Annotated in this window: 170 protein-coding genes, 2 tRNA genes and 1 pseudogene; 106 read left to right on the forward strand and 67 right to left on the reverse strand. The window is 68.0% G+C overall.

All coding sequences use genetic code 11. The features are described 5' to 3' along the window. Nucleotides 1–104 precede the first annotated feature (104 nt). The 9 genes from ACJH6I_RS16355 to ACJH6I_RS16395 all read left to right on the forward strand — a co-directional run bounded on the left by ACJH6I_RS16355 (nucleotide 105) and on the right by ACJH6I_RS16395 (nucleotide 7481). On the forward strand, nucleotides 105–653 hold the full coding sequence (locus ACJH6I_RS16355) for a sigma-70 family RNA polymerase sigma factor (protein WP_234791529.1): 549 nt from the start codon (nucleotides 105–107) through the stop codon (nucleotides 651–653). 134 nt (nucleotides 654–787) lie between these two features. After that, on the forward strand, nucleotides 788–1621 hold the full coding sequence (locus ACJH6I_RS16360) for a GNAT family N-acetyltransferase (RefSeq protein WP_406784293.1): 834 nt from the start codon (nucleotides 788–790) through the stop codon (nucleotides 1619–1621). After that, a complete protein-coding gene (locus tag ACJH6I_RS16365; RefSeq protein ID WP_406784294.1) occupies nucleotides 1618–2472 on the forward strand; it encodes a lysophospholipid acyltransferase family protein in 855 nt (284 codons plus the stop codon). Before ACJH6I_RS16360 ends, ACJH6I_RS16365 begins: the two co-directional genes overlap by 4 nt. Before the next feature lie 33 nt (nucleotides 2473–2505). Next, nucleotides 2506–3693 (forward strand): cysteine desulfurase family protein, encoded by a 1188-nt coding sequence (locus tag ACJH6I_RS16370; protein WP_212813862.1) that lies wholly within the window; start codon nucleotides 2506–2508, stop codon nucleotides 3691–3693. A gap of 2 nt (nucleotides 3694–3695) precedes the next feature. Continuing rightward, nucleotides 3696–4763, forward strand: coding sequence for a tRNA 2-thiouridine(34) synthase MnmA (gene mnmA / locus ACJH6I_RS16375; protein ID WP_318986165.1), 1068 nt, complete (start codon nucleotides 3696–3698; stop codon nucleotides 4761–4763). Nucleotides 4764–4839: 76 nt separating this feature from the next. Further along, nucleotides 4840–5328: an SRPBCC family protein gene (locus ACJH6I_RS16380; protein ID WP_318986166.1), complete on the forward strand. Its 489-nt coding sequence runs from the start codon at nucleotides 4840–4842 to the stop codon at nucleotides 5326–5328. Further along, nucleotides 5325–5669, forward strand: a complete 345-nt coding sequence (locus ACJH6I_RS16385; RefSeq protein ID WP_020103162.1) for a helix-turn-helix transcriptional regulator — start codon at nucleotides 5325–5327, stop codon at nucleotides 5667–5669. Before ACJH6I_RS16380 ends, ACJH6I_RS16385 begins: the two co-directional genes overlap by 4 nt. 10 nt (nucleotides 5670–5679) lie before the next feature. Then, on the forward strand, nucleotides 5680–6690 hold the full coding sequence (locus ACJH6I_RS16390; protein WP_318986167.1) for a methionine synthase: 1011 nt from the start codon (nucleotides 5680–5682) through the stop codon (nucleotides 6688–6690). A 113-nt stretch (nucleotides 6691–6803) separates the two neighbouring features. After that, nucleotides 6804–7481, forward strand: a complete 678-nt coding sequence (locus ACJH6I_RS16395; protein ID WP_318986168.1) for a hypothetical protein — start codon at nucleotides 6804–6806, stop codon at nucleotides 7479–7481. Here ACJH6I_RS16395 and ACJH6I_RS16400 read toward each other — a convergent pair. The 5 genes from ACJH6I_RS16400 to ACJH6I_RS16420 form a co-directional block, all read right to left on the reverse strand. After that, the gene (locus ACJH6I_RS16400) at nucleotides 7478–9097 is read right to left on the reverse strand and encodes an AMP-binding protein (protein ID WP_318986169.1); all 1620 of its coding nucleotides are present in this window, start codon (nucleotides 9095–9097) and stop codon (nucleotides 7478–7480) included. The two genes, ACJH6I_RS16395 and ACJH6I_RS16400, sit on opposite strands and share 4 nt — an antisense overlap. A gap of 80 nt (nucleotides 9098–9177) precedes the next feature. Then, nucleotides 9178–9369 (reverse strand): ferredoxin, encoded by a 192-nt coding sequence (locus tag ACJH6I_RS16405; RefSeq protein ID WP_212813875.1) that lies wholly within the window; start codon nucleotides 9367–9369, stop codon nucleotides 9178–9180. After that, on the reverse strand, nucleotides 9366–10577 hold the full coding sequence (locus ACJH6I_RS16410) for a cytochrome P450 (RefSeq protein ID WP_212813877.1): 1212 nt from the start codon (nucleotides 10575–10577) through the stop codon (nucleotides 9366–9368). Before ACJH6I_RS16410 ends, ACJH6I_RS16405 begins: the two co-directional genes overlap by 4 nt. Beyond that, nucleotides 10574–13063 (reverse strand): Ig-like domain-containing protein, encoded by a 2490-nt coding sequence (locus tag ACJH6I_RS16415; protein WP_318986170.1) that lies wholly within the window; start codon nucleotides 13061–13063, stop codon nucleotides 10574–10576. Before ACJH6I_RS16415 ends, ACJH6I_RS16410 begins: the two co-directional genes overlap by 4 nt. A 163-nt stretch (nucleotides 13064–13226) precedes the next feature. Next, nucleotides 13227–14123 carry a helix-turn-helix domain-containing protein gene (locus ACJH6I_RS16420; RefSeq protein ID WP_318986171.1) on the reverse strand — a complete coding sequence of 299 codons (897 nt, stop codon included), beginning with the start codon at nucleotides 14121–14123 and terminating at the stop codon, nucleotides 13227–13229. 283 nt (nucleotides 14124–14406) lie between these two features. On the opposite strand from ACJH6I_RS16420, the gene ACJH6I_RS16425 reads away from it, so the two are divergent. Continuing rightward, nucleotides 14407–15810: a DUF222 domain-containing protein gene (locus tag ACJH6I_RS16425; protein ID WP_318986172.1), complete on the forward strand. Its 1404-nt coding sequence runs from the start codon at nucleotides 14407–14409 to the stop codon at nucleotides 15808–15810. A gap of 171 nt (nucleotides 15811–15981) precedes the next feature. Here the strand turns inward: ACJH6I_RS16425 and ACJH6I_RS16430 are convergent, their stop codons facing one another. Then, the gene (locus tag ACJH6I_RS16430) at nucleotides 15982–16398 is read right to left on the reverse strand and encodes a F420-dependent biliverdin reductase (protein WP_020103170.1); all 417 of its coding nucleotides are present in this window, start codon (nucleotides 16396–16398) and stop codon (nucleotides 15982–15984) included. 32 nt (nucleotides 16399–16430) lie between these two features. On the opposite strand from ACJH6I_RS16430, the gene ACJH6I_RS16435 reads away from it, so the two are divergent. From ACJH6I_RS16435 to ACJH6I_RS16450, 4 genes are all read left to right on the forward strand, one after another. Next, nucleotides 16431–17189, forward strand: coding sequence for an SDR family NAD(P)-dependent oxidoreductase (locus ACJH6I_RS16435; protein WP_318986173.1), 759 nt, complete (start codon nucleotides 16431–16433; stop codon nucleotides 17187–17189). A gap of 28 nt (nucleotides 17190–17217) precedes the next feature. Then, nucleotides 17218–18405 carry a precorrin-6y C5,15-methyltransferase (decarboxylating) subunit CbiE gene (cbiE, locus tag ACJH6I_RS16440; protein WP_318986174.1) on the forward strand — a complete coding sequence of 396 codons (1188 nt, stop codon included), beginning with the start codon at nucleotides 17218–17220 and terminating at the stop codon, nucleotides 18403–18405. Further along, a complete protein-coding gene (gene cobM, locus ACJH6I_RS16445; RefSeq protein WP_212813887.1) occupies nucleotides 18402–19157 on the forward strand; it encodes a precorrin-4 C(11)-methyltransferase in 756 nt (251 codons plus the stop codon). The genes cbiE and cobM overlap by 4 nt, the downstream gene beginning before the upstream one ends. Before the next feature lie 106 nt (nucleotides 19158–19263). Further along, nucleotides 19264–19989 carry a cobalt-precorrin-6A reductase gene (locus ACJH6I_RS16450; RefSeq protein ID WP_318986175.1) on the forward strand — a complete coding sequence of 242 codons (726 nt, stop codon included), beginning with the start codon at nucleotides 19264–19266 and terminating at the stop codon, nucleotides 19987–19989. Here ACJH6I_RS16450 and ACJH6I_RS16455 read toward each other — a convergent pair. The 4 genes from ACJH6I_RS16455 to cobG are packed head-to-tail and all read right to left on the reverse strand — an operon-like array spanning nucleotide 19973 to nucleotide 25134. Continuing rightward, nucleotides 19973–21850 (reverse strand): hypothetical protein, encoded by a 1878-nt coding sequence (locus ACJH6I_RS16455; protein WP_318986176.1) that lies wholly within the window; start codon nucleotides 21848–21850, stop codon nucleotides 19973–19975. The genes ACJH6I_RS16450 and ACJH6I_RS16455 overlap by 17 nt on opposite strands. Nucleotides 21851–21878: 28 nt before the next feature. Then, the gene (locus ACJH6I_RS16460; protein WP_318986177.1) at nucleotides 21879–23348 is read right to left on the reverse strand and encodes a precorrin-2 C(20)-methyltransferase; all 1470 of its coding nucleotides are present in this window, start codon (nucleotides 23346–23348) and stop codon (nucleotides 21879–21881) included. 28 nt (nucleotides 23349–23376) lie between these two features. Next, nucleotides 23377–24003: a precorrin-8X methylmutase gene (locus tag ACJH6I_RS16465; protein ID WP_212813894.1), complete on the reverse strand. Its 627-nt coding sequence runs from the start codon at nucleotides 24001–24003 to the stop codon at nucleotides 23377–23379. A 9-nt stretch (nucleotides 24004–24012) separates the two neighbouring features. Beyond that, entirely contained in the window at nucleotides 24013–25134 is a 1122-nt protein-coding gene (cobG, locus tag ACJH6I_RS16470; RefSeq protein WP_318986178.1) for a precorrin-3B synthase, read from the reverse strand. Between the two features lie 288 nt (nucleotides 25135–25422). On the opposite strand from cobG, the gene ACJH6I_RS16475 reads away from it, so the two are divergent. From ACJH6I_RS16475 to ACJH6I_RS16490, 4 genes are all read left to right on the forward strand, one after another. Further along, nucleotides 25423–27897, forward strand: coding sequence for a diguanylate cyclase (locus ACJH6I_RS16475; protein WP_406784295.1), 2475 nt, complete (start codon nucleotides 25423–25425; stop codon nucleotides 27895–27897). Between the two features lie 3 nt (nucleotides 27898–27900). Further along, a complete protein-coding gene (gene cobN / locus ACJH6I_RS16480; RefSeq protein ID WP_406784296.1) occupies nucleotides 27901–31464 on the forward strand; it encodes a cobaltochelatase subunit CobN in 3564 nt (1187 codons plus the stop codon). A gap of 51 nt (nucleotides 31465–31515) precedes the next feature. Next, complete coding sequence (locus ACJH6I_RS16485; protein WP_406784297.1) at nucleotides 31516–32433, forward strand: serine/threonine-protein kinase; 918 nt, start codon at nucleotides 31516–31518, stop codon at nucleotides 32431–32433. A gap of 177 nt (nucleotides 32434–32610) precedes the next feature. Beyond that, complete coding sequence (locus tag ACJH6I_RS16490; protein WP_406775199.1) at nucleotides 32611–34101, forward strand: amino acid permease; 1491 nt, start codon at nucleotides 32611–32613, stop codon at nucleotides 34099–34101. A 61-nt stretch (nucleotides 34102–34162) separates the two neighbouring features. Here the strand turns inward: ACJH6I_RS16490 and ACJH6I_RS16495 are convergent, their stop codons facing one another. Beyond that, nucleotides 34163–34333, reverse strand: a complete 171-nt coding sequence (locus ACJH6I_RS16495) for a hypothetical protein (RefSeq protein WP_318986288.1) — start codon at nucleotides 34331–34333, stop codon at nucleotides 34163–34165. A 453-nt stretch (nucleotides 34334–34786) separates the two neighbouring features. On the opposite strand from ACJH6I_RS16495, the gene ACJH6I_RS16500 reads away from it, so the two are divergent. From ACJH6I_RS16500 to ACJH6I_RS16530, 7 genes are read left to right on the forward strand one after another with little or no spacing between them, the layout of a single operon-like run. After that, nucleotides 34787–35167 carry a PPOX class F420-dependent oxidoreductase gene (locus ACJH6I_RS16500; RefSeq protein ID WP_318986289.1) on the forward strand — a complete coding sequence of 127 codons (381 nt, stop codon included), beginning with the start codon at nucleotides 34787–34789 and terminating at the stop codon, nucleotides 35165–35167. Next, nucleotides 35167–36057: a formyltetrahydrofolate deformylase gene (gene purU / locus ACJH6I_RS16505; protein ID WP_318986290.1), complete on the forward strand. Its 891-nt coding sequence runs from the start codon at nucleotides 35167–35169 to the stop codon at nucleotides 36055–36057. Before ACJH6I_RS16500 ends, purU begins: the two co-directional genes overlap by 1 nt. Before the next feature lie 4 nt (nucleotides 36058–36061). Continuing rightward, entirely contained in the window at nucleotides 36062–36454 is a 393-nt protein-coding gene (locus ACJH6I_RS16510) for a PPOX class F420-dependent oxidoreductase (RefSeq protein ID WP_064859104.1), read from the forward strand. Between the two features lie 34 nt (nucleotides 36455–36488). Next, entirely contained in the window at nucleotides 36489–36977 is a 489-nt protein-coding gene (locus ACJH6I_RS16515) for an FxsA family protein (RefSeq protein ID WP_318986291.1), read from the forward strand. Nucleotides 36978–36998: 21 nt separating this feature from the next. Then, nucleotides 36999–38615 (forward strand): amidohydrolase, encoded by a 1617-nt coding sequence (locus tag ACJH6I_RS16520; protein ID WP_406784298.1) that lies wholly within the window; start codon nucleotides 36999–37001, stop codon nucleotides 38613–38615. Then, entirely contained in the window at nucleotides 38608–40416 is a 1809-nt protein-coding gene (lnt, locus tag ACJH6I_RS16525; protein WP_406784299.1) for an apolipoprotein N-acyltransferase, read from the forward strand. Before ACJH6I_RS16520 ends, lnt begins: the two co-directional genes overlap by 8 nt. Next, nucleotides 40416–41177, forward strand: coding sequence for a polyprenol monophosphomannose synthase (locus ACJH6I_RS16530; RefSeq protein ID WP_020103190.1), 762 nt, complete (start codon nucleotides 40416–40418; stop codon nucleotides 41175–41177). The genes lnt and ACJH6I_RS16530 overlap by 1 nt, the downstream gene beginning before the upstream one ends. Before the next feature lie 53 nt (nucleotides 41178–41230). Here the strand turns inward: ACJH6I_RS16530 and rbpA are convergent, their stop codons facing one another. After that, entirely contained in the window at nucleotides 41231–41566 is a 336-nt protein-coding gene (rbpA, locus tag ACJH6I_RS16535; RefSeq protein ID WP_155898818.1) for an RNA polymerase-binding protein RbpA, read from the reverse strand. 128 nt (nucleotides 41567–41694) lie between these two features. On the opposite strand from rbpA, the gene ACJH6I_RS16540 reads away from it, so the two are divergent. The 4 genes from ACJH6I_RS16540 (at nucleotide 41695) to ACJH6I_RS16555 (ending at nucleotide 45279) form a co-directional block, all read left to right on the forward strand. Next, nucleotides 41695–42021, forward strand: coding sequence for a hypothetical protein (locus tag ACJH6I_RS16540; RefSeq protein WP_029119937.1), 327 nt, complete (start codon nucleotides 41695–41697; stop codon nucleotides 42019–42021). A gap of 32 nt (nucleotides 42022–42053) precedes the next feature. Continuing rightward, entirely contained in the window at nucleotides 42054–42692 is a 639-nt protein-coding gene (locus ACJH6I_RS16545; protein WP_318986294.1) for a DNA-directed RNA polymerase subunit beta, read from the forward strand. A 275-nt stretch (nucleotides 42693–42967) separates the two neighbouring features. After that, complete coding sequence (locus ACJH6I_RS16550) at nucleotides 42968–44431, forward strand: ATP-binding protein (RefSeq protein WP_318986295.1); 1464 nt, start codon at nucleotides 42968–42970, stop codon at nucleotides 44429–44431. Further along, nucleotides 44428–45279, forward strand: a complete 852-nt coding sequence (locus tag ACJH6I_RS16555) for a patatin-like phospholipase family protein (RefSeq protein WP_318986296.1) — start codon at nucleotides 44428–44430, stop codon at nucleotides 45277–45279. Before ACJH6I_RS16550 ends, ACJH6I_RS16555 begins: the two co-directional genes overlap by 4 nt. 18 nt (nucleotides 45280–45297) lie before the next feature. Here ACJH6I_RS16555 and ACJH6I_RS16560 read toward each other — a convergent pair whose 3' ends face one another. Beyond that, nucleotides 45298–46041, reverse strand: coding sequence for a hypothetical protein (locus tag ACJH6I_RS16560; protein ID WP_244872863.1), 744 nt, complete (start codon nucleotides 46039–46041; stop codon nucleotides 45298–45300). A gap of 36 nt (nucleotides 46042–46077) precedes the next feature. Here ACJH6I_RS16560 and ilvA point away from each other — a divergent pair, with 36 nt between their 5' ends. Beyond that, entirely contained in the window at nucleotides 46078–47361 is a 1284-nt protein-coding gene (ilvA, locus tag ACJH6I_RS16565) for a threonine ammonia-lyase IlvA (RefSeq protein ID WP_212813916.1), read from the forward strand. Here the strand turns inward: ilvA and treZ are convergent. From treZ to ACJH6I_RS16585, 4 genes are read right to left on the reverse strand one after another with little or no spacing between them, the layout of a single operon-like run. Then, on the reverse strand, nucleotides 47358–49076 hold the full coding sequence (treZ, locus tag ACJH6I_RS16570) for a malto-oligosyltrehalose trehalohydrolase (RefSeq protein WP_318986297.1): 1719 nt from the start codon (nucleotides 49074–49076) through the stop codon (nucleotides 47358–47360). The two genes, ilvA and treZ, sit on opposite strands and share 4 nt — an antisense overlap. Further along, complete coding sequence (treY, locus tag ACJH6I_RS16575; RefSeq protein WP_318986298.1) at nucleotides 49069–51342, reverse strand: malto-oligosyltrehalose synthase; 2274 nt, start codon at nucleotides 51340–51342, stop codon at nucleotides 49069–49071. Before treY ends, treZ begins: the two co-directional genes overlap by 8 nt. Beyond that, complete coding sequence (gene glgX / locus ACJH6I_RS16580; protein WP_212813922.1) at nucleotides 51342–53465, reverse strand: glycogen debranching protein GlgX; 2124 nt, start codon at nucleotides 53463–53465, stop codon at nucleotides 51342–51344. Before glgX ends, treY begins: the two co-directional genes overlap by 1 nt. 9 nt (nucleotides 53466–53474) lie before the next feature. Then, entirely contained in the window at nucleotides 53475–55628 is a 2154-nt protein-coding gene (locus ACJH6I_RS16585) for an acyltransferase family protein (protein ID WP_212813924.1), read from the reverse strand. 112 nt (nucleotides 55629–55740) lie between these two features. Between ACJH6I_RS16585 and ACJH6I_RS16590 the strand changes: the two genes are divergently transcribed. From ACJH6I_RS16590 to ACJH6I_RS16605, 4 genes are read left to right on the forward strand one after another with little or no spacing between them, the layout of a single operon-like run. Continuing rightward, nucleotides 55741–57033: an adenosylmethionine--8-amino-7-oxononanoate transaminase gene (locus ACJH6I_RS16590; protein ID WP_212813926.1), complete on the forward strand. Its 1293-nt coding sequence runs from the start codon at nucleotides 55741–55743 to the stop codon at nucleotides 57031–57033. Between the two features lie 38 nt (nucleotides 57034–57071). Beyond that, nucleotides 57072–58214 carry an 8-amino-7-oxononanoate synthase gene (locus ACJH6I_RS16595; protein WP_212813928.1) on the forward strand — a complete coding sequence of 381 codons (1143 nt, stop codon included), beginning with the start codon at nucleotides 57072–57074 and terminating at the stop codon, nucleotides 58212–58214. Beyond that, entirely contained in the window at nucleotides 58211–58903 is a 693-nt protein-coding gene (gene bioD / locus ACJH6I_RS16600; RefSeq protein WP_212813930.1) for a dethiobiotin synthase, read from the forward strand. Before ACJH6I_RS16595 ends, bioD begins: the two co-directional genes overlap by 4 nt. Nucleotide 58904: 1 nt before the next feature. Next, complete coding sequence (locus ACJH6I_RS16605) at nucleotides 58905–59414, forward strand: 2'-5' RNA ligase family protein (RefSeq protein WP_318986299.1); 510 nt, start codon at nucleotides 58905–58907, stop codon at nucleotides 59412–59414. Between the two features lie 201 nt (nucleotides 59415–59615). Here the strand turns inward: ACJH6I_RS16605 and ACJH6I_RS16610 are convergent, their stop codons facing one another. Further along, nucleotides 59616–60203, reverse strand: coding sequence for a TetR family transcriptional regulator (locus ACJH6I_RS16610; RefSeq protein WP_212813934.1), 588 nt, complete (start codon nucleotides 60201–60203; stop codon nucleotides 59616–59618). 61 nt (nucleotides 60204–60264) lie between these two features. Here ACJH6I_RS16610 and bioB point away from each other — a divergent pair, with 61 nt between their 5' ends. From bioB to ACJH6I_RS16625, 3 genes are read left to right on the forward strand one after another with little or no spacing between them, the layout of a single operon-like run. After that, nucleotides 60265–61272 carry a biotin synthase BioB gene (gene bioB / locus ACJH6I_RS16615; RefSeq protein ID WP_020103207.1) on the forward strand — a complete coding sequence of 336 codons (1008 nt, stop codon included), beginning with the start codon at nucleotides 60265–60267 and terminating at the stop codon, nucleotides 61270–61272. Between the two features lie 11 nt (nucleotides 61273–61283). Beyond that, the gene (locus ACJH6I_RS16620) at nucleotides 61284–61523 is read left to right on the forward strand and encodes a hypothetical protein (RefSeq protein ID WP_212813937.1); all 240 of its coding nucleotides are present in this window, start codon (nucleotides 61284–61286) and stop codon (nucleotides 61521–61523) included. Next, on the forward strand, nucleotides 61520–62191 hold the full coding sequence (locus ACJH6I_RS16625) for a DUF2567 domain-containing protein (RefSeq protein WP_212813938.1): 672 nt from the start codon (nucleotides 61520–61522) through the stop codon (nucleotides 62189–62191). The genes ACJH6I_RS16620 and ACJH6I_RS16625 overlap by 4 nt, the downstream gene beginning before the upstream one ends. Here ACJH6I_RS16625 and ACJH6I_RS16630 read toward each other — a convergent pair. Together ACJH6I_RS16630 and ACJH6I_RS16635 are read right to left on the reverse strand one after the other, a co-directional pair. After that, entirely contained in the window at nucleotides 62148–63476 is a 1329-nt protein-coding gene (locus tag ACJH6I_RS16630; RefSeq protein ID WP_212813940.1) for a lipase family protein, read from the reverse strand. The two genes, ACJH6I_RS16625 and ACJH6I_RS16630, sit on opposite strands and share 44 nt — an antisense overlap. Before the next feature lie 91 nt (nucleotides 63477–63567). Next, nucleotides 63568–64260, reverse strand: a complete 693-nt coding sequence (locus tag ACJH6I_RS16635; protein ID WP_305798837.1) for an NrtR DNA-binding winged helix domain-containing protein — start codon at nucleotides 64258–64260, stop codon at nucleotides 63568–63570. Nucleotides 64261–64624: 364 nt separating this feature from the next. On the opposite strand from ACJH6I_RS16635, the gene ACJH6I_RS16640 reads away from it, so the two are divergent. The 5 genes from ACJH6I_RS16640 (at nucleotide 64625) to ACJH6I_RS16660 (ending at nucleotide 69514) form a co-directional block, all read left to right on the forward strand. Continuing rightward, on the forward strand, nucleotides 64625–65308 hold the full coding sequence (locus tag ACJH6I_RS16640; protein ID WP_244872864.1) for a hypothetical protein: 684 nt from the start codon (nucleotides 64625–64627) through the stop codon (nucleotides 65306–65308). Between the two features lie 167 nt (nucleotides 65309–65475). Further along, nucleotides 65476–66489, forward strand: coding sequence for a quinolinate synthase NadA (nadA, locus tag ACJH6I_RS16645; RefSeq protein WP_212813944.1), 1014 nt, complete (start codon nucleotides 65476–65478; stop codon nucleotides 66487–66489). Between the two features lies 1 nt (nucleotide 66490). Further along, the gene (locus ACJH6I_RS16650; RefSeq protein ID WP_212813946.1) at nucleotides 66491–68086 is read left to right on the forward strand and encodes an L-aspartate oxidase; all 1596 of its coding nucleotides are present in this window, start codon (nucleotides 66491–66493) and stop codon (nucleotides 68084–68086) included. Then, nucleotides 68086–68943: a carboxylating nicotinate-nucleotide diphosphorylase gene (nadC, locus tag ACJH6I_RS16655; RefSeq protein ID WP_212813948.1), complete on the forward strand. Its 858-nt coding sequence runs from the start codon at nucleotides 68086–68088 to the stop codon at nucleotides 68941–68943. Before ACJH6I_RS16650 ends, nadC begins: the two co-directional genes overlap by 1 nt. 22 nt (nucleotides 68944–68965) lie before the next feature. Continuing rightward, the gene (locus tag ACJH6I_RS16660; protein ID WP_212813950.1) at nucleotides 68966–69514 is read left to right on the forward strand and encodes a hypothetical protein; all 549 of its coding nucleotides are present in this window, start codon (nucleotides 68966–68968) and stop codon (nucleotides 69512–69514) included. Between the two features lie 50 nt (nucleotides 69515–69564). On the opposite strand, the gene ACJH6I_RS16665 is transcribed toward ACJH6I_RS16660, so the two are convergent. Beyond that, complete coding sequence (locus ACJH6I_RS16665) at nucleotides 69565–69981, reverse strand: nitroreductase family deazaflavin-dependent oxidoreductase (RefSeq protein WP_212813952.1); 417 nt, start codon at nucleotides 69979–69981, stop codon at nucleotides 69565–69567. A gap of 56 nt (nucleotides 69982–70037) precedes the next feature. On the opposite strand from ACJH6I_RS16665, the gene hisD reads away from it, so the two are divergent. The 8 genes from hisD to hisI are packed head-to-tail and all read left to right on the forward strand — an operon-like array spanning nucleotide 70038 to nucleotide 76351. Next, nucleotides 70038–71357 (forward strand): histidinol dehydrogenase, encoded by a 1320-nt coding sequence (gene hisD, locus ACJH6I_RS16670; RefSeq protein ID WP_406775221.1) that lies wholly within the window; start codon nucleotides 70038–70040, stop codon nucleotides 71355–71357. Next, on the forward strand, nucleotides 71357–72478 hold the full coding sequence (locus ACJH6I_RS16675; protein ID WP_212813956.1) for a histidinol-phosphate transaminase: 1122 nt from the start codon (nucleotides 71357–71359) through the stop codon (nucleotides 72476–72478). The genes hisD and ACJH6I_RS16675 overlap by 1 nt, the downstream gene beginning before the upstream one ends. After that, a complete protein-coding gene (gene hisB / locus ACJH6I_RS16680) occupies nucleotides 72475–73083 on the forward strand; it encodes an imidazoleglycerol-phosphate dehydratase HisB (RefSeq protein ID WP_020103224.1) in 609 nt (202 codons plus the stop codon). Before ACJH6I_RS16675 ends, hisB begins: the two co-directional genes overlap by 4 nt. Beyond that, nucleotides 73080–73697, forward strand: coding sequence for an imidazole glycerol phosphate synthase subunit HisH (gene hisH, locus ACJH6I_RS16685; RefSeq protein ID WP_212813958.1), 618 nt, complete (start codon nucleotides 73080–73082; stop codon nucleotides 73695–73697). The genes hisB and hisH overlap by 4 nt, the downstream gene beginning before the upstream one ends. Further along, a complete protein-coding gene (gene priA / locus ACJH6I_RS16690) occupies nucleotides 73694–74425 on the forward strand; it encodes a bifunctional 1-(5-phosphoribosyl)-5-((5-phosphoribosylamino)methylideneamino)imidazole-4-carboxamide isomerase/phosphoribosylanthranilate isomerase PriA (RefSeq protein WP_212813960.1) in 732 nt (243 codons plus the stop codon). The genes hisH and priA overlap by 4 nt, the downstream gene beginning before the upstream one ends. Continuing rightward, on the forward strand, nucleotides 74425–75237 hold the full coding sequence (locus ACJH6I_RS16695; protein ID WP_212814754.1) for an inositol monophosphatase family protein: 813 nt from the start codon (nucleotides 74425–74427) through the stop codon (nucleotides 75235–75237). Before priA ends, ACJH6I_RS16695 begins: the two co-directional genes overlap by 1 nt. Continuing rightward, entirely contained in the window at nucleotides 75207–76007 is an 801-nt protein-coding gene (gene hisF, locus ACJH6I_RS16700; protein ID WP_406775222.1) for an imidazole glycerol phosphate synthase subunit HisF, read from the forward strand. Before ACJH6I_RS16695 ends, hisF begins: the two co-directional genes overlap by 31 nt. Next, nucleotides 76004–76351: a phosphoribosyl-AMP cyclohydrolase gene (hisI, locus tag ACJH6I_RS16705; protein ID WP_064981726.1), complete on the forward strand. Its 348-nt coding sequence runs from the start codon at nucleotides 76004–76006 to the stop codon at nucleotides 76349–76351. The genes hisF and hisI overlap by 4 nt, the downstream gene beginning before the upstream one ends. Here the strand turns inward: hisI and ACJH6I_RS16710 are convergent. Further along, on the reverse strand, nucleotides 76348–76998 hold the full coding sequence (locus ACJH6I_RS16710; protein ID WP_212813964.1) for a TetR/AcrR family transcriptional regulator: 651 nt from the start codon (nucleotides 76996–76998) through the stop codon (nucleotides 76348–76350). The genes hisI and ACJH6I_RS16710 overlap by 4 nt on opposite strands. A gap of 162 nt (nucleotides 76999–77160) precedes the next feature. Between ACJH6I_RS16710 and ACJH6I_RS16715 the strand changes: the two genes are divergently transcribed. From ACJH6I_RS16715 to atzF, 5 genes are read left to right on the forward strand one after another with little or no spacing between them, the layout of a single operon-like run. Then, nucleotides 77161–78669, forward strand: a complete 1509-nt coding sequence (locus tag ACJH6I_RS16715) for an amino acid permease (RefSeq protein WP_212813966.1) — start codon at nucleotides 77161–77163, stop codon at nucleotides 78667–78669. Nucleotides 78670–78703: 34 nt separating this feature from the next. Beyond that, entirely contained in the window at nucleotides 78704–79567 is an 864-nt protein-coding gene (locus ACJH6I_RS16720) for an urea amidolyase associated protein UAAP1 (protein WP_212813968.1), read from the forward strand. Next, nucleotides 79564–80211 (forward strand): urea amidolyase associated protein UAAP2, encoded by a 648-nt coding sequence (locus ACJH6I_RS16725; RefSeq protein ID WP_029119966.1) that lies wholly within the window; start codon nucleotides 79564–79566, stop codon nucleotides 80209–80211. Before ACJH6I_RS16720 ends, ACJH6I_RS16725 begins: the two co-directional genes overlap by 4 nt. A gap of 45 nt (nucleotides 80212–80256) precedes the next feature. After that, complete coding sequence (locus ACJH6I_RS16730) at nucleotides 80257–82278, forward strand: 5-oxoprolinase/urea amidolyase family protein (protein ID WP_212813970.1); 2022 nt, start codon at nucleotides 80257–80259, stop codon at nucleotides 82276–82278. Then, nucleotides 82275–83954 carry an allophanate hydrolase gene (atzF, locus tag ACJH6I_RS16735; RefSeq protein ID WP_318986303.1) on the forward strand — a complete coding sequence of 560 codons (1680 nt, stop codon included), beginning with the start codon at nucleotides 82275–82277 and terminating at the stop codon, nucleotides 83952–83954. Before ACJH6I_RS16730 ends, atzF begins: the two co-directional genes overlap by 4 nt. 55 nt (nucleotides 83955–84009) lie before the next feature. Here the strand turns inward: atzF and ACJH6I_RS16740 are convergent, their stop codons facing one another. Both ACJH6I_RS16740 and ACJH6I_RS16745 read right to left on the reverse strand, forming a co-directional pair. Then, nucleotides 84010–84807 (reverse strand): ATP-binding cassette domain-containing protein, encoded by a 798-nt coding sequence (locus tag ACJH6I_RS16740; RefSeq protein ID WP_318986304.1) that lies wholly within the window; start codon nucleotides 84805–84807, stop codon nucleotides 84010–84012. Further along, nucleotides 84804–85475, reverse strand: a complete 672-nt coding sequence (locus ACJH6I_RS16745; RefSeq protein WP_318986305.1) for an FCD domain-containing protein — start codon at nucleotides 85473–85475, stop codon at nucleotides 84804–84806. The genes ACJH6I_RS16740 and ACJH6I_RS16745 overlap by 4 nt, the downstream gene beginning before the upstream one ends. Before the next feature lie 159 nt (nucleotides 85476–85634). Here ACJH6I_RS16745 and ACJH6I_RS16750 point away from each other — a divergent pair, with 159 nt between their 5' ends. Further along, a complete protein-coding gene (locus ACJH6I_RS16750; RefSeq protein WP_406784300.1) occupies nucleotides 85635–87308 on the forward strand; it encodes a 2-isopropylmalate synthase in 1674 nt (557 codons plus the stop codon). Here the strand turns inward: ACJH6I_RS16750 and ACJH6I_RS16755 are convergent. Beyond that, on the reverse strand, nucleotides 87295–87750 hold the full coding sequence (locus ACJH6I_RS16755; RefSeq protein ID WP_318986306.1) for a peroxiredoxin: 456 nt from the start codon (nucleotides 87748–87750) through the stop codon (nucleotides 87295–87297). The genes ACJH6I_RS16750 and ACJH6I_RS16755 overlap by 14 nt on opposite strands. A 2-nt stretch (nucleotides 87751–87752) precedes the next feature. On the opposite strand from ACJH6I_RS16755, the gene ACJH6I_RS16760 reads away from it, so the two are divergent. The 7 genes from ACJH6I_RS16760 to ACJH6I_RS16790 all read left to right on the forward strand — a co-directional run bounded on the left by ACJH6I_RS16760 (nucleotide 87753) and on the right by ACJH6I_RS16790 (nucleotide 95745). Continuing rightward, nucleotides 87753–89288, forward strand: coding sequence for an anthranilate synthase component I (locus ACJH6I_RS16760; RefSeq protein WP_406784301.1), 1536 nt, complete (start codon nucleotides 87753–87755; stop codon nucleotides 89286–89288). Further along, complete coding sequence (locus tag ACJH6I_RS16765; protein ID WP_082761900.1) at nucleotides 89285–89911, forward strand: TIGR02234 family membrane protein; 627 nt, start codon at nucleotides 89285–89287, stop codon at nucleotides 89909–89911. The genes ACJH6I_RS16760 and ACJH6I_RS16765 overlap by 4 nt, the downstream gene beginning before the upstream one ends. 94 nt (nucleotides 89912–90005) lie before the next feature. Next, nucleotides 90006–90824, forward strand: coding sequence for an indole-3-glycerol phosphate synthase TrpC (trpC, locus tag ACJH6I_RS16770; RefSeq protein ID WP_226518691.1), 819 nt, complete (start codon nucleotides 90006–90008; stop codon nucleotides 90822–90824). Nucleotides 90825–90862: 38 nt separating this feature from the next. Next, nucleotides 90863–92134 carry a tryptophan synthase subunit beta gene (gene trpB, locus ACJH6I_RS16775; protein WP_060999607.1) on the forward strand — a complete coding sequence of 424 codons (1272 nt, stop codon included), beginning with the start codon at nucleotides 90863–90865 and terminating at the stop codon, nucleotides 92132–92134. Then, complete coding sequence (gene trpA, locus ACJH6I_RS16780; RefSeq protein ID WP_060999605.1) at nucleotides 92131–92922, forward strand: tryptophan synthase subunit alpha; 792 nt, start codon at nucleotides 92131–92133, stop codon at nucleotides 92920–92922. Before trpB ends, trpA begins: the two co-directional genes overlap by 4 nt. Next, nucleotides 92919–94802 carry a prolipoprotein diacylglyceryl transferase gene (lgt, locus tag ACJH6I_RS16785; protein ID WP_226518690.1) on the forward strand — a complete coding sequence of 628 codons (1884 nt, stop codon included), beginning with the start codon at nucleotides 92919–92921 and terminating at the stop codon, nucleotides 94800–94802. Before trpA ends, lgt begins: the two co-directional genes overlap by 4 nt. Nucleotides 94803–95124: 322 nt before the next feature. Further along, a complete protein-coding gene (locus tag ACJH6I_RS16790) occupies nucleotides 95125–95745 on the forward strand; it encodes a TetR/AcrR family transcriptional regulator (RefSeq protein WP_064859558.1) in 621 nt (206 codons plus the stop codon). A 97-nt stretch (nucleotides 95746–95842) separates the two neighbouring features. Here the strand turns inward: ACJH6I_RS16790 and ACJH6I_RS16795 are convergent, their stop codons facing one another. Next, complete coding sequence (locus ACJH6I_RS16795; protein ID WP_406784302.1) at nucleotides 95843–96997, reverse strand: LLM class flavin-dependent oxidoreductase; 1155 nt, start codon at nucleotides 96995–96997, stop codon at nucleotides 95843–95845. A 122-nt stretch (nucleotides 96998–97119) separates the two neighbouring features. On the opposite strand from ACJH6I_RS16795, the gene ACJH6I_RS16800 reads away from it, so the two are divergent. The 3 genes from ACJH6I_RS16800 (at nucleotide 97120) to ACJH6I_RS16810 (ending at nucleotide 99923) form a co-directional block, all read left to right on the forward strand. Further along, the gene (locus ACJH6I_RS16800; RefSeq protein ID WP_061007347.1) at nucleotides 97120–97518 is read left to right on the forward strand and encodes a DUF2752 domain-containing protein; all 399 of its coding nucleotides are present in this window, start codon (nucleotides 97120–97122) and stop codon (nucleotides 97516–97518) included. Nucleotides 97519–97629: 111 nt separating this feature from the next. Further along, nucleotides 97630–99048 (forward strand): pyruvate kinase, encoded by a 1419-nt coding sequence (pyk, locus tag ACJH6I_RS16805; RefSeq protein ID WP_061007346.1) that lies wholly within the window; start codon nucleotides 97630–97632, stop codon nucleotides 99046–99048. Between the two features lie 14 nt (nucleotides 99049–99062). Beyond that, entirely contained in the window at nucleotides 99063–99923 is an 861-nt protein-coding gene (locus ACJH6I_RS16810) for an acyl-CoA thioesterase II (protein ID WP_133427729.1), read from the forward strand. A gap of 16 nt (nucleotides 99924–99939) precedes the next feature. Here ACJH6I_RS16810 and ACJH6I_RS16815 read toward each other — a convergent pair whose 3' ends face one another. The 6 genes from ACJH6I_RS16815 to ACJH6I_RS16840 form a co-directional block, all read right to left on the reverse strand. Further along, on the reverse strand, nucleotides 99940–100392 hold the full coding sequence (locus ACJH6I_RS16815; RefSeq protein WP_406784303.1) for a DUF4190 domain-containing protein: 453 nt from the start codon (nucleotides 100390–100392) through the stop codon (nucleotides 99940–99942). After that, on the reverse strand, nucleotides 100389–101945 hold the full coding sequence (locus ACJH6I_RS16820) for an ATP-binding cassette domain-containing protein (RefSeq protein ID WP_135357900.1): 1557 nt from the start codon (nucleotides 101943–101945) through the stop codon (nucleotides 100389–100391). The genes ACJH6I_RS16815 and ACJH6I_RS16820 overlap by 4 nt, the downstream gene beginning before the upstream one ends. After that, nucleotides 101902–103509, reverse strand: coding sequence for a thiol reductant ABC exporter subunit CydD (gene cydD / locus ACJH6I_RS16825; protein WP_226522191.1), 1608 nt, complete (start codon nucleotides 103507–103509; stop codon nucleotides 101902–101904). The genes ACJH6I_RS16820 and cydD overlap by 44 nt, the downstream gene beginning before the upstream one ends. A 35-nt stretch (nucleotides 103510–103544) precedes the next feature. Continuing rightward, nucleotides 103545–104600, reverse strand: coding sequence for a cytochrome d ubiquinol oxidase subunit II (cydB, locus tag ACJH6I_RS16830; RefSeq protein WP_135357898.1), 1056 nt, complete (start codon nucleotides 104598–104600; stop codon nucleotides 103545–103547). A gap of 11 nt (nucleotides 104601–104611) precedes the next feature. Continuing rightward, nucleotides 104612–106060 (reverse strand): cytochrome ubiquinol oxidase subunit I, encoded by a 1449-nt coding sequence (locus ACJH6I_RS16835; RefSeq protein WP_406784304.1) that lies wholly within the window; start codon nucleotides 106058–106060, stop codon nucleotides 104612–104614. Between the two features lie 143 nt (nucleotides 106061–106203). After that, nucleotides 106204–106809 (reverse strand): HdeD family acid-resistance protein, encoded by a 606-nt coding sequence (locus ACJH6I_RS16840; protein WP_406784327.1) that lies wholly within the window; start codon nucleotides 106807–106809, stop codon nucleotides 106204–106206. 203 nt (nucleotides 106810–107012) lie between these two features. Here ACJH6I_RS16840 and ACJH6I_RS16845 point away from each other — a divergent pair, with 203 nt between their 5' ends. From ACJH6I_RS16845 to ACJH6I_RS16865, 5 genes are read left to right on the forward strand one after another with little or no spacing between them, the layout of a single operon-like run. Then, entirely contained in the window at nucleotides 107013–107927 is a 915-nt protein-coding gene (locus tag ACJH6I_RS16845) for an ABC transporter substrate-binding protein (protein ID WP_318986315.1), read from the forward strand. Next, entirely contained in the window at nucleotides 107911–108864 is a 954-nt protein-coding gene (locus tag ACJH6I_RS16850) for an amino acid ABC transporter permease (protein ID WP_318986316.1), read from the forward strand. Before ACJH6I_RS16845 ends, ACJH6I_RS16850 begins: the two co-directional genes overlap by 17 nt. Nucleotides 108865–108869: 5 nt before the next feature. After that, on the forward strand, nucleotides 108870–109622 hold the full coding sequence (locus ACJH6I_RS16855) for an amino acid ABC transporter ATP-binding protein (RefSeq protein ID WP_406784305.1): 753 nt from the start codon (nucleotides 108870–108872) through the stop codon (nucleotides 109620–109622). Next, entirely contained in the window at nucleotides 109622–110779 is a 1158-nt protein-coding gene (gene macS / locus ACJH6I_RS16860; RefSeq protein WP_318986318.1) for a MacS family sensor histidine kinase, read from the forward strand. Before ACJH6I_RS16855 ends, macS begins: the two co-directional genes overlap by 1 nt. Next, nucleotides 110772–111419 carry a response regulator transcription factor gene (locus ACJH6I_RS16865; RefSeq protein ID WP_318986319.1) on the forward strand — a complete coding sequence of 216 codons (648 nt, stop codon included), beginning with the start codon at nucleotides 110772–110774 and terminating at the stop codon, nucleotides 111417–111419. Before macS ends, ACJH6I_RS16865 begins: the two co-directional genes overlap by 8 nt. Here ACJH6I_RS16865 and ACJH6I_RS16870 read toward each other — a convergent pair. Beyond that, nucleotides 111392–112756, reverse strand: a complete 1365-nt coding sequence (locus ACJH6I_RS16870) for an adenylate/guanylate cyclase domain-containing protein (RefSeq protein ID WP_318986320.1) — start codon at nucleotides 112754–112756, stop codon at nucleotides 111392–111394. The two genes, ACJH6I_RS16865 and ACJH6I_RS16870, sit on opposite strands and share 28 nt — an antisense overlap. 579 nt (nucleotides 112757–113335) lie before the next feature. Here ACJH6I_RS16870 and ACJH6I_RS16875 point away from each other — a divergent pair. Next, nucleotides 113336–115315, forward strand: a complete 1980-nt coding sequence (locus tag ACJH6I_RS16875) for a cellulase family glycosylhydrolase (protein WP_318986321.1) — start codon at nucleotides 113336–113338, stop codon at nucleotides 115313–115315. A 63-nt stretch (nucleotides 115316–115378) separates the two neighbouring features. Here ACJH6I_RS16875 and ACJH6I_RS16880 read toward each other — a convergent pair whose 3' ends face one another. Beyond that, nucleotides 115379–115918 carry a hypothetical protein gene (locus tag ACJH6I_RS16880; RefSeq protein WP_318986322.1) on the reverse strand — a complete coding sequence of 180 codons (540 nt, stop codon included), beginning with the start codon at nucleotides 115916–115918 and terminating at the stop codon, nucleotides 115379–115381. A 2-nt stretch (nucleotides 115919–115920) separates the two neighbouring features. Next, the gene (locus ACJH6I_RS16885) at nucleotides 115921–116193 is read right to left on the reverse strand and encodes a hypothetical protein (protein ID WP_318986323.1); all 273 of its coding nucleotides are present in this window, start codon (nucleotides 116191–116193) and stop codon (nucleotides 115921–115923) included. A gap of 216 nt (nucleotides 116194–116409) precedes the next feature. Between ACJH6I_RS16885 and ACJH6I_RS16890 the strand changes: the two genes are divergently transcribed. Continuing rightward, on the forward strand, nucleotides 116410–116871 hold the full coding sequence (locus ACJH6I_RS16890) for a hypothetical protein (protein ID WP_318986324.1): 462 nt from the start codon (nucleotides 116410–116412) through the stop codon (nucleotides 116869–116871). A gap of 33 nt (nucleotides 116872–116904) precedes the next feature. Then, nucleotides 116905–117126, forward strand: coding sequence for a helix-turn-helix domain-containing protein (locus ACJH6I_RS16895; RefSeq protein ID WP_318986325.1), 222 nt, complete (start codon nucleotides 116905–116907; stop codon nucleotides 117124–117126). Here ACJH6I_RS16895 and ACJH6I_RS16900 read toward each other — a convergent pair. The 5 genes from ACJH6I_RS16900 to ACJH6I_RS16920 form a co-directional block, all read right to left on the reverse strand. Continuing rightward, entirely contained in the window at nucleotides 117123–122369 is a 5247-nt protein-coding gene (locus ACJH6I_RS16900; protein ID WP_318986326.1) for a hypothetical protein, read from the reverse strand. The genes ACJH6I_RS16895 and ACJH6I_RS16900 overlap by 4 nt on opposite strands. Continuing rightward, complete coding sequence (locus ACJH6I_RS16905) at nucleotides 122366–122854, reverse strand: hypothetical protein (RefSeq protein ID WP_318986327.1); 489 nt, start codon at nucleotides 122852–122854, stop codon at nucleotides 122366–122368. The genes ACJH6I_RS16900 and ACJH6I_RS16905 overlap by 4 nt, the downstream gene beginning before the upstream one ends. After that, a complete protein-coding gene (locus ACJH6I_RS16910; protein WP_318986328.1) occupies nucleotides 122851–123597 on the reverse strand; it encodes a hypothetical protein in 747 nt (248 codons plus the stop codon). Before ACJH6I_RS16910 ends, ACJH6I_RS16905 begins: the two co-directional genes overlap by 4 nt. Nucleotides 123598–123700: 103 nt before the next feature. Continuing rightward, entirely contained in the window at nucleotides 123701–124471 is a 771-nt protein-coding gene (locus tag ACJH6I_RS16915) for a hypothetical protein (protein WP_318986329.1), read from the reverse strand. 22 nt (nucleotides 124472–124493) lie between these two features. Continuing rightward, a complete protein-coding gene (locus tag ACJH6I_RS16920) occupies nucleotides 124494–125078 on the reverse strand; it encodes a hypothetical protein (protein ID WP_318986330.1) in 585 nt (194 codons plus the stop codon). Nucleotides 125079–125582: 504 nt separating this feature from the next. Between ACJH6I_RS16920 and ACJH6I_RS16925 the strand changes: the two genes are divergently transcribed. Further along, a complete protein-coding gene (locus tag ACJH6I_RS16925; protein ID WP_318986331.1) occupies nucleotides 125583–125918 on the forward strand; it encodes a hypothetical protein in 336 nt (111 codons plus the stop codon). A gap of 13 nt (nucleotides 125919–125931) precedes the next feature. Then, nucleotides 125932–126675: a hypothetical protein gene (locus ACJH6I_RS16930; RefSeq protein WP_318986332.1), complete on the forward strand. Its 744-nt coding sequence runs from the start codon at nucleotides 125932–125934 to the stop codon at nucleotides 126673–126675. Between the two features lie 99 nt (nucleotides 126676–126774). Here the strand turns inward: ACJH6I_RS16930 and ACJH6I_RS16935 are convergent, their stop codons facing one another. The 5 genes from ACJH6I_RS16935 to ACJH6I_RS16955 form a co-directional block, all read right to left on the reverse strand. Beyond that, the gene (locus tag ACJH6I_RS16935) at nucleotides 126775–127089 is read right to left on the reverse strand and encodes a flagellar hook-length control protein (RefSeq protein WP_318986333.1); all 315 of its coding nucleotides are present in this window, start codon (nucleotides 127087–127089) and stop codon (nucleotides 126775–126777) included. Further along, nucleotides 127086–127502, reverse strand: coding sequence for a hypothetical protein (locus ACJH6I_RS16940; RefSeq protein WP_318986334.1), 417 nt, complete (start codon nucleotides 127500–127502; stop codon nucleotides 127086–127088). Before ACJH6I_RS16940 ends, ACJH6I_RS16935 begins: the two co-directional genes overlap by 4 nt. 63 nt (nucleotides 127503–127565) lie before the next feature. Beyond that, nucleotides 127566–127895 (reverse strand): hypothetical protein, encoded by a 330-nt coding sequence (locus ACJH6I_RS16945; protein ID WP_318986335.1) that lies wholly within the window; start codon nucleotides 127893–127895, stop codon nucleotides 127566–127568. Further along, a complete protein-coding gene (locus ACJH6I_RS16950; RefSeq protein ID WP_318986336.1) occupies nucleotides 127892–128092 on the reverse strand; it encodes a hypothetical protein in 201 nt (66 codons plus the stop codon). The genes ACJH6I_RS16945 and ACJH6I_RS16950 overlap by 4 nt, the downstream gene beginning before the upstream one ends. 60 nt (nucleotides 128093–128152) lie before the next feature. Beyond that, nucleotides 128153–129172, reverse strand: a complete 1020-nt coding sequence (locus tag ACJH6I_RS16955; protein WP_406784306.1) for an AAA family ATPase — start codon at nucleotides 129170–129172, stop codon at nucleotides 128153–128155. 165 nt (nucleotides 129173–129337) lie between these two features. Here ACJH6I_RS16955 and ACJH6I_RS16960 point away from each other — a divergent pair, with 165 nt between their 5' ends. Then, complete coding sequence (locus ACJH6I_RS16960; protein ID WP_406784307.1) at nucleotides 129338–129514, forward strand: hypothetical protein; 177 nt, start codon at nucleotides 129338–129340, stop codon at nucleotides 129512–129514. Between the two features lie 299 nt (nucleotides 129515–129813). Here ACJH6I_RS16960 and ACJH6I_RS16965 read toward each other — a convergent pair whose 3' ends face one another. Continuing rightward, nucleotides 129814–130029: a DNA-binding protein gene (locus ACJH6I_RS16965; RefSeq protein WP_318986339.1), complete on the reverse strand. Its 216-nt coding sequence runs from the start codon at nucleotides 130027–130029 to the stop codon at nucleotides 129814–129816. 120 nt (nucleotides 130030–130149) lie between these two features. On the opposite strand from ACJH6I_RS16965, the gene ACJH6I_RS16970 reads away from it, so the two are divergent. Together ACJH6I_RS16970 and ACJH6I_RS16975 are read left to right on the forward strand one after the other, a co-directional pair. Then, nucleotides 130150–130710 (forward strand): helix-turn-helix transcriptional regulator, encoded by a 561-nt coding sequence (locus ACJH6I_RS16970; RefSeq protein WP_318986340.1) that lies wholly within the window; start codon nucleotides 130150–130152, stop codon nucleotides 130708–130710. Between the two features lie 3 nt (nucleotides 130711–130713). Next, nucleotides 130714–131934 carry a site-specific integrase gene (locus tag ACJH6I_RS16975; protein WP_318986341.1) on the forward strand — a complete coding sequence of 407 codons (1221 nt, stop codon included), beginning with the start codon at nucleotides 130714–130716 and terminating at the stop codon, nucleotides 131932–131934. Between the two features lie 25 nt (nucleotides 131935–131959). Here the strand turns inward: ACJH6I_RS16975 and ACJH6I_RS16980 are convergent. Beyond that, a tRNA-Leu gene (locus ACJH6I_RS16980) sits at nucleotides 131960–132036 on the reverse strand. Between the two features lie 107 nt (nucleotides 132037–132143). Between ACJH6I_RS16980 and ACJH6I_RS16985 the strand changes: the two genes are divergently transcribed. The 6 genes from ACJH6I_RS16985 to ACJH6I_RS17010 all read left to right on the forward strand — a co-directional run bounded on the left by ACJH6I_RS16985 (nucleotide 132144) and on the right by ACJH6I_RS17010 (nucleotide 138100). Next, complete coding sequence (locus tag ACJH6I_RS16985) at nucleotides 132144–132773, forward strand: ANTAR domain-containing response regulator (protein WP_212814026.1); 630 nt, start codon at nucleotides 132144–132146, stop codon at nucleotides 132771–132773. Between the two features lie 207 nt (nucleotides 132774–132980). Continuing rightward, nucleotides 132981–134195, forward strand: a complete 1215-nt coding sequence (locus tag ACJH6I_RS16990; RefSeq protein ID WP_212814028.1) for a branched-chain amino acid ABC transporter substrate-binding protein — start codon at nucleotides 132981–132983, stop codon at nucleotides 134193–134195. Between the two features lie 93 nt (nucleotides 134196–134288). Further along, complete coding sequence (locus tag ACJH6I_RS16995; protein ID WP_318986342.1) at nucleotides 134289–135326, forward strand: branched-chain amino acid ABC transporter permease; 1038 nt, start codon at nucleotides 134289–134291, stop codon at nucleotides 135324–135326. Further along, nucleotides 135323–136516 (forward strand): branched-chain amino acid ABC transporter permease, encoded by a 1194-nt coding sequence (locus tag ACJH6I_RS17000; protein ID WP_406784308.1) that lies wholly within the window; start codon nucleotides 135323–135325, stop codon nucleotides 136514–136516. The genes ACJH6I_RS16995 and ACJH6I_RS17000 overlap by 4 nt, the downstream gene beginning before the upstream one ends. Next, a complete protein-coding gene (locus tag ACJH6I_RS17005) occupies nucleotides 136513–137358 on the forward strand; it encodes an ABC transporter ATP-binding protein (RefSeq protein WP_061006305.1) in 846 nt (281 codons plus the stop codon). Before ACJH6I_RS17000 ends, ACJH6I_RS17005 begins: the two co-directional genes overlap by 4 nt. Then, the gene (locus ACJH6I_RS17010; RefSeq protein ID WP_133427719.1) at nucleotides 137345–138100 is read left to right on the forward strand and encodes an ABC transporter ATP-binding protein; all 756 of its coding nucleotides are present in this window, start codon (nucleotides 137345–137347) and stop codon (nucleotides 138098–138100) included. The genes ACJH6I_RS17005 and ACJH6I_RS17010 overlap by 14 nt, the downstream gene beginning before the upstream one ends. Nucleotides 138101–138277: 177 nt before the next feature. On the opposite strand, the gene ACJH6I_RS17015 is transcribed toward ACJH6I_RS17010, so the two are convergent. The 9 genes from ACJH6I_RS17015 to ACJH6I_RS17055 form a co-directional block, all read right to left on the reverse strand. Continuing rightward, nucleotides 138278–138787, reverse strand: coding sequence for an O-acetyl-ADP-ribose deacetylase (locus tag ACJH6I_RS17015; protein WP_406784309.1), 510 nt, complete (start codon nucleotides 138785–138787; stop codon nucleotides 138278–138280). A gap of 58 nt (nucleotides 138788–138845) precedes the next feature. Beyond that, complete coding sequence (locus ACJH6I_RS17020) at nucleotides 138846–140198, reverse strand: hypothetical protein (RefSeq protein ID WP_406784310.1); 1353 nt, start codon at nucleotides 140196–140198, stop codon at nucleotides 138846–138848. A gap of 101 nt (nucleotides 140199–140299) precedes the next feature. Beyond that, nucleotides 140300–141091 carry a hypothetical protein gene (locus ACJH6I_RS17025; protein ID WP_406784311.1) on the reverse strand — a complete coding sequence of 264 codons (792 nt, stop codon included), beginning with the start codon at nucleotides 141089–141091 and terminating at the stop codon, nucleotides 140300–140302. 13 nt (nucleotides 141092–141104) lie between these two features. Then, complete coding sequence (locus tag ACJH6I_RS17030; RefSeq protein ID WP_406784312.1) at nucleotides 141105–141578, reverse strand: hypothetical protein; 474 nt, start codon at nucleotides 141576–141578, stop codon at nucleotides 141105–141107. Continuing rightward, nucleotides 141575–142096, reverse strand: a complete 522-nt coding sequence (locus tag ACJH6I_RS17035; RefSeq protein WP_406784313.1) for a hypothetical protein — start codon at nucleotides 142094–142096, stop codon at nucleotides 141575–141577. Before ACJH6I_RS17035 ends, ACJH6I_RS17030 begins: the two co-directional genes overlap by 4 nt. Continuing rightward, nucleotides 142093–142785 (reverse strand): hypothetical protein, encoded by a 693-nt coding sequence (locus tag ACJH6I_RS17040; RefSeq protein WP_406784314.1) that lies wholly within the window; start codon nucleotides 142783–142785, stop codon nucleotides 142093–142095. Before ACJH6I_RS17040 ends, ACJH6I_RS17035 begins: the two co-directional genes overlap by 4 nt. Before the next feature lie 144 nt (nucleotides 142786–142929). Next, nucleotides 142930–143151 carry a DUF167 domain-containing protein gene (locus tag ACJH6I_RS17045; protein WP_406784328.1) on the reverse strand — a complete coding sequence of 74 codons (222 nt, stop codon included), beginning with the start codon at nucleotides 143149–143151 and terminating at the stop codon, nucleotides 142930–142932. A 78-nt stretch (nucleotides 143152–143229) separates the two neighbouring features. Then, the gene (locus tag ACJH6I_RS17050; protein WP_020103273.1) at nucleotides 143230–144432 is read right to left on the reverse strand and encodes a lipid-transfer protein; all 1203 of its coding nucleotides are present in this window, start codon (nucleotides 144430–144432) and stop codon (nucleotides 143230–143232) included. Next, nucleotides 144429–144869 (reverse strand): Zn-ribbon domain-containing OB-fold protein, encoded by a 441-nt coding sequence (locus ACJH6I_RS17055; protein WP_406784329.1) that lies wholly within the window; start codon nucleotides 144867–144869, stop codon nucleotides 144429–144431. The genes ACJH6I_RS17050 and ACJH6I_RS17055 overlap by 4 nt, the downstream gene beginning before the upstream one ends. A gap of 119 nt (nucleotides 144870–144988) precedes the next feature. Here ACJH6I_RS17055 and ACJH6I_RS17060 point away from each other — a divergent pair, with 119 nt between their 5' ends. Then, complete coding sequence (locus ACJH6I_RS17060) at nucleotides 144989–145555, forward strand: TetR/AcrR family transcriptional regulator (protein ID WP_406784315.1); 567 nt, start codon at nucleotides 144989–144991, stop codon at nucleotides 145553–145555. Next, nucleotides 145552–146770 (forward strand): annotated as a pseudogene (locus tag ACJH6I_RS17065) (FAD-dependent monooxygenase). Before ACJH6I_RS17060 ends, ACJH6I_RS17065 begins: the two are co-directional and overlap by 4 nt. On the opposite strand, the gene ACJH6I_RS17070 reads toward ACJH6I_RS17065, so the two are convergent. Next, entirely contained in the window at nucleotides 146765–147904 is a 1140-nt protein-coding gene (locus ACJH6I_RS17070; protein WP_406784316.1) for an FAD-dependent monooxygenase, read from the reverse strand. The pseudogene ACJH6I_RS17065 and the gene ACJH6I_RS17070 overlap by 6 nt on opposite strands. A 70-nt stretch (nucleotides 147905–147974) precedes the next feature. On the opposite strand from ACJH6I_RS17070, the gene ACJH6I_RS17075 reads away from it, so the two are divergent. Together ACJH6I_RS17075 and polA are read left to right on the forward strand one after the other, a co-directional pair. Next, nucleotides 147975–148862 carry a LysR substrate-binding domain-containing protein gene (locus ACJH6I_RS17075; RefSeq protein ID WP_406784317.1) on the forward strand — a complete coding sequence of 296 codons (888 nt, stop codon included), beginning with the start codon at nucleotides 147975–147977 and terminating at the stop codon, nucleotides 148860–148862. Between the two features lie 58 nt (nucleotides 148863–148920). Further along, nucleotides 148921–151581 (forward strand): DNA polymerase I, encoded by a 2661-nt coding sequence (polA, locus tag ACJH6I_RS17080; protein WP_406784330.1) that lies wholly within the window; start codon nucleotides 148921–148923, stop codon nucleotides 151579–151581. Nucleotides 151582–151583: 2 nt separating this feature from the next. Here polA and ACJH6I_RS17085 read toward each other — a convergent pair whose 3' ends face one another. Together ACJH6I_RS17085 and ACJH6I_RS17090 are read right to left on the reverse strand one after the other, a co-directional pair. After that, nucleotides 151584–152216: a LysE family translocator gene (locus ACJH6I_RS17085; RefSeq protein WP_406784318.1), complete on the reverse strand. Its 633-nt coding sequence runs from the start codon at nucleotides 152214–152216 to the stop codon at nucleotides 151584–151586. 35 nt (nucleotides 152217–152251) lie between these two features. After that, complete coding sequence (locus tag ACJH6I_RS17090) at nucleotides 152252–153349, reverse strand: PrsW family intramembrane metalloprotease (protein WP_064858187.1); 1098 nt, start codon at nucleotides 153347–153349, stop codon at nucleotides 152252–152254. A 261-nt stretch (nucleotides 153350–153610) separates the two neighbouring features. On the opposite strand from ACJH6I_RS17090, the gene rpsA reads away from it, so the two are divergent. The 3 genes from rpsA to coaE all read left to right on the forward strand — a co-directional run bounded on the left by rpsA (nucleotide 153611) and on the right by coaE (nucleotide 157557). Beyond that, nucleotides 153611–155050, forward strand: coding sequence for a 30S ribosomal protein S1 (gene rpsA, locus ACJH6I_RS17095; RefSeq protein ID WP_406784319.1), 1440 nt, complete (start codon nucleotides 153611–153613; stop codon nucleotides 155048–155050). 113 nt (nucleotides 155051–155163) lie between these two features. Beyond that, complete coding sequence (locus ACJH6I_RS17100; RefSeq protein ID WP_406784320.1) at nucleotides 155164–156348, forward strand: hypothetical protein; 1185 nt, start codon at nucleotides 155164–155166, stop codon at nucleotides 156346–156348. Between the two features lie 30 nt (nucleotides 156349–156378). Then, nucleotides 156379–157557 (forward strand): dephospho-CoA kinase, encoded by a 1179-nt coding sequence (gene coaE / locus ACJH6I_RS17105; RefSeq protein ID WP_406784321.1) that lies wholly within the window; start codon nucleotides 156379–156381, stop codon nucleotides 157555–157557. Here coaE and ACJH6I_RS17110 read toward each other — a convergent pair. Continuing rightward, nucleotides 157554–158135 (reverse strand): hypothetical protein, encoded by a 582-nt coding sequence (locus tag ACJH6I_RS17110; RefSeq protein ID WP_406784322.1) that lies wholly within the window; start codon nucleotides 158133–158135, stop codon nucleotides 157554–157556. The genes coaE and ACJH6I_RS17110 overlap by 4 nt on opposite strands. Nucleotides 158136–158146: 11 nt before the next feature. After that, entirely contained in the window at nucleotides 158147–158653 is a 507-nt protein-coding gene (locus ACJH6I_RS17115) for a DUF402 domain-containing protein (RefSeq protein WP_406784331.1), read from the reverse strand. 68 nt (nucleotides 158654–158721) lie between these two features. On the opposite strand from ACJH6I_RS17115, the gene uvrB reads away from it, so the two are divergent. Genes uvrB through ACJH6I_RS17130 form a run of 3 tightly spaced genes read left to right on the forward strand, consistent with a single transcriptional unit; the run spans nucleotide 158722 to nucleotide 163286 of the window. Continuing rightward, nucleotides 158722–160893, forward strand: a complete 2172-nt coding sequence (uvrB, locus tag ACJH6I_RS17120) for an excinuclease ABC subunit UvrB (RefSeq protein WP_064858182.1) — start codon at nucleotides 158722–158724, stop codon at nucleotides 160891–160893. A 54-nt stretch (nucleotides 160894–160947) separates the two neighbouring features. Further along, nucleotides 160948–162339, forward strand: a complete 1392-nt coding sequence (locus ACJH6I_RS17125) for an MFS transporter (protein WP_406784332.1) — start codon at nucleotides 160948–160950, stop codon at nucleotides 162337–162339. A 44-nt stretch (nucleotides 162340–162383) separates the two neighbouring features. Next, complete coding sequence (locus ACJH6I_RS17130) at nucleotides 162384–163286, forward strand: alpha/beta hydrolase (RefSeq protein ID WP_133427709.1); 903 nt, start codon at nucleotides 162384–162386, stop codon at nucleotides 163284–163286. Here the strand turns inward: ACJH6I_RS17130 and ACJH6I_RS17135 are convergent. Continuing rightward, nucleotides 163283–164014, reverse strand: a complete 732-nt coding sequence (locus tag ACJH6I_RS17135; RefSeq protein WP_061006759.1) for an MgtC/SapB family protein — start codon at nucleotides 164012–164014, stop codon at nucleotides 163283–163285. The genes ACJH6I_RS17130 and ACJH6I_RS17135 overlap by 4 nt on opposite strands. A gap of 82 nt (nucleotides 164015–164096) precedes the next feature. Here ACJH6I_RS17135 and ACJH6I_RS17140 point away from each other — a divergent pair, with 82 nt between their 5' ends. Continuing rightward, nucleotides 164097–164867, forward strand: coding sequence for a DUF899 domain-containing protein (locus tag ACJH6I_RS17140; RefSeq protein ID WP_133427708.1), 771 nt, complete (start codon nucleotides 164097–164099; stop codon nucleotides 164865–164867). A gap of 60 nt (nucleotides 164868–164927) precedes the next feature. Then, nucleotides 164928–165001 (forward strand) — tRNA-Cys (locus ACJH6I_RS17145). 39 nt (nucleotides 165002–165040) lie between these two features. Here the strand turns inward: ACJH6I_RS17145 and ACJH6I_RS17150 are convergent. Next, nucleotides 165041–165679 carry an ANTAR domain-containing protein gene (locus tag ACJH6I_RS17150; RefSeq protein WP_135357887.1) on the reverse strand — a complete coding sequence of 213 codons (639 nt, stop codon included), beginning with the start codon at nucleotides 165677–165679 and terminating at the stop codon, nucleotides 165041–165043. 344 nt (nucleotides 165680–166023) lie between these two features. After that, the gene (locus tag ACJH6I_RS17155; protein WP_406784323.1) at nucleotides 166024–167928 is read right to left on the reverse strand and encodes a DUF222 domain-containing protein; all 1905 of its coding nucleotides are present in this window, start codon (nucleotides 167926–167928) and stop codon (nucleotides 166024–166026) included. Nucleotides 167929–168038: 110 nt separating this feature from the next. Here ACJH6I_RS17155 and ACJH6I_RS17160 point away from each other — a divergent pair, with 110 nt between their 5' ends. The 3 genes from ACJH6I_RS17160 to ACJH6I_RS17170 all read left to right on the forward strand — a co-directional run bounded on the left by ACJH6I_RS17160 (nucleotide 168039) and on the right by ACJH6I_RS17170 (nucleotide 170445). Then, on the forward strand, nucleotides 168039–168899 hold the full coding sequence (locus tag ACJH6I_RS17160; protein WP_064857979.1) for an acyl-CoA thioesterase II: 861 nt from the start codon (nucleotides 168039–168041) through the stop codon (nucleotides 168897–168899). Nucleotides 168900–169139: 240 nt separating this feature from the next. Further along, nucleotides 169140–169583, forward strand: a complete 444-nt coding sequence (locus ACJH6I_RS17165; protein WP_020103294.1) for a universal stress protein — start codon at nucleotides 169140–169142, stop codon at nucleotides 169581–169583. A gap of 73 nt (nucleotides 169584–169656) precedes the next feature. Further along, nucleotides 169657–170445, forward strand: a complete 789-nt coding sequence (locus tag ACJH6I_RS17170; RefSeq protein WP_305800857.1) for a MarP family serine protease — start codon at nucleotides 169657–169659, stop codon at nucleotides 170443–170445. 1 nt (nucleotide 170446) lies between these two features. On the opposite strand, the gene ACJH6I_RS17175 is transcribed toward ACJH6I_RS17170, so the two are convergent. Then, nucleotides 170447–171121 (reverse strand): MBL fold metallo-hydrolase, encoded by a 675-nt coding sequence (locus tag ACJH6I_RS17175; protein ID WP_064857978.1) that lies wholly within the window; start codon nucleotides 171119–171121, stop codon nucleotides 170447–170449. An 86-nt stretch (nucleotides 171122–171207) separates the two neighbouring features. On the opposite strand from ACJH6I_RS17175, the gene uvrA reads away from it, so the two are divergent. Continuing rightward, nucleotides 171208–174108, forward strand: a complete 2901-nt coding sequence (gene uvrA / locus ACJH6I_RS17180) for an excinuclease ABC subunit UvrA (protein WP_061004567.1) — start codon at nucleotides 171208–171210, stop codon at nucleotides 174106–174108. Here the strand turns inward: uvrA and ACJH6I_RS17185 are convergent. Continuing rightward, nucleotides 174105–175280, reverse strand: coding sequence for a winged helix DNA-binding domain-containing protein (locus ACJH6I_RS17185; protein WP_061004569.1), 1176 nt, complete (start codon nucleotides 175278–175280; stop codon nucleotides 174105–174107). The two genes, uvrA and ACJH6I_RS17185, sit on opposite strands and share 4 nt — an antisense overlap. A gap of 1 nt (nucleotide 175281) precedes the next feature. Further along, nucleotides 175282–175566, reverse strand: a complete 285-nt coding sequence (locus ACJH6I_RS17190) for a hypothetical protein (protein WP_061004571.1) — start codon at nucleotides 175564–175566, stop codon at nucleotides 175282–175284. 127 nt (nucleotides 175567–175693) lie between these two features. On the opposite strand from ACJH6I_RS17190, the gene ACJH6I_RS17195 reads away from it, so the two are divergent. From ACJH6I_RS17195 to ACJH6I_RS17215, 5 genes are all read left to right on the forward strand, one after another. Beyond that, nucleotides 175694–176179, forward strand: a complete 486-nt coding sequence (locus ACJH6I_RS17195; protein WP_406784333.1) for a lipoprotein LpqH — start codon at nucleotides 175694–175696, stop codon at nucleotides 176177–176179. A gap of 66 nt (nucleotides 176180–176245) precedes the next feature. Then, nucleotides 176246–177970 (forward strand): hypothetical protein, encoded by a 1725-nt coding sequence (locus tag ACJH6I_RS17200; protein ID WP_061004573.1) that lies wholly within the window; start codon nucleotides 176246–176248, stop codon nucleotides 177968–177970. Continuing rightward, nucleotides 177961–179154, forward strand: a complete 1194-nt coding sequence (locus tag ACJH6I_RS17205; RefSeq protein ID WP_061010388.1) for a CHAT domain-containing protein — start codon at nucleotides 177961–177963, stop codon at nucleotides 179152–179154. Before ACJH6I_RS17200 ends, ACJH6I_RS17205 begins: the two co-directional genes overlap by 10 nt. Next, nucleotides 179154–180446 (forward strand): hypothetical protein, encoded by a 1293-nt coding sequence (locus tag ACJH6I_RS17210; RefSeq protein WP_406784324.1) that lies wholly within the window; start codon nucleotides 179154–179156, stop codon nucleotides 180444–180446. The genes ACJH6I_RS17205 and ACJH6I_RS17210 overlap by 1 nt, the downstream gene beginning before the upstream one ends. After that, nucleotides 180443–181483 (forward strand): hypothetical protein, encoded by a 1041-nt coding sequence (locus ACJH6I_RS17215; protein ID WP_406784325.1) that lies wholly within the window; start codon nucleotides 180443–180445, stop codon nucleotides 181481–181483. The genes ACJH6I_RS17210 and ACJH6I_RS17215 overlap by 4 nt, the downstream gene beginning before the upstream one ends. Nucleotides 181484–181556 lie beyond the last annotated feature (73 nt).

The raw sequence follows: 181556 nt of genomic DNA on the forward strand, positions 1-181556 counted from the left end.
CCGGTACCGACCACGAACTTTCAATGGTTCGCCACCGGCGCTTTCCGGCGAGTCTGAGTTCGGCGGCGCACCCTGCGCGGTCACAGGCGAGGGGAGTTTCGATCGTGACGGCAGCGCCGGTGCCGGACGCTGACCTTGCGGCCCGGTTTGTCGCGGATGCCGTGCCGTTGCTCGACGCCCTCGGCCGCGGCGCCCGCCGGCTGACACGCTGCGAAGCCGACGCCGAAGATCTCTTGCAGGACACCTTGTTACACGCGTATCAGGGGTTCGGGTCGTTTCAGCAGGGCACCAATCTCAACGCTTGGCTTTTCCGCATCTTGCACAATCGGTGGGTCAGCAGACATCGCCATCGGGCGTCGCGCCCACCGGAGGTGCCGCTGGAGGTGATCACCGCGGCCGGCCACGAACAGTCGACTGCCCGCCGTTCGGCAGAGGTCGAGCTGCTCGACCTCATGGCCGACGGAGATGTCGAGGCCGCGTTCGGCGAGCTGTCCGAAGGCGCGCGGACCGCGCTGTTCTATGTGGAGGTTCAGGGCTACACCTACGCCGAGACCGCCGGGCTCATGGGAGTGCCCATGGGCACGGTGATGTCGCGGGTCTCCCGCGGCCGGCGGCAGCTGCGCGTTGCGCTGGCACACCGGGACAGTGCCTGAAACCCTTGCCAGAAGCGGCTCCTCATCGCCGCATCACGCGCCGAATGTAACGGACCGTGATGTTTCGCAACCGGTCATCAACGCGTTACGTGGTTGATGCCGCCGCGCCCAACGGCTCCGTCACCGTGCTGAACATGAGCACTAGTTCTGTACTCATCGCCCCTGACGACACCAGTTCATCGACCGACGCCCCGCGCTACACCCTGCTGCTGTCGGCCGACTCCGAACACATCGAAGCCGCGCAACGGCTTCGTCACCACGTGTTCACCTCGGAGCCGGGCTACACCCTCACCGACGACAGCCCCGGCTTCGAAAGCGGCCGGGACGCCGACCGATTCGACGAGTTCTGCGACCACCTGCTGGTCCGTGACGACAACACTGGCGACTACGTGGGCTGCTACCGCATGCTGCCGCCGCCCGGCGCCATAGCCGCAGGCGGCCTCTACACCGCAACGGAATTCGACGTCAGCGCGCTCGACACCTTGCGGCCGTCGCTGGTGGAGATGGGCCGCGCGGTGGTGCGCGCCGATCACCGCAACGGCGCCGTCGTGCTGCTCATGTGGGGCGGCATCCTCGCCTACCTGGATCACAGTGGCTACGACTACGTCACCGGCTGCGTGTCGGTGCCCATCCAGGGCAGTCCCGAGGAGGCCCCGGCCAGCCAGATTCGCGGTGTGCGCGACTTCGTCAACAAGCGGCACGCCTCGGAGTACAAGGTGCGTCCGTACCGTCCGGTGATCATCGACGGCAAGCTGCTCGACGACATCGAGCCGCCGGCTCGCGTGACGGTGCCGCCGCTGATGCGCGGCTACCTGCGCCTGGGCGCCAAGGTGTGCGGCGACCCGGCCTACGACCCCGATTTCGGCGTCGGTGACTTCCCGGCCCTGCTGGACAAGCGCGAAGCCGACGTCCGGTACCTGACGCGGCTGCGTTCGGCAGCTGCCGCGACCGACAAGGCCGCGCAGTGACCACGCCGGTGCCGGTGCAGGAGCACGCCTGGCTGCCCAAGGCGTCGTGCGACGCCAGCTGCATCCGGGTCGACTCCGTGCACATCAGCCGCCCGTTCGTCGTCGTGCTGCGCACGACCGTCCGGCTGATCATGACGATGCTGCTGCTGCCCGCGCTGCCACTGCTCGCGGTGCCACTGCCCGGCAAGTCCCGCATCCAGCGCCTGTACTGCCGCCTGATGTTGCGGTGCCTGGGCGTGCGGATCACGGTTTCCGGTGGCCCCATCCGCAACCTGAGCGGCGTGCTGGTGGTCGCCGGGCACGTGTCCTGGGTCGACATCTTCGCGATCGGCGCCGTGATGCCCGGCTCTTTCGTGGCGCGTGCCGATCTCATCGAGTGGCCCGCACTCGGGTTCGTGGCCCGGCTGCTCAAGGTCATCCCGATCGACCGGCACAGCCTGCGCGGCCTGCCCGACGTCGTCCGCACCGTCGGGGACCGGCTCTCCGCAGGTCAGACCGTCGTGGCGTTCCCGGAGGGCACCACGTGGTGCGGTCTGGGGCACGGCACCTTCGCGCCGGCGATGTTCCAGGCCGCCATCGACACCGGACGTCCCGTCCAGCCGCTGCAGCTGACCTACCGGCACCGCAACGGCGCGCAGTCGACCATCCCGGCGTTCATCGGTGACGATTCGCTGCTGACGTCGATCAAACGCGTCATCACCGCCAAGCTGACGGTGTGCCACATGCAGGTGCAGTCGCTGCAATTACCCGGTACCGACCGGCGCGATCTGGCCGGCCGCTGCCAGGCCGCGGTGCACCAGGTGGGTCCGCTGCCCGTCGCCGCTGTTCACGGGCGCGCGCTGGCAGCCTGACCGGTTTGGCCTGGCCGGTATCCTGGACAGGCCATGAGCCCCGCATATCTGGACCACGCCGCCACGACCCCGATGCAGCCCGCTGCCATCGAGGCGATGACGGCGGTCCTGGCGGCCGGCGGCAATGCGTCGTCGCTGCACACGTCGGGGCGGGCCGCGCGGCGCCGGATGGAGGAGGCCCGCGAGTCCCTGGCCCAGCAGCTGGGCGCCCGGCCCTCCGAGGTGATCTTCACTGCCGGCGGTACCGAGAGTGACAACCTGGCGGTCAAGGGCATCTTCTGGGCCCGCCGCGACAGCTGTCCGGGACGCCGCCGGATCGTGACGTCGCCCATCGAGCACCATGCCGTGCTGGACGCCGTCGAGTGGCTCGTCGAACACGAGGGTGCGGAGGTGACCTGGCTGCCCGTCGACGCCACCGGCGCCACGTCCGCCCAAGCCCTGCGCGAGATTCTCGAATCCCACGACGATGTCGCGCTCGTCAGTGTGATGTGGGCCAACAACGAGGTCGGCACCATCCAGCCGGTCGCCGAATTGGCCGCTGTCGCCGCCGAATTCGGCGTGCCGATCCACAGCGATGCCATCCAGGCGATCGGTGCGGTGGCCGTCGATTTCGCCGCGAGCGGGCTGTCCGCCATGAGCGTGGCGGCACACAAGTTCGGTGGCCCCACCGGCGTCGGCGCGCTGCTGCTGCGCCGCGATGTCGCGTGCGTGCCGCTGCTGCACGGCGGCGGCCAGGAGCGTGACGTGCGTTCGGGCACACCGGATGTCGCGGGCGTGGTGGCCATGGCGGCCGCCGCACGCGTTGCGGTGGAGGGCCTGGACGGGTACCGCACCCGGATCGGCGCCTTGCGCGACCGGCTGGTCGACGGCGTGCTGTCGGGTATCGACGACGTCGTGCTCAACGGCGGCACCGGCGAGAACCGGCTTCCGGGCAATGCGCACTTCACTTTTCGTGGCTGCGAGGGCGATGCCCTGCTGATGCTGCTGGACGCCAAGGGCATCGAATGCTCGACGGGCTCGGCCTGCACGGCGGGCGTCGCACAGCCGTCACACGTCTTGATCGCGATGGGCGCCGATCCGGCGAGTGCCCGTGGATCACTCCGATTTTCGTTGGGGCACACCAGTTCTGACGCCGACATCGATGCCGCGTTGGCCGTGTTGCCGGCCGCGGTCGAGCGGGCGCGTCAGGCCGCACTGGCCAGTGCCGGGTTGGGAAGGTAGTCATGCGGGTTCTGGTAGCGATGAGCGGGGGAGTGGACTCCTCGGTGGCCGCGGCGCGCATGGTCGACGCCGGCCATGACGTGGTGGGCGTGCACCTGGCGCTGTCCACCGCGCCCGGCACCCTGCGCACCGGGTCGCGCGGCTGCTGCTCGAAGGAGGACGCCGGCGACGCCCGCCGGGTCGCCGACATCCTGGAAATCCCGTTCTACGTCTGGGATTTCGCGGACCGCTTCAAGGAAGACGTCATCGACGACTTCGTCGAGTCGTACGCCCGCGGCGAGACGCCGAACCCCTGCGTGCGCTGCAACGAGAAGATCAAGTTCTCGGCGCTGTCGGCCCGCGCGCTGGCGCTGGGGTTCGACGCCGTGGCGACCGGCCACTACGCGCGACTGGAGGACGGCCGGTTGCGCCGTGCCGTCGACGCCGACAAGGACCAGTCCTACGTCCTCGGGGTGCTGACGGCCGAACAACTCAGCCACGCGCTGTTCCCGATCGGTGACACCCCCAAGCCGCAGATCCGGCAGGAGGCCGCCGACCGCGGGCTGGCCGTGGCGGACAAGCCGGACAGCCACGACATCTGCTTCATACCGTCCGGTGACACCCGCGCCTTCCTCGGCGCGCGTATCGGTATCCGGCCGGGCGCGGTCGTCGACGCCGGCGGCACGAAGCTCGCCGAACATGACGGCGTGCACGGCTTCACCATCGGCCAGCGCAAGGGCCTGGGCATCGCCGGCCCGGGGCCGGACGGCCTGCCGCGCTACGTCACGGGCATCGACGCCGAGACCGGGACGGTGCATGTCGGCGGTGTCGAGGATCTCGAGATCCACGCATTGACCGGTGAGCGCCCGGTGTTCACCTCGGGTGTGCCGTTCGATGGTCCGATGGAATGCCTGGTCCAGGTGCGGGCGCACGGCGGGCTGGCCGACGCGGTCGCCGAGTTCGCCGACGGCGTGCTCGACGTGCAGCTGCGCACGCCGCTGCGCGGCGTCGCCCCTGGTCAGACCATGGTGCTGTACCGCCGCGACCCGGACGGCGACGAGGTCATCGCCAGCGCCACGATCACGCGCTGACGCCATCCCAAGGCAACCAAATGGTTGCGTTTCCTGGGGTGTAGTCGTAACGTGACAGGCAACCAGGAGGTTGCTTATGAATTCCGATCGCATCGAAAAAGAAGTCACTCTGCGCGCCCCGCTCGACCGGGTGTGGCGCGCCATCGCCAACTCCGACGAGTTCGGTCGCTGGTTCGGCATCCGGTTCGACGGACCGTTCGTCGCGGGCGAATCGGTGACCGGGGTGATCACCCCGACCGAGGTCGACGACGAGGTCGCTGCCGCGCAGGAGCCGCACGCCGGTAAATCCTCGGTGTGGCAGATCGTCGCGGTCGAACCGCCGCGTCGTCTGGCGTTCCGCTGGCATCCGTACGCCGTCGAACCGGACGCCGACTACGACGACGAGCCGACCACGCTGGTCGAGTTCACACTCACCGAGACTGCCGACGGTGTGTTGTTGCAGATCGTCGAATCCGGGTTCGACATCATCCCGGCCGAGCGCCGGGCCGCGGCGTTCGAAGCCAACAGTGGCGGCTGGGATGCCCAGACGAAACTGGTACGCAAGTACCTGGACGAACTCGTGTGAGTACGGCTGTCGAAGACCGGGCGCCGTTGTTCGACGCGCTCGGCGACCCCAATCGGCTGCGTATCGTCGTGCGGCTATGCGAGGCCGGACCGTGCTCGACTTTACAAGTGACACAGGTGATTCCGGTGACCCGGCAGGCGGCCACCAAACATCTGCTGCTGTTGGAGGCGGTGGGGCTGGTGACCAGCAGCCGGCACGGGCGTGAGCGCATCTGGCGGATACAGCCGGACCCGCTCGCCGAGGCCAGTGAGTACCTGACCGCGCTGTCGAAGCGCTGGGACCGGGCCCTGGACCGGCTGCGGAGCTACGTGGAAGATCCGGCCGCAGACCCCATCGAATAGTGTTGGCGGCGTGACTGTTTTCGCCCAGGCAACCGGTATCGGCTCGTGGCCGGGGACAGTCGCACGGGAAGCGGCGGCAGTCGTGGTCGGTGAACTGCCCGCGCTGCCGCATCTGGTGGAACTGCCCGCACGTGGCGTCGGCGCCGACATCATCGGACGGGCGGGTGCGCTGCTCGTCGACATCGGCATCGACACCGTGCCCCGTGGTTACCGCATCGCACCCGGCCGCAGCGCCGTCGTGCGCCGCGCCACGGGCCTGCTCGACGAAGACGTCGACGCGCTCGAAGAGGCGTGGGAGAAGGCCGGACTGCGGGGGACCGGACGGACCATCAAGGTGCAGGTCCCGGGTCCGCTGACGCTGGCCGCCGAACTCGAACTGCCGGGCGGCCACCGGGCCATCACCGATGCCGGCGCACTGCGGGACCTGGCCGGCTCACTCGCCGAGGGCGTCGAACATCATCGCGCCGAGGTCGCGCGTCGCTGCGAGGCCGACGTCGTCGTGCAGTTCGACGAACCGTCACTGCCCGCCGCACTCGCCGGGCGGCTGGCCGGGGTGACCCGGATGTCGCCGGTGGCGCCGGTCGACGCCCTGTTGGCCGCGAGTCTGCTCGATGAGTGCATCGCGACCGTCGGGGGACAGGCGAGCATTCACGTGTGCGCTGCGGACGTGCCGTGGAAAACCCTGGCGCGCACCGCATTCAGTGCCATCTCCATCGACGTGACCAAGCTGACCGCGGCCGATCTCGACGGTATCGGGGAGTGGGTCGAGGCAGGCCGGACCATCATGCTCGGCGTCCTGCCGGGTGTCGCCCCGGAGCGGCCGGTGCCGGTCGAGACGGTGGCCGCCGCCGCGGCGAGCGTCACCGACCGGCTCGGATTCCCGCGGACGGTGTTGCGCGAGCGCGTCGGCCTGACGCCCGCCTGCGGGCTCGCCGGCGCGACGCAGACGTGGGCGCGCACCGCGTTGACGTTGCTGCGCAAGGCCGCGGACGGCATCGCGCAGGACCCGGACGCCGCCTGAAGCCTGACCCGCGACGACTGCGGAAATCGTCAACCCCGGCCCGGTGGCATGCCATGATGAGGAACCGGAGTGCGCAGGGGGTTGCCACTCAGCGGAACTGATCGGGGGCAGACATGCGCCGTGACGATGCGCTGCTGACGGTTGCCGGTATTTCGGTGTCGGCGTTTCTGGTGATGGCGGGACCCTCGATGGCCGTGGCCGCCGCCGATCCCGGCGGGTCCAACGGCAACGGTGGCAACAGCAGCTCCGGCAAGGCTGGTTCCGGCAAGAGCGGCTCGCCGCGCGCCAACGGCGGCGGCAACTCCGGCAACGGTGGCTCGGGTTCACGCGGCAATTCCGGCGCCAATTCGTCGGTGGCCGGTCAGACCAACACCGGCAAATCCTCGAGGGCGAACGGCAAGGGCAACAACAACGCGCCCGGCGCCCAGTCGGGCAGCGGTTCCGACAACCCCGCTGCGGTGCCGGTGTTCACACCCCCGAACCCGGCGGTGCCCGTCGTCGCCGCCGAACAGCACACCGGCACGACGGCCGGGAGTTCGTGGTGGCCGGCCCCGGCGGCCCCACCGGCCGTCGAAGTACAGGCGCCGGCCGCGCCACCTGTGGAGGGCGAAGCGGATCTGCTGTCGGCCGATCACACCGGTGTCCCGGTGTGGGCCGCCGCCGAGCCGATCGGGGTGCGCGGCGATCTGTTCGGACTGGCCGGCCTGGTGTTGATGCCGCTCATCGGGCTCGTGGTCGGATATCGCCAGGCCCGGGCCGCACGCGACATCGGCCAGCCGATCCCGCGCTAGACCTCGCGGATGTCGCGCAGTTCGCGGCGCAGAATCTTGCCGGCTGCGGACTTCGGGATCGCATCGATGAACGCGACCTGCCGCACCTTCTTGTACGGCGCGACCTGGCCGGCGACGAAATCCATGATCTCGTCGCCCGTCAACGCCGACTCCGGTTGCAGCACCACGAATGCCTTGGGCACTTCCTCGCCCGACTCCGGATCACGGACCCCGACCACTGCCGTATCGGCGATACCGGGGTGCGTCAGCAGCACGGCCTCGAGTTCGGCCGGCGGCACCTGGTAGCCCTTGTACTTGATGAGCTCCTTGAGCCGGTCGACGATGTAGATGCAGCCGCTGGCGTCGACGCGGGCCAGGTCACCGGTGTGTAGGAAGCCGTCGTCGTCGATGGTCTCGCGGGTGGCGGCGTCGTTGTTGAGGTAACCGGCCATGACGTTGGGTCCGCGGAAGCACAGTTCGCCGACCTCGCTGAGACCGTGCTCGGGCCGGCCGATCTCGGCGCCCGTATCGGGGTCGACGATCTTGCTGACGGCGTTCGGCACCGTCCAGCCGCACGAGCTCAACGGTGCCACGGCGCCGACGAGTTCGCGGCCGCCGTCGAACGGCATGCAGTGGCTCACCGGGCTCAGCTCACTCATGCCGTAGCCCTGCACGATGGGGCAGCCGAGCCGGTCGGAGACCGCCATGCCGAGGTCGTCATCGAGCGGCGCGGCGCCCGACATGAGCCCTTTCAGGGAATCGAGCCGGTACGAGTCGACCATCGGGTGCTTCGCCAGCGCCACCGCGACGGGCGGCGCGATGAACGCGAACGTGCACTTGTGGTCCTGGATGGTCTTGAGGAAGAGCGCGAGATCGAAGCTGGGCATGATCACCAGCCGGGCCCGGGCGTGCAGGACGGAGTTGAGCAGCACCGTCATGCCGTAGATGTGGAAGAACGGCAGCACTGCGAGTACCCGGTCCTCGGGAACCAGGCCCTGGATCGGACGAATCTGCGCCACATTCGCCGCGAGATTCGTGTGGGTGAGCATGACGCCCTTGGGGTTTCCCGTGGTGCCCGAGCTGTAGGGCAGGGCCGCCAGATGCGTCGCCGGGTCGAAGCTGACCTCGGGTGCGGGCAGCGCGGCGTCGAGCAGCTCGGCGGCATTGGGATGACCGTCGGCCGCCGTGCCCGGGCCGTCGAGCACGACGACACGATCGGCGGCCAGCCCGACCTCGGCGGCGGCCTGCAGCGCCTGCGGCGCCAGCGCCGTGACGGTGATCAGCATGGCGGCCCCGGAGTCGGTCAGTTGCTTCGCGACGTCCTTCGCCGTGAACAGCGCGTTGATGGTCGTGGCCGTGGCACTGGACCGGAGGATGCCGTGGAAGGCGACGGCGAACGCGGCACTGTTCGGCGCCAGCAGGCCGACCACGTCGCCGACGCCCAGGCCACGGGCGGCCAGCGCGCCGGCGAACGCCTCGATCCGGCCCGCCAGTTCGCGGTAGGTGTACTCGGCACCGGTTGCGACCTCGGTGATGGCGATGCGATCGGCGTCCGACTCGGCCAGATCACCGAAGATGTACTCGGAGACAGCCGTGGTCGGGATCTGGACCTCGGGGAAAGGGCTCGCGATAGTCATGGCGTCTTAGATCGAACCATGCCCGGGTGACGTGCGTCATGCCGGTTGGTTGCCGTCGGCGGGCCGGCTGTGGTGCCGCGTTACACGTCGTCGGCCATGCGCAACGCACCCGTCGGACACGCCGCCACGGCCCGGCGCAACACCACCGGGTCGACATCGGCGGTGTCACCGATGTCGACCGTGCCGCCGTCGCCGACCCGGAACGCTGCGCTGATGCCCTCGCACATGCCCATGCCGATGCAGATCTCGGGGTCGACCTCCACCCGGCTCATGACCCCGCCGTGAACGGAAGGTGCGTGGGGCGGCGCACATAGCTGCCTTCGGCGTACTCGACCGCGTCGGCGTCCACGTCGAAATCCGGGCACCGGGTCAGGAGCTCCTCGAGCGCGACGCGAGCCTGCATGCGGGCCGCCGCTGCGCCGAGACAGTGGTGGTTGCCGTGGCTGAACGTGAGGATTTGAGCGGGGCGGCGCAGCACGTTCAGCTCCTCGGCATCGGGTCCCCATTGCCGGTGGTCGCGGTTGCCCGAGCCGTACAGCAGGAAGGTCTTGCGGCCGGCCGGAATCGTGGTGCCCTCGATCTCGACGTCACGGGTCGTCATCCGTGCCAGGCCCTGCACCGGCGAGGTGAGCCGCAGCAGTTCCTCCACGGCATCCGGGATGAGTGCCGGGTCGTCGATCAGGAGCTGTCGCTGATCGCGGCGGGCGGTGAGCAGTTGCACTGCGCCACCGAGCATTCCGGTCGTGGTGTCGTTGCCGCCGGTGATCATCGTGAACGCGAAGCCCAGGATGGACAGGATTCCGGACATGTCGCCGTCGGCGCCGAAGCCGGCTGCCACCAGGTGCGAGACGGTGTCGTCCTCGGGATGCTCCTGGCGGTAGGCGATCAATTCGTTGAAGTAGGTGAACAATTCGGCGATGGCGGGGGCGGCCGCGGGCTGGTGCCCGGTGGAGTTTGCGGCGACGATGGCATCGGTCCAAGCGTCGAACCGATCCCAATCCTTTTCCGGGACACCGAGATAATGCGCGACCACCATGGTGGGCATGGGTTTGAGAAACTCGGTGATGATGTCGCCGCCGCCCTTGGCGCGCAACTTCTCGATGCGGTCCACCACGAATTCGCGCACCTTGGGTTCGATCGCGGTGACCTGCCGCGGGGTGAATCCCTTGGCCACCAGCCGCCGGAAGGTGGTGTGGACCGGCGGGTCCTGCATCACCATGGGCGGATTGTCTTTGATGCCAACGGCTTCCATGTCGTCGTAGTTGAAGGTGAGACCCTCGGCCGACGAGAAGGTCTCGTGGTCCTTGGCCGCCGCGGAGATGTCGGCGTAACGCGACAGCACCCAGTAGTCCTTGTCGGGGGCGTGCGCGGGGACCACGTGGTGAACCGGATCATGTTCGCGCAGTGCGGCATACATGGCCCAGGGGCTGCGCCAGGTGGCAGCGGAACCGGGGGTGAAGGTGACGGCGGTGGCGGTCATGCGGACTGTGCTCCTGTGGTGATCTGCGGGAAGGGGCCGAAGCGGTCGTTGTAGCCGTCCTGGCGGGCGGCGAGCTGGGCCTGTCGTTCGGCGTCGGTCACGTACTTGGTGCCGGCCGGCAGCACGGTGCCGAGCTGATCGAGGGTGACGACCTGCTGCGAGACGATCATCGGCACGGCCGACGAGGTGGCGTCGAGTGCCTGGAACCGGATGTAGAGGGTGCCCTGGTTGAGGCCGCCGGTGGAGACCCAGTTGGCCACACCGGGGTCGTCGGGGGAGATGACGAGGGTGTAAGTGCCGTCCGGGTTGGCGATGGACTGCGCGTTGTTGAGGCTCGTCTGCGCGGTGCCGTCACCGGGTGACAGTTCCCAGTCGTTGGTCACCGGCACCACGAAGTATCCGGCGTTGCCGGGGTTGATCGTGATGACGAGAGCCTGGTTGTCGGCCAGTTGGAAGTAGCCGAGGCTCTGCTTCTGTGACACCAGCGTGCCGGGGAAGTTGAACGGCTGCGTCAGGGTGTTGGGCGGCTTGAGCTGGCCGGTCTGCAGGTTGAGGGTGACGATGTCGAGCGCCGTATTGTGCGCGCTCGTCTGGAAATTCTGGACGATGCTGACGGTGTGGGCGACCATCTCGTCGAAGCTCTCCGCGGGGGCGCCCGCCGGACCGCCCGTGCGGGTGACCGTGAGGCTCGGTGCTGATTCGGTGGTCCAGTCCGCCATCGTGTACCGGACGAAGATCTGCTGGGCCTCCGGCGGTAGATAGATGTGGTTGGTCTGTCCCGGCTGGGTGGGATTGCCGTCCGCTGTGATGGTGAACGTGCCGTCGGCGTTGACGACGAGGTCCTTCGCCGCCAGGTTGCCGATCGGCAGAGCGTCGCTGATGTCGGCGTAGACGCCGAAGTTGCCGTCGACAGGGACACCGCCGAGGTACTTGCCGCTGATGACGTACGTCGAACCGCTGCGCACCGGGATGGTGCGGTAGATGGTGTCGGGGTTGTCGTAGATGAACCGGCCGCCGGGGGTGTCGGTGCCGTACCAGCTGTGTGCCCGCATATCGACGGCCATCACCAGTGGGTTGTCGGGGTCGTTGTTGACGACCGTCATCGCGGCATTGAGTGCATGTTCCCGGGCGGCTGCGTCCAGCAATGCGAGGTTCTCGGCATCGACGCCGCCGACGAGGCCGAACCGCTGCTGCGCATGCGCCAGCCAGGCCTGCTTGAGTGCCTCGATGGCGGCCTGCACCTGCGGGGTGTTGACGATCTCCTGGGCCTTCTGTTCCAGCGCGATCTGGTCGGCGGTGCCGAGCGGACTGGTCGGCTTCACCGTGACGGTGACGGTCTCGGTGGTGGTGGCGCCGGCGTTCGGCTGGAACAGCTTCAGCAGGTTGATGTGGAACGGATTGCCGGGCCGGTCGTCGACGGTGACCGTGAACGAGTCGGTGCCGCCGCTGAATGCCAGTGCGTCGCTTGGGGTGTACGTGAAGGTGCCGTCCGGACGGACCGTCACGCTGCCCTTCGTCGGGCCCTTGTCGACGGTGTAGGTGAGCTTGTCGCCGTTGGCGTCGGTGGCTTTCAAGTCACCCTTGATGACACCACCGAAAGTCTGGCTGGTCTCGGTCTGCTTGTAGTTGATGAGCGGCGAGGAGTTGAAGAAGGTGTTGCCGATCTCGCGGCGAATCCAGCTGAACAGGGTCCACAACACCGGCGCCTGCGGCGGAGCGGCGGGGCTGGTTCCGGCGTGCGGGACCAACCCGATTGCGCCCAGCAGGCTCGACACCACGTGCGTGACGAAGTTGCCGCCGGTGGCCGCCGTGGAGACGGGATGCGTTGTCGCCGTGAGGGTGTTGATCTCGGTCGCGGCGGCGGACAGGGCCGTCGAGACGGTGTTGGCGGCGGAATCCACTGAAGGTGCCTGCGCGGCAGCTGGTTTCGCGGCGGTGACCGCCGCGGTCGAGGTGGGTGCCGGGTTCGTCTTGGGTTTGGTCTGGCTCGTCGCGGCGGTCGGCTGGGGGACCGACACGGCAGGTTTGGGTATCGCGTTGCGAAGTTGGTTCTGCCGGGATTTCTTGATCGTCGGCTTCGCGGTTTCGGCCGGGTTGCCGGACCCGGGCTTCGTCGTGGCCGGCTTCTGTTCGGCGGTGTCGCTGTCGCCGGGCTTCGGGGTCTCGGTGTCCCCGGGCTGGTCCGGTGTCGTGGCGGAGGCTGCGTCCCGATCGCTCTTGGCCGCCGAATCCTTCTGGCGCTTGGGCTTTTTCGCCTTCTTGGTGGGCTTCTCCGCCTTCGGCTTGGTGGCCGGCGACGGTTTGTCGGTCGACGACGCGGAGGTGCCGGTGCTGGTGCCGGTGTCGGCGAGGCAGATGGCAGGACTGTTCGCGACGGCGATGCCGATGCCGAGGGCAACGGCCAGTGCGCCTACGCGGCCGATGAACCGGGCGTGACCCGATCCGGCCGAGCTACCAATGCGATGCAGCGTCGTCGCTGTGTCCATACATGCTCCCGATATAGTGACGAATAGTTGTCAGTTGAGTGCCAAATAATTGGCGACGGGCAGATGGTAAGCATCCCGGCGACAGCCGCGCAAGCATTGATTTCCGGTGAGTGGGTCGCGAAAGTGCCCGCCGGTTGACCGGCGGGTGGCGCAGTGGTGATGACTAGTGCTGGCTGAGCTTTGCTGCGGCCGAGCGCAATTCGTGGATGTACCGCGCGCGATCGGCGGCGCTCACCGACGGATCCAGCGGCCCGAGCTGTATCTCGTAGGCGGGATGGCCGGCCGCGTTGTCCACGGCGGTGCTCAGATAGCTCACGGCCAATGGCTCGGGGGACTCGAGCTGCGCTGTGCTGTAAGGCTTACCGCCGAGGCTGACCAGTGTCTCGAAAACGCGCTGCCGGAGCGCACTGCGCCGGGGGTGCTCGGAGAGCAGTTCGGCGACATCGCCCAGTACGCCCAGCACCTCGGGGCTGGAATCGCCGAAATTGAATATCGCGACGCCGTCCCTGCGGAGTTGGTCGAGCAGGTTGCCGAACTCGGCGCGCTGCTCCTGTGCTGCCCCGGCCAGCCACTGTTGTTGGCTCGCCGCGTCGCGGCGCGCGATCACCGTCGCACCGGCCGGCGGCGTCAACGGTAGGCGGACGCCGACACTCACACCGCCCGGGATGTGGCCGACGCCGCGCACCACGCTGACGAACGTCATCTCGGCGGTGCCGACCATGGCCAGCGACACGCCACACTTGGTGGCATGTGCCAGGTCCTGCAGGACCTCGGTGTGGTTGTCCGGCAGGGGCAGGGCATTGCGCACGGCCTCGGCGACACCGAGCATGCCCGGTCCGAGCGTGTAACTCCGATCGGCAAGGCGCACAACCCAACCCGCGCGCTCCAGCGCCAGCAGGATCGAGGTGACGGTCGCTCGGTTGAGGTCGAGTCGGGACGCGATGGAGGCCACCGAACTCGGTTCGGACTGCTGCGCCAGGAGTTCGATGATGCTGACGACGCGGTCGGTGGGCGGTGAGCCTGCGCGTGCGCTGTCTTCCAGCGGAGTGCCGCGTGCCATCGATGCTCCTGCCGGTCTGGGGACGCTGAGCATCTTATGACGAATAGTTGTCGCAGTTGTGGACCGTGGCCGTCTGGTGGTCGGTTTTGCTGATGGCTGCAGTCTCGGTGTCGCGTCTGCGGACATCTCGCCGACCGAGTGCTGGCCGAACAATCAGGTTGCTCTTGTCCTGAGTCGTCGTGCGCCAAAAAACTTTGGTCACTTTGTTTGCGCTGGTCACGCTGGGCAACTAGGGTCTCTTTCGTCACACCGAATTGTCGGCGAGTCGAACTATTGTTCGAATATGCCTTCCGGTCGTGCCGCTGTCCTGACCGCCTACGCGGCGCTCGAGGACGCGGTCGTGGCGGTCAACAATCTCGACTACACCGGCCTGGACGTGCGGACGCTGTTGGAGGTGCAGTCGCGCCGCGAAACCCTTAAGTGCGCGGCCGAGGCGGTCGATCACCAGATTCTGGCGGCGGCACAGACCCAGGCCGCGGCCAAGGGGATCGGGGCCAAGGATTGGCCTGAGGTGTTGCATGTGCGGTTGCGGATCAGTCGGGAGGAGGCCCGCCGCCGGGTCCGCGATACGGATAATCTGGGCCCGCGGTCAGCGATCACCGGGGAGCCGTTGGGTCCGGTGTGGGAGCTGGTCGCCGCCGCGCTCGGTGAGGGTGCGATCAACGGTGAGCATGTGCAGGTGATCACCTGGTTTTTCGGGAAGTTGCCGTTGTGGGCGGCCGACCCGGTCACTCTCGCCCAGTGTGAGGCGGATCTGGTGGCCGATGCCCGAATCAAAACCCCCGAGGACCTCCGCAAAGTCGCTGCTGATCTGTTGTATCGGCTGGATCAGGACGGGCCCGAGCCTGACGACTCTGAACCCGACCCGAAACGCGCCATCAACCATGGCAAGCAGCGCTCCGATGGCACCTCCGAGGTCAGCGGCACCATCGACGCCGAGACCCGTGCTTACTGGGATGCGATCTACGACAAATGGGCCGCCCCCGGCATGTGCAACCCCGCCGACGCCGTGCCCTGCATCTCGGGTACACCGACCCAGGAACAGATCGACAACGACACCCGTACCGCCGCCCAGCGCCGCCATGACGCGTACAAGATGGTCGGCCGCATGATCCTGAAGACCGGCATGCTCGGCGAACACAACGGATTTCCTGTCGCGGTGATCGGCACCTGTACCGTCACCGACCTCGAGAAGCGCACCGGCATGGCGCTCACGCACACCGGCACGAAACTCCCGGTCAAAGACCTGGTTCAGATGGCCGCCGCCGGAGCCGACCACTACCTCGTCGTCTTTGACGACCACACCGAACAACCGCTGTACATGGGCCGAGCACGTCGTACCGCCACTGTCGCCCAACGTTTCGCTTTGTTCGCCCGCGACCTGGGCTGCACCAAACCCAACTGCACCGCCCCCGCATCGCGCTCTCAGGCCCATCACGTCAACACCAACTGGCGCGATGACGGACCCACCGACATCACCAACCTCACCCTGGCCTGCGGGCCCCACAATCGCCTGGCCGACACCGGCGGCTGGACCACCACCATGGGCCCCGACGGCCGCATCCACTGGACCCCACCACCACTCTTAGATGTGGGCCAGCCAAGAACCAACCACTACTGGCATCCGACGCTCTACCCGGCGGAGAGCGGAGACGAGGGTGGCGAAAGTGACAGTCCCGCAAGGTGATACAGCGTCACTGACGCTCAACGGCACGACACCACGTCGCGCCGGCGGTGCCGCATCCGCTGCGGCACCTGCACACGTGTCACCCGGAACCGTTGAAATCAGAGCGATTGCGCTGGGCGTCGGACCGTCACCACAATCGGCAGGTCTCCGGAGCCGAGACTGAAAAGCGGACTACGCCTCGCCGCGGTCCAGCAGCTCGCTGGAGCCGAGGACGCGTTCGATGCGGACCTCGATCACCACGCGCCGCGGGTTCACCCGCGGGGTGCGGTAGCGCTGGGCGTAGCGCAGTTCGGCGTCGCGGACGTCGTCGGCGTCGTTGCTGACGGTCGACTTGCCTTCGAGGGACAGCCACCGGGCACCGTCGACCTGGCTCAGCACGGCGACACCGCGCTGGGCGGCGTTGAGGGCCTTCTGGGACCCGCCGGTGGTGATGACGCGCGCGATGTGGGTCTTCGGGTCGAAGGTGAAACCGACCGCCACCACGTGCGGGGAATTGTCCGACCGCAGGGTGGTCAGCATCGCCAGATGACGCTCGGTGAGGAATGCCAGCGCGTCACTGGTGAGCCGTGTCGTTGCCTTCGCCATCATCACCAAAAGTAGCGCAGGTGATAATCGCAGCCGTGAACGACACGGCGGATACCGGCGGCGAGGTGGTCGTCGTCTTCGGCGGCCGCAGTGAGATCGGCCTGGAACTGGCCATCCGGCTGGCGCCGGGCAACACGGTGGTGCTGGCCGCGCGCCGGGCCGATCAACTGGTGGACGAGGTGCAGGCGGTGCGCACGGCCGGCGCTGCGGAGGTCCACACCTGCGAGTTCGACGCCGACGACCTGGCCTCGCATGCCGCGCTGGTCAGCGCGATCGAAGCCGGGCACGGGCCCATCGGTACCGCGGTCCTGGCCTTCGGCGTCCTCGGTGACCAGGCCCGGGCCGAGGACGATGCCGCGCACGCGGTGGCCGTCGTCCACACCGACTACGTGGCCCACGTGAACCTGCTGACGCTGCTGACGCAGCGCATGCGCGCCGCCGGCCGGGGACGGCTGGTGGTGTTCTCGTCGATCGCCGGCGCGCGGGTCCGCCGGGCCAACTACGTCTACGGTTCGGCCAAGGCGGGCCTGGACGGCTTCGCGTGCGGGCTGGCCGACGCGCTGCACGGCACCGGCATCCAGTTGCTCATCGTGCGACCCGGCTTCGTGATCGGCCGGATGACCGAGGGCATGGACCCGGCACCGATGTCGAGCACGCCCGCGCAGGTCGCCGAAGCTGTCGCGACGGCGCTGCGCAAGGGCAAGGCCGCGGTCTGGGTGCCGTGGGGTATCCGCCCGCTGATCTTCGCGACTCGTTTTGTGCCGAACGCCATCTGGCGGAAGATGCCGCGATGAGCGCTTGCGCGAAGAGCAGAGGGCACCGATGACCGGGAACGAAGGCAAGATCACCGTCGTCGGCATCGGCGCCGACGGGATGGCCGGACTGGGCCAGGCCGCCCGGGGCGAACTACACAGCGCGACAGTGATTTTCGGCGGTCCGCGACAGCTGGACCTGCTGGACGCCGACGTCACCGCCGAGCGGCGGGCCTGGCCGTCGCCGATGCTGGCGGCCCTGCCCACGTTGTTCGACGGGCTGGGGGACGTGCACGTCGTGGCGTCCGGCGACCCGATGCTGCACGGCATCGGCGCAACCCTCATCCGGCTGTTCGGCCGGGACCGTGTGACGGTGCTGCCGCACGTGTCCTCGGTGACGCTGGCGTGCGCGCGACTGGGCTGGAGTGTGCAAGACACCGAGGTGATCAGCCTCGTCAACGCCGCACCGCACACCGCCATCCGCCCCGGTGGTCGCGCGGTGGTGTTGTCCAAAGGAGCCGACACGCCGCGAGCGTTGGCCCGGCTGCTCACCGAAACCCGTCGTGGCCAATCGGAGTTCACGGTTTTGGAACAGCTCGGCGGCCCGGCCGAACGTGTCACCACGATGACGGCCGCGGAGTGGGACGCCAGTGACCCGCACGTCGACGCACTCAATGTCATTGCCGTGCGGTACGCACCCGACCTGCGCATCGGGACGGTCGTGGCGGACACGGCCTTCGACCACGACGGGCAGATCACCAAACAGACCATTCGGGCGCTGGCGCTGACCGCGTTGCAGCCGCGCCCCGGCCGCGTGCTGTGGGACATCGGCTCGGGGTCGGGCAGCATCGCGATCGAATGGTGTCGCGCATCGGGCGGCCGGGCCGTCGCGTTCGAGCGCGACGAGGTGCGCCGCGAGCGGATCGCCAACAACGTCACCAAGTTCGGCGTCACCGTGGACGTGCGCGGCGCGGCGCCGGAAGGATTCCAGGATGTGGCCGGCCCGGACACCATCTTCATCGGTGGTGGCCTGACCCAACCGGGGCTGTTCGACGCCTGCTTCGACGCGCTCGAATCCGGCGGCCGGATGGTCGCCAACGCGGTGACGGCAGAGTCGGAAGCCTTTGTGGTGCAGCTCTATTCGAAACTGGGCGGCGAACTGCGCCGCTTCCAGCACTATCACGGCGAACCGCTCGGTGGCTTCACCGGTTGGCGCCCGGCATTGCCGATAACCCAGTGGACGGTGGTCAAGAAATGACGGTGTACTTCATCGGCGCGGGACCCGGCGCCGCCGATCTCATCACCGTGCGCGGGCAGCGGCTGCTGCGGTCGTGTCGGGTCTGTCTGTACGCCGGCTCGATCATGCCCGACGACCTGCTGGCGGAATGCCCGCCCGACGCACGGATCGTCGACACCGGTCCGCTCAACCTGGAGCAGATCATCGGCGAGCTGGTCGCCGCACACGAAGCCGGACTCGACGTGGCGCGCCTGCACTCGGGGGATCCGTCGATCTACAGCGCGGTGGCCGAACAATGCCGCCGGCTGGACGAGCTCGGTATCGACTACGAAATCGTGCCCGGCGTACCGGCTTTCGCCGCTGCCGCCGCGGCACTCGGGCGAGAGCTGACGGTGCCCGGCGTGGCCCAGACCGTCACCCTGTCCCGGGTCGCGACGCTGTCGACCGCGATGCCGCACGGCGAGGATTTGGTGTCGCTGTCCAAGCCCGGCGCCACGTTGGTGCTGCACCTGGCGGCGGCGCAGATCGACAACATCGTCCCCCAGCTGCTCGAGGGTGGGTACTGCCCCGAAACCCCCTGCGCGGTGGTGGCTTTTGTCAGTTGGCCGAGCGAGCAGGTCATCACCTGCACCCTTTCCGAGCTGGCCGAGCGGACCAAAGCGGCGGGCATCACCAAGACCGCGGTGATCTTCGTCGGCGACGCGCTGGGTGCCCAGGGCTTCACCGACAGTTACCTGTATTCGAGCGGCCGGCGCCGCGGGGCGACACATTGATGGCGGAGCCGCCACTGGCAACAACCCGCGAGGTAGACGTTCGGCACGCCGCCGACGGCGTGTCGCGGGCGGAACGTCCGTGTCGCGGGCACTGGGAAGGTGGCCGGTGAAGCTTCTGCTCCTGGGCGGGACGTCGGAGGCGCGGGCATTGGCCAAGCGGCTGCACCCCGGCATCGAGCTGATCAGTTCCCTGGCCGGTCGCGTCCCCGACCCGGCGCTACCCGTGGGTCCGGTGCGGATCGGCGGCTTCGGCGGCGTCGATGGCCTGCGAACCTACCTGCAGGACAACGAGATCACCGCCGTCGTCGACGCCACGCACCCGTTCGCCGCCACCATCACCGCCAATGCCGCCCGGGCCTGCGCCGGCCTGCAACTGCCGCACCTGGTCCTGGCGCGGCCGGCGTGGCCGCACGGTGACGCCATCGTTGTCGCCGACGACCGGCGGGCCGCGCAGACCGTCGAAGACCGCGGCTACCAACGGGTCTTCCTCACCACGGGACGTTCGGGCACGACGGCCTTCCGCGCGTCGGACGCCTGGTTCCTGATCCGTGCCGTCACGCCCCCGGACACCGATACACTGCCGCCGCACCACCGCATCCTGTTGTCCCGCGGCCCGTACGACTACGACAACGAGCTGGCGCTGCTGCGTGACCACCGCATCGATGCCCTGGTCACGAAGAACAGCGGTGGCGGCATGACGCGCGCGAAGCTGGATGCCGCTGCGGCGCTGAATGTTCCGGTGATCATGGTGGACCGGCCGGTGCTGCCCGGCGGCGTGGCGACTGCCGCCACCGTCGACGAAGCCGAAGCGTGGGTCAGGGCGCGTCGATGAGCCGCTGGAGTTCGTCCCAGGCGGCCCGCCGGTGCGCTTCCGCGTCGTCGCGGAGCTGACGGACCTTCTCGCCCTGCGCGGTGCTGCGGTCCCGCAGCGCCTCGAGGTCCACGATGAGCCGGTGCCGTAGCTCGCCTTCGGGGCCGTCGGTGCCGAGGACGTTGAGCTGCTCGGAGATTCGGCTCTGCGCTTCGTAGTCACCCGAGCGCGCGGCCTCGACCTGCTCGGCGCCCGACTCCAGCCGCTCGGCGGTCGCCCACTTGTCCAGGACATCGCCGAGCGCGGTGATGGTGGCGGCGTCGAGGGACCGGTCGGCCAGCCATTCTTCGAGCTGACCAGGCGCGAGGTGCTCGTAGTCGATCTCGCTGGACAGCGGCCAGCTTTCCAGCACCGTGGCTTCGACGGCGCCGTGGCCGGCCGCGGTGACCGTGATCCGGTGGTTGGTCCCGTCGTCGGCGATCGCGGTGACGTTGTCCCGCGCTTCCACGCGGCGTCCCTGAAAACGGACGATCTCGAAGATCACCTCGACCGGTTCGGCATGGTCGTTCTCGACCCGCAGGGTATGGAGTCGCTCGCGCCGCTGCTCGTGGACCAGCGCGGCGCGGGCCAGGCGCACGCGGGCGGTGACGTCGCTGACGGCCGAGGTGTGCCGGCACCGCACCGCAAGGTCTTTCGCGAACGGCAGCCGCACCTTCGCGTCGCGGGCGGTGAAGGGCACCATCGCTTCGCCGGCGTAGGCGTCCTGCTCGTAGATGACGGCGGGGCCTTCCTCGAGCACGATGCCCGCGGTGTTGGTGAAGACGAGGACGATCTCGGGGGAGCGGTCATGGCCGGTCCAGACCAGTTCGCGCCGGACGCCGTCCACGGCCTGTACCGCCAGGGGAATCATCGATGCGCCGCCGCGCTTGAGTGACACCGGGGTACTCAGCCGGTACTCGAAATACTCACCGCGGTCGGCGGTTTCGACATCGTCGACGGCATCGGCATACGCATCGAAAAACCCGGCGCCGGCAGGTGCGGGCATCGCCATCGCCGCCGAGACCTCAGCCGGCGACCGGGTTTTCGCGGCGGCGGCCACGGGCACCGCACCGCGGCGGCTTTCCTCGACGACCTCCCGGTACGCGTGCTTGCTCTCGTACAGGTCGATGTCGAAGGAGACCGGTTCGCCGGTGGTCAGCGTCAACGCGATGTCGGTGAGGTCCTCGTCGACGGGGTTGTGCACGATGCCCATCGCGGTCAACACCAGGCCGTCACCAGCGCGCACCAGACGGTACGACAGCCGCCACAGCGGTGCCGGCACCACGTAGGACACCTGGACGGTCCCGCTGCCCCGAACCTGTACGCCCAGTTGGCAATTCTGGCCCGCGGTCAGCGCGCGGGACCGGTCCAGCAGGTATTCGAGGTTGTCGCGCGATGGTTCCTCCGCCAGCGTGACGGCAGCGACGTCGGCCAGTTCGATCAGGCTGACCGACCCCGCGTCGGTGCGCAGGACCAGCACCTGGCGGTACTTCGCCGATTCGTCGACGCCGATCACCTCGCCCCGATGGCGCGTGGCGCCGCAGTCGACTTCGACGGTGCGGCCGCGCAGGCCGTCGAACAGTCCGCGCAGCGCATTGCCGGACTCGATCTGCACCCCGCGGCCACCCAGTTGGCTGTGCGGGTCGGTGGGGGTGTCGAACGAGACCGCGCCGACCGCCAGGTCGGTACCGGTACCCACCACCGACAGCGACTTGAGCACGTCCTTCATCTGGGCGTGGCGGAACGTCAGGGCGAAATCACCGTCGACCGGGCCACTGCGTTCGACCAGCGCCATGCCGTGCTTGTACATGACCAGGCGCGTGACTCGAGGGCTTTCGCTCATGTCCGGAAACCCTAGTGGCCCAATCGAATCAGTGGGGGTAATACCGCGGGGTGAACACCCGGTCGCCCTCGGGAGTGCTGTGCCACACCGTCTGCGACGAGCCGACGATCAGCAGGCAGCGCATGTCGATCTCGGCCGGCTTGAGGTCGGCCAGGCGCACCACGCGCACGGTTTCGTTCGGCCCGGCCACGTCGCGACCGATGATCACCGGGGTGTTCGGGTCGCGGTACTCCAGCAGCAGATCCTGCATCGCGGCCACCTGCCAGGTGCGGGTCTTCGAGGCCGGGTTGTAGATCGCGAGCACGAAGTCGGCGCGGGCGGCCGCGGTGACGCGCTGGGCGATGATGTCCCAGGGCTTGAGCCGGTCGGACAGCGAGATCACCACGTAGTCATGGCCGAGCGGGGCACCGACGCGGCTGGCCACGGCCTGCGCGGCGGTCATCGCCGGGACCACCCGGACCTGGACGCCAGGCCACTGCTGGGCCTCCTCGAGCACCGCGGTCGCCATCGCGAACACGCCGGGGTCACCGGAGGACACCACGGCGACGGTCCGGCCCTGCTGGGCCAGCCTGCAGGCCAGTTCGGCGCGGGCACGTTCGTCGGTGTTGTCGCTCGGGTGCCGCTGCTGGCCGGGACGATCCGGGACGCGGTCCAGGTACGGCCCGTAGCCGATCAGGTCGGTCGCGGCCGCCAGTTCGCGGCGGGTCTGGGTCGTCGTCCAATCCGGATCGCCCGGGCCCAGGCCGACCACGACAACACTGCCGCCGGTGCGGACCGCACGTTGTCCGCCCGGAAGGATCGCGATGGAGAAGTACGGCACCGTCGTCTCGTCGACGTCGGCGGCCGGCAGCACCCGCTGCGCCTCGGTGCTCGCGCGCTCGACGTAGAACGCCTCGTCCAGCCGTCCGGCCGACGAAAGCGCCTGCCGCACAGCCGGGTACGAGCGGCCCAACTTCATCACGACGGCGGCGTCGGTGTCGGCGAGGCGGCGTTGCAGCTCGCCGGCCGGCAGCGTGCCGGGCAGGATGGTGAGCACCTGCTCGCCCTGCACCAGCGGCGTCGAGATGGCCGCCGACGCGGCGCTGACGGACGTCACGCCCGGCACGATGACGGCGTGGAACCGCTCGGTGAGCCGCGTGTGCATGTGCATGTAGGAGCTGTAGAACAGCGGGTCGCCCTCGGCCAGCAGCGCCACGTTGCGGCCCGCGGCCAGGTGGGTGGCGATCCGCTCGGCGGCCTCGGCGTAGAAGTCCTCGATGGCGCCGTCGTACCCGCCCGGATGCGACGTGGTCTCGGTCGTCACCGGGTAGACGAGGTGCTCCTCGATCTGGCCGGCGCGCAGATACGGCTCGGCGATGCGGCGCGCGATGCTGTGGCCGTGGCGCGCACTGTGGTACGCCACCACGTCGGCCTCGCCGATCACGCGCGCGGCCTTGACCGTCACCAATTCCGGGTCGCCCGGACCGAGGCCGACGCCGAAGAGAGTTCCCGTTGTCATCGTCCACCTTCTGCTCGTTCGGCGAGCCTCACTCGCGTTCACTCGCAATCGCGTTCACCGCGGCGGCCGCCATGGCACTACCGCCACGCCGCCCCGTCACCACCAGATAGTCCATGCCGCGCGGTCGCGCGATCAGTTCGTCCTTCGACTGCGCCGAGCCGACGAAGCCCACGGGGCCGCCCAGCACCGCGGCGGGCACTGGCGCGCCCTCGTCCAGCAGCTCGAGCAACCGGAACAAGGCCGTCGGCGCGTTGCCGATGGCCAGCACGGCGCCCCCGAGCCGGTCGGCCCACAGATCGACGGCCGCCGCGGACCGGGTGCTGCCGAGCTTCGCGGCCATCGCGGGCGCGCCCGGGTCGGCGACCAGCGACACCACGTCGTTGTTCGCGGGCAGGCGTGAGCGCGTGATGCCCGCAGCCACCATCGACGAATCGCACAGGATCGGCGCCCCGGCGGCCAGCGCCGCATGCGTGCGGGTCACCACGTCGTCGGTGTAGGCGACGTGCTCGGTGACGTCGACCTGGCCGCAGGTGTGGATCAGACGGACGACGACGCGCGAGACGTCGTCGGGAAATCGCGCCAGATCCGCCTCGGCGCGGATGGTCGCGAACGACTGTCGGTAGATCTCCGCAGCGTCGCGGACGTAGTCGAGCACGCGATAACCCTACGGGTGGCGCGGTTCGTACCCCGAGTTGGTCGCCACCAGCACCTCGCCGACGGACGGGCTGCCGCACGCGCGCTCGCAGCCGACGAAATGCCGGCGGCCGCCGGGCTCGCCCGACTCCGCCGCGGCGGCCGCGTCACTGCGCACGTCGGTCAGTGACTTGGCGCACCCCGGGCTGCCGGTGCAGGAGCTGATCGACAGCCAGGGCGAGTGCTCGTCGAAGATCAGCCCCATGGGGGCCAGCACCCGCAGGGAGGTGTCGGCGATGCCCTCTTCGAGGTCACAGATGAGTAACGAGCGCCATGGTGTGACCACCACGGGAGCGGTGATGGCTGCCACAAACTCGGCGGTGCGGGCCCGCAGCACACCCAACGGGACGGCAGCGCCCAACGTGATCCGGCCGTCGTCCTGGGTGATCCAGCCGACCGGCGGAACGTCGACGGGCGCCCAGGTCGCGCCCGCCGGCTCGGTCGGGTTCAGCCCGGCCGCGTCCAGGAGGACGTCAGCGTGCTCCAATTCGCTTGTTCGCCAACGATTCCCGCGAATGTTCTGGAAGCTGTGGGCCAGGTTCAACAGGGTCTCCGAGGCCTGCGTGGCGGCGATCCGCACCCCGGTGTCGCGGCCCGCCACCAGCACGGCGGCCGTCTCGGCAGAGACCAGATGGGTGCTCACGTCGGGCGCCAGACCCGAGATGTCACCGCGGCCGTCGTCGACGCCGAACCAGAACCTCCCGGGCAGTTCGGCCAGGTCAGGGCGGTTTTGCAGGCCGGAATCCAGGTCGCGCACGACGGCGCGGACGTCGCCCAGCCCGCCGCTGCGGCCCGACAGCGGAGACGCCACGATATTGCGGACGCGCTCGTGGGTGGCCGAGGGCAGCAGGCCCGCCGCCTGGACCGCCGCGGCCAGCCCCGCGGCATCGTGGATTCCGCGCACCTGGATGTTGCCGCGCGAGGTGAGTTCCATTGCCGGCGAACCGAATTCGGGCGCCGCGAGGGCCAGCGCCTCCAGCTGCGCAGCAGTGATCATGCCGCCGGCCAGGCGGATGCGGGCCAGGTCACCGTCGGCCGCCTGGTGCACCTGCAGGGCGCCCGGGCAGGCGTCGTCGTCACGGCTGCGAATCACCTTGTCCACGTTACGTTGTGCCCGCAAATTGTGAAGTGGGCCACTGCCGTTTCCGGGCTGTTCCGTGCCTTACAAGTCCCTTGTAATCAGGGCATCGGCCCGTACCGTTGAACGCGAACTTCCGCTTGCTACATCGCATCCGGATGACCTAAGGAGGGACGCAATGTCCGATTTCGCTCTGTACGTTGGTGGCGTCTTCGCTCTCATCGTGGCCGCGGGCCTGCCCTACCAGGGCAAGACGTGGTACCAGCGGTGGGAGACCAACCAGCGCTGACCACAGCGAGGTAGATGAGACCGCCGGCGGGCGGGTTGCACAGCAACCCGCCCGCCGTTGCTTTTTCCGCACCCCGGTTCGGTCTGATCAGCGCAGGCCGCGACGTTAGGCTGCTGGCCAAGTGGCCCGTCGCGACAGGGGAGGCGCAGTCCATGTGGTCGGCGATGGTCAACGGGGTTCGATTCAGCGAACCCCTTGAGTCCGAGTTCCAACTGACCTTCGGTCAATCGGGTCGCAAGGCCCGCCACGAGATGTGGGCCGTCCTGCTGATCGTCATCACCGCGGGTATCGCTTTTCACCACACCCTGCTGCGGGTGCCGCCCGAAGTGATGCCACTGGGCCGTTCCCTGTTGGTGGCCGTCGTCGTGCCCATGGTGTTGCGCTGGCTCAGCGGAGACCACAGCCCACTGCAGCGGTGGTCCTCGTTGCTCTACATCGCATCGGTGTACATCGACGTCGCCTGCTTCATGGTGCTGCGCATCGCGTGCATCCGGCACGGGCTGGACGTCGTACCGCTGGCCATGCCCGTGGCGATCCTGATGAGCCTCATCGTCGTGCAGATCCGCTTCGTGCTGCTGGCCCCGGCGATTCTCGCCGGGCTCGCCGGCATCGTCGCGACCGAGCTCTCGGCGTTCGAGCCCACGAGCAACGAACTCTTCGACATCGTCGCCTTGATCGGGATGGTGACCGTGGCGCTCAGCGCTGCCTACGAACTCGAACGGTCGACCCGAACCGGCTGGCTGCGGGCCCGCACGCTGGCCCGCCTCACCCGCACCGACGCGCTGACCGGAGTGCCGAACCGGCGCTACTTCGACGAACAGCTCACGGAGGTGGCGCGGGCCGCACGGCGCACCGGCCAGGGCCTGGCCGTGCTGGTGCTCGACGTCGACGACTTCAAGGGCTTCAACGACCGCAACGGTCACCTGGCCGGCGATGACTGCCTGCGCCGCGTCGGCGCCTATCTGGGCGACTCCTTGACCGGTGTGGACGAGTTCTGCGCCCGCCTCGGTGGTGAGGAGTTCGTCGCGGTGTGGTGTGCGGCCGACCCGGCCACGACGGCCACCCGCGCCGAGGAGATCCGGTCCGGAATCGCCGCACTCGCGATCGCTCACGACGCCGACGGGCGCGTCGTCACCGCGTCGGCCGGCCTGGCGCACGACCCGGAACCCGGCGCGGCCACCATCAACGCCGTCGAACTGCTCCGCCGCGCGGACTCCGCCCTGTACCGGGCCAAGCGCGACGGCCGCGACCGGCTCGCCGTCGCGGACCCGCAGCTGCCCGCCATGGCGAGCCGCGACAGGAACCGCGGCCCCCGTCACTCGACGGCCATTGCCGGCGAACCGCAGCCCGCGCCGACGCGGGATCAGGAAGCAGAGTTCCGGAAGGTGTACGACCGGCAGGGGCGCATCTCGCGAGCCGCGATCATGCTCGGCCTGGACGCCGTCTGCCTCGCGATGCTGTCGTCGTACAAGACCGTGCTCAAGATGCCGCCCGAATCGCAGGCACTCGGCGTGTACACGCTGGTCTACGGGATCATGCCGATGGCGACGCTGGCCGCCCTGACCGCGTTGGTGCCGCGGCTCTACCGGTTCTCCGCTCCCACGTACATCGCGGCCGTCGGCGTCATCACCAGTGCCCAGATGTACGAGCGGGTGGTGCAGCTGCCGCAGGGCTACGACGTCGTCCCGTATCTCATGCCCACGGCGGTGCTGCTGAGCCTGTGCGTCGTGAAGATCCGGTTCCGGCTGCTGGCCCCTTCGGTCCTGGCGATCTTGCTGTGGGTGTCGGCGCTGGAGCTGTGGGTGTTCCCGTGGACCAGCAACAGATTGCTCACCGTGGGCACCGCGATCTTCATGGTCGCCGTGACCATGCGGTTCTCCTACAAGCTCGAGAGATCGGTGCGGCTGGCGTGGCTCGACGAGCGCAAGCTCGACGAGCTCACCAGAACCGACCCGCTGACCGGATTGGCGAACCGACGGTCCTTCGACGAGGCGCTCGACGAACTCGACGCGGCCGTGGAGACCCGGTACGCGGCGGTGATGGTGCTCGACGTCGACGACTTCAAGGGCTTCAACGACCGGTACGGCCACCCGGCGGGCGACGATGCGTTGCGGGCGATCGGCACGTACCTGCGGCTCGCGACCGCGGGTGAGGACGTCGTCGTGGCTCGCGTCGGTGGCGAGGAATTCGCGGCGCTGTGGCGCGGTCCCGACAACAGCGACGGCGCCGGCAGGCGGCGAGCCGAAGAACTGCGCAGCGGCATGGCCGGGCTGGGCCCGGTAGCGGGTACGTCCACGACGCTGACCGCCTCGGCCGGATTCGCCGGGATGTCCCGGTCAGATTGGGCCGCGGCGGGCAGTTTCGCCCGCGAACTGCTGGCCCGCGCGGACCGGGCCGTCTACGACGCCAAAGCCGGGGGCCGAAACCAGCTGGTCGAGGCGCCGTCCGACACCGCGGAGCAGCCGGCATCGCCGGTGGGGTACGAATAGTCGGTGCCGACCGTACTGCTGCTCTCGACGTCCGACACCGATCTGATCACCGCTCGCGCCAGCGGCGCCGAGTACCGGTGGGCCAACCCGTCCCGGTTGATCGACGGGGAACTGGCGGACCTCCTCGCGGGTTCGGATCTGGCGATCGTCCGGGTGCTGGGCGGCTATCGGACCTGGCAGGACGACATCGATGCCGTCGTCGCCACCGGCATCCCGACCGTGGTGCTGTCGGGGGAGCAGACGCCCGACGCCGACCTGATGAGCCACTCGACTGTCCCGGCCGGTGTCGCGCTGCAGGCGCACATCTATTTGGCGCACGGCGGCGTCAGCAACCTGGTGAATCTGCATTCGTTCCTGTCTGACACGGTGCTGATGACCGGATTCGGCTTCGGCGAGCCCGAATCCACACCGAGCTGGGGGCTGCTGGACCGTCAGACGGATGCGGCGGGACCGACCGTCGCGGTGCTCTACTACCGCGCCCAGCAGCTCGCCGGCAACACCGCCTACATCGACGCGCTGTGCGGCGCCATCGAGCAGGCCGGCGGCCGCCCGCTGCCGATCTTCTGCGCCTCGCTGCGCACCGCCGAACCCGAGCTCATCGAGCTGCTGGGCACCGCCGATGCGCTCATCACGACGGTGCTGGCGGCCGGCGGCGCGACGCCGGCCCTCGCGAGCGCCGGCGGCGATGACGACAACTGGAACGTCGCGCACCTGGCGGCGCTCGACATCCCGATCCTGCAGGGTCTGTGCCTCACCAGCTCGCGTGCGCAGTGGGACGAGAACGACGACGGCCTGACGCCGCTCGATGTCGCGTCGCAGGTCGCGGTGCCGGAGTTCGACGGCCGCATCATCACCGTGCCGTTCTCGTTCAAGGAGATCGACAGCGAAGGCCTGATCTCGTATGTCGCCGATCCCGAGCGCTGCGAGCGCGTGGCGCGGCTGGCCGTCCGGCATGCCCGGCTGAAGCACATCGCCCCGGCCGACAAGCGCGTCGCGCTGGTGTTCTCGGCGTACCCGACCAAGCACGCCCGCATCGGCAACGCCGTCGGCCTCGACACCCCGGCCAGCGCCGTCGCGCTGCTGCGCGCCATGCGCGACGCCGGCTACCGCATCGGCGACATCCCCGGCGTCGACGCCGGCGACGGTGACGCCCTGATCCACGCCATGATCGAAAAGGGCGGCCAGGACCCCGACTGGCTCAGCACCGAAGCGCTCGAAGCCAACCCGGTGCGCGTCTCCGCCAAGGACTACCGGGCCTGGTTCGCCACGCTGCCCGCCGAACTCACCGATGCCGTCACCGAACACTGGGGCGAGGCGCCGGGCGACCTGTTCGTCGACCGCTCACAGGACCCCGACGGTGAGATCGTCATCGCCGCAATGGTTTCCGACAACATCGTGCTCATCGTCCAGCCGCCCCGCGGCTTCGGGGAGAACCCCGTCGCGATCTACCACGACCCCGACCTGCCGCCGAGCCACCACTACCTGGCCGCCTATCACTGGATCAACAAGCACTTCGGCGCCGACGTGATGATCCACCTGGGCAAGCACGGCAACCTGGAATGGCTGCCCGGCAAGACCCTCGGCATGTCCGCCGCATGTGGCACCGACGCCGCGCTCGGCGACCTGCCGCTGGTCTATCCCTTCCTGGTCAACGATCCGGGTGAGGGCACGCAGGCCAAGCGCCGGGCGCATGCCGTCCTGGTCGACCACCTGATCCCGCCGATGGCCCGCGCCGAGACGTACGGCGACATCGCCCGCCTGGAACAACTGCTCGACGAGCACTCGACCATCTCGGCGCTCGATCCCGGCAAGCTGCCGGCCATCCGTCAGCAGATCTGGACGTTGATGCGCGCCGCCAAGATGGACCACGACCTGGGACTCGAGGACCGGCCGGACGAGGACGTGTTCGACGACATGCTGCTGCACGTCGACGGCTGGCTGTGCGAGATCAAGGACGTCCAGATCCGCGACGGTCTGCACATCCTGGGCCAGGCGCCCGATGGTGAGGCCGAACTGGACCTGGTGCTGGCCATCCTGCGGGCCCGCCAGTTGTTCGGCGGCGAGCAGTCCGTGCCGGGTCTGCGTGAAGCCCTGGGGCTCGCTGAAGACGGATCTGCCGAGCGCGAGGCCGTCGACGCCGCCGAAGGCCAGGCCCGCGAACTGGTTGCGGCTCTGCAGAAGTCGGGCTGGGACGCTGCCACCGTCGACGGCATCACCGACAACGCCGAGGTCGCCAAGGTGCTGCGGTTCGCCGCCACCGAGGTGGTGCCGCGGCTGCGCGCGACCAGCCGCGAGATCGACCAGATCCTGCACGCCCTCGGTGGCGGCTTCATCGCGGCCGGGCCGTCGGGATCGCCGCTGCGCGGCCTGGTCAACGTGCTGCCCACGGGACGCAACTTCTACTCGGTCGACCCCAAGGCCGTCCCGTCGAAGCTGGCGTGGGAAACCGGTGTGGCGATGGCGGATTCGCTGCTGGAGCGGTACCGCGCCGACTACGGGCGGTGGCCCGAGTCCGTCGGGCTCTCGGTGTGGGGCACCTCGGCCATGCGCACCGCGGGTGACGACATCGCCGAAGTGCTTGCGCTGCTGGGTGTTCGGCCCATCTGGGACGACGCGTCACGGCGCGTGGTCGGACTGGAGCCGATCGCGTTGGCCGAACTGGGCCGCCCGCGCATCGACGTCACGGTCCGCATCTCCGGCTTCTTCCGGGATGCCTTCCCGCACGTGGTGACCATGCTCGACGACGCCGTCCAGCTGGTCGCCGGGCTCGACGAGCCGGCCGAGGACAACTACGTCCGCGCCCACTCGCAGGTCGACATCGCCGACCACGGCGACCAGAGGCGCGCCACCACAAGGATTTTCGGTTCGAAGCCGGGCACCTACGGCGCCGGACTGCTGCAGCTCATCGACAGCCGCAACTGGCGCGACGACGCCGACCTGGCCCAGGTGTACACCGCGTGGGGTGGCTTCGCGTACGGTCGCGGCCTCGACGGCGCCCCGGCCACCGACGACATGAACCGGGCCTACCGGCGAATCTCGGTGGCGGCCAAGAACACCGACACCCGCGAGCACGACATCGCCGACTCCGACGACTACTTCCAGTACCACGGCGGCATGGTCGCGACCGTCCGCGCGCTGACCGGCAAGGACCCCGCCGCCTACATCGGCGACAACACCCGGCCCGACGCCGTCCGCACCCGCACACTCTCGGAAGAGACCACACGCGTGTTCCGGGCCCGCGTCGTCAACCCGCGCTGGATGACGGCCATGCGCCGGCACGGCTACAAGGGCGCCTTCGAGATGGCGGCCACCGTCGACTACCTCTTCGGGTACGACGCCACCGCCGGCGTCATGGCCGACTGGATGTACGAGCAGCTGACGCAGAGCTACGTCCTGGACCCCGAGAACCGCAAGTTCATGAGCGAGTCCAATCCGTGGGCGCTGCACGGCATGGCCGAGCGGCTCCTGGAGGCGGCGGGCCGCGGCATGTGGGCCGAGCCGGAGTCCGAGACCCTCGACGGGCTCAAGCAGGTGCTGCTGGAGACCGAGGGGGAGCTGGAGGGCTAGCTGGGAGCTCCTTGGCCGGAGAAATCCGGCGCTCGCAGTTATCCTGGCCCGGTGTTCGAGATCGGTGCGGTGGTCGCCGGTTACGTCATCGAAAGCCGCGTCGGCACCGGCAGCAGCGCTGACGTGTATCGGGCTCGCCGGCCCGCCGAGCCGGTTCCGGTGGCGCTGAAGATATTTCACAACCAGGATGCCGATGACCGGGTGGCCTGGCGGCTCGAGCGGGAGTTCAGCATCGCCTCCCGGCTGCGGCACCCGCATATCGTGGCGATGTACGAGCACGGAGAGCTGCGGGCCGGCGGCGGTGGGGCAGACGAAGATGGTGCGCAACCCTCCCGGCTGTGGCTGTCCATGCAGTACGTCGATGGCCCCGAGTCGACGGTGTTGATTCCCGGACCGGACGAGGAGCCGGATGTGGATGCGGTCGTTCGGGTATCGACGCAGATCGGCTCGGCCCTGGACTATGCGCATCAAATGGACGTGATACATCGGGATGTCAAGCCCGCCAACATATTACTGAGCTCCGATCGGCGCTCGGCGTTCCTGACCGACTTCGGCATCGCGCAGTTGTTGGACGAGGCAAAACCGCTGGCCCGCAATGGCCGGGTCCGTGGGTCGATTGCCTACGCGGCGCCGGAACTCCTCACCGCTCAACAGTTGTTGCCGCAAACGGATGTATATGCGTTGGCGTGCACCATGTTCGAGTGGTTGACCGGTCTGCCGCCGTATCCACGCCCCACCACGTTCGCCATCACGTACGCCCACCTGCACGACGAGGTGCCGACGCTCACCTCACGCCGCTCCTGGTTGCCCACCGCGTTGAATTCGGTGTTCGCAAAAGCACTCGCGAAAGATCCGTCTGCGCGCTATGGCTCGTGCGCCGAGTTTGTCGCCATCGTCGCGAAGATAATGCGAGACGTTGCGCCGCCGCGGCCCCGCCGCCGACGGTGGCCGGCGCGGTCGCGTCGCTGAAATTCATGGTTCACACAGTGTTTACCGTCTGAGCCGACGCGTGCGGAGCATCCGACTTAGGGTTTTTGTGTGGGGCTGAGCGCAGGAGTCTGAGGGCGGTATCGGGCCGACCTCTCGTGCGGACGACATCGATGTAACCCCGCGCAACTGGGTCCATCCGACGCCGACGGGAACCGAATGACCACTGAATCAACGAGTTACGACAATTCGGCGCTGGCGCACGAAGAAGAGGGATATCACAAGGCCCTCAAGCCGCGTCAGATCCAGATGATCGCCATCGGTGGTGCCATCGGCACTGGTTTGTTCATGGGCGCGGGCAGCCGACTGCACTCGGCCGGCCCGGGCCTGTTCCTGGTGTATGCCTTCTGTGGCGTCTTCGTCTTCTTCATCCTGCGGGCCCTCGGTGAACTTGTGCTGCACCGGCCCTCCTCCGGCTCATTCGTGTCATACGCGCGCGAATTCTTCGGTGAGAAAACAGCTTTCGTCACCGGATGGCTCTACTTCTTCAACTGGGCGGCCACCGCGATCGTCGATGTCACCGCGGTTGCGCTGTACATGCACTACTGGGGCATGTTCAAGGCGATACCGCAATGGTTGATCGCACTCATCGCGCTGGGGATCGTGGTGACCCTCAACATGATCTCGGTGAAGCTGTTCGGTGAAATGGAATTCTGGGCCTCGATCATCAAGGTCGCCGCGCTGGTCACATTCTTGGTGGTCGGTGTCGTATTCCTCGGCGGCCGCTTCGAAATAGCGGGCCAGACAACCGGATTCGGTGTGATCGCCGACAACGGCGGACTCTTCCCGACCGGCCTGTTCTCGTTGGTGATCGTCACCTCCGGCGTCATCTTCGCTTACGCCGCAGTCGAACTCGTCGGCATCGCCGCCGGGGAGACCGCAGAGCCCGCCAAGGTGATGCCGCGGGCGATCAACTCCGTGGTCGCGCGTATCGGAATCTTCTATGTCGGTTCGTTGGTGGTGCTGGCGCTGCTGCTGCCCTACACGGCGTACCACAAGGGCGAAAGTCCCTTCGTGACATTCTTTTCGAAGATCGGCGTTCCCGCGGCCGGTGGCATCATGAACATGGTGGTGCTCACCGCCGCGATGTCCAGCCTCAACGCGGGCTTGTACTCGACCGGCCGCGTGCTGCGCTCGATGGCGATGAACGGCAGCGGCCCCGGGTTCACCGCGAAGATGAACCGCAACGGCGTGCCGTTCGGCGGGATCGCGCTGACCGCCGCGCTCACCCTGTTGGGCGTCATCCTCAACCTGTTCGTACCCGAGGATGCGTTCAACATCGCCCTCGACCTGTCGGCGCTGGGCATCATCTTCACGTGGGGCATGATCGTCGCCTGCCAGATTCAGCTGTACCGCTGGGCAGCCAAGGGCATCCTGCAGCGGCCCAGCTTCCGGTTGCCCGGTACGCCGTACACCAGCTACGCGACGTTGCTGTTCCTCGTCGCCGTCACCGCGCTGATGTGCTACGAGAACTACTGGAATCTGATCGCCATCATCTTGCTGTTCCCGTTGCTGATCGGTGGCTGGTATGCGGTGCGGGGCAAGGTCCTGGCGATCGCGGCGCAGCGTGTCGGATACACCGGTGACTACCCGGTGATTCCACAGCCGCCGATCCCGACCGCGCCGCACCTGCCGCACGACGAGACGTAGCGCTTGCGCGGGTTGTGTGTCAGCGGTCACGTATTCCTCGGTGTGGGGGAAGGCCGGGTGATCACGCGGTCCGCGGCCAGAACTCCTCGAGTCGACGTTCGATGACTGTCCCGGTCGCAAATGCTGCAGCCATGGCGAGGTTCTCGTCGGCGATCTCTTCAGCCCAGTGGGGCGGCCATCCGCCGTCCGTGAGGCTGGTCCGCATTGCGAGGACCAGTTCTTCTCGGGTCATGTCCGCATCCACGACCTGAGCAGTGGTGGTGGCGCGATGTGATGCAAGACCGGCAAAACCCCGGCCGCATCCGCATCCGCCTTCAGGGTCGAGACGGTCACGGTCGCATGGGTCCTGAACCCACACGAGTTCCCCTGGGACGCAGTAGTTGTAGTCGTTTCCGCGAACACCTTGAGTAAGGGCTGTCGCTACGAGGATTTTCATTCGGCCGGCCTCCTGATCGGTTTGTACCGGACGCTACGACTGGCCACCGACAAGAGCGGCGATCGACATTGACGCAGTGATCGAACGCAACTGGGTGGCGGAAAATCGGCCGTGGAATCGCCGTGTGGTTGCATTCGGGACTGGCCTAACCCGTGGCCGCGTGTGACAGCTGTGGCCCGCCACGCGTTTCGCAGCCGGCGAGACCATCTCAGAGCGCTGGGCGCACCACGCCGGACTAACCTGATCGCCATGGCCCTCACCTTCGCCGATGTCGCCACCGCGAATTACATCCTGCTGACCACCTTCACCAAGGACGGCCGGCCCAAGCCCACCGCGGTCTGGGCGGTACCGGACGGTGACCGGATGCTGGTCATCTCCGAGGCCAAGGCCTGGAAGGTGAAGCGCATCCGGAACACCCCGCGCGTGACGGTCGCCAAGTGCGACATGCGCGGCAACCCGAAGAGCGAGGCCGTCGAGGCCACGGCGGCCATCTTGGACAAGTCGCAGCTGGGCGCCGTCTACGACGGCATCGGCAAGCGCTACGGGTTGATCGGCAAGGCGTTCAACTTCTTCTCCAAGCTGCGCGGCGGCATGGAGAACAATGTCGCGCTGGAGCTCCGGGCCGCGTAGTGACTCAATTCCCCGCCGGCGCGCCAAAGCTGCCGCGCCACAAGGACATCGGCCGGCTGCTGCTGAACTGCCCGGACCGTCGCGGCGTCATCGCCGCGGTGTCGACGTTCCTGACCCGCTCGGGCGCCAACATCATCTCGCTGGACCAGCACTCGACGGCTCCGGAAGACGGCGTCTTCCTGCAGCGCACCGTCTTCCATCTGCCCGGGCTGGCCGCCGCCCAGCCCGATCTGGAGCGCGAATTCCAGGCAGTGGCAGACGAATTCGACATGGACTACCGGTTCACCGACGCCTCCAGACCCAAGCGCGTGGCGATCATGGCGTCGACCGCCGACCACTGCCTGCTCGATCTGCTGTGGCGCAACCGCCGCGGCGAACTCGACATGACCGTGGTGATGGTGATCTCCAATCACGCCGACCTCGCCGAGCAGGTCCGGGCGTTCGGGGTGCCGTTCGTGCACATCCCGGCCAGTCGCGATATCCGGGAGCAGGCCGAACAGCGTCAGCTGGAGCTGCTCAAGGGCAACGTCGACCTGGTGGTGCTGGCCCGCTACATGCAGATCATCACCCCCGAGTTCCTCGAGGCCATCGGCTGTCCGCTGATAAACATCCACCATTCGTTCCTGCCGGCGTTCGTCGGCGCCACGCCGTACCGGCGGGCCAAGGAGCGTGGCGTGAAGCTCGTCGGCGCCACCGCGCACTACGTGACCGAGGACCTGGACGAGGGCCCGATCATCGAGCAGGACGTCGTACGCGTCGACCACACGCACAGCGTCGAGGAGTTGGTGCGCCTCGGCGCCGATGTGGAGCGGGCGGTGCTGTCCCGGGCGGTTCTGTGGCACTGCCAGGACCGGATCCTGCGCCACGGCAACGAAACCGTGGTCTTCTAGAAGCATGGCTCCGACGTTCGAAGACGTGTACCGCGAGAAGTACCTGCTGCTGACCACCTTCACGAAGGACGGCCGGCCCAAGCCGACACCGGTCTGGGGCGTGCCCCACGAGGGCAAGCTGCTGATCAGCACCGACGACGGCTCGTGGAAGACCAAGCGGATCAAGAACACGCCGCGCGTGACCATCCAGAAGTGCGGCGCGCTGGGGAAGGTCAAGGGCGAACCGGTCGAGGCCATCGCCCGCAACCTGCCGAAGTCCGAGACCAAGCGCGTCTTCGACATGGTGACCAGGCGCTACTGGTGGCACGCCTGGTGGTGGATTCCGCAGGCCATCATCCGCGGCGGTGTGGAAAAGGTGCACGCGGCCATCGAGGTCGAGCCGCTTCCGGGCGGCTAGGAACCAATTCCGGCGTTCCGGCGTTGTCCAGGGCATGGCGATGCGACTATTTCTGGTTTATGCCTTGGTCGAGGTCGCGGTGCTGGCAGCCCTGGCCTCGACCATCGGTGTGGCTTGGACGTTGCTGGCGCTGTTGGCCACTTTTGCTGCCGGCCTGGCCATCGCCGGTACGCAGATCACCCGGCATTTCAGCAGGCTGTCCGAGGCGCTGAGCGCGCGATCGGCCGACCCGACGCTGGCCACCGACAGCCTGCTGGTCGCTCTCGGCACGGTTCTGGTCGTCGTGCCCGGGCTCGCCAGCTCGGTGCTCGGGGCACTCATGCTGGTGCCGTTCACCCGGCGCGCCGTGCGGCCGGTTGCGAACGCCGTGTTCGGCCGTCGGCTCACGCCGATGGACTTCCCGACCCAGGTGATCTACATCAACCACGATGAGCGCTACCGCGGCCGCGGCGAGTACATCGACGGCGAAGTGATCGAGGTCATCGACAGCTCACCGGTCGCTGTGCACCGGCACGCCGGCTGAACGGACTAACCTGTCACCTTCGTGACCACCTTTGCGACGACGCTGCTGCTGGGCGGTCGTATTCACAGCCCCGCGGCGCCCGACGCCACCGCCATCGCGATCCGTGACGGCGTGGTGGCGTGGCTCGGTTCCGACGACGTCGGCCGGGCGCTGCATCCGGACGCCACCGTCGTCGATCTCGAGGGCGCGTTCGTGGCGCCCGCGTTCGTCGACAGCCACGTGCACCTGACCGCCACGGGACTCACCGTGGTCGGGCTCGACCTGCGGACCGCGACGTCGCTGCCGCATCTGCTGACCTTGCTGGCAGAACACGCCGCGCAGCACCCGGACGGCGTCATCTGGGGCCACGGCTGGGACGAATCCGGGTGGCCCGAGCGCGTCACCCCGACCACCGCGGACCTCGACGGCGTGCTCGGCGCGCGACCCGCCTACCTGGCCCGGGTCGACGTGCACTCGGCCGTCGCGACCACCGGCCTGCGGCAGCTGGTGCCCGGCCTCGCCGACACCGCGGGCTTCTCCGCGCAGGGACCGCTGACGGCCGACGCCCACCACCGCGTCCGGGCCGCGGCCCGCGACCTGCTCAGCGCGGCACAACGCCGCGACGCCCAGCGCGCCGCGCTCGACCTCGCCGCCCGCAACGGCATCGTCGCGGTGCACGAGTGCGCGGGCCCCGAGATCGGCGGTCTCGACGACTGGGCCGACCTGCGTGCCACCGAACACGGCGTCGACATCGTCGGCTACTGGGGCGAGGCCGTCGCCGACGCGGCCGCGGCCCGCGACCTGATGGCCGCCACCGGTGCCCACGGTCTGGCCGGTGACCTCTTCATCGACGGTGCGCTGGGCTCGCGCACCGCCTGGCTGCAGCAGCCCTACACCGATGCACCCGGCTGCTGCGGCAACACCTACCTGGACACCGACGCTGTCACCGCACATCTGCTGGCCTGCACCGAGGCTGGCATCACCGCGGGCTTCCACGTCATCGGTGACGCCGCGGTCGCGACCGTCATCGAGGCCCTGGACCGGACCGTCGCGGCGTTCGGGGCGCCTGCGGTCGCGCGCTGTGGGCATCGGCTGGAGCACCTCGAGATGGTGGACGCCGAACAAGCGCGCAAGCTCGGTTCCTGGGGCGTCGTCGCCAGCATGCAGCCCAATTTCGATGCGTTGTGGGGCGGCGCCGACGGCATGTACGCCCAGCGTCTCGGTGTCGATCGAGCGCAGGGTTTGAACCCGTTTGCGCTGTTAGCATCGCAAGGCGTGCCCCTCGCCTTCGGTTCGGACAGTCCTGTCACCAGCATCAATCCGTGGGAATCGGTGCGCGCGGCCATCAGCCACCGCACGGCGGGCAGTGCCATCTCGGCACGGTCGGCGTTCCTGGCGGCCAGCCGCGGCGCCTGGCGGGCCGCCGGCGTCCGTGACGGGCTGACGGGGACGCTGGTGCCCGGTGCCGTCGCGTCGTACGCCGTGTGGCAGGTGCCCGGTGGTGCCGATGCGCTGGACGTCACCGCACCGGTCGACGCCGTGCAGCGCTGGTCGACCGATCCACGGTCGCGGGTACCGGCGCTACCGCCGCTCGGACCCGACGACGAGCTGCCGACCTGCCTGCAGACCGTCCACCGCGGTGAGCTGATCCATGGCTGAGAGCATGGAAGGCACAGCAGAGAGCGAAGGCACCGAAGACACCGGAGACAGCGAGGCGCCCCGGGAAACCGAGGTGGAGCCGGAGGCCCCCGCAGAACCGGAGCCGGCGCACGGCCCGGGTCGTGGCGCGCGCGTCGTCACCGGCGTGAGGCGGTTCTTCGAACCCCGATTGATCCGGCTCGCCGCGGCCGTCGTGGCCGGTCTGTTGCTGTGCGCGAGCTTCCCGCCGTTCGACCTCTGGTACCTGTCGTTCGTCGCACTGGCATTGCTGGCCTGGGTTCTGATCGACGAACGCACCACGCCCGCAGGCGGTTTCGGCTACGCCATGCTGGCCGGCCTGGTGTTCTACGTACTGCTGCTGCCGTGGATCAGCAACTTCGTCGGCCCGGTGCCATGGCTGATGCTGTCGGCGCTGGAGGCGTTCTTCACCGGGGTGTTCGGCCTGACCGCGGTCATCGTGCGGCGCCTGCCGGCCTGGCCGCTGTGGTTCGCCGCGCTGTGGGTGGCGGCCGAATGGCTCAAGTCGACGGTGCCGTTCGGCGGCTTCCCGTGGGGCGTCGTGGCCTTCGGTCAGACCGACAGCCCGCTGCTGCCGCTCGCGCAGCTGGGCGGTGCGCCGCTGGTGTCGTTCGCGGTGGCGCTCATCGGTTTCAGTGCGACGGCCATCGTGCTCGAGGCGGTCAGGCACTGGCGTCACGATCACTGCACGGGTGCCGCGGCGCCGCCGGAGGTCTTCATCCCGGGCATTTGCATCGCCGTGGTCCTGCTGCTCACCGTGCTGGCCTGGCCGCACGTCCGCAAGGCCGGCGCCGGCGCGGGTGATGATCCGGCGATCAACGTCGCCGCCGTCCAGGGCAACGTGCCGCGTCTCGGCCTGGACTTCAACGCCCAGCGCCGCGCGGTGCTCGACAACCACGTGCGCGAAACCAAGCAGCTGGCCGAGGACGTCCGCGCCGGCCGCGCGCCGCAACCGACGGTGGTGATCTGGCCGGAGAACTCGTCGGACATCGACCCGCTGGTCAACGCCGACGCCGCGGAACTGATCTCGGCGGCGTCCGCGGCCATCCACGCCCCGATCCTGGTGGGCACCGTGCTGGCGGCGCCGGAGTACACCCCGGAGCACCCGGTGACCACCAACTCGGTGATCGTGTGGAACGGGACCGACGGGCCGGGGGAGCGCCACGACAAGGCCATCGTCCAGCCGTTCGGCGAGTATCTGCCGTGGCGCAGCTTCTTCCGGCTGCTGTCGCCGTACGCCGACCGGGCCGGCTACTTCGTACCGGGCCACGGCACCGGCGTCGTCACCGCCGCGGGCGTGCCGATCGGGGTGACGACGTGCTGGGAGGTCATCTTCGACCGTGCCGCCCGGCAGTCGGTCCTGGGCGGCGCGCAGTTGCTGGCAGTGCCCGCCAACAACGCGACGTTCGACGAACCGATGAGCGTGCAGCAGCTGGCGTTCGCCCGGCTGCGCGCCGTCGAACACGACCGGTACGTCGTCGTCGCGGGCACCACCGGCATCAGTGCGGTCGTCGCGCCCAACGGCCAGGTCCTCGAGCGCACCGAGTTCTTCCAGCCCGGTTACCTGGACCGGCAGGTGCGGTTGAAGACCGATCTCACGCTCGCCACGAGATGGGGACCGGTCATCAACGGCGTCCTCATCGGGGTCGGCGTTTCGGCTCTTCTGGCAGCCATGCTGCACAATAGGAACCTCGTGCGCCGCCGCCAGGGGGCCGCGGCAGATCAGGACGGCAGCCCGGCTGCGCCTGACACCGACACCGACACCGAGAGCGAACAGGGGTAATGACCATGGGCGACGACCGTCCGAGTCAGCGCACGCTGGTCATCATTCCGACCTACAACGAGCGCGAGAACCTGCCGTTGATCGTCGGCCGGGTGCATGCCGCCCGCCCGGACGTCCACGTGCTCGTCGTCGACGACGACAGCCCCGACGGCACCGGTCAGCTGGCCGATGAGCTGGCGCTGGCCGATCCCGACCGCGTGCACGTCATGCACCGCGCAGGTAAGGGCGGACTGGGCGCCGCGTATCTCGCCGGATTCGCATGGGGTCTGGGCCGCGGCTACAGCGTGCTGGTCGAGATGGACGCTGACGGCAGCCATGCGCCCGAGGAGCTGTACCGCCTGCTGGACGCCGTCGACGCCGGCGCCGATCTGGCCATCGGCTCGCGCTACGTCCCGGGTGGCGCCATCCGCAACTGGCCGCATCGCCGGCTCGTCCTGTCGCGCACCGCGAACACCTATGCCCGGGTGCTGCTGGGCGTCAAGATTCACGACATCACGGCCGGTTACCGCGCCTACCGGCACGACGTGCTGGAGAAGATCGGCCTCGACGACGTCGATTCGAAGGGCTACTGCTTCCAGATCGACCTGACGTGGCGCGCCATCAACGCGGGCTTCACCGTCGTCGAGGTGCCCATCACGTTCACCGAGCGCGAACTGGGTGTGTCGAAGATGAGCGGGTCGAACATCCGCGAGGCCATGTCGCAGGTGGCGAAGTGGGGCATCCGCGGCCGGCTGGACCGGGCCCGCGGCGTCGTCCGCTAGTCACGCAGACAAAGAAAGCCCCGCCTCACGGCGGGGCTTTTCTGTTGGCGCGATCAGCCGCGGCGGCGGGTCTTGATCAGCTCCAGGCGCTCCTTGAGCAGCTCTTCGAGCTCCTCGATGGAACGACGCTCGAGCAGCATGTCCCAGTGGGTACGCGGCGGCTTGACCTTCTTGGGCTCAGGAACGTCACCCTCGATCAGGGTGCCTTCCATGCCGTTCTTGCACGCCCAGGTGCCGGGGATCTCCGCGTCGTCGGCGAACGGAACTTCGAATTCCTCGCCGTTGTCGGTGCGGTAGCGGGCCACCTGCCGCGGTGCCAGGTCATGGTTGCGGTCGGTCTCGTAGCTCACAGCTCCGAGGCGACTGCCTCGCAGGACACGATCAGCCATCGAAAATCACTCCCTTGGTATAGCGACAGGGAATCAACGCAGGCCAGCGCCGTGAAGTTCCCGACTCGATTGTCCATGATACCGGGGTTCGGCCGCCCGCCGGATACAGTCACGATCGTGAGGCGGACATGAAGCGCTCGAAGGCCCAGCCGTGCCGGTGGTGTGGCCGGGAGGTGGCCGACGCGGGCATGGGCCGTCGTCGCCAGTACTGCCGTCAGTCGTGCCGGCAGCGGGCCTACGAGCAGCGGGCGATGGTCAAGGGCACCAACCTGGCCGAGGACTCGGTGGTGCTCAGTGCAGAGGAAGCGGCGGCGCTCTCCGACCGCGTTTATCAGGTACGGTGTGCGGCCGAGGACGTTGCGACCGCAGTTGCCGAAGGCGCCGGACCCACGGAATTGAAAGAGCTGTGTGAGGTGCTGCTGCAGGCCGCCAAAGACGCCGACGGGTGGCGCTGACGGCGCGCACCGCGGCGGGAAAGAAATAGTGCATGACTGACGACCGTCGGCGGGTACACAAGCCGACCAAGTTCCTGGGCCGCGGCTTCGAGGCGTTCCACGACGTCGAGGATCCCGTCCAGGACAGTCGCGTCGCCCACGAGACCGCGGCGGCGCTGCTGGAACGTGTGCGCAGCTATCCGGACCCTGACGTGGTCTCCCGGCTCGTGGCGTACACCGACGAGCACGGCATCGAGACCATCGCCGAGTTGTGGGCGGGTGCCGGGGCACGCAGCCTGCCCGGTGCGCTGTGGCGCGTCTATCTGCTGCGGCTGTCGATCCGCACCGACCCCTACTCAGCCAGCCTGATGTTCGGCCGCGGCACGGAGGTGCTGCATTCGATCGACCCCGTGGTCGCGGGTGCGGAGACGCCCGTCGGGCCGACCGAGATCCGTGAGCTCGCCGACCGGATCCTGCGCGGCGTCTTCGAGGGTGATTTCGCCGTGGCGCTGGAGCGCGCGGCAGCCTATTGCCGCGTCAGTGCGGCCGGCTGCACGAGCCTGGCAGAGGACGCGACGACGACGGCGCCGGAGCGCGCCGCAGAGCTGACCGACCGTGCGGTGACGTTCACCCGGATCGCCAACGAGCTGCATGCCGCAGCCGGTTTGTGGCGCACCGATTCGCTGGATTGACGCTGTCGCCGACACTGTCGGCCGAAGGCGCTGGAGAAGTTAAAGCCAGACCGCAGAACGCCTCTCGGCGGTAGGCCGCTCGTGGCGGCGAAATTTGGGGCCCGGGGTTACTGCGGCCTGGCGCTGTTCACTCTAGCGGATGTTCCGGTGGGGTGAGCAATTCCGTGACGGGCGCCACGGGGCGTCGACGCCACCGGTGGGGGACCGCGAATGACGCAGATGGGATTGACCCGAATGACCGCGGCACATCGGCCCGGCGGGCTTAGTGTGTCGGCGTGACAGACGTCGGTGATGACCTGCAGGAGTGCCTACCCGAGGAGCTGAAGGCACTGTTCCTTTTCGAGTCGTTGTCGCATGCGCAGCTGGCGCAGCTCTGTCGCGCCGGTCATGTCGAGGTCTTCGGCCCGGGCCCGGTCATCACCGAAGGTGACCCCGTCACGCCGCTGCGGGTCCTGATCGACGGCGAGTTGGTGCTCTCGAAGCGCGCCGGCGGCCGGGAACTCGAGATCGACCGAACGTCGCAGCCCGGCGTCTACTTCGGTGCCCGGTCGGCGTTCAGCCCCGTCGGGCATGACCGGAACCGGTTCTCGGTGCGGGCCACCCGGCGGACGCGGTTCTTCGTCATGCCCGCCGACGAATTCGGCGATTTCGTCAAGACCCAGTTTCCGATGGCTGTTCATCTCATCGATGGACTGGCGGAGACCGCGGAGAAGCAGCACCGCGTCGCCGACGAACGGGACCGGATGCTGGCGCTCGGACAGCTGTCGGCCGGACTGACGCACGAACTCAACAACCCGGTGGCGGCCGTCGTCCGCGCCGCAACCGACCTGCGCAGCCGGCTGGATGCTCTCCTGGTGCCCCTGATGAACGGCGAATTCGACAGCGCGGCAACGGCTTTCCTGGCCGGTGCGCAGGCCGACGTGATCGCGAAGGTCGCCGCTGTGTCGGCCCGGCCGCTGTCGGCGATGCAGGCCAGCGACCTCGAGGACGAGGTCGGGGACTGGTTGTCCAGCCAGGGCATAACGGACGCGTGGGACATGGCGCCGACGTTCGTCGAGGCCGGACTGGATTGCGAATGGCTCGAACAGCTGGTGCCGGCCGGCCAACGACCGGACTGGTTGCCGCGTGCGGTGGCGTGGCTGCGGCACCGGGTCGAAACCGAACTGTTGACGCATCAGATTCATGAGGCGGCCCAACGGATTTCCGGCCTGGTCACCGACGTCAAGCAGTACACCCAGCTGAACAGCGCGCCGTTCCAGTTCGCCGACGTCGACGCGCTTCTGACCAGTACCCTGCGGATGTTCGCCGGGCGGATCGGCGCGGGCACAGCGGTCGAGGTGATCACGGACTTCGGCCCGTCGATACCCGAATTGCTCTGCTATCCAGCCGAACTCAATCAGGTGTGGACGCACCTCATCGAGAACGCCATCGCCGCCATGCGGCCGGCCGGCTCGGGCAGACTCACGGTGCGCAGCCGATTCGAGGACGATGCGGTCCGGATCGAGATCAGTGACACCGGCAGCGGGATTCCGGCCGACATCCGCGGGCGCATTTTCGACCCGTTCTTCACCACGAAACCGCTCGGCGAAGGGACCGGCCTGGGCCTGCACCTGGCCCGGCAGATCGTCGTCGACCGGCACGGCGGGGAGCTGTTCGTGGCCGCAACACAACCGGGCGACACCACGTTCGTCGTGCGGCTTCCGTTACGACCCGCGCCGGAGGACGGAGAGGGACCATGACGACGGCGTTCGTGCTGTCCGGCGGTGGCAGCCTGGGGTCCATCCAGGTCGGCATGCTGCTGGGGCTCGCCGAGGCCGGTATCAAGCCGGATCTGATCGTCGGCACCTCTGTCGGTGCCCTCAACGGCGGCTGGATCGCCGGGCGGTCCGACCACGACGGTGCCCTGGCGCTGGCCGACCTCTGGCGGACGCTGTCGCGCCGCAAAGTGTTCCCGACCAGCCCGAGTATGGGACTGCTGGGGTTCCTCGGGCGCCGGCCGCATCTGGTCTCCGATATCGGGATCCGCACCCTGCTGCGGCAGAATCTGCGGTTCCGCCGGCTGCAGGACGCGCCGACGCCGCTGCACGTGGTGGCCACCGACGTGCTCTCCGGGCAGGACGTCCTCCTGTCGTCGGGCGACGCCGTCGACGCGATCGTCGCCAGCGCCGCCATCCCGGCGGTCCTGCCGCCGGTGCGGATCGGCGGACGCGATCTGGTCGACGGTGGCGTGGTGAACAACACACCGCTGTCCTATGCGGTGGAACTGGGCGCGACCGAGGTGTGGGTGCTGCCGACGGGTTACTCGTGCGCCATGCCACAACCGCCCCGGGCGGCGCTGGCGATGGCGATGCACGCGTTCACGCTGGCGATCAACCGGCGGCTGGCGACGGACGTCGAGCGGTTCGAGGCATTGGTCGAACTGCATGTGGTGCCGCCGTTGTGTCCGGTGCGGGTGTCGCCGATCGACTTCTCCCGCTCGGGTGAACTCATCGAACGGTCGCTCGAGTCGACGCGACGCTGGTTGCCGACCACCCGCCCCGAGGTGGGGCAGGCCGAGCTGCTGGAGCCGCACCGCGACTGCGGCTGAATGCACCGTGCCGGGTCCCTACTTGAGCACGTTGACCGCACGCGCGATGACGAGCGCGGTCGTCGAGATCGACACCAGCGACTGCAGCGTCATCATCATCTTGGCCCACCGGGACAGCGGCATGGTGTCGGTGGGGGAGAACGCCACGACGTTGGTGTAGCTGACGTACAGGTAGTCGACAAATGTTGGGCGCCAACCAGGTTCGGCGTTCTGCGGATCGCTCATCTGGGGAAACTGGAAGTCCGGGTACGGGTCGTCGCCGGACCGCCGGGCGAACGGCCCACCGCGGTCCAGCTCCCAGAACCAGATGCCGAACACGATGACGTTGGTGATGAAGATCGCCGCGCCGCTGCCCAACAACAGCCCGGCATTGTTGGAGACCTGACCGGACAGGATGTGGACGTCGAGGACGATCGCCGACGTCGTGTTGTCGGCGGTGATGGCCGCCGTCAGCAGCCACATCGCCCACTTGCCGACGGTGGTCTCACGCGACATCCGCACCGGGTTGATGATCAGCAGCACGACCACGAGCAGGAGCTCCAGGCCGATCAGCGGCCAGCGGGGCACCACCGTGTACTGCTCGGGGACGGACCATTGCAGCAGGACCGCGCCGAGGATGGCGGCGATCACCGGCAGCCGGTTCTCGGGCGCGCCGGGCCGCAGCCAGGACGGCACGTGGTGTTCCGCGCTGCTCGTCAGGCGGTGGGTGCGCTCGACGAAGGTCCTGACCGCCGGCGGCAAGGGTTCTGGAGTGGGGTCCATGCGCTCAGTTTTGCACCGAGATGACACCATTAGACGGTGTCTGCCGAGCTGAGCCAGGGAACCCACAGGACGTCGCCGCTTGCCGCGGCCGACATCGATGCGGCTGCCCGGCGAATTTCCTCGGTGGTCACTCGCACCCCGCTGCAGTACAGCGATCGGCTGTCGGCGCTGACCGGCGCCCAGGTGTACCTCAAGCGTGAGGACCTGCAGGCGGTGCGCTCGTACAAGCTGCGCGGTGCCTACAACCTGCTGATGCAGCTGTCCGACGAGGAGAAGGCCGCCGGCGTGGTGTGCTCGTCGGCGGGCAACCACGCCCAGGGTTTCGCGCTGGCCTGCCGCTCGATGGGTGTGCACGGCCGCGTCTACGTCCCGGCCAAGACCCCCAAACAGAAGCGGGACCGCATCCGCTACCACGGCGGTGACTTCATCGAGCTGATCGTCGGCGGCGCCACCTACGACCTGGCCGCCGAAGCCGCGCTCGAGGACGTCGCCCGGACGGGGGCCACGCTGGTCCCGCCGTACGACGACCTGCGCACCATGGCCGGGCAGGGCACCATCGCCGTGGAGATCCTCGAGCAGCTGGACGGCGAGCCCGACCTGGTGATCGTGCCGGTCGGGGGTGGCGGCTGCATCAGCGGCATCACCACCTACCTGACCGCGCACACCAAGGCGACCGCCGTGCTCGGCGCCGAGCCCGCCGGTGCGGCGTCGATGATCGCGGCGCTGGCCAAGGGCGAGCCGGTCACGCTGGAGCACGTCGACCAGTTCGTCGACGGTGCGGCGGTGGCCCGGGCCGGGGAGCTGACCTACGCGGCGCTCGCCGCGGCCGGCGACATGGTGTCGGTGACGACCGTCGACGAAGGCGCGGTGTGCACCGCGATGCTCGACCTGTACCAGAACGAGGGCATCATCGCCGAGCCCGCGGGCGCGCTGTCCGTGGCGGCGTTGATGGAGAACGGTGTCGAGGCCGGCTCGACGGTCGTGTGCCTGATCTCCGGTGGCAACAACGACGTCTCGCGCTACGGCGAGGTGCTCGAGCGGTCACTGGTGCACCTGGGTCTCAAGCACTACTTCCTGGTGGACTTCCCGCAGGAGCCCGGCGCGCTGCGGCGGTTCCTGGACGAGGTGCTCGGGCCCAACGACGACATCACCCTGTTCGAATACGTCAAGCGCAACAACCGGGAGACCGGCGCGGCGCTCGTCGGCATCGAACTCGGGTCGGCCGCCAACTTCGACGGACTGCTCGAGCGGATGCACAATTCGGGCATCCACGTGGAGCCGTTGGAGCCGGGGTCACCGGCTTACCGTTACCTGACCTAGGGGCGTCGGCGGAGGACCGCGAAGCTGTGGCCGGGCAGTGTCGTGGCGGTTGTCCCGATCTGAGGCTCGGCCGAGGACAGGACCGACTCACCGGTGACGGGTACGGCGACGGGCTGTTCGCCGAGGTTGCACGCCACGGCGAACGCACCACGGTGCATCACGATCCAGCGGTCGGCCTCGTCGAACTCGACGCGCAGGTGGTCGAGCCAAGGGTCGGCGAAGTCGGGTTCGGTGCGCCGCAACGTGATCAGGTCGCGGTAGAGCTGCAGCAGGCGGGCGTGCTCGCCGGTGCCGACCTCGTCCCAGTCGAGTTTGGAACGCTGAAACGTCGCCGGATCCTGCGGATCGGGGATGTCGTCGGCGGCCCAGCCATGATCGGCGAACTCGGCCTTGCGGCCCTCGGCCGTCGCGCGCGCGAGTTCGGGTTCGGGATGTGAACTGAAGAACTGGAACGGTGTCGACGCGCCCCACTCCTCGCCCATGAAAAGCATTGCCGTATAGGGCGATCCGAGGACCAGCGCGGCCTTGATCGCCAGCTGCCCGAAGTCGAGGTTCTGCGACGGGCGGTCACCGATCGCCCGGTTGCCCACCTGGTCGTGCGTGCAGGTGTAGGCCAGCAGCCGGGTGGCCGGAATGCTCGTGGTGTCCAGGGCCCGGCCGTGGCGCCGGCGCCGGAACGACGAGTAGGTGCCGGCGTGGAAGAAGCCGCGGGCCAGGGTGGTGGCGAGCGTCTGCATGGATCTGAAGTCGGCGTAGTAGCCCTGTCGTTCTCCGGACACCGCGGTGTGGATGGCGTGGTGGATGTCGTCGTCCCACTGAGCGGCGAGTCCGTAGCCGCCCTGGTCCCGCGGGGTGATCAGCCGCGGGTCGTTGAGGTCGCTTTCGGCGATCAGTGCCAGTGGGCGGCCGAGTTCGGTTGCCAGCGCATCGGTTTCGGCGGCCAGCTCTTCCAGCAGGTGAACGGCTGTGGTGTCGACCAGCGCGTGTACCGCATCCAGCCGCAGGCCGTCGATGCCGAAGTCCCGCATCCAGCGCAGGGCGCAGTCGATGATGTACCGGCGCACCGGATCGGAGTCGGCGGCGGCGATGTTGATCGCCTCGCCCCACGGCGTCCGGCCCACGGTCAGGTACGGCCCGAACTTGGGTAGGTAATTCCCCGATGGGCCGAGGTGATTGAACACCGCGTCGAGCAGCACGCCCAGGCCCCGCTGGTGGCAGGCGTCGACGAAGCGCACGAGACCCGAAGGGCCGCCATAGGGTTCGTGCACGGCGTACCACAGCACGCCGTCGTAGCCCCAGCCGTGACTGCCGCTGAAGGCGTTGACCGGCATGAGTTCGACGAAGTCCACGCCGAGGCCGACGAGGTGGTCCAGCCGTTCAATGGCGGCGTCGAACGTGCCGGCCGGGGTGAACGTTCCGACGTGCAGTTCGTAGATCACCGTGCCGTCGATGGTGCGGCCGGGCCAGGGGGCCGGCGGCGCGGACGTCCACAGCTGTGAAAGTCCGTGTACGCCATCGGGTTGCCGCGGCGAGCGGGGGTCGGGCAGCGGTTCGGAGTCGTCGACGACGAAGCCGTACCGGGCATCGGCCGGCACGTCGACGGTGACGCGCCACCACCCGTCCTCGGAGCGGGTCATGGGGTGGCGGGCCCCGTCGGCGTCGAGGGTCACGTTGTCGGGCGTGGGCGCCCAGACCGAGAATTCGTGGTCAGCCACGGGCTTTCTCCAGAAGTACGCCCGGCAGTTCGGCGAACAGTGCGTCGGCGGTGACGGTGCCCGACCAGGTGCGGCCGGTCAGCCGGTCGGTCCAGTCGCCAGCCGGTAGTGCGAGAGTGGTTTCGGCGCAGTCGGATTCGTCGAGCTTCAGTGTCCAGCGGGGGACGACCACCAGGACATCGGTACCCCGGTGGAACGCGATCACGTGGTCGGCGGCGGGACCGTCGGCGGTGACGGGCGTGTACTCGCCCGACAGGTACGTCGCCGGCCGCTCCCGGCGTGACCGCAACGCTGCCGCGACGACCCGAATCTTGGGGTGGTGCAAGGTATCGAGCTCACTCCGTCGGAGAGCGAAATCCACCGGACGGCGATTGTCGGGGTCCACCAGGCTGTCGTCGAAGAGTTCGGTGCCCTGGTAGATGTCGGGGACGCCCGGCACCGTCAGCGCGAGCAGCTTCTGCGCGACGGCGTCGCAACGCGCGGCTTCGTCGAGCTGACCGACGAACGTGGTGACCTCGCCCGCGATCGGCCCGTCGATCAGCGCATCGATCCAGTCGTGGACAGCATCTTCGAATTCCCGGTCCGGCTGTTCCCAATTGGTGTGCAGCTCGGCTTCGCGGATCGCCTTCTCCGCATAGGAGTGCAGCCGCGCGCGGACGGTGTCTCCGACTTCGCCGGCGGCCGGCCACACGCCGATGATGTTCTGCCACAGGAACAATCCGGTGCCCTCGTCGGGCGGCACGCACACCGTGTTCCAGCGGTTCACGCGCTGGGCCCATGGCTCGGCGCATTGGGACAGCACCGTGATGCGGGCCCGCACATCCTCGCCGCGTTTGGTGTCGTGGGTGGACAGCGTCACCATGGTCGTCGGCCAGTCGCGGGCGCGCGCGGCGGCGCGCTGGTGAAACTCGGCCGTGCTCATCCCGAATCGCTCCGGTGTGCCACCGACCTCGTTCAGCGACACCAGCCGAGCGTCACGGTAGAACAGGGTGTCCTCGATCGCCTTGGCCGTCGTCGCACCGCACAACTGCTGCAACCGGGCCGCCGGTTCGGGCTGCTCGAGTGCGGTGACGACCAGTTGCAGAGCCGATGCCAGTTCTGGTGCCGCTTCGATGGTTTCGTTGATGGCCTCGGGCAGGACCGCGGACAGCACCCGGTAGTCGGTGCGGTACACGCCGACGCGGCTGACCAGTTGGGCGATGGCGGTCGGTAGCGCAGGGTCGTCGGCCCCGGCTGCCCGCACGATCGCGCGATGCAGCCGGGCCAGTTCGCTCGCCAGCGTCTCGGTGGCGACCCTGATCTTGAGTTCCTCGGCATCGGAACGGGTTTCGCGGGCCAGCTCGGTGAGCGTGGCGGCCCCGTCCGGGTCGACGAAGAGTCCGCCGATTTCCCGTAGCGCGTCATAGCCGGTGGTGCCCGCGATGGGCAGGCCGGGGTCCAGCGGCTCGTCGGCGGCCAGGATCTTCTCGGCGACGATCCAGGCGTCGTCTCCGGCCAGTTCGCGCAGCCGGGCGAGATAGCCTGCGGGATCGGTCAACCCGTCGATGTGGTCGACCCGCAGCCCGTCCACCAGGTGCTCGCGGAACCAGCGCCCGATCTCGGCGTGGCTGGCGTCGAACACGTCGAGGTCCTCTTGGCGCACCGCCGCCAGCGAGGTGATGGAGAAGAACCGTCGGTAGCCACAGGAGCCGGACTGCCAGCCCGTCAGCCGGTACGCCTGCCTGGCGTAGACCTCGGCGGCTGTGCCCGTGCCGGTGCCGGGACGGATCGGCCAGGTCCGGTCACCCAGTCGCAGCACGTCACCGTCGACGGCGAGATCGTCGACGTCAGAGTCGGAACCCAGCACCGGCAACACGATTCGGCCGTCGGGGTCCAGGTCCCAGTCGATGTCGAAGTACCGGGCGAAGCGCGATGCCTGGCCGTGGGTCAAGACGTCCCACCACCATGGATTCTGCTCGGGCTGTTCGACGCCGACGTGGTTCGGCACGATGTCGATGACGAGCCCCATGCCGCGCGCCCGCGCCGCGGCGGACAGCCGGGAAAAGCCCTCTGGCCCGCCGAGTTCCGCCGACACCGCGGTGGGGTCGGTGACGTCGTAGCCGTGCGTCGAGCCGGTCACGGCGGTCAGGACCGGCGAGAGATACAGGTGCGAGACGCCGAGATCGTCGAGGTAGGGCAGTAGCGCCACCGCCTCGTCGAAAGTCATTCCGTCGCTGCGCATCTGCAGCCGGTACGTGGCGACTACGGGCGAGACCGGCACTGTCATCACGCCGTCTTACGCAACACCAGTAGTGAACGGGCCTGCAGGGAGATCGTCTCACCGGCGGCGGCCACCAGTTCGGTGTGGCCGTGTGGGTCCGCGGTGTCCAGCGCCGCCGCCCAGCTCGCTCCGTAGTCCGCGCCGGGAATCACGAAATCGAGTGCCTCGTCGTGGGCGTTGAAGCACAGCAGGAACGAGTCGTCGGTGACCCGTTCACCGCGGGCGTTGGGTTCGGGTATCGCGTCGCCGTTGAGGAACACCGTGATGCTCTTGCCGAAGCCGGAATCCCAGTCCTCGAGCGTCATCTCGTCGCCGGCGGGGGTCAGCCAGGCGATGTCGCGCACCTGCCCGGTGCTGCGCACCGGCTGCCCGGCCAGGAACCGGCGGCGCCGGAACACCGGGTGCTTGCGCCGGAACGCCACCACGGTGCGGGTGAATTCCAGCAGCGCCGCGTTGGTCTCGCACATGGTCCAGTCCATCCACGACAGTGGGTTGTCCTGGCAGTAGACGTTGTTGTTGCCCTGCTGGGTGCGCCCGATCTCGTCACCGTGACTGATCATCGGGGTGCCCTGCGACAGCATCAGCGTCGCGAAGATGTTGCGGCGCTGCCGCTCCCGCAGCTCGAGGATCTCGGGGTCGTCGGTCGGGCCCTCGACACCGCAGTTCCAGGAGCGGTTGTGGCTCTCGCCGTCCCGGTTGTCCTCGCCGTTGGCCTCGTTGTGCTTCTCGTTGTAGGACACCAGGTCGGTCAGCGTGAAGCCGTCGTGGCAGGTGACGAAGTTGATGCTCGCACTCGGCCGCCGGCCGGTCGCCTCGTACAGGTCCGAGGAACCGGTCAGCCGCGAGGCGAACTCGCCCAGGGTCGCGGGCTCGCCCCGCCAATAGTCGCGCACAGTGTCGCGGTATTTCCCGTTCCACTCGGTCCACAAACCTGGGAAGTTGCCGACCTGGTAGCCGCCCTCGCCGACATCCCACGGCTCGGCGATCAGTTTCACCTGGCTGATCACCGGATCCTGTTGCACCAGATCGAAAAACGCCGAGAGGCGGTCCACGTCGTAGAACTCCCGGGCCAGCGTGGAGGCGAGGTCGAACCGGAAGCCGTCGACGTGCATCTCCAGTACCCAGTACCGCAGCGAATCCATGATCAGCTGCAGGGTGTGGGGGTGGCGGGCGTTGAGGCTGTTGCCGGTGCCGGTGAAGTCCTTGTAGAGCGAGAGGTCGTCGTCATCGAGCCGGTAGTAGGCGGCGTTGTCGATGCCGCGGAAGTTCAGCGTCGGGCCGAGGTGGTTGCCTTCGGCGGTGTGGTTGTAGACCACGTCGAGAATGACTTCGATGCCGGCTTCGTGGAACGACTTCACCATGGTCTTGAACTCGGCGACGGCGCTGCCGGCGTGCTGGTTCCACGAGTACTGGTAGTGCGGCGCGAAGAAGCCGAACGTGTTGTAGCCCCAGTAGTTTCGCAGCCCCAGGTCCAGTAGCCGGTGGTCGTGCAGGAACTGGTGCACCGGCATCAGCTCGATGGCGGTGACGCCGAGCGACCGCAGATGCTCGATGATCGCCGGGTGGGCGAGTCCGGCGTAGGTGCCGCGCAGTTCCTCGGGGATCGCCGGGTGCGTCTGCGTCATGCCCTTGACGTGGGCCTCGTAGATCACCGTCTCGTGGTACGGCGTTCGGGGCAGCCGGTCGTTGTCCCAGTTGAAGAACGGGTTGATCACCACGCTGGTCATGGTGTGCCCCAGCGAATCAACGCCTGCGGGTTCGCCGGTGGCCGACGGCTCGGCCAGATCGTACGAGTACAGCGCCTGGCCGAAGTCGAAGTCGCCGTGGAAGGACTTGCCGTAGGGGTCGAGCAGCAGCTTGCTCGGATCGCAGCGGTGTCCGTTCGCGGGGTCCCACGGCCCGTACACCCGGAATCCGTAGCGCTGCCCGGGCGTCACGGCCGGCAGGTAGCAGTGCCACACGTAGCTGTCGACCTCGTCGAGGTTGACGCGTTCCTCGGTGCCGTCCTTCGCGATCAGGCACAGCTCGACGCGCTCGGCGACTTCCGAGAACACCGAGAAATTGGTGCCGGAACCGTCGTAGGTCGCACCGAGGGGATAGGCGCTACCCGGCCAGACGCCAACAACCATGAAGGCAGCTCACCACCAGCCGGTGGCAGCCCCGACCTGGCGGCCGAGTTCGGCGGTCATGGTGCGCATGTAGGTGGCGGACAGGTGATGAGAGTCGTGGTACAGCAACACATTTCCCTCCACAGCGCGGCAGATGTCAGGGCGGCACACCGCGTCACTCATGTCGAGCGGTTTCAACAGTGGGAACTGCGCGACGAAATCGAGGGTCGGGTTGTGGTCGGACAGTACCTCGGAGCGGGCGATGCCGCAGGACGTCGAATTGCCGCCGCTGGCAAGGCAGTCGGCCGGGAAGAACGGCTTACCGTCCCGGACCAGCCACGGAGTGTCACGCATGGCCAGAATCGGGATGTTCGCATCGGACAGGCGCTGCCAGATACCGATGTACGTGCCGGGCATCACGTCACCGGACTTGATGTTCCAGGGGCGTGTCGAGGTGGTGAAGACGAAGCTCGGGTGGTCGGCCACCAGCTTCGGCATGACGAGTTCGTTCCACTCGTAGCACTTCGGGTATGGCCGGTTGTCGCCCATCACCAGTGGGTTCTGCTCGGTCGACAGTGGGCAGCCCATCTTCAGATAGGTGACGACCTTGAAGTGATACCGCTTGCCGAGCAGGTCCAGCGCCGTGATCCAGTGTTCGGCGTGCGAGCCGCCGGCCAGCGCCACGGTGCGCGTGGCCGCGGTGTCGCCGTACGAGCAGTTGCGGATCGACAGGTCGTCGAAGTCGGCGATACAGCTGTCGGCCGTCGTGGCCGGCACGTCGTCCTTGGCCTCGAGCACCGTCGGGCGGAAGGGCAGTTTGGGCACCTTCAGATGGCGCAGCAGTGAGCGCGCTCCCGGGTAGTCGACGGGGTTGAGCGTGGCGAGTTCCTTGCCGTTGGCCCGCTCGATGTTCATGTGCTCGCGCCAGGTGAAGGCCGTCGCGGTGAGCGTCACGCCCATCACCGCGACAAGCGTCCCCAGCACCGCGGTGGGCCGCCGCAGCCCGGCGAATCCGGGTGAACCCGCCGTCGACGGCCGGCGCAGCGGGTTCTCCACGTAGCGGGTGGTGAGCCACGCCAGCACCCCGGAGACGAGTAGCACGGCGGTGCCGTCGACGAAGTGGGCCCGGCTGTGGCCGCTGTAGGCCAGCCAGAAGATCAGCAGCGGCCAGTGCCAGAGATACAGCGAGTACGCCATGGTGCCCAGCGACAGGAACGGGCCGGTGGCCAGGAGCCGGTTCGGCGCCGGCAGCCGCTCGGTGTGATTTGCGGCACTGAGGATGAAAAGCATGGTCGCGCCGACCGGAACCAGCGCCCACGGGCCGGGGAATTCCCGCACGCCGTCGATCAGGGCGCCGCACGACAGGATCGCCGCCAGCGCGACGGCCGACACCACGTTGCGCAGCCACATCGGCCACCGGACGGACGGCACCAGCGCGCCGACGAGAGCGCCGAGCAGCAGCTCCCAGGCCCGGGCGAAGCTGTCGTAGTAGGCGCTGACCTGGTCGGCCTGGTGCGCGAAGATCGCGTAGACGAACGACGCGACGGTCAGCACGCTGAGCAGCGCGATGAAGGCCGGCCGGAGCCGGTCGCCGAGCCTGCGCCGGAACAGGTAGGCGAAGCCGAAGATCAGCGCCAGGAACGCGACGTAGAACTGGCCCTGCACCGACATCGACCAGAGGTGCTGCAGCGGGCTGACGGATTCGCCGGCGCGCAGGTAGTTCGACGCGGTCTCGGCGAGTTCCCAGTTCTGGTAGTAGCCCAGGCTGGCCAGGCTCTGGTCGGCGAACGTCTCCCAGCGGGTCTGGGGCTGGATCACGATGGTCAGCACGGCGCCGGCGGCGAGCACGACGATGAGCGCCGGCAGCAGGCGACGGACCAGGCGGCGCAGCTGCGGACCGGGGGACAAGGGCGCATCCGGCGTCAGCGCGATCCGCAGGAGTTTGCCGCCGAAGAAGAAGCCGGACAGCGCAAGGAAGACGTCGACACCGCCGGAGACGCGGCCGAACCACACGTGAAAGGCCGCGACCATGGCGATGGCGATGCCGCGCAGGCCGTCCAGGTCGTGGCGGTAGAACGCGCTCGGCGCATTGCCCGCCGTGGCGTCCGCACCGCTGTCGGTGACGCGCGCGGCGTTGCCCGACCCGGGCTGCGACGCCGGCCGCGGTGCTGCAAGAGTCGTCATGGTCGGATGTCAATCTACCCAAGATCCAGGCCACGTTCATGTAACGGCGAGTCGCCCGCGTGCTGAGCACGCCCGTTTCGACGTGCTCGGCGGGCGATTAGGCTCGGTCCTCGTGCCAGCGCTGAACCCTGCCGAAATCTCGGCGATCGACACCGCCCACATCTGGCATCCGTACAGCACCATCGGCGCCGAGGCTTTGCCGGCGGTGGTTGCCACCGAGGCGCACGGCATCATGCTGACCCTCATCCACGAGGGCCGGCCGGTGCAGGTCATCGACGCGATGAGCTCGTGGTGGACGGCGGTGCACGGGCACGGGCATCCGGTGCTCGACGCCGCGATCACCCGGCAGCTGAGCCGCATGAACCACGTCATGTTCGGCGGCCTCACCCATGAGCCCGCGGCGCGCCTGGCGCAGCTGCTCGTCGAGATCACCCCGGCCGGTCTCGACACGGTGTTCTTCTCGGACTCCGGTTCGGTCTCCGTCGAGGTCGCGGCCAAGATGGCGCTGCAGTACCAGCGCAGCCGCGGCCTTCCCGGCCGGCACAAGCTGATGACGTGGCGCGGCGGCTACCACGGCGACACCTTCACCCCGATGAGCGTGTGCGACCCCGATGGCGGCATGCATTCGATCTGGACCGATGTCCTGATGCCCCAGATCTTCGCGCCGCGGGTGCCCACGGAGTTCGACCCGGCCTACGTCGCGGCCTTCGAGACCCAGCTGGCCGCCCATGTGGATGAGCTCGCAGCCGTCATCGTCGAGCCCGTTGTCCAGGGCGCCGGCGGCATGCGGTTCCACGACCCGCGGTACCTGACGGCGTTGCGCGACATCTGCACCCGGCACGACGTGCTGTTGATCTTCGATGAGATCGCGACCGGTTTCGGGCGGACGGGTGAGCTGTTCGCCGCGGACCACGCCGGCGTCAGCCCCGACATCATGTGCGTCGGCAAGGCGCTGACCGGTGGCTATGTGACGCTGGCGGCGACGCTGTGCACCGCCGAGATCGCGCGGGTGATCAGCTCGGGGGAGCCGGGAGCCCTCATGCACGGGCCGACGTTCATGGCCAACGCGTTGGCGTGCGCGGTGTCGGTGGCGGCCGTCGAGCTGCTGTTGAGCGAGGACTGGAAGACGCGCGTGGCGACCATCGCGGACGGGCTGCGGCGCGGCCTGGCACCGGCCGCCGACCTGCCGTCTGTCGCCGACGTGCGCGTGTTGGGCGCCATCGGCGTCGTCGAGATGCGCGAGCCCGTGGACATGCCGCTGGCCACCGTCACCGCGATCGAGCACGGGGTGTGGCTGCGGCCCTTCGGGAAGCTGCTGTACGTGATGCCGCCGTTCATCTGCACGCCCGACGAGATCGACCAGGTCACCTCTGCTGTGGTCGCCGTTGCCCGTGCGTTAACCTGAACACCGTTCAATTGCACTGGAGTCAGGAGAGCGCGCCGATGACCGATCACTCGCCGCTGGCCTGGCTCGCCGATGTCGAACGCCAGCGCCGGGCCGCGGGGCTGCGCCGGTCGCTGCGGGTCCGGCCCGCGGTGGCCACCGAACTGGACCTGGCGTCCAACGACTATCTCGGTCTGACGCAGCATCCCGACGTCATCGCGGGCGGCGTGACGGCGCTGCACACCTGGGGCGCGGGTTCCGGCGGATCGCGCCTGGTCACCGGCAACACCGAACTGCACGAGGAGTTCGAGGCCGAGCTGGCCGGCTTCATGGGCGCCGAGTCGGCGCTGGTGTTCTCGTCCGGCTACACCGCCAACATCGCGGCGGTGGCGGCGCTGTCGGGGCCGGGCTCACTGGTGGTGTCCGACGCCTACAGCCACGCCTCACTCGTGGACGCCTGTCGGCTGTCCCGAGCCCGTGTGGTGGTGTCCCCGCACAACGACGTCGGCGCCGTCGAGACCGCGCTGGTGAGCCGGTCCGAGGAGCGGGCCGTCGTGATCACCGATTCGGTGTTCTCCACCGACGGTGCCCTCGCGCCCTTGCGTGCCCTGCATGAGGTCTGCCGGCGGCACGGCGCGCTGCTGATCGTCGACGAGGCCCACGGTCTCGGCGTGCGCGGCACGGGCGGCCGCGGCCTGGTGCACGAGGTCGGCCTGGCCGGCGAGCCCGACATCGTGGTGACGACGACGCTGTCCAAGTCGCTGGGCAGCCAGGGTGGCGCGGTGCTCGGGCCCGCCGCGGTGCGGGCGCACCTCATCGATGCCGCGCGCACGTTCATCTTCGACACCGGTCTGGCTCCGGCCGCCGTCGGCGCCGCCCAGGCTGCGCTGCACGTCCTCATCGCCGAGCCCTGGCGGGCGCAGGCCGTGCTGACGCACGCCGCGACGCTGGCCCGGTTCGGCGGCGCCGTCCACACGCCCGATTCGGCCGTCGTCTCGGTGATCCTGGGCGACCCCGAGGTCGCGCTGGCCGCGGCGTCGGCATGCCTGGACCGCGGGGTCCGGGTCGGCTGCTTCCGGCCCCCGTCGGTGCCGGTCGGCACCTCGCGCCTGCGTCTGACGGCGCGCGCGTCGCTCGACGACACCGAACTGGATTTGGCCGGGCGGGTGCTCGGCGAGGTGCTCGCGCTGGTGCAGTCGTGACGCTGCTGCTGGTCGCCGGGACCGACACCGGCGTCGGCAAGACCATCGCCACCGCGGCGCTGGCCAGTGCCGCCCGCCAGGCCGGTCTGGACGTCGCGGTGTGCAAGGCGGTACAGACCGGCATCTCGCCGGCCGCCGGCCACGGCGATGACGATCTGGCCGAGGTGGGTCGTCTGGCGGACGTCACGTCGCTCGTGCCGGGCTGGCGCTATCCCGAACCGCTCGCGCCCGTCGCGGCCGCCGAATTGGCCGGCATGGAGCTGCCGACGCGCGACGAGCTGGTCGCTCTGGTCCGCAACGTCGACCGGCCCCGTCAGCTGACCCTCGTCGAGGGCGCCGGGGGACTGCTCGTCCAACTCGGTGCCGACGGCACGACGTTGCGCGACCTGGCCGTCGAACTCGGGGCCGCGGTCCTGGTCGTCGTCGCACCGGGCCTGGGCACCCTCAACCACACCGGTCTGACCGTCGAGTCGCTTGCCGCACACGGCATCGCGTGCGCCGGACTGGTGATCGGCAGTTGGCCGCAGGAGCCGGGGCTCGCGGAGTCGTCCAACCGGGGTGCGCTCGAGGACATCGCGCCGGTGCGCGCCGTGCTGCCCGCCGGCGCAGGCCGGTTGTCGACCCGGGACTTCGCTGCCGTGAGCGCGAAAGCGTTTGATCCGCAATGGGTTTCGAGTCTGGTCGGCTGACATGGTGCACTCGGTCGAGCTACTGTTCGACCTCGACACCGAGGCCGTGATCAGGCGCGCCTGGGACGACCTGCACGCGGCGGGGATCGCCGCTCAGCCGCCCGGCGCCCGCCCGCACGCCACCTTGTGTGTCGCCCAGCGGATCGACGAGGCGGTGGTGCCGGCGTTGGCCGGTGTCGCCGGGAGGTTCCCGTTCCGGGCCCGTCTCGGCGCCACGCTGGTGTTCGGCCGCTCCGCCGGAGTTCTGGCCCGTCTCGTGGTGCCCAGCGCTGACCTGCTCGACCTGCACGCCGAGGTCTGCGCGCTCGCCGCGCCGTATCTACGGCCGGGTCCCATGCCGCACGCCGAGCCGGGTGACTGGACGCCGCACGTCACCCTCGCGCGTCGCATCCCGCCGGACCGGCTTGCCCGGGCGCTCGGTGTCGCCGGCCGGCCGGCGGAGATCAGCGCCACCGCGACCCGACTGCGGCTGTGGAACGGTGACACCCGCACGGAGATTCTGCTCGGCTGACGTGCCCGTGCCGGCCGGAAATGTGCGTGACGTCTAGCACGAGGCGGTTGCCGCCACTTCGGCTGAAGCCAGGGACTCTTTCAGGCGGCCAGGCGTCCCTGGGTGCAGTGACTCCCGGTGGATGGCCCGCCGATTGAAATCACGTACTTTCCAACGGGATTCGTTTGCGGTCGGGAGTGGGAGTGACCCCGACAGCCCGCCTCAGCCGCGGCGGCTGATGGCGTGGGCCGCGAGCCCGTCGACGAGCAGGCCGAGGCCGAAAGTGAAACGGCCACCGGCATTTTCGGACCACACCGTGTCGCTGTCGGCCACCGTCGCGCCCGCCGCGTCCCACTGGATGCGGGACTGCTCGTCGGCGGTGAAGCCCAGCACGTAGTAGACGATGGTGCGCGCGGCGAGGTCGGCGTCGTGCGCCGTGAGCCCCGATTCGATACAGGCGTCGGTGAGGGCCGCCACGATGCGGCTCAGTTCGGCCGATCGCCCGGCGGAGAAACTGGCCGAGACCAGCTCGGCGCCGTCGGTCGCCGACAGGAGCGCGTCGCGCAGCGCCGAACACAGGCCGACGATGCGGTCCGGCCATTCGCCGCCGGCCGGAACGGTCGCCGCGGTGGCCAGCAGGCGGTCGGCGACGGCGCCCAGCAGCTCCTGCTTGTCGGCGAAATGCCAGTACAGAGCGCCAGGGCTGACGCTCAGTTCACGTGCCAGCCTGCGCATGGTCAGGTCGGCGATCCCGTAGTTGTCCAGGATTTCGGCGGCCTTGGCCACCACGTCGCTTCGGTGCAGTTGCACGTCTGTATCCTAAACACCGTTCAAGTTGTAGGCCGCAGTCGGCCTGAAGTAAGGAGTGCCGATGACTCAGGCCGCGACCGATGTTTTGGGTGTAGCCCGCGAGCAGGTGCTCGAGCGTGGCGAAGGCCTGAGCCAGGAGCAGGTGCTCGAGGTTCTGCAGCTGCCCGACGACCGACTGGAGGACCTGCTGGCCCTCGCGCACGAGGTGCGCATGAAGTGGTGTGGCCCCGAGGTCGAGGTCGAGGGCATCATCAGCCTCAAGACCGGCGGTTGCCCTGAGGACTGCCACTTCTGCTCGCAGTCGGGTCTGTTCGCCTCCCCGGTGCGCAGCGCCTGGCTGGATGTCCCGAGCCTCGTCGAAGCCGCGAAGCAGACCGCCAAGACCGGTGCCACCGAGTTCTGCATCGTCGCCGCGGTGCGCGGGCCCGACGAGCGGCTGCTGGCCCAGGTGGCCGCCGGCATCGAGGCGATCCGCAACGAGGTCGACATCCAGATCGCGTGCTCGCTGGGCATGCTCGATCAGGAGCAGGTCGACCGCCTCAAGGCCATGGGTGTGCACCGCTACAACCACAACCTGGAGACCTCGAAGTCGTACTTCCCCAACGTCGTCACGACCCACACCTGGGAAGAGCGCTGGAAGACGCTGGAGATGGTCCGCGAAGCCGGCATGGAGGTCTGCTGCGGCGGCATCCTCGGCATGGGCGAGACGCTGGAGCAGCGTGCCGAGTTCGCCGCGAACCTCGCGGAGCTGAACCCGCACGAGGTCCCGCTGAACTTCCTGAACCCGCGCCCGGGCACCCCGTTCGGTGACCTCGAGGTGCTGCCGGCGGCCGACGCGCTGCGCGCCGTCGCCGCGTTCCGTCTGGCCATGCCGCGCACCATGCTGCGCTTCGCCGGCGGCCGCGAGATCACGCTCGGCGACCTGGGCGCCAAGCAGGGCATCCTGGGCGGCATCAACGCCGTCATCGTCGGCAACTACCTGACGACGCTGGGTCGCCCGGCCGAGTCGGACCTGGAACTGCTGGACGATCTGCAGATGCCGATCAAGGCACTGAACGCCACCCTGTAGAGCTGGACGTGATGACCAGAGAATTGCCCGCACCCGTCAGTGCCGGCAAGTTCAACGTGTACACCGGTGTCGCGGCGGATGCCGTCGACGGCGACGTCATGCCGACCACGGCTCAGCTCGGTCTGGAGGCGCCCCGCTGGTGCGCCGAATGCGGCCGACGCATGGTGGTGCAGGTACGCCCCGACGGTTGGTGGGCCAAGTGCTCGCGGCACGGGGTGGTGGACTCGAAGGACCTGGAAACTCAACGGTGACTCAGCCCGCTGAAACAGCCTCGGCGCCAACGCTTTCGCATCGCGCCGCGGCGCTGCGGGTCGTCATCGGCCTGGCGCTGACCGGTGCGCTCGGCGGCGTGGTGTGGGCCTTTCTCGCGCCGCCGGTCGACGCCGTCGTTGCGCTGACCAAGAAAGGTCAGCGCATTCACGGCTACTTCGGTGACGAATCGGACCGGGTGTTCCTGGGCGGTGCGTTGGCGGTCGGTCTGCTGACGGTGATCGCCGTCGTGGCCGCGACATTGGTGTGGCAGTGGCGCGCGCATCGCGGGCCGCTGCTGGCCGGCGCGCTGGCGCTCGGCAATGTGGCTGCCGCGGGCGCGCTCACGGGCGTGGGCGCTGTCGTCGCGCATTGGCGTTACGGGACACCGGATCTCGCGGGCGCGCCGTTGTCTCCCGAGCATCGGGTGGGTTACCTCGTCGAGGCGCCGCCGGTGTTCTTCGGCCACTCGCCGTGGGTCATCGCCACGACGCTGATCTTCCCGGCCGGCATCGCCGCGCTGGTCTACCTGTTCTGCACGCTGGCGACCAAGCGCGACGATCTGGGCGCCTGGCCGCCGGTGGAGCCGGCGCCGGTCCGGCTACCGGCCGCCGCCGCTCCGGTGGCTACCGACGCCCAATCGGAAGTCCCAGCAGAACCTTCGTGCTGACGACGCCCAGCTTGAGCAGGCCGAGGTAGGTCGCCGGGTTCAGCAGGGCCGGCCACGAGGTACGCACCGTCGGGCCCAGCGGCTTGCCGTCGAACCGTTCGGCGAGCCAGTTCAGCGTCATCGGCGCGGCCAGCGGGTGCAGCGCGATGTGCTCGCTGAGGATGTCGCGGTGGTAGGTCACGTGCGAGCCGCCCATGACGTAGGTGTCGGTCAGCTCGTCGATGTTGCCGACGGAGATGATCTGGTCGTACACGGCCTGCATGATCAGCAGCGGCGGGGTGGGCGCGGTCTTGCCGAGCTTGATGCTCTCGAAGACGTGCTGCACCTCCGGAGTGTCGAGCACCTCCTGCAGCGGCGACTTCAGCAAGGTGTCGAAGTCGAGTCCGGCGTGCCGCAGCACCGCCTCGCCGGTGGTCATGCCCTCGATGTTGCGCAGCATGGCCTTGCCGGCCTCGGTCGCGTGCTCATGGATGACGCGCTGGAGGCCGGGGTAGATGTGCATGAGGGCGGCGATCACCGTGGCGGGCAGGCCGGCTTTGGAAGTGCCGTTGAGCTGGCGGAACACCTCGGCCAGGTCACCGACCGGCGAGCCGAGGGCAGCGCCGACGACGTTGAGCTCGGGCGCGTAGTTGGCGTATTCCTCCGCGGCCCAGGCGCTGGCGAGGCCACCGCCCGAGTAGCCCCACAGGCCGATCGGCGCGTCGGCGTGCAGGCCGAGTGATTCGGTGTTGATGGCGGCGCGCAGGCCGTCGAGGATGTGGTACCCGGGCTCGTGCGGCGCGCCCCAGATGCCGTCGGTGCCTTCGTGGTCCGGGATGGACACCGCCCAGCCCTGCGCCAGGACCGCGGCGACGAGCATGTACTCGAGCTGCGCGACCGAGCCGAGGGCGCGGGCGCGGCGGCGGAGGGCGTAGGACGGGAAGCAGGCGTCGGAGACGGCGTCGATGGCGCACTGGTACGACACGATGGGGCAGCGCATGTCGGCGTTGTGGCCGACGGGCAGCAGGACGGTGGTCACGGCGGCCTGCGCGCTGCCGCTCAGGTCGGTGCTGCGGTACAGCAGCTGTGTGGCGGTGACGCCCTGGGGGATGACGCCCATGAATCCGAGCTCGACGTCGCGGGACCGCAGGACGGTGCCGGGTGCGGTGAGTTCGAAGCCGACGGGCGGCACGTAGAACGCGTCGTCGCTGGGCCGCAGCGGGCGGATGCCGGACTGGAGTTCCTCGTGGTACGGCTGGCCGATCCACTCGGCGTCGAACGCCCTGGCTGCATTGCCCATGGTCATCGGGAAATCATGTCTTAAGGAACCCTTAAAAACCAATTCCGGCTCGCGAAATGTGGCCGGAAAGTGACCTACGTCACGGTGCGTAGAGTGACTAACTAGGTGGGCGTAGCGCGGCGAACTCGTCGGTGACGCGGTATGTCGAGTCGGTGAACCGGTACAGCGCGGCCGGTCGGCCGCCGCTGCGGCCGGAACGTGCCGTCGTGCCGGTCGGGGTGATGACGCCGCGCCGGGCCAGCACGCGCTGCAGATTGGTCGGATCGACTTGGTGGCCCAGCGTGGCGGCGTAGATGTCCCGCAGGGTGGTGAGGGTGAATTCCTTTGGCGCCAAGGCGAATCCGATGTTGGTGTACGACATCTTGGCGACCAGCCGGGCGTGCGCGTGCGTGATCATCGGGCCGTGGTCGAAGGCCATGGGTGGCAGCGCTGACACTGGATGCCAGCGCGTGTCGCCCGGCAGTTCCGGTGTGGCGGGGGAGGGCACCAGGCCCAGGAAGGTCGACGCGATGGTGCGCGGCCCGGGCACGCGCTTGGGCTCGGAGAAGACCGCGAGCTGCTCGAGGTGCGTCAGTTCGCGCAGGTCGACCTTCTCGGCGAGCTGACGCCGGACGGAACTGACCATGTCTTCGTCGTGCCGCAGCTGACCGCCGGGCAGGGACCACGCGCCGCGTTGCGGCTCCATGGCGCGCTCCCAGAGCAGCACGCTGAGCTGCGGCCTCTTGCTGTCCAGGTCGCGCACCTGGAAGACGACGGCGAGCACTTCATGCGCAGTACCCACATCCGTCACGTTTTCGATTTTAAGTCGAAAACGTGGGAGATCAAAAGTGGCGCACGGGGAGAGGCGGCCGGGCGAAACGGCAATCCCGGCGAGCCAAGGCGCGTGATCTTCGAAAAGAAGAATCTCCACCCAGCCAGTAGACTCACGCTCGATTGCAGCAAAGCTTCGTGTTCGTCGTGCGGGGGAAGGCCGGTGGGCCATGCGCAATGTCGGCATTCGGCCAAGAGACCCGCTGGGGTGGATTTGCACCCTCGCCGAGCTGGGCACACTCGGTCCGCGCCTGCTCGCCAGAAACCACAGGTCCGTTGAGCCGGTCGTCGGCACCGGTGCCGCCAATGTGTCATTGACGAGTTATGGCAAGCGGATTGCCACGGTGTGGCAAACGATCGAGACCATCGGCGCCGGCGCCGTCAAGCCGCGTCGGCTGATTCTGTGGCTCGATGACCGCGACGCGTGCGTCGATCCGCCGGCGACATTGAAGCGGTTGCAGGCACGTGGGCTGGAAATTCGTCATTGCCGCGACTATGGGCCGCACAAGAAGTACTTCCCGTATACCAACGAGGTACTGCCGGACGAACCCGGCCGCACCCTTGTCGCGGCGGACGACGACGTTTACTACCCGCCCACCTGGCTCGCGGAGCTGCTCGCAGCGCACCGGCCCGGCGAGGTCACCGCGTTCCGTGCGCGCATGCGCAGCGACGGTCCGTACCGAACCTGGCCGATGTGCACCACGACCGAAGCCTCCGAGACGGTGTTCGCGACAGGTGTGTCCGGTGTGGCCTATCCGCCGGAACTGCTTGGGGCGCTGCGGGATCGGGGTGAAGCGTTCGCTCACGTGTGCCCCCGGGCGGACGACTACTGGCTGCACTACGCCGCCGTGGCCACGGGCATCCCGATCCGCCAGGTGCGCGATGTCGCGGCGTACTTCTGGCCCATCGTGCTGGTTTCCGCCCGGGGACTGTGGGACGGCAGCGGAGCTGCGAACGACGCCATCGCGGCCCAGACTCGGCAGACCTGGCAGGACTATCGGAATCGTCCCGAGATCGACGCCGAGTGAGGATCGGCCCGGTCATCCGGCGCCGTCTTTGCTGGTAGGGCGGGTGACCGTCAGGCCGGCTGCTGTCGCACGCGGTACACGAAGGTGAACATTCCATGTGCAGTGCTAGTATGTGGCATGTTTTCGATCATAAGTCGAAAACCTGGCCAGGTTCAAAGGAGACGGCCATGACGGTTCTGGACCGTGCGGCGGAGTTCGAAGGTTTCGGCGACGTGGTCGCCGACGGGCAGTGGGCAGACGAAGTGCGTCGCCTTGCCAAGGAGCGCAACGCCACAATCCTCGCGCACAACTACCAGCTGCCCGAGATTCAGGACATCGCCGACCACGTGGGCGACTCGCTGGCACTGTCGCGCATCGCCGCGGACGCCGCCGAGGACACCATCGTGTTCTGCGGTGTGCACTTCATGGCCGAGACCGCGAAAATCCTCTCGCCCTCCAAGACCGTGCTGATCCCGGACCAGCGGGCGGGCTGCTCGCTGGCCGACTCGATCACCGCCGACGACCTGCGGGCCTGGAAGGCCGACTACCCGGACGCCGTCGTGGTGTCCTACGTGAACACCACCGCGGCCGTCAAAGCCCTCACCGACATTTGCTGCACCTCGTCCAACGCGGTCGAGGTCGTCGCCTCGATCCCCGCGGACAAGACCGTGCTGTTCTGCCCGGACCAGTTCCTCGGCGCGCACGTGCGCCGCATGACGGGCCGGGACAACCTGCACATCTGGGCCGGCGAATGCCACGTACACGCCGGCATCAACGGTGACGAACTCGCCGACCAGGCCCGCTCGCATCCCGACGCCGAACTCTTCGTGCACCCCGAATGCGGTTGCGCCACTTCGGCTCTCTATCTGGCCGGCGAGGGTGCCGTACCCGACGACCGCGTGAAGATCCTGTCGACCGGCGGCATGCTCGACGCCGCCCGCGAGACCCACGCCAAGCAGGTCCTGGTCGCCACCGAGATCGGCATGCTGCACCAGTTGCGCCGTGCCGCACCGGAAACCGAGTTCCTCGCCGTCAACGATCGGGCCTCCTGCCCGTACATGAAGATGATCACGCCGGCCGCGCTGCTGCGCTGCCTGCGGGACGGTGCTGACGAAGTTCACGTCGACGAAGATGTCGCGGCCGCAGCTCGGTTGAGCGTGCAGCGCATGATCGGGATCGGGCAGCCCGGCGGCGGGGAATAGCGTGAGCGCCCACGCGGGCCGTTCGGTCGCCTGCGGCGGCCGTGGCTACTGGCGCCAGCGCGCCGACGTCATCGTCGTCGGTACGGGGGTCGCGGGCCTGGCGGCGGCGCGTGCCGCCCAACTGGCCGGCAGCCGCGTCGTGGTCGTCGGCAAGTCCGGCGAGACGGCCACCGCTTACGCCCAGGGGGGCATCGCGGTCGTCATCCCCGACACCGATGACTCGGTGCAGGCGCACGTCGCGGACACCGTCGCGGCCGGAGCCGGCTTGTGCGATGTCGACGCGGTCACCTCGATCGTCGCCGACGGCTATGCCGCCGTGCGTGAATTGGTCGGTGCCGGTGCGGCTTTCGACGAAGTCGGGCCGGGGGCCTGGTCCCTGACCCGCGAGGGTGGACACAGCCGCCGCCGCATCATCCACGCCGGTGGCGATGCCACCGGCGCCGAGGTGCAGCGTGCCCTGGCCGCCGCCACCCAGACGCTCGACATCCGGCCCAATCATGTTGCGCTGCAGGTGTTGCACCACGACGGAGCGGTCAGCGGCCTGCTGGTGCTGAGCCCGGACGGACCTGGCGTGCTGACGGCGCCGTCGGTGATCCTGGCGACCGGTGGCCTGGGGCAGCTGTACACCGCGACGACCAACCCGGACGGTTCGACGGGCGACGGCATCGCCCTGGCGCTGCGCGCCGGATTGCCGGTCCGCGACATCGAATTCGTCCAGTTTCACCCGACCATGCTGTACACCGGCGCGGCCGGCGGCCGGTGCCCGCTGATCACCGAGGCCTTGCGCGGCGAAGGGGCCATCCTGCGTGACCTTCGCGGCGACTCGGTGACCGACGGCGTGCACCCGATGGGCGACCTGGCCCCGCGCGACGTCGTGGCCGCCGCCATCGATGCCCGCCTCGCGGCCACCGGCGACGACTACGTCTTCCTCGATGCCCGTGGCGTCCCCGACGTCGCCGCCCGATTCCCGACGGTCACGGCCGCATGCCTGGCGGCCGGCATCGACCCTGCGCGCCAACCGATTCCGGTGGTGCCGGGCGCCCATTACAGCTGCGGGGGTGTGGTCACCGACGTGTACGGCCGCACCGAGATGGCCGGCCTGTACGCCGCCGGTGAGGTCGGACGCACCGGTATGCACGGCGGTAATCGCCTGGCCTCCAACAGCCTGCTGGAAGGACTGGTGGTTGGCGGCCGCGCCGGTCGTGCGGCGGCCGAGCAGGCCCGCGATGCCGGTGGAAACCGCGTGCCGGAGCCGGATCTGGGCAAGCGGCCCGCGTTGGATCGGCATGCCCTGCAACGCGACATGACCAGGTACGCCTCGGTGGTGCGCGACGCCGCTGGACTGGACCGGCTGAGCGAGTTGCTCGCCGGCGCCCGCGGTATGGCCATGTCGGACCGGGCGGCCGTCGAGGATGCGGCCCTGACCGTGACGGCGTCGGCGGTTGCTGCCGCGGCAGCCGTCCGTGCGGAATCCCGTGGCTGCCACCACCGCAGTGACCGACCGGACCGCGATCCGGCGTTCGGGGTATCGATCGATGTGCGGCTGGACGCCGCCGGGCGCGCCGTGGCCGCCCTGCCGATAGGAGCGTGTAACTGATGGCATTGACCGCAGCCGAATTGGCCGACGCGCACGCGATCATCGATCGCGCGCTCGACGAGGATCTGCGCTACGGGCCGGACGTCACCTCGGTGGCGACCGTGCCGGCCGACGCCACCACGGTCGCGTCGATGGTGTCGCGACAGCAGGGCGTCATCGCGGGTCTGGACATCGCGGTTCTGGTGCTGGACAAGGTGATCGGGGAGGGCGCCTACAAGATCCGCGACCGAGCCGAGGACGGCACCGAGGTCAAGCCCGGCGATGCGGTGCTGACCGTCGAAGCGCCGACACGGGCCCTGCTGACGGCCGAACGCACGATGCTGAACATCGTCTGCCACCTTTCGGGCATCGCCACCGAGACGGCGCGCTGGGTGCAGGAGGTGGCCGGGACCGAGGCCGCCATCCGTGACACCCGAAAGACGTTGCCCGGATTGCGGTTGTTGCAGAAGTACGCGGTGCGCGTCGGCGGCGGTGTCAACCATCGGCTGGGTCTGGGCGATGCCGCCCTGATCAAGGACAACCACGTCGCGGCTGCCGGATCGGTGCTCGCGGCCCTGCAGGCGGTCCGTGCGGTGGCGCCGGATCTGCCGTGCGAGGTCGAGGTGGATTCGCTCGAGCAACTCGACGAAATCCTCGGTGAGAACGTCGAATTGGTGTTGCTGGACAACTTCCCGGTCTGGCAGACGCAGATCGCGGTGCAGCGCCGTGACGCCCGCGCACCCGGCACCAAGCTGGAATCGTCGGGCGGGCTCAGCCTGGAGTCGGCCGCGGCCTACGCCTCGACCGGTGTCGACTTCCTCGCCATCGGTGCGCTGACGCATTCGGTGCGGGTGCTCGACGTCGGCCTCGATACGTAACTCGGCCGCTACTATCACGAGCATGGCGGAAGACGAGAAGACCGAAGACAAGACCACCACACTGAGCAAAGCCGCAAAGGACACCGACGAGACGTCGGGTTCGATGTCCGTCACGCAGATCATCGCGATTGCGGCCGTGGTCATCGGCCTGATCGCCGCCGGCATCGGCGGCTACGCGCTGTACGCGGTGAAGAACCAGGACAAGAAGTACACCGAGGCCGAGCAGGACACGGCCAAGATCGCGCTCTGTGACGCCATGAAGACCGTCAGCAAGGGCATCGCGATCAACACCAACCTGGCGGTCCCCGGCGGGCCGGACGACACCACGGGTGCCCTGGCCGTGGCCGCCAACGCGCGTCTGGCGCTGATCACCGGTGGCCAGTACCTGCTGAACCGGATCGACCCGGCCGCCCCGGCCGACCTCGCGACGGCGGCGCGCAAGTACGCCAACACCCTCTTGGACATCGGGGCCGCGGCGACGGCCGGCGCTCAGACCGACGATCCGCAGCAGAAGGTGCGCCTGGATGACGCCGGCGCCGACAGCAAGCAGATCAACGACATCTGCAAGTAGCCGTCGACGGACCGGGGGCCACGCTGACGATCAGCGTGGCCCCCGGTTTGTCAGTGGGCGATGTCGGCGACGAACACGCCGCTGCGCTTGGCCACGATCCGCGCGATCCGCGGCAACGACGGGTCATCGGTGCCCGCGGGCAGGATGCGCGGATTCACCAGGTGCAGATCCTTGCGCGCGACGTGGATGTCGGCCTCGCCGGCGGCGAGCACGTTCTTGACCCAGTTGGTCTTGCCGTGGGCCAGCCCGATCGCCAGCACATCGCCCTTGCGGTACGAGGTGACGATGGTCTCGAATTCCTTACCCGACTTGCGGCCGCGATGCTTGATGACTGAGAACCCGGGCAGCTTCTTCGAAAGCGGGCGCAACGCCGGGTTGATGTACTTGATCTGGAAGTTCTCCAACCACACCGGGAAGATCATCGGCACGCCGGCGGCGTTGTTGGGGTGGTCCTGACGGCTTGACATGACGCCTCCGTATTCGATTTGGCCTGCTCTGGGAGAATAGTGGGGTGAACACTGCAGTGAAGCTCTCGCGTATCGATTTGCGAGGTCAGCAGCTGTCCGCGGCGCAGTTGCGAGCGGTGCTGCCCCGAGGCGGTGTCGACGTGGATTCGGTGCTGCCCAAGGTACGCCCGATCGTCGACGCGGTGGTCGAACGCGGTGCGGTGGCGGCCCTCGAATACGGCGAGTCCTTCGACGGCGTGCGGCCGGCCGCCGTACGCGTCCCCAAGGCGGAGCTGGACGCCGCGCTGACCCGCCTGCCCGCCGACGTGCGGGTGGCGCTCGAGGTCGCGATCGAGCGGACCCGTGCCGTGCACGCCGACCAGCGGCGCACCGACACCACCACGACGCTGGCCCCGGGCGCGACCGTCACCGAACGGTGGGTCCCGGTCGAACGCGTCGGGCTGTACGTCCCCGGCGGCAACGCCGTCTACCCGTCGAGCGTCGTGATGAACGTCGTCCCGGCCCAGACCGCCGGCGTCGACTCCCTGGTGATCGCCAGCCCGCCACAGAAGGACCACGGCGGACTACCGCACCCGACCATCCTCGCCGCGGCAGCTCTGCTCGGGGTCGACGAGGTGTGGGCTGTCGGCGGTGCCCAGGGCATCGCGCTGCTGGCTTACGGCGGCGTGGACACGACCGGCGAAGAGCTCGCGCCGGTCGACATGATCACCGGCCCGGGCAACATCTTCGTCACGGCCGCCAAGCGCATCTGCCGTTCCCAGGTGGGCATCGACGCCGAGGCCGGCCCGACGGAGATCGCGATCCTGGCCGATCACTCGGCCGACGCGGTGCACATCGCCGCCGATCTGATCAGCCAGGCCGAGCACGACGAGATGGCGGCCAGCGTGCTGGTCACCACCAGTGAGAAGCTGGCCGACGCCACCGATGTGGAGGTGGCCGCGCAGGTCGCCACGACGCTGCACCGTGAGCGGGTGACGGTCGCGCTGAACGGCAAACAGTCGGCCATCGTGCTGGTGGACGACCTCGACACCGGGGTCCGTGTCGTGAACGCCTACGCCGCCGAGCACCTGGAGATCCAGACCGTCGACGCCGCTGAGGTCGCCGGCCGAATCCGTTCGGCGGGCGCCATTTTCGTCGGCGCCTGGTCGCCGGTGAGCCTCGGCGACTACTGCGCCGGGTCCAACCACGTGCTGCCGACCGCCGGTTGCGCGCGGCACTCCAGTGGCCTGTCGGTGCAGACGTTCCTGCGTGGCATCCACGTCGTCGACTACACCGAGGCGGCCCTGAAAGACGTTGCGGGTCACGTGATCACGCTGGCCACGGCAGAGAACCTGCCGGCGCACGGTGAGGCTGTGCGCCGGAGGTTCGAACGCTGATGGGTAAGAAGATCTCCCTGGCCGACCTGCCGCTGCGGGAGAACCTGCGCGGCAAATCGCCGTACGGCGCACCGCAACTCGTGGTGCCGGTGCGGCTCAACACCAACGAGAACCCGCACCCGCCGACACCGGCGCTGGTCGACGACGTCGCCGCATCGGTCGCCGCGGCCGCCGCCGAGTTGCACCGCTACCCGGACCGCGACGCCATGGCGCTGCGTACCGATCTGGCCGCGTACATGCAGGCGCAGACGGGTGTCGCGCTGACGGCGGAAAACCTGTGGGCGGCAAACGGTTCCAATGAAATCCTGCAGCAGCTGCTGCAGGCGTTCGGCGGGCCGGGCCGCAGCGCCATCGGTTTCGTGCCGTCGTACTCGATGCACCCCATCATTTCGGACGGCACCCAGACCGAATGGCTGTCGGCAACCCGGGCGACCGATTTCGGCCTCGACGTCGACGTGGCGGTGGCCGCCATCGAGGCGCAGCGACCCGACGTCGTCTTCGTGACCAGCCCCAACAACCCGACCGGGCAGAGCGTTCCGCTCGACGACCTGCGCCGCCTGCTGGACGTCACGCCCGGTGTGCTGATCCTCGACGAGGCGTACGGCGAATTCTCGTCGCAGCCCAGCGGTGTCGCGCTGCTCGCCGAGTACCCGGCCAAGCTGATCATCAGCCGCACCATGAGCAAGGCGTTCGCCTTCGCCGGCGGGCGGCTGGGCTACCTCGTGGCCGACCCTGCCGTGATCGATGCGATGCTGCTGGTGCGGTTGCCGTATCACCTGTCGGTGCTGACGCAGGCGGCCGCGCGTGCCGCGCTGCGGCATGCTGATGAGACGCTGAGCAGCGTCGCCACTTTGGCTTCGGAGCGGGACCGGGTGGCAGCGGCGTTGTCCGGCATGGGTTTCCGGGTGATCCCCAGTGACGCCAACTTCATCCTGTTCGGCGAGTTCGCCGATGCCGCGGCGACCTGGCAGCGCTACCTCGACGCCGGCGTGCTGATCCGCGACGTCGGAATCCCCGGATTCCTGCGCACCACCGTCGGTTTGGCCGCGGAGAACGACGCCCTGCTGGAAGTCAGCGCCAAGCTCGCCGCAACGGAACTAGCCCCACAAGGAGTTTCATGACCCGCCGCGCCCGCGTGGAACGCACCACCAAAGAGTCGAGCATCGTCGTCGAGATCGATCTCGACGGCACCGGCCAGGTCGACATCAGCACCGGGGTGCCGTTCTTCGACCACATGCTGACCTCCCTGGGCACGCACGCCAGCTTCGATCTGACGGTGCACGCCAAGGGTGATGTCGAGATCGAGGGCCACCACACCGTCGAGGACACCGCGATCGTCCTGGGCCAGGCACTCGGCCAGGCCCTGGGCGACAAGAAGGGCATCCGCCGGTTCGGCGACGCGTTCATCCCGATGGACGAGACCCTGGCCCATGCGGCCGTTGACGTTTCGGGCCGTCCGTACTTCGTGCACACCGGTGAACCGGAGTCGATGGTGTCCTTCACCATCGCCGGGTCCTCGGTGCCGTACCACACCGTGATCAACCGGCACGTGTTCGAATCGCTGGCCTTCAACGCCAAGATCGCGCTGCACGTGCGCACGCTGTACGGCCGCGACCCGCACCACATCACCGAGGCGCAGTACAAGGCCGTGGCGCGCGCGCTGCGTCAGGCCGTCGAACCCGACCCTCGGGTGGCCGGCGTGCCGTCGACCAAGGGCACTCTGTGACAAAGAAACTCGTCGTTCTGGACTACGGCTCGGGCAATCTCCGGTCCGCGCAGCGCGCCCTCGAGCGGGTCGGCGCTGACGTCGAGGTCACCGCCGACGCCGCTGCCGCGGCTGCCGCCGACGGTCTGGTTGTGCCCGGTGTCGGCGCCTACGAGGCCTGCATGACCGGTCTGCGGTCGATCGGCGGCGAGAAGATCATCGCCGACCGGCTGGCCGCGGGCCACCCGGTGCTGGGTGTGTGCGTCGGCATGCAGATTCTGTTCTCGAAGGGCGTCGAGTTCGGGGTGCAGACCGAAGGCTGCGGGCAGTGGCCCGGTGAGGTCACCCGGCTGGATGCGCCGGTGATTCCGCACATGGGCTGGAACACCGTCGATGCCGCCGCCGACAGCACCCTGTTCAAGGGGCTCGACGCCGACACCCGGTTCTACTTCGTGCATTCCTACGCCGCCCAGCAGTGGGGCGGCCATGCCGACGCGAAGGTCACCTGGGCCACGCATCACGTGCCGTTCATCGCGGCCGTCGAAGACGGCGCGTTGTCGGCGACACAGTTTCATCCGGAGAAGAGCGGCGACGCAGGTGCGACGCTGTTGGCGAATTGGGTTGAGGGGCTATGAGTTTGATTCTGTTGCCGGCCGTTGACGTGGTCGACGGCAAGGCGGTGCGGCTGGTGCAGGGCAAGGCCGGCAGCGAGACCGATTACGGTTCGGCGCTGGAGGCGGCGCAGACCTGGCAGCGCGACGGTGCCGAGTGGGTGCACCTGGTGGACCTGGACGCCGCGTTCGGCCGGGGCAGCAACCGGGAACTGCTGGCCGAGGTCGTCGGCAAACTCGATGTGGCCGTGGAACTTTCCGGTGGCATCCGTGACGATGAGTCGCTCAAAGCGGCCATGGACACCGGCTGCGCCCGCGTGAACATCGGCACCGCGGCGCTGGAGAGCCCGGAATGGTGCAAGCGGGCCATCGGCGAGTACGGCGACCGCGTGGCGGTCGGCCTGGACGTGCAGTTCGAGAACGGCAGTTGGCGCCTGCGCGGCCGCGGCTGGGAGACCGACGGCGGCGACCTGTGGGACGTGCTGGAACGCCTCGACAGCGAAGGCTGTTCGCGTTACGTCGTCACCGACGTCACCAAGGACGGCACGCTGACCGGTCCGAACCTGGACCTGCTGAGCACCGTCGCCGGCCGCACCAACGCGCCGATCATCGCGTCGGGTGGCGTGTCGAGCCTGGACGACCTGCGCGCCATCGCCACGCTGACCGGGCAGGGCGTCGAGGGCGCCATCGTCGGAAAGGCCTTGTACGCAGAGCGGTTCACGCTGCCTGAGGCGCTGGCTGCGGTTAAGTGATCGAACCGGCGAGGTTGGCAGAGCTGGTCGCGGCCGCGACCAGCATCCTCGACGATGCCGTCGCCCCGTTCATCGCCGGCCACCAGGCCGACGCGGCAGTTCGCAAGAAGGGCAACGACTTCGCCACCGAGATCGACCTCGCCATCGAGCGCCAGGTCGTCGCGGCCCTGACGTCGGCCACCGGAATCGGTGTGCACGGTGAGGAATTCGGTGGCGAGCCCATCGACTCCGAGCTGGTGTGGGTGCTCGATCCGATCGACGGCACATTCAACTACGCGGCCGGTTCGCCCATGGCGGCGATCCTGCTCGGCCTGCTGTGGCGGGGCACCCCGGTCGCCGGGCTGACGTGGCTGCCGTTCATGGGCCAGCGCTACGTCGCAACCGTGGACGGTCCCGTCCGCGACGGGGAGACGGCCTTGCCGCCGCTGGCCCCGACCACGCTGGCCGAATCCATCGTCGGTATCCAGACCTTCAACATCGATTCGAAGGGCCGTTTCCCGGGGCGGTGGCGCAATGCGGTCCTGTCGAGCCTGACGCGGGAATGCTCGCGGGTGCGGATGCACGGCGCGACGGGCCTCGACCTGGCGTACGTCGGCGCCGGCATTCTCGGCGGCGCGATCAGCTTCGGTCACCACATCTGGGACCACGCCGCGGGTGTCGCCTTGGTCCGGGCCGCCGGCGGTATCGTCACCGACCTCGCCGGCGAGCCGTGGACGGCCGATTCGAAATCTGCGTTGGCCGCCGCACCCGGTGTGCACGAGAGGATGCTGGAGATCGTGAAATCCGTTGGTATTCCGGAGGATTACCTGTGAGTCTCGCAACGCGCGTCATCCCGTGCCTGGACGTCGACGGCGGCCGGGTGGTCAAGGGCGTCAACTTCGAGAACCTGCGGGACGCCGGTGATCCCGTCGAGCTGGCCGCCGCGTATGACGCGGAAGGCGCCGACGAGCTGACGTTCCTGGACGTCACCGCGTCGTCGTCGGGCCGCTCGACCATGCTCGAGGTGGTGCGCCGCACCGCCGAGCAGGTGTTCATCCCGCTGACCGTGGGTGGCGGCGTGCGCTCGGTCGAGGACGTCGACACGCTGCTGCGCGCCGGCGCCGACAAGGTTTCGGTCAACACCGCCGCGATCGCCCGGCCCGAGCTGCTGTCGGAGCTGTCGCGGCAGTTCGGTTCGCAGTGCATCGTGCTGTCGGTGGATGCCCGCACCGTGCCCGAAGGATCCGAGCCGACGCCGTCCGGCTGGGAGGTGACGACCCACGGCGGCCGCCGCGGCACCGGCATCGACGCCGTCGAATGGGCCACGCGCGGAGCCGAACTCGGGGTCGGGGAGATCCTGCTGAATTCCATGGACGCCGACGGCACCAAGGCCGGTTTCGACCTCGCGATGCTGCGGGCGGTGCGCGCCGCGGTGAGCGTGCCGGTGATCGCCAGCGGGGGAGCCGGCGCCGTCGGCGACTTCGCGCCCGCGGTGCAGGCCGGTGCGGATGCGGTCCTGGCGGCCACCGTCTTCCACTTCCGGGAGCTGACGATCGGTCAGGTGAAGGAAGCGATGGCGGCCGAAGGGATCACGGTGCGATGAGCCTGGATCCCGGGATCGCCGCCCGCATCAAGCGCAACGAGGCCGGGCTGTTCACCGCCGTGGTGCAGCAGCGGGGTACCGGCGATGTGCTGATGGTCGCCTGGATGGACGACGACGCGCTGGCCCGCACTCTGGAAACCCGTGAGGCGACGTACTTTTCCCGCTCGCGCGGTGAGCAGTGGGTCAAGGGTCTGACATCGGGCCACACGCAGTACGTGCACTCGGTGCGGCTGGACTGTGACGGCGACGCCGTGCTGCTCGAAGTCGACCAGGTCGGTGGGGCCTGCCACACCGGCGACCACAGCTGCTTCGACGCCGACCAGTTGCTCGCCCCCGAGGCCTAATCCGGCTCGGCCAGGTGCTGCTCGACCAGCGCCCGTCCCTCGGCCCGCAGGGCGTCGTCGACCTCGATCTCGAGCACCCGTAGGGCGGCATCGGCGATGGCCTCGGCCACTTCGTCGCCGGTGATCTCGGGATCGTCGACGCGCTGCGCGATGACCGTCTCGGTCAGGCGCACCGGCAGGCCGCAGCGGAACTCGTCGCGGCCGCCGACGGCGTCGACCGCCAGTTCGCGGTAGACGGCGTGCAACTCGCGGCGCCGGCGGTGGAAGCCCTCGATGCCGTCGACCTCCGGCAGCAGATAGAGCCGGCCCAGGTTCCACGGCACGGACAGCAGGTTGGCCGCGTCACCGGCCGTCACCGCCCAGAGGGCCGCCTTCGGGTCGTCCACCGAGCGCGTCACGCGCCGCGCGAAGTCCAGCGACGGCACCACCGTCGCGTCGAGCAGTGCCTCGAGGATGGCTTCCTTGTTGGGGAAGTGGTGATACAGCGAGGCCTGACGGATGCCGACGGCTTCGGCGATCGACCGCGTCGAGGTGACCGTGAAGCCCTGTGTCACAAACAGTTCTCCGGCGGCATCGAGGATCTGTTCGACGGCGGTGCTGCCGGGGCGTAGGGCATCGCGATGACGGGGACGGCCGGGGCGGCTCATGCCACTACTGTGCCACCTGCGGTCATTCGCGCAGCGTCGGCTCGCGTGAAACGCAACTGTTACATCGCGACCCACGTCGGAAACGTCGGTGACCCCTCTGCGTCACGCTTCCCATTAATTCTGTCAGTTGACAGGTATTAGGCCTCGCAGAATCGGAATCGGATGACATTGACCAACACGTCGCCGGCAGATCACGACGATCTCGCCGAGTTCGGCTACGACCAACAGCTGCACCGCTCGCTGGGCAAGTTCGCCTCGTTCGCGGCCGGTTTCTCGTTCGTGTCGATCCTCACCACGATCTTCCAATTGTTCGGCCTCGGATACAGTTTCGGCGGGCCGGCGTTCTTCTGGACCTGGCCGGTGGTGTTCATCGGACAGTTCGCGGTGGCCTTGTGCTTCGCCGAACTCGCGGCCCGCTACCCGATCTCGGGGGCCATCTACCAGTGGGCCCGCCGCCTCGGCGGTGAGGTGGTCGGCTGGTTCGGTGGCTGGTTCATGATCGTCGCCCAGATCATCACCGCATCCGCCGCGGCCATCGCGCTGCAGGTGGTGCTGCCGGCGGTGTGGCCGGGCTTCCAGATCATCGGCACCGATACCGCACTGACTTCGGCCGATGGCGCCGCCAACGCCGTGCTGTTGGGTACCGCGCTGCTGATCATCACCACCACGATCAACTGCATCGGCGTGCGCTGGATGTCGCGCGTCGCGACGATCGGTGTCTGCTGCGAGATCGTCGGCGTCATCGCGGTCGTCGGAGTCTTCTTCACGCACGCACAGCGCGGTCCGCAGGTCGTCTTCGACACCGGTGGCGCGGGTTCGGGCTACGGCTGGGCCTGGATCGCCTCGGGTCTGATGGCCGCCTACGTCATGGTCGGCTTCGGCTCGGCCGGTGAACTCGCCGAGGAGACGCGCGACGCGCGCCGCGTCGCCCCGCGCACCATCCGGTCGGCGCTCACCGTCTCGGCACTCGGTGGCGGTCTCATGATCGTCGGCGCACTGATGGCGGCGCCGAGCCTGACCGACGGCCGTCTGGCGACCGAAGGCCTGCCCTACGTGCTGGGTGCGGTGCTGTCCTCGCCCTGGGGCACGCTGCTCCTCATCGATGTGGCCATCGCGATCTTCATCTGCACCTTGGCAATTCAGACCGCTGCCACCCGCCTGATGTTCTCCATGGCACGCGACCAGCGGCTGCCGTTCTCGGCGCTGCTGTCGCGCGTCAATCCGGCTACCGGGACGCCGATTCCGCCCGCGATCGTGGTCGGTGTCGCGTGCGTCGGTGTGCTCCTGGTGAACGTCGGCAACTCCGCGATCTTCGCGACCCTGGCCAGCGTCTGCATCATCGCGATCTACATCGCGTACCTGCTGGTGACGGCGCCGCTCCTGGCGCACCGGCTGCGCGGAATGCGCTGGGACGCTTCGGTTACCGACGCCGGTGGCCGGCCGCTGTTCTCGCTGGGTCGCTGGGGCCTGCCGGTCAACATCTTCGCCGTGGTGTACGGCGTGGCCATGGTGATCAACCTGGCCTGGCCGCGGCCGGAAATCTACGACCCGACGGGCACCATGCCGCTGCTGGTGTGGGCCGGGCCGTTCACCATCGTCGCCATCGTCGCGCTCGGCGCCCTGTGCTTCCCGTACCGCCGGACCCACCCGCGCCCCGTCGGGTCGCTCTGACCCCGTCCAATCCACAACTGCCGAAAGGATTCTCGTGAGTTCTTCGTCCACCACCTCGACGACCGCCGCCGCCCGCGCACACGCCCGTGCGCAGGCCGGCACCCACACCGCGGCCATGCCCGTCGTTCCGGCATCGCAGTGGCCGACACCGCCGGCCGGTGTCGATGCCCACCGCCTGACCTGGGCCGAGACGGTGCCCGGCGGCCGCTACACCAGCAAGGTGCTGGACCGCGGAACGCGGTTGCGGCTCACCGACATCGAGGGCCGCGCGTGCGCGCACCTGCTGCTGTGGCGCGCCGACGCCCCCTGGGAGCGCCTGAACACCGCCGACACCGTCAAGGTGCCGTGGCAGGCGTATCTCGGCACCGGGCACCCGCTGCTCGATGACCAGGGCCGGGTCCTGGCGACCATCGTCGCCGACACCTCGGGCCACCACGATGCCCTGTGCGGCACCACAACCCGGTCCCAGAACGAAGCCCGCTACGGTGCCGGCAGCGCGCACTCGGACAGCCCGGCCGGCCGCGAGTTGCTGGTGCTCGCCGCACTCAAGCACGGCCTGGGGCCGCGCGACGTAGGCCCCGGCGTGTCGTTCTTCCACGGCGTCCGGGCCGACGATGCGGGGCAACTGGTGTCGACGGGCTCGGCCGGAGCCGGCACCGCGGTCGAACTGCTCGTGCACCTGCCGGTGATCGTGGCGATCGCCAACACCGCACACCCGCTCGACCCGGAGCCGAGCTTCAACACCTCGGACCTGGAGGTGCTGGCCTGGTCGGCTCCCGCCGACCTCGCCGATCTGGCCGCGCGCGCCGAAACCATCGGACCCGAATACGAACGCGCCCACCGCAACACCGAAGACGTCTGGACCGCACTGCATCTCACCGAAGGAGTTCCCGCATGAGCACCGTCATCGACTCGGTCCCCGCGCTGGTGTCCGGCACGACCATCCTCGACGAGATCGTCGAGGCCCGCGGCCCCTGGTCGGCGATCGTCGCGGCAGGCGACGTGCTGACCATCGTCGACCTGCACGGCAATCAGGCCGTGGACACGCTGATCTACGGGGCGCACGACACGTCCCGCCGGTACAGCGCCCAGACCACCATCACGGCGCAGAAGTCGCTGTTCGTCAGCACCGGAACCGTGTTGCGCGACAGCGACGGTGGGGCACTGATGACCGTGGTGGCCGACGAGGTCGGCAATCACGACACCGTCGGCGGCGCCTGCTCGCAGGAGTCCAACACCCTGCGCTACGGCCACCACACCCGCCATCAGCATGCGTGCGTCGAGAACTTTCTCATCGAAGGCGCCCGCTACGGCCTCGGAAAGCGTGACCTGGCACCGAATCTCAACTTCTTCATGAACGTGCCGGTGGAGGCCGACGGCACGCTCGGCATCGTCGACGGGCTGTCGGCGCCGGGACTGCGGGTGGCGCTGCGCGCCGACACCGACGTCCTCGTGCTGGTGTCCAATTGCCCGCAGATCAACAACCCGTGCAACGGCTTCGATCCGACACCGGTGCGGATGATCGTCACCCGCCCGTCCTGATCCACGTTCTCTCGCACCGCGTTCTGCATTCGAAGGAGTACCGGAATGGCGCCATCCGCCCTCACCGTGCTGCGGCCCGGGCCGAGCACCACCGTCCAGGACTGGCCGGGCCGCATCGGCTACTGGCAGGTGGGCGTACCGCCGTCAGGTCCGATGGACGACCTGTCGCTGCGGTTGGCCAACCTCGCGGTCGGTAACGCCGAAGGCGCACCCGGCCTCGAGGCCACGATGGCCGGTCCGACACTGGGATTCGACGAGGCGACGGTCGTCTGCGTCACCGGCGCACCGGTATCGGTCACGCTCGACGGCGTCCCGGCGCGGCAGTGGGCACCCATCGCGGTCCCGGAGGGCGGTGTGCTCGAGATCGGCGCCGTACAGGGCGTCGGCATGCGCATCTACATCGCGGTGGCCGGCGGTATCGAGGCCGAGGCGTACCTCGGCTCGCGCTCGACGTTCACGCTCGGGAAGTTCGGCGCCGGCGGGCGGGCCCTCGCGGCCGGCGACCGTCTCGATCTGGGCACCCCGGGCGGACGACCGCGCCGGCTGACCGATGAGGAAATCCCGTCGATCGGCCACGAATGGCGCCTGGCGGTCACCGAGGGACCGCACGGCGCGCCGGAGTTCTTCACCCGAGCCGACATCGAAAGCCTCTACGAGGCCACGTATCTGGTGGACCACAACCTCGACCGCACCGGTGTGCGCCTCGTCGGGCCGAAGCCGCAGTGGGCCCGGCCCGACGGCGGCGAGGCCGGCCTGCACCCGTCGAACATCCATGACACGCCGTATTCGGTTGGCGCCCTTGACTTCACCGGCGACACCCCGATCCTGCTCGGTCCGGACGGACCCAGCCTCGGCGGTTTCGTCTGCCCCGTGACGGTGACGTCGGCGGACCGCTGGAAGCTCGGGCAGCTCACGCCCGGCGACCGGGTGCGCTTCGTTCCGGTGCGGGCCAGTGCCGCGGCACCGCTGGCGGCCCTGGGCACCTCGCGGCGCGCGGCGTCCCCGGTGGTGCGCAGCCCGCGCGGCGACGGCGACGATGGGGTGCTGCACCGCGGCGTCACCGGTGACGGGACGACGTCGATGACCCTGCGCCGCAGCGGCGATGACAATCTGCTGGTCGAATACGGCACGATGACACTGGATCTGGTGCTGCGGGCGCGGGTGCACGCGCTGCACACCGCGATCGACGCACACCGGCCCCGCGGCATCATCGACCTGACACCCGGAATCCGTTCGCTGCAGGTCAAATTCGACGCCGCGCTCACCGATCACCAGGCGATGACGGCCTTCGTGCTCGACCTCGAGTCCGCGCTCGGGCCCGTCGACCAACTGGTGCTGCCGAGCCGCTCGGTGCGGCTGCCATTGAGTTGGGATGACCCGACCATCCGGCTCGCCATCGACCGGTACCGCAACGGTGTGCGCGACGACGCGCCGTGGTGCCCGAGCAACATCGAGTTCATCCGGCGGATGAACGGCCTCGAGTCGCAGCAGGAGGTGTTCGACATCGTCCATGCGGCAAGTTATCTCGTGCTCGGTCTGGGGGACGTCTACCTCGGTGCGCCCGTCGCCACCCCGGTCGATCCCCGCCACCGGGTGGTCACCACCAAGTACAACCCGGCCCGCACCTGGACGCCGGAGAACGCGGTCGGGATCGGCGGTGCCTACCTCTGCATCTACGGTATGGAAGGCCCGGGCGGCTACCAGTTGATGGGCCGCACCACCCAGGTGTGGAACCACCGGTTCCCGTTGTCCGCACCGGGTTTCGAGCCGGAACAGCCGTGGCTGCTGCGATTCTTCGACCAGGTGTCGTGGTACCCGGTGTCGTCGGAGGAACTGACCGATCTGCGGGCCGACGTCGCCGCCGGACGCGGGACGGTCGACATCACCGACGGCGAGTTCCGCATCGCGGACTACCTGAACTTCCTCTCGAGCGAAGCCGACGACATCGCCGCGGTACGACAGCGTATGACGGCCGCCCGCAACGAGGAGCGGGCCCGCTGGGAGGCCAGCGGTGAGATCGGCGCACGCAAGAAGCCCTGCGCCACAACAGGACAGGAAGTCGCATGACGGACCGGATCAGCGCCGCCTACGCGGCCATCGCACAGCGACCGGAGGCCTTCATCACCGTCCGGGACGAGGACACCGTGCGCCGCGAGGTCGCACAGGCGCAGGGACCGCTGGCCGGTCAGCTGCTGGCGGTCAAGGACAACGTCGACGTCGCGGGTCTGCCGACCACGGCGGCGTGCCCGGGCTACGCCTACACCCCGGATGCCGACGCGCCGGTGGTGGCCGCGCTGCGGGCGGCCGGCGCGGTCGTGATCGGCAAGACCAATCTGGATCAGTTCGCCACCGGGCTCGTCGGCACCCGTAGTCCCTACGGCGCGGTGCGTGACGCGCGGCGCCCGGACCGGATATCGGGCGGCTCGTCGTCGGGCTCGGCCGTCGCGGTGGCCATCGGTGCGGCCGACATCGGAATCGCCACGGACACTGCCGGATCCGGCCGGGTACCGGCGGCGTACCAGGGCCTCGTCGGGATCAAGGGCACCATCGGGCTGGTGTCGACGGCAGGCGTCGTCCCGGCCTGCCCGAGCTATGACTGCGTGACGATCCTGGCGCGTGACCTGGCCACGGCGGAGAGCGCCATGGCCGTGATGGCGACCACGACGCAGCGGCCGTGGCCCGCGTCGACGCGCTTGGCCGCCCCGGCCGAGCCGGTGCTGGCGGTGCCCGCCGAATTGCCCGCGATGGCGCCCGGCTGGGATGCCGCGTTCCAGCGCGCCGTCGATGCCGCCCGGGATGCCGGGATGCGCATCGTCCCCATCGATCTGACGGACTTCCTGGCTGCCGCACGGCTGCTGTACGACGGGGCGCTGGTCGCCGAGCGCACGGAAGCGGTGGGGGACTTCATCAGTGATGCCGGTGCCGACGCCGGTCTGGACCCGACGGTCGCCGCGATCATCACCGCCGGCGGCTCCCACACCGCGACCGGGCTGTTGCGTGACCGTCGTGAGCTGGACCGCCTGCGGGAGCGGGCATTCCGGGCATTGGGGGAGTGCGACGCGCTGCTCGTCCCGACCGCTCCGCTGCAGCCGACGCTCGCGGAGGTGGCGGCCGACCCCGTCGCGGTCAACGCCCGGATCGGCACGTACACCAATTTCTGCAATCTCTTCGACATGTGCGGCGTCGCGGTTCCGGCGGGCGAGGTTGTTGAATCCGACGGCACCACAGCGCAATTCGGTGTCACAGTATTGGGGCGGGCCTTCGATGACGCCGTGGTGGCGGACATCGCGGCCCGGCTGGGCGGTGGTGACCGGGGCACCGTGGCGTCGTGGCCGGAGCGGGCGGGCGCCGGGGTGATGACGCTGGTGGTGGCCGGTGCGCATCTGCGTGATCAGCCGCTGGCCGGTCAGCTCCACGATCTCGGGGCACGGTGGGACGGCCCGGCCCGCACGGCCGAGCGCTATCGCATGACGGCGCTGCCGTCGGGCAAGCCCGCGCTGGTGCGGCTGCCGCATGGCGGGCGGGCCTTCGAAGTGGAGCGCTGGTCGCTCTCGCCGGCGGCACTCGGGACGTTCCTGGCCGCCCTCCCGACGCCGATGGGACTGGCGGCGGTGGAACTCGACGACGGGTCCTGGGAGACCGGGTTCGTGTGCGCCGACGAGGCCGCCATCGCGGCGCCCGACATTTCGGAATTCGGCGGCTGGCGGGCGTATCTCCAGGCCCGCGAGTTCGCCACCCAGTGATTTGTGCACGATTTTCCGCGCCAAGCGCGGAAAATCGTGCATAAATCCCGGTCGGTTACGCGATGACCCGGCCGGCTCTCGCCCGCGCCGACCACCGGCCGTGGTCGTAGCCGACCTCGACCGGATGTGAAAACGCCTCTGTCACATGGTCGGTCGTCACGGTCTCGACCGCCGGGCCCACGGCGACGGTCCGGCCACCGGAGATCAACAGCGCGTGCGACGTCGACGTCGGCAGCTCCTCGAGGTGGTGCGTCACCAGGATCGAGGCCATCTCGGGGTGTGAATGCTCCAGCGCGTCAAGGGTTTCCAGCAGCTGCTCGCGCGCGGCGACATCGAGGCCGGTGGTCGGTTCGTCGAGTAGCAGCAGCCGTGGCTCGGCGATGAGCGCTCGGGCGGTCAAGGTACGGCCGCGTTCGCCCTGTGAGAGCGTCGGCCACACGGCGTCGGCGCGGTGGGTCAGCCCCACGGTGCCGATCAACGCGTCGGCACGCGCGATGTCGTCGGCGGTCGGTGTCCAGCGTGCCGCGATGTCGATGGTGCCGGTGACTCCGGTCAGCACCACCTCGCGCACCGTCAGCGGATACTGCAACCGGTGCCGGGGATTGACGTGGCCGATCGACCGGCGCAGCGGTGCCAGGTCGGTACGGCCCATCTGTGCGCCCAGGACGCGCACCGTGCCCGTCGTCGGGAACGTGACTGCGCCGCAGAAGCCGAGCAGCGTGCTCTTGCCCGCGCCGTTCGGGCCGAGCAGTGCCCAGTGCTCGCCCTCGTGCACCGTCAGTGAGATGCCGTCGATGATCTGCTTGCCCTCCCGCCGGAAGGTGACGTTGTCGAGTTCGAGGACCGGGGTCACGTGAAGGACTCCTTCAAAGCGCTCAGGTGGGTGCGGCTCGCGGCGGCCGCGGCGTCGGAATCGCGCGCGACGATGGCGTCGGCGAGTTGTTGATGCAGGGCGTGGTCGCACGGCTCGGACGTGATCGGCCGGATTTTCAGCATGTCGATCATGGCCAGCCGCAGCCGGGGGAGGAACGCGTCGAACAGCTGGATCAGCACGTCGTTGTGTGCCGCCGCGATCACTGCCCGGTGAAACGCCATGTCGGCGTCCACGTGCTCGGGCACCGACTGGCCGACGACGCCGCGCGCGGCGAGCGTGCGCCGGATGGTGCGCAGGTCGGCCGGCGTGCGGCGGGTTGCGGCCAGGGCCGCGCCCTCGGCCTCGATGGCGATCCGGGCTTCGATCACCGAGGCGATGTTCGCACTACGCAGCACGGTGTCCCAGTCGTCGGCGACATCGAGCGCGGTGACGAAGACCCCGGCGCCCTGGCGGCTGTCGAGGACGCCTTTTCCGGCCAGTTCCCGGATGGCCTCACGCAGGGTGGAACGCCCGACGCCGAGCTGGGCAGCCAGCGTCGTCTCGCCCGGAAGTCGTTGTCCGAGCGCCCATTCACCGTCTTTGATGCGCGTCAGTAGAAGCTGCGCGGCTTGCGCTGCCAGGGGTTGACGCTGTACCTGCGCGACCATGATGCCTCTCTACTTGTCTGAGGAGTTGTGTATAGTCTAGCCATCATGACGCGCGTGCTTCTCCTTGGCTGCCGCGGCGGGGTCTGAAACGACCGGCCCCCTGCCGTGGGGCTCTGTCGCGACCGGTCACTTTCCTCTCTGACCGAAAGCAGACCATTCATGAACACTTCCTGGAACCGTCAACAACCGTCACCCATGCCGTGGCATCGCTACACCGATGTCTTCAACCGGGTGGAAATTCCTGTGGCCCAAAGGGATTGGCCCAGTAACCGGATCACTGCCGCGCCGCTGTGGGTGCCCGTCGACCTGCGCGACGGCAACCAGGCCCTGGCCGAGCCCATGGACCCGGAGCGCAAACGCCGATTCTTCGAGCAGCTCGTCGCCATCGGCTACAAGGAGATCGAGGTCGGCTACCCGTCGGCATCCCAGACCGACTTCGACTTCGTCCGGCTGTTGGCCGAAACCGACATCGCGCCAGAGGATGTCACCATCGCGGTGTTCACCCCGGCGCGCCGTGACCTGATCGAGCGCACTGTCGAATCAGTGCGGGGCATGCGCAACGACGTCGTCATCCACATGTACACCGCGACCGCGCCCACGTGGCGAAACACCGTGCTGGGCAAGGACCGCGACGAGCTGCGCAGTCTGATCCTGCACGGCGCGCTCGACGTGCTCAGCCTGACCGAGGACATGCCGAACGTCCGGTTCCAGTTCTCTCCGGAGGTGTTCAACCTCACCGAACCCGATTATGTGCTGGAGATCTGCGACGCCGTGACGCAGCTGTGGGATGCCACGGCGAGCCGGCCGGTGATCCTGAATCTGCCTGCGACCGTTGAGGTTGCGACGCCCAACGTGTACGCCGACCAGATCGAGTACATGCACAAGAATCTGGCCCGCCGCGACGCGGTGATCCTGTCGGTGCATCCGCACAATGACCGGGGGACCGGCGTGGCCTGCGCCGAACTGGCCGTGCTGGCCGGTGCGCAACGCGTCGAGGGCTGCGTGTTCGGCAATGGTGAGCGCACCGGCAACGTCGATATCGCCACCCTGGCCCTGAATCTGTATGCGCAGGGCGTCGACCCGATGATCGACTTCTCCGATATCGACGCGATCGCCCGCACGGTGTCGCACTGCACCCGGATGCCGATCCACGAACGTCATCCGTACGTCGGCGACCTGGTGCACACCGCGTTCTCGGGAACCCATCAGGACGCGATCAAGAAGGGTATGGCCGAGCACCGGGCCCGAGCCGCGGCAGAGAACCGGGACGAACGCGAAATCGATTGGCGGGTGCCGTATCTGCCGATCGACCCGGCCGACATCGGCCGCAGCTACGACGCGGTGATCCGGGTGAACTCACAATCCGGCAAGGGCGGCATCGCCTACCTGCTGAACACCGGGTACGGACTCGACCTGCCGCGGCGGCTGCAGATCGACTTCGCGCGACATGTGCAGGCCCACACCGACGGCAGTGGCGCCGAGGTGACCGCCGCCGAGCTGTACGACCTGTTCGAGGCGTCCTACCTGGGATGCAGCGGCCCGGTGGAGCTGAAGGACTGGCACGCCAGCAGCGACGACACCACCGAGATCACGCTGACGGTCAACGGGATCGCCCGCGCCAGTACGCACCGCGGCGTCGGACCGGTCGAGGCGCTGACCCAGGCGCTGGCCGACGTGGACCGGCCCGTCGAGATCCTGAGCCTCACCCAGCAGTCGATCGGCGACACCGCGGTCACGTACCTCGAACACCGCGGCGGCTGGTCGTGCGGCCGCAGTGACTCGGTGCTCACCGCGTCACTGGCTGCGGTGATCCGGGCGGCTAACGCGCCCTGAGCACCTCGAGCGCCTTGTCGGCGTGAGAGTCCATCGAGATCTCGCTGGCGATCACCTCGAGGACCCTGCGGTCGGTGTCGATGACGAACGTGGTCCGCTTGACGGGCATCAGCTTGCCGAGCAGGCCACGTTTCACACCGAACGCCTCGGCCACCGCGCCGGAGGTGTCCGACAGCAGCGGGTAGTCGAAGCTGTGCTTCTCGGCGAACTTGTCCTGCTTTTCCACCGCGTCCATGCTGATCCCGACCCGGGACGCGCCGACGGCGGCGAACTCGGCCGCGAGGTCGCGGAAGTGGCAGGCCTCCATGGTGCAGCCCGGCGTCATGGCCGCGGGGTAGAAGAACAGCACGATCGGCCCGTCGGCCAGCAGTTCGGAAAGGCTGCGGTTCGTCCCGGTCTGGTCGGGGAGATTGAACTCTGCGACGACGTCACCACGTTTCATGGTTGCCACGCTACTTCTGGGAGGATGACCGCGTGAAGACGACCTCACGTGAGGAATTCCAGGCGCTGGCCGCCGAGCACCGTGTCGTGCCGGTGACGCGCAAGGTGCTCGCCGACAGCGAGACGCCGTTGTCGGCCTACCGCAAGCTGGCCGCCAACCGCCCCGGCACGTTTCTGCTGGAATCGGCGGAAAACGGGCGCTCGTGGTCGCGATGGTCGTTCATCGGTGCGGGCGCCCCGTCGGCGCTGACGGTCCGGGACGGCGAAGCCGTCTGGCTGGGCAACACCCCGCAGGACGCACCCAGTGGCGGCGACCCGCTGCAGGCGGTGCGCGACACCCTGGCCCTGCTGCAGACCGCGCCGGTGCCGGGCCTGCCGCCGCTGTCGAGCGGGCTGGTGGGATATTTCGCCTACGACATGGTGCGCCGGCTGGAACGCCTGCCCGAGCTGGCGGTCGACGATCTCGAACTGCCGGACATGGTGCTGCTGCTGGCCACCGACATGGCCGCCGTCGACCACCACGAGGGCACCATCACACTCATCGCCAACGCCGTCAACTGGAACGGCACCGACGAGCGCGTCGACTGGGCCTACGACGATGCCGTCGCGCGCCTCGACGTCATGACGAAGGCGCTGGGGGAGCCGTTGCCGTCGAGCATCGCGACCTTCGAACGTCCGCAGCCGCAGCCCCGCCAGCAGCGCACTGTCGAGGAGTACACGGCCATCGTCGAGAAGCTGGTCGGCGACATCGAGGCCGGCGAGGCATTCCAGGTAGTGCCGTCGCAGCGCTTCGAGATGGATACCGCCGCCGACCCGATCGACGTCTACCGGGTGCTGCGGGTGACCAACCCCAGTCCGTACATGTACCTGCTCAACGTGCCCAATGCCGAAGGCGGCCTTGACTTCTCGGTCGTCGGCTCCAGCCCGGAGGCGCTCGTCACGGTGAAGGAAGGGGTGGCGACCACGCACCCCATCGCCGGCACGCGGTGGCGCGGCGCCACCGAGGAGGACGACATCCTTCTCGAGAAGGAGCTGCTCGCCGACGACAAGGAGCGCTCCGAGCACCTGATGCTGGTCGACCTGGGCCGCAATGACCTGGGCCGCGTCTGCCGGCCCGGCACCGTGCGCGTCGAGGACTACAGCCACATCGAGCGCTACAGCCACGTCATGCACCTGGTCTCCACCGTCACCGGCCAACTCGCCGACGACAAGACCGCGCTGGACGCCGTCACCGCCTGCTTCCCGGCCGGGACGCTGTCGGGGGCGCCGAAGGTCCGCGCCATGGAGCTGATCGAAGAGGTCGAGCTGACTCGCCGCGGCCTGTACGGCGGCGTGCTCGGGTACCTCGATTTCGCCGGCAACGCCGACTTCGCCATCGCGATCCGCACCGCGCTGATGCGCGGCGGCACCGCCTACGTGCAGGCCGGTGGCGGCGTTGTCGCCGACTCCAACGGGCCGTACGAATACAACGAGTCGTCCAACAAGGCCAAGGCCGTGCTGGCGGCGATCGCGGCCGCCGAGACCCTGAGCGAGCCGTGAGGACCACCCGCACCGCTCAGGTGCTGCTGCTCGTCGCCGCACTGATGCTGTGGGGCGCCTCCCGGCTGCCCTGGGTCGACGTGTCGTCGTTCGACGGGCTCGGCCAGCCGAAGACGACGACGCTGTCCGGCGCGGCCTGGTCCACGGCCCTCATCCCGCTGGCGCTATTGGCGGGCGCCGCCGCGGTGGCGGCACTGGCCGTGCGCGGCTGGGCGCTGCGGCTGCTGGCGCTGCTGGTGGCCGTCGCGAGCGCCGGGATGGGATATCTGGCCATCAGCCTGTGGGCGGTCACCGACGTCTCGGTGCGCGCCGCCGACATGGCACAGATCGCGGTCATGTTCCTGGTGGGCACCCAGCGGCACTACTGGGGTGCCGGTGTGACGCTGGCGGCCGCGGTGTTGACGCTGGTCGGAGCCGTTTTGCTGATGCGCTCGGCGGGCCGGGGAGCCGCCACGGCGGCCACCGCCAAATACGCCGCGCCGGGCGCGCGGCGCGAGGCGGCACAGGAAGAAGCCGCCGACGGCATGTCCGAACGGATGATCTGGGACGCCTTGGACGAAGGCCATGATCCGACCCGGAACGAGGGACCTGATCCCTCCCAGAACGACGGCGGCGGGAAATGAGCGTGGCCCGGTGGCAGTCTGCGCCGCCCTGGCGACTACCCTTCGAGATGATCATCTGGCTTGCCGAACCGGCACGGAAGGACGACGACGCGTTATGACTTCGGGGACCGTGCTCGACTCCATCATCGAGGGAGTTCGCGCTGATGTTGCCGCCCGCGAAGCCGCGCTGAGTCTGACCGAGGTCAAGGAGCGGGCCAAGAAGGCGCCGACGGCCAAGGATGCTCTCGCCGCGCTGCGGGAGCCGGGCATCGGCGTCATCGCCGAGGTGAAGCGGGCGAGCCCCAGCAAGGGGGCGTTGGCGCAGATCGACGATCCCGCCAAGCTGGCCAAGGCCTACGAGTCCGGCGGCGCGCGGGTGATCAGTGTGCTGACCGAGGAGCGTCGCTTCAACGGTTCGCTGGCGGACCTGGATGCCGTGCGTGCCGGGGTGTCGATTCCGGTGCTGCGCAAGGACTTCATCGTCACGCCGTACCAGATTCACGAGGCCCGGGCCCACGGCGCCGACATGCTGCTGCTGATCGTGGCCGCGTTGGAGCAGTCGGTGCTGACCTCGATGATCGACCGGACCGAGTCGCTCGGGATGACCCCGCTGGTCGAGGTGCACACCGAAGAGGAAGCGGACCGGGCCATCCAGGCCGGTGCCAAGGTCATCGGCGTCAACGCCCGGGACCTCAAGACCCTCGAGGTCGACCGCGACTGCTTCGGCCGCATCGCGCCAGGCCTGCCGAGCAACATCATCCGGATCGCCGAGTCGGGGGTGCGTGGCACCGCCGACCTGCTGGCCTACGCCGGTGCCGGCGCCGACGCCGTCCTGGTCGGCGAGGGCCTGGTGACAAGTGGCGATCCGCGGAGCGCCGTCGCCGACCTGGTAACTGCCGGCACGCACCCGTCCTGCCCGAAACCAGCCCGCTGAATTGCGGGCTCCTGCGCGAAGAAGCAGCCCGAGTTCTTATGTCTGATCGCACTGGTACCGAATTGCCGCGGATGAGCGCGGCGGTCGCCGAAGCCACAAGCCACGACCCCGACGCCAAGGGGCACTTCGGTGCCTACGGCGGCCGGCTGGTGCCCGAGGCTCTGATGGCCGTTATCGACGAAGTCACCGCGGCCTACGACAAGGTCCGCACCGACCAGACGTTCCTCGACGAGCTCGATCGGCTGCAGCAGCACTACACCGGCCGGCCGTCGCCGCTGTACGAAGCGACGCGACTGTCCGAACACGCCGGCGGCGCGCGGCTGTTCCTCAAACGAGAAGACCTGAACCACACCGGTTCTCACAAGATCAACAACGTGCTCGGGCAGGCGCTGCTGGCCAAGCGCATGGGCAAGACCCGCGTCATCGCCGAGACCGGCGCCGGCCAGCACGGCGTCGCCACCGCGACGGCCTGCGCGCTGCTCGGCCTGGAGTGCGTCGTCTACATGGGTGCGGTCGACACCGCCCGGCAGGCGCTGAACGTGGCCCGGATGCGGCTGCTCGGTGGCACCGTGGTGTCGGTCGAGGCCGGTTCGGCGACCCTCAAGGACGCCATCAACGAAGCCTTCCGCGACTGGGTCACCAACGCGGACGACACCTACTACTGCTTCGGCACCGCGGCCGGACCGCACCCGTTCCCCGTCATGGTGCGCGATTTCCAGCGCGTCATCGGTTTGGAAGCGCGGGTCCAGATACAGCAGCAGGCCGGCCGGCTGCCCGACGCGGTCACGGCATGCGTCGGCGGCGGATCGAACGCCATCGGCGTCTTCCACGCCTTCATCGACGATCCGGGTGTGCGCCTGGTCGGTTTTGAAGCGGCCGGCGACGGAGTCGAAACCGGAAGGCACGCAGCCACTTTCACCGGCGGATCGCCAGGCGCGTTCCAGGGCTCGTTCTCGTACCTGCTGCAGGACGAGGACGGCCAGACCATCGAATCGCATTCCATCTCAGCCGGTTTGGACTACCCGGGCGTCGGTCCGGAACATGCGTACCTCAAGGACGTCGGCCGCGCCGAGTACCGGCCGGTGACGGACACCGAGGCCATGGAAGCGTTCGGCCTGCTGTGCCGCACCGAGGGCATCATCCCGGCGATCGAATCGGCGCACGCCGTCGCGGGCGCGCTGAAACTCGGCAGCGAACTGGGGTCGGGTTCGGTGATCGTCGTGAACCTGTCCGGCCGCGGCGACAAGGACGTCGAGACCGCCGCGAAATGGTTCGGTCTACTGGACGGTGAGACTGGGGAAGCGTCATGAGCCGACTGGCTGGATTGTTCGAATCGTGCCGGGCCGAAGGGCGTTCGGCGCTGATCGGGTACCTGCCGACCGGCTACCCGGACGTGCAGACCTCGATCGACGCGATGGTCGCGATGACCGAATCCGGTTGCGACATAATCGAAGTCGGCGTCGCCTACTCCGACCCGGGCATGGACGGGCCGGTTATCGCCGCCGCCACCAACACCGCCCTGCAGGGTGGGGTGCGGGTCCGCGACGCGCTGAAGGCCGTCGAGGCCATCAGCAACGCCGGCGGGCACGCCGTCGTCATGACCTACTGGAATCCGGTGTTGCGTTGGGGCGTCGACGCTTTCGCGCGTGACCTGGCGTCGGCGGGCGGGCTCGGACTGATCACGCCCGACCTCATCCCCGACGAGGCCGACGAATGGTTCGGCGTCTCCGACGCCCACAACCTCGACCGCATCTTCCTTGTGGCACCGTCGTCCACCCCGGAGCGGCTGGCCGCCACGGCGGCGGCCTCGCGCGGGTTCGTCTACGCCGCCTCGACCATGGGCGTCACCGGTGCGCGCGACGCGGTGTCGAACATGGCGCCCGAGTTGGTGTCCCGGGTGCGTGCCGTGTCGGACATCCCGGTGGGTGTCGGCCTCGGTGTGCGGTCGCGGGAACAGGCCGCGGAGATAGCGGCCTACGCCGACGGCGTCATCGTCGGCTCGGCGTTGGTATCTGCGCTCGGCGACGGCGGTATCCCCGCGGTACGAGCATTGTCCGAAGAACTGGCCCACGGAGTACGACAGAAAGTTTCCGCGTGACCACATCGTTGCTGGCATACATCCCGAGTCCGGCCCAGGGCGTCTGGCACTTGGGGCCAGTACCGATCCGGGCCTACGCGCTCTGCATCATCACCGGCATCATCGCCGCGCTGATCATCGGCGATCGCCGCTGGGTCGCGCGCGGTGGTGAGGCGGGCGTCATCTACGACATCGCACTGTGGACGGTGCCGTTCGGCCTCATCGGTGGCCGGCTGTACCACCTGATGACCGACTGGCGGACGTACTTCGCCGAGGGCGGCGCCGGCATCGGTGCGGCCGTGCGGATCTGGGATGGCGGCCTCGGCATCTGGGGCGCGGTCGCGCTCGGTGGCGTCGGCGCCTGGATCGGCTGCCGCCGACACGGAATCCCGTTGCCCGCGTTCGGCGACGCCATCGCGCCCGGCATCATCCTGGCCCAGGCCATCGGCCGGCTGGGCAACTACTTCAACCAGGAGCTGTACGGCCGGCCCACGGATCTGCCGTGGGGCCTGCAGATCTTCCAGCGGAGTGACGGCTCCGGTGTGGTGAACCCGCACCTGCTCAACGGCGTCTCGACCGGGCAGGTCTATGAGGTCGTGCATCCGACGTTCCTCTACGAATTGCTGTGGAACCTCGTGGTTTTCTTCTTCCTGCTGTGGGCGGACCGCCGGTTCCGGCTGGGCCACGGCCGGCTGTTCGCGCTGTACGTCGCCGCCTACTGCGTCGGCCGCTTCGGCGTCGAGTTGATGCGCAGCGACACCGCGACGCTGATCGCCGGTATCCGCGTCAACTCGTTCACGTCGACGTTCGTGTTCATCGGTGCCGTGGTCTACATGATGGTCGCGCCGCGGGGCCGTGAGGATCCGGCGACGCTCGGTGGCCGACAGGTCGACGACGCCGGCGACGTTCTCGATTTCGACACCGGAGTTGCCGTGAAGGTGCCCGCGGTCGTCGCCGCCGGTGCTGCTGCCACTGCCGCATCGGGCGGCGATGCCGACGTCGCCGACGAGGCCGACGCCGTCGAGACCCAATCCGACGAACCCGTGGCGCTCGCCGAACAGGCCGCCGATGCCGAGACGGCTGCCGACGAATCCGGTAGTGAGTCAGTCGATTCCGACGAGGTCGAGGAAGCAGACGAGTCCGACGCCGAAGCCGAAGACCTGGATGCCGATGAGGCCGAAGCCGTCGAGGTGGCCGAGGAGTCCGAGGGCACAACGGAGTCCGACGAAGCCGCTGAGGAGGCTGCCGCCGAGACGGACGTTGCCGACGGCGACGACAGCGCTGACGTCGAGGACGCCGCGGAGGCCGAAGAGTCTGCGGAGGCCGAAGAGTCTGCGGAGGCCGTGGATTCTGCGGAAGCGGCTGAAGAAGCTGCCGTCGAGACGGACGTCGCGGACGCCGACGACAGCGCTGACGTTGAGGACGCCGCGGAGGACGAGGAGTCCGCCGAGGCCGTGGATTCTGCGGAAGCCGCTGACGAGGCAGAAGAGGCCGAAGGGACAACGGAATCCGACGCTGACGAGGCCGCCGTCGAGACGGAGGTTGCGGACGCCGACGACAGCGCTGACGTTGAGGACGCCGTGGAGGACGAGGAGTCCGAGGCCGCCGAGGAACCCGAAGCCGAGGAGGCCGCGGAGGTCGAGGCTGTCGACGAGTCCGAAGAGGCAACGGATTCCGAGTCTGCGGAGGCTGAGTCCGAAGACGCCGAGGCCGAAGAGGCTGAGGCCGAGAACGCTGAGGCCGAAGACGCTGACGCCGAAGCCGCAGAAGACGATGCCGACGCTGAACCGGCTGAAGCACCCGCGCCGAAGGGCGACGCCACCGAAAGGGTTGAGCCCGTTGGGGTTCCCGTTTGGGAGCCGCCCGCCCCGCGTCGTCGTTGGTGGCGCCGACAGGGCTGAGTCTGGCCTACGAGGCCGCGAATGTGCGGGCAGACCACGGATCCCGCAAGGAGCACGCACTGCGCGCACGCTCGGCGGCCCTTGTCGTTGAGCCTGAATCCTGGGCGCAGAAGTGTGAGTGGCGCAGGCCGTGGTTGCAGCGTCGATGCATAGCGGGAAGCCCTCGTCGCTGACCCTGCACTGAGGGCGTGACACCAGGACCGTAGGCGCAGGGCCACCGCGGCCTCAGATTCCGCCCGCGGCAAAAGTGCGCACAAGCTGCACTTTCATGCGAACGGTATGTTCCTCACTCGCCGGTCCTGATCGGTTGTGCGGTGGTTGGATGTCTCCTGTGGATGACATAGCCGACGGAGTGCAGTTGCAGCAGTCTCGGCAGGACCGCATCCTCAATGCGGCGCTGAACGTGTTTGCGCAGCGGGGCACGTCCGATGCGACGTTGCAGATGGTGGCCGATACCGCGGGTGTTTCAGTCGGGTTGGTGCAGCACCATTTCGGCACCAAGGACGGTTTGATCAAGGCCGTCGACGATGTGGCGATGAAACTCATCAGCTCGACCATGTTCGCTGCGCTGGAAAGTCCGGGGCCCGACTCGGTTGCCGCGATCGGCCGGGCGGTGCACGGCCTGCTCACCGACCACCTGGTGGTGATGGACTATCTGGGCCGGGCGGTGGCTTCTGAAACCCCAAGCGGTATCGCAATATTCGACGCTATGGCGCGGATCGGCATCGACCGGTGGCAGCGCATGATCGACACCGGGGACGCCGCCGAGGGGCTCGACGCGGTCTGGGCCGGGCTGAATCCGTTGGTGCTGACTCTGGGCTCGGTCATCTTGCGCCGGCACCTCGACCGGCACCTGCCGGCGTCGTTCACCTCTGACCCCGAGTTGGCCAGGTGGGAAGAGTCCGTCAACGAGCTGATCCGGCACGGTCAGTTGCGCCAATAACTCCCGCTGCGTTTGCCCGAACCGTTACAATACGGCAATATTGTCGCTGATTCGCGGCGAACGTCGGTGTCGAGGGGTCACCGACGTTCGTGCGCCATCAGAGCCTCTTGAGCCGTCGGACGATCTGGTTGAACGGCTGGATCGAGGCCAGGCCTTTCCGCAGGTTGCGCTGCATGACGCTGATGTTCACCACCACCATGTAGCGGACGCCGCAGTCACGCCACAGCGCTGCCTGCTCGACGACCTCGTCTGGCGTGCCATTGAGGACAATTTCCCGCATCAGTGAGGGCGGGACTGCAGCCACGTGGGACAGTGCCGTTTCCTCGTCCATGCCATGCGGCAGGATGTCCTGCGCGCCGGCGAAGCCGGGCCCCAGTGGATGTTCGGCGCCGTGGCGGCCGAACACCTCGTCGCTGGCGTTGAGCGCCACTGACTTCACCATCTCGGATTCGAGCGCCGCATCGACGTCGTCCCTGGTTCGGCCGGTCACGACGAATATCATGAGGGCCGGGAGGATGGCGATCGGATCGCGTCCGGCGTCCGACGCCGCGGTCCGGACGACCTCCAGTCGTTGGGCGAAGTCTTTCGGCCGATGCGCGAACCCCGGAAAATAGGCGTCACCGTAGCGACCCGCGGCCCGCAACATCCGTGGACCATGTGCCGCGACCCAAATCTCAGGCCACCTGCCTTTATATGGCGGTAGCGCGAAAAGCGCGTTGCGCAAAGGGAAATATGGCGAATCGCGGTTGACCAGTTCGCCGCCCGAATCCCAGAGCGCGCGGATGGTGGCCATCGCTTCCTCGAACCGCGCGACGGGTTTGGACCAGTCGACTCCGTAGGGTTCGTTGCCTTCTCGCTCGCCGGGGCCGATGCCGAGGATCGCCCGTCCCCGCGTCAGTAGGTGCAGTGTCGCCGCGGCTTGTGCGGTGACCGCCGGGTTGCGCCGGCCCGTATCGGTCACCCCTACGCCCAGTCGCATCCGACCGACTCGATTGCGAGCTGCGATGTGCCCCAACATGGTCCACGGTTCCATGGTGGCGTCCAGCGTCGGGACAACTCTGGTGGAGCCGCAATACTCCGGTTTCCACAACGAGCGCGGGAACAGTTGGTTGAGGTGGTCCGGCACCCAGAAGGAGTCGGCGCGATTCGCCACCGCACCGAGGTAGCTGGCTCGGGTGAACGTATCGGCTGCTGGGCGAGCCGCGATGATGGGATCGGCGACGCCGACGCGAAATCCGGTCTTGCTTCCCATGCTGCTCCTCGAGTGGCCTCGTTCGGAGTCGGTCCTTTCCACTGTCCGGTGCGAGGTCTCCCTGAGCATCAGCCGAACGGCGTAAATCGGCGATCGGCGTCGTCGCCGGGCATCATGGACTGATGACGTCAGCCGCCAGGGTCGCGCGTGTGGCGGGAGTAGCCGGCACCGGGGCCGTGGCGGTGGCGACTCTGACGTATATCGGCGTCGCCGACCCGCATCGCCCCGGATTCGGGTTTCCGCCGTGTCCGTTCAAGGCCCTCACCGGCTGGAACTGTCCACTGTGCGGCGGGCTGCGGATGACCCACGACGTCTTGCACGGTGACTTGTCAGCAGCCGTCGTCGACAACGTCTTCGCGCTCGTGGGGTTGCCGCTGCTGACCGTCTGGCTCGTGGTGTGCTGGAGACGGCGGCTGTCGGTGGCGCCGCCGTTGGTGACCGCACTGGTGGCGATGGTGTTGTGGACGGTGGTCCGCAATCTGCCGGGATTTCCGTTGGTGCCGACGTTCACGCAGTCCTAGCGCCGCTGAGCTGGGGACACCACGAGGCAACTCGCTGTTCGGCTGATGTTGAGATGCCGACAGCGCTCCCGGCAAGCCGTTATCTGAATCGATCCACTATGCTCATGCACCGTGAATAGGCGCGGAAAAATCGTCTGTACGCTCGGCCCGGCTACGTCTACCGACGCAACCGTGCTGGCGCTGGTCGAAGCTGGAATGGATGTGGCGCGGCTGAACTTCAGCCATGGTGCGCACGCCGATCATGAGACGGCGTACAAGCGCGTGCGAGCGGCGTCCGATGCCGCCGGCCGCGCGGTCGGCATTCTCGCCGACCTGCAGGGCCCCAAGATCCGGCTCGGTCGCTTCGCCGACGGCCCCACCGAGTGGCGCACCGGCGAAACGGTGCGGATCACCGTCGACGACTGCGACGGCAGCCACGACCGCGTGTCGACCACCTACAAGCAGCTGGCCGAAGACGCCCGCGCCGGTGACCGGCTGCTCGTCGACGACGGCAAGGTCGGCCTCGTGGTCGACAAGATCGACGGCAACGATGTCGTCTGCACCGTCACCGAGGGCGGCCCGGTCAGCAACAACAAGGGCCTGTCCCTGCCGGGGATGAACGTGTCCGTTCCGGCGTTGTCCGAGAAGGACATCGACGATCTGAAGTTCGCGCTGAAGCTCGGCGTAGACCTGATCGCGCTGTCGTTCGTCCGGTCACCGGCCGACATCGAACTCGTGCATGAGGTGATGGACGAGGTGGGCCGCCGGGTGCCGGTGATCGCCAAGCTGGAGAAGCCCGAAGCCGTCGACAACCTCGAGGCCATCGTGCTGGCCTTCGACGCGATCATGGTCGCCCGTGGTGACCTGGGCGTCGAGCTGCCGCTCGAGGAAGTGCCGCTGGTGCAGAAGCGCGCCATCCAGATGGCCAGGGAGAACGCCAAACCGGTCATCGTCGCCACCCAGATGCTGGAGTCGATGATCGAGAACTCCCGGCCCACCCGGGCCGAGGCCTCGGACGTCGCCAACGCGATTCTCGACGGCGCCGACGCCGTGATGCTCTCCGGTGAGACCTCGGTCGGCAAGTACGCGCTCGAGGCCGTGCGGACCATGGCTCGGATCGTGAAAGCTGTCGAGGCGAATTCCACCGACGCACCTCCGCTGACCCATGTGCCGCGCACCAAGCGTGGCGTCATCTCCTACGCGGCCCGTGACATCGGTGAGCGCCTGGATGCCAAGGCGCTGGTCGCCTTCACCCAGTCGGGCGACACTGTGCGCCGGCTGTCCCGCCTGCACACACCGCTGCCGCTGCTGGCGTTCACCGACCTGCCGGAGGTGCGCAGCCAGCTGGCGCTGACCTGGGGGACCGAGACGTTCATCGTCCCGCAGATGGACAGCACCGACGGCATGATCCAGGAGGTCGACAAGGCGCTGCTGGAGCTCGACCGCTACAAGCGCGGTGACCTGGTGGTCATCGTCGCGGGCGCGCCGCCGGGCACAGTAGGCTCGACCAACCTGATCCACGTGCACCGGATCGGGGAGGAAGACCACTGAGCCGGGGGTAGCGCGTGACGACTGCGGATTTCGAGGAACTGCTCAAGGTTCTCGACGTCACCCAGGTCGACGACGACACCTTCACCGGTGGTCATCCGAGCCGGAACCCGGTTCGCACCTTCGGTGGTCAGATGATGGCGCAGGCGTTCGTCGCCGCCAGCCGTACCGTGCCGCCCAAGCTGCCGCCGACGACGCTGTCGACGCACTTCATCGCCGGTGGCGACCCGGAGCGCGACCTCGAGTTCAAGGTGGTCCGGCTGCGCGACGAACGTCGCTTCGCGAACCGCCGCGTCGACGTCATGCAGGGCGACACGCTGTTGGCGACGGCGCTGGTGTCCCATCTGGCGGGTGGGCGCAGCCTCGAGCACTCGGTCAAGGCGCCGGTGGTGCCGGATCCGTTGTCGCTGCCCACGATCGACGACCTGCTGAAGGGCTACGAGGAGACCGTTCCGCTGTTCGTCGAGGCACTCAAGCCCATCGAATGGCGCTACACCAATGACCCGGCCTGGGTGATGCGGGACAAGGGTGGCAAGCTCGACCACAACCGCGTGTGGCTCAAGACCATGGGCGCCATGCCCGACGACCCGGTGCTGCACGCCGCGGCGCTGGTCTACTCGTCGGACACGACGCTGCTCGACTCGATCATCACCACCCACGGGCTGTCATGGGGGCACGACCGGATTTTCGCGGTGACCATGAACCACACAGTGTGGTTTCACCAGCCCATCAAATTCGACGAGTGGGTGCTGTATTCGACGACGTCGCCGGTGGCCGCGGACTCCCGGGGCCTGGCATCCGGCCATTTCTTCGATCGCGCCGGTCAGGTGCTGGCGACGGTTACCCAGGAAGGCATCGTCAAACACTTTCCGGGCTAACGGTTTTGGGGTCGGCTCAGTCGACCTTTACGCCGAATTCCTTCTCGATACGGCCGCGGAAGTTCTGGACACAGGTGCTCTGTGCGTTCTGGTCCTGCCCGGCGCGCGTCATGCAGTCGGTGTAGTCGCTGAAACCGACCTGGCGGTAGAAGCCGATCACGACGAACACGAACACCACCGCGAGCACGGTCGCCAGCGCGCCGAGCACGATGCCCGCGCCGGCCACCACGCCGTTGTCGGCGAGTCCCTGCTTGACCCGGCCGCGGCCGAGGATGCCGCACGCGACGGCACCCAGCCCGAACAGCAGCCCACCGATCACCGACCACGAGGTCAGCAGTCCCACGATGCCCAGAACCAGCGCGGCGGTCCCCATACCGTTGCGCGGAGTCGACGTGTACGCCCCGTACCCCTGGTCGGCGTACGGCGGTGGTGGCGGCGGCGGATACCCGCCACCGGGATACATGCTCATGACTGCGCAGGGTACCCGTAGTTGCTGGAATCGAGGTTCAGCACCGTGCAGGGCACGTCCGGCGGCAGCTGGTGCGTGGCCACGACCACCGCGCGGTCGGCGCCGAACATCGCGCCCGGAGTGAGGAGTTCGGCGAGCAAGCGGTGACTGTCCGCCGCGTCGAGGTGCTCGGTCGGTTCGTCGAGGAGCACGACGGGGAAGTCGGTCAGCAGGGCGCGAGCAAGCAGCAGTCGGCGCCGCTGGCCGGCGGAGACGGCGGCGGCCCCACCGGAGAGCAGGGTGGACAACCCGTCCGGCAGCGTCCCCAGCCAGGGGGCCAGGCCGACCCGTGTCAGGGCGGCGGTGAGTTCGCCGTCGGTGGCGTCGCCGCGGGCCACCAGGAGGTTGTCGCGCAGCGTGGTGTCGAACAGGTGCGCATCCTCGGCGAAAAACCCTGCCGGTGAATCGGTTTCGTTGAAGCGGTCGGCGGTGGACAGCAGCAGGGTCGTCTTGCCTCGGCCGCTGGCGCCCAGCACGGCGACCCGGTCTCCGGGTGCGACCTGTAGCGGCGGGACGGCCATGACCACCCGGTCGTCGGGGTGCTCGGCCAGCATTGCGGTGAGCCGCGCGATGGCGATGCGGGCCCGGGTCAACTGCACCGCCGCGCCCGGCAGCGCGCCGGTGGCCTCGAACGCCGACAGCGGCAGCAGCATGAGGATCGCCAATGTCGTGGGAGCGACGGTCGACGTGAGCGAGATGGCGGCGACGATCGCGGCGATGGCGCTGGCGCCGGTGGCCAGGATCGGCACCGCACCGGCCAGGGCAGCGGGCCGCGCGGCACGGTCGGCGGCGTCGCCCCAGCGGCGGTGGTCCGCGGTGGCCTGAGCGATGACACCGCCGAGGCGGCCGGCCACGGCCAGTTCGGCGGCATGGTCGAGCGCCAGCATGACGGCCGCGTCGCGGTCCGAATGGTGTACTGCCGCCAGGTTTTCGGTGGCTTCCGCGGCGCGCGCGGCCTGCCACGGTGCCCAGACTCCGGCGACCACCAGCCCGGCGGCAAGGGCGAGTGCGGCGGCGGGTGAGATGACGGCGATGACGATCACCGTGGCGGTCGACAGCACCGTCGCGACGGCGACGGGCAGCACCGACCGCACCAGGGTGTCGGCCAGGTCGTCGACGGAAGCGCCTGCGCGCGAGACCAATTCACCGCTGCTCAGCCGCAGCACCGTCGCCGGTGGCGCCGCGGACAGCCGCCCGTACAGCTCGGTGCGGGCCCGGCCGGCGGCGCGCAGCGCCACGTCGTGCGATGCCAGGCGCTCGCAATAGCCCAGCACCCCACGGGAAATGCCGAACAGCCGCACCGCCACCACCGCGACCGACAGCTGCAGGATCGGCGGTTGCTGCCAGGCCCGGGTGATCAGCCACGCCGACACCCCGGCCAGGGCGAGGGCGCTGCCGAGTGCCGCGGAACCGAGGAAGACGGCCAGCGCCAGGCGGGGGAGCCGGGGCCGGAGCAGGTCGATCGCGAATCTAACTGTGGACACGGGAAGCACCTCCCGCCCGGACGATCTCATCACCGATGGCCAGCACGGCGTCACGGTGTCCGACGACGATGACGGTCGCGCCGGCCGCGGCGCGGGCCCGGATCGCCTGGAGAACCCGGATCTCCAGCTCGGCATTCATATGTGAGGTCGGTTCGTCGAGCAGCAGCACCGGGCTGGGCCGGCCGAGTACCCGCGCCAGTGCCAGGCGCTGCCGCTGGCCCAGCGACAGCCCCGACCCGCCGCGCCCCAGCACGGTGTCGAGTCCGGCGGGCAAGGTGGCCAGCACCTCGTCGAATCCCGATGCGCGGCAGGCGCTGTCGAGGTCGGGGAGGGCGCCGAGCAATTCCAGGTTTTCCCGCACCGTCCCCGGGACGAGTACGGGCCGTTGCGGCAGCCAGCCGATCTGGTGCCACCAGTGCTGCCGGTCCAGCGTGCCGACGTCGCAGCGCTGTTCGTCGTCGCCGACCCGCACGCGGCCGGCGTCAGGCACCGTCAGCCCCAGAATTGCTTGCAGCGCGGTGCTTTTCCCGCTGCCGTTGGGGCCGGTCAGAACCGTCACCGAGCCGGGCGTGGCCCGCAGCGTCAGATCGTGCGGCGCCGGCCCGTCCCGGCCGTCGATGCTCACGTGCTCCAGTTCGATGGTCGGCCGTACCCCGATCTGTGCGCTGCCCGGTTCCGGTTGCCCGGCCTCCTCGAGCAGCCGGTAGGCGTGTCCGAACGCGACCTTGCCGTCCTGTGCGGCATGGAATTCGACGCCGACGCGGCGCAGTGGCCAGAACACCTCGGGCGCCAGGAGCAGCACCGTCAGCGCGACCGGCAGGGTGACTCCGCCGCTGACCAGTCGCAGCCCGACACCGACGGCGACCAGCGCCACCCCGAGCGTCGCCAGCAGTTCGAGGACGAGCGCCGACAGGAACGCGATGCGCAACGTCGCCAGGGCCGAATGCCGGTGGGCGTCGGACAGTTCGGTGATGCGCGGCGCGGCGCCCTCGGCACGGCCGAGGGCCCGCAGCGTCGGGATACCCGCGATCAGGTCGAGCAGACGCGACTGCAGCGTGGCCATGGCGGCCAGCGCGGCCGCCGACCGCTCGGTCGTCATGACACCGATCAGCACCATGAACAGCGGGATGAGAGGCAGCGCGATCAGCACGATGAGGGCTGATTTCACGTCGTACCAGGCGATCACGATGACGGCCGCCGGGGTCAGCAGCACGGACATCACGACGGCCGGCAGATATCGGGTGAAGTACGGTCGCAGCCCGTCGAGTCCGCGGGTCAGCAGGATCGCGGCCTCATCGTGCACCGCCTGCCGACGATGCGGCGGCAGCGCGGTGACGGCGGACAGCACCTGCGCGTCGAGGTCGGCGATCATGGCGGTGGCGCCGTGCTGGCTGAGCCTGGCCTGCCACCACTGGGCGCCGGCACGCAGCGACCAGAGCCCGGCGAGCATGAACAGCTGGGGTATCCAGTGCGACAGCGGTGCCCGGGTGGTGATGACCCCGGCCACGACCTGTGCGGTCATCACCGCTGCGGCGAGCGCCGCCGCGGTGATGACCACGCCACTGCCGACCGTGGCCGCCAGGTGCCGCCGCAGACCGGCGGTCATGCGGGGGCTGGCCGACGATCGGGTCAGTGCGATCCGCCGTTTCGGGACAACCCGATGGATGCCGGGATGTGCGCGGCCGAAATCCGTTGCCGGAAAACCCAGTACGTCCAACCCTGGTAGCAGATCACCAACGGGGTGAGCAGCAGCGCGGCCCAGGTCATCACCTTGAGCGTGTACGGCGTCGACGACGCGTTGTGGATGGTCAGGCTCCACGCCGGATCGAGGGTCGAGGGAACGAGATTCGGGTACAGGCAGCTGAACAGCAGGGCGACCACGGCGGCGACGACGATGGCCGTCGCGGCGAACGCCCACCCGTCGGCGCGGCGCGTCCACACCAGCCGGACCGCCGAGAACTGGGCCACCACGGCGACGCCCAGTGCTATCCAGGTGACGTCGTTGCCGTACGCCACCTGTGTCCAGATACCGAACACGGCGACGATCACGGTCACCGGAACGGTCAGGCGGCTGGCGAACCGGCGCGCGGTATCGTGCACGGCCCCTTCGGTTTTGAGTGTCACGAACACCGCGCCGTGGAAGGCGAAGAGGCCGGCCGTGGCGATACCGCCGAGCAGGGAGTACGGGTTCAGCACGTCACCGAAGGACAGCTGTATCTGGTGGTGGGCGTCGACGGGGAGGCCGCGCAGGATGGAGGCGAAGGCCACGCCCCACAGCACGGCCGGCAGCCAGGAACCCATGGCGATGCCGATGTCGGCCCACCGGCGCCACTGCGGATCGTCGATCTTGCCGCGCCATTCGATGGCGCAGACCCGCACGATCATGCCGACCAGGATCGCCAGCAGCGGCAGATAGAGGCCCGAGAACAGCGTCGCGTACATGCCGGGGAACGCCGCGAACATCGCCGCACCCGCGGTGATGATCCAGACCTCGTTGCCGTCCCACACCGGTCCGATGGTGTTGAGCGCGGCGCGGCGGTACTGCTCGGCGTCGCCCTCGTCACCGTCGGCGGCGCGGCCGAAGAACTCCATGAGCATGCCGACACCGAAATCGAACCCCTCCAGGACGAAGAAGCCCAGGAACAGCGCGGCCAGGATGATGAACCAGAGGTGCTGAAGTGCCATGGCTGCTCCTCCTAGTACGCGAACGACAGTGGGGCGACGTCGTCGCTACCGGGTGGGGTGGGCGGCGCCGGTTCGGCATCGTGTTCGAGTGGCCCTTCCAGCGTGTAGCGGCGGATCAGCCAGAACCAGATGACGGCGAGCAGCGCATAGAGCACGGTGAAGGTGATCAGTGAGATCCAGACCGTGCCCGCGCTGTGTGCCGACACGCCCTGCCGGATGGTCAGGTGCAGGTTCGGGTCGCCGGTCGGGTTGGTGGCGACCACCCAGGGCTGCCGGCCCATCTCGGTGAAGACCCAGCCCGCGCTGTTGGCGAGGAACGGCATGGGCAGCGTCACCAGTGCGAACAGGCTCAGCCAGCGTTGCGTGGGGATGCGGCCCTTGCGGGTCAACCACAGCGTGGTGAGCGCGAAAAGCCCTGGGAACGCGAGCAATCCGATCATCATGCGGAACGACCAGTAGGTCACGAACAGGTTGGGCCGGTAGTCACCCGGACCGTACTTGGCTTCGTACGCCTTCTGCAGGTCCTGCACGCCCTCGAGCCGAACACCCTCGAACTTGCTCTCGGCGAGGAACGGCAGCACGTACGGCACCTCGATGACGTGCATGACGCTGTCACAGTTGTTGTGGGTGCCGATCGTCAGCACCGAGAAATCCGGGTCGGTTTCGGTGTGACACAACGATTCTGCCGACGCCATCTTCATGGGCTGCTGGACGAACATCAGCTTGCCCTGGGCGTCCCCGGTGAGCGTGAGCGAGGCGGCCGCGACCAAGGCGACGGAACAGCCCAGCAGGGCCGCGGGGCGGAACATGGTGCGCGATTCCTCGGTGTTGCCGCTGCGCACCATCCACCACGCGCTGATCGCCGCGACGAAGGTGGAGGCCGTCAGGATGGCGCCGCCGACCGTGTGCGTGAACGCCGCGATGCCGGTGTTGTTGGTCAGCAGCTCCCAGATGCTCGTCAGCTCAGCCCGGCCGGTCTCCGGGTTGTAGTGCGCGCCAACGGGATGCTGCATGAACGAGTTGGCCGAGATGATGAAGAACGCCGACGCGTTCACGCCGAACGCGACGATCCAGATACACGCCAGGTGCACCAGGCGGGGCAGCTTGGTCCAGCCGAAGATCCACAGCCCGATGAAGGTGGATTCGAAGAAGAACGCCGCGAGGCCCTCCAGGGCCAGCGGTGCGCCGAAGACGTCGCCGACGAATCGTGAGTACTCACTCCAGTTCATCCCGAACTGGAATTCCTGCACGATGCCCGTCGCCACGCCGAGGGCGAAGTTGATCAGGAACAGCTTGCCGAAGAACTTGGTCAGCCGGTACCAGGCGGGATTGCCCGTCACCACCCAGATGGTCTGCATCACGGCCAGCAGCGGTGCCAGGCCGATGGTCAGCGGGACCAGGATGAAGTGGTAGACGGTGGTGATCCCGAACTGCCACCTCGATACGTCCAGTGCGTCCATTGAGCCTTCCCCGGGGCCGGAGGGATTGGTCTACGACTTACTGTAGTAGTTCATCCGGCCGGCGGTCCAGACCTGCCGAACAGCGAATTGTGTGGCCAGGCGCACACGTGCGCCCGGCCACACAAGACTGACGATCGATCGACTCAGGCGTTGGTCGCCGCCTCGTTGATGGCCTTGTCAACGGCCTTGGCGCCCTTGCGGATTCCGAAGGCGGTGATCACTTCGGCGACACCGGTGACCACCAGCCAGATGCCCGTCACCAGCGCCAGCGTGCCGATGGACTCGATCGGTGAGCCCAGCACCACGAATCCGGCGATCAGGCTGATGACGCCGAGGAAGATGTTCCACCCGCGGGCGGGCAGCCCCGGATCGCTGATCGCCGACACCGTGGTGGCCACCCCGCGGAAGATGAATCCGATACCGATCCAGATCGCCAGCAGCAGTACGGCATCGCCGATATGGCGGAAGGCCAGCACCGCGAGCACCAGGGACGCCGCGCCGCTGATGAATGCCAGCACGCGTCCGCCTGCCGTGATGTGCAGGCTGAAGGCGAACACCACCTGGCCGATACCGGTGACGAGCAGATAGGCACCGAAGAAGATGGCCGCCACCGCGACCGAGATGCCGGGCTGAGCCAACACAGCGGCGCCCAGGACCACGGAGATCAGGCCCGCGATGAGCTCGGCTTTCCACAGGTGCTGCAACAGACTTGGCGGAGTTGGGGTCGTCATTGACGCAGTCTCACATATTTGACGGAGGCTGCGCAGAGTTCGGACAACCCGGTTTTTCGATGGTTCCAGATGTGGACAACGGGCGATTGGGCTGCTTGGCGACCAGCGTGCCGATAAGGTGCTCTCCAACGCGGCACGCCGACCGATGCGTGCCGGCGGTGTGTCGTGACAGGTGTGGTCAGGCCAGAGTTGAGCACGAAGGAAGAGGCAACGTGTCAGATGTGAGTCAGAGCCGTCGGGGCACGGCGTGGCGCATCGCGGTGGTGGTGGCGGCGAGTGGCGCGTTGGCGCTGTCGGGTTGCACGAAGAACACCGAATCCACCTCGCCCGCATCGAGTTCGTCGGCGGCTCCCGCCGCCAAGGTCGAGTCCATCGCCAACACGGTGCCGGAAGCCATCAAATCCAGCGGCAAGCTGATCGTCGGTGTGAACATCCCGTACGCGCCCAACGAGTACAAGGACCCGAGCACCGGCAAGGTCGTCGGTTTCGACGTCGACCTGATGAACGCCATCGCCCAGACGCTCGGTCTGACCGTCGATTACCGCGAGGAGTCGGACTTCTCCAAGATCATCCCGGCGATCCAGGCCGGCACCTACAACGTCGGGATGTCGTCCTTCACCGACAGCAAGCAGCGTGAGCAGCAGGTCGATTTCGTCACCTACTTCTCGGCCGGCAGCCTCTGGGCGCAGCGCGCGGGTGACCACGTCGACCCCAACAACTCCTGTGGCAAGAAGATCGCAGTCGAGTCGACCACGGTGCAGGACACCGAGGAACTGCCCGCCAAGACCAAGGCATGCACCGACGCCGGCAAGCCGCCCATCGACGTGGTGAAGTTCGACAACCAGGACCAGGCCGCCAACGCCGTCGTCGTCGGCCAGGCCGACGCCATGTCCGCGGACTCGCCCGTGACGTTGTGGGCGATCAAGCAGGCGGGCGGCAAGCTGGTGCAGGCGGGCGAAGTGTTCGACTCGGCGCCCTACGGATGGCCGGTGAAGAAGGGCTCGCCGTTGGCGCAATCGCTGCTGCAGGCACTGCAGCACCTCATCGACAACGGCACGTACAAGCAGATTGCGACCAATTGGGGCGTGCAGGCCGGAATGATCGACAAGCCGGTCATCAATGGGGCCACCAGCTGACGTGACGGCTGCTGAGTCAGCGGCGGACCCGAGCGGTCCCGCCGCCATCCACGCGGTACCGCTACGGCATCCCTGGCGGTGGGTCGGGGCCGTCGCGATCATCATCGTTGCCGGGCTGTTCCTCTACGGCGCCGCGACCAACCCCGCCTACGGCTGGGACACCTACCTCAAGTACCTGCTCGACGTGCGGGTGGCCGAGGCAGCGTGGAACACCGTGCAGCTCACCATCTATGCGATGGCGATAGGCTTGGTGCTCGGCGTCGTCCTGGCCGTGATGCGGCTGTCGCCGAACCCGGTGTTCCGTGCCGTCGCGTGGGGTTATCTGTGGATTTTCCGCGGTACGCCCGTGTATGTGCAGCTGGTGTTCTGGGGCCTGTTCCCGTCGATCTACCAGAACATCCAGATCGGGGTGCCGTTCGGTCCTTCGCTGTTCCACATCCAGCTGCAGGGCCTGTCGCTGGCGTTCGAGATGGCCTTCATCGGCCTGGGTCTCAACGAAGCCGCCTACATGGCCGAAATCATCCGCGCCGGAATCATTTCCGTCCCGGAGGGGCAGACCGAGGCGTCCGTCGCCCTCGGCATGTCGTGGTGGATGACCATGCGGCGCACCGTTCTTCCGCAGGCGATGCGGGTCATCGTGCCGCCCACCGGCAACGAGCTGATCAGCATGCTGAAAACCACGTCGCTGGTCACGGCCGTGCCGTACACGCTCGAGCTCTACACCCGCACCCGCGACATCTCCGCGGTGATCTTCCAGCCCATCCCGCTGCTGCTGGTCGCCGCCACCTGGTACCTGGTCATCACCAGCGTGCTGATGGTCGGCCAGTTCTACCTGGAGCGGTACTTCTCCCGGGGGGCGTCGCGCAAGCTGACGGCCAAACAGCTCGAGGCCCTTGCCCTGGCACAGATGGGCGACCACGGGGGTGTGCCGGCATGACCCCCATGGTGCGCGCCGAGCAGGTGTGCAAGAGCTTCGGCGCCCTCGACGTACTCAAGGGCGTCTCACTCGATGTCGAGCGCGGACAGGTGCTCGTGCTCGTCGGTCCCTCCGGCTCCGGCAAGTCGACGTTCCTGCGGTGCATCAACCACCTGGAACAGGTGAGCGCCGGGCGGTTGTATGTCGATGAGGAGCTGGTCGGTTACCGCGAACGCGGCGGCAAGCTGCACGAGCTGCCGCCCAAGGAGGCCGCCCGCCAGCGGCGCGATGTCGGCATGGTGTTCCAGCATTTCAATCTGTTCCCGCACCGGACCGCGCTGGAGAACATCATCGAGGCGCCGGTTCACGTCAAGGGCGTCAAGCGTGACGCAGCGGTCACCCGTGCGCGGGATCTGCTCGACCAGGTGGGGCTGTCCAGCAAGGCCGATGCGTATCCGGCCCAGTTGTCCGGTGGCCAGCAGCAGCGTGTCGCGATCGCCCGCGCCTTGGCGATGGAACCCAAGCTGATGCTGTTCGACGAACCGACGTCGGCCCTGGACCCGGAACTGGTCGGAGACGTCCTCGCGGTCATGAAAAAGCTTGCCCAACAGGGGATGACGATGATCGTCGTCACGCATGAGATGGGCTTCGCACGCGAGGTGGCCGACCAGTTGGTGTTCATGGACGGTGGCGTGGTGGTCGAGCGCGGCGCCCCGCGCGAGGTGATGGCCAACCCACAACATGAACGCACGAAGGCTTTTCTGTCCAAAGTGATGTAATGGCTGTGCATTCCGCTTCGAAACCGGAGCCAGAACCGGACCCGGCAGCTCCGCTCTGGCGGGCGGCGCAGGGCTTCCGGTTGCTCAGCTGTCTGTACGCCCTGGGTTTTCAGCTCGCGGTCAATGACGATCTGCGGCACCCGGCGGTCACATGGGTGCTGTTCGGGCTCCTCATCGCCTGGAGCCTGGCGTGTGCGGTGGCCTACCTGAAGGGCTTCGGACGGCGGCGGGCCTGGGTGCTGGCCGAGGTGCTTGTCGTCGTCCTGCTGGTGTTGTCGACCGACCTGGTGGCCTCTCCGGCGTGGATAGCCGGTAATCAGTCGTGGCCGACCACGTTGTGGGCCACCAACGCGACGTTATCGGCGGCGATCCAGCTGGGGCCGCTGGCCGGCATGGGCGTCGGGCTGCTCGTGACGGCGGCCGGCGCGCTGCTCAAGGGCTACTTCGACCCCAATCTCGGCCGGCAGGCGACGCTCGTCATCGAGTTGGCGGTGGGGCTCGCCGTCGGGATGGCCGCGCAGACCGCGCGCCGTGCGCACGCGGAGTTGCAGCGCGCCATCCGATTGGCGGCAGCGACCGCGGAGCGCGAGCGGCTGTCCCGGCAGGTGCACGACGGCGCCATCCAGGTGCTGGCGCTGGTGGCCCGCAAGGGGCGGGAAATCGGAGGTGCGACAACCGAACTCGCGCAGCTGGCCGGCGAGCAGGAACGGGCGCTGCGCCGACTGGTCAGTTCCGGTCTGGACGAGGCGCCGGGCGGTCTGGTCGACGTCGGGGAGATGCTCCGGGCCCGCGCGGGTGATCGCGTCGCGGTGAGCGTGCCGCCGGACCCGGTGCTGCTCGACGCCGCCGTGGCGGGCGAACTCGATGCCGCGGTCGCCAACGTGCTGGGCAACACGGTCGCACACGCGGGCCCCGAGGCGCGGGCTTACGTCCTCGTCGAGGACCTGGACGGGCAGGTCGTGGTGAGCGTCCGCGACGATGGGGTGGGGATCGCCGACGGACGGTTGGCGCAGGCAGCTGCGGAGGGGCATATGGGTGTGACGAAATCGATTGTGGGACGGCTGGAATCGCTCGGAGGTAAAGCCGAGCTGACGACGTCGCCGGGAGCCGGCACCGAGTGGGAGCTGACGGTACCGAGGGCGGCCGGCGATGTCTGAGCCTCAGTTGACGGTGATGGTGGTCGACGACCACCCGATCTGGCGGGACGCCGTCGCCCGTGACCTCGAGGACTCGGGCTTCACCGTGGTGGCCACCGCTGACGGTGTGGCCGCCGCGGGCCGGCGGGCCGCGGTGGTCAAGCCCCAGGTGGTGCTGATGGACATGCGGCTGTCCGACGGCAGCGGCGTCGAGGCGACCACGCAGGTGCTGGCGGTCTCACCGGCGACCCGGGTGCTGGTGCTGTCGGCCTCCGACGAGCGCGACGACGTCCTGGAGGCCGTGAAGGCCGGTGCCACCGGGTATCTGGTGAAGAGTGCCTCCAAGGCCGAGCTGGCCGACGCGGTGCGCGCGACAGGTGAGGGGCGTGCGGTGTTCACCCCGGGTCTGGCCGGCCTGGTGCTGGGGGAGCACCGGCGCATGGCCAAGACGCCGGGTGCGGACCCGGCTGCCGGCCTGACGGAGCGGGAAACCGAGATCCTGCGGTACGTGGCGAAAGGCTTGACCGCCAAGCAGATTGCCGAACGCCTGACGCTCAGCCACCGCACCGTCGAGAACCACGTGCAGGCGACGTTCCGCAAGCTGCAGGTGGCCAACCGGGTCGAAGCGGCGCGCTATGCCATCGAGCACGGGCTGGACTGAGCGCCGTCGGCTCGGGACGAGCCGGCCGCGGACAGCCGTCCGACCAGATACCAGGTGTGCATCAGCCCTTTGCCCTTGACGTCGATCTCGCCGCGCTCCTCGAATTCGTATGCGTGGCGCAGACGTTCATACACGTTGTGCGGCACCTGGATTCGGCCGGCGACGTCGGTGCTCTCCATGCGGGACGCGACGTTCACCGCGTCGCCCCAGACGTCGTAGAAGAACTTGCGTGACCCCACCACACCGGCCACCACGGGGCCGGCGGCGATGCCGATACGGACCGGGACGGGCCGCCCCTTGGGATCGGTCAGCCCGCGGACCGAATCGGCAAAGTCCAGTGCCAGGCAGGCCAGCGCCTCGAGGTGATCGGCCCGACCGTGCGGTATCCCGCTGACCACCATGTAGGAGTCACCGCTCGTCTTGACCTTCTCCAAGCCGTGCCGGTCGACGAGTGCGTCGAGCCCGGTGTAGAGCGTGTCCAGGAACTGGACCAGATCGGCGGGGGTGGTGTCGCTGGCGCGCTGGGTGTAGCCGGCGATATCGGCGAAAAGTATTGAGGCGTCGTCGAATTTGTCGGCGATCACCGAATGCGCCGGATCCTTGAGTCGCTGCGCGATGGACTCGGGGAGGATGTTCGCCAGCAGCGTCTCGGACCTGAGGTATTCGGCCTGGATGGCGCGCTGGGCGATGGCGTTCTCCCGCAGCACCGACCAGACCGTCGCCATCACGATGAGGCAGGCCGACACCGCGGTGATGACGAACGACACCCGGCTTTCCATCTCGCTCTGCGCTCCGGTGTGCGCCGGGACGGTGAATTCCAGGATGCTCGCGGTGACGATGCCGACCGCGGCGACGGCGGCCGCGAAACCCACATGTTCGAGGCCCACGATCAGCAGTGCGATGGCACCCGCCACCGCGAAATACAACAGAATTCCCGAGCCGGTGCCCACATTGATGGTCACGACGGTGACCGTGATGTAGGCGATGAGTATGAACGCCGCGGGCGCCACGAGTTCGCCGAACCGGTACAGCGTCGGCACGAGCAGGAACAGCACCGCGCCGGCCAGATTGACCGCGCCGATCCACATCGTATAAGGCCCAGTGGTCAACGCCTGCAAGGCGAAGAAGACGCTGAGCACCGCGCCGAGGCGGCTGGTGCGCGTCAGGATCCGGCGGCTGCGGGCGACGGTCGGGCTCAGGATGTCGGCGTCGGGGCGAAGGCACTCGCGGACGGTCGCGGTCGGCACGCAGACCGAACGGCGCACGGCAGCGACCAAATCGGCGCTGGCCGGGGTTGCGGCGCCGCCGGTGAGGCGAGCGTCGTCCATGATCGCCATGGAGTAAGGGTAGACGCGCGGGACCGGGTTTGGTGCTCGGCTGCGGATACTCCGCTGATGGCGAAACAGCGGGTCGCCCCGGTGCCGCCGGCGCGCTGTCCCGGATTGGTTGCGGGACCCATAATGGCCAGTCGCTGTGGCCATTTAGAAGGGCTCGCTGAGTGGGATATTCGTGGGTACTCGGTGTCCCTTCGCCGCAGTCGAAAAGTACGTACAACGGCGATCAATATCAAAATTGCCAAATATTCGACAGCTGCGTCGAATGGCATTTCTGGTGGACCGGCTGAAGCAGTTGAACTGCATATATACCAGAAAAATGCTTGCTTATGACAATTTTGCAAACCGATATTGATTAGCTGTATGTGAACATACCAGAGGTATTTAGGACATCTCTATATTTGCCTGATTCGCATGCTCGGACTATTTCGATCAGATTTCGGATTTGAGCTCATTAAATTGTTGTCGGAGCAGTAAATTAACTGCCACGCGTCGTTGTCGAGGGGCGACGACCAGGGCGGAAAGGGGACTGCGGTGAACCGTCTGGTCCGTGCTCTCATGCTGAGAGTCGTTGTCGTATTGATGCCATTGGCTGTCATCTGCACCTACAGCCACGTGACGCCCGCGCCGACTCGAACGGTCGCGATCGACGTCATACCCACCGCCGAGATCGATGACACGCATTCGACCATCGGCATCGCTGACTCCAGCCTCTACGGACTGTCGCCGGCGGAGATCGACAAGACCCTGACCCAGCTGCAGTCCATCGGGGTGCAGAACATCCGGGTCTTCGTCCCATGGGCGTTGATCAAGATGACGGGTCCGAATGATCTTGCGAATGACGCGAACTGGACGCTGATGAACAACGTGATGGACGCCGCGCGCGCCCACAACATGGGTGTGCTGGCGGTCATCAGCCACACCCCGCTGTGGGCGGCGCCGAGTGGGACCACCCCGGGTGCGGGCGCACCCGATCCGGCCGTCTATGCGGACTTCGTGAAGCAGGTGGCCACCCGCTACGGCGACGTCATCTCCGCGTACGAAGTCTGGAACGAGCCCAACAGCTTCACGTTCTTCCAGCCGATGGATGCCGCTAAGTACACCGCCATCCTGAAGGCCGTCTACACCACCCTGAAGGGCGGCGACGGGACCACCGGTGTGGACCCGACGGCCTCGGTCATCGCGGGCGCCCTGGCGCCGATTCAGGACTTCTTCGGACTCACGTCGTCTCCGCAGACCTTCCTGGCCGCAATGTATGCCGCCGGCGCCAAAGGCTTTTTCGACGCGATCTCGTTCCACCCGTACGAGTTCAACCAGGTGCTGAAGTTCTCGCAGGGTGCCCTGAACCCACTCGCGCCGCTGTACCAGCTGCAGCAGATGCGGGCGATCATGGTGCAGAACGGTGACGGCGACAAGCTGATCTGGGCCACCGAGTACGGCTTCCAGACCGTGCTGGACCAACTCGGCGTCGTCGACCCCACGAGCAACCAGAAGCAGGCCGATTTCATCTCGGACTTCATCACTGCCTGGCGGGCGCTGACCTACACCGGCCCGATATTCATCTACACCACCCGTGACGGCACGCCGGGCACGGACACCGGTTACGGCATCTTCCAGGCGGACTGGACGGCGAAGCTGGCGGTGAAGGTGATCTCGGATGCCATCGGTCTTCCGCCGGTCATCGTCTCGCCGATCGTGGCGCTGGCCCAATTGATCCAGAAGGCGCTGGCTCAGGCCCAGAAAGCCTTCGCGTCGTTCACCGCATCGCTGCAGACCGCGGTCAACAACGCCGTCAAGGCGTTCCAGAGCCTGCTGGCGGGCATCTTCAAACCCGCTGCGGCGCAACCGAGTACCACCGCGAGCCTGGCATCCGCCGCCGCCTCGATCAGTGCGGACACCCTCTCGGAGGCCAACCGGGCCGCGACGGAGCTGAAGTCTCAGGTGGGTGGTTCGAAGGACACCGCCGACCACGTCAAGGCCGGCGACAAGTCCGAGTCGGGTGACGTCAAGGTGGTCGACGCCGTCGAGCACGAAACCGCGGGAGCTGTCGACCCGAAGGCCGTGGAGACCAAGGTCGAGGATCCCAAGACTGAGGATCCCAAGGCCGAAACCCCGAAGGAAGACACCCCGAAGGCGGAGAGCCCGAAGACCGAGAGCCCGAAGGAAGAAACCCCGAAGGTCGAAACGCCCAAGACTGAGACCCCGAAGGAAGAAACCCCGAAGGAAGAGGCTCCCAAGGCCGAGACGCCCAAGGCGGAAACGCCGAAGGCGGAAACGCCCAAAGCAGAAACCCCGCAGTCCGATTCGCCTGCGTCGGCGGAGCCGAAGGCCGCGAACGAATCCAAGAAGCCGGCCAAAGACGCTGCGGCCGAGGGCAAGTCGACCGATGGCAAGGACGGCGACAAGCCGGCCGCCAAGGGCAAGGGCAAGAAGCCGGGCAAGACGAAGAAGCCGGCCCCCGCTGCCAGTAAACCGTCAAAGCCGACGGGACGGTCGAACAGCGACACCGGTGGCAAGACTTCGCCGGCGGACAGCAAGTCACATCAGCATCAGGGCGCATAACCCGGGTGCGGACGAGGCCTCCCTGGCGTGTCATGCGCCGGGGAGGCCCTCGGGTTCTACGGCTCAGACCGAATAGATCGGGGCGCCGATCCCGGACATGGTTGCCCGGAGGCGGTGCGCGATATCCCGGTCCAGGGCAACGAGATTCGCGGCGAAGTGCCGGATGTCGGCGGAGTGGTCATCGGCCATCGACTCGCGCGACTCGCGTTCCCGCGCCACGAACCGGTATCTGACCTCGGTCACCGACAGGTCTTCGGAGACGGTGAACTCGTTGGTACGCGCTTCGTCAATTGCGTTGAGCGCCAATCGCTTCACGTCAGACAGCGACGCCGCGCCGGCGTGGGCGATACTCGCGGCGGTCCGTAGTGCGTCGGCCGAGCCACGAACCTTGACCAGGTCGCGCCACGCGATGTCCTGCGCGTTCTCCGCCGCACTGCCTTCCCACGTGGTGCCGCCGGGACGCAGGGTGCCCTGCCAGACGTCGTGGAATGAGTTCTCCCACATATCGGCGGTCTTGTTCCACTGCGCGGCGGCGTCGACCAGGTGTTGCACATCCCAATCGGTGATCTGCGCCAGCGTCGGCAACTCGAGTTCGGCCATCATGGCTACTCCGCCAATGCTGCCGTGGCCGAGCTGTCGGAGTCGGTATACGCGCGTCCGGCGGCGGTCAGCGCGGAGACAACAGACCAGATCCGTTCGGCATGTGCGGCGGACGCGGCATCGATGCGCGATTGGATCTCGGCGACGACATCCGCGGTGGACTGACCTTCGGGAAGCAGCGCGCCACTGGTGACGTGTGCGGACAGAGCTTGGGCATGCTGCTCGAGTTGACCGGCAACGGCGAACAGCCCATCAGCAGTGACTCGCAGTGCCCCCATGCCTGCAGTTTAGCGGCGAGCTTTGGTGCCCTCGGTGAGATTCGAACTCAAATTCTGAGTTCCACGTCACCTCGGCAAATGCGCCAAAGGGTACAACTACCTGCTTCAACGCCAACGGCCAACATCTGTGCTGATCGGTCCTGATCGGCCAGGTTTGTAGCCAAAAAGTAGCCAATCGCTCGCCCGTTCGACCACCACCGAAAGCGATCCACCACCATGATCACCACCGCAATGAACCCCGCACACGCCGGCGACGGATGGCGCGACCTCGTTTCACAACTCACCAAAGGCCAGATCGCCTTCCTTGAGAGCCGTGAATCCCACTGGCACTACCACGACCTCCTGCGTCGGGCACGGAACTACATCAAGGACAACCCACGTGACCCGGCGATGAGGTTTGCCGACGTCGCACCGCCCGGAGACGCGGTCCGAGTCGGCGACTGGTTCCTTGATGATCGGATCGACGGCGAGGACCTATTCGCGCGTCACTTCACGTCGTGGAGTGCTGCCGAGTTTCCTGTGAGCATCGAGGGCACGCAGTGCCCGGGCTGTGTCCCTGTGCGTCACGTGTCTATCGCCGAGACTCCCGAATTGCAGGAAATGACGGCCGAGCAGGCTCGCCGACTCGCCAGCACGCTACTCTGTGCCGCCGACAAGCTCGATTCGCTGAACGTGTGACGCGCGCCGTCGAAAGACGAACGGGAGTTCTCAATGTCAGAGTTCAAGAGCGTCAACGGAGTTCGCGCGTTGTTGACCGTTGACCAAACCGCCGAGGTGTTGCAGGTCAGTCGCGCGTCGCTGTACAGGCTGTTCGCGTCCGGGGCGCTGCGTTACGTGCAGGTCGGCGCGCACCGGCGGGTGTCGGCGGCCGAGATCGAGCGGTTCATCGCCGCGAACACCCAAGGGCAAGTCGCGGAGGTTCCGCCCGACTAGTCGAGCAGGGCCAGGATGCTGTCGCGGACGGCTTCAGGGGATGCCTGGGTGCCATGTAGGTGGATATCCCCGACGGTGACGGTGCGGCTGTATCGGCTGCCGAGGCGGTCGAGCGCGCCGTCCTCCATCGCCGTTGTCAGTCGTTCGTGGTAGAGGCTCTGGCGCGGGGAGAGGACGCGCTCCGGCTCGATAGTTGCCTTGGGGAGGAAGCCCTTCCCGACGGCGACGCCGCCGTCGTCGAACGCCAGGAACGGCAGGAATGTTGTCAGCAGGCCGCCGATACCGCCGGTCAGGATGGGGTTCAGCAGCTTGCCGAAGATGCCCATGAAGCCGTCGGTGAGCAGCCCGACGATCGGGCCCGTCGCGGCGCCGGCGATCATCTGCGCGATCTCGCCGCCGATGTTGATGCCGGCCTGACCGCCGGACGAAATCAGGCTCGTGACAAGGCTGCCCGCGATACCGCCGGCGGGTCCACCCCCTGCGGCCATGATGCCGCCCGAAACGGCGCCGCCCGCCGCGCTCGCCCCGGCCTGCAGCAGAGACGACGCGATCGCCTGCGTAATCGGGATGACGATCTTCTGGATGATGAACTTGATGAGGCCTTCGAGCACCTGCTTGAAGATGCGGACGCGCTCGGCGACCACCGTCTCCTCCGACGATCCGGAGCGGTCCACCAGGCCGCTGGTGTCGTTCATCAGCCGGCCGCTGGCCTCGAACGCCTTGAAGTCCCCGCGGAACTTGCGGAAGTCGTCGGACATCCGATTCATGGTGTCCCGCACCGCGATCTCGACGCCGATGACCTTCAGCAGGATCTTGATGATCAGGTTGATGATGTCGCCGATGATGGGCACCTGGCTGACACCGAACCAGTCAGCGCCCACGGTGTCATTGCCGATGCCGCCGCCGCCGGCGAAGCCCCGCATCCCGCCGTTGCGGTGAAGCGCGGCGCGGAAGGCGTAGACGCCGCGTTGGCCGCCCATCGCCGACACGTCCTTGGTTGTCAGCATGTGCTCGCCGGGCATGCCCATCAGTGGTACCGAGTCGACGCCCGGGGTGCCGCCCCAGATCGCACCACCCTCAGCGAGTCCGGGGATGATGCCCGCCGCGCCGCCGGAGGTGCCCTGCTGGGCAGCCTGGCCCGCGGCGGCCATGGCGGACTGGACCGCCGACTGGATGATCGGCTTCAGCACCGACTCGGACAGTTGGGTCTTGATCTGGTCGAGGACCGCCAGCATCTGCTGCTGGCGGGCGTCAGCGGCGGCCTGTGTGTCGGTGAACGTCCGCATGATGAGCGATGCCGTGTCGGACATCATCTGCCCGCCGGCGGTGAACCCGGGGCCGCTGTTGCCCATCACCTGGCCGTTCCACCCCTGGCGGGTGAAGTCCGGCACCTGATACCCGGCGAGCGCCGCGACGCTGAGCGGGTTGCCCTCCTTCATCAGCGTGCCGGTCCGAGTGGCAGGCCGGTCCTTCGTGCTGTTGCGCTCGAGCTGCGTGCCCTGGTCAATGCCGGAGATGATCGATCCGGCCGCGTCGCCCAGCGGTCCGCCAGCGGCGTTGAGGGCATCCCCGAACAGTTGGCCGCCGAACTGCTTGGCGAACCCGGGTCCAGGTCCGTCGACGATGTACACCGGCACCGGGCCACCGGAGTATCCGAGCGGAGTGGCCGACATGCCCATCCCCGCGGCGCCGCCGAGCGGCATCCCGGTGACGGGGCGGTAGAAGTGCTGGTTGAACGACGGGTCGAACGCGCCGGTGCCGCCGACACCGCCGCGCGCTGCCGCGGCATCGCTGCCCCAGTTGAATGGAGTACCGTCCGGGAGCGTGGCCTGCATGTGGCCGCCGTTGTACCCGACGTTGAACGCGCCGGGCATCGTGCCGGGCAGGAACCCGCGCGAGGTCAGCCACTGGGCGGCGTTGCCGGTCGACATCTCGCGGCCGCCGGTCGGCATCCCGTCCATCAAGTTGACGAGGTCCTCGACGCTGCTCGAGCAGTCGGCGAGCCCCTTGGTCAGATCAGCCTGGCCCTGGGTGTACCGGCCGGCGGGGACCTGTGACAGCAGCGCCGCGTCGAAGCCACCTGCCGCCATGCCGGGTGTCGTGGCGCCGCCGCGGCCGGTGAACTGCTGCTGTTGGAACTTGGTGAGCGACTTGACCAGTGGCGTGTTGGTCGAGTCCAGTACGCCGGTGAATCCGCCGCCCGTGAGCACCTGCTGCACCAGGGCGGCGATGTCGTCGTCGCCGAGGCCCTTGCGCTTGTTGCGGGCCGACGTGATCGCCGTGACGACCGGGCTGTTGACGTTCAGCCCGGAGCCAGCGAGGTCGCTGACGTTGCCGCTGCGTGCGAACGCCGACAGCGCCGCGGCGAGAGCCGGCATGTTGCCGCCCCCGCCGCCGGTCAGCGTCGCCCCGGAGGTCGCGCCCTGCGGGACCAGCAGCTGACCTTCGCCGTTGAAGCCGCCCCAGTCCATCTGGTTCGGGTCACCGCCGAGCGCCCGGATCATGCCGGCCAGCGCGCCCTTGCCCACGTCGCCGCCGAACGGCTTCATCTTCGGTCCGAGCGCGTCGGCCATCGTGGTGGTGTTCTGCGCGGTGGTGGCAAGCGCGCCGCCACCCTTGCCGAGGATGGCGTCACGGATCTGAGTCAGCAGCCCGATGACGCTGTTGTCGGGCGCGCCGAGCGCGCCCTCGGCGCCGACCACACCACCGGTCGCGTAGCCGCGGCGACTGATTCCGGACCGGAAACGCGAGTTGATTCCGTACAGCCACGAGCCTCCCAGCGCCCGCATGGCCTCCGGGATGACGACACCCTCGCCACCGGACATCGGCACCAGCATGTTGTCCACACCGGGCGAATAGCCCGGCAGAACACCGCCGTCGGCGCGTGGCGGGCCCAGCGGAGCCGAGCCCGGTACCGCGCCGCCCGGCATCGAGGTGACGATCGGGACCGTGATGGTCTTGCCCTGGTAGGACGCGAAGAGGCTCTTGATCGCACCTTCGGCCGGAGCGGTGTTCGCGTCGATCGTGAACTTGCCGTCTGGCAGCTGCGTGATCTTCAAACCCAGGTCGGTGACTTTTCTCAGCACCTCGGGGGTTGGGTTGACGATCTCGAAATGGCCATCGGGGAGTGTCTTGAGCTCGTCGCCGAGCTTGTTGATCGCGTCGCCAGTCCGCTTCGCGTCGTCGAGCATCGACTTGAACTGGGCGTCGAAGTTATCGGCAGTGATGCCGGGAATCTGCACCTTGCCGGACGTGATCTGGTCCTTGAGTGCCTGCTTGGCGTACTGAGCCCCGAGATCGTTCGGGTTGGCGAACTGAGCGGTCAGCTTCCTAGGGTCGAAGACGTTCTCGCCGAAGAACTTGTTGTACAACTCGCGCCGCGCGGAGTCGTTAGGTGCCGCATTGAAGGCGTTGGTGAGTTCGCCTGCGCTCTTGGAGAATTGGCGGTCGCGGCGTATGCCGTCGACGACGAGGCCAGCTATGGCGCCGATGGCAGCACCGGGCAAGTTGCCCAGCGCGTAGCCGCCAGCCGCGAGGCCACCGACGGTTTCCAGTGACGTTCCAGTGCTGCCGGCCGGCTTGCTGAGGGCGTCGATCGTCAGGCCGGTGCTGGTGGCAAGCCAGCCCAGCTTGCCGAAGAACCCTCCGCCCTTGCCGCCGCCCTTGCCGCCGCCGAAGAACCCGAAGTTGCCGCCCTTCCCGGGCGCGCCACCTCCACCGGGACCACCGCCGAAGAGGTTGCCGATCCAGCCCAACGTCTTGAATGCCGCGAAGGACGTGACGGCCGCCGACACCAGGCCGGGCATCGACGCCAGTCCGTGTGTCACCGCGCCGATAGCGGGGAGAAGGACATCGCCCCACTGCTGCAGGCCCTTGAACACGTCGCCGATGACGCGGGCGACGTCGCCGAGGATAGGAATCCACTCGGACAACCGGTCGCGCGCGTCCTTGAAGAAATCGCCCAGCTTCTGCTGGCCTTCAGCGGATCCCAGGAATGTGGCGAGTCGGCCAGTGCCGTTCTCGAGCATCTTGAGGAACCCGCCGTCGCCGCCGGCGGCCTGGGTGATGCTGGTGATGATCTTGCCGACGTTCAGGAAGCTCTCGCCGAGGCTGCCGACGGCTTTGAAGCCTTGGTCGATCCATTTGTCGAGGCGCCCGTCTGCGGCTGCCTTCGAGATGAAGGAGTCGAATCGGGTGGCGACGGCGTTGAGCCCATCCGCCAGGCGCGGCAGGAAGTTCGAACCCGTGGTGGCCAACTGGCCGAGACCGTGAATGATCGGCTCGATCGCCTTATTGGCGCGGTTCTGGGCGTCGGCGGTGTTCCCGAAGATGCGGTCCAGGAAGCCTTTCGACGAGTCCGAGCTGGCCGCGCCAAGCAGGCTCTTGAAGGTGCCGTTCCACGCGGTGGCGATGCCGCCGAGGCCGGTCTTGAACGTCGGCAGCATCTTGCTCGAGAAGTCGGTGATCGACTTGCTGAGGCCGTCGAACATGTTCTGCTGCACTACGTCTTTGCGGAGCTTCTCGAGCTCCGGCACCAGTGTGCCGATGGATTTGACTGTGTCTGCCGCGGCGGGTGACAGGTCCTTCAGCGCATCGGCGGCTTTCTTGATGTCCTTCGGGTCGCCGGATTTGGCGGCCTTGTACATCTGGTCGATGGCGTCGCCGACGCCCATGAAACCGAGCTTCGCGGTGCCGACGGACGCGGCGATGCCGGCGAACACGCCCGGCAGGGCGAGACCCGTCTGCGCGAGCTGCTGCACCGCGCCAACGAGATTGGTGACCACCAGGGTGGCGGCGGGTAGCCCGGACGCGGCGAGACCAGCGCCGCCGAGCAGGCCAGGGACGAGGGCACCGCCACCGCCACCTCGACCGCCCGTACCTCCGCGGCCGCCGCCACCTCCAGATCGAGCTACACGCTCAGCCGCGGCCCGCTTGGCGGCCGATATCTCCGCCGCACGCGCTAGCCGCTCATAGTCCCGAATCTGACTATCGGTCGATACCTTCGACTCCGCTGCGGCACGAGACATGGTGCGCGACAAGCTCGACTGCGCCGCCTCCGCGCGGCCAATACCCTTCGCAGCATCTGCTGCAGCGCGAGAAAGCCCTTCGAGTCCACGAGGATCGACCTGCACAAGTTGGCGATTCAGACTCGCCAGTTGGGGCGCGACCTGCCGCCGTAGCTTCTCACCAAGGCCGTTGGCGTCGATATCGACGCCAACGGTGATGGTCCCGGCGGTCGTCATGGGATGGTGATATCGACAGCCGGTGCGGAACCTGTCAGGCCGGTCAGGTCGGCGTCCAGGGTGCCGCCTGGGTGCGTGACTATCCAGGGCCCGCCGTTGGGGCCGGTGACATTGAAATCCAGTGCCGTATAGGAGGTCCGGAGCCCAAGGAACGCAGCCAGCAGCTGCGCCTGCGAAGCGTTCCACGGGACAGTGAGCGGGTCGCCGCGGTAGACGAGGCCGAGGCTTCCTCCCGTCGTGCCCGACACGGTGATGAGCCTCTGCACACGCCGCAACCCGCTGGTGTCCGCGGCGGCCAGCACCTCGGTGAGCACAACCGGCGCGCGTCCAGGTTTCGTCGCGACGATCTCGCCGTCACGTTCCGACAGCACCCAAGAGCCGAGGCGCACCGTGTCCCGGCTCTTGAACTCCTTGATCTGCTGCTGAACATCCCGCGCCCACTCGGCTTCGGTGTGCGGGCGCCGCCCGACGTTGCTGCCGCTCACGATGCACCCGTCTGGCCGAGCTTGACCGCCGGGATTTCACGGAGTCCGGAGCGGATGTTCGCCAACTCAAACCCGTGGCGGGCCTTGTCCTTCGACAGGCCCAGCGCCGCAGTGACATCGCTGTGATGGATCACCCCGGTCTGTTCCAACTGGATCGTCAGAGCAGTGATCGCCGGCCACAGCCGCAGTACCAGAGGAAGTGCAGCCATCGGATCTGATCGCTCGCAACGCGCGATCGACATCCGGTGAAGGTCCTCCGCGTCGGAACCCGACTCCGCCAGGACGGCCTCCACTTGGCCGGTCGTCGGGGCCCGCCCGTGCAGCAGGATCGCTTCCGCCACCGCCCCGGCCGCTGCAATCAGCGGCTGACGCTGCTCCGCCTCGACGCTGAACGGCAGGTAACGGCAATAGCCTTGCGCGCCATTCGACAACTTCATCCCAGGTGAAAACGACTCGGCACGATCGATCTCCGCGCCGCACAGCACACCAACGGCCGCGTGCGCGGCTTCATGCACCGCGGTTCGCAAGTTCGACACCGAAGCCAGATGCGCCGCGCGGCTCACCCGAGGTGCGGGCGTCGCTGCGATGCCCGCTGATGCCGTCAGCGCCTTGGGAGGGGTCTCAGTTGAAGTTCGACCCTTCGGCGCCGCAGGAAGGACAGCTCTGCGCGCCATTGCTCGCCTGATGAACGCCAAACGCTCTGCACGGTCGGTGATTTCAGAAATCATCTTTGCGCTGGTCATGCCATCCCTCCCAGGATCGTGCTAGAGAGTGCTGTCACGATCGGCGCCGGGACAGTGAGGCCCGCAGCCATCCACCGCCCCGACACCAACCGCTCCTTCACCCTCAACTGACCGTCACCGCGCCAATGAGCGCCTCGTAGCCGACGACGAGAGACCGCTCGGTGATCACCTCAAACCGGTTCAGTTCCGGTTTCATCGCCGCCCGTGTGGCGACCTCACCGCGCCAGCCGTACGTCGGCGACGTCGCGACCAGCTTGTCGCCGAGCCCCGTGACATAGCCGCCGCCAAACACCCACCGGTGACCCATCGGAGACTTACCGCCACTCAGTAACAACGCCTGAGCGGCCACCGCCGCCCAGCCAGGGCGCGCATGGATGAACCCCACCGTGTTCGTCTCCGCGAACGAATCCTCGAGTTCCGCAACAGCCGCCACCAGCCCTGACACACTTGGCGCGCCGCCAGCGTCCAGCAACATCCTGGCCGCGAACTCCCGCTCCACCGCGTTCTGCTCGAGCAGCCGCATGTTCTGCTGGGCACGAGTCCTGACCTGGTCCTGCGTCTGAACTGTCATGTCGCAGTGGTCCTCAGCCCACACAGTGATCGGCGCGAACGCGTCGAGGAACGCCGGGGGCCGCTCGCCCTCTTTCACGTCCGACGGCGACAAATCCTCCTCATGAGCGCACCAATCCGCACCCCACACTCCGAACGCCGATTCGCCGCCGTAGTTGTGCGTCCAAATCTGCACGCCCCCAGGCAGCCACCGATACGGCTCACCCTGGTCAGCCCACGTGGTCGCCCCGTACAGGCCGTTGGGCGCCGGATTGACCAGCGGCGCATCGAAAATCACCGGAGCCGGCTCATGCAAAACAGTCATTGGGATGATTCCTTTCCATCACTCATCGAGACAAACCGAACTGGCGCAACACATCCCGCGTCTCATTCGCCTGATCCGCAGCGGCCTGCGCGGCAGCCTCCGCCGCACGCCGCAGATGAACCACCTGTTGCTGACGCAGCCGAGGAATCTGCTCCGCCAGAACACGGACCCTGTAGTCGAAGCCCCACGAATCCGGCCCCCGCAGCGAGTCGCTGATCGCCTGATCCAGCCTCGAAATCACATGTACAGGCCCGGCCGCTACCAGCTCCGCCAGGTCGGCCGCCAGCGGCTCCACACAGGCCACCAGACCATCGACCCAGTAGCCGGTGCGAAGGAGGTCGTTATCGATCACCAAGGCCTGCTTGAATCCCGGCGCCCCCACAAACTCCGCCAACCTCGCCCGCGCATCGCCAGTAAGGAGAGGGGCCATCGCCAGCACCAAGTCGTCCCGTAGCTGCTGGACCGCCTTCGCCAGGGCGTCGACATGAAAGCCTGGGAACCACAGCCTGATTTCCGGCCGCTGCGGATCAAAGAGCTGAGGCCCCGCTGACAGCAGGCCGGCGATCTCCGAGGCCAGCGGACCGGCCTGGTCCCGCACTTCCGCCACGACATCGAAGCTGGCGTAGTGAACCAATCGCCCCAGGCCCTTTGCGCGTTCCCCGCGAGCATCCGCCTGCGAAAACGTGAACGTGGACGGCGGCTCAGGTCGCCGGATCGTCCGATCCACGTAATGGGACGACGGTTTACCAACCTTCGGCCTCCGTCGCGTCAGCACGCCACGGCCTTCAACTCGGCAATCAACCGATCGGCACCAGGTCGCGACAGCTGGCCGGCCTCCGCGCCGATCGACTTATGAACACGCCAGTACGCCAACGCTTCCCGGCACTCGACAACCCAAGGATCGCCCTCGCCATAGCCTCTCGATTTCAGGTACGCGAGGCGTGCACACCACGAAGCCGACGGCCGCGATGCGGGATCGGCAGACACACAACTGACCATGACGCGGACGCTACGTCGACCCCGTGCAATGCAGCCTCAGCAGCAATGCAGCCCTGGCAACCCCGCAAAATCACGAGACAATTGACCAACAAACAGAGGACAGTTAGACACCATGACCAGCCCCGACTCTGAGCGGCCAAAGCTGAGCCCGGAAAAGCAAGCCGAGCTGCGGGCCCTCATCGACCTCGAGACCGCCGCGGCGGAAGCCGCCCACACGGAAAGCCTCCGCGCCCAGATGTACGCAGAGGCCGAAGCCGCAGAAGCCGTCCCTTTCGACGAGGACGACGGGCAGCCGCTACCCCCGCACGTGAAGGTGAGCCGGCCGAACCGAACCGCGGTCGACTATGCAGCGATGAGCCGCGAAATCGAAGCCGGAGAACACATCCCCTTCGGCCCCATCGAGACAGGGCGCCTTCGCACGGAGCCAGTTCCTGATTTGGAGAATTGAGGGTCAGCAACGCATGCACAGCGTCACATTCATCGGAACAGTGTCGCCCGAACAGGGCTGTTGGTGGATCGAAAACACATTCACGTTGGCGCACGGCCTCGATACGGTCCAGATCAGCGTCCAGAACTCTGCATTCAACGTGCATGTCACCACCCCTGACGGGCCGCCGGACGCCATCTGGGCAGACCGCGTTTGGCGCCGCACTGAGGTCATCGTGCGATCAGCTCTCGATTCCTTGGGCTTCCACCGCGGAGCGTCCCTTGACATCAAGTTGGTCAGCGGCATCGTCGACAACGGTGCCGGCCGCGTCTATCTGGCGATCCACAGGCCGGCCTTCGTCACCCCCAGTGAAGATGATCAAACCCCAGCAGATGTGCTGGGACCCTTCGTCGTAACCGCTAGTCGTCATCCTTCGGTACGGCTCGCACTGGCCGACATTCGTGAGGCGATGCGGCTGACCGAGGACTGCGCGTTCTACTGCTTTCGTGCGATCGAAAGCATGCGGCAGCATTTTCTCCCCGACGGTGAAGACGACCGGGCCGCGCGTGAGGAGTCTTGGGGCAAGCTGCGAGACGTTCTCGACGTTGACCGGGCGCCGATCGACGAGATACGACTCGCGGCCAACGCCCGGCGCCACGGTGGGACCGCGGAGAACTTTGATGCGGAGCAGGCCGGTAAGTACGTGCTGACTACGCGGGGGTGGATGGCCCGATTTGTTGAGCACGTTACTGGTGAGGACGCCAAGGTGAATATCTAACTCACCGAGGGCAACCCACCTGCGTCAGTATCGTTGCAGGTCAGCGGGTTTCAAACCAATGGCGCGGGCAGTGCGCCCACGCCTTTGGCTACACATTGGCTACTCATCTTCGTCGTCGGCGCCCTCAGCCAACGCGCGCTCGATCCACGAACGACCCTCGCACCGGCGCATCACCGCGACCCATTCGGCGAGCTCGTTGGCCGGGATACCGCCCATGCCCAGCACCTTGCGCGCCACCTGGCACTGCAAGTCCCACAACGCATCCCCAGGTCCGGCCACCCTCTCGAACAGTGCGCGGCATTGCTCGACAGCTGGGCCCTCGACCTCAGCCGCGGTAATACGGCCGGCAGCGAGGTCCTCAGCCACCTGCATAACGGCAGCGATCGCGCGCTTCGTGTCCTCGGCAGTGCTCATCGGGTAATTCCTTTCGGTTCCTCAACTACTTCGGCATCGATCACAGCCATGAGTCGCTCTCTTGCGGCTGCCACGATTTCGACTGCCGTCTGGTCCAACTTGACGTTGACTTGAACGTTCTCGCTTCCGATTCCAAACAACCGCGCCAGCTCCGCATCCGCCCGGGTGATCGAGTCGACCAGTTGCGCAACCGTCCGATAGTCGCCGGCCTTGAAAGCAGCAGACAGAGACGCATAGGCAATGCTGAGCGAATGCCGTTTGCGGGCAACGATTTCGTCAGCTGCGGCCTGCGCGCTGGGAAGGGGATTGCGGGCGGCGTAGCGCTTGACGGCCGTCTGTGCCGCACCCACCGACCGATACCCGCACCGCTCCGCAACCTTGCTCCACGAGAGACAGGCGACGTTCCGCAGCACGTAGGCCTCCTCGGCTCGGCGCCGCGATTCGGGGAGTGGCATCACTTGGGCCATACCGCAGTCCTACCGCAGTCCGGTGTTTTCGCTGGTGGGCGTTGCGGGTGGGCTGGGCGTTTGCATCCAGGTGATGCCGGCGTTGTCGGTCCAAATGTGTGCGTTGTGTTCCTTTTTGGCGAAGTAGCTGGCGATGCTGAGGACGTTTAGTGCGGCGCCGTGTGCACGGGCTTCCTCAGTTCGTTGGTAGGCCTGTTGGTGCCATTTCTGGGGGAGGTTTTCGGCGTCCACGTTGTCTGGGATGTCGTCTGGGTGCACGCCGAGGAGGAGGGCGACTGCGTAGACGGAGAGTATGTGTTCGCCATTGGTGATGGTGGCGAGTGCGGTGGGGTTCTTCACGGGTGTTGTCTCCGTTGCTTTTTGGTGAGTTCGGCGTTGGCTTTGTCGACTTGTTCGGCGAGCTCCATGGCGGTGAGGGCGCCGCCGTGTCGTAGGGCGTAGGCGGCGGCGGTTTGTACTTCGTGGGCCCGGGTGCCGGGTTTGTGCACTCGGCTGAAGAACTGGCGGCATAGTTCGATGTCGTGGTCGTCTGGCATGGGTCCTCCTATATATGTGTGGTGTCTGTTGTGTTTGTTCTGTCTGTTTGCTTCATACGGTTAAGACGTTTCAGACACCCCCATATAGGTGCCGCGTGAGACCTTGGCGATGCGCTCCGCATCGGCCAGTCGGCGAAGGTAGGTTCCGGCATCGTTTTGGGTTATCCCGATCTTGGCGGAGATGTCGGCGGCGGTGGTGATCAGACCTTCTCGGGTGCGGGCGTTGACGACGTTGAGGATGTCCGCGGACCGATCGCCGAGATTGCCTCGTTCCCTCAGGGTTTGGGCTGCGTCGCTCGCGGCGTTTAGATCACGTCCGTTGAGCAACCATGCCCCGGCCTGGACGGTGAGGGCGTATTCGCCTTCGGGGGCGTCGCGGCCGGTGAGCTGGAGGGTGGCTTCGGTGCTGTTACGGGGCCGCTTCAGCACCAAGACGTAGTCGGCGGAGCCAGCGAGGCCTTGGGTGCCTGACAGCGCGTCGATGAAGTCATCGGAGTGCGCCTTTCGGGTGTGATGGACGCCCAGGAGCGCGGAGCCGGGGAAGGCGTCGACGCATTGCTTGAGTTCGACGCCGGCCGCGTAGTCGGCCAAGTACGGGTCTTCTCCGTTTCTGCGTTGCCGTCTGGCCCGGCCGAGTGTGTCGAGGACGACCAAGCCGTTGGGGTATTGCTGCAACCACGCTGAGATGGTGGGCACCAACAGGTTTGGGCCGACCTGAGTGAGTAGATGCAGCTTGTACGGGGGTATCTCGGTACCCCACAGGGTGGTGATTCGGCTTTGGAGCCGCCGTTGTGAGTCCTCGAGCGCCAGGAGGAGCACAGGCCGCTGAGCGCATTCGATTTGGCCGAGTGCTCGGCCGCCGCCGGCTACGGCGAGGGCGATGCCGAGTGTGAGCCAGGATTTGCCGAGTTTCGGTGGGCCGGCGACGATCCCGAAGCCCTCGAAGATGATGCCGGGGACAAATTCGGTCAGGTCTGGGAAGTGTTCGTGGGAGAGTTCGGCGGCGGTGACGATGCCGGCGAGGAGTGAGTCCGTGGTGTCGGGCTCTGTGGTGGTCATGGTGCTCCAGGGGTCGTCCAAGGCCTGGGGGAATGGGGATGACGCGGGGGTTAGACAGCGGCGGTTCGTAGGACGCACGGGACGCGCCGGAGCCGTCCTCGGATGTCGACACACCATTGGTTGGGGCCGGCGCCGCACATGGGGCAGTCGCGACGGTGGGCGCCGTTGATCTGGTAAGCGGCCCAGATGGGTGCTCGAGTCACTGAGCTGCCCGGTTCACGCGACGACTCCGTCAGTCAGCTGGTGAAGGTGTTGAGCGAGCCGACGATCATGGCCGCCGCGACGCCAGAGCGCTTGGAGTACTTCGATTTCGAGCAGGGGCGTGTGGCCCTGTGCCAGGAGGTGGCGGGCAGCGCTGGCTGAAGCGTCGACCCAGCGATCGGTGAGCGGTGGGTCGGTGCAGTCGCACGCCCAGGGATCGCGGCAGCCGCAGTCCAGTGGCTGCGAGCGGGCCGCGGCGTCGCGCCGGCGACGGATCAGGCTGCGGACGTCTTGGGGCGCTTGTGTACGAGTGCACGGCACCCATACCAGCGATGTGCCCGGCTTGATGTCGGCCCGCGCGCTATTATCGGAGCTATCGACGTGGTGGTCGTGGTGGGTGCCGGTTTCCTGTGCGGGGGCCGGCACTTCGCTTTCCGGCGGCCCTGTCACGTGCTCGCTCATCATGCGCTCTCAGGCGTGACGGTGTTCGCCTTGAGGTACGCCAGCACTGCAGCCTTGCGGTACAACACTTTTCGGCCATGTCGCACGAACGGGATGCCTCGGCCCAGGTAACGGTCATCGGCGAGGCTGGCGGTTGTCGTCCGCAGCACTGGCGCGAGTTCCTTGGGCAGCATCAGCTCCGGCAAGTCTTGCAGTTCGTCCCGGCAGGTAGTCACTAGTCCTCCATCTTTGATCGCATATGCGATAAATCTGATCGGTGTAACTACATCTTTATCATTGCTCGTCGGTGAGATCAAGTATCGACAGGAATCTTCATCTTTGATACATTCGGCTGTGTGGCAGGGAAGAAATCGGAGCTGGGTCCCAGTGGGACCGCGGTGTGGCACAACGTCCAAAGGCTGCGCGAGAAACAACGCTTGAGCTATGCCGAGCTGAGCAGGAACCTCGCCGAGATGGGGCGTGAGATACCGCCGCTCGGCCTTCGCCGGATCGAATCAGGGGAGAGGCGCGTCGACGCTGACGATCTCGTCGCGCTCGCGATCGCCTTGGGCGTAACGCCGGCAACGCTGCTAATGCCTTCTGCTGCAACCGATGACGTCGAAGTTGAGGTCACCGGACCTGCGATGGCGGTATCTGCTGTCAGGCTGTGGAACTGGCTGGTGGCCAGGCAGCCGCTGGACGGCTCCACGGATAGCGACGTCGGCGACTCTGCGGATGACGCGGCCGTGAAGTTCATGCGATGGATGCAGTGGGCGGTGGAAGTGCACCCAGACTGGATGGTCGGTGACCTCGCCGAAGCGGTGAAGCGGGGTCTGCCCGAAGGTCGTGCGCGGACGGTGTTCGAGTCTGGGGTTCCATCTCGCCGCATCGCCAACCGGCGTGGCAGGGAGAGCTGATCCATGGCCAGCATCACGAAGTACTCCACGGCAACCAAGGGCGACCTATGGCTGGTGCAGTACCGCACGCCAGAGGGGCGGGTGACGAAGCGCCGCGGCTTCGCGACGAAAAAGCAGGCGCAGGACTTCGAGGCCACAACGCGCGTCAGCAAGATGCGCGGCGAATACATCGACGCGAATGCGGCCAAGGTCACCATCGGCGAGCTCGGACCTGAGTGGCTGGCGAGCCGCACACACCTCAAACCTTCGTCTGCCCGCGTTGAAGAATCGGCGTGGAGGGTCCACGTCGAACCCCGTTGGGGCAAAACGAAACTCGCGAACCTGAAGCACAGCGCGGTCAAGTCCTGGGTGGCGGAGATGACCAAGGCTGGCAGCGGACCCGTCACTGTCACCAGGTCCTTCAATGTCCTGGCGGGAATCCTCGATGAAGCTGTGAAGGACCGGAGGCTGCTGACAAACCCGGCCCGCGGAGTGAAGCTGCCCCGCAAAGTCAAGGGCGAGCATCACTACTTGACCGACGAGCAGGTGATGGCCCTCGCTGTCGAGGGCGGACCCGACAAGGGTGTCATCGTCCTGGTGCTCGCGTACTGCGGACTGCGGTGGGGTGAGCTGGCCGGTCTGCATGTCGCTGACGTCGACATGCTCAAGCGGCGTATCCACGTGCGGCGCAACGCAGTCGGTGTCGGTACCGAGATCATTGTCGGCACGCCGAAGACCCACGAGCGACGCACAGTGCCGCTTCCGAAGTTTCTCGTCGAGCTGCTCGCGCCGGTATGCCAGGGGAAGGGCCGTGACAGCATCGTTTTCCCGGCTGCCGACGGTGACTATGCGAAGTCGCCGGGTATCAGGAGCTGGTTCGATTACGCGGTCCAGCGCTGCATCACCGCGGCGGACAAGGCGCGCGCTGCGGAACGTCTGGCCCATCCGAAACTCGATCCGGTCACGCCTGTGTTTCCGCGGATCACCCCGCACGACCTCCGACATACTGCCGCGTCGCTCGCGGTGTCGGCCGGGGCGAACGTGAAGGCGGTTCAGAAGATGCTGGGCCACGCTTCGGCCGCGATGACGCTGGACACGTATGCCGACCTCTTTGACCGTGACGCGGAGGCTGTTGCCGATGCGCACGACCAGCGTCTAGCTGGGTTTTCGTTCGCCGCGAATGTAGCCAAAATGCAGCCAAAGGGGGTGAGCGAAACCAGATTCCAGCTGCCAATAAGTTCCTGACCTGCAAGAACATTCGCAAATGTTTTGGTGCCCTCGGTGAGATTCGAACTCACACTGCACGGGTTTTGAATCCGTTTCCTCTGCCAGTTGGGATACGAGGGCGTCGCACCCGTTGACCGGGTGCGGTGTACCACCATAGTTGATGTGATTCTCAGGGCCCGCCGCGCCCCGAGGTCGCTTCATCGGACCGCTCACGCGACAATATGGGGATGACCGGGTCAACATCTGATGTCGCACCGCGCCGAGTCCTCGTGGCCGAGGATGAGGCGCTCATCCGGCTGGACCTGGCGGAGATGCTCCGCGAGGAGGGCTACGAGATCGTCGGCGAGGCCGGCGACGGCCAGGAGGCCGTCGAGCTCGCCGAGCAGCTCAAGCCTGACCTGGTGATCATGGATGTGAAGATGCCGCGCCGCGACGGCATCGACGCCGCCTCCGAGATCGCCGCCAAGCGCATCGCGCCCATCGTGATCCTGACCGCGTTTTCCCAGCGTGAGCTGGTCGAACGGGCCCGCGATGCAGGTGCCATGGCCTACCTGGTCAAGCCGTTCTCCATCACGGATCTGGTGCCGGCCATCGAGGTTGCGGTGAGCCGCTTCGGTGAGCTGACAGCGCTGGAGAAGGAAGTCCTGTCGCTGTCCGACCGGCTCGAGACGCGCAAGCTCGTCGAGCGCGCCAAAGGTATCCTGCAGACCAAGCAGGGCATGACCGAACCCGAGGCGTTCAAGTGGATTCAGCGGGCGGCCATGGACCGTCGCACCACGATGAAACGCGTCGCCGAGGTCGTCGTCGAGACGCTGGATCCGCCGGCCGCGGAAGCGACAGAACCGTCAGCCGGCTGAGTCCCGCAGGCGCGTCCCGTTAACTCTGTGTTTCCGGCCGCAGCATTTACACAGGTCCGATGAAGACAACGTCGGCCAGCATCGCTCAACAGCGCGTATAGCCGCGCCGTGTTGGTTACTGTCTACGCGAAGCAGCGGATGTCGGCCCCACCTGCGAAGAGTGCAGGCCGCGTCCGGTGCCACGTAACCATGACCCGGAGGTGAAGCGTGCGCAGTCGCGTAGCTCGGAATGCTCTTGCAGTCGGCAGTGCCGGTCTGATCGTGTTCGGTCTGGCGGGATGCAGCCAGTCTGATCCGAAGCAGAGCGGCGCGGCCGGCTCGAATCTCAAGATCGTCGAACAGGTGCAGATCGACGAGAACGGTGCCGAGGTCAAGGGCGCCGCCGGCGCGACTCCTGCCGATCCCGCCGGTGACGGCAAGGCCACCTGCCCGCCGGTGAACATCGCCATGGCGGGCGCGCTGAACGGCCCCGACGCCGCACTGGGCATCAACATCAAGGACGGCGTGCAGCTCGCCATCGACAAGCACAACGCGGCCAACCCCGGCTGCCAGGTGACGCTCAAGACCTTCGACACCGAGGGTGACCCGCAGAAGGCGACGGGCATCGCGCCGCAGATCGTCGACGACAAGTTCACCATCGGCCTGGTCGGCCCCGCCTTTTCCGGCGAGACCAAGGCCACCGGCACCGTCTTCGACCAGGCCGGCCTCGTCGCCGCCACCGCCTCGGCCACCAATGTCACGCTGAGCGAGAACGGCTGGAAGACCTTCTTCCGCGGCCTGGCCAACGACGGCGTGCAGGGCCCGTCGGTTGCGAACTACCTGAAGAACACGCTCAATTACAAGAAGGTCTGCGTCGTCGACGACAGCACCGACTACGGCCTGGGCCTGGCCACGGCCGTGCGCACCACGCTGGGACCGGTCGCCGACTCGGCGTGCAACATCTCGGTCAAGAAGGGCGACAAGGACTTCTCGGCGGCCGTCACCCAGATCAAGGGTGCCGCGCCCGACGCGATCTTCTACAGCGGCTACTACGCCGAGGCCGCGACGTTCGCTCAGCAGCTCAAGGACGGCGGCGTCACCGCGACGTTCGCCAGCGCCGACGGCACGAAGGACCCCGAGTTCGTCAAGCAGGGCGGCGAGGCGACGAAGGGCGCCATCCTGTCCTGCCCGTGCGGCCCGGCGAGCAAGCAGTTCGCCGAGGAATACACCAAGAAGTTCGGCCAGGAGCCCGGCACGTACAGCACCGAGGGCTATGACCTGGGCACCATCCTGGTCAAGGGCATCGACTCGGGTGCCGTCACCCGGCCCGCGCTGCTGGACTTCGTGACCAAGTACGAAGGTCAGGGCGTGGCCCGCAAGTACCAGTGGAACAACAAGGGTGAGCTGACCACCAACCTGATCTGGATCTACAAGGTCCAGTAGGAATCTGCAGACGACGACGCGTCCGGACCCCGTGCCGGGCGCGTCGTCGTTCCTGGACTCTCACCACCGCGATAACCGAGGAGCCGCCACCCGATGACACCCGACTGCGTCGGCCACTACGTGTGCACCGCGGCCAACATCAATTTCAACGTCGACAACCTGGTGAACGGGTTCTGGCAGTTGACGATTGACGGGTTGTCGTGGGGTGCGATCTATGCCCTCGTCGCCGTCGGCTACACCCTGGTGTTCGGCGTGCTGCGACTGATCAACTTCGCGCACTCGGAAATCTTCATGCTCGGCATGTTCGGCGCGTACTTCGCGCTGGAGATCATTCTCGGGTTCAAGCCCAGCGGAAACGCCTACAACCTGGGCGTCGGGTTGACCATCTTCTACCTGGGCGTCGCCATGGTGGTCGCGATGCTGGTCTCCGGCGCCGCGGCCGTCGGGCTGGAGGTCGTGGCCTACCGGCCGCTGCGCCGCCGCAATGCGCGCGGGCTGACGTTCCTCATCACCGCCATCGGCATGTCGTTCGTCCTCCAGGAATTCGTGCACTTCGTGCTGCCGAAGATTCTGAAGGGCTTCGGCGGCAGCAATGCCCAGCAGCCGATCATCCTGGTACAACCCAAGACTCAGTTCACGCTCTTCAGCGCGAACATCTCGAACGTCACCATCGTCATCGTCGTGGCCGCCATCGTGCTGGCGCTGCTCACCGACATCGCGCTCAACCGCACCAAGTTCGGCCGCGGCATCCGCGCCGTCGCGCAGGACCCGACGACCGCAACCCTCATGGGCGTGTCCCGGGAACGCATCATCATGACGACGTTCCTCATCGGTGGCCTGCTGGCCGGTGCCGCGGCTCTGCTCTTCACCTTGAAGGTGCCGCAGGGCATCATCTACTCGGGCGGCTTCCTGTTGGGAATCAAGGCATTCTCGGCCGCGGTGCTCGGCGGTATCGGCAACCTGCGGGGCGCCCTGCTCGGTGGGTTGATCCTCGGCATCATGGAGAACTACGGCCAGGCGTTCTTCGGCACCCAATGGCGCGACGTGGTGGCGTTCGTCCTCCTCGTGCTGGTGCTGTTGGTCCGTCCCACCGGAATACTCGGTGAAAGTCTCGGGAAGGCACGCGCATGAGCGGGCAGCATCGAAACGACGGCGTAGCCCGGTACCTGCTGGCACCCGGCGACCAGATCCGCCGATGGTGGGATCAACAGTCGAGACCGGCGAAGTGGTCCTTCGGCGTTCTCGTGTTCGTTCTGGTGGCGTACCTGCCGCTGCACACCCCGTCGTTCCTCAACACACCCGGCATCAGCTTCGGCGGCACCATGGCGCAGTTCGCGATGGTGGCGATCATCGCGATCGGCCTCAATGTCGTTGTGGGTCAAGCCGGATTGCTCGACCTCGGCTATGTCGGGTTCTACGCCGTCGGTGCCTACACCGTCGCGCTGCTGACCAGCCCCGACAGCCCCTGGAACCAGGTCGGGGTCGACGGGTTCCTCGACAAGGACTGGGCCTGGCTGGCCTGCGTCCCCCTGGCCATGGCGGTCACCGCCATGGCCGGCCTGGTGCTGGGCATCCCGACACTGCGGTTGCGCGGCGACTACCTCGCCATCGTCACGCTCGGGTTCGGCGAAATCATCCGGCTGCTGGCCGACAACCTCTCCGACCTGACCAACGGTGCCCGCGGCCTCAACCAGATCGCCTATCCGCGACTGGGGGAGACGGACAAACTCCCGACGGGCGTGTTCTCGAGCGGTAACTCCGCCGGCGCCGCCAACTACGGCACGTGGTGGTTCTGGCTGGGGCTGGTGCTCATGATCGGCATCCTGCTGCTCGTCGGCAACCTGGAACGCAGCCGCGTCGGGCGGGCGTGGGTCGCCATCCGCGAGGACGAGGACGCCGCAGAAGTCATGGGTGTCAACACGTTCAAGTTCAAGCTGTGGGCGTTCGTCATCGGCGCGGGCATCGGCGGCCTGTCGGGCGCGCTGTATGCCGGTCAGGTGCAGTACGTCGCGCCGCCCACCTTCAACATCATCAACTCGATGCTGTTCCTGTGCGCGGTGGTCCTCGGCGGGCAGGGCAACAAACTCGGCGTGATCGTCGGTGCGTTCATCATCGTGTACCTGCCCAACCGGCTGCTCGGGGTGCATGTGCTCGGCATCAATCTCGGCGACCTAAAGTACCTGTTCTTCGGCCTGGCTCTGGTGGTGCTGATGATCTTCCGGCCGCAGGGTCTGTTCCCGGTGCGCCAGCAGCTGCTGTCGTACGGCAAGTCGGCGCGGGCGTTGTTGCGCAATGCCGACGAATCGAAGGCGGCGGCATGAGCGACATCTTCGAGCCCGCGCCAGACGAGGAACTGGCCGCCCTGCACCGTGACGTACAGGTCGCCGAGGGCGAGAAGCTCTTGGCCACAACCGATCTCACGGTCAAGTTCGGCGGGCTCACCGCGCTCGATGCGGTGACGTTCGATATCCGGCGCGGCGAGATTCTCGGTCTCATCGGCCCCAACGGCGCCGGCAAGACCACCTGCTTCAACGCGATCACCGGTGTGTACCGGCCGTCGTCCGGCTCGGTGATGTTCGACGGCGCGCCGCTCGGCAAGATCAAGCGCCACGAGATCACCCGGCGCGGCATCGCGCGCACCTTCCAGAACATCCGGCTGTGGGGCGAGATGACGGCGCTGGAGAACGTCGTCGTCGGCACCGACGCCCGGCACAAGACGTCGGTCCCGGGCGCACTGCTGCGCACCGCCCGGCACCGCCGCGAGGAACGCGACGCCATCGAGCGTGCCGCGGCGCTACTGCAATTCGTCGGGATCGCGCACCGCGGCGAGGAAAAAGCGCGGAACCTGTCGTACGGCGACCAGCGCCGGCTGGAGATCGCCCGGGCGCTGGCCACCGAGCCGAAACTGCTGTGCCTGGACGAGCCCGCCGCCGGCTTCAACCCGAGCGAGAAGTCCGCACTCATCGAACTGATCCACGCGATCCGGGAGGACGGCTACACCGTGCTGCTGATCGAACACGACATGCGACTGGTCATGGGCGTCACCGACCGCATCGTGGTGCTCGAGTTCGGGCGCAAGATCGCCGAAGGCCTGCCTGCCGAGATTCGCGAGGACCCCAAGGTCATCGCCGCTTACCTGGGGGTGCCCGATGACGAGCTCTGAATCCGTCGACCTCGACCCGCGGCCGGTGTTGCTGGAGGTCCGCGACGCCGTCGTCCACTACGGCAGAATTCAAGCGCTGCATGGTGTTTCGCTGGTCGTGCGGGAGGGCGAACTCGTCACCCTGCTCGGCTCCAACGGTGCGGGCAAGACCACCATGATGCGGGCCATCTCCGGCCTGCGGCCACTGACGTCGGGTTCGGTGTGGTTCGACGGTCAGGACGTCTCCAAGGTCAAGGCGCACCAACGGGTCACGAAGGGTCTCATCCAGGCCCCCGAGGGCCGCGGGGTCTTCCCCGGCATGACGGTGGTCGAGAACCTGGAAATGGGCTGTTACGGACGCAAATTCGAGTCCAAGCACGACCACGACGAGCGGCTCGACTGGGTGCTGACGACGTTCCCGCGGCTGGCCGAACGGCGGACGCAGGCCGGCGGCACGCTGTCCGGTGGCGAGCAGCAGATGCTGGCGATCGGCCGCGCGTTGATGGCCCGGCCCAAGGTGCTGCTGCTCGACGAACCGTCGATGGGGCTGGCGCCCATGGTCATCTCGCAGATCTTCCGGATCATCTCCGAGATCAACAGCCAGGGCACCACGGTGCTGTTGGTCGAGCAGAACGCGCAACAGGCGCTGAGCCGGTCCGATCGGGCCTACATCCTGGAGACCGGCGCCGTCACCCGTAGCGGCAATGCCCGCGATCTGCTGAAGGACGACAGCATCCGAGCCGCCTACCTCGGCGTCGCCTGAATGTCCGCCCCGCCTTGATTCTGTATCCAGGGCGCATTTGTTCGAGTGAGGTGCGCCGTCACGTAGGGGTCAACGGTTCTGGGCGCTGAACTTGAGTTGACCCTGCGCTGAGGGTCTTCGCTACTCGGAGTCTTGGTGCGCCAGCGCAATGTCAACGCAACCACCGGGCCCGGACGACTACCTCGAGTCTGACGCCAGCCGTCCGTTGATCCGCGCGAAAATGCTGTCGTTAAATGCCACGAATCTGACGTCGGCCACCTGAGCGGGGCTCGCAGCAACTGTCTCGACCGCAATCGCGATCGCGTCGTCCAGCGGCCAGCCGTAGATACCCGCGCTGATCAACGGGAACGCCACGCTCTGCGTACCCAGCTCGTCGGCGACATCGAGGGAACGCCGGTAGCAGGACCGCAGCAACTCCGGATCGCGTTGGCCCGCGCGGTAATTCGGCCCGACGGTGTGGATCACCCACCGGGCCGGGAGATTGCCCGCGGTGGTCCAGCCGGCGTCGCCGGTCGCCAGGCCGTGCGGGAAGCGCTCGATGCAGTCCTGGAGTACCGCGGGCCCGCCGGCCCGGTGAATGGCGCCGTCCACGCCGCCGCCACCGCGCATCGCGTTGTTGGCGGCGTTGACGATCGCGTCGACATCCTGCTGCGTGATGTCGCCGAGGACGGCGGTGATGCGGGGCATGACCCTACTGTCCTGCCGCGACTACCGGCATTGTTGAGGATTCGCGAATATGGTGCCTTCAGGCGGTTACACCGTTGAGTTGGGTGTCCGAGTACTGCACCAGTGAGGTGTTGACTTTGACGACGCCGCCGTCTCTGGAGTCCATCGACCACAGGGTCTGGCAGCTGGACGGGTCGACAGCGTTTTCGGTGATGTGCCCGGCCTCGCCCATGGTGCCTGACAGGATGGTTTTGCCGTCGGAGGCGACGTAGCCGCGCAGGTTCAGGTCGGCGCAGGTGCGCAGAATGCTGGCGGTGGCCAGATCGATCTGCTTCCACGGGTTTTCTTTGGCGGTGTTCTCGATGCCGGCGGTGTCCGAGACGTACATCTTGTCGCCGATGATCATCGTCCGGGTCTTACTTGGCTCGCCTTGCGAGGGCAGATCGGCGATCTTCTTGCCGGTGGCGTCGAAGACCAGCCACCGCATCTGGTCCGGGGCCTTGGGGTTGCCGTACTGGACGACCAGCAGCGCGCCGCGGCTGATGACCTGCCAAGCGCCGCGACCGGCGCCAACGGTGAAGTGCGACAGTTCTTTTCCAGCGTTGTCGTAGAACGTGATTCGGCCCTCGGGATCGCTGGCGCTGCGGCCCGGTACCGCGTAACCGCCGTCGTATACCCACGGCCGGGCGGTCAGTTTGTCGACGATGACCGCGCCGTCACTGACCGAGTACACCAGGTAGGTTCCATCGGGTCGGTCACCGACCACCAGCCGCTGCGGGGGGATGTCGCGGGACCAGAAGGTGTCGTCGCTGGCCTTGCCGCTGCCGGGCACGAACCAGGTCTTCTCCCCGGAGGAGCCGATGCCGTACCAGCCGGTGCCGGGTACGGCGACCACCGGGTATTGGCCGACCTTGTACACGCTCATCGTGTCGCCGTTGACGATGTCGGTGGGGCCGTTGTAGGTCACGTTGCCGGTGTGGCTGTCGAGCACCCACGCCCACGGATGTGAATCGGCCACGGCGGCGTTCTGTCGGCCGAGGCAGGTGAGCTGGTCTGGGCCGTTGATGTAGCAGCCCGCCACGCTGCCCGATAATTCGACGCCACTGAACAGGATCGCGCCGGTGCGGGGGGTGAACGAGTAGACCCAGGAGGTGCCAGGTCCGGCTGGGTCCGGGTGGGCGGGGTAGGCCAGCGCGAACGCCCGGTCCTCGACGCTGCCGGGCAGGATGCCCTGCTTCAGGTCCGGGGCGTGGACCACTTCGGCGAGTTTGATCGTCCACGACGGTTTCGGCGTCGTGGTGGGGATCGCGACCAGCAGGTCCGCCGGAGTCCCCACCGTCGGCGCGGATGAGCGACCGGAACCGTTTCCCGAAGTGCCGCAACCGGCGAGAACCAACGCCGCCAGAATCCCGACGACCGCACGACCTCTCACACCATCCCCCCTCTGGATGTTTCGTGATTTCGAGTATTGCACCGCGAACGTGAAAATTGCTTGCCACATGGACAATTCGGCCGACACCAGCGTCGGCAGCGCTAGCAGCGCAAACCTTCGACTCCGACAAATACGCCGCCGAACCTGGCTTCGCCCATGTGGCAGGGCCGGCCGTCGACCGAGACCAGGCCATCATGGGTGACTTGTGCGCAGACGCTGCGGTCATCCGCGTGCACCGCCTCAAATCCGCCCGACCAGCGCGTGTTGTAGCCGCTGACGATTCGGCCATCCGTGCAGACGGTCTTGGCGTAGCAGTCGTCGCAAACGCTGGTGTACTGCCGGTACGTTCCGATCGCGGGAAGCTTGCAGAGCGGACATGGATGTGCCGCTTCGTGTTCCGCGGGTATCGCAGTCAGCCAGTCCGCGGCAGCCAGACTTCGCAGCGCCGCAGCCTCGGTGGATTCGCTTGTACACCTTCGCAATCGGATGAGCACCGTATCGGCTCTCGGGATATTGGCGACGCCGAGACGCTCCGACTCGGGTAAGTCGCCGACACTCACGGCGCCGCGCACCAGGGCGGCGATGGCAGCGCGATGCCACTCGCTGACATCTTCCGGCCGAAGTGGTCGATGCTGGTGCTGGGTGTGACGCCAGAATTCCTCGATTTTCGCCCGTCTGCCTGCGGTAGTTCCCGGATCGATCGTCCACGTGCGGCCGCCATGGATGTTGCAGATGAACATCCCGCGGTCGCAGCGAAATGCGTAGCCGCCGTTGAGTTCATCATCGTTGAACTCGTCGTGGGTCACCTCCACGACCGACGATGGATCATCTGCCCAGTCCACCGCGAGCGCGTGAACCTTCGCGCGGTCGACGGGGCCTTCGATCGCCTTCATCATTACCGCCCTGTCAACCCAGCGACGGTGGGTCGGTGATGTCGCACAAGCGAAGTTCCTCGTCTTCGACGGCGAAGTGGAACACCTTGCCGTTGTCGCTGGCGCCCGGACGGAAGAAGAACACCAACATCGACCAGCCGGAGGCGGTGTCCTCGGTGAAGTCGCCGAACCCGAGAATCTCGATCGGCGAGCCGGGCGCTCCGACCTGGGCCAGGCGTTTACCGGCGTCGGTGTCCCGACCGGACGCCGCGCACGTCAGCGCACGCACGTTCGCGCCCTGGCGGTCGCCGACCTGATGCGCCCACAACCGCACGGTGCTCTGAGCGACGGCTTCACCTTGCTCGCGCGGCATCGCCGCCGCCGCGGCGATGGGCCGCACCGTCACCCGCTCGTGGGTCAGTGTGAATCCGACTGCCGCACAAAGCATTACCACCGCGACGATCGCGGTCAGCAGCGGCCAGCGGTACCCGGCCGGTCGGGGTGTCATGAGATCGCCCCACATACCTTGAGCTCATCGTCCTCGTACACCAGCACGTACGTATCGCCGAAGAAGTTGTTGGCGCCGATCGCGGCGTGCTGTCGTCCGGTCGGGGAGAGCCCGATCTGCCGGTACATCACGTCGATCTGGGCGCCGTCGCGGGTCTTGGCATACCGGAAGAACCCGTCGATGTGGTCGCGGGCCTCGACCCGATACCCGGTTGGGTCGAGGATCGTCGGCAGGTCCCGGGCGATGGTGCCGGTGGGGTTGGCGCACGTCAGCTGCCGCACCTTCGCCGCGTCGCCACTGTCGGCGGCCTGAAGCCACGCGGTCACCACCTGCTGGGCGTGCAGCTGGTCGGCCGACGGCGCGGGTGTCGGGGTGAGTCCAGCGCGCGGCGCCGGCCATACCGTCACTGCCACCACCACGATGGCCGCGATCAACGCCACCACGGCCACCGCCCACAGCGCCCAACGGCCGGCCCGGCTCGCGCCGGCCGACCCAGGCAATTCTGCGTCGCTGCTCATCGGTTGCGGAATGCGTCGAGCCCGATGTCCGGGCGGTAGTGCCGAAGCCAGGCGCCGATGGTGCCGTCGATCCAGTCGCGTTCGAACTCAGACGGGAAGATCAGGGCGTTGGGGGTGTGGGCAACCTCGCCGGCGGCCAGCCGGGACCCGTTACGGTCATCGTGCATCTTCAGCACCCGCGGCGACGCGCCCGGTGCGGCCGCCACCGTGCCGTCGCCGAGGATGCCCCACGCGCGCACCGAATGCGCGATGGCCTTGGCCGCATTGGCGACGCCGGCTACCGGCGAGACGATCGGACCCTTCGACTGTGCAGCGAAACTGACCGGTTCCAAATCGATTCGGGTGATGCCGCCCCAAGGGATGTCGACCACCGTGGCTCCGTCGACGCGACGCAGACCGGCAGGGGAGAGCGTCAGGCGCTTGTGTTGCCGGTACTCGGTGTTCAGCTGCCGCCGCTTCTGCCGATACATCAGGGTCGGTACCGCGACGGCCGCCAGCATGCTCAACGGGTAGTAGATGGCCGGCGAGTGTGGCATCAACAGCCCCAGGATCAGCAGAGCCAGAATCAATACCCCGGCCGCCATCATCACAAGCACCGGGAGGAACCGCACCAACGTCCGGTCGGCCTGCTCGATGCTGCCCAACTCGACCGGCTGCTGGAAATCCGCTGATGGCTGGGCGTCACTCATCTGTCGTCCACCCCTGCTCCCACTGCGACCCTCCCCGGTCAGGGCGTGCTGAAGCGCCCCGCACTGTCCGGTGGCCCGACCCACTCAGACTTGCTGTCAGCAGGCTACCGGTAATCGGCGACTCGATGTCCTGGGACTACGCAGTTACTCGTCGATCCGAAACCGCTTGATGCGGGCCGCGCCGCCGGACACCAACTCGACCCGTGACTTCGGCACCTCGAAATGCTCGGCCAGCACGCGGATCACCGCGGTGTTTGCCTTGCCGTCGACCGCCGGTTCGCGGACGTAGACGACCAGCGTGCCGTCGTCGTCGGTCTCGACCAACGGACCCTTGCGGCTGCCCGGCTTGACCCGGACCGAGATCATCACCGGCCCAGCGTGCAGAAAATCCCGGGGAATCGGAAATTCCCCGGGATTTTCTTCACGTTCAGCGGCTCGGAAACGTCAGCGCGCGACGATCACCGACGAACCGTGGCCGAACAGGCCCTGGTTCGCGGTCACGCCCACGCGCGCACCTTCGACCTGGCGGCCGGTGGCCTGACCCTTCAGCTGCCAGGTCAGCTCACACACCTGCGCGATGGCCTGGGCGGGGATGGCCTCACCGAAGCACGCCAGACCACCCGACGGGTTGACCGGCACGCGGCCACCGATGGTGGTGGCACCGGAGCGCAGCAGCTGCTCGCCTTCACCCTTGGCGCACAGCCCCAGGTGCTCGTACCAGTCGAGCTCCAGCGCGGTCGACAGGTCATAGACCTCCGCGAGGTTGACGTCGTCGGGACCGATGCCGGCCTCGGCGTACGCCGCATCGAGGATCTGGTCCTTGAACACCCGTTCTGGTCCGGCGATGGCCGCGGTGGAATCCGTTGCGATGTCCGGCAATTCGGGCAGGTGCTGCGGGTACTGCGGGGTGACGGTGCTGATCGCGCGCACCGACGGCACACCGTCGAGCGAGCCGAGATGCTTACGCGCGAAGTCGGCGCTGGCCACGATCAGCGCGGCGGCGCCGTCCGAGGTGGCGCAGATGTCCAGCTGCCGCAGCGGGTCGGAGACGACCGGGCTGGCCAGCACGTCCTCGACCGAAGCCTCCTTGTGGTAGCGGGCATTCGGGTTGTTCAGGCCGTGCTTGGAGTTCTTCACCTTGATCTGGGCGAAGTCCTCGGAGGTGGCGCCGTACAGGTCCATGCGGCGGCGGGCCAGCAGGGCGAAGTACACCGGGTTCATGGCGCCCAGCAGGTGGAAGCGCTGCCAGTCGGGGTCGTTCTTGCGCTCGCCGCCGACCGGGGCGAAGGCGCCCTTGGGCGTGGTGTCGGCGCCGATGACCAGCGCGACGTCACAGAATCCGGCCAGGATGTGGGCGCGGGCGCTCTGCAGGGCCTGCGAACCGCTGGCGCATGCGGCGTAGGACGATGACACCGGCACGCCGTTCCAGCCCAGCTTCTGGGCGAACGTCGACCCGGCGATGAAACCGGGGTATCCGTTGCGGATGGTGTCGGCGCCGGCGACCAGCTGGATCTGACGCCAGTCCAGGCCGGCTTCGGCCAGCGCGGCCCGGGCAGCGACGACGCCGTACTCGGTGAAGTCGCGGCCCCACTTGCCCCACGGGTGCATGCCGGCACCGAGGATGTACAACGGCTCAGGCGTGCTCACTTCGCAATCTCCCAGGCATAGGTGGTGCGCTCGACACCGTCGGCATCGGTGTACAGCGGCATGGTGGTCAGTTCCATCTCCATGCCGACCTTGAGGTCCGCGGCGAGTGTGCCCTCGACGACCTTGCCCAGCACGATGAGGCCTTCTGCCTCCAGCTGGACGGCGGCGATGGCGAATGGCTCGAACGGGTCGGCGGCCGGATACGGCGCCGGCGGGGGATAGCGGTTCTCGGTGTAGCTCCACACTGTGCCGCGGCGCGACAATGCGACGGGCTCGAGCACGTCGCTGTCACACGCCGGGCTGGGGCAGTTGTTGGCGCGCGGCGGGAAAACGTAGGTCCCACACTGCGGGCACTTGGCCCCGATCAGGTGTGGCGCACCGTTTTCGTCGGTGTCCCACCAACCTTCAATTGCCGGCTGACTCCCGGCTTCCGTCACTCCTGGCACGAGCTCAGCGTAGCTGCCGATAGGCCAGAAACTGAAACGTGTTGCAGTTTTATCCCGGCAGCCGGGAAAAGCGCATTGAAGTGTACGAAACAGTTTCGTACACTTCGTTCATGGTTCGAGGTATGGAGCGGGAACAGGCGGTGCTCGCGGCGACGGCCGAGTTGCTCGTCGAGCGGGGTTACGCGGCATTGACCACCGACGCAGTGGCCGTGCGGGCGGGTGCCAGTAAGGCGACCATCTATCGCCGCTGGCCGAACAAGGCGCAACTGGTCCGGGCCACGCTCGACGCCGCGGACGCCGCCCGGAACGCGTCGATGCCCGATACCGGGGCGCTGCGCAGCGACCTGTTCGCCGTGATGGACGCTGTCGCAGCGAATGTCGCCGACCCGCTGACCCGGGTCACGGCGGAACTCGCGACGCTCATGCGGCACGACGAACAGCTTGCCGAGGCCATGCGCCAACACCTCGACAAAGAGGAGCTGTCGCCGTTCCATGACGCGCTGCAGCGCGCCATCGCGCGGGGCGACATCGCCGCCGACACCGACGTCGAACTGATCCACGATGTCGCAGAGGCGATGATCCTGCGGCAGATGCATCTCGACCGTCCCGTCGACGCCGCCTTCAGCACGCTGCTCGTCGACGACGTACTGCTGCCCCTGTTGGGCGGCGCCCGATGACTGTCGTGATCGCCGGCGCCGGGCCGACCGGACTGACCCTCGCCATCGAGCTGGCGCGCCGCGGCATACCGGTTCGCGTGCTGGACCGGGCGCGGGCGTTGTTTCCCGGCTCGCGCGGCAAAGGACTGCAACCGCGCACCCTCGAGGTGTTTGACGACCTGGGTGTCATCGGTGCGGTACTGGCGGCCGGTGAGACGTTTCCGCCCATGCGGCTGTACCGCGGCGCGGAGGTGGTCTGGACCAAACCGATCTACGAGCTGCTGGGCCTGCCCGAAGTGGCGGCCACGCCGGCCGTGCCGTATCCCTTCACGTGGCTGATCCCGCAATGGCGGACCGACCAGATCCTGGCCGCACGGTTCGTCGAACTCGGTGGGACCATCGAATTCGATACCGAGGTAACAGGTTTCGCGCAGAACGACGAGGGTGTGACCGTACAGACCGGTCGCGGCCCGATCCGTGCCGCCTACCTCGTGGGCGCCGACGGCGGTCGCAGCACGGTGCGCAAGGTGTCCGGCGTCGATTTTCTCGGCGGTGCGCTGACCGAGGAACGCATCATCGTGGGCGACGTCCGGGTGACCGGGGTCGACGGCAGGTGCTGTCACCTGCTGACGCGTGACGGTGACCAGGCCAAGCGGTTCTCGCTGTGGAACCTGCCGGGCAGCGAGCACTTTCAGCTGGTGGTGACGATGGCGCCAGGTGAGCAACCTCCGACGCTGACGCTTGCCGCGATGCAGGAACTGCTCGTACAGCGCTCGGGCCGGACTGATGTGGTGCTGTCGGACCTGCGGTGGATTTCGGAGTACCGCGTGAATCTGTTGATGGTGCAACAGTTCCGGATGGGCCGGGTGCTGCTGGCCGGCGACGCGGCCCACGTGCATTCACCGGCCGGGGGACAGGGCGTCAACACCGGCGTGCAGGACGCCTACAACCTCGCAGGCCGGCGACCGCGCACCCGACGGCCTGTTGCCCGACGGCCGCCGGCTGTTCGACGTCTTCCGCGGACCGCACTGGACGGTGCTCGAATTCGGGACAGCTGCAGCCGATTTCGGCGTCCCGCAAGTCCGCCTGAGCCCCGGGCCGGACTACGACGTGCCGGACGGCTCCTACGTCCTGGTCCGGCCCGACGGCCACATCGCGGCGATCACCGATCAGCCGGAAGCGATCCGCGAACAGCTGCGTCGCTTCGATCCGCTGCGGGCGGGCAGCCCGTCATGACCGGGTGCTCGTCGCGGTCTCGGCCCGGTACCGGGTGGTGACCCGCGCCAGATCCGCCGGCGCCCGAGATGCCCCCGCGACGTGCATCTCGCGGTTGGCGGCGATGACATCGGCGGTCTCGGCGCGCCGGGCCTGCTCGTAACTCCGGAGCCCGTCGAAGCCGTGGGCCGCCAGTTCGTCGGCGAGCACCCGCGCGTCCACGATCGACTGCGACGCACCGTTGGCCCCGACGGGGTACATCGGGTGCGCGGCGTCGCCGAGCAGCGTCACCAGACCCGCGCCCCAGTGTGGCAGCGGGTCCTTGTCGACCATGGGGTAACTGAACAGCGCCGGGCTGTGGCCGATCAGCGCATTCATGCCGAGCCAGTCGAGATCCCAGTCGGCGACGTGCGGCAGGACATCGTCGGCGGTCGCGGGTGCGTTCCACCTGGCGTCGCCGTCCACCGGGCCGGGCAGCCCGGTGGGCACCTGCAGTACCCAGTTCACCTGACCGCCGCCGATGGGATACGTGATGAGGTCAACCCCGTTGTCGGCCTTGACGATTGCCATGGTGTGCCCGTCGAGGAACGGCGTGATGTCACTGGCCCCGCGGTACATGATGATACCGGACGAGAGCAAGGGATCGGGGCCGCGATGCAGCGCCGCGCGCACGACGGAGTTGATGCCGTCGGCGCCGACGAGGGCCGAGCCCGCGACCGGGCCGGCCGCGGTGTCCACGACGACACCGTCGGCGCGCTGCCGGAATCCGGTGACGCCGCTGCCGGTGCGAACCGCGTCGGCGCCGAGACGTGCCCGCACCGCGTCGAGCAGCATCATCTGCAACCGCCCACGGTGCACCGACAGCTGCGGGTGGGCGTCGCCCGCAGCCAGTCCGCGGGGTTCGGTGAACAACAGCTCGCCGCGATGGGTGTAGAAGCGGATCGCTGACGGGGCCACGGCCATGGCGGTCAACGCGTCACCGAGGCCGAGCTCGGTGAGTTCGCGGACCGCGTGCGGCAGCAGGTTGATCCCAACGCCCAACGGCTGCAGGTCATTTGCGCGTTCCAGCACGAGTGCGTCGAAACCGCGCGCATGCAGCGTCAAGGCTGTGGTGAGTCCGCCGATACCGGCGCCGGCGATGAGTACTGGTGTCATGACTCCAGCCTCAGCGCGCCAAAACCATAAGTCCAATATCGATCTGGTCCACAAACTATAATCATTGCTTATGGAACTGCGGCAGTTCGAGTACTTCGTCGCCGTCGCCGAGGAAGCCAACTTCACCCGCGCCGCCGAGCGCATCCACGTCGCGCAACCCGCGGTCAGCGCCCAGATCGCCCGGCTGGAGCGCGAACTGGGCGAGCCGCTGTTCGACCGCGCCCGGCGCGAGGTTCGGTTGACGGCGGCGGGACAGGCAGTGCTGCCGCACGCGCGGGCGGCCCTCGCGGCGGCCGCCGATGCGCGGACCGCGGTGGCCGAATTGAGCGACCTCGTGCGCGGCTCCGTGACCATCGGCACGGTCACCGCGCATGACGTCGACATGCCGAGCCTGCTGGCCCGGTTCCATGAGGCCCATCCACACGTCGACATCACCCTCGGCACCGCCAATTCGGACGCGTTGATCGAGGGGATTCGCACCGGGCAGCTGGACGCCGCCATCGTGTCGGTCGGCGCCGCGCTGCCGTCGGGGCTCGCAGCCGTCGTCGTGACCGACCAGCCGATCGTGGCCGCCGTCGCCCTCGACGATCCGTGGCACACGCGGCGGGCCCTGCGGCTGGCGGAGCTGGCCGGGCGTGCCGTCATCGCGCTGCCCGTCGGCACCGGCATCCGGCACCAGTTCGACGGCGCATGCGCCGCCGTCGGCGTCGACGTGCACGTCGCCTTCGAGGCGAGCACACCGCAGGCGCTGGCCGACCTCGCCGCGCGGGGTCTGGGGGTCGCCGTGTTGCCGCAAGCGATGGTGCGGTCGCGTACCGATCTGCACTTGATCAAGCTGACGCCGGCACTGCGGGGGCGGCTGGTGTTCGCGTGGCGGGCCGGTGGACCGATGAGCCCGGCGGCCCGGGAGTTGGTGAACATGGCGCGGCGGTTACTGGCTGTCGGTGGGCCTGAATAGAGTTAGAGCCGTGAGCCCCACCGCAACGGACGCCCCGCCCACCACCAAGCCCACATTGATGCTGCTGGACGGCAATTCACTGGCGTTCCGAGCGTTCTATGCGCTGCCCGCCGAGAACTTCAAGACGCAGGGCGGGCTGACCACCAACGCGGTGTACGGCTTCACCGCCATGCTCATCAATCTGCTGCGCGACGAGAAGCCGACGCACGTCGCGGCGGCCTTCGACGTGTCCCGCCAGACGTTCCGCAAAGAGAAGTACCCGGAGTACAAGGAGGGGCGGGCCGCCACGCCCGACGAGTTCCGCGGCCAGATCGACATCACCAAAGAGGTGCTGGGGGCGCTCGGCATCACGGTGCTGGCCGAAGACGGGTTCGAGGCCGACGATCTGATCGCCACGCTGGCCACGCAGGCCGAGGCGGAGGATTTCCGGGTGCTGGTCGTCACCGGTGACCGCGACTCGCTGCAGCTCGTCACCGACGACGTGACGGTGCTGTACCCGAAAAAGGGTGTCAGCGACCTGCACCGCTTCACCCCCGACGCCGTGGTGGAGAAGTACGGCCTCACTCCGACGCAGTATCCGGACTTCGCGGCCCTGCGCGGCGACCCGAGCGACAACCTGCCCGGTATCCCCGGTGTGGGGGAGAAGACGGCATCCAAATGGATCAACCAGTACGGCTCGCTGCAGGCGCTGGTCGACCATGTCGATGAGGTCAAAGGCAAGGTCGGCGACTCGTTGCGGGCCAACCTCTCCAGCGTCATCCTCAACCGCGAGCTGACCGACCTGGTCCGGAACGTGCCTTTGGCGCACACCCCGGAGGCCCTGCGGGTGCAGCCGTGGGACCGCGACCGCATCCACCAGCTGTTCGACGACCTGGAGTTCCGGGTCCTGCGGGACCGGCTGTTCGACACGCTGTCGCCCGTGGAGCCGGAGGTCGAGCTCGGTTTCGACGTCCGCGGCGGACTGCTCGAGCCGGGCACCCTGGCGGCCTGGCTCGCCGAGCACAGCAACGGCAGCCGCTTCGGCATGGCCGTCGCGGGCACGCACAAGGCCTTCGACGCCGACGCCACCGCGGTGGCGATCGTGTCGGCCAGCGGCGAAGGCGTCTACATCGACACCGCGCGGCTGGACACCGAGGACGAGGCGGCGCTGGCGTCGTGGCTGGCCGATCCGGGCCCGCCGAAGGCGCTGCACGAGGCGAAGCTGGCGTGGCACGACCTGCTCGGCCGCGGCTGGCCGCTCGCCGGCGTCACGTCGGACACGGCACTGGCGGCCTATCTGGTCCGTCCGGGGCAACGCAGCTTCGCCCTCGACGACCTGTCGGTGCGCTACCTGGGCCGCGAACTACGCGCGGAAACCAAAGAGGAGCAACAGCTTTCGCTGCTCGACGACCCCGATGAGGTTGACGACGCCGCGGTCCAGGCGCTGATCGTGCGTGCCGCGGCGGTCGGCGATCTGGCCGACGCGCTGGATGTGGAACTCGCCCGGATCGACTCGCTGGCGCTGCTCGGCCAGATGGAGCTGCCGGTGCAGCGGGCACTAGCCGAGATGGAAGACGCCGGCATCGCCGTCGACATCGAACTGCTCGGCCGTCTGCAGAGCCAGTTCGCCGACCAGATCCGCGACGCCGCCGAGGCGGCCTACGCGGCAATCGGTGAGCAGATCAACCTGGGCTCGCCCAAGCAGCTCCAGGTGGTGCTGTTCGACAAGCTCGAGATGCCGAAGACCAAGCGCACCAAGACCGGCTACACCACGGATGCCGATGCGCTGCAATCACTTCTGGACAAGACCGGGCATCCGTTCCTGCAGCATCTGCTGGCGCACCGCGACGCCACCCGGCTCAAGGTCACCGTCGACGGGCTGCTGAACGCGGTGGCTTCCGACGGCCGGATTCACACCACCTTCAACCAGACCATCGCGGCCACCGGCCGGTTGTCGTCGACCGAGCCGAACCTGCAGAACATCCCGATCCGCACCGAGGCCGGCCGGCAGATTCGCGAAGCCTTCGTCGTGGGCAAGGGCTTCACCGAGCTCATGACGGCCGACTACAGCCAGATCGAGATGCGCATCATGGCGCACCTGTCGGGCGATGCCGGCCTCATCGAAGCCTTCAACACCGGCGAGGACCTGCACACCTTCGTCGCGTCGCGGGCCTTCGGCGTGCCGAGCGAAGAGGTGACCGCGGAACTGCGCCGCCGGGTCAAGGCCATGTCCTACGGCCTGGCCTACGGGTTGTCGGCCTACGGCCTGGCCTCGCAGCTGAAGATCTCGACCGAAGAAGCCAAGCAGCAGATGGACCAGTACTTCGACCGGTTCGGCGGGGTACGCGACTACCTGCACTCGGTGGTCGAACAGGCCCGCAAGGACGGCTACACCTCGACGGTGCTGGGGCGCCGGCGCTACCTGCCGGAACTCGACAGCAGCAACCGCAACGTCCGCGAGGCGGCCGAGCGGGCCGCGCTCAACGCGCCCATCCAGGGCAGCGCTGCCGACATCATCAAGGTCGCGATGATCAACGTCGACCGCGCCATGAAGGACGCCGGGCTGAAGTCACGCATCCTGCTTCAGGTGCATGACGAATTGCTGTTCGAGGTGGCCGAGGGCGAGCGGGCCGCGCTCGAGACCTTGGTGCGTGAGCAGATGGGCAGCGCCTACCCGCTGGACGTGCCGCTCGAGGTGTCGGTCGGATACGGCCCGAGTTGGGACGCCGCCGCCCACTAGGGCTAGGCGTCGGCCGCCAACCCGATCCCGAGCGCAACGAGGATCGCGCCCATGGCGCGTTCGATGCGCTGACGAATGTGGGTGCGGCTCAAAATGTTTCGCGCCTTGTCGGCGGCCAGGACGACACCGACGCACCACGAGGTGTCGATGACGAGTTGGATGGCGGCGAGCACCAGCAGCGTCGGCAGCACCGGGCCGCCGGCCGGCAGGAACTGGGGGAGCACCACGATCCCGAAGGCCGCGGGCTTGGGGTTGGCGGCGATCGACACGAGTGCGGCGCGGAACGCCGCGCCCGGGGTGCGGCCGCGCAGCGGCATGGTCACGGCCATGTCGGTGGGGTGTTTCGCACTGCGCCAGGCGCTGATGCCCAGCCAGATCAGGATCGCGGCGCCGACGACGTGCAGCGCCAGCGACAGCCAGTGATTGGCCGTCAGCAGGATCGACAGCCCGCCGCCGCCGGCCAGCGTCCACCCGCAGACGCCGATCTCATTGCCGACGACAGCTGCCAGGCCGGCCTTGCGGCCGTCGCGCACCGAGCGGTGCAGGAACAGCGCCGTCGCCGGTCCGGGCAGCGCGGCCAGGATCACCGACGCGACCAGGAACGCCGGCAGGACGTCGAGAAGGTGCGCGAGCATGCAAGAAGTATCGCTGACCCGCGCAAATCGTTAAGTCAGACGGCGCGGTAGTTGGTCAGCCACTGCAGTACCGGTGCCTGCGCCCGCGTGGCGGTCAGCCAGTACGCCTCCTCGGCATGCAGCTGGTAGGTCCGCTGGTCGGCCAGGCCCCGGTCGATGCGGTCCCGGACGAATGCCAACTCGACGACCTGCACGGCGAACTCCTTCACCGATTTCCCGGCCGGCGCGCCGCCGATCCGCGTCGCCGTCGCGATCGCCGCCTTGCGGGTCCGCATCGATCCGAGCCACGTCGCCTCGTTGGGCGTGATCAGGCCGGAGGCGATGAGTCCCGGCAGCTTCTCGGCGACCACCCGCTGCTCGCGACGGCGGCCCAGCACGCCCGTGACGATGGCGAGGGTGAAGATCGGCACCATCCAGAACAGGTAGACCGCGAAATAGGCGCCGGCGCCGACGACGGTCGAGCCGTTCCACAACATGTGCATGACCACCGCGGCGACGTAGCCGAGTCCGATGTAGAGCACCTTGGCGCCGGCGCTGCGATGCTGCAGCGCCAGGTACACGCCGATGCCGGTCATGCTGGTGAACAGCGGATGCGCGAAGGGGCCCATGATCAGCCGCAGCGCGGCGGTGAGCAGGGAGTGCGCGATGGTCTCGCCCATGGCGATGTAGAAGATGTTCTCCAGCCACGCGAAGCCCGCGGCGACGAAACCGGCGTAGACCAGGCAGTCCGTCAGCGAATTGAGCTCGTTGCGGCGCCGGCCGGTCATCATCAGCAGCAGGAACGCGCCCTTGGCGGCCTCTTCGATCACCGGTGCGCCGATGGCCATCGCCGCGAAACCGTCCTTGCCGAGCAGCGGCGTCGACATGGTTTCCAGGACCACCGAGATGACGACGCTGATGGAGGAACCCCAGATGAACGCGAAGATCAGCAGCCGCGGAGGCTCGGGCTCCCAGCGGTCGAACCACAGGTAGGTCAGCAGCACCACCGCAGTCGCGATGCTGGCCAGCACGAATCCGATGGTCATGCCGATCGGGTTGGTCAGCGTGGTCAGGATCAGGACGCAGCCGATCAGCACACCCAGGCCGATGATCACGCCGAGGGGCGCGCCGACCTTGCGGATTCGCCGCGGCATGGGCGCCAGATACGGATATGGCGGCGGCACGGGCGACGGAGCGGGATACACGACACGAAGACTATCGGCGGAACGGCATTCCCCTGCAGTGGAGCAGACCGCGTTTGGCCTGCGTCTACGGGTCTAGTACCCTCGACAAGTACCTGTGTCCACATGGGCTACGGGTGCGCGTGAGACGTCAGGCGGCAACGCCTCGACGCATCACGAGAAACACCAACCATTTTGTCCCTACGATTCAACCTGTCCGGAGCATCCCACCACATGCCAAGTCCCTCCATCACCTCGCCGCAAGTAGCCATCAACGACATTGGCTCGGCCGAGGACTTTCTCGCCGCTATCGACAAGACCATCAAGTACTTCAACGATGGCGACATCGTCGAAGGGACCATCGTCAAGGTGGACCGTGACGAGGTCCTGCTCGACATCGGCTACAAGACCGAAGGTGTCATTCCTTCTCGCGAACTTTCCATCAAGCACGACGTCGACCCCAACGAGGTCGTTTCCGTGGGCGATGAGGTCGAAGCCCTCGTTCTCACCAAGGAGGACAAGGAAGGCCGCCTGATCCTCTCCAAGAAGCGGGCTCAGTACGAGCGCGCCTGGGGCACCATCGAGGAGCTCAAGGAGAAGGACGAGGCCGTCAAGGGCACCGTCATCGAGGTCGTCAAGGGCGGCCTGATCCTCGACATCGGCCTGCGCGGCTTCCTGCCCGCATCGCTCGTCGAGATGCGCCGTGTCCGCGATCTGCAGCCGTACATCGGCAAGGAGATCGAGGCCAAGATCATCGAGCTCGACAAGAACCGCAACAACGTGGTCCTGTCGCGTCGCGCGTGGCTCGAGCAGACCCAGTCCGAGGTCCGCAGCGAGTTCCTCAACCAGCTCACCAAGGGCGCCATCCGCAAGGGTGTCGTGTCCTCGATCGTCAACTTCGGCGCGTTCGTCGACCTGGGCGGCGTGGACGGCCTGGTGCACGTCTCGGAGCTGTCCTGGAAGCACATCGATCACCCGTCCGAGGTGGTTCAGGTGGGCGACGAGGTCACCGTCGAGGTGCTGGACGTCGACATGGACCGCGAGCGGGTTTCGCTGTCGCTCAAGGCGACTCAGGAAGACCCGTGGCGCCACTTCGCCCGCACCCACGCGATCGGTCAGATCGTCCCGGGCAAGGTCACCAAGCTGGTTCCGTTCGGTGCGTTCGTCCGCGTCGAAGAGGGCATCGAGGGCCTGGTGCACATCTCGGAGCTGTCCGAGCGCCACGTCGAGGTCCCGGACCAGGTGGTCCAGGTCGGCGACGACGCGATGGTCAAGGTCATCGACATCGACCTGGAGCGTCGCCGCATCTCGCTGAGCCTCAAGCAGGCCAACGAGGACTACACCGAGGAGTTCGACCCGTCGAAGTACGGCATGGCCGACAGCTACGACGAGCAGGGCAACTACATCTTCCCCGAGGGCTTCGACGCCGACAGCAACGAATGGCTGGAAGGCTTCGAGAAGCAGCGTGACGAGTGGGAGGCCCGGTACGCCGAGGCCGAGCGTCGCCACAAGATGCACACAGCCCAGATGGAGAAGTTCGCCGCGGCCGACGCCGAGGCAGCTGCCCGTCCGGCGAACAGCGGTTCCTCGCGTTCCGAGGAGTCGACTGGTGGCACCCTGGCCAGCGACGCCCAGCTGGCGGCGCTGCGCGAGAAGCTCGCCGGCAACGCCTAAGTAGCAACACAGAAGAACTCCCCGGCTCTCACCGAGCCGGGGAGTTCTTTTTGTCGACACGTGCGTGTGTATCTATTTGACAATAATTTTCATCAACGGCTTGGCTGGGCGGCGTGCTCAAATTCTTCGCCGTTCTGCTTCTGACGGCTGTCGTCGCCGGGTGTTCCGGCCCTGCCGAGAACGCCGCTCCGGTGGAACAGGCCGCGCGCACCCCGCGGCTGGCCCTGAGCTATGACGGCGGGGTGCTGGTGCTCGACGCCAAGACATTCAAACCGGCCGGCGACGTCCCGCTCGACGGCTTCCTGCGACTGAATTCCGCCGCGGACGGCCGGCACGTGCTGGTGTCGCAAGCCGGCGGGTTCGCGGTCCTCGATCTCGGCGCCTGGACCGACGACCATGGCGACCACGGGCACCACTACACGGCCACCCCGCGGTCGACGGGTATGCGATTCAGCGGCGCCGAGCCCGGGCATGCCGTGGCCCACGACGACAAGCTCACCCTCTTCTTCGACGGCACCGGCGCGGTGGACATCGTCGACCCGCACGCACTGCTCGCCGGCAAGGCCGAGGTGGCTTCGCATTTCGCGGTTCCCGCCCATCATGGCGTCGCCGTCGCTCGCGGCGACGGGTCGGTGGTCGTGAGCCGGGGCGACGAGCATGCGCGGACCGGTCTGGAAATCCGCGATGCCGCGGGCAGGCCGATCGCGATCAACGACGACTGTCCCGGTCTGCACGGCGAGGCCGCGGCCGCCGACGGTGTGCTGACGTTCGGCTGTCAGAACGGCATTCTGATCGTCCGCGGCAACACCATTCAGAAAACTGCCAGCGCCGACCCGTACGGGCGGATCGGCAATCAGGCGGGAAGCGCCGAGTCGCCGGTCGTGCTCGGCGACTACAAGACCGAAGCCGGCGCAAAACTCGAACGCCCCCAACGGTTCACCCTCACCGACACGCATACCGGCCGGATCACGGTGGTACCCCTCGATGCCAGCTACAGCTTCCGGTCGCTGGACCGCGGGCCGCGCGGCGAAGCGGTCATTCTGGGCACCGACGGCGCGCTGCACGTATTCGACGCGAAGACCGCCCGACGTATTGCGCACATCGGCGTCATCGCGCCGTGGCATGAGCCGGAGGACTGGCATGAGCCGATGCCGAATCTGCATGTACAAGATGGCGTCGCCTACGTCAGCGACCCGCAGACCCGGCGGCTGGTGGCTGTCGACCTGGCCGGCGGTGCGGCTGTCGCGGAAACCACGTTGGAGCGGGCGGTCATCGAGATGACCGGAGTCCGCGGCTGAGGTGAGCGGGGCACCTGACACACTGAAGCCGTGCTTCGTATCGGACTGAGCGGCGGCATCGGCGCCGGAAAATCCACTGTGTCATCGACCTTCGCAGCCGAAGGCGGCATCGTCGTCGACGGTGACGTGATCGCCCGCGAGGTGGTGGAGCCCGGCACCGAGGGGCTGGCCGCCCTGGTGGCGGCCTTCGGCGAGGACATCCTGCTGCCCGACGGTTCGCTCAACCGGCCGGCGCTGGCCGCGGTGGCGTTCAGCGACGAGGAGAAGCGCAAGACCCTCAACGGCATCGTGCACCCGCTGGTCGGCAAGCGCCGTGCCGAGCTCATCGACGCCGCGCCGGTGGGTTCGGTTGTGGTGGAAGATATTCCGCTGCTCGTCGAGTCGCAGATGGCGCCGCTGTTCCCGTTGGTCGTCATGGTGCACGCCGACGAGGACGTGCGGGTCGCGCGGCTGGTCGAACACCGCGGCTTCTCGGAGGCGGACGCCCGCGCCCGCATCGCGGCGCAGGCGACCGTCGAACAGCGACAGGCCGTCGCGGACGTCTGGCTGGACAACCACGGCAGCGCCGACGAACTGGCGGCCGCGGCCCGCGAGCTGTGGGAGCAGCGCATCGTCCCGTTCGCGCGCAACGTGCAGGCCGGCGTGCCGGCCAGTGTCGTACCGGCCGTGGTGTCGTACGACGAGACGTGGCCCGAACAGGCCCGCCGCATCGTGGCCCGGCTGAACACCGCATGCGGCCACCGGGCGGTGCGGGTCGACCACATCGGGTCGACGGCGGTGCCGGGCCTGGACGCCAAGGACGTCATCGACATCCAGGTGACGGTGAAGTCGCTCGACGTGGCCGACGAGCTCACCGATCTGCTGCTGGCCGCCGGCTACCCCCGGGTCGCGGACATCACCGCAGACGTGGCCCACACCGACGACAAGACGTTGTGGCAGAAGCGCTTTCACGCGTCCGCCGATCCCGGCCGGCCGACCAACGTGCACATCCGGGTCGACGGCTGGCCGGGCCAGCAGTTCGCCCTGCTGTTCCCGGTGTGGCTCGCCGCCAACCCCGACGAGCGGGTCGAGTACCTGGCGCTCAAGCACGATGCGATGGCTGCCGCGCCAGCTACCAGCGGCGAGTACGCCGACGCCAAGGAGCCCTGGCTCGCCGGTGCGTACCGACGGGCCTGGGCCTGGGCCGACCAAACCGGTTGGCGCACTTAGTGTGCGACCGGCGTCGCGGGCGCGGCCGGGGTGGCCGGGGTGCCCGGTAGCTCAGCGCTGTACTGCTGGCTGGGATCGAAGTCGGTCACCGAACCGCAGCTGAGCACGCCGTAGCCGGGGTCCTGGCGCTGCGGCGTCAGGCGCGGGGCGACGAACTGGTCGGCCTGGGCGACGATCTCGTCGTCGACCAGGATCTCGCAGTGCAGGCTGGCCGAGTACGGCCATTGGATCGACACCTGCATGCCGGCGTTCGCCGCGTTGTTCAGCACGGCCGAGGCTTCGAACGATTCGCCGGGGAGCAACGAGGGCGTCGCCGAATTGAGCTGCGTATCGGTGAGCCGATAGGTGATCAGCGTCCCGCGGGACACCCCGTCGATCCGGGCCCGGTAGGTGACGTTGTGCGGTCCCGCGCTGGGCGGTGCGCTGTCGCCGGCCGGAACCGCCGGCGGTGCGGGCGGGGCCGGGGGAGCCGGGTCGGCAGCTGCCGTCGTGGCGAGAAACAGGGAGGCGCTCGTGGCCACTGCGGTGGCGCACGCCAGCGATGCCGCAGCCAGTCGTCCGCGCCCGATCGATGTCATGGTTGTTGACATTACCCGTCGCGCCAGGTCAGTGACATACCGAGACTGGCTAGCCAATTGTTCAGCTGGTAATTGTGCTGAGCCAGCCCTTCGATGGCGGCCGTCGCCGTCGTGATGGCGCGTTCACCGTCGTCGGTGCTCAACAGGTGGTGACGCACCGCGTCGAGAAGTTCGTCGACGTCCTCCAGTTCGACACTCTTGCCCGACCGGACGACCAGGTCGAGGTAGTGGTCCTCGCATGTCCAGGCCTGCTCGCCGGCGGTGAACCGGCCGACATCGAGATAGAAGTCCTGGTCGCGTTCATGTCCCGGATTGAAATGGAAGACGCTGGCCCGCAGGCCGATCGACGGCAGCAGCCACGACTCCAGGTAGTGGAACTGTGGGCGGCCGGGGGTGGGGCGCGCCATGTACAGGCCCCACGGCTCGACCCGGTACACGTCGACAGCCCGCACGATGCCTTTGGGATCGGTGTTCGTGCGGGCGGCCAGGTCGAACGTCTCGTGCTTGGGTGCGTGGATGGCGCCAGCGTACGCGCTCGTCCGGCGACCGGCAGCGCCTGTCGGTGCCCGCCTCTACCCTGGTACTCATGGCCTTCGCGACCGAATACCCAGTCCTCGCGCACTCGGAATACCGGCCGGTCGACGCCATGGTGCGGGCCGGCGGGCGCTTCGAAGTGGTCAGCCAGTACGAACCGGCGGGTGACCAGCCGGCAGCCATCGACGAACTCGAGCGCCGGATCGCCGCCGGCGAGCGCGACGTGGTGCTGCTCGGCGCCACCGGTACCGGTAAGTCCGCGACCACCGCCTGGCTCATCGAGCGGCTGCAGCGCCCCACCCTGGTGATGGCGCCCAACAAGACGCTGGCTGCCCAGCTGGCCAACGAGCTGCGGGAGATGTTGCCGCACAACGCCGTCGAGTACTTCGTCTCGTACTACGACTACTACCAGCCCGAGGCGTACATCGCCCAGACGGACACCTACATCGAGAAGGACAGCTCGATCAACGACGACGTCGAGCGGCTGCGGCACTCGGCGACGTCCAGCCTGCTGTCACGCCGCGACGTCGTGGTGGTGGCCTCGGTGTCGTGCATCTACGGCCTGGGTACCCCGCAGTCGTACATGGACCGCTCCGTCGAGCTCAAGGTCGGCGACGACGTGCCGCGCGACGGGCTGCTGCGCCTGCTGGTCGACATCCAGTACAACCGCAACGACGTGGCGTTCACCCGCGGTTCGTTCCGGGTGCGCGGCGACACCGTCGAGATCATCCCGTCCTACGAGGAACTGGCGGTGCGCATCGAGTTCTTCGGTGACGAGGTCGAGGCGCTGTACTACCTGCACCCGCTGACGGGTGACGTGGTGCGCAAGGTCGACTCGCTGCGCATCTTCCCCGCCACCCACTATGTGGCGGGTCCCGAGCGCATGGCCATGGCGATCTCGACCATCGAGCAGGAGCTGGAGGAGCGGCTCGCGCAGCTGGAGGGCCAGGGCAAGCTGCTGGAGGCACAGCGGCTGCGGATGCGCACCAACTACGACGTCGAGATGATGAAGCAGGTCGGGTTCTGCTCGGGTATCGAGAACTACTCGCGGCACATCGACGGCCGCGCCGCCGGTTCGGCACCGGCGACGCTGCTGGACTACTTCCCCGAGGACTTCCTGCTCGTCATCGACGAGTCCCACGTGACGGTGCCGCAGATCGGCGCCATGTACGAGGGCGACATGTCCCGCAAGCGCAACCTCGTCGACTTCGGCTTCCGGTTGCCGTCGGCAGTCGACAACCGGCCGCTGACCTGGGAGGAGTTCGCCGACCGCATCGGTCAGACGGTCTACCTGTCGGCGACGCCCGGCTCCTACGAGATGGCGCAGTCCGGCGGCGAGTTCGTCGAGCAGGTCATCCGGCCGACGGGCCTGGTCGACCCCCAGATCGTCGTCAAGCCGACCAAGGGCCAGATCGACGACCTCATCGGGGAAATTCGCAAGCGCACCGAGCGCGACGAGCGCGTGCTGGTCACGACGCTGACCAAGAAGATGGCCGAGGATCTCACCGACTATCTGCTGGAGACCGGCATCCGGGTGCGCTACCTGCACTCCGAGGTCGACACGCTGCGCCGCGTGGAACTGCTGCGCCAGTTGCGGCTGGGCGACTACGACGTCCTGGTCGGCATCAACCTGCTCCGTGAGGGCCTGGACCTGCCCGAGGTGTCGCTGGTGGCGATCCTCGACGCCGACAAGGAGGGCTTCCTGCGCTCGACGCGAAGCCTGATCCAGACCATCGGTCGCGCGGCGCGCAACGTGTCAGGCGAGGTGCACATGTACGCCGACAAGATCACCGACTCCATGCAGGCAGCCATCGAGGAGACCGAGCGTCGCCGCGCCAAGCAGATCGCCTACAACGAGGAGAACGGGATCGACCCGCAGCCGCTGCGGAAGAAGATCGCCGACATTCTCGACCAGGTGTACCGCGAGGCCGCTGATACGGAGGATGCCACCGAGTCCGTTCCGGTTGGCGGTTCGGGCCGCAATGCCTCCCGCGGTCGCCGGGCCCAGGGCGAGCCGGGGCGCGCGGTCAGCGCCGGCATCGTCGAGGGCCGCGACACGGCCAACATGCCGCGTGCCGAGTTGGCGGACCTGATCAAGGACCTCACCGCGCAGATGATGAACGCGGCGCGGGACCTGCAATTCGAGCTGGCGGCCCGCATTCGCGACGAGGTGGCCGACCTCAAGAAGGAACTGCGCGGCATGGATGCGGCCGGACTGAAATGAGCGCTCCTTGACCTCAACCACGGTTGAGCCCCTAACGTCGCGGACGTGACCGACATGCGCGCCGACACCGTGACGATCGGCAGCTGGCGGGAACTGCTGGGGCCCAGGTATCTGGGTGCGTCGACGGTGCTGGCCGGTGGCGTCGCGCTGTATGCGACCAACGAGTTCTTGACCATCAGCCTGCTGCCCAGTGCCGTCAACGACATCGGCGGCGGGCGGCTGTACGCGTGGGTCACGACGGTGTACCTGGTGGCGTCGGTGATGGCGGCAACGACCGTCAGCGGCATGGTGGCCCGGTTCGGCCCGCGGCGGGCCTATCTGTTGGGGTTCAGCGTTTTCGCGCTCGGCAGCTTCATGTGTGCCCTGGCGCCGACCATGGAGGTGATGCTCGCGGGCCGCGTGGTGCAGGGCGCCGCGGGTGGCACACTGGCCGGACTGGGGTACGCAGTCATCAACACGGCTCTGCCGCAATCGCTTTGGCCGAAGGCGTCGGCCCTGGTGTCGGCGATGTGGGGTGTCGGCACGCTGCTCGGCCCGTCGGCCGGCGGCTTGTTCGCGCAATTGGGCGTGTGGCGCTGGGCGTTCGGCGCGCTGGCGATCCTCACCGTCGCGGTGATGGTCCTGGTGCCGTTGAGCCTGCCGGGCAGGTCCGCTGATCGTGAACGTGAGCCGTTCCGGATTCCGCTGTGGTCGTTGGTGATTCTCGGCTGCGCGGCCATGGCGATCAGTGTCGCGGGCATCCAGCGCAGCGTGCCGGTGATGGTGGTGCTGCTGGCTGCCGGCGTGGCGCTGGTCGGGATCTTCATCGTCGTGGACCGCCGGATGCCGGTGAGCGTACTGCCGCAGACCGCGTACGGGCCCGGCCCGTTCAAGTGGATATATGTGACCCTGGGCGTATTGATGGCGGCCACCATGGCCGACATGTACGTGCCGCTGTACGGGCAGCGGCTGGCCGGTCTGGTGCCGTTGGCTGCGGGCTTTCTCGCGGTGGCGCTGAGCGTGGGCTGGACGGTGAGTGAGATCGTCAGTGCCTCGGTCACCACACCCGGCCGGACCGTACGCATCGTGGCGGCGGCGCCGTTGGTGATGGCGATCGGGCTGGCCGCCGCGGCGCTGAGCCAGGTCGACGGGGCGTCACCGGCGGTGGTCGCGGTCTGGGCGTTCTCGCTGCTGGTCACCGGCATCGGCGTCGGTATGGCGTGGCCCCACCTGTCGGTGTGGGCGATGGGGCGGGTCGACGATCCCGCGCAGGGCACGGTGGCCGCGGCAGCGATCAACACGGTGCAGCTGATCTGTGGGGCGTTCGGTGCCGGCCTGGCCGGCATCGTCGTCAACACGGTCGATCGGCCCGATGCCGTCGGGGCCAGTTGGTTGTTCGCCGTCTTCGCCGGGCTCGCGGCACTCGGTGGCGTGGCGTCGTTCCGGGCCGGTAAGGGCGTGGGTTAGTCGCGTTCGACGGCTTCGGGTCCGGCGTCGGTACAGTCGGTTTCGTGTCAATCCTTGCCAGGCCCGTCGTCGCTGACGCTGTCGCACGGCTGTTCTCGTCGACCATCAATCCCGCGCCGAAACCGGGCGTTCGATTTCCTGAAATCCCCGGCAACACAACGCCGGTGGTGATTCCGACCCGGCACGGCGACACGGCGGCAACGGTGTACTGGCCAGAGCCGAGTGGCCAGGCGGCAGGCGTCTACGTGAACGTCCATGGTGGTGGCTTCGTCGTCGGCCACCGTGAACAGGACGATCCCTGGTGCCGTTTCCTTGCCGCGCACGCGAATGTGGTTGTGGTGAATACGGATTACGTGCTGGCGCCGGGACACCGGTTTCCGACGCCCGTCGAGCAGGTGTACGACGTTCTGGTCTGGGCATCGGCTGCCGTACGCGAGTGGGACGGCAGCAAGCTCTGCGTAGGAGGTCAGAGCGCGGGCGGCAGTCTGTCGGCGGCCGCGGCTCGGCTCGCGTCTGAGCAGGGCGGACCCGAGCTCAAGATGCAGATGTTGCACTATGCGCCACTGGATCTGGTGACGGCGAGCAAGGACAAGCATTCTCCGTTGGGTGCCAAGGCAATCATGCGGCCGTGGATGAGCGAAGTGTTCGACACCGCGTACATCCCGGACCCCGCGCAGCGCCGCGATCGGCTGGCCTCGCCGGCCTGGGGCAACAACGCCGACGGCATCGGCGGCATCGCTCCCGCGTTGATCGTCACCGCTGAGTACGACCGGCTGCGCGATGAGGCATGGCGGTATGCCCAGAAGCTGGACGCCGTCGGTGCCCTGGCGGAGTACCACGAGGTGCCCGGCGTCGACCACGGCTACAACATCATGAGTAACGCGACGGACGTCACGCGCGGCGTGTACGAGCTGATCGCCGGACACGTCAGCCGGGCGATCGGTTAATCGGGGTCTTCCTGCAGTTGGCGAATACCCGCCACGCCATCGATCAGAGCCAGCACCGACGCGGCCCGTAGGACGCCGGCGCCGCCGAGCGTCAGCTGCACCCCGACATGGCCGGGTGGTGCGCCGAGCGGTTCCCCGGGCGGATCGGTTTCGAGGTCGGTGATCTGCCAGTCGCGCCGGCCACACGCCTGCAACACATCTCGTAGGACGCCGCGGTCGTCGGCGTAGGTGATGTGCAGGCGGACCGACCCGCCCAGTCGCGAAGCCAGTCGTCGTGCCAGCGGCATGAAGCCCACGATGATCAGCAGGTGCATCGCGGTCATCACCGACGCGAGCAGTAACAGTCCGGCGCCGGCCGCCATGCCGATCGCCGCCGACTCCCACACCGACGCGGCGGTGGTCAGGCCGTGCACCGAGCCCCGGCGCACGATGATGATGCCCGCACCGAGGAAGCCGATGCCCGAGACGATCTGGGCCGCCACACGTGATGGGTCGACCACGACGAGGCCGGGGGTCAGCACGTCGCCGAACCCGTACTTGCTCACCAGCATGATCAAGGCGGCCGCAGTGCCGACGATCGTCTGCGTGCGCAGGCCAGCACTCTTGCCCTGAATTTCTCGTTCCAGTCCGATCAGTGCGGTCAGGCCGAACGCGACCACGAGTTCGATGATCTGTCGCGAGCCCTGCCCGGGCCCGCCGAAAAAGGCAGGATCTGCCAGCCACTCCATGAGGGACAAACTAACGCGCGCCGATGACTTTTGGCGGCAGTCGAAGTCTGTATTCGTATAGGCCGATTTGAGGAGTGATGCCATGTCCGCGCAACCAACCGCCTATCCCGATGTCGTCACGCGGGAGGAATGGACCGGGGCTCGCACGAAGCTGCTGGCCCGGGAACGGGAAGCGACGCACCTGCGCGACGCCGTGAACGCCGAACGCCGCCGGCTCCCGATGGTGAAGATCGAGAAGGACTACGTCTTCGACGGACCCGATGGCGCCGTCCGCCTGCTGGACATGTTCGAAGGTCGCAGGCAGCTCTACATCCACCACTTCATGTGGATCGACGCGATCGATGCCGGCTGCCCGAGTTGTACCGCCGCTGCTGACCTCACCTTCACCGAAGGGGATCGAAAGCTGTTGCACGGCAAGGGCGTCACGTTCGCGTGCGTGTCCCGGGCGCCGTACGCGAGCATCGCCCGGTACCGCGATCAGCATGGCTGGACGTTTCGGTGGTATTCATCGCGCGATGGTGACTTCACCTACGACTTCCATGTGACGCTCGACCCGGCGCGGGCGCCGATCGAATACAACTACAAATCGCTCGACGAGCTGTACGCCGACGGCTGGACCGACGACGACCTGCGCGGAGACTGGCCCGGCGCCAGCGTTTTCCTGCGCCACGGCGACGAGGTGTTCCACACATACTCGGCGTACGCGCGGGGACTCGACCATTCGGCGGTCGGCTATCCGTTCCTGGACCTGACGCCGTACGGACGTCAGGAGCCGTGGGAAGACTCGCCGGCCGGCTGGCCGCAGGGCGGTCCCGTGGTGGGCAGGCCTGTCGGTGATTGCTGCGAGGGGTAGCAATCACCGCGATCCCAACCCTGGGCGGCCGGAGCCTTGACTGGCACTGTGGTCATCAGTGCGGGTGTGGCTGAGTGGCTAGGCACCGGCCTGCAAAGCCGTTCACACGGGTTCGAATCCCGTCACTCGCTCCACTGATAGAAGCTCGGCAGGTGTCATCATCTGCCGAGCTTCTATTTCGGTGGGTGCTCCTCGAAGATGAGTTTGCGCGCGACCTCATACAAAGGAATGTTCAGCTCCTGCGACAATTTCGTCAGCATCGTGAAGGCCGCGCCCACCGGGACATTGAACCGTTCCATCAGGATGCCCTTGGCCTGGCCAATGATGTCCCGCGACGCCAACGCACTTTGGAGTTCGTCGCCGCGGCGTGCGTTGGCGAGCCCGATAGCGGCGTGAGCGGCCAGCGTCAGGGCGGTCTCCTCGACGTCATGGGTGAAGACGTCGGCGTCTTCGGAGTACAAGTTGAGCGTGCCGAGCTCGCTTTCATTGGTGTACAGCTGAATGGACAGACTCGAGCGCACCGGCGTCTGGGCGAGCAACGCGGCCACGAAGGCCGGCCAGCGCGTTTCGGCCGCGTAGTCCGCGACCCGAACGGTGTACAGGTTCCAGATCGACTCCAGGCAGGGTCCTTCGCCAAGTTCGTCCTGCAGCCTGTCGACCGCTCTGGGGATCGGACCGGTCGCCGCAACCGACTCAACTGTTCGGCGGCGACGGTTGACAACCAGTGTCACTCCGCCATGAGTGACCTTGGGGAGCAGTTGGGTCGCAGTTTCGGTCACCTCGAGCAACAGGCGGTCGGAATCGAGGTCCATGACCTGTTGACTCTGCAAGGTTCGCGCCAACCGCGACAGTTCGGACGAAATTCCGCCTGCGACTTCAGTTTCGGCTTCCATTACACCGCCTCCAAGTCCTGTGCCGGTTCAGCATCAAAATCAACTGTGCTCAACAAGGTCCTGACGTGCAGTGTAGCTACCAGTAACAGGGGTACGCTCCGGCTAGCGATGGAGAAGGCAAGGTTGTCTGCATTCTTCCGCGCGAGGTGGTCAGCGGTGGCAACTTCGGTGTTGAGAAGCCAGCATGGAGCCGCTGATCCCCGTTTTGACTTACGCGTGAATACCCCCGAAAGTCTTGTTTTTCCAGGGTATTCACGTGCCGCTCAGAGCGGCGGTGGGATGTCGCTGTCTGCAGGCGGGCGCTCGGCCTTCTCCTGCGATTGCTGTTGTTCTTCGGCTTGGCGGGCGGCTTCCCGTTCTTCTCGTTCTTTGCGTTGGCGGGCGAAGGCTTCCCGGGCGGCCTCTTGTGCGTCGATGTCGGCTTGGTTGAGTGCGCGTTCGTAGGCATTGCGCTGCGCCTGGTCTTGCGCGCGGGTGCGGCGGCGGATGGGCATCATGATGCTCCGACCGGGGGCCGTGACAGTGTCCAGATCGACGGTCTCTGGTGGTGGATTGGGCAGTGGCGTGTCGGTGATGGTGCGGGGGAACAGGATTCGGCTTTCGGGCACGCTGATGTAGGTGTGCCCGGTCGGTGCGGTCCATACGATGGTCCCGTCGGGTTGTTGACGGTCCTGCCACCCGTCGGGGCCGCCGTAGAAGGTTTTCAGTAGGTGGTGTTTGCGGCATTTGGGGTTGAGGTTGCCCGGATGGGTGGGCCCGGCCGGCCACGGAATCGTGTGGTCGATATCGGAGGCGGTGGCCGGGTGATCGCAGCCGGGGAACATGCACGTCATCGCCCGCATCCGCACGAACTCATCCATCGCGGCCGACGGCCGGTATCGCGGCACCTCATCCAAATCGGCGGCGGAGGCGACGGTGCGAACCTTCGCACCCCGGGCGACAAGGTCCGCCAGCACTGCCGGCGGCACCACGCCGCCGCCGAGGACATAACCGACCGGTGTGCGCACCGGAGCCGGAGGCTTGACGGCAGTGGCCACCGAAGGTGACGAGACCGGCGCCGGGCATGACTCTGGTGCCGGGCCGGCCGTCTGCGTGGGTGCGGTCTCGCCGCCCGGTTCGAACGCAGCAGGCGCCAGGGTTTCGGCAGGCCGCGAACCGGCCACCGGCGCACTGCCGGACATGGGCGTGGGCGCCGTGTCGTTCGCCGGCGCAGGGATGGGCTCAGATTGGGGCGTTGAGAAGGGCTCGGGCGAGGGCTCGGGCGTGAAGACCGGTTCCGGCGCAGACGGTTCTGGCGTGGGCACCAGCGGCGCGGCCGGGTCCCCACTGAGCAGGGGATCCGCCACCGGCGCGGGCAGCCCATTGGTGAGGACATGAATCATCACCGCCGTCGCCCGGGCATCGGGCCCGGCGGCCGGGCAGTCGGGATTGCCGCACTGGCAGGCCAACCGATCCCCGCGGGCCGCCAGCACTCCCAAGGCGTCGGCGCGGCGCTGCCCGAACGTACGCGGATCGTTCTCGCACACCTGCCGGGCCATCTCGGTCAACACCCGATCCAGCAGTTCGGCATCAGTAGCCAGTAGTGCACCCCAGATCGAGGCCACCCCGGTCTCGTCATCCGGCTTGCCCACCCCGACGCCGCGGCGGCGCGCCGCCGAACGCACCTTCAACACCGCGGCCGGGTCGAACTTCTGCACCCAACCATCGATCTTCTTCTCGATCTTCTTGCGCGACAACCCCGCCCACTCCGACAGCGCTCCCGCGAGCGCGGCGTCGATCACAGCCAGCGTGTTGGCATCCTCCACCAGACGAGTACGCCAGCAGATCGCCCCGACCGTCCGCGCCGAGACTCCACCGTCGGCGAACACCGCCGCCACCCGAGGTAGCCGGAACCGCAACGCCACCGCGATCGACAACTGCCCCGAGGCTTCGCGTTTCCCGATCCCCAGCGCCGCCCCGACTTCGGCGACCGCGGCGTCCCAACCATCGCACGCCCACCACTGTCGGCCATCCTGATCATCGACACGCAGCGCCACGAGGTCCGCGATGGCCCGGAACTTCCCGCACTCGGCGACGTTCGACACCCGCGCGAAGTGGATCATCAAATCGACCACGCCGACATCGTGGACCGGCACACCGTCGGCCCCGATACCAGAATGTTCGAACATGTGTTCGAGTCTATCCACCCTTCTGCGGCACCGCAACAGAATTCGCGGAACCTGTGGATAACGGATAACTCACAGAGGGCGCCGATGGCCGGCCGAACCCCTCGGGCAAGATGCCTCAGGTGACGTACAGTTCGCCGACTCTGTCTGATCTCGTGAGCACGCTGCTGGTGGATCAGACCGATGACCACCACTTCGTGGCCACTCAGCTCGACAATCCCAGCCACCACATCGTCGGCGGTCATCTCGCCGGTCAGGTGCTGGTGGCCGCGAGTCGGACCGCGCCGGGACGCAGCGCGCACAGCCTGCACGTCTACTACCTGCGTGCCGGTGATGCCCGTGAGCCGGTCGAGGTCCAGGTCGACGCCGCACGTGACGGCGGCACGCTCGCGACGCGCCGCATCACCGCCCTCCAGGACGGCGAGATCCTGCTCGAGGCGCTGGCGTCGTTCAGTGCCCCGGTCGACGCGCTCGACTATCAGGCAACCATTCCTGATGTGCCAGAACCGCTTTCGGTACCGACCATGGCCGAGCAGCTTGCCGACTACGCCGACGAATCGGGCGGCTTCTGGGTGCGCGACCAACCGTTCGAGCTTCGGTACATCGATCCGCACCCGCGGCTGGCCAAGGATTCGCCGGATTCGGCGCCGCATCTGCGGATGTGGTGGCGCCCGACCGACACGATCCCCGACGACCCGGCCCTGCACGCCGGCCTGCTGACGTACCTGACCGGCACCACCATGCTGGAGTCGGCGATGATCCCGCGGGGTGCGCTGCCGGCCCACACCTTCTCGGCGCTGATCGACCACGCGCTGTGGTTTCACCGGCCGGTGGATCTGAGCGATTGGGTGTTGTCCGACCAGACCTCGCCGAGCGGCATCGGGGGCCGTGGACTGGCCAGCGGGACGATGTACAACCGCGCCGGGCAATTGGTGTGCGTTGCCACGCAGGAGTTGTATTTCGGTCGTGGCTAACGATCTCGGGTCGGAAGCGTTCCACCTCACGGGACGAAACACCCACTCGTTTGGTCACTATTGGCAAGCCCCCTGCGGCGGCTGCCGCTAACATCGGTGCCGGTAAAGCACATTTTTCACGGTGTCCCCGGCGAACTTGTGTGGTGAAACCGCACCAATGGCCACGATTGAGCGGCTACTGTCTGCGGGGATGCCGGACAGAACGCCGGATACACAAACCTGCATAACGGGAGGCCATTGATGAGCGGCTACCAGACCGTGGTCGTCGGTACGGACGGATCGGATTCGTCACTGCGCGCTGTAGAGCGCGCTGCCCAGATCGCCGCGGGGGCCAATGCGAAGTTGGTCGTGGCAACCGCCTATTTCCCGCACGCCGATGATCAGCGTGCGGCCGATGTCCTGAAGGACGAGGGTTACAAGGTCCACGGCGACGCGCCGATCTACGCGATTCTGCGTGAGGCCCGCGACCGTGCCGAGGCGGCAGGCGCCACCCAGGTGGAAGAGAAGGCCATCGTCGGCGCTCCCGTCGACGCGCTCGTCGACCTGGCCGAGAATTCCAACGCTGACCTGCTGGTCGTCGGCAACGTCGGGCTGAGCACCATCGCCGGCCGCCTGCTGGGCTCGGTGCCCGCCAATGTGGCCCGGCGCGCCAAGGTCGACGTGCTGATCGTCCACACCTCGTAAGGTTCGCATCTTCCTGTGGCCCTCGGCGTACTGCCGGGGGCCACAGTTTTTTCGTGCCCGTAAAGTTCGGGCCATGGCTCGAAGAGGTCTCGTCCGTGCGTCATGGGTGACGTTGTCATTGGCCGCCACACTGATCGCCGGCTGCGCGGGCCAGAACCAGCCCGCCGCACCTGCGACGACATCCGCGATCGCGTCGGAGACCGAATCGACGATCCCGGCCGTCGCCCCTCCTGACCCCAACGTGGCCGGCAACCCCGCGGTGACTGCCGCCCGAGCGAGCGTGGTGCGCGTTCACGGAGTCGCCCACAGCTGCCGAAAGCGGTTGGAGGGCACCGGGTTTGTGGTGGGGCCCAAGCGTGTGATGACGACGGCGCACGGCGTCGCGGGGACCGATGAGGTGTCGGTCGAGGTCGACGGCACGAAGTACAACGGCCAGGTGGTGTCGTTCGACCCGAACATGGACATCTCGATTCTCGCGATCCCGGACCTGCCGACGGCTCCGTTGATGTTCTCCGAAGCGCCTGCCGTCAGCGGTGCCGACGCGGCCGCACTCGGGTTCCCGCATGGGGGAGCGTACGAAGCCAAACCGGTCCGGGTTCGCGAGGTCATCAAGCTCCAGGGGCCGGACATCTTCCGCACCGGCACGGTGACCCGCGAGGTGTATGCCCTCAGAGGTGGTGTGCAGCAAGGGAATTCCGGTGGCCCCATCGTCGACCTGGACGGTCGGGTGCGCGGCGTCGTCTTCGGGGCGGCGCAGGACGACCCCGACACCAGTTTCGCGTTGACCGCGAAGGAAGTCGGACCCCAGCTGGCGCTGGTCGGCAACACCCAACCCGTCCCGACGGGTCAGTGCGTGGGCTGACCTACCAGCCGCGCGCCCGCCACTCATCGAGGTGCGGCCGCTCGGTGCCGAGTGTGGTGTCGTCACCGTGGCCGGGGTAGATGACCGTCGAATCGGGGTAGACGTCGAAGACCTTGCGGGTGACGTCGCCGAGCAGTCGCTCGAAGTCGCCTTCCTGCCAAGTCTTGCCGACGCCGCCGGGAAACAGGCAGTCGCCGGTGAAGAGGTGGGTGACGTCACCGTCGGCGCCGCGCAGCGCCAGCGCCACCGAGCCCTCGGTGTGACCCTGGAGGTGGATGACATCGAAGGTCAGGTTGCCGATCGTGATGGTGTCGCCGTCGGCAAGGATCCGGTCGGGCTTCACCGGCAGCGGCTCGGCGTCCAGCGCGTGCGCGGCGGTGGGCGCACCTGTGGCCTCGGCCACTTCCGCCAGGGCCTGCCAGTGGTCGAAGTGCTGGTGGCTGGTGACGATGAGTTCGACGTCCGGCGCCTGCGATCTGATCAGCTCGACGAGTGCCGGACCGTCGTTCGCGGCGTCGATGAGCAGGGTTTTTCCGGTCGCGGAACACGTGATGAGGTACGCGTTGTTGTCCATGGGTCCGACCGATGCCTTGACGATCGTCGCGGCGGGAAGCGTGCGACGTGCCGCGGTGCCCGCATCGACGTGGCCGGTGTACGTGTCATTGACGACTGTCATGACGCCACCGTATCCGGACTTGTCGGTGGGGACACATAGCATGGCGCTGTGGTGTCTGGATTGCCCAGACCGGTGAAGGGATACGTGTGTCAGACCGTCTGATCGTCAAAGGTGCGCGCGAGCACAACCTGCGGGGAATCGACCTTGACCTGCCCAGAGACTCGCTGATCGTGTTCACGGGCCTGTCGGGTTCGGGTAAGAGCTCGCTGGCGTTCGACACCATCTTCGCCGAGGGGCAGCGCCGCTATGTCGAGTCGCTGTCGGCGTACGCCCGTCAGTTCCTGGGCCAGATGGACAAGCCGGACGTGGACTTCATCGAGGGCCTGTCGCCGGCGGTGTCCATCGACCAGAAGTCGACCAACCGGAACCCGCGGTCGACCGTCGGCACCATCACCGAGGTATACGACTACCTGCGTCTGCTGTACGCGCGCGCCGGCACGCCGCACTGCCCGGTGTGTGGTGAGCGCATCGCGCGGCAGACGCCGCAGCAGATCGTCGACCAGGTGCTCGCCATGGACGAGGGCATCCGGTTCCAGGTGCTCGCGCCCGTGGTCCGCACCCGCAAGGGTGAGTTCGTCGACCTCTTCGACAAGCTCAACGGCCAGGGCTACAGCCGCGTCCGGGTCGACGGCGTCGTGCACTCGCTGACCGATCCGCCGAAGCTCAAGAAGCAGGAGAAGCACGACATCGAGGTGGTCGTCGACCGCCTGACCGTCAAGGCCAGCGCCAAACAGCGGCTGACCGATTCCGTCGAGACCGCTCTCGGCTTGGCCGACGGCATCGTCGTCCTCGAGTTCGTCGACCGTGATGACAACCACCCGCAGCGTGAGCAGCGCTTCTCCGAGAAGCTGGCCTGCCCCAACGCGCACCCGCTGGCCGTCGACGACCTCGAGCCGCGGTCGTTCTCGTTCAACTCGCCGTATGGTGCCTGCCCGGAATGCACCGGTCTGGGCATCAAGAAGGAAGTCGACCCCGAGCTCGTCGTACCGGACCCGGAGCTGACGCTCGCCGAGGGCGCGGTGGCGCCGTGGTCCATGGGCCACAACTCCGACTACTTCACGCGCATGATGGCCGGGCTCGGCGAGGAGCTGGGCTTCGACATCGACACCCCGTGGAAGAAGCTTCCGGCCAAGGCGCGCAAGGCCATTCTGGAAGGTTCCGACCACCAGGTGCACGTCCGGTACAAGAACCGCTACGGCCGCACGCGCTCGTACTATGCCGACTTCGAAGGCGTGCTGGCGTTCCTGCAGCGCCGCATGGAGCAGACCGAATCCGAGCAGATGAAGGAACGCTACGAGGGCTTCATGCGGGACATCCCGTGCCCCGAGTGCGCCGGTACCCGACTCAAGCCGGAGATTCTGGCGGTCACCCTGTCCGCGGATGACGACGCGAAATCCATTGCGCAGGTGTGTGATCTGTCCATCTCGGACTGCTCGACGTTCCTCAATGCGCTGACCCTCGGTACGCGCGAGCAGGCCATCGCCGGCCAGGTGCTCAAAGAGGTGCAGTCGCGGCTGGGCTTCCTGCTCGACGTCGGCCTCGACTACCTGACGCTGTCGCGGGCCGCGGGCACACTGTCCGGCGGTGAGGCACAGCGCATCCGGCTTGCCACCCAGATCGGTTCGGGCCTGGTCGGTGTTCTCTACGTGCTCGACGAGCCGTCCATCGGCCTGCACCAGCGCGACAACCGCCGGCTCATCGACACCCTGGTCCGGTTGCGCGACCTCGGCAACACGCTGATCGTCGTCGAGCACGACCTCGACACCATCGCGCACGCCGACTGGGTCGTCGACATCGGTCCCGCGGCGGGTGAGCACGGCGGACAGATCGTGCACAGCGGCACCTACAAGGACCTGCTGAAGAACACGAAATCGCTTACCGGCGCCTATCTTTCGGGCCGGGAAGAGATCGAGGTCCCGGCCATCCGCCGGCCCGTCGATCGCAAGCGGCAGATCACCGTCGTCGGCGCGCGCGAGCACAACCTCAAAGAGGTCGACGTGGCGTTCCCGCTGGGTGTGCTGACGTCGGTCACCGGGGTCTCGGGTTCGGGCAAGTCGACGCTGGTCAACGACATCCTCGCGACCGTCATGGCCAACAAGCTCAACGGCGCCCGCCAGGTGCCGGGCCGGCACACCCGGATCAACGGTCTCGACCAGTTGGACAAGCTGGTGCGGGTCGACCAGTCACCGATCGGCCGCACACCGCGGTCCAACCCGGCGACCTACACCGGGGTGTTCGACAAGATCCGGACGCTGTTCGCCGCCACGACCGAGGCCAAGGTCCGCGGCTACCAGCCCGGCCGGTTCTCGTTCAACGTGAAAGGTGGCCGCTGCGAGGCGTGTTCGGGTGACGGCACCATCAAGATCGAGATGAACTTCCTGCCCGACGTGTACGTGCCGTGCGAGGTGTGCCAGGGCGCTCGGTACAACCGGGAGACCCTGGAGGTGCATTACAAGGGCAAGACCATCTCCGAGGTCCTCGACATGCCCATCGAAGAGGCCACCGAGTTCTTCGAGCCCATCAGCTCCATCCACCGGTACCTCAAGACGCTCGTCGACGTCGGTCTGGGCTACGTGCGGCTGGGTCAGCCCGCCCCGACGCTGTCCGGTGGTGAGGCGCAGCGTGTGAAGCTGGCCGCCGAGCTGCAGAAGCGGTCCACCGGCCGCACCGTGTACATCCTCGACGAGCCGACCACCGGCCTGCACTTCGAGGACATCCGCAAGCTGCTCAAGGTGATCAACGGCCTGGTCGACAAGGGCAACACCGTCATCGTCATCGAGCACAACCTCGACGTGATCAAGACCTCGGACTGGATCGTGGACATGGGTCCCGAGGGTGGCGCGGGCGGCGGCACCGTCGTGGTGTCCGGCACCCCGGAAGACGTCGCGGCGGCACCGGACAGCTACACCGGGCAGTTCCTCGCCGAGTTGCTGCCCGCGGTCGTGCCGGATCCGCCGAAGACCAAGCGGCGCAAGGTGAGTGCCTAGCGGGACAGGGCGATGCTCAGCGGTGACGGGAAGCGCGGCTTGACGCGCACCCCGTCGAGCCAGTCCGTCAGTTCGGAAGCCTTGCGCTGCAGCACTTTCCGTGCTGCGGCCCCGACGTCTTCGACGTATTCCAGCTGCACCCGGCCGTCGGCGTCCTGACCCCAGGCGCCGACGACGCGGCCGTCCCACCACACCGTGGGGCCGGCATTGCCGGAACGGTCGAACAACTGGCCCGCGTGCGGGCCGAGGTACCAGGACCGGGCCTGCCAACCCATGACGGTGGGGTCCAATCCGGGCAGCAGTGCGCCCCAGGCCGGAACCGGGGGAGTGTCGTCGAGATCGTCGGGCAGGACGTACCCGGTGTCATCGCAGCCCTCCAGCGCCACTGCCGCCGCCTCGATGGCGCGCAGCCCCTCGCGGGCCCAGGACAGCGTCTGGCCGAACCACCATTTGATATCGGCGGCGGTGGCCGGGCCGAAGGTGCGCAGCCAGGCAGTCAGCACTGCCGCGCGGGCTGCGTCGGCCGGAAGGGCAGCGTCCGGTTCCGGTAGCCAGTGCGACGCCGACGCCCACAGCGGCCGCGACGTCGTCCACATGCCGTCGTTCGGACCGCGCAGGATGTGCCCCTGCGCGGACAGCACTGTCATCACGCGCGGCGCGACGGGAGTGCTTCCGCCCCAGGTCTTTCCGGGTGCCGGATCCCAGCTGCCCGCCAGCTCTGGCAGGGCGGCCCGGAGCGCGGCGGTGCCGGCCACCAGACCTGCTTCCAGATGCCCGCGCACCGCAGCCGCGGCGCGCTCCAGCCACGCCTCGCCGTCGGCTGCGATACCGGACTTCTCGACATCGCCGATCAGTCGTTTGCGCTCGGTGGCCGCCACGCGGTCGCTGGCCGCGGCCTGGACCGCGGGCAGGTCGGCGGTGTGCACCACCCACAGCGTCCGGCGCATGGCCATGTGCTTGACCAGATGCCTGTCCTGGTACAGCGCGGCATCGAGATCGGTGACGGTGAAACCGGGCAGCCGGGCCCACAGCGACAGGTACGGGGTGGCGGGATCGGTGCCGTGTAGGCCGACCAGTGCCCGCGTCACCTCGGCAGGACTCGACGCCGGGGCGCTCAGGAAATGCCGTTGCGCCAAGCGATTGCGGCGCTCGGCGATGGTGAAGGTACGCAAGTCAGTCGTCGTGCATCGAGCGACGAATCTGCTCGAGGCGTTCGGCGGCAGCCTTCTGCCGCGCTTCGTACTGTTCCTCGACCGACCGGCCCTCCGGGGTTTCCGCGGCCAGCTCGGCCGAGCCGATCGCGGTGCCGTACCGGTTCTCGATCTTGTCGCGTACCGACTCGAAGGTCGGGACGCCGTCGGGGGTGTAGCCGGGATCGACGGGCGGTGACACCGGCACCGGTGCGGGCGCCGGATCCAATGGCACGATCTCGGCGTCGATGGGCTCGTTTTCGGCCATGGCTTCACCGTACCGCGCGGAAAACTTGGGATCGGTAGCCGCGGCGCCCGCGTGTACTTACCGCACGACGACGCCACTGGGGCGTCGGACTGAGGAAGGAAAGCTCCCGCACATGAAGACCAATGGCATGAACATCAAGCGCACTCTGGCCGCCGGTGTCGGCTTGCTGGCCGTGGGCGCCACCCTGATCGGCTGCTCGAGCGACAAGGAGGCCGGCCCGAAGGCGACCGGCCCGGGTTCGGTGACGGGTGGCGGCAACACCGTCGTCAAGGTCGAGGGCCAGGACCTGGCCGGCCTGGACCTGAAGTCGGTGACCTGCGTGAAGCAGGGCGGCAGCATCAACATCGCCAGCGCACCCATCGGTGGCGGCGCGCAGGGCCTCGGCGTCGTCATGACCGACGCCTCGCCGCCGAAGGTGCAGTCCCTGGGCCTGGTGGTCGACGGCAACGCGCTTGCGGTGTCGGAGATGGGCGGAATGAAGACCGGTTCGGCCGACGTCGAGGTGGACGGCAGCACCTACACCATCACCGGGCAGGCCGCCGGCGCCGACATGAAGAACCCCATGGCTGGGATGATCTCGAAGAACTTCGAGATCAAGGTGTCCTGCGGCTGACATGCCCAGGGCTGCCCGAGCGGCGGGTGCAGACAATGCACCCGCCGCTCGACTTATGATGCGGCCGTGTCGATCACCGGCGAACTCGCCCGCGCCCGCGCGCTGATGTTCGCCGCCGACGAGGTGACGGCCAAGGAACTGCTGCTGTCGCTGATGCCCGCCATCGAAGCCGCCGACCGTGACGACCTGATGCTCGAGGTCTTCGCCCAGCTCGGCGAGATCTATCTGATCCGCAGCGCCCTGGACGGGGTGCGCGAGTGCATTCGGCGCATCGACGACTGCCTCGACATCTACGCATCGATCCTGGCCGGCCGCGCGCCGGCCGAGATCGTCGCACAGATGACCATGACCCCGGAGGACGCGGATCACATGCTCAGCCGCTACCGCCGCCGGGCCACCTTTCTGCGGACCGGCCTGTCCGCCGACATCGGCGACCACGAAGGGGCGGCGCAGTCCCTTTCCGTGCTCGACGACCCGTCCCCGTACCCGGATCTGGATGACGAACACACCTACCTCCTGACCCACGCCCGTATCCTGTGCGCGCTCGCGCTCTGCGACGACGATCTGCACGTCCGCTCGGTGCCGCTCTGGGAGGAGGTGCTGGCCACGATCGCGACGCCGGCCGACACGCCGGAACGTGAATATCTCTGGGTCACCGGCGCGCTCGGCTACGCGCGGTTCTGCATCGAAACCGGCAAGGTGGGCGAGGCAGTGCCGTGGCTGCGGCGCGCGGAGGCCCGGGCACAGGCTCGCGGCTGGGAATTGGCCACCGCCCGAGCACAATTGGAGCGGGCCGCGGTGAGCTGGCTGGCCGGCGACCAGCAGGGTACCGAGGCACTCGTCACGGCGGCGTATCCGGAGATCGCGCGGCAGGCGCGGGCTCACGACGTGTCCCGCTGCTGGCTGTACTTCGGGCTCACCCGCCTGGCCGCCGGTGCCCTGCAGGCCGCCGACGAATGCTGGGGGCACGCCGAACGGCACTGGCGTGAGCTGGGCAAGCCCCTACACGTACACCGCATCTTGTTGCAGCGCAGCTGGATCGCCATCTTCCGGGGCCGATACGACGAGGCCCGGGCATTGATCGATCAGGCCCGGGCGTGCCTGGATTCCTCACCGCGCAGCAGCTGGCTGCAGTACGCACGGTTGGACGACCAACTCGGCACCGTCTGGCGCGCCGAGGGACTCGCGGAGCTCGGCTTCGATGCCGCGGGCAATCCCGCCGACACGTGGGCGCAGGCCGAAGCCCGCTACCGCGGCGGGCTCGGGACGTGGTCCGCCGAACCCGGCACCGACCAATACCGTTCCGGCATGGAGAAATTGGCCGCCGCTGCCGACCTGAAGTTGCCTGCGGCGCTGGCCGTTGACTCGGTGCGATACTCGATCATCGACGCCGACGCGCGCTCGCGATGGGCCACCGGGGTGGCGGCGCCCCTGCTTGCCGGCGCGTTCGCGGTGGCTTGGGAATCACAGAATCCGGCGCTGGTCGGCGAACTGATCGAATATCACAGCGCCCGAGGGGCGTTCAGCATCGACGCCGCGGCGGGCGGCACGATGGAGTGGGCCCGGGCCACGACGACGGCCGCGCCGGTTCTCGACGTCGACGAACTCGCGTCGGTCGCGTCTGGCCCGGTCGCGGTCGGCGCCGCCGGCCTCATCCGGCTCGGACCGCTGCCGCCGCTGCAGATGGAGCCCGACGGCGAGCCGGTGCTGGCGCGCTACCGCGAGCTGGCCCAGAGGCGTTACGGCCGCGCGGTCACGGCGGACCAGGAGGCGTGGTCGACATGCCCGTAACTGAGGACACCGCAACGACGTTGGTGCTCCGCTTCGCCGACATCGGGATCGCAACGTACGTCAGCCTCCGGGTTGTCGGCGCACCCGAGCGGCTGGTCACCTGGATGGTGGCCGAGGACGTTCTTCTCGCGGTCACCTCGGCACTGGCGGAGGCGTTGCCGGATCCGCGTGCGGGTGAACAACTTTCCGCGGCATTGACGCGGTCCTTGGCCACCGGCACGTTCGCCGCGGTGGCACGCGAGCGGGAGCTCGCGCGGCTCCTCGGGGCACTGCTCCCCGACGAAGCGTGGGATCTGCTGCGGCAGTACACCGGCGACCCGGAGCTACCGGTGCTCTTCGTGTCGCCGAGTGCCCGCCTGAGCCGGGTGCCGTGGGGCCTGCTCGCGCAGCCCAGCGGCACTGACGACCAACGCCTGATGGAACTCGCCGACCTGTTGCTGGCGGTGCCGGCGAACATCGCGAACGCGCCCCGCAGACAATCGTCACCGGTCGGCGGACCGCCGCTTCTACTGCTGGACCCGAAAGTGCCAGGCCAGCGGCCGGATTCAGCGCTCGGCTCGGTGCTGGGCCGGCCAGCGCCGGACACGGTGCTGGCCCGGCACTTCGGTGAGCGGCCCGCACTGCCGGCGGTCACCGCCCCGGTGGAACTCTTCCGCCGGGCCGACGCCGACCGGCACTGGCTGGCCACCCAACTGACGCAGCAGCCGTCACGGCTGGTGTACGTCGGGCATGCCAGTGCCGCCCACGACCGCGACGGATCGGCAGAGCAGGCAGCCCTGCATCTGGCCGAGCCCGAGCCGCTGACCGCCGCCGACATCATGGTGATGGGCCTGGAGATCCCGCCCCGCGTCGCGCTTGTGGCCTGCGCATCCGGCGCCGACTACCGGTTCGACGAGGCCACCGGTCTGGTCGCGGCGATGATTCTCGGTGGCGCACAGGTGGTTACCGCGACGCTCTGGTCCCTGCCCACGGCTGCCGGCTACCGGACGGCGACAGCCACCGACGGCGACCCCATGGCAGAGGCGATCATCGCCGTCGACACCGCACACGAGTCGGCAACCCCGGCCCGCGCTGTGAACCACTGGCAGCGAGAGTGCCTGCGCCGCTGGCGGACCGGCGGCGCCGCATTGAGCCCGGTCTACTGGGCTGCCATGATGTCCTTCACCGTCGATGGAGCGCGCTGATGACTGCTGGGCCACAGCCACGTCGCGCCGTCATCGATGCCGCGTGGCGCGAGATCGGGCCCGGTCTCGAACTGCTGAGCAGCCCCGACGGCGGCCCGTTGAGCCGCGCGGTGAAGCGCATCATCGATCCGCTGGTGCTTCGGCTGCGCGCACACCCCGAGTACTCGGCGCCCGTCGTTGCCGCCGACATCGCCGACGAGATGCGTCAGGTCATCATCGACCACGCGGTCCAGTTGCGCGCTGCGGCACAGTGGTTCGCACTGTTGAAGGCGCAGCGCCGGCGCGACCGGATCACCACCGGCAACGCCCAGGAGCTCTACTTCCCGGTGTGTTTCGAACTGGCCGCGACCAGAGGCGAACCGGGACAAGATGATTCAGGCATCGTCGTGGAAGCACTGCGCGACGTCCACGGCGATCGGGACCGCACCGCGGTCGAGCGGCTGCACGCGTACCTCGCCGACCCCGCTGTGCTGGAGACGCTGTCGCGGCAGCTCGATGCCGGCTGGGACGACGTCAGGGCGGGCGATGCACCGAGCGAGCCGTTCCTCGCCGGCCTCACGACCGTCCTCGGGCCGTCCGGCGGTCGGGGCGCCGATGCTGCCCGCCAACGGGTCTGGACCGCACTGCTCGGTGACACCACCCCGTACAACTTCGGCGCCCGGATGCGCGACGCCGCGGCCGCCACGCCATGGTCGGTCGACCAGATCGGGTTGTGCGCTGCCGCACCGCAATCGAAGCCGGCAGTCGCCGGCGCCCGCGCGGCCGAACGTCCCCTCGACCGCAGCATCGTCGACCGGGTCCGGGCGACGCTGCGTCGTGCCCTCGACCGCGACGAGCTGCCCGACCTGCCGACCCTGTGCGCCGAAGAGGCGGACCGCGCGGCCTCGCCGTGGGGGCTCCTGGCCGAGGACAACCAGGCCACCCTCGTCGCCGGCATCGAGGTCGGGGTGGACCTGGCGCCGCTCGAGGTGAATCACCGGACGCGCTACCACCTTTCGGGTCAGATCCAGGCGCGGCTCCGCAAAGAGGCGTACGTGCTGCACGCCCGCCGGTATCTGACCGACGGCGGCCCGGTCCACCCGCGGCAGCAGCAGGTGGTGGACGACCTGGCGGCGTTCGTGCGTCCCTATGTCTCGCGGTTGTGGGCCCGGCTGCACGGCCGTGACGTCTGGCAGGAATCCTGCGACGACGCGGGCGAGGTACGGGGCCTGCTGGACGGGGTCGCCCGTTCGGTGAGCCTCGATCATCGGCAGCGCATCAAGGCGATGCTGGAATTGGAGGCGGCAGGATGAAACTCACTGTCGAGTCCGGATTGTGGGCTTTGGGCTCCGAGGTCGCGCCACCGCCCGAGGTGGCGGTACTCGAGGTCAGCGGCGCGGTCCTCGCGTGGACGATCCACGACCCGGCGCAGGCGGTCCGCATCACGTTCACGGATCTGCCTGCGGCCGACTGGTTGTGGCGGCTGGTCGGGGAAGCCGGACACGTCGCGGTGGTGACCGCCGCCGAGACCGCCGACGTCGTGCCGCTGCCCGAACCCCTTGCCGCCCTTCGCCGCCTGGCGGTCGGACACTGGTTACGGCGGTGGTGGCCGGCCAGTGCCCGCGACGGCATCGGCCCGCTGGACGCCGCCGTGCTGGACGCCGAGGTGGCGCTCGCGACGGCGGCGCTGCAGGACTATTTCTCCGAGGACACCCTGGATTCGGATATCGCCGGGCTCCTGGCACCGCATCGCGAGGCCCTGGCGAGGACGACGGCCGCCGGGGATCCCCGGATTCTCGACCTCGTCCGCAGCTGCGTCGGACTCGCCGACGAATCGGGGCTCGGGGACTGGTCGGAAGTCCTTGCGGGCCAGGGACCGCCGCGGCAGGACGACTATGCGCTCGCGGCCGGGCAACCCGGCGCCGGCGGCGACGGTGCCATCGCGAACGGCGTCGCATCGGTCTCGTGGACCGCGGTGCCACCACGGACTTTCGATGCGGCCGAGGGCACCATCGACTGGTCGGTGCGGGCGCGTGACGGTGCGGTCGTCGCCGACATCCGCGTGGCCACCATCGGTCCCGCGGACGGAATCCCGGTGCGCCTGGACTCGGGTTCGATCACCGGCGACGGCACACTCGACATCGACGGAAACGCCACCCTGCCGCTGCCGGCCACCGAAACCCAAGCGTGGGGCCATGATTGGACGGACACCACCGTGACGGTGGGTGCCGCGGCCGGCGAGACGGAAGCGGTTCGGGACCGCGTCCGGCGCTACGTGCGGGCCCGGCTCGCGGCGCCCGGCCCCGATGCGTTCCTCGCCGAGATCCTTGCCGCCGAAGCCGACTACTAGTGTCCTGCGCCGTAAATTAGTTGATTAATTGTAGAATTGGCGGGTGGGAACCAGGGGTAGGCCGGTAGTCGAG

Origin of the sequence: Mycobacterium sp. SMC-13 (assembly GCF_045311035.1) — a bacterium.
Lineage (GTDB): Bacteria > Actinomycetota > Actinomycetes > Mycobacteriales > Mycobacteriaceae > Mycobacterium.

What these genes read in the sequence shown, in the direction of transcription:
- ACJH6I_RS16360 (WP_406784293.1), top strand. Translation starts at nt 788, where the DNA reads ATGAGCACTAGTTCTGTACTCATCGCCCCTGACGACACCAGTTCATCG.
- ACJH6I_RS16370 (WP_212813862.1), top strand. Translation starts at nt 2,506, where the DNA reads ATGAGCCCCGCATATCTGGACCACGCCGCCACGACCCCGATGCAGCCC.
- mnmA (WP_318986165.1), top strand. Translation starts at nt 3,696, where the DNA reads ATGCGGGTTCTGGTAGCGATGAGCGGGGGAGTGGACTCCTCGGTGGCC.
- ACJH6I_RS16380 (WP_318986166.1), top strand. Translation starts at nt 4,840, where the DNA reads ATGAATTCCGATCGCATCGAAAAAGAAGTCACTCTGCGCGCCCCGCTC.
- ACJH6I_RS16395 (WP_318986168.1), top strand. Translation starts at nt 6,804, where the DNA reads ATGCGCCGTGACGATGCGCTGCTGACGGTTGCCGGTATTTCGGTGTCG.
- ACJH6I_RS16400 (WP_318986169.1), bottom strand. Translation starts at nt 9,097, where the DNA reads ATGACTATCGCGAGCCCTTTCCCCGAGGTCCAGATCCCGACCACGGCT.
- ACJH6I_RS16405 (WP_212813875.1), bottom strand. Translation starts at nt 9,369, where the DNA reads ATGAGCCGGGTGGAGGTCGACCCCGAGATCTGCATCGGCATGGGCATG.
- ACJH6I_RS16410 (WP_212813877.1), bottom strand. Translation starts at nt 10,577, where the DNA reads ATGACCGCCACCGCCGTCACCTTCACCCCCGGTTCCGCTGCCACCTGG.
- ACJH6I_RS16415 (WP_318986170.1), bottom strand. Translation starts at nt 13,063, where the DNA reads ATGGACACAGCGACGACGCTGCATCGCATTGGTAGCTCGGCCGGATCG.
- ACJH6I_RS16420 (WP_318986171.1), bottom strand. Translation starts at nt 14,123, where the DNA reads ATGGCACGCGGCACTCCGCTGGAAGACAGCGCACGCGCAGGCTCACCG.
- ACJH6I_RS16425 (WP_318986172.1), top strand. Translation starts at nt 14,407, where the DNA reads ATGCCTTCCGGTCGTGCCGCTGTCCTGACCGCCTACGCGGCGCTCGAG.
- ACJH6I_RS16430 (WP_020103170.1), bottom strand. Translation starts at nt 16,398, where the DNA reads ATGATGGCGAAGGCAACGACACGGCTCACCAGTGACGCGCTGGCATTC.
- cbiE (WP_318986174.1), top strand. Translation starts at nt 17,218, where the DNA reads ATGACCGGGAACGAAGGCAAGATCACCGTCGTCGGCATCGGCGCCGAC.
- cobM (WP_212813887.1), top strand. Translation starts at nt 18,402, where the DNA reads ATGACGGTGTACTTCATCGGCGCGGGACCCGGCGCCGCCGATCTCATC.
- ACJH6I_RS16455 (WP_318986176.1), bottom strand. Translation starts at nt 21,850, where the DNA reads ATGAGCGAAAGCCCTCGAGTCACGCGCCTGGTCATGTACAAGCACGGC.
- ACJH6I_RS16460 (WP_318986177.1), bottom strand. Translation starts at nt 23,348, where the DNA reads ATGACAACGGGAACTCTCTTCGGCGTCGGCCTCGGTCCGGGCGACCCG.
- ACJH6I_RS16475 (WP_406784295.1), top strand. Translation starts at nt 25,423, where the DNA reads ATGAGACCGCCGGCGGGCGGGTTGCACAGCAACCCGCCCGCCGTTGCT.
- ACJH6I_RS16490 (WP_406775199.1), top strand. Translation starts at nt 32,611, where the DNA reads ATGACCACTGAATCAACGAGTTACGACAATTCGGCGCTGGCGCACGAA.
- ACJH6I_RS16495 (WP_318986288.1), bottom strand. Translation starts at nt 34,333, where the DNA reads ATGACCCGAGAAGAACTGGTCCTCGCAATGCGGACCAGCCTCACGGAC.
- ACJH6I_RS16500 (WP_318986289.1), top strand. Translation starts at nt 34,787, where the DNA reads ATGGCCCTCACCTTCGCCGATGTCGCCACCGCGAATTACATCCTGCTG.
- ACJH6I_RS16510 (WP_064859104.1), top strand. Translation starts at nt 36,062, where the DNA reads ATGGCTCCGACGTTCGAAGACGTGTACCGCGAGAAGTACCTGCTGCTG.
- ACJH6I_RS16515 (WP_318986291.1), top strand. Translation starts at nt 36,489, where the DNA reads ATGGCGATGCGACTATTTCTGGTTTATGCCTTGGTCGAGGTCGCGGTG.
- lnt (WP_406784299.1), top strand. Translation starts at nt 38,608, where the DNA reads ATGGCTGAGAGCATGGAAGGCACAGCAGAGAGCGAAGGCACCGAAGAC.
- ACJH6I_RS16530 (WP_020103190.1), top strand. Translation starts at nt 40,416, where the DNA reads ATGACCATGGGCGACGACCGTCCGAGTCAGCGCACGCTGGTCATCATT.
- rbpA (WP_155898818.1), bottom strand. Translation starts at nt 41,566, where the DNA reads ATGGCTGATCGTGTCCTGCGAGGCAGTCGCCTCGGAGCTGTGAGCTAC.
- ACJH6I_RS16540 (WP_029119937.1), top strand. Translation starts at nt 41,695, where the DNA reads ATGAAGCGCTCGAAGGCCCAGCCGTGCCGGTGGTGTGGCCGGGAGGTG.
- ACJH6I_RS16545 (WP_318986294.1), top strand. Translation starts at nt 42,054, where the DNA reads ATGACTGACGACCGTCGGCGGGTACACAAGCCGACCAAGTTCCTGGGC.
- ACJH6I_RS16555 (WP_318986296.1), top strand. Translation starts at nt 44,428, where the DNA reads ATGACGACGGCGTTCGTGCTGTCCGGCGGTGGCAGCCTGGGGTCCATC.
- ACJH6I_RS16560 (WP_244872863.1), bottom strand. Translation starts at nt 46,041, where the DNA reads ATGGACCCCACTCCAGAACCCTTGCCGCCGGCGGTCAGGACCTTCGTC.
- treY (WP_318986298.1), bottom strand. Translation starts at nt 51,342, where the DNA reads ATGACAGTGCCGGTCTCGCCCGTAGTCGCCACGTACCGGCTGCAGATG.
- glgX (WP_212813922.1), bottom strand. Translation starts at nt 53,465, where the DNA reads ATGGTTGTTGGCGTCTGGCCGGGTAGCGCCTATCCCCTCGGTGCGACC.
- ACJH6I_RS16585 (WP_212813924.1), bottom strand. Translation starts at nt 55,628, where the DNA reads ATGACGACTCTTGCAGCACCGCGGCCGGCGTCGCAGCCCGGGTCGGGC.
- ACJH6I_RS16595 (WP_212813928.1), top strand. Translation starts at nt 57,072, where the DNA reads ATGACCGATCACTCGCCGCTGGCCTGGCTCGCCGATGTCGAACGCCAG.
- ACJH6I_RS16605 (WP_318986299.1), top strand. Translation starts at nt 58,905, where the DNA reads ATGGTGCACTCGGTCGAGCTACTGTTCGACCTCGACACCGAGGCCGTG.
- bioB (WP_020103207.1), top strand. Translation starts at nt 60,265, where the DNA reads ATGACTCAGGCCGCGACCGATGTTTTGGGTGTAGCCCGCGAGCAGGTG.
- ACJH6I_RS16620 (WP_212813937.1), top strand. Translation starts at nt 61,284, where the DNA reads ATGACCAGAGAATTGCCCGCACCCGTCAGTGCCGGCAAGTTCAACGTG.
- ACJH6I_RS16630 (WP_212813940.1), bottom strand. Translation starts at nt 63,476, where the DNA reads ATGACCATGGGCAATGCAGCCAGGGCGTTCGACGCCGAGTGGATCGGC.
- nadA (WP_212813944.1), top strand. Translation starts at nt 65,476, where the DNA reads ATGACGGTTCTGGACCGTGCGGCGGAGTTCGAAGGTTTCGGCGACGTG.
- nadC (WP_212813948.1), top strand. Translation starts at nt 68,086, where the DNA reads ATGGCATTGACCGCAGCCGAATTGGCCGACGCGCACGCGATCATCGAT.
- ACJH6I_RS16660 (WP_212813950.1), top strand. Translation starts at nt 68,966, where the DNA reads ATGGCGGAAGACGAGAAGACCGAAGACAAGACCACCACACTGAGCAAA.
- ACJH6I_RS16665 (WP_212813952.1), bottom strand. Translation starts at nt 69,981, where the DNA reads ATGTCAAGCCGTCAGGACCACCCCAACAACGCCGCCGGCGTGCCGATG.
- ACJH6I_RS16675 (WP_212813956.1), top strand. Translation starts at nt 71,357, where the DNA reads ATGGGTAAGAAGATCTCCCTGGCCGACCTGCCGCTGCGGGAGAACCTG.
- hisB (WP_020103224.1), top strand. Translation starts at nt 72,475, where the DNA reads ATGACCCGCCGCGCCCGCGTGGAACGCACCACCAAAGAGTCGAGCATC.
- priA (WP_212813960.1), top strand. Translation starts at nt 73,694, where the DNA reads ATGAGTTTGATTCTGTTGCCGGCCGTTGACGTGGTCGACGGCAAGGCG.
- hisI (WP_064981726.1), top strand. Translation starts at nt 76,004, where the DNA reads ATGAGCCTGGATCCCGGGATCGCCGCCCGCATCAAGCGCAACGAGGCC.
- ACJH6I_RS16710 (WP_212813964.1), bottom strand. Translation starts at nt 76,998, where the DNA reads ATGAGCCGCCCCGGCCGTCCCCGTCATCGCGATGCCCTACGCCCCGGC.
- ACJH6I_RS16715 (WP_212813966.1), top strand. Translation starts at nt 77,161, where the DNA reads ATGACATTGACCAACACGTCGCCGGCAGATCACGACGATCTCGCCGAG.
- ACJH6I_RS16725 (WP_029119966.1), top strand. Translation starts at nt 79,564, where the DNA reads ATGAGCACCGTCATCGACTCGGTCCCCGCGCTGGTGTCCGGCACGACC.
- ACJH6I_RS16730 (WP_212813970.1), top strand. Translation starts at nt 80,257, where the DNA reads ATGGCGCCATCCGCCCTCACCGTGCTGCGGCCCGGGCCGAGCACCACC.
- atzF (WP_318986303.1), top strand. Translation starts at nt 82,275, where the DNA reads ATGACGGACCGGATCAGCGCCGCCTACGCGGCCATCGCACAGCGACCG.
- ACJH6I_RS16745 (WP_318986305.1), bottom strand. Translation starts at nt 85,475, where the DNA reads ATGGTCGCGCAGGTACAGCGTCAACCCCTGGCAGCGCAAGCCGCGCAG.
- ACJH6I_RS16750 (WP_406784300.1), top strand. Translation starts at nt 85,635, where the DNA reads ATGAACACTTCCTGGAACCGTCAACAACCGTCACCCATGCCGTGGCAT.
- ACJH6I_RS16755 (WP_318986306.1), bottom strand. Translation starts at nt 87,750, where the DNA reads ATGAAACGTGGTGACGTCGTCGCAGAGTTCAATCTCCCCGACCAGACC.
- trpC (WP_226518691.1), top strand. Translation starts at nt 90,006, where the DNA reads ATGACTTCGGGGACCGTGCTCGACTCCATCATCGAGGGAGTTCGCGCT.
- trpB (WP_060999607.1), top strand. Translation starts at nt 90,863, where the DNA reads ATGTCTGATCGCACTGGTACCGAATTGCCGCGGATGAGCGCGGCGGTC.
- trpA (WP_060999605.1), top strand. Translation starts at nt 92,131, where the DNA reads ATGAGCCGACTGGCTGGATTGTTCGAATCGTGCCGGGCCGAAGGGCGT.
- ACJH6I_RS16790 (WP_064859558.1), top strand. Translation starts at nt 95,125, where the DNA reads ATGTCTCCTGTGGATGACATAGCCGACGGAGTGCAGTTGCAGCAGTCT.
- ACJH6I_RS16795 (WP_406784302.1), bottom strand. Translation starts at nt 96,997, where the DNA reads ATGGGAAGCAAGACCGGATTTCGCGTCGGCGTCGCCGATCCCATCATC.
- ACJH6I_RS16800 (WP_061007347.1), top strand. Translation starts at nt 97,120, where the DNA reads ATGACGTCAGCCGCCAGGGTCGCGCGTGTGGCGGGAGTAGCCGGCACC.
- ACJH6I_RS16815 (WP_406784303.1), bottom strand. Translation starts at nt 100,392, where the DNA reads ATGAGCATGTATCCCGGTGGCGGGTATCCGCCGCCGCCACCACCGCCG.
- ACJH6I_RS16820 (WP_135357900.1), bottom strand. Translation starts at nt 101,945, where the DNA reads ATGAGATCGTCCGGGCGGGAGGTGCTTCCCGTGTCCACAGTTAGATTC.
- cydB (WP_135357898.1), bottom strand. Translation starts at nt 104,600, where the DNA reads ATGGCACTTCAGCACCTCTGGTTCATCATCCTGGCCGCGCTGTTCCTG.
- ACJH6I_RS16835 (WP_406784304.1), bottom strand. Translation starts at nt 106,060, where the DNA reads ATGGACGCACTGGACGTATCGAGGTGGCAGTTCGGGATCACCACCGTC.
- ACJH6I_RS16850 (WP_318986316.1), top strand. Translation starts at nt 107,911, where the DNA reads ATGGGGCCACCAGCTGACGTGACGGCTGCTGAGTCAGCGGCGGACCCG.
- ACJH6I_RS16855 (WP_406784305.1), top strand. Translation starts at nt 108,870, where the DNA reads ATGGTGCGCGCCGAGCAGGTGTGCAAGAGCTTCGGCGCCCTCGACGTA.
- macS (WP_318986318.1), top strand. Translation starts at nt 109,622, where the DNA reads ATGGCTGTGCATTCCGCTTCGAAACCGGAGCCAGAACCGGACCCGGCA.
- ACJH6I_RS16865 (WP_318986319.1), top strand. Translation starts at nt 110,772, where the DNA reads ATGTCTGAGCCTCAGTTGACGGTGATGGTGGTCGACGACCACCCGATC.
- ACJH6I_RS16870 (WP_318986320.1), bottom strand. Translation starts at nt 112,756, where the DNA reads ATGGCGATCATGGACGACGCTCGCCTCACCGGCGGCGCCGCAACCCCG.
- ACJH6I_RS16875 (WP_318986321.1), top strand. Translation starts at nt 113,336, where the DNA reads ATGCCATTGGCTGTCATCTGCACCTACAGCCACGTGACGCCCGCGCCG.
- ACJH6I_RS16880 (WP_318986322.1), bottom strand. Translation starts at nt 115,918, where the DNA reads ATGATGGCCGAACTCGAGTTGCCGACGCTGGCGCAGATCACCGATTGG.
- ACJH6I_RS16885 (WP_318986323.1), bottom strand. Translation starts at nt 116,193, where the DNA reads ATGGGGGCACTGCGAGTCACTGCTGATGGGCTGTTCGCCGTTGCCGGT.
- ACJH6I_RS16890 (WP_318986324.1), top strand. Translation starts at nt 116,410, where the DNA reads ATGATCACCACCGCAATGAACCCCGCACACGCCGGCGACGGATGGCGC.
- ACJH6I_RS16895 (WP_318986325.1), top strand. Translation starts at nt 116,905, where the DNA reads ATGTCAGAGTTCAAGAGCGTCAACGGAGTTCGCGCGTTGTTGACCGTT.
- ACJH6I_RS16900 (WP_318986326.1), bottom strand. Translation starts at nt 122,369, where the DNA reads ATGACGACCGCCGGGACCATCACCGTTGGCGTCGATATCGACGCCAAC.
- ACJH6I_RS16910 (WP_318986328.1), bottom strand. Translation starts at nt 123,597, where the DNA reads ATGACCAGCGCAAAGATGATTTCTGAAATCACCGACCGTGCAGAGCGT.
- ACJH6I_RS16915 (WP_318986329.1), bottom strand. Translation starts at nt 124,471, where the DNA reads ATGACTGTTTTGCATGAGCCGGCTCCGGTGATTTTCGATGCGCCGCTG.
- ACJH6I_RS16925 (WP_318986331.1), top strand. Translation starts at nt 125,583, where the DNA reads ATGACCAGCCCCGACTCTGAGCGGCCAAAGCTGAGCCCGGAAAAGCAA.
- ACJH6I_RS16930 (WP_318986332.1), top strand. Translation starts at nt 125,932, where the DNA reads ATGCACAGCGTCACATTCATCGGAACAGTGTCGCCCGAACAGGGCTGT.
- ACJH6I_RS16935 (WP_318986333.1), bottom strand. Translation starts at nt 127,089, where the DNA reads ATGAGCACTGCCGAGGACACGAAGCGCGCGATCGCTGCCGTTATGCAG.
- ACJH6I_RS16950 (WP_318986336.1), bottom strand. Translation starts at nt 128,092, where the DNA reads ATGCCAGACGACCACGACATCGAACTATGCCGCCAGTTCTTCAGCCGA.
- ACJH6I_RS16960 (WP_406784307.1), top strand. Translation starts at nt 129,338, where the DNA reads ATGGGTGCTCGAGTCACTGAGCTGCCCGGTTCACGCGACGACTCCGTC.
- ACJH6I_RS16975 (WP_318986341.1), top strand. Translation starts at nt 130,714, where the DNA reads ATGGCCAGCATCACGAAGTACTCCACGGCAACCAAGGGCGACCTATGG.
- ACJH6I_RS16985 (WP_212814026.1), top strand. Translation starts at nt 132,144, where the DNA reads ATGACCGGGTCAACATCTGATGTCGCACCGCGCCGAGTCCTCGTGGCC.
- ACJH6I_RS16995 (WP_318986342.1), top strand. Translation starts at nt 134,289, where the DNA reads ATGACACCCGACTGCGTCGGCCACTACGTGTGCACCGCGGCCAACATC.
- ACJH6I_RS17000 (WP_406784308.1), top strand. Translation starts at nt 135,323, where the DNA reads ATGAGCGGGCAGCATCGAAACGACGGCGTAGCCCGGTACCTGCTGGCA.
- ACJH6I_RS17005 (WP_061006305.1), top strand. Translation starts at nt 136,513, where the DNA reads ATGAGCGACATCTTCGAGCCCGCGCCAGACGAGGAACTGGCCGCCCTG.
- ACJH6I_RS17010 (WP_133427719.1), top strand. Translation starts at nt 137,345, where the DNA reads ATGACGAGCTCTGAATCCGTCGACCTCGACCCGCGGCCGGTGTTGCTG.
- ACJH6I_RS17015 (WP_406784309.1), bottom strand. Translation starts at nt 138,787, where the DNA reads ATGCCCCGCATCACCGCCGTCCTCGGCGACATCACGCAGCAGGATGTC.
- ACJH6I_RS17025 (WP_406784311.1), bottom strand. Translation starts at nt 141,091, where the DNA reads ATGAAGGCGATCGAAGGCCCCGTCGACCGCGCGAAGGTTCACGCGCTC.
- ACJH6I_RS17030 (WP_406784312.1), bottom strand. Translation starts at nt 141,578, where the DNA reads ATGACACCCCGACCGGCCGGGTACCGCTGGCCGCTGCTGACCGCGATC.
- ACJH6I_RS17035 (WP_406784313.1), bottom strand. Translation starts at nt 142,096, where the DNA reads ATGAGCAGCGACGCAGAATTGCCTGGGTCGGCCGGCGCGAGCCGGGCC.
- ACJH6I_RS17040 (WP_406784314.1), bottom strand. Translation starts at nt 142,785, where the DNA reads ATGAGTGACGCCCAGCCATCAGCGGATTTCCAGCAGCCGGTCGAGTTG.
- ACJH6I_RS17045 (WP_406784328.1), bottom strand. Translation starts at nt 143,151, where the DNA reads ATGATCTCGGTCCGGGTCAAGCCGGGCAGCCGCAAGGGTCCGTTGGTC.
- ACJH6I_RS17060 (WP_406784315.1), top strand. Translation starts at nt 144,989, where the DNA reads ATGGTTCGAGGTATGGAGCGGGAACAGGCGGTGCTCGCGGCGACGGCC.
- ACJH6I_RS17070 (WP_406784316.1), bottom strand. Translation starts at nt 147,904, where the DNA reads ATGACACCAGTACTCATCGCCGGCGCCGGTATCGGCGGACTCACCACA.
- ACJH6I_RS17075 (WP_406784317.1), top strand. Translation starts at nt 147,975, where the DNA reads ATGGAACTGCGGCAGTTCGAGTACTTCGTCGCCGTCGCCGAGGAAGCC.
- polA (WP_406784330.1), top strand. Translation starts at nt 148,921, where the DNA reads ATGCTGCTGGACGGCAATTCACTGGCGTTCCGAGCGTTCTATGCGCTG.
- ACJH6I_RS17085 (WP_406784318.1), bottom strand. Translation starts at nt 152,216, where the DNA reads ATGCTCGCGCACCTTCTCGACGTCCTGCCGGCGTTCCTGGTCGCGTCG.
- ACJH6I_RS17090 (WP_064858187.1), bottom strand. Translation starts at nt 153,349, where the DNA reads ATGCCGCGGCGAATCCGCAAGGTCGGCGCGCCCCTCGGCGTGATCATC.
- rpsA (WP_406784319.1), top strand. Translation starts at nt 153,611, where the DNA reads ATGCCAAGTCCCTCCATCACCTCGCCGCAAGTAGCCATCAACGACATT.
- ACJH6I_RS17110 (WP_406784322.1), bottom strand. Translation starts at nt 158,135, where the DNA reads ATGACATCGATCGGGCGCGGACGACTGGCTGCGGCATCGCTGGCGTGC.
- uvrB (WP_064858182.1), top strand. Translation starts at nt 158,722, where the DNA reads ATGGCCTTCGCGACCGAATACCCAGTCCTCGCGCACTCGGAATACCGG.
- ACJH6I_RS17125 (WP_406784332.1), top strand. Translation starts at nt 160,948, where the DNA reads ATGCGCGCCGACACCGTGACGATCGGCAGCTGGCGGGAACTGCTGGGG.
- ACJH6I_RS17135 (WP_061006759.1), bottom strand. Translation starts at nt 164,014, where the DNA reads ATGGAGTGGCTGGCAGATCCTGCCTTTTTCGGCGGGCCCGGGCAGGGC.
- ACJH6I_RS17140 (WP_133427708.1), top strand. Translation starts at nt 164,097, where the DNA reads ATGTCCGCGCAACCAACCGCCTATCCCGATGTCGTCACGCGGGAGGAA.
- ACJH6I_RS17150 (WP_135357887.1), bottom strand. Translation starts at nt 165,679, where the DNA reads ATGGACCTCGATTCCGACCGCCTGTTGCTCGAGGTGACCGAAACTGCG.
- ACJH6I_RS17155 (WP_406784323.1), bottom strand. Translation starts at nt 167,928, where the DNA reads ATGTTCGAACATTCTGGTATCGGGGCCGACGGTGTGCCGGTCCACGAT.
- ACJH6I_RS17160 (WP_064857979.1), top strand. Translation starts at nt 168,039, where the DNA reads ATGCCTCAGGTGACGTACAGTTCGCCGACTCTGTCTGATCTCGTGAGC.
- ACJH6I_RS17165 (WP_020103294.1), top strand. Translation starts at nt 169,140, where the DNA reads ATGAGCGGCTACCAGACCGTGGTCGTCGGTACGGACGGATCGGATTCG.
- ACJH6I_RS17170 (WP_305800857.1), top strand. Translation starts at nt 169,657, where the DNA reads ATGGCTCGAAGAGGTCTCGTCCGTGCGTCATGGGTGACGTTGTCATTG.
- ACJH6I_RS17175 (WP_064857978.1), bottom strand. Translation starts at nt 171,121, where the DNA reads ATGACAGTCGTCAATGACACGTACACCGGCCACGTCGATGCGGGCACC.
- ACJH6I_RS17190 (WP_061004571.1), bottom strand. Translation starts at nt 175,566, where the DNA reads ATGGCCGAAAACGAGCCCATCGACGCCGAGATCGTGCCATTGGATCCG.
- ACJH6I_RS17195 (WP_406784333.1), top strand. Translation starts at nt 175,694, where the DNA reads ATGAACATCAAGCGCACTCTGGCCGCCGGTGTCGGCTTGCTGGCCGTG.
- ACJH6I_RS17205 (WP_061010388.1), top strand. Translation starts at nt 177,961, where the DNA reads ATGCCCGTAACTGAGGACACCGCAACGACGTTGGTGCTCCGCTTCGCC.
- ACJH6I_RS17210 (WP_406784324.1), top strand. Translation starts at nt 179,154, where the DNA reads ATGACTGCTGGGCCACAGCCACGTCGCGCCGTCATCGATGCCGCGTGG.
- ACJH6I_RS17215 (WP_406784325.1), top strand. Translation starts at nt 180,443, where the DNA reads ATGAAACTCACTGTCGAGTCCGGATTGTGGGCTTTGGGCTCCGAGGTC.